220 protein-coding genes, 1 tRNA gene, 1 other RNA gene, 6 pseudogenes and 2 other annotated features (1 of these 230 running past the window's edge) are annotated in these 230686 nt (G+C 38.5%); of the genes and pseudogenes, 120 read left to right on the forward strand and 108 right to left on the reverse strand.

Features of this window, described 5'->3' with window-relative positions:
- Positions 1-383 precede the first annotated feature (383 nt).
- Positions 384-677, reverse strand: a complete 294-nt coding sequence (locus ACN19N_RS08945) for a hypothetical protein (protein ID WP_420001148.1) — start codon at positions 675-677, stop codon at positions 384-386.
- Between the two features lie 108 nt (positions 678-785).
- Here ACN19N_RS08945 and ACN19N_RS08950 point away from each other — a divergent pair, with 108 nt between their 5' ends.
- The 6 genes from ACN19N_RS08950 to ACN19N_RS08975 all read left to right on the forward strand — a co-directional run bounded on the left by ACN19N_RS08950 (position 786) and on the right by ACN19N_RS08975 (position 5335).
- Positions 786-1076: a hypothetical protein gene (locus tag ACN19N_RS08950; protein WP_269238037.1), complete on the forward strand. Its 291-nt coding sequence runs from the start codon at positions 786-788 to the stop codon at positions 1074-1076.
- A gap of 237 nt (positions 1077-1313) precedes the next feature.
- Positions 1314-2588 carry an RtcB family protein gene (locus ACN19N_RS08955; RefSeq protein WP_420001149.1) on the forward strand — a complete coding sequence of 425 codons (1275 nt, stop codon included), beginning with the start codon at positions 1314-1316 and terminating at the stop codon, positions 2586-2588.
- Positions 2589-2590: 2 nt separating this feature from the next.
- On the forward strand, positions 2591-2974 hold the full coding sequence (locus tag ACN19N_RS08960) for a DUF7684 family protein (RefSeq protein WP_420001150.1): 384 nt from the start codon (positions 2591-2593) through the stop codon (positions 2972-2974).
- A 12-nt stretch (positions 2975-2986) separates the two neighbouring features.
- The gene (locus ACN19N_RS08965; protein ID WP_420001151.1) at positions 2987-3445 is read left to right on the forward strand and encodes a DIP1984 family protein; all 459 of its coding nucleotides are present in this window, start codon (positions 2987-2989) and stop codon (positions 3443-3445) included.
- A gap of 258 nt (positions 3446-3703) precedes the next feature.
- Positions 3704-4753: an RNA 3'-terminal phosphate cyclase gene (gene rtcA, locus ACN19N_RS08970; RefSeq protein ID WP_420001152.1), complete on the forward strand. Its 1050-nt coding sequence runs from the start codon at positions 3704-3706 to the stop codon at positions 4751-4753.
- A 12-nt stretch (positions 4754-4765) separates the two neighbouring features.
- Positions 4766-5335, forward strand: coding sequence for an RNA 2'-phosphotransferase (locus ACN19N_RS08975; RefSeq protein WP_420001153.1), 570 nt, complete (start codon positions 4766-4768; stop codon positions 5333-5335).
- Between the two features lie 16 nt (positions 5336-5351).
- Here the strand turns inward: ACN19N_RS08975 and ACN19N_RS08980 are convergent, their stop codons facing one another.
- From ACN19N_RS08980 to pheA, 4 genes are all read right to left on the reverse strand, one after another.
- Positions 5352-6812: an aminoacyl-histidine dipeptidase gene (locus ACN19N_RS08980; protein ID WP_420001154.1), complete on the reverse strand. Its 1461-nt coding sequence runs from the start codon at positions 6810-6812 to the stop codon at positions 5352-5354.
- 100 nt (positions 6813-6912) lie between these two features.
- Positions 6913-7296 carry a hypothetical protein gene (locus ACN19N_RS08985; protein ID WP_005215912.1) on the reverse strand — a complete coding sequence of 128 codons (384 nt, stop codon included), beginning with the start codon at positions 7294-7296 and terminating at the stop codon, positions 6913-6915.
- A 280-nt stretch (positions 7297-7576) separates the two neighbouring features.
- A complete protein-coding gene (locus ACN19N_RS08990) occupies positions 7577-9826 on the reverse strand; it encodes a bifunctional prephenate dehydrogenase/3-phosphoshikimate 1-carboxyvinyltransferase (protein WP_420001155.1) in 2250 nt (749 codons plus the stop codon).
- A 110-nt stretch (positions 9827-9936) separates the two neighbouring features.
- Positions 9937-11046 (reverse strand): prephenate dehydratase, encoded by a 1110-nt coding sequence (pheA, locus tag ACN19N_RS08995; protein ID WP_269230244.1) that lies wholly within the window; start codon positions 11044-11046, stop codon positions 9937-9939.
- Positions 11047-11237: 191 nt separating this feature from the next.
- On the opposite strand from pheA, the gene ACN19N_RS09000 reads away from it, so the two are divergent.
- Complete coding sequence (locus ACN19N_RS09000; protein ID WP_420001156.1) at positions 11238-12182, forward strand: alpha/beta hydrolase; 945 nt, start codon at positions 11238-11240, stop codon at positions 12180-12182.
- Positions 12183-12272: 90 nt separating this feature from the next.
- Here the strand turns inward: ACN19N_RS09000 and ACN19N_RS09005 are convergent, their stop codons facing one another.
- Positions 12273-13418 carry an acyl-CoA dehydrogenase family protein gene (locus tag ACN19N_RS09005; RefSeq protein WP_269239684.1) on the reverse strand — a complete coding sequence of 382 codons (1146 nt, stop codon included), beginning with the start codon at positions 13416-13418 and terminating at the stop codon, positions 12273-12275.
- Between the two features lie 248 nt (positions 13419-13666).
- On the opposite strand from ACN19N_RS09005, the gene ACN19N_RS09010 reads away from it, so the two are divergent.
- The 6 genes and pseudogenes from ACN19N_RS09010 (at position 13667) to ACN19N_RS09035 (ending at position 17871) form a co-directional block, all read left to right on the forward strand.
- Positions 13667-14665: a glycosyl transferase family protein gene (locus ACN19N_RS09010; protein WP_420001157.1), complete on the forward strand. Its 999-nt coding sequence runs from the start codon at positions 13667-13669 to the stop codon at positions 14663-14665.
- 211 nt (positions 14666-14876) lie between these two features.
- Positions 14877-15080, forward strand: a pseudogene (locus ACN19N_RS09015) (helix-turn-helix domain-containing protein); the annotation flags it as partial.
- A gap of 39 nt (positions 15081-15119) precedes the next feature.
- Positions 15120-16279, forward strand: a protein-coding gene (locus ACN19N_RS09020) for an IS3 family transposase (protein WP_420001054.1) whose coding sequence is annotated in 2 segments (ribosomal slippage) — positions 15120-15354 and positions 15354-16279 — 1161 coding nt in all. Because the reading frame shifts where the segments join, the coding sequence is not laid out codon by codon here.
- Between the two features lie 328 nt (positions 16280-16607).
- Positions 16608-17003 (forward strand): transposase family protein, encoded by a 396-nt coding sequence (locus ACN19N_RS09025; protein WP_420001158.1) that lies wholly within the window; start codon positions 16608-16610, stop codon positions 17001-17003.
- Entirely contained in the window at positions 16951-17421 is a 471-nt protein-coding gene (locus tag ACN19N_RS09030; protein ID WP_420001159.1) for a transposase family protein, read from the forward strand. The genes ACN19N_RS09025 and ACN19N_RS09030 overlap by 53 nt, the downstream gene beginning before the upstream one ends.
- 3 nt (positions 17422-17424) lie before the next feature.
- Positions 17425-17871, forward strand: coding sequence for a hypothetical protein (locus ACN19N_RS09035; RefSeq protein WP_420001160.1), 447 nt, complete (start codon positions 17425-17427; stop codon positions 17869-17871).
- Positions 17872-17981: 110 nt separating this feature from the next.
- Here ACN19N_RS09035 and ACN19N_RS09040 read toward each other — a convergent pair whose 3' ends face one another.
- Both ACN19N_RS09040 and ACN19N_RS09045 read right to left on the reverse strand, forming a co-directional pair.
- The gene (locus tag ACN19N_RS09040; protein ID WP_420001161.1) at positions 17982-19466 is read right to left on the reverse strand and encodes a hypothetical protein; all 1485 of its coding nucleotides are present in this window, start codon (positions 19464-19466) and stop codon (positions 17982-17984) included.
- Between the two features lie 30 nt (positions 19467-19496).
- Positions 19497-22199, reverse strand: a complete 2703-nt coding sequence (locus ACN19N_RS09045; RefSeq protein ID WP_420001162.1) for a hypothetical protein — start codon at positions 22197-22199, stop codon at positions 19497-19499.
- A 308-nt stretch (positions 22200-22507) separates the two neighbouring features.
- Between ACN19N_RS09045 and ACN19N_RS09050 the strand changes: the two genes are divergently transcribed.
- Entirely contained in the window at positions 22508-23518 is a 1011-nt protein-coding gene (locus tag ACN19N_RS09050; protein WP_420001163.1) for a hypothetical protein, read from the forward strand.
- Here the strand turns inward: ACN19N_RS09050 and ACN19N_RS09055 are convergent.
- A protein-coding gene (locus ACN19N_RS09055) for an IS3 family transposase (protein WP_178318367.1) occupies positions 23515-24734 on the reverse strand; the annotation gives its coding sequence in 2 pieces (ribosomal slippage) (positions 23515-24458 and positions 24458-24734; 1221 coding nt in all). The two genes, ACN19N_RS09050 and ACN19N_RS09055, sit on opposite strands and share 4 nt — an antisense overlap.
- Positions 24343-24459: a sequence feature (AL1L pseudoknot), on the reverse strand. (Overlaps the previous gene by 117 nt.)
- A gap of 239 nt (positions 24735-24973) precedes the next feature.
- On the opposite strand from ACN19N_RS09055, the gene ACN19N_RS09060 reads away from it, so the two are divergent.
- Positions 24974-25873, forward strand: a complete 900-nt coding sequence (locus tag ACN19N_RS09060) for a helix-turn-helix transcriptional regulator (protein ID WP_269238084.1) — start codon at positions 24974-24976, stop codon at positions 25871-25873.
- Between the two features lie 400 nt (positions 25874-26273).
- On the opposite strand, the gene ACN19N_RS09065 is transcribed toward ACN19N_RS09060, so the two are convergent.
- Positions 26274-26350, reverse strand: a tRNA-Ile gene (locus ACN19N_RS09065).
- 279 nt (positions 26351-26629) lie between these two features.
- On the opposite strand from ACN19N_RS09065, the gene ACN19N_RS09070 reads away from it, so the two are divergent.
- Both ACN19N_RS09070 and ACN19N_RS09075 read left to right on the forward strand, forming a co-directional pair.
- Positions 26630-27175 (forward strand): 1-acyl-sn-glycerol-3-phosphate acyltransferase, encoded by a 546-nt coding sequence (locus ACN19N_RS09070; RefSeq protein ID WP_269230124.1) that lies wholly within the window; start codon positions 26630-26632, stop codon positions 27173-27175.
- A gap of 142 nt (positions 27176-27317) precedes the next feature.
- Positions 27318-28067 (forward strand): YebC/PmpR family DNA-binding transcriptional regulator, encoded by a 750-nt coding sequence (locus tag ACN19N_RS09075; protein WP_005054547.1) that lies wholly within the window; start codon positions 27318-27320, stop codon positions 28065-28067.
- Positions 28068-28109: 42 nt separating this feature from the next.
- Here ACN19N_RS09075 and ACN19N_RS09080 read toward each other — a convergent pair whose 3' ends face one another.
- Positions 28110-28580 (reverse strand): Lrp/AsnC family transcriptional regulator, encoded by a 471-nt coding sequence (locus ACN19N_RS09080; RefSeq protein WP_004911804.1) that lies wholly within the window; start codon positions 28578-28580, stop codon positions 28110-28112.
- A 458-nt stretch (positions 28581-29038) separates the two neighbouring features.
- Complete coding sequence (locus tag ACN19N_RS09085; protein ID WP_420001164.1) at positions 29039-29809, reverse strand: glutathione S-transferase N-terminal domain-containing protein; 771 nt, start codon at positions 29807-29809, stop codon at positions 29039-29041.
- 368 nt (positions 29810-30177) lie between these two features.
- On the opposite strand from ACN19N_RS09085, the gene ACN19N_RS09090 reads away from it, so the two are divergent.
- The 8 genes from ACN19N_RS09090 to ACN19N_RS09125 all read left to right on the forward strand — a co-directional run bounded on the left by ACN19N_RS09090 (position 30178) and on the right by ACN19N_RS09125 (position 38674).
- Complete coding sequence (locus tag ACN19N_RS09090; RefSeq protein ID WP_420001165.1) at positions 30178-31389, forward strand: SfnB family sulfur acquisition oxidoreductase; 1212 nt, start codon at positions 30178-30180, stop codon at positions 31387-31389.
- 13 nt (positions 31390-31402) lie between these two features.
- Positions 31403-32626, forward strand: a complete 1224-nt coding sequence (locus ACN19N_RS09095; protein WP_420001166.1) for an SfnB family sulfur acquisition oxidoreductase — start codon at positions 31403-31405, stop codon at positions 32624-32626.
- Positions 32626-34038: an LLM class flavin-dependent oxidoreductase gene (locus ACN19N_RS09100; protein WP_420001167.1), complete on the forward strand. Its 1413-nt coding sequence runs from the start codon at positions 32626-32628 to the stop codon at positions 34036-34038. The genes ACN19N_RS09095 and ACN19N_RS09100 overlap by 1 nt, the downstream gene beginning before the upstream one ends.
- 27 nt (positions 34039-34065) lie before the next feature.
- Entirely contained in the window at positions 34066-34896 is an 831-nt protein-coding gene (locus tag ACN19N_RS09105; RefSeq protein ID WP_420001168.1) for a MetQ/NlpA family ABC transporter substrate-binding protein, read from the forward strand.
- Between the two features lie 11 nt (positions 34897-34907).
- Positions 34908-35978 carry a methionine ABC transporter ATP-binding protein gene (locus ACN19N_RS09110; protein WP_420001169.1) on the forward strand — a complete coding sequence of 357 codons (1071 nt, stop codon included), beginning with the start codon at positions 34908-34910 and terminating at the stop codon, positions 35976-35978.
- Positions 35959-36618 carry a methionine ABC transporter permease gene (locus tag ACN19N_RS09115; protein WP_420001170.1) on the forward strand — a complete coding sequence of 220 codons (660 nt, stop codon included), beginning with the start codon at positions 35959-35961 and terminating at the stop codon, positions 36616-36618. Before ACN19N_RS09110 ends, ACN19N_RS09115 begins: the two co-directional genes overlap by 20 nt.
- A 99-nt stretch (positions 36619-36717) precedes the next feature.
- Complete coding sequence (ychF, locus tag ACN19N_RS09120; RefSeq protein WP_420001171.1) at positions 36718-37809, forward strand: redox-regulated ATPase YchF; 1092 nt, start codon at positions 36718-36720, stop codon at positions 37807-37809.
- Between the two features lie 19 nt (positions 37810-37828).
- The gene (locus ACN19N_RS09125) at positions 37829-38674 is read left to right on the forward strand and encodes a GGDEF domain-containing protein (RefSeq protein WP_420001172.1); all 846 of its coding nucleotides are present in this window, start codon (positions 37829-37831) and stop codon (positions 38672-38674) included.
- On the opposite strand, the gene ACN19N_RS09130 is transcribed toward ACN19N_RS09125, so the two are convergent.
- Both ACN19N_RS09130 and ACN19N_RS09135 read right to left on the reverse strand, forming a co-directional pair.
- Entirely contained in the window at positions 38667-38855 is a 189-nt protein-coding gene (locus ACN19N_RS09130; RefSeq protein ID WP_269230116.1) for a helix-turn-helix domain-containing protein, read from the reverse strand. The genes ACN19N_RS09125 and ACN19N_RS09130 overlap by 8 nt on opposite strands.
- Positions 38856-38867: 12 nt before the next feature.
- Positions 38868-38939 (reverse strand): annotated as a pseudogene (locus ACN19N_RS09135) (hypothetical protein); the annotation flags it as partial.
- Between ACN19N_RS09135 and ACN19N_RS09140 the strand changes: the two are divergent.
- The gene (locus tag ACN19N_RS09140) at positions 38917-39078 is read left to right on the forward strand and encodes an alpha/beta fold hydrolase (RefSeq protein ID WP_269238092.1); all 162 of its coding nucleotides are present in this window, start codon (positions 38917-38919) and stop codon (positions 39076-39078) included. The pseudogene ACN19N_RS09135 and the gene ACN19N_RS09140 sit on opposite strands and share 23 nt — an antisense overlap.
- 28 nt (positions 39079-39106) lie before the next feature.
- On the opposite strand, the gene ACN19N_RS09145 is transcribed toward ACN19N_RS09140, so the two are convergent.
- Positions 39107-39682 carry a hypothetical protein gene (locus ACN19N_RS09145; protein WP_420001173.1) on the reverse strand — a complete coding sequence of 192 codons (576 nt, stop codon included), beginning with the start codon at positions 39680-39682 and terminating at the stop codon, positions 39107-39109.
- Between the two features lie 134 nt (positions 39683-39816).
- Positions 39817-40350, reverse strand: a complete 534-nt coding sequence (locus tag ACN19N_RS09150; protein ID WP_420001174.1) for a DUF962 domain-containing protein — start codon at positions 40348-40350, stop codon at positions 39817-39819.
- Between the two features lie 106 nt (positions 40351-40456).
- Here ACN19N_RS09150 and ACN19N_RS09155 point away from each other — a divergent pair, with 106 nt between their 5' ends.
- On the forward strand, positions 40457-41161 hold the full coding sequence (locus tag ACN19N_RS09155; protein WP_420001175.1) for a Crp/Fnr family transcriptional regulator: 705 nt from the start codon (positions 40457-40459) through the stop codon (positions 41159-41161).
- A gap of 211 nt (positions 41162-41372) precedes the next feature.
- Positions 41373-41657, forward strand: coding sequence for a hypothetical protein (locus tag ACN19N_RS09160; RefSeq protein ID WP_269230111.1), 285 nt, complete (start codon positions 41373-41375; stop codon positions 41655-41657).
- Between the two features lie 55 nt (positions 41658-41712).
- Here ACN19N_RS09160 and ACN19N_RS09165 read toward each other — a convergent pair whose 3' ends face one another.
- Positions 41713-42177 (reverse strand): hypothetical protein, encoded by a 465-nt coding sequence (locus ACN19N_RS09165; protein WP_046738536.1) that lies wholly within the window; start codon positions 42175-42177, stop codon positions 41713-41715.
- 194 nt (positions 42178-42371) lie between these two features.
- On the opposite strand from ACN19N_RS09165, the gene ACN19N_RS09170 reads away from it, so the two are divergent.
- The 4 genes from ACN19N_RS09170 (at position 42372) to dapC (ending at position 48038) form a co-directional block, all read left to right on the forward strand.
- Positions 42372-42761, forward strand: coding sequence for a tautomerase family protein (locus ACN19N_RS09170; protein ID WP_269230109.1), 390 nt, complete (start codon positions 42372-42374; stop codon positions 42759-42761).
- A gap of 120 nt (positions 42762-42881) precedes the next feature.
- Positions 42882-44099: a formate-dependent phosphoribosylglycinamide formyltransferase gene (gene purT, locus ACN19N_RS09175; protein WP_420002372.1), complete on the forward strand. Its 1218-nt coding sequence runs from the start codon at positions 42882-42884 to the stop codon at positions 44097-44099.
- A 24-nt stretch (positions 44100-44123) separates the two neighbouring features.
- Positions 44124-46787: a [protein-PII] uridylyltransferase gene (glnD, locus tag ACN19N_RS09180; RefSeq protein ID WP_420001176.1), complete on the forward strand. Its 2664-nt coding sequence runs from the start codon at positions 44124-44126 to the stop codon at positions 46785-46787.
- Positions 46788-46868: 81 nt separating this feature from the next.
- The gene (dapC, locus tag ACN19N_RS09185; protein WP_269230107.1) at positions 46869-48038 is read left to right on the forward strand and encodes a succinyldiaminopimelate transaminase; all 1170 of its coding nucleotides are present in this window, start codon (positions 46869-46871) and stop codon (positions 48036-48038) included.
- A 50-nt stretch (positions 48039-48088) separates the two neighbouring features.
- On the opposite strand, the gene ACN19N_RS09190 is transcribed toward dapC, so the two are convergent.
- Positions 48089-48709, reverse strand: a complete 621-nt coding sequence (locus ACN19N_RS09190) for a LysE family translocator (protein WP_420001177.1) — start codon at positions 48707-48709, stop codon at positions 48089-48091.
- Positions 48710-48843: 134 nt separating this feature from the next.
- On the opposite strand from ACN19N_RS09190, the gene ACN19N_RS09195 reads away from it, so the two are divergent.
- From ACN19N_RS09195 to ACN19N_RS09205, 3 genes are all read left to right on the forward strand, one after another.
- Positions 48844-49296: an Lrp/AsnC family transcriptional regulator gene (locus ACN19N_RS09195; RefSeq protein WP_241283461.1), complete on the forward strand. Its 453-nt coding sequence runs from the start codon at positions 48844-48846 to the stop codon at positions 49294-49296.
- 161 nt (positions 49297-49457) lie between these two features.
- Positions 49458-50648 (forward strand): efflux RND transporter periplasmic adaptor subunit, encoded by a 1191-nt coding sequence (locus ACN19N_RS09200; RefSeq protein WP_420001178.1) that lies wholly within the window; start codon positions 49458-49460, stop codon positions 50646-50648.
- Between the two features lies 1 nt (position 50649).
- Positions 50650-53799, forward strand: a complete 3150-nt coding sequence (locus ACN19N_RS09205) for an efflux RND transporter permease subunit (RefSeq protein WP_420001179.1) — start codon at positions 50650-50652, stop codon at positions 53797-53799.
- Positions 53800-53851: 52 nt separating this feature from the next.
- Here ACN19N_RS09205 and ACN19N_RS09210 read toward each other — a convergent pair whose 3' ends face one another.
- Complete coding sequence (locus tag ACN19N_RS09210; protein WP_087536210.1) at positions 53852-54340, reverse strand: glutathione peroxidase; 489 nt, start codon at positions 54338-54340, stop codon at positions 53852-53854.
- Positions 54337-54756 carry a peptide-methionine (R)-S-oxide reductase MsrB gene (gene msrB / locus ACN19N_RS09215; RefSeq protein WP_269230103.1) on the reverse strand — a complete coding sequence of 140 codons (420 nt, stop codon included), beginning with the start codon at positions 54754-54756 and terminating at the stop codon, positions 54337-54339. Before msrB ends, ACN19N_RS09210 begins: the two co-directional genes overlap by 4 nt.
- 238 nt (positions 54757-54994) lie before the next feature.
- Between msrB and ACN19N_RS09220 the strand changes: the two genes are divergently transcribed.
- The 5 genes from ACN19N_RS09220 to ACN19N_RS09240 all read left to right on the forward strand — a co-directional run bounded on the left by ACN19N_RS09220 (position 54995) and on the right by ACN19N_RS09240 (position 59073).
- Complete coding sequence (locus ACN19N_RS09220) at positions 54995-56425, forward strand: pyridoxal phosphate-dependent aminotransferase (protein ID WP_420001180.1); 1431 nt, start codon at positions 54995-54997, stop codon at positions 56423-56425.
- A 234-nt stretch (positions 56426-56659) separates the two neighbouring features.
- On the forward strand, positions 56660-57355 hold the full coding sequence (locus tag ACN19N_RS09225; protein WP_269228301.1) for an IS1 family transposase: 696 nt from the start codon (positions 56660-56662) through the stop codon (positions 57353-57355).
- A gap of 10 nt (positions 57356-57365) precedes the next feature.
- Positions 57366-58152 (forward strand): IS5 family transposase gene (locus ACN19N_RS09230; RefSeq protein WP_420001181.1). Its coding sequence is split into 2 segments (ribosomal slippage): positions 57366-57614 and positions 57616-58152, totalling 786 coding nucleotides; the frame shifts between segments, so codons are not numbered across the junction.
- 82 nt (positions 58153-58234) lie between these two features.
- A complete protein-coding gene (locus tag ACN19N_RS09235; protein WP_420001182.1) occupies positions 58235-58540 on the forward strand; it encodes an IS630 transposase-related protein in 306 nt (101 codons plus the stop codon).
- Between the two features lie 38 nt (positions 58541-58578).
- Positions 58579-59073, forward strand: coding sequence for an IS630 family transposase (locus tag ACN19N_RS09240; protein ID WP_269239689.1), 495 nt, complete (start codon positions 58579-58581; stop codon positions 59071-59073).
- 170 nt (positions 59074-59243) lie between these two features.
- Here the strand turns inward: ACN19N_RS09240 and ACN19N_RS09245 are convergent, their stop codons facing one another.
- Entirely contained in the window at positions 59244-60014 is a 771-nt protein-coding gene (locus ACN19N_RS09245) for an SDR family NAD(P)-dependent oxidoreductase (protein WP_269238102.1), read from the reverse strand.
- Positions 60015-60157: 143 nt separating this feature from the next.
- On the opposite strand from ACN19N_RS09245, the gene ACN19N_RS09250 reads away from it, so the two are divergent.
- On the forward strand, positions 60158-61210 hold the full coding sequence (locus ACN19N_RS09250) for an AraC family transcriptional regulator (protein WP_420001183.1): 1053 nt from the start codon (positions 60158-60160) through the stop codon (positions 61208-61210).
- 251 nt (positions 61211-61461) lie between these two features.
- Here ACN19N_RS09250 and ACN19N_RS09255 read toward each other — a convergent pair whose 3' ends face one another.
- A complete protein-coding gene (locus tag ACN19N_RS09255) occupies positions 61462-61920 on the reverse strand; it encodes a hypothetical protein (protein WP_269238104.1) in 459 nt (152 codons plus the stop codon).
- Between the two features lie 160 nt (positions 61921-62080).
- Between ACN19N_RS09255 and ACN19N_RS09260 the strand changes: the two genes are divergently transcribed.
- Positions 62081-62713 carry an FMN-binding negative transcriptional regulator gene (locus ACN19N_RS09260; protein ID WP_269238105.1) on the forward strand — a complete coding sequence of 211 codons (633 nt, stop codon included), beginning with the start codon at positions 62081-62083 and terminating at the stop codon, positions 62711-62713.
- Here ACN19N_RS09260 and prmC read toward each other — a convergent pair.
- Both prmC and prfA read right to left on the reverse strand, forming a co-directional pair.
- On the reverse strand, positions 62710-63528 hold the full coding sequence (gene prmC, locus ACN19N_RS09265; protein ID WP_420001184.1) for a peptide chain release factor N(5)-glutamine methyltransferase: 819 nt from the start codon (positions 63526-63528) through the stop codon (positions 62710-62712). The genes ACN19N_RS09260 and prmC overlap by 4 nt on opposite strands.
- A complete protein-coding gene (prfA, locus tag ACN19N_RS09270) occupies positions 63528-64616 on the reverse strand; it encodes a peptide chain release factor 1 (protein WP_004662494.1) in 1089 nt (362 codons plus the stop codon). The genes prmC and prfA overlap by 1 nt, the downstream gene beginning before the upstream one ends.
- A 370-nt stretch (positions 64617-64986) precedes the next feature.
- On the opposite strand from prfA, the pseudogene ACN19N_RS09275 reads away from it, so the two are divergent.
- Positions 64987-66207 (forward strand): annotated as a pseudogene (locus ACN19N_RS09275) (IS3 family transposase).
- Positions 65262-65378: a sequence feature (AL1L pseudoknot), on the forward strand. It overlaps the preceding pseudogene by 117 nt.
- Positions 66208-66236: 29 nt before the next feature.
- A pseudogene (locus ACN19N_RS09280) lies at positions 66237-66500 on the forward strand (IS4 family transposase); the annotation flags it as partial.
- A gap of 295 nt (positions 66501-66795) precedes the next feature.
- Here the strand turns inward: ACN19N_RS09280 and ACN19N_RS09285 are convergent.
- Positions 66796-67689 carry an SEL1-like repeat protein gene (locus ACN19N_RS09285; RefSeq protein ID WP_420001185.1) on the reverse strand — a complete coding sequence of 298 codons (894 nt, stop codon included), beginning with the start codon at positions 67687-67689 and terminating at the stop codon, positions 66796-66798.
- Positions 67690-67904: 215 nt separating this feature from the next.
- Between ACN19N_RS09285 and dnaE the strand changes: the two genes are divergently transcribed.
- The 5 genes from dnaE to ACN19N_RS09310 all read left to right on the forward strand — a co-directional run bounded on the left by dnaE (position 67905) and on the right by ACN19N_RS09310 (position 76292).
- Complete coding sequence (gene dnaE, locus ACN19N_RS09290; RefSeq protein WP_420001186.1) at positions 67905-71468, forward strand: DNA polymerase III subunit alpha; 3564 nt, start codon at positions 67905-67907, stop codon at positions 71466-71468.
- A gap of 13 nt (positions 71469-71481) precedes the next feature.
- Positions 71482-72336, forward strand: coding sequence for an RNA methyltransferase (locus ACN19N_RS09295; protein ID WP_420001187.1), 855 nt, complete (start codon positions 71482-71484; stop codon positions 72334-72336).
- The gene (gene cysE / locus ACN19N_RS09300) at positions 72329-73141 is read left to right on the forward strand and encodes a serine O-acetyltransferase (RefSeq protein ID WP_005215533.1); all 813 of its coding nucleotides are present in this window, start codon (positions 72329-72331) and stop codon (positions 73139-73141) included. Before ACN19N_RS09295 ends, cysE begins: the two co-directional genes overlap by 8 nt.
- Before the next feature lie 113 nt (positions 73142-73254).
- Positions 73255-74154, forward strand: coding sequence for an ABUW_2363 family tetratricopeptide repeat lipoprotein (locus ACN19N_RS09305; RefSeq protein ID WP_420001188.1), 900 nt, complete (start codon positions 73255-73257; stop codon positions 74152-74154).
- 119 nt (positions 74155-74273) lie between these two features.
- Complete coding sequence (locus ACN19N_RS09310) at positions 74274-76292, forward strand: esterase/lipase family protein (protein ID WP_420001189.1); 2019 nt, start codon at positions 74274-74276, stop codon at positions 76290-76292.
- 48 nt (positions 76293-76340) lie between these two features.
- On the opposite strand, the gene ahpF is transcribed toward ACN19N_RS09310, so the two are convergent.
- The 13 genes from ahpF to ACN19N_RS09375 form a co-directional block, all read right to left on the reverse strand.
- On the reverse strand, positions 76341-77906 hold the full coding sequence (gene ahpF, locus ACN19N_RS09315) for an alkyl hydroperoxide reductase subunit F (RefSeq protein WP_420001190.1): 1566 nt from the start codon (positions 77904-77906) through the stop codon (positions 76341-76343).
- Between the two features lie 130 nt (positions 77907-78036).
- Positions 78037-78951: a hypothetical protein gene (locus ACN19N_RS09320; protein WP_420001191.1), complete on the reverse strand. Its 915-nt coding sequence runs from the start codon at positions 78949-78951 to the stop codon at positions 78037-78039.
- A 27-nt stretch (positions 78952-78978) separates the two neighbouring features.
- Positions 78979-80103 (reverse strand): toxic anion resistance protein, encoded by a 1125-nt coding sequence (locus tag ACN19N_RS09325; protein WP_420001192.1) that lies wholly within the window; start codon positions 80101-80103, stop codon positions 78979-78981.
- Between the two features lie 12 nt (positions 80104-80115).
- A complete protein-coding gene (locus ACN19N_RS09330; protein WP_420001193.1) occupies positions 80116-80892 on the reverse strand; it encodes a tellurium resistance protein in 777 nt (258 codons plus the stop codon).
- 126 nt (positions 80893-81018) lie between these two features.
- A complete protein-coding gene (locus ACN19N_RS09335; RefSeq protein WP_420001194.1) occupies positions 81019-81432 on the reverse strand; it encodes a PaaI family thioesterase in 414 nt (137 codons plus the stop codon).
- Positions 81433-81494: 62 nt separating this feature from the next.
- On the reverse strand, positions 81495-82478 hold the full coding sequence (locus ACN19N_RS09340) for a fatty acid desaturase family protein (RefSeq protein WP_420001195.1): 984 nt from the start codon (positions 82476-82478) through the stop codon (positions 81495-81497).
- A gap of 107 nt (positions 82479-82585) precedes the next feature.
- On the reverse strand, positions 82586-83383 hold the full coding sequence (locus tag ACN19N_RS09345) for a PaaX family transcriptional regulator C-terminal domain-containing protein (protein ID WP_269230162.1): 798 nt from the start codon (positions 83381-83383) through the stop codon (positions 82586-82588).
- A 105-nt stretch (positions 83384-83488) separates the two neighbouring features.
- A complete protein-coding gene (locus ACN19N_RS09350) occupies positions 83489-84289 on the reverse strand; it encodes an undecaprenyl-diphosphate phosphatase (RefSeq protein WP_269238114.1) in 801 nt (266 codons plus the stop codon).
- Between the two features lie 129 nt (positions 84290-84418).
- Entirely contained in the window at positions 84419-86308 is a 1890-nt protein-coding gene (locus tag ACN19N_RS09355; protein WP_420001196.1) for a peptidase M48, read from the reverse strand.
- A gap of 103 nt (positions 86309-86411) precedes the next feature.
- Positions 86412-87950 carry an amidophosphoribosyltransferase gene (gene purF / locus ACN19N_RS09360; protein WP_269230159.1) on the reverse strand — a complete coding sequence of 513 codons (1539 nt, stop codon included), beginning with the start codon at positions 87948-87950 and terminating at the stop codon, positions 86412-86414.
- Between the two features lie 40 nt (positions 87951-87990).
- Complete coding sequence (locus ACN19N_RS09365) at positions 87991-88584, reverse strand: CvpA family protein (RefSeq protein ID WP_005215519.1); 594 nt, start codon at positions 88582-88584, stop codon at positions 87991-87993.
- A 1-nt stretch (position 88585) separates the two neighbouring features.
- Entirely contained in the window at positions 88586-89593 is a 1008-nt protein-coding gene (locus tag ACN19N_RS09370; protein ID WP_420001197.1) for a quinone-dependent dihydroorotate dehydrogenase, read from the reverse strand.
- A gap of 259 nt (positions 89594-89852) precedes the next feature.
- Entirely contained in the window at positions 89853-94838 is a 4986-nt protein-coding gene (locus ACN19N_RS09375; RefSeq protein WP_420001198.1) for an ESPR-type extended signal peptide-containing protein, read from the reverse strand.
- Positions 94839-95096: 258 nt separating this feature from the next.
- Between ACN19N_RS09375 and ACN19N_RS09380 the strand changes: the two genes are divergently transcribed.
- The 5 genes from ACN19N_RS09380 to ACN19N_RS09400 all read left to right on the forward strand — a co-directional run bounded on the left by ACN19N_RS09380 (position 95097) and on the right by ACN19N_RS09400 (position 98836).
- Positions 95097-95453: a LuxR C-terminal-related transcriptional regulator gene (locus ACN19N_RS09380; protein ID WP_275904117.1), complete on the forward strand. Its 357-nt coding sequence runs from the start codon at positions 95097-95099 to the stop codon at positions 95451-95453.
- Positions 95454-95502: 49 nt separating this feature from the next.
- Positions 95503-96102, forward strand: coding sequence for a phage tail protein (locus ACN19N_RS09385; RefSeq protein WP_269230155.1), 600 nt, complete (start codon positions 95503-95505; stop codon positions 96100-96102).
- Between the two features lie 158 nt (positions 96103-96260).
- Positions 96261-96644: a hypothetical protein gene (locus tag ACN19N_RS09390; RefSeq protein WP_254730747.1), complete on the forward strand. Its 384-nt coding sequence runs from the start codon at positions 96261-96263 to the stop codon at positions 96642-96644.
- Positions 96645-96855: 211 nt separating this feature from the next.
- Positions 96856-97557: a response regulator gene (locus tag ACN19N_RS09395; protein WP_269230154.1), complete on the forward strand. Its 702-nt coding sequence runs from the start codon at positions 96856-96858 to the stop codon at positions 97555-97557.
- A gap of 682 nt (positions 97558-98239) precedes the next feature.
- Positions 98240-98836: a sensor histidine kinase gene (locus ACN19N_RS09400; protein ID WP_269230153.1), complete on the forward strand. Its 597-nt coding sequence runs from the start codon at positions 98240-98242 to the stop codon at positions 98834-98836.
- 46 nt (positions 98837-98882) lie between these two features.
- On the opposite strand, the gene gspM is transcribed toward ACN19N_RS09400, so the two are convergent.
- From gspM to ACN19N_RS09425, 5 genes are read right to left on the reverse strand one after another with little or no spacing between them, the layout of a single operon-like run.
- The gene (gene gspM / locus ACN19N_RS09405; protein ID WP_004661518.1) at positions 98883-99362 is read right to left on the reverse strand and encodes a type II secretion system protein GspM; all 480 of its coding nucleotides are present in this window, start codon (positions 99360-99362) and stop codon (positions 98883-98885) included.
- Entirely contained in the window at positions 99362-100501 is a 1140-nt protein-coding gene (gspL, locus tag ACN19N_RS09410) for a type II secretion system protein GspL (RefSeq protein WP_420001199.1), read from the reverse strand. Before gspL ends, gspM begins: the two co-directional genes overlap by 1 nt.
- Positions 100502-100539: 38 nt before the next feature.
- Positions 100540-100995, reverse strand: coding sequence for a phosphohistidine phosphatase SixA (gene sixA, locus ACN19N_RS09415; RefSeq protein ID WP_336937175.1), 456 nt, complete (start codon positions 100993-100995; stop codon positions 100540-100542).
- A gap of 57 nt (positions 100996-101052) precedes the next feature.
- Entirely contained in the window at positions 101053-102126 is a 1074-nt protein-coding gene (locus tag ACN19N_RS09420; RefSeq protein WP_004661512.1) for an NAD(P)H-dependent glycerol-3-phosphate dehydrogenase, read from the reverse strand.
- 47 nt (positions 102127-102173) lie between these two features.
- Positions 102174-102752 carry a nitroreductase family protein gene (locus ACN19N_RS09425; RefSeq protein ID WP_269238120.1) on the reverse strand — a complete coding sequence of 193 codons (579 nt, stop codon included), beginning with the start codon at positions 102750-102752 and terminating at the stop codon, positions 102174-102176.
- A 195-nt stretch (positions 102753-102947) separates the two neighbouring features.
- On the opposite strand from ACN19N_RS09425, the gene ACN19N_RS09430 reads away from it, so the two are divergent.
- A complete protein-coding gene (locus tag ACN19N_RS09430; protein WP_269230147.1) occupies positions 102948-103331 on the forward strand; it encodes a hypothetical protein in 384 nt (127 codons plus the stop codon).
- A 49-nt stretch (positions 103332-103380) separates the two neighbouring features.
- Here ACN19N_RS09430 and ACN19N_RS09435 read toward each other — a convergent pair whose 3' ends face one another.
- Positions 103381-103623 (reverse strand): hypothetical protein, encoded by a 243-nt coding sequence (locus tag ACN19N_RS09435; RefSeq protein ID WP_269238122.1) that lies wholly within the window; start codon positions 103621-103623, stop codon positions 103381-103383.
- Positions 103624-103761: 138 nt separating this feature from the next.
- A complete protein-coding gene (locus ACN19N_RS09440; protein WP_420001200.1) occupies positions 103762-104949 on the reverse strand; it encodes a phosphoglycerate kinase in 1188 nt (395 codons plus the stop codon).
- Positions 104950-105088: 139 nt separating this feature from the next.
- On the opposite strand from ACN19N_RS09440, the gene ACN19N_RS09445 reads away from it, so the two are divergent.
- The gene (locus ACN19N_RS09445; protein ID WP_004680899.1) at positions 105089-105472 is read left to right on the forward strand and encodes a DUF2237 family protein; all 384 of its coding nucleotides are present in this window, start codon (positions 105089-105091) and stop codon (positions 105470-105472) included.
- Complete coding sequence (locus tag ACN19N_RS09450) at positions 105472-106065, forward strand: Maf family protein (RefSeq protein WP_420001201.1); 594 nt, start codon at positions 105472-105474, stop codon at positions 106063-106065. The genes ACN19N_RS09445 and ACN19N_RS09450 overlap by 1 nt, the downstream gene beginning before the upstream one ends.
- 79 nt (positions 106066-106144) lie before the next feature.
- Here ACN19N_RS09450 and ACN19N_RS09455 read toward each other — a convergent pair whose 3' ends face one another.
- On the reverse strand, positions 106145-106522 hold the full coding sequence (locus ACN19N_RS09455) for a hypothetical protein (protein WP_420001202.1): 378 nt from the start codon (positions 106520-106522) through the stop codon (positions 106145-106147).
- Between the two features lie 198 nt (positions 106523-106720).
- Positions 106721-108211, reverse strand: coding sequence for an MFS transporter (locus ACN19N_RS09460; protein ID WP_420001203.1), 1491 nt, complete (start codon positions 108209-108211; stop codon positions 106721-106723).
- Between the two features lie 125 nt (positions 108212-108336).
- On the opposite strand from ACN19N_RS09460, the gene ACN19N_RS09465 reads away from it, so the two are divergent.
- Together ACN19N_RS09465 and ACN19N_RS09470 are read left to right on the forward strand one after the other, a co-directional pair.
- Entirely contained in the window at positions 108337-108927 is a 591-nt protein-coding gene (locus ACN19N_RS09465) for a TetR family transcriptional regulator (protein ID WP_420001204.1), read from the forward strand.
- Between the two features lie 109 nt (positions 108928-109036).
- Positions 109037-109546 (forward strand): GNAT family N-acetyltransferase, encoded by a 510-nt coding sequence (locus tag ACN19N_RS09470; protein WP_269238128.1) that lies wholly within the window; start codon positions 109037-109039, stop codon positions 109544-109546.
- Here the strand turns inward: ACN19N_RS09470 and ACN19N_RS09475 are convergent.
- The 4 genes from ACN19N_RS09475 to ACN19N_RS09490 form a co-directional block, all read right to left on the reverse strand.
- Positions 109519-110055, reverse strand: a complete 537-nt coding sequence (locus ACN19N_RS09475) for an SMI1/KNR4 family protein (RefSeq protein ID WP_269238129.1) — start codon at positions 110053-110055, stop codon at positions 109519-109521. The genes ACN19N_RS09470 and ACN19N_RS09475 overlap by 28 nt on opposite strands.
- A gap of 37 nt (positions 110056-110092) precedes the next feature.
- Positions 110093-111346, reverse strand: a complete 1254-nt coding sequence (locus tag ACN19N_RS09480) for a serine hydrolase domain-containing protein (protein WP_269238130.1) — start codon at positions 111344-111346, stop codon at positions 110093-110095.
- Positions 111347-111428: 82 nt separating this feature from the next.
- Complete coding sequence (locus ACN19N_RS09485; RefSeq protein ID WP_004661494.1) at positions 111429-112283, reverse strand: MaoC family dehydratase; 855 nt, start codon at positions 112281-112283, stop codon at positions 111429-111431.
- Between the two features lie 66 nt (positions 112284-112349).
- Positions 112350-113741, reverse strand: a complete 1392-nt coding sequence (locus ACN19N_RS09490) for a 3-oxoacyl-ACP reductase (protein WP_269230091.1) — start codon at positions 113739-113741, stop codon at positions 112350-112352.
- Between the two features lie 224 nt (positions 113742-113965).
- Between ACN19N_RS09490 and ACN19N_RS09495 the strand changes: the two genes are divergently transcribed.
- Complete coding sequence (locus tag ACN19N_RS09495) at positions 113966-115492, forward strand: acetyl-CoA C-acetyltransferase (protein WP_269238131.1); 1527 nt, start codon at positions 113966-113968, stop codon at positions 115490-115492.
- Positions 115493-115574: 82 nt separating this feature from the next.
- On the opposite strand, the gene ACN19N_RS09500 is transcribed toward ACN19N_RS09495, so the two are convergent.
- The 4 genes from ACN19N_RS09500 to ACN19N_RS09515 all read right to left on the reverse strand — a co-directional run bounded on the left by ACN19N_RS09500 (position 115575) and on the right by ACN19N_RS09515 (position 118038).
- Positions 115575-115928 carry a hypothetical protein gene (locus ACN19N_RS09500; protein ID WP_269230089.1) on the reverse strand — a complete coding sequence of 118 codons (354 nt, stop codon included), beginning with the start codon at positions 115926-115928 and terminating at the stop codon, positions 115575-115577.
- A 121-nt stretch (positions 115929-116049) separates the two neighbouring features.
- On the reverse strand, positions 116050-116835 hold the full coding sequence (locus tag ACN19N_RS09505; protein WP_046739193.1) for a glutathione S-transferase N-terminal domain-containing protein: 786 nt from the start codon (positions 116833-116835) through the stop codon (positions 116050-116052).
- Positions 116836-116846: 11 nt separating this feature from the next.
- Positions 116847-117359 (reverse strand): ribonuclease E activity regulator RraA, encoded by a 513-nt coding sequence (rraA, locus tag ACN19N_RS09510; RefSeq protein WP_420001205.1) that lies wholly within the window; start codon positions 117357-117359, stop codon positions 116847-116849.
- A gap of 13 nt (positions 117360-117372) precedes the next feature.
- On the reverse strand, positions 117373-118038 hold the full coding sequence (locus ACN19N_RS09515; protein ID WP_420001206.1) for an NAD(P)H-binding protein: 666 nt from the start codon (positions 118036-118038) through the stop codon (positions 117373-117375).
- Between the two features lie 212 nt (positions 118039-118250).
- Between ACN19N_RS09515 and rpsT the strand changes: the two genes are divergently transcribed.
- Positions 118251-118517 (forward strand): 30S ribosomal protein S20, encoded by a 267-nt coding sequence (rpsT, locus tag ACN19N_RS09520; RefSeq protein WP_004639414.1) that lies wholly within the window; start codon positions 118251-118253, stop codon positions 118515-118517.
- Positions 118518-118635: 118 nt separating this feature from the next.
- Here rpsT and ACN19N_RS09525 read toward each other — a convergent pair whose 3' ends face one another.
- On the reverse strand, positions 118636-119367 hold the full coding sequence (locus tag ACN19N_RS09525) for a histidine phosphatase family protein (protein WP_420002373.1): 732 nt from the start codon (positions 119365-119367) through the stop codon (positions 118636-118638).
- 51 nt (positions 119368-119418) lie between these two features.
- The gene (locus ACN19N_RS09530; RefSeq protein WP_269230085.1) at positions 119419-120276 is read right to left on the reverse strand and encodes a 3'(2'),5'-bisphosphate nucleotidase CysQ family protein; all 858 of its coding nucleotides are present in this window, start codon (positions 120274-120276) and stop codon (positions 119419-119421) included.
- An 11-nt stretch (positions 120277-120287) separates the two neighbouring features.
- Here ACN19N_RS09530 and ACN19N_RS09535 point away from each other — a divergent pair, with 11 nt between their 5' ends.
- From ACN19N_RS09535 to ACN19N_RS09550, 4 genes are all read left to right on the forward strand, one after another.
- Positions 120288-120992: an HAD-IA family hydrolase gene (locus ACN19N_RS09535; RefSeq protein ID WP_420001207.1), complete on the forward strand. Its 705-nt coding sequence runs from the start codon at positions 120288-120290 to the stop codon at positions 120990-120992.
- The gene (locus ACN19N_RS09540; protein WP_005215468.1) at positions 120976-121404 is read left to right on the forward strand and encodes an RNA-binding S4 domain-containing protein; all 429 of its coding nucleotides are present in this window, start codon (positions 120976-120978) and stop codon (positions 121402-121404) included. Before ACN19N_RS09535 ends, ACN19N_RS09540 begins: the two co-directional genes overlap by 17 nt.
- A 158-nt stretch (positions 121405-121562) precedes the next feature.
- Positions 121563-122609, forward strand: coding sequence for a recombinase RecA (gene recA, locus ACN19N_RS09545; protein ID WP_004661473.1), 1047 nt, complete (start codon positions 121563-121565; stop codon positions 122607-122609).
- Between the two features lie 46 nt (positions 122610-122655).
- Entirely contained in the window at positions 122656-123138 is a 483-nt protein-coding gene (locus ACN19N_RS09550; protein WP_420001208.1) for a regulatory protein RecX, read from the forward strand.
- Positions 123139-123148: 10 nt separating this feature from the next.
- On the opposite strand, the gene ffs is transcribed toward ACN19N_RS09550, so the two are convergent.
- Positions 123149-123245, reverse strand: an RNA gene (ffs, locus tag ACN19N_RS09555) — signal recognition particle sRNA small type.
- Between the two features lie 319 nt (positions 123246-123564).
- On the opposite strand from ffs, the gene ACN19N_RS09560 reads away from it, so the two are divergent.
- Positions 123565-124428, forward strand: a complete 864-nt coding sequence (locus ACN19N_RS09560) for a YbgF trimerization domain-containing protein (protein WP_420001209.1) — start codon at positions 123565-123567, stop codon at positions 124426-124428.
- Between the two features lie 68 nt (positions 124429-124496).
- Here ACN19N_RS09560 and ACN19N_RS09565 read toward each other — a convergent pair whose 3' ends face one another.
- The 3 genes from ACN19N_RS09565 to ACN19N_RS09575 all read right to left on the reverse strand — a co-directional run bounded on the left by ACN19N_RS09565 (position 124497) and on the right by ACN19N_RS09575 (position 127391).
- Entirely contained in the window at positions 124497-126368 is a 1872-nt protein-coding gene (locus ACN19N_RS09565; RefSeq protein WP_420001210.1) for a SurA N-terminal domain-containing protein, read from the reverse strand.
- 128 nt (positions 126369-126496) lie between these two features.
- Positions 126497-126769: an HU family DNA-binding protein gene (locus tag ACN19N_RS09570; RefSeq protein WP_004661469.1), complete on the reverse strand. Its 273-nt coding sequence runs from the start codon at positions 126767-126769 to the stop codon at positions 126497-126499.
- A gap of 166 nt (positions 126770-126935) precedes the next feature.
- Complete coding sequence (locus ACN19N_RS09575) at positions 126936-127391, reverse strand: phasin family protein (protein WP_004661467.1); 456 nt, start codon at positions 127389-127391, stop codon at positions 126936-126938.
- 210 nt (positions 127392-127601) lie between these two features.
- Between ACN19N_RS09575 and ACN19N_RS09580 the strand changes: the two genes are divergently transcribed.
- From ACN19N_RS09580 to fdx, 8 genes are all read left to right on the forward strand, one after another.
- Positions 127602-128249 (forward strand): hypothetical protein, encoded by a 648-nt coding sequence (locus ACN19N_RS09580; protein ID WP_420001211.1) that lies wholly within the window; start codon positions 127602-127604, stop codon positions 128247-128249.
- 108 nt (positions 128250-128357) lie between these two features.
- Positions 128358-128831: an Rrf2 family transcriptional regulator gene (locus tag ACN19N_RS09585; protein WP_004661463.1), complete on the forward strand. Its 474-nt coding sequence runs from the start codon at positions 128358-128360 to the stop codon at positions 128829-128831.
- Position 128832: 1 nt separating this feature from the next.
- On the forward strand, positions 128833-130050 hold the full coding sequence (locus ACN19N_RS09590) for an IscS subfamily cysteine desulfurase (RefSeq protein WP_005215456.1): 1218 nt from the start codon (positions 128833-128835) through the stop codon (positions 130048-130050).
- 91 nt (positions 130051-130141) lie between these two features.
- Positions 130142-130528 carry a Fe-S cluster assembly scaffold IscU gene (gene iscU / locus ACN19N_RS09595; RefSeq protein ID WP_004639432.1) on the forward strand — a complete coding sequence of 129 codons (387 nt, stop codon included), beginning with the start codon at positions 130142-130144 and terminating at the stop codon, positions 130526-130528.
- Between the two features lie 29 nt (positions 130529-130557).
- The gene (gene iscA, locus ACN19N_RS09600) at positions 130558-130878 is read left to right on the forward strand and encodes an iron-sulfur cluster assembly protein IscA (RefSeq protein WP_004661460.1); all 321 of its coding nucleotides are present in this window, start codon (positions 130558-130560) and stop codon (positions 130876-130878) included.
- 83 nt (positions 130879-130961) lie between these two features.
- Positions 130962-131480, forward strand: a complete 519-nt coding sequence (gene hscB, locus ACN19N_RS09605) for a Fe-S protein assembly co-chaperone HscB (RefSeq protein WP_420001212.1) — start codon at positions 130962-130964, stop codon at positions 131478-131480.
- 38 nt (positions 131481-131518) lie between these two features.
- Positions 131519-133378 (forward strand): Fe-S protein assembly chaperone HscA, encoded by a 1860-nt coding sequence (hscA, locus tag ACN19N_RS09610; protein ID WP_420001213.1) that lies wholly within the window; start codon positions 131519-131521, stop codon positions 133376-133378.
- A gap of 17 nt (positions 133379-133395) precedes the next feature.
- Positions 133396-133734 carry an ISC system 2Fe-2S type ferredoxin gene (gene fdx / locus ACN19N_RS09615; protein ID WP_004661453.1) on the forward strand — a complete coding sequence of 113 codons (339 nt, stop codon included), beginning with the start codon at positions 133396-133398 and terminating at the stop codon, positions 133732-133734.
- Between the two features lie 52 nt (positions 133735-133786).
- Here the strand turns inward: fdx and ACN19N_RS09620 are convergent, their stop codons facing one another.
- The 4 genes from ACN19N_RS09620 to mfd all read right to left on the reverse strand — a co-directional run bounded on the left by ACN19N_RS09620 (position 133787) and on the right by mfd (position 140172).
- A complete protein-coding gene (locus tag ACN19N_RS09620; RefSeq protein ID WP_420001214.1) occupies positions 133787-134557 on the reverse strand; it encodes a hypothetical protein in 771 nt (256 codons plus the stop codon).
- 34 nt (positions 134558-134591) lie between these two features.
- Entirely contained in the window at positions 134592-136028 is a 1437-nt protein-coding gene (locus tag ACN19N_RS09625) for an adenylate/guanylate cyclase domain-containing protein (RefSeq protein WP_269238144.1), read from the reverse strand.
- A gap of 51 nt (positions 136029-136079) precedes the next feature.
- Positions 136080-136514, reverse strand: a complete 435-nt coding sequence (locus ACN19N_RS09630) for an HIT domain-containing protein (RefSeq protein ID WP_018678066.1) — start codon at positions 136512-136514, stop codon at positions 136080-136082.
- 196 nt (positions 136515-136710) lie between these two features.
- The gene (gene mfd / locus ACN19N_RS09635; protein ID WP_420001215.1) at positions 136711-140172 is read right to left on the reverse strand and encodes a transcription-repair coupling factor; all 3462 of its coding nucleotides are present in this window, start codon (positions 140170-140172) and stop codon (positions 136711-136713) included.
- A gap of 241 nt (positions 140173-140413) precedes the next feature.
- Here mfd and ACN19N_RS09640 point away from each other — a divergent pair, with 241 nt between their 5' ends.
- Positions 140414-140980 (forward strand): DUF4291 domain-containing protein, encoded by a 567-nt coding sequence (locus tag ACN19N_RS09640; RefSeq protein ID WP_420001216.1) that lies wholly within the window; start codon positions 140414-140416, stop codon positions 140978-140980.
- 81 nt (positions 140981-141061) lie between these two features.
- Here the strand turns inward: ACN19N_RS09640 and aceI are convergent, their stop codons facing one another.
- The gene (aceI, locus tag ACN19N_RS09645; RefSeq protein ID WP_420001217.1) at positions 141062-141490 is read right to left on the reverse strand and encodes a chlorhexidine efflux PACE transporter AceI; all 429 of its coding nucleotides are present in this window, start codon (positions 141488-141490) and stop codon (positions 141062-141064) included.
- Positions 141491-141577: 87 nt separating this feature from the next.
- Between aceI and ACN19N_RS09650 the strand changes: the two genes are divergently transcribed.
- The 4 genes from ACN19N_RS09650 (at position 141578) to ACN19N_RS09665 (ending at position 145577) form a co-directional block, all read left to right on the forward strand.
- Positions 141578-142471, forward strand: coding sequence for a LysR family transcriptional regulator (locus ACN19N_RS09650; RefSeq protein WP_420001218.1), 894 nt, complete (start codon positions 141578-141580; stop codon positions 142469-142471).
- Between the two features lie 107 nt (positions 142472-142578).
- On the forward strand, positions 142579-143568 hold the full coding sequence (tal, locus tag ACN19N_RS09655) for a transaldolase (protein ID WP_420001219.1): 990 nt from the start codon (positions 142579-142581) through the stop codon (positions 143566-143568).
- Positions 143569-143640: 72 nt separating this feature from the next.
- The gene (gene leuE, locus ACN19N_RS09660) at positions 143641-144291 is read left to right on the forward strand and encodes a leucine efflux protein LeuE (protein ID WP_269238150.1); all 651 of its coding nucleotides are present in this window, start codon (positions 143641-143643) and stop codon (positions 144289-144291) included.
- A 107-nt stretch (positions 144292-144398) separates the two neighbouring features.
- On the forward strand, positions 144399-145577 hold the full coding sequence (locus ACN19N_RS09665; RefSeq protein ID WP_420001220.1) for a benzoate/H(+) symporter BenE family transporter: 1179 nt from the start codon (positions 144399-144401) through the stop codon (positions 145575-145577).
- A 43-nt stretch (positions 145578-145620) separates the two neighbouring features.
- On the opposite strand, the gene ACN19N_RS09670 is transcribed toward ACN19N_RS09665, so the two are convergent.
- From ACN19N_RS09670 to pepN, 6 genes and pseudogenes are all read right to left on the reverse strand, one after another.
- Positions 145621-147453 (reverse strand): monovalent cation:proton antiporter-2 (CPA2) family protein, encoded by a 1833-nt coding sequence (locus ACN19N_RS09670; RefSeq protein WP_420001221.1) that lies wholly within the window; start codon positions 147451-147453, stop codon positions 145621-145623.
- A gap of 116 nt (positions 147454-147569) precedes the next feature.
- A complete protein-coding gene (locus ACN19N_RS09675; RefSeq protein ID WP_420002374.1) occupies positions 147570-148235 on the reverse strand; it encodes an MgtC/SapB family protein in 666 nt (221 codons plus the stop codon).
- Positions 148231-148531: pseudogene (locus ACN19N_RS09680) on the reverse strand (hypothetical protein); the annotation flags it as partial. The gene ACN19N_RS09675 and the pseudogene ACN19N_RS09680, both read right to left, overlap by 5 nt.
- A 280-nt stretch (positions 148532-148811) precedes the next feature.
- Positions 148812-149228 carry an RDD family protein gene (locus tag ACN19N_RS09685; RefSeq protein ID WP_269230065.1) on the reverse strand — a complete coding sequence of 139 codons (417 nt, stop codon included), beginning with the start codon at positions 149226-149228 and terminating at the stop codon, positions 148812-148814.
- A 67-nt stretch (positions 149229-149295) separates the two neighbouring features.
- Positions 149296-149982, reverse strand: coding sequence for a dienelactone hydrolase family protein (locus tag ACN19N_RS09690; protein WP_420001222.1), 687 nt, complete (start codon positions 149980-149982; stop codon positions 149296-149298).
- Positions 149983-150093: 111 nt separating this feature from the next.
- The gene (gene pepN, locus ACN19N_RS09695) at positions 150094-152700 is read right to left on the reverse strand and encodes an aminopeptidase N (protein WP_420001223.1); all 2607 of its coding nucleotides are present in this window, start codon (positions 152698-152700) and stop codon (positions 150094-150096) included.
- A 432-nt stretch (positions 152701-153132) separates the two neighbouring features.
- On the opposite strand from pepN, the gene ACN19N_RS09700 reads away from it, so the two are divergent.
- On the forward strand, positions 153133-153390 hold the full coding sequence (locus tag ACN19N_RS09700) for a hypothetical protein (RefSeq protein ID WP_004652954.1): 258 nt from the start codon (positions 153133-153135) through the stop codon (positions 153388-153390).
- 55 nt (positions 153391-153445) lie between these two features.
- On the opposite strand, the gene ACN19N_RS09705 is transcribed toward ACN19N_RS09700, so the two are convergent.
- The 4 genes from ACN19N_RS09705 to ACN19N_RS09720 all read right to left on the reverse strand — a co-directional run bounded on the left by ACN19N_RS09705 (position 153446) and on the right by ACN19N_RS09720 (position 155899).
- On the reverse strand, positions 153446-153919 hold the full coding sequence (locus ACN19N_RS09705) for a DUF2147 domain-containing protein (RefSeq protein ID WP_269230062.1): 474 nt from the start codon (positions 153917-153919) through the stop codon (positions 153446-153448).
- Between the two features lie 208 nt (positions 153920-154127).
- Positions 154128-154565 (reverse strand): DUF2147 domain-containing protein, encoded by a 438-nt coding sequence (locus tag ACN19N_RS09710; RefSeq protein WP_269230428.1) that lies wholly within the window; start codon positions 154563-154565, stop codon positions 154128-154130.
- A gap of 240 nt (positions 154566-154805) precedes the next feature.
- On the reverse strand, positions 154806-155282 hold the full coding sequence (locus ACN19N_RS09715) for a DUF2147 domain-containing protein (RefSeq protein WP_269230061.1): 477 nt from the start codon (positions 155280-155282) through the stop codon (positions 154806-154808).
- Positions 155283-155425: 143 nt separating this feature from the next.
- On the reverse strand, positions 155426-155899 hold the full coding sequence (locus ACN19N_RS09720; RefSeq protein ID WP_269230060.1) for a DUF2147 domain-containing protein: 474 nt from the start codon (positions 155897-155899) through the stop codon (positions 155426-155428).
- A 229-nt stretch (positions 155900-156128) separates the two neighbouring features.
- Between ACN19N_RS09720 and ACN19N_RS09725 the strand changes: the two genes are divergently transcribed.
- Together ACN19N_RS09725 and thiM are read left to right on the forward strand one after the other, a co-directional pair.
- Positions 156129-157289: a hypothetical protein gene (locus tag ACN19N_RS09725; RefSeq protein ID WP_293745557.1), complete on the forward strand. Its 1161-nt coding sequence runs from the start codon at positions 156129-156131 to the stop codon at positions 157287-157289.
- 34 nt (positions 157290-157323) lie between these two features.
- Positions 157324-158139, forward strand: a complete 816-nt coding sequence (gene thiM / locus ACN19N_RS09730; protein WP_420001224.1) for a hydroxyethylthiazole kinase — start codon at positions 157324-157326, stop codon at positions 158137-158139.
- A gap of 32 nt (positions 158140-158171) precedes the next feature.
- Here the strand turns inward: thiM and ACN19N_RS09735 are convergent, their stop codons facing one another.
- The 3 genes from ACN19N_RS09735 to ACN19N_RS09745 form a co-directional block, all read right to left on the reverse strand.
- Positions 158172-159023, reverse strand: coding sequence for an AraC family transcriptional regulator (locus ACN19N_RS09735; protein ID WP_420001225.1), 852 nt, complete (start codon positions 159021-159023; stop codon positions 158172-158174).
- Between the two features lie 87 nt (positions 159024-159110).
- Positions 159111-159473 (reverse strand): 5-carboxymethyl-2-hydroxymuconate Delta-isomerase, encoded by a 363-nt coding sequence (locus tag ACN19N_RS09740; protein ID WP_420001226.1) that lies wholly within the window; start codon positions 159471-159473, stop codon positions 159111-159113.
- 10 nt (positions 159474-159483) lie between these two features.
- Complete coding sequence (locus tag ACN19N_RS09745) at positions 159484-161196, reverse strand: AAA family ATPase (RefSeq protein WP_420002375.1); 1713 nt, start codon at positions 161194-161196, stop codon at positions 159484-159486.
- A 159-nt stretch (positions 161197-161355) separates the two neighbouring features.
- Between ACN19N_RS09745 and ACN19N_RS09750 the strand changes: the two genes are divergently transcribed.
- Together ACN19N_RS09750 and ACN19N_RS09755 are read left to right on the forward strand one after the other, a co-directional pair.
- Positions 161356-162321 (forward strand): alpha/beta hydrolase, encoded by a 966-nt coding sequence (locus ACN19N_RS09750; protein ID WP_269238162.1) that lies wholly within the window; start codon positions 161356-161358, stop codon positions 162319-162321.
- A gap of 31 nt (positions 162322-162352) precedes the next feature.
- Entirely contained in the window at positions 162353-163066 is a 714-nt protein-coding gene (locus ACN19N_RS09755; protein ID WP_420001227.1) for a glutamine amidotransferase, read from the forward strand.
- A gap of 425 nt (positions 163067-163491) precedes the next feature.
- On the opposite strand, the gene ACN19N_RS09760 is transcribed toward ACN19N_RS09755, so the two are convergent.
- A complete protein-coding gene (locus ACN19N_RS09760) occupies positions 163492-165219 on the reverse strand; it encodes a glutamine--tRNA ligase/YqeY domain fusion protein (RefSeq protein ID WP_269230052.1) in 1728 nt (575 codons plus the stop codon).
- Positions 165220-165387: 168 nt separating this feature from the next.
- Here ACN19N_RS09760 and ACN19N_RS09765 point away from each other — a divergent pair, with 168 nt between their 5' ends.
- The 4 genes from ACN19N_RS09765 to nfsB all read left to right on the forward strand — a co-directional run bounded on the left by ACN19N_RS09765 (position 165388) and on the right by nfsB (position 167941).
- Entirely contained in the window at positions 165388-165897 is a 510-nt protein-coding gene (locus ACN19N_RS09765; RefSeq protein WP_087547167.1) for a peptidylprolyl isomerase, read from the forward strand.
- Positions 165898-165980: 83 nt separating this feature from the next.
- Positions 165981-166700 carry a UDP-2,3-diacylglucosamine diphosphatase gene (locus ACN19N_RS09770; RefSeq protein WP_420001228.1) on the forward strand — a complete coding sequence of 240 codons (720 nt, stop codon included), beginning with the start codon at positions 165981-165983 and terminating at the stop codon, positions 166698-166700.
- Between the two features lie 78 nt (positions 166701-166778).
- Entirely contained in the window at positions 166779-167240 is a 462-nt protein-coding gene (locus tag ACN19N_RS09775) for a super-infection exclusion protein B (RefSeq protein ID WP_420001229.1), read from the forward strand.
- 47 nt (positions 167241-167287) lie between these two features.
- A complete protein-coding gene (nfsB, locus tag ACN19N_RS09780; protein WP_420001230.1) occupies positions 167288-167941 on the forward strand; it encodes an oxygen-insensitive NAD(P)H nitroreductase in 654 nt (217 codons plus the stop codon).
- Positions 167942-167985: 44 nt separating this feature from the next.
- Here nfsB and ACN19N_RS09785 read toward each other — a convergent pair whose 3' ends face one another.
- The 5 genes from ACN19N_RS09785 to tsaE all read right to left on the reverse strand — a co-directional run bounded on the left by ACN19N_RS09785 (position 167986) and on the right by tsaE (position 172886).
- The gene (locus tag ACN19N_RS09785; protein WP_420001231.1) at positions 167986-168846 is read right to left on the reverse strand and encodes an EamA family transporter; all 861 of its coding nucleotides are present in this window, start codon (positions 168844-168846) and stop codon (positions 167986-167988) included.
- A gap of 81 nt (positions 168847-168927) precedes the next feature.
- Positions 168928-169437 carry an RNA chaperone Hfq gene (gene hfq / locus ACN19N_RS09790; protein WP_213072475.1) on the reverse strand — a complete coding sequence of 170 codons (510 nt, stop codon included), beginning with the start codon at positions 169435-169437 and terminating at the stop codon, positions 168928-168930.
- Between the two features lie 91 nt (positions 169438-169528).
- On the reverse strand, positions 169529-170473 hold the full coding sequence (miaA, locus tag ACN19N_RS09795; protein WP_420001232.1) for a tRNA (adenosine(37)-N6)-dimethylallyltransferase MiaA: 945 nt from the start codon (positions 170471-170473) through the stop codon (positions 169529-169531).
- Positions 170474-170479: 6 nt separating this feature from the next.
- Entirely contained in the window at positions 170480-172420 is a 1941-nt protein-coding gene (gene mutL, locus ACN19N_RS09800) for a DNA mismatch repair endonuclease MutL (RefSeq protein ID WP_420001233.1), read from the reverse strand.
- Complete coding sequence (tsaE, locus tag ACN19N_RS09805; protein ID WP_420001234.1) at positions 172410-172886, reverse strand: tRNA (adenosine(37)-N6)-threonylcarbamoyltransferase complex ATPase subunit type 1 TsaE; 477 nt, start codon at positions 172884-172886, stop codon at positions 172410-172412. Before tsaE ends, mutL begins: the two co-directional genes overlap by 11 nt.
- Before the next feature lie 120 nt (positions 172887-173006).
- On the opposite strand from tsaE, the gene ACN19N_RS09810 reads away from it, so the two are divergent.
- From ACN19N_RS09810 to ACN19N_RS09825, 4 genes are all read left to right on the forward strand, one after another.
- The gene (locus tag ACN19N_RS09810) at positions 173007-173297 is read left to right on the forward strand and encodes a hypothetical protein (RefSeq protein ID WP_018678103.1); all 291 of its coding nucleotides are present in this window, start codon (positions 173007-173009) and stop codon (positions 173295-173297) included.
- A 26-nt stretch (positions 173298-173323) separates the two neighbouring features.
- Positions 173324-174238 carry a pseudouridine synthase gene (locus ACN19N_RS09815; RefSeq protein ID WP_420001235.1) on the forward strand — a complete coding sequence of 305 codons (915 nt, stop codon included), beginning with the start codon at positions 173324-173326 and terminating at the stop codon, positions 174236-174238.
- Between the two features lie 109 nt (positions 174239-174347).
- Positions 174348-174659, forward strand: coding sequence for a type II toxin-antitoxin system RelB/DinJ family antitoxin (locus tag ACN19N_RS09820; RefSeq protein WP_269230044.1), 312 nt, complete (start codon positions 174348-174350; stop codon positions 174657-174659).
- Between the two features lie 98 nt (positions 174660-174757).
- On the forward strand, positions 174758-175201 hold the full coding sequence (locus ACN19N_RS09825; RefSeq protein WP_005215389.1) for a GNAT family N-acetyltransferase: 444 nt from the start codon (positions 174758-174760) through the stop codon (positions 175199-175201).
- Here the strand turns inward: ACN19N_RS09825 and ACN19N_RS09830 are convergent, their stop codons facing one another.
- A complete protein-coding gene (locus ACN19N_RS09830; RefSeq protein WP_269238177.1) occupies positions 175202-175915 on the reverse strand; it encodes a pseudouridine synthase in 714 nt (237 codons plus the stop codon).
- Positions 175916-176161: 246 nt separating this feature from the next.
- Between ACN19N_RS09830 and ACN19N_RS09835 the strand changes: the two genes are divergently transcribed.
- Positions 176162-176677: a glycine zipper domain-containing protein gene (locus ACN19N_RS09835; protein ID WP_420001236.1), complete on the forward strand. Its 516-nt coding sequence runs from the start codon at positions 176162-176164 to the stop codon at positions 176675-176677.
- 144 nt (positions 176678-176821) lie between these two features.
- Positions 176822-177823 carry an LLM class flavin-dependent oxidoreductase gene (locus ACN19N_RS09840; protein WP_420001237.1) on the forward strand — a complete coding sequence of 334 codons (1002 nt, stop codon included), beginning with the start codon at positions 176822-176824 and terminating at the stop codon, positions 177821-177823.
- A 40-nt stretch (positions 177824-177863) separates the two neighbouring features.
- Here ACN19N_RS09840 and ACN19N_RS09845 read toward each other — a convergent pair whose 3' ends face one another.
- On the reverse strand, positions 177864-178580 hold the full coding sequence (locus tag ACN19N_RS09845) for a hypothetical protein (RefSeq protein WP_420001238.1): 717 nt from the start codon (positions 178578-178580) through the stop codon (positions 177864-177866).
- 66 nt (positions 178581-178646) lie between these two features.
- Complete coding sequence (locus tag ACN19N_RS09850; RefSeq protein WP_269230039.1) at positions 178647-179483, reverse strand: pyruvate, water dikinase regulatory protein; 837 nt, start codon at positions 179481-179483, stop codon at positions 178647-178649.
- Positions 179484-179641: 158 nt separating this feature from the next.
- On the opposite strand from ACN19N_RS09850, the gene ppsA reads away from it, so the two are divergent.
- The 14 genes from ppsA to alr all read left to right on the forward strand — a co-directional run bounded on the left by ppsA (position 179642) and on the right by alr (position 194947).
- A complete protein-coding gene (ppsA, locus tag ACN19N_RS09855) occupies positions 179642-182020 on the forward strand; it encodes a phosphoenolpyruvate synthase (protein ID WP_269230038.1) in 2379 nt (792 codons plus the stop codon).
- 65 nt (positions 182021-182085) lie between these two features.
- The gene (locus tag ACN19N_RS09860; RefSeq protein WP_269238179.1) at positions 182086-182847 is read left to right on the forward strand and encodes an RDD family protein; all 762 of its coding nucleotides are present in this window, start codon (positions 182086-182088) and stop codon (positions 182845-182847) included.
- 299 nt (positions 182848-183146) lie between these two features.
- The gene (gene cyoA, locus ACN19N_RS09865; RefSeq protein WP_420001239.1) at positions 183147-184199 is read left to right on the forward strand and encodes a ubiquinol oxidase subunit II; all 1053 of its coding nucleotides are present in this window, start codon (positions 183147-183149) and stop codon (positions 184197-184199) included.
- A gap of 3 nt (positions 184200-184202) precedes the next feature.
- Positions 184203-186194, forward strand: coding sequence for a cytochrome o ubiquinol oxidase subunit I (gene cyoB, locus ACN19N_RS09870; protein ID WP_269230035.1), 1992 nt, complete (start codon positions 184203-184205; stop codon positions 186192-186194).
- A gap of 4 nt (positions 186195-186198) precedes the next feature.
- The gene (gene cyoC / locus ACN19N_RS09875; protein WP_018678116.1) at positions 186199-186819 is read left to right on the forward strand and encodes a cytochrome o ubiquinol oxidase subunit III; all 621 of its coding nucleotides are present in this window, start codon (positions 186199-186201) and stop codon (positions 186817-186819) included.
- Positions 186819-187148 carry a cytochrome o ubiquinol oxidase subunit IV gene (locus ACN19N_RS09880; protein WP_004661369.1) on the forward strand — a complete coding sequence of 110 codons (330 nt, stop codon included), beginning with the start codon at positions 186819-186821 and terminating at the stop codon, positions 187146-187148. Before cyoC ends, ACN19N_RS09880 begins: the two co-directional genes overlap by 1 nt.
- A 10-nt stretch (positions 187149-187158) precedes the next feature.
- Complete coding sequence (gene cyoE, locus ACN19N_RS09885) at positions 187159-188037, forward strand: heme o synthase (RefSeq protein ID WP_420001240.1); 879 nt, start codon at positions 187159-187161, stop codon at positions 188035-188037.
- An 87-nt stretch (positions 188038-188124) separates the two neighbouring features.
- The gene (locus tag ACN19N_RS09890; RefSeq protein WP_420001241.1) at positions 188125-190236 is read left to right on the forward strand and encodes a hypothetical protein; all 2112 of its coding nucleotides are present in this window, start codon (positions 188125-188127) and stop codon (positions 190234-190236) included.
- Between the two features lie 6 nt (positions 190237-190242).
- Positions 190243-190980 carry a DUF3142 domain-containing protein gene (locus ACN19N_RS09895; protein ID WP_420001242.1) on the forward strand — a complete coding sequence of 246 codons (738 nt, stop codon included), beginning with the start codon at positions 190243-190245 and terminating at the stop codon, positions 190978-190980.
- 128 nt (positions 190981-191108) lie between these two features.
- A complete protein-coding gene (gene rpsF / locus ACN19N_RS09900) occupies positions 191109-191492 on the forward strand; it encodes a 30S ribosomal protein S6 (RefSeq protein WP_167248327.1) in 384 nt (127 codons plus the stop codon).
- An 11-nt stretch (positions 191493-191503) separates the two neighbouring features.
- The gene (gene rpsR / locus ACN19N_RS09905) at positions 191504-191731 is read left to right on the forward strand and encodes a 30S ribosomal protein S18 (protein WP_000090661.1); all 228 of its coding nucleotides are present in this window, start codon (positions 191504-191506) and stop codon (positions 191729-191731) included.
- A gap of 12 nt (positions 191732-191743) precedes the next feature.
- Positions 191744-192190 carry a 50S ribosomal protein L9 gene (gene rplI / locus ACN19N_RS09910; RefSeq protein ID WP_004661365.1) on the forward strand — a complete coding sequence of 149 codons (447 nt, stop codon included), beginning with the start codon at positions 191744-191746 and terminating at the stop codon, positions 192188-192190.
- Between the two features lie 181 nt (positions 192191-192371).
- The gene (gene dnaB, locus ACN19N_RS09915; protein ID WP_004661364.1) at positions 192372-193817 is read left to right on the forward strand and encodes a replicative DNA helicase; all 1446 of its coding nucleotides are present in this window, start codon (positions 192372-192374) and stop codon (positions 193815-193817) included.
- 59 nt (positions 193818-193876) lie between these two features.
- Entirely contained in the window at positions 193877-194947 is a 1071-nt protein-coding gene (gene alr, locus ACN19N_RS09920) for an alanine racemase (RefSeq protein ID WP_420001243.1), read from the forward strand.
- A gap of 45 nt (positions 194948-194992) precedes the next feature.
- Here alr and ACN19N_RS09925 read toward each other — a convergent pair whose 3' ends face one another.
- From ACN19N_RS09925 to ACN19N_RS09940, 4 genes are all read right to left on the reverse strand, one after another.
- Positions 194993-195727: a proteasome-type protease gene (locus tag ACN19N_RS09925; protein WP_004661362.1), complete on the reverse strand. Its 735-nt coding sequence runs from the start codon at positions 195725-195727 to the stop codon at positions 194993-194995.
- Between the two features lie 17 nt (positions 195728-195744).
- Entirely contained in the window at positions 195745-196524 is a 780-nt protein-coding gene (locus ACN19N_RS09930; protein WP_293734885.1) for a transglutaminase family protein, read from the reverse strand.
- A complete protein-coding gene (locus tag ACN19N_RS09935; RefSeq protein WP_293734886.1) occupies positions 196521-197123 on the reverse strand; it encodes an alpha-E domain-containing protein in 603 nt (200 codons plus the stop codon). Before ACN19N_RS09935 ends, ACN19N_RS09930 begins: the two co-directional genes overlap by 4 nt.
- An 85-nt stretch (positions 197124-197208) precedes the next feature.
- Complete coding sequence (locus ACN19N_RS09940) at positions 197209-198759, reverse strand: circularly permuted type 2 ATP-grasp protein (protein ID WP_420001244.1); 1551 nt, start codon at positions 198757-198759, stop codon at positions 197209-197211.
- Between the two features lie 212 nt (positions 198760-198971).
- On the opposite strand from ACN19N_RS09940, the gene ACN19N_RS09945 reads away from it, so the two are divergent.
- A complete protein-coding gene (locus ACN19N_RS09945; RefSeq protein WP_269230027.1) occupies positions 198972-199982 on the forward strand; it encodes a helix-turn-helix transcriptional regulator in 1011 nt (336 codons plus the stop codon).
- A 372-nt stretch (positions 199983-200354) separates the two neighbouring features.
- Here the strand turns inward: ACN19N_RS09945 and ACN19N_RS09950 are convergent, their stop codons facing one another.
- The 4 genes from ACN19N_RS09950 to ACN19N_RS09965 all read right to left on the reverse strand — a co-directional run bounded on the left by ACN19N_RS09950 (position 200355) and on the right by ACN19N_RS09965 (position 204727).
- Positions 200355-201674 carry an adenylosuccinate synthase gene (locus ACN19N_RS09950; protein WP_004661353.1) on the reverse strand — a complete coding sequence of 440 codons (1320 nt, stop codon included), beginning with the start codon at positions 201672-201674 and terminating at the stop codon, positions 200355-200357.
- 58 nt (positions 201675-201732) lie between these two features.
- A complete protein-coding gene (locus ACN19N_RS09955) occupies positions 201733-202899 on the reverse strand; it encodes an ATP phosphoribosyltransferase regulatory subunit (RefSeq protein ID WP_420001245.1) in 1167 nt (388 codons plus the stop codon).
- A 442-nt stretch (positions 202900-203341) separates the two neighbouring features.
- Positions 203342-203662 carry a hypothetical protein gene (locus ACN19N_RS09960; protein WP_293734888.1) on the reverse strand — a complete coding sequence of 107 codons (321 nt, stop codon included), beginning with the start codon at positions 203660-203662 and terminating at the stop codon, positions 203342-203344.
- Positions 203663-203701: 39 nt separating this feature from the next.
- Positions 203702-204727 (reverse strand): type I glyceraldehyde-3-phosphate dehydrogenase, encoded by a 1026-nt coding sequence (locus tag ACN19N_RS09965; RefSeq protein ID WP_269230024.1) that lies wholly within the window; start codon positions 204725-204727, stop codon positions 203702-203704.
- A gap of 182 nt (positions 204728-204909) precedes the next feature.
- Here ACN19N_RS09965 and alaS point away from each other — a divergent pair, with 182 nt between their 5' ends.
- From alaS to csrA, 3 genes are all read left to right on the forward strand, one after another.
- Positions 204910-207600 (forward strand): alanine--tRNA ligase, encoded by a 2691-nt coding sequence (gene alaS / locus ACN19N_RS09970; RefSeq protein WP_420001246.1) that lies wholly within the window; start codon positions 204910-204912, stop codon positions 207598-207600.
- 66 nt (positions 207601-207666) lie between these two features.
- The gene (locus ACN19N_RS09975) at positions 207667-208947 is read left to right on the forward strand and encodes an aspartate kinase (protein ID WP_004661340.1); all 1281 of its coding nucleotides are present in this window, start codon (positions 207667-207669) and stop codon (positions 208945-208947) included.
- Between the two features lie 240 nt (positions 208948-209187).
- A complete protein-coding gene (gene csrA, locus ACN19N_RS09980; RefSeq protein WP_269238191.1) occupies positions 209188-209451 on the forward strand; it encodes a carbon storage regulator CsrA in 264 nt (87 codons plus the stop codon).
- A 78-nt stretch (positions 209452-209529) separates the two neighbouring features.
- Here the strand turns inward: csrA and rnhB are convergent, their stop codons facing one another.
- The 3 genes from rnhB to ACN19N_RS09995 all read right to left on the reverse strand — a co-directional run bounded on the left by rnhB (position 209530) and on the right by ACN19N_RS09995 (position 211051).
- On the reverse strand, positions 209530-210096 hold the full coding sequence (gene rnhB, locus ACN19N_RS09985) for a ribonuclease HII (protein ID WP_269239693.1): 567 nt from the start codon (positions 210094-210096) through the stop codon (positions 209530-209532).
- Positions 210097-210298: 202 nt separating this feature from the next.
- Complete coding sequence (locus ACN19N_RS09990) at positions 210299-210439, reverse strand: hypothetical protein (protein ID WP_420001247.1); 141 nt, start codon at positions 210437-210439, stop codon at positions 210299-210301.
- A 237-nt stretch (positions 210440-210676) separates the two neighbouring features.
- On the reverse strand, positions 210677-211051 hold the full coding sequence (locus ACN19N_RS09995; protein WP_269230020.1) for a hypothetical protein: 375 nt from the start codon (positions 211049-211051) through the stop codon (positions 210677-210679).
- A gap of 216 nt (positions 211052-211267) precedes the next feature.
- Here ACN19N_RS09995 and ACN19N_RS10000 point away from each other — a divergent pair, with 216 nt between their 5' ends.
- Complete coding sequence (locus ACN19N_RS10000) at positions 211268-211822, forward strand: cytochrome b (RefSeq protein ID WP_420001248.1); 555 nt, start codon at positions 211268-211270, stop codon at positions 211820-211822.
- Between the two features lie 43 nt (positions 211823-211865).
- Here the strand turns inward: ACN19N_RS10000 and ACN19N_RS10005 are convergent, their stop codons facing one another.
- The 4 genes from ACN19N_RS10005 to ACN19N_RS10020 all read right to left on the reverse strand — a co-directional run bounded on the left by ACN19N_RS10005 (position 211866) and on the right by ACN19N_RS10020 (position 217329).
- The gene (locus tag ACN19N_RS10005; protein WP_420001249.1) at positions 211866-212864 is read right to left on the reverse strand and encodes an adenosine deaminase; all 999 of its coding nucleotides are present in this window, start codon (positions 212862-212864) and stop codon (positions 211866-211868) included.
- Between the two features lie 81 nt (positions 212865-212945).
- Entirely contained in the window at positions 212946-214265 is a 1320-nt protein-coding gene (locus ACN19N_RS10010; RefSeq protein WP_269230017.1) for an NCS2 family permease, read from the reverse strand.
- Positions 214266-214595: 330 nt separating this feature from the next.
- The gene (locus ACN19N_RS10015; protein WP_269230016.1) at positions 214596-214793 is read right to left on the reverse strand and encodes a hypothetical protein; all 198 of its coding nucleotides are present in this window, start codon (positions 214791-214793) and stop codon (positions 214596-214598) included.
- Between the two features lie 331 nt (positions 214794-215124).
- Entirely contained in the window at positions 215125-217329 is a 2205-nt protein-coding gene (locus ACN19N_RS10020) for a TonB-dependent receptor (protein WP_420001250.1), read from the reverse strand.
- Positions 217330-217616: 287 nt separating this feature from the next.
- Between ACN19N_RS10020 and ACN19N_RS10025 the strand changes: the two genes are divergently transcribed.
- Together ACN19N_RS10025 and ACN19N_RS10030 are read left to right on the forward strand one after the other, a co-directional pair.
- Positions 217617-219680 (forward strand): TonB-dependent receptor plug domain-containing protein, encoded by a 2064-nt coding sequence (locus ACN19N_RS10025; protein ID WP_420001251.1) that lies wholly within the window; start codon positions 217617-217619, stop codon positions 219678-219680.
- 163 nt (positions 219681-219843) lie between these two features.
- Positions 219844-220065: a DUF6500 family protein gene (locus ACN19N_RS10030; RefSeq protein WP_420001252.1), complete on the forward strand. Its 222-nt coding sequence runs from the start codon at positions 219844-219846 to the stop codon at positions 220063-220065.
- Between the two features lie 9 nt (positions 220066-220074).
- Here the strand turns inward: ACN19N_RS10030 and ACN19N_RS10035 are convergent, their stop codons facing one another.
- The 3 genes from ACN19N_RS10035 to ACN19N_RS10045 are packed head-to-tail and all read right to left on the reverse strand — an operon-like array spanning position 220075 to position 223759.
- Entirely contained in the window at positions 220075-221547 is a 1473-nt protein-coding gene (locus ACN19N_RS10035) for a sulfite reductase subunit alpha (RefSeq protein WP_420001253.1), read from the reverse strand.
- Positions 221548-221556: 9 nt separating this feature from the next.
- The gene (locus tag ACN19N_RS10040; RefSeq protein WP_420001254.1) at positions 221557-222147 is read right to left on the reverse strand and encodes a PepSY-associated TM helix domain-containing protein; all 591 of its coding nucleotides are present in this window, start codon (positions 222145-222147) and stop codon (positions 221557-221559) included.
- Between the two features lie 34 nt (positions 222148-222181).
- Positions 222182-223759: a DUF2271 domain-containing protein gene (locus ACN19N_RS10045; protein WP_269230011.1), complete on the reverse strand. Its 1578-nt coding sequence runs from the start codon at positions 223757-223759 to the stop codon at positions 222182-222184.
- Positions 223760-224082: 323 nt separating this feature from the next.
- Here ACN19N_RS10045 and ACN19N_RS10050 point away from each other — a divergent pair, with 323 nt between their 5' ends.
- The 3 genes and pseudogenes from ACN19N_RS10050 (at position 224083) to ACN19N_RS10060 (ending at position 226809) form a co-directional block, all read left to right on the forward strand.
- Complete coding sequence (locus ACN19N_RS10050) at positions 224083-224973, forward strand: DUF4198 domain-containing protein (RefSeq protein ID WP_269230010.1); 891 nt, start codon at positions 224083-224085, stop codon at positions 224971-224973.
- Between the two features lie 114 nt (positions 224974-225087).
- A pseudogene (locus ACN19N_RS10055) lies at positions 225088-226091 on the forward strand (AraC family transcriptional regulator ligand-binding domain-containing protein).
- Between the two features lie 91 nt (positions 226092-226182).
- Positions 226183-226809: a sterol desaturase family protein gene (locus tag ACN19N_RS10060; protein ID WP_420001255.1), complete on the forward strand. Its 627-nt coding sequence runs from the start codon at positions 226183-226185 to the stop codon at positions 226807-226809.
- Positions 226810-226865: 56 nt separating this feature from the next.
- On the opposite strand, the gene ACN19N_RS10065 is transcribed toward ACN19N_RS10060, so the two are convergent.
- Both ACN19N_RS10065 and mnmG read right to left on the reverse strand, forming a co-directional pair.
- Complete coding sequence (locus ACN19N_RS10065) at positions 226866-227198, reverse strand: DMT family transporter (protein WP_269230008.1); 333 nt, start codon at positions 227196-227198, stop codon at positions 226866-226868.
- A 94-nt stretch (positions 227199-227292) separates the two neighbouring features.
- Positions 227293-229173 (reverse strand): tRNA uridine-5-carboxymethylaminomethyl(34) synthesis enzyme MnmG, encoded by a 1881-nt coding sequence (mnmG, locus tag ACN19N_RS10070; RefSeq protein ID WP_420001256.1) that lies wholly within the window; start codon positions 229171-229173, stop codon positions 227293-227295.
- A 251-nt stretch (positions 229174-229424) separates the two neighbouring features.
- On the opposite strand from mnmG, the gene ACN19N_RS10075 reads away from it, so the two are divergent.
- Together ACN19N_RS10075 and prmA are read left to right on the forward strand one after the other, a co-directional pair.
- On the forward strand, positions 229425-229739 hold the full coding sequence (locus ACN19N_RS10075) for a hypothetical protein (protein ID WP_269230006.1): 315 nt from the start codon (positions 229425-229427) through the stop codon (positions 229737-229739).
- A 200-nt stretch (positions 229740-229939) separates the two neighbouring features.
- Positions 229940-230686, forward strand: the 5' portion of a protein-coding gene (prmA, locus tag ACN19N_RS10080) for a 50S ribosomal protein L11 methyltransferase (RefSeq protein WP_269230005.1). 159 nt of this gene lie beyond the right edge of the window; the window shows 747 of its 906 coding nt (coding positions 1-747); the start codon lies at positions 229940-229942; the stop codon falls past the right edge of the window.

Genomic DNA, 230686 nt, shown 5'->3' on the forward strand with positions numbered 1-230686 from the left:
CTCTTTGTTGGTCTGTTTTTTGTGGTACGGCATAAAATGCATTAAGGACTACATTCCTACCATTAATGTGAGTAGCCACTCTCACCTGTATGCAAGTACAGTCGTCTAATTAAGGCAATGGTCTCAAGTCTTTAATTTTTTTGTTTATGTCGCATCATCACAAATGCCAATGGGACTACATGGTGAATGCGTAAGCACGGGGTTCAAATCCCTATTCCTTTTTAGGAAAAGTCTCATCATTTTTGTTGTGATGATTACTTTTAATCTCAATCAAATGCAATAAGCACTACATCGCAATTGGAGCGTCGCTGTATCTATTTATGGATATGGCAGTTAAGCAAAAAAGTGTTTACCCAACTTGTTGATTGAGATTAATTTATTATTTATGGAATAATATCTGGAGATGAAGAGTCGAATATTCCTCGCAATAACCGAAATGGTAAAGTAACGATCCAATAAACAACTTCAACCGTAATATCGATCACATCCACCCAGTCCCACGTATCATTTCTACGATCATGGTTTTCTCGTTTTGGTTTTACCCAATAAGCAAGCAGAAAAAAGACCAAACTTACTGCTAGAAATACAAAGTTAAAACCATCTACTAAAAAACGTATAAGGCATAACACCCCAGTAATAAATAAAAGAATCGTGAGTAAATAACGAAGAATATCCATGAGGCTTGGCAATTTATTTGTCTTTTGTTATGTTTATAACATGCCTTTATACAAAGACATATCCTTACTCTTAATAAAAGACAGGTGTCAGTCTTTAAAACGCAAAATATGTCCATTACAGTCTATCTTCAAGACGATCAAGACATTGATCAAGCCTTACACTTGCTCAATCAAAAACATTACTATCTTGAAGCCACTCGTTGGTACAAAAAACGATATGGCTATTTTGAAAAGCACTCAGTATTAAAGCGTAAGCGAAAAAAGATGAAACTCAACCTTAGTCAAAGAAACCGAGCATTGTATTATTGTTACCATGAACATCCTCAACATACTTTATGGTTAAAAATTAAAAAAAAGCAACAATTCGCTCGAACAGGTAAAAATGCGATGGGCTATTAAATATAATTTAGGATATAAAAATATATATTTTTATATCCAACCTCTTATAAAATTCCATTTCAAAAAATATTGAAATTAAATATATAAATAAATATCAATATCTTAAAATTAATTTCATCTGTTACCAACAAGTTGGCACACTCACTGCAATAGTATATATACACAACATCATTGGGATCTTGTGTATATCATCTGTCTGCAACCGCTTGGCAGGCAGGCTTTGAAAGGAAAGTGAAAATGTCAGTTATTGAAGCAGTTAAGCAACAAGCTCAAATTGAACAAGAGCAACAAAAACGTGCCTATCAAGTTCTACAGAACGAAAAAAGCATGCCTGTAAAAATGTGGACTAATGGCGTAATTGTTGATGACAACTCAAAACAACAACTATTACAAACAGCGCAAATGCCCTTTATCTATAAATGGATGGCAGTGATGCCAGACGTACACTTTGGCTTAGGTGCAACCATTGGAAGCGTGATTCCAACCAAAGGTGCGATTATTCCTGCGGCTGTGGGTGTCGATATTGGTTGTGGAATGATGGCAACCAGAACCAGTTTAACGGCTTCAGATTTACCTGATAATTTACATGGATTAAGAACCGAGCTTGAACGTTTGATTCCACATGGTATGACTAAAACACGTGGTCGCCGTGATCAAGGTTCTTGGGAAACACCACCTGAAATGGTCGATCAAGCATGGGCTGATTTAGTTGCAGATTTTGAGTTAATTTGCGCTAAGCACCCTCGCCTAAAAAATACCAACAATCGCAAGCAACTGGGAACTTTAGGAACAGGAAATCACTTTGTCGAAATCTGTTTGGATGAACATGATCACGTTTGGATTATGTTGCACTCAGGTTCACGCGGTGTTGGTAATGCCATCGGTAATCATTTTATTGAGCTGGCGCGTAAAGATATGCAAAAGCACTTTATTAATTTACCCAACAAAGATTTGGCATATTTAGTTGAAGGAACTGAACATTTTGATGATTATTGGTTTGCTGTCGGTTGGGCACAACGTTTTGCCATGAAAAACCGTGAAATCATGATGCAATCAGCAATTAAAGCTTTAGCAACCATTATTCCAAAGCCGTTTAATGCCAAATTGGAAGCGGTGAATTGCCACCATAATTACGTGGAAAAGGAAGAACATTACGGCGAAGAAGTCATGGTAACACGTAAAGGTGCTGTAAGTGCCAAACTTGGACAATATGGAATTATTCCTGGTTCAATGGGTGCTAAATCTTTCATCGTTCGCGGGCTTGGAAATCAAGAGTCGTTCTGCTCATGTTCGCATGGCGCAGGTCGTGTGATGAGCCGTGCGGAAGCAAAACGTCGCTTTACCGTAGAAGATCAAATTGCGCAGACTGAAGGTGTGGAATGCCGTAAAGATGCTGCTGTGATTGATGAAATCCCATCGGCATATAAACCGATTGAAGATGTAATGAATGCACAAAAAGATTTGGTTGAAGTGGTGTATACCTTACGACAAGTGGTTTGTGTGAAGGGATAATCATGGAAAAGAATTGTTTAGATATTGAAACCTATAAAATCAGGTTGAATGAAAGAACTGATCTAGTTCTACCTGAACAATCCTATTACATCATCTTAGTTGTGAATACTAATCCGGTTTTACCTGAATGGCGCAATCAGCTGTGTGAACAGATTGTCCATTCAAGACTATGTATTCAAGCAATGGTTACAGGACATGAATGTTCTATTTGGGACGATGTTTTAGACGAGACTTATGTGGCTTTTTATAACAATGAACCGCCAATTGATACTTGTTTTATGACCACTTGGCATGAGAATGAAAGTTTAGATGAAATTATTGAGTTTGCAAAAATCGGTATGCAATTGGAAAGTATTTCAAAGTTAGTCATTGTACAGATTGAATAAAAGGTAAAAAGAATGAAACTTGCAGAAGCACTTTTACTTCGAAGCGATCAACAAAAAAAGCTCGCTTCATTAAAACAACGGATCAATGCCAATGTATTGGTACAAGATGGTGATGAACCGAGTGAAGATCCAACTGAACTGATCAAACAAGTATTTGCTTTAACCCAAGAAAGCAATCAATTGATTTGTCGTATTCATTTGACCAATGCGCAAGCAAAGTTGGAGGATGGAAAAATTCTGCTGTCCCTATTAAGCTTGCGTGATAGTTATGCTGAACAACATAAGATTCTCGTTGATGCGATTGCCAATACCCATCGTGAGCCTGATCGTTATAGCTCACGTGAGATCAAATGGCAGAAAGTCATCCCCGTTTCTAGCTTGCAAAAACAGGCGGATGATATCAGTGCAAAATTGCGTGACTTAAATATCAAAATTCAGGCTGCCAATTGGCAGATTGATTTAGTTGAATAGACAACAGATTTTGTGGATTTATTTCACAATACCAGTTTGAACATACTGGGCGAGTACAAGATCCTGCATTACTCCGATCTGAGGGATTGAAAATAATTCAGGCGGCTATGGCAGCATGTGAGCCGTGCATCAATCTTCACTGATTAGGCTCAGCACCATGTACCTAGCAAACCTTTGCCAAAAGCAAAGTCACGCGTTACTTCGCATTACCATGTACTGACAGTATGTTCATTAAATTAGAAAATAAGGAAAATAGACGTGAATAAAGCTTTGGCAAAGCTGCCAGCAACCATCCAAATTGATGGTTCACAAGGTGAAGGTGGCGGACAGATTTTAAGAACCGCCCTTGCCCTTTCAATGATTACAGGTCAAGCGTTTGAACTAATTAATATTCGGGCTGGACGTAAAAAATCAGGTCTGATGCGTCAGCATTTGGTCTGTGTACAGGCATCTCAACAGATCAGCCAAGCTTATATTGAAGGTGCTGAACTACATAGCCAACGTTTGTACTTTGCGCCACAACATGTACAAAGTGGAAAATACCAATTTCAAATCGGTTCGGCAGGAAGCACAACTCTCGTTTTGCAAACATTACTGCCTGCTTTACTCTTACAAAATCAAGCCAGTGAACTCACCATTTCAGGCGGTACACATAACCCACTTGCGCCAACGGCGGATTTTATTGAGCATTCTTTTTTGCCTTGCCTAAAAAAGCTAGGAATTGGTGTCGATTTTAAATTAAACAAAGCAGGCTTCTTCCCGATTGGTGCTGGAGAAATACAAGTCACCATTCAACCATGGCTAGACCGTGAAAAACTAGATTTATTAGATTCTGGCTCATTACAGACCATTGAGGCTTTTGCAGCGGTGCTGAATCTTTCAGAAGAAGCGCAAATTGCACAACGGGAACTAGCGACTTTAAATAAAAGGTTAGCACTCAATTCTCAGCAGCACTTTCATTTAAAGGGAATCAGCCAAGGCAATACCGTTTATGTCAAAGTTGAACATCAGCATCACACCCAACTGTTTACAGCCTTAGGTGAAATGCGTAAAAGTGCAGAACAAATTGCGAACAATTTAGCTGAGGACGTCAAATATTATCTAAAATCAAAAGCAGCCGTTGATGAGTATTTAGCAGATCAACTCTTGTTACCTTTAGCATTAGGTCAAGGCGGTCGTTTTACTGCTCAATGCATCAGTGAACATACTCGCACCCAAGCAGCAATGATTGAAAAATTTATTGATTGTAATATTGAGTTTATCGAGTTGGATAAAACGCTATTTCAAGTCAATGTACACGTTAAATAATGAAGATTAGAAATGAAAACACATACTCAAACAAGTAAATTCTTAAGTTTAATCCTAAGACATAAACCTGAGCAAATCGGGCTTCAACTCGATCAAGAGGGTTGGGCAAAGATTGATGAACTCATTGAAGCAGCACAGCAACACAATACATTTTTGGATGATGAATTAATCCAAACAATTGTGGCGCAATGTGACAAGAAGCGCTTTCAAATTTCAGACGATGGTTTAAATATTCGTGCAGTACAAGGTCATTCAACCCTTACAGTACAAAGAGAGATGATTGCACTAAAACCACCACAATATTTATATCATGGCACAGCGAGTCGATTTATAGATTCAATTCAGACGCAAGGCCTAATTGCGGGACAGCGTCATTATGTGCATCTCAGTGAACATAAAGAAACGGCACTCAATGTCGGTCAACGTTATGGAAAGCCCATTTTATTCCTGATCGACACGGTACAAATGTATAAAGACGGCTTTACGTTTCATCAAGCAGAAAATGGTGTATGGCTCATAACACATGTACCAACTCAATATTTATCACTGATTGATCAGACCAAGACAGGATCATTGGTCTGATCTCAGGATTAATTCGTTATTTCACACTTTCCAATGCAGTCACCAGTAACTTCCAGCATTTATCTACAGTATCTACTTTCACACGCTCACCTGGTGCATGCGCCCCTTGAATATCAGGACCAAACGACACCATCTGCAAATCAGGATAATGTTCCGCAATAATGCCACACTCCAAACCTGCATGAATCACTTTCAAGTTTGGCTCAATCTTAAATGCAGATTGATAAGCCTGTTGCAAACATTTCAATGCAGCCGAATCTGGATTCGGTGTCCAACCTGATACCAACGGCGTTAATTCAGATTGAATCTCAAAACTGGCAAAGTGCTGTTGAATCTTTTGAGCAAATATTACTGCTTCTTGATTCACCATCGAACGAACCATAATTAAGGTTTTCGCTTCGTCTTTGGTCAATTTGACCACACCAATATTATTCGAGGTTTCAACTACATCAGCTAAAGCACTACTCCACTTTGCAATCCCGTATGGACAACTTGCCAATGCTTGCAACCAAACTTGCTGTTGCTGCAATGTCATAACTTCATTTATCGGGTCAGCATTTTGCTGTAAGCTGATCTGTAGATGATCATCAATGTTCTGTAACTTTTGTTGCCATTCAGTTTGTGCCACAGCAACGGCATTTTCCAACTCGGGTAATCGTTCTGCTTGAATCGCAATGGTTGCCACGGCTTCACGCGGGATGGCATTTCTAGCTGATCCACCGAAAAACTCAACCAGTCGACCATTGGGTTGTGCCAAATAATCATTCAGAAAATTAGCTAGAATGACATTGGCATTGCCACGACCTAAATGAATATCAACACCTGAATGACCACCTTTCAAGCCTGATACCTGTAAATCTACAAAGATTAAATCACTTGGTGCTATTTCATATTCAAGTGACTGTCCCACTTCTAGGTCAATACTGCCTGCACAGCCAAGATACAGCTCACCCCATTCTTCGGTATCAATATTGAAAAGCCACTGTCCAGTTAACACGCCTGACTCGAGCAAACGAGCACCACTCATTCCTGCTTCTTCATCAATGGTTAGCAGAACTTCGATCGGCCCATGCTCGATATCACTGGATTCTAATACCGCCAGTGCAAGTGCAACGCCAATCCCATTATCTGCACCCAAGGTGGTATTTTCAGCAATCAACCAGCCGTCTTTTAAGACTGGTTGAATTGGGTCTTTAAAAAAATCATGCTGGGTACCACGATTGGCTTGTGTCACCATATCCAGATGACCTTGCAAAATCACACCTGCGACTTGTTCTTTACCCTTAGTTGCCGCTTTTCGAATAATTAGGTTACCAATCTCATCGACATAGGTTTCCAAATTGCGCTGTTCTGCCCAATCTTTTAAATGCTGTCTTAACCGTTGTTCATGTTTAGATGGTCGAGGAATTGTACATAAGGTCTCAAAATGCCACCAAACTACTTGTGGAGATAATTTAGAAAAATCGACCTGTATCATGTACCAATACTCTCAAATAAGGTGTTTAAACAAATATACACCATACGCCTAAATGGCGATGCTTAAATCACTTTATTTAAGATTTATTGGCTAAATCGTCTTAGCTTTTCCATACAAATTGAGAAAAGCTATGCTCTGCTTTTAAGCTATTTTCTACGGCTTGAGCCAACTGTCGGATAATACTTTGCGTTTCTATTCGTTCAAACCAAGCTTGTTCTTGCTGTGGATTGGCAGAGATTTCACAGAGAATATGACCTTCTGTTTCTTGTTGAGAGCATAAGATTGACAGAGGTAGTTGATGATTATCGATGCGTACTTCAATTTTTTCATGCTCATGACGAATATGTTCTGCATCAAAACCATAATGTTCTAATTGTTTATAGAGTAGCGCTGCAACATATTCTTGCGTGATATAGCATTCATTTGGTGGATGATCAATTACCCCATGTTTAGGGCAATCTGCTATAAATTGCAATGTTTTCATGGTATTCCCTCTATTTTTATGTTTTTAGCTGGATCGCAGCATAAAACCGACTCGTACGGTAAGAATTATTATATATACAATTGTCTTTAATTGATTAGCCGATTGTCTTACTTATTTTACTAAATTGATAAATTTAGACCTAATTAGATATGTACATGGCCAAACTCATCATTTTCATTATTTATAAGTTTTATATTTGCACCTAACAACTTATTTTTATGTATAAACAAATAAAAAATGCAGCATTTAGCTATTCTAAATACTGCATTTTTCGATTCGTTTACTGATTTACGACTTGTAAATCTAAACCTGCTGAGTTTGCTAGCTCAGTAAAAGTTGGAAAACTAGTTGCGACAGTTTCTGTACCATGAATGGTAATTTCACCGGAAGTACGCAAACCTGCGATACTAAAACTCATGGCAATACGATGGTCATGGTGAGATTCAATTTCCCCGCCAGCAAAGATTGCCGACCAGTCACCTGACTTGCCTTTACCTTCAATAATGATTCCATCTTCAGTCGGTGTACAGTCGATACCCATAATTTTCAAACCATCTGCCATCACTTGAATACGGTCAGACTCTTTGACACGCAGCTCAGCCGCACCTGTTAATACGGTTTGACCTTCTGCACATGCAGCCGCAATAAACAATGCTGGGAATTCATCAATTGCTAAAGGTACTTGATCTTCAGGCATATGAATGCCTTTTAATGTTCTTGAACCTTTGATATGAATATCTGCAATGGGTTCACCGCCTGCAATACGCTCATTTTCAACTGTTAAATCAGCGCCCATTTGCTTGAGAATTTCGATCACGCCAGTACGGGTTGGGTTGATGCCCACTGCCTCAAGGATCACATCGGCACCTTCAGTAATGGCCGCACCCACCATAAAGAATGCAGCAGATGAAATATCCGAAGGCACTTGAATATCTGTACCAACTAATTTACCACCACCCACAAGTGAGATTTTATTTCCTTCAGTTTTCACATCATAACCGAAAGCACGCAGCATACGTTCAGTGTGATCACGGGTCGGTTCAGGTTCCGTCACTGAAGTTTCACCAGCAGCCCATAAGCCTGCCAATAAAATGCCTGATTTCACTTGAGCAGATGCCATCGGTAAATCGTATTGAATCCCTTTAAGGGCTTGACTACCCGTGATACTCACTGGTGGCGTACCTTTCTCACCTGTAGTTTGGATTTGTGCACCCATTTCACGAAGTGGCTTAGCAATACGCTCCATTGGACGTTTCGACAATGACGCATCACCCGTCATCACTGAATCAAATTTTTGTGCAGACAACATACCTGATAGCAAACGCATACTAGTACCAGAGTTACCCATATACAACGCGCTCGCTGGTGCTTTTAAGCCTTGCATACCCACGCCATGAATCGTGACTTCACCATTCTTAGGCCCTTCGATGCTCACACCCATATCACGGAAAGCCTGTAAAGTTGCGAGTGCATCTTCACCTTCCAAAAAGCCTGTCACATGGGTTGTGCCTTCTGCAATCGCACCAAACATGATTGAGCGATGTGACACAGACTTATCACCTGGTACGGTGAATTTACCTGTAAATGTTTTCTTTCCGGGCAAAATGGTAAATTGCTGTGTCACCTTGTTTTTCTCCATCAAAGGTTTTTTGGCTAACATATGATTAAAATGTTGGCGTGCGGCTTGCGCGTGTCCAAGTAGACCCATCAATGCTTGCGAGTCTTCCTGTTCAATCAATTTCTTTAAAACTGACAATTGCTGTTCAAAGCCATCAACAGCGTTCAGAATTGCAGTTTTATTGGCAAAGAAAATATCATGCCACATCTGTGGATCACTGGCTGCAATACGCGAGAAGTCACGAAAACCTCCTGCAGCATAGCGGAAAATATCTAAATTATCTTCACGATTTGCCAGTTGCTCAACTAAATTAAATGCCATCAAATGTGGTAAATGACTGGTATGGGCAAGCACTTCATCATGCTTGGTGACATCCATACAAATCACTTCTGCTTTCGCAGCTGACCAAAGCTGAATCAACTTTGCAACCGCCCAATCCGCACTACTTGGAAGTGGTGTCAAAATCACTTTATGATTGGCAAATAAATCAACTTTACCCGCATGTACACCTGTATGTTCTGCACCTGCAATCGGATGACCGGGTACAAAACCGATTGGTAAATTTTCACCAAATACGGCTTTAGCAGCTGCAACCACATTGCCTTTGGTACTGCCCACATCGGTAATAATGACATTGTCTGCAAGATAAGGCTTGATCTGTTCAAGCACTTTTTGCGTTGCACGAACAGGTAAGGCTAAAACAATTAAATCAGCATCCTGAACTGCTTCTTCTGGCGTTGCATAACCGTGTTGAATAAGACCGAGTGCCTTGGCATCTTCTAATGTTTTTTTTGAGCGTGTTGAAGCCACAATTTGAGATGCAAGTTGTTCTACCACAATCACACGGGCAAGACTCGACCCAATCAGCCCAAGCCCAATAAATGCAACTTTCTTAAATAATGGTTGAGACATAAAACATATTTGCCTATGTAAAAATCTCCCCTTACCCCTTTTTTAAAAGAGGGGAAACTCCTCCCTTTTTAAAGGGAGGCTGGGAGGGATTCAAAATACAATAAATAGACCTATAAAACAGCGATTGGATATGAGCCGAGGACACGTAACTCTTTCACCATTGGACGGATTTCTTCCAATGCCGCCGCAACATTTTCCTGACCGATATGTCCTTCTAAATCGATAAAGAACACATAAGCCCATTTTTCAGGTAAGGCTGGACGTGTTTCAATACTGGTCAAACTGATTTTATGCTTGGCAAATGGCGCAAGAATCTCCAACAAAGCACCTGCACGGTCATGGGCAGAGATCAACAGAGAGGTTTTATCATTACCACTTTGAGGAATCTTCTCACGACCAATCACAAGGAAACGAGTGGTATTTTCAGGATTATCTTCGATATTGCTGTGTAAAATCTCAAGATTGTACATGCTTGCAGCAATATCAGAGGCTATCGCAGCAGAATGCCATTCATTACGAATACGGCGCGCCGCTTCTGCATTTGAATTCAACGCGACACGCTCAACTCCTGGATAATGAGCATCTAACCATTTACGGCATTGTGCCAAGGTTTGCTGATGTGCATAAATCTGCTTAATACTGTCTTTACGTGTATTTTCAGATACAAGGAATTGATGATGAATACGCAGTTCAACTTCACCAATCACATTCACTGTCGATGATTTAAAGCAATCGAGGGTATGGTTCACAATCCCTTCTGATGAATTCTCTACGGGAACGACACCATAATGTGCGCTGCCTGCTTCAACTTCACGGAACACTTCATCAATAGTTGGCAATGGACGTACAACGGCATCTTTACCAAAATGCTTTAACACAGCTGAATGGGTATAAGTGCCTTCAGGTCCGAGGAATGCAATGCTTTGTGGTGCTTCAAGCGCCAAACATGCTGACATAATTTCACGGAATAAACGTGCCATGGTTGCATCAGACAAAGGTCCTTGATTACGTTCCATCACTTTACGTAATACTTGAGCTTCACGTTCAGGACGATAAAACAATGGATTGTCTTCAGCTGCAAACTTAGCCTTCGCTACAGCTTCAGCTAAAGAAGCTCGACGGTTTAATAATTCTTGAATTTGTTGATCAACACTATCAATATCATCGCGAATTTGTTCTAAATTAAGTGAAGTCGATGTGTTTTGTCCATCGTTTACCATTGAATGCAGCCTCAGCAAAATCATCTATAAGAATGGATTACAATTCATCTGTGAATTGATTATCCGAGCTAGTATAACAACACTTTAAGCTATTAAACACGCTGAGTTTTAACTCTTTTTATTACCAAACTTTATTGATAATGATTTTCATTATATATTGCTAATAAAATTTTAATGCTTCAGAATAAATCATGATTAAACAATTTGGTATTTTGACTTTTTCTCTGCTCATTGGCACACCATTGTCTTTTGCACAACCAACGAGTACCAGTACAAACAAGCCGCCGTTAAAAGCACAAACCAATATTCAGCAAAGCTTTGAAATAAGCTCAAAATACACCCAACATGATTATTTGATTCAGATCTCTGTTCCTGCTAGTGAAACTCCAAGTGAAGGTTTCCCAGTGCTTTATGTACTCGATGGTAATGCCACATTTGATAGCGCTGCCAATATTGCTAAGTCACTAGGTGGCGGTGCCAATCGTCTTGGCTTAAGTCCTGTCGCCATTGTGGCGATTGGATATCCAAAACAAAGTACTTTTGACGTAGAAAAGCGAGCTTTAGACTACACGCCTAAAGCATCAGCCGAATTTCAAAAACAAGCCAAGTACAGTTATGGTGGTGCAGACCAATTTATTCAATTTATAGAGAAAGAACTCAAGCCTGCCATTCAGACCAAAATTCAAATCAATACACGGCAACAAAGCTTATTTGGTCATTCTTTTGGTGGGCTATTCGTTTTGCATACCTTTATGACACATCCAGAAACTTTTCAGCGTTATATCGCCGCTAGTCCTTCACTTTGGTTTGATAATTATGCGTTGCTCAATCAGCAGGTAGATTGGTTAAATAACAAAGCCAATACAATGCAAAATACATTGCTTATGGCAACAGTTGGGACACATGAGCGACGTAAAGAAACGCAATCAAATGAAGACTCAACGCAAATGCAGTATGATTTTTATCAAAATTTTAATAAACAACGTTCAGAAAAATTTTTATTTTGGAAGTTTCAACATCCAGCAGAGCAGCATTTAACTAATCTCTATGCCAGTTTACCCAAAGCGATTATGTTGGCAGGCTGTATAGATCATAAAAGTTGTTCCGCATTATTTGATGAGCCAGTCACCCCTTGATCTTAAAAACATCACTACAAATAAAAAGACTGAATCAAATTTCTTGATTCAGTCTGAAAATCATTTGCTAAATAGAGATGTTTTTTGTGCTTAAGCTTTACCAATCAATCCACGTGCAACGATTTCTTTCATAATTTCATTCGTTCCACCATAAATACGTTGGATACGAGCATCAACAAAGAAACGTGAGATCGGATATTCAGTCATATAACCATAACCACCGAATAATTGAAGTAAATTATCCGATACTTTCATTTGCATATCGGTACTAAAGCTCTTTAATGCCGCTGCGGTTTCTACATCCAACTTACCTTCATTATACAAAGCAACGTTTTGGTTATAAAAAGCTGCTGTTGCTAATTCATCAATTTTTGCTTGAGCCAATACAAAACGTGTATTTTGAAATTGAGCAATTGCTTGACCAAATGCTTGGCGTTCTTTTACATAAGCAGTTGCTAAATCAATTGCACCACGGATTGCACCTAGAGCAGTTGAAGCAATTGCAGTACGTTCACGAGGTAATTCTTGCATTAAATAAGCAAAGCCAGAACCCGCATTCCCCAATAATTGGTCTTTAGGTACTTTGACATTATCAAAGAACAATTCAGATGTATCTTGTGAATGTAGGCCAATCTTATCGAGGTTAGTTCCCTTCTTGAAACCATCCAAATGTGTGTCAACTAACATCAAAGACACACCTTTTGCACGTGCTTGAGGATCAGTTTTAACTGCTAGAACGACAACGTCAGCATGCTGACCATTTGAAATAAAGGTTTTTGAACCGTTTAACACATAATGATCATCTTGCAAAATTGCATTAGTACGCATTGCCTGTAAATCAGAACCAGCTCCTGGCTCAGTCATACCAATCGCACCAACAACTTCGCCAGAAACCATTTTTGGCAACCAGTACTGCTTTTGTTCTTCAGTTCCGATATGTTGAATATACGGTGCCGCAATTTCAGAATGACAAGAAATCGCTGTTGATAATGCGCAATAACCAGCACGTGCAGATTCTTCAACTAACATTAATGAATAATGGGTTGGTACACCATAACCACCATATTCTTCTGGTACATCTACACAGAGAAAGCCATTTTCACCCAATGAAGACCAAACTGAACGTGGCATAATGCCTTCGCGTTCCCACTGATCATAATGAGGTGCAATTTGCTCGCTCATAAAACGTTTAAAGTTATCACGGAAGAGTTCCAAATCTGCATCGTAAGCTAACATCTTTAATTTCCTTTCGCTTTCATTGTTTTTAAAAATTCGATTTGCAGCCATGCTAATGATTTTTAGATTGGATGTCATGTTCCGTTTACATCAAATCACTAGACTGATTCGGTCAATAATTTTGTTTGCACTCGGCATATGCAAACGCTAATTGTTTATTGATTAGACAGCTCCTCATATTTTTTACGCTAAATACGTCACTTTTATGTCATATTCCTTTTATTGTTGGCGAAGATTTCCATACGATCATGAATACAAAACGAAATATTTATAAAACTGTAGAACATCCCTTTGCTCAGTATGTTCGTATCTTGGGTAAAGGGAAAACAGGTTCTCGTTCGCTCAGTTATGAAGAAGCCTATCAAGCATTTAGCATGATTTTAAAAGATGAAGTCTTGGATGTTCAGTTGGGTGCATTCTTAATGCTTTTACGTGTTAAGGAAGAATCTGTCGATGAATTGGCTGGTTTTGTTCAAGCCACACGTGATCAACTCAATTTTCAGCCACTTGATGTCGATCTTGATTGGTCATCTTATGCAGGCAAACGTAAACATTATCCTTGGTTCTTATTGGCGGCATTAACACTAGCGCATTATGGCTATAGAATTGTGATGCATGGCGCATCGGGTCATACCATTAACCGTGTTTATACTGAACAAGTTTTACAATACTTAGGCTATTCGATTTGTCAAAATCAACAGGATGTCCGTGAACAACTTGAACAGCACCATTTTGCTTATCTACCACTTGAAGCCATTTCACCAATTTTAAGTGAATTGATCTCGCTAAGAAATGTGATGGGACTACGCTCTCCAATCCATACTCTGGCACGCTTAATTAATCCATTTAATGCCAAAGCGACCTTACAAGCGATCTTCCACCCTGCTTATCGAACCTCACATCAACAAACGGCTTTTCGATTGGGCTATCAAAATAGTGCGGTAATTAAAGGTGAAGGTGGTGAGTTTGAACGAAATCCTGATGCCAAAACCTTAATTTGTGGAATTAAAAATAGTGAGCTATATGAACATGAGCTACCAAAATTAACACCTGACCGTAGCCCGATTGAAGAAGAGCTTGATCTTGCAGTATTTAAAGCAGTGTGGCTTGGTGAGCAAGCACATGAGTATGGTGAAATAGCTGTGATTGAAACAATGGGAATTGCTTTATATACGATAGGTGCTGTGAATAGTTATGATGAAGCGATGAAGAAAGCAAAAGCACTTTGGGACAATCGTTTTAAGTAGATATAGTCACTTAAATACTAAGTCTTAACTTGTTTGATGTTGCACTCTAGAAAGAGTGCAACAAGGAAATATAAAATGGTTTCTTTTACAAGTGAAGGTTCACTATTTTCAATAGAAAACAAAAAGTTTGTTTTAGAACCATATTTTAATTTTAGATAAATCAAAAGACATATCTATAGTAAATCTGTTAAAAATAACATACACTCATGGAATGAGTTATTCAGAACATTTTAGAAAGAAAGTATTAGCTAAGCTTGAAGAAGGATATTCTATTCGAGCTGTTGCTGCTCAATTTGAAATTGATAAAAATACGATTGTCCAATGGAAGAAACGTATAGAGATCAAAAGAACTCGTCCACGTAAACCTTCTAAAATCGATAATGATCCTAGCCAAAATAATGGACAGCATGTCCCTCTAAAGATAACGTAACTTCAATCTTTGGAGATCCAAGAAATGGCTAAACGTTTTAGTCCGGAATTTAAACAGCAAGCAATTGATCATGCACTTTCAAACTCCCACGAGCCTATAGCTGCAATCGCCCATAAATTAGGTGTGGGTTATTCAACCTTAGATAAATGGATTCGTGAAGCCAATCCAGTAGGTTCAAGCAAACGTCAACTTTCTCCTGAACAACAGCGGATATTGGAATTAGAAAAAGAAGTCAAACAGCTCAAGGAAGCCAATGACATCTTAAAAAAAGCGCATGTGTACTTTCTGACAGATCATGCCAAGAAAAGTACACGGTAATTCAAGATATGGATGTGAATGAAGTCACTGTGTCTTCTGTCTGTAAATGCCTAGATGTCAGCACTTCAGGCTATTATGCCTGGCGAAAACGCCAGACCAATACAGCGCAGAAATACAATGATTTAAAAGTTGTATATTGGCAGCATCATGCGCGCTTGGGTGCACCGTCATTGGTACATGACATGCGTGATTTAGGTTATCGCATGAGCGAACGTACCGTTGGAAGGATGCTAAAAAAGCTTGGTTTACGTAGTAGGATTGCACGTAAATACAAGCATACGACTGATTCAAACCATCGTTTGTCTACAGCATCAAATTTGTTGGATCGCCAATTTACAGTTACTCAGCCTAATAAAGTTTGGACAACGGATATTACCTATATCCGAACTAAAGAAGGCTGGCTGTATTTATGTGTGATGCTAGATCTATTCAGCCGTCGTATTGTGGGTTGGCAAACCAGCCATCGAATAGACCGCCAATTGGTGTGTGATGCGTTTAATTATGCAATGGCTCGTCAGGGTTATCCAACGGGTGTCATGGTGCATTCGGATCAAGGTAGTCAGTACTGTAGTCGTGATTTTAGGGCGCTATTATTGACGAATAACTGTATTCAAAGCATGTCTAGACGAGGAAACTGTTGGGACAATGCAGTGACCGAAAGCTTCTTCCATACCCTGAAGGGGCATGTAGTACATGGCAGTGTATTTTCTACGAGAAAAGAGGCAAATGCTATCTTGTTTGAGTATATTGAAGTTTACTACAATCGAATCAGAAGGCATTCTGCAAATGGCTGGTTAAGTCCAGAAGCCTTTGAACAGAAATATTTCAAGAATTTAGAGGGATCGGTTGTCCACGATACTGTCTAGGATCATATGCCACAGATAGAATAATATAATAAATTAGGCTTTAAATAATATTTCTAAGTATAGGAAGCCACATATATTCATGGATTTTCCTCTCCTAATAGATAGGTATTTTATTTATGGAGAGGATATATCTTTAAAAACTCAAAATAATGGCTATATAAATTGAAAAAATTGTTCATCATAGCATACTGAAGAATAGAAATATTTTTTTGTGCTACACGTGAATAATTTTAGTATTGATTAGATCTCTTTCATAAATCAAAAAACGACCAGATTTTTGATTAATATTTATGATCAAATTTTCTTTGTATTCGTGCATAATTTGTAGATGAAATATATCGATTCAAAGAAGCTTTCTGAAACACAGTTTAAGCGATATACAGGTATCGCATGGTCAACCTTTTATTTAATGGTTGAGCAATGGCGCAAGCAAGTTCCAGCTAAAGGCAGACCACCCAAGTTAAGTGTGGAGGATCAGGTTCTGCTCTGTCTGAGCTATTGGCGTGAATACCGAACATTGTTCCATGTCGCAACAAGTTATGGTGTGTCAGAGCCCACTGCTTCAAGAATTGTACGCCATGTAGAGGACTGCTTAATCAAGTCCAATCGATTTAATTTACCGAAGAAATTGCCTGAGGGCGAAGGCATTGACTGGAGTGTGGTGATCGTAGATGCCACAGAAGTTCCAATACAAAGGCCTAAAAAAACAGAAGAAAAGCTATAGTGGCAAGAAAAAGGCACATACTTTCAAAGTTCAGGCCATCATTCATTATAAAACTCAGAAAATTCTGAGTTTATGTACCAGTCATGGTGCTGTACATGATTTCGAACTCTTCAAACGTAACTTGAATCAGATTCCTGTAGGTGCCTTTATTCTTGCAGATAAAGGCTATCAAGGGATTTACGCAGTGTATCCGAATAGCCTATTACCACTCAAAGCAAAAAAGCGCAGTAAACTAGATCCTGAGCTGAAAATCTATAATCAGGAAATTAATAAAAGGAGAATTGGAATTGAGCATGTATTTGGCAGTTTAAAAACCTTCAAAATTCTTGCTGAGCGATATCGTAATCGAGGAAAAAGACTAGGATTAAGATTCAATCTAATTGCTGGAATCTACAATTTGGAACTAAGTAAAAAATGACTTATGAAAGATGTCTATTATATAATTAAAAACAAATACCTGCCTAACAATATAACACTACAGATGAAGTTTGAAAAAATTTTTATTAGAACACAACTTATGGAGTTAGGCTTTATAAATGAAGAAACTCCCATTATATTCACTGGCCGATATAAATATACAGACTCAAAAGATTACATAACATTAACTACTATCAGAGTTTATAAGAGAGATATGAGCAAACAAAAGACCATATGTAATCATATAAATCTAAAAAGAACTTCTATACCCCACTACATTAACTTTAATTCAAGTGTACATAATAAGAAAGTATATTTTATAGGAAAAGTTATTTTATATGAACATTATGGTTACCTTCGTGCGGGCATTCAACTAGTCGATAAGGCCGATGAAATTATTATGTGGTTTGCCGACTCTCAATTAAACTTTAATAAGTTAACATATCAATAATGTGTTAATTTTCTAAAGAATGGTAATACATTTCTGCATACCATTCAAAAATTAGCTTTATTTTCCTGAAATAACAATTTATTAAAATTTAATAGAAAGTATTTAAGGCTTCAACCTATAGTAATTTTAGATAAAATTTGATTCTGTTCTTGTAACAATGGAATCATCTGCTCCAAGTCCCTTATTGATGCACGAGTATAACCAACTTTATTCAAGACAAGAAAATCTTTCTCAATTCTTTGATATTCCTTATGGATTTCAAAAGCTTTTAGTAAGGCTGGGTTAATTTCAAAAGAAGGATAAGTAATTTCTTGCAATTGCTGTTTTTTGAGGAGTATCGTATTCTCTAAATTATCAATTATACTCATAATTCTAGTAGCTTGAATTAGATTTTTAGATTTTAAAGCTTTAGCACGCTTAGATTCATATCGCATAATCTCTTGTTGAATCTTATTAATTTCTATATTAAGTTTCTCATCTGGACGTGGTCCCTTTTTTTCTGCCTCATGAACTAATATAGGTTCTTGCACTAATCGTAATAATGGAGTCCGTTTATCTAACAGGCTTTGAACTTCAACTAACATACAAACTCTTTGCTCTTCATATTGGAGAGCGTTTCGACAAACCTGTAACATTTTTTCGAGTAATGCATTATATATTTCACATTTTTCATCTTTCATGATGAGATTTTTGAAATTAACAAATATTTCTGCTAACGACCTCAATTCAGAATTATCTTGTTTAGAAACCAAACCCTCACCTAAAATAATATCAAATTGAAGATGTATATAATCATAAAAATCTTGATAGTTCCTCTTGCTAAGTTCACCAGTATCTAAATATTGAAGTATATGGGCTTCTAATAGAGTAAGTACATCTATCAAATTGTCTTTTTTAAATTGTTCTTTTAGATCAATATTTCTCGATATTTTACTCCCCCCACTTTCCATGTTTAAAATACTACTTTCAATCAAACTGCTGATCTCATTTGGGAAAAAATGCATTTTCAAGATCAATAAATCTTGTAGGGATTCCGCTGCATCATATAAACGCTGCATAATTACGGGTAAAGCGACCCCTGTATACCCTTGGTAAACACCCAACCAGGTATCAAAATTGTTTGGTAATCGATTCTCTAGGATGAATTTTTCAATGCTTAATATACTACGGCTATCCAAAGTACATTCCTGAAAAATCTTTTGTTGCCATGTTAAATCAGAAGGTTTCTTATTAGGCAAATCATTCAAATAAACTTCTTTTAACTTTTTTTTATTTTTGTTTTTTAAATTTACCGTAAAACCATTGCTCCAAGCTGTTTCATTGGCATTTTCATAATATGCACATACTATAACTTTCTGTTGCATTTTTTCAATATCACTAATCACACGATTAGGATCAAAATATCTAAGAGCACGCTCCCCTAGCCTTTTAGGAATAAGTTTGATTTCTCGATGGTTAATTTCATAAACTAATTCACCATTAAGATTACTTATTATAAATCCCATAAATTCGAAATCATCTTCAAGATGACATAATTTTCGTTCTGATTCAGTATCAAATACTAAATTATTCAGCACTTCAAAAACATATTTCATTATTTTACACCCTAAAAGAATATAAATTTATTAAATAACTTTTAGCCATTCATCAAGGCTAATATTTAGGCGTTTTAAAACATTTCTAACATAAACCGCATTGTACTCAACCATTTTTCCATGGTGACCAAGTCGGTATACCCGACCTTCATGTGCAACTCGGCTGACATTTATTTCACTACCTTTTCCTTCGGTTATTTTTACATCAAAATACTTTTCCAGCAGTTTAAAAAAATGCGTTGATTTGATAGTCGAGTTAAAATAGGTCTTAATTTTTTTGAATGGTTGTTCCATCACCTGGGATACTGGATCATCATGTTCTAACAATTGCACATAATTGTTTTCTTTAAACTGATCTAAAGTGTGGTTCAAAACCAAAATTTCTAAATCTTGGCGATCATAATTCACTTCATCATTTGATGTATTTTCGTGTATTTCTAAACTAACCCCATGGTTTATTTCTTTTTTTAATTTTTCGGCAGTCTGAGCATATTGCTCTATAAACCGATTATGAAAAATGGAAAGTAAATATAAAGTAAAGTCATGGATATGAGAGTGAATGACTCTGTCATAATTAAAAGTATTCAACCAAGGGGTTTCTACTAAAGAAATAGAACCATCCCAATTTACTCGCAAAATTAATAAATAACTGGCGTCTATTCGGGATTTTTTTTCACTTTGTTCCACCATATCCTCATAGCCACGTCCACCGATACAGATTCGGCCTAAAGAGTCATTGATTGTTTCCCATTGCCATAATGCATAGAGATCAGTAAATTCATGCTTATCTAGGTAAAGAGTAAAATCCAAAGGAAGAATACTATCTTTTGCTTTATAGTTTTTAACCAATAAACGACACATTTCACGCATATCTTCAGCCAAAATCTGAATATGTCGTTGGTAATCATTTAAGGTGTTATAATAGCTATCTGCCAAAAAAAGTTTAGAGTGATTGATCTTATAGCTATCAAGATATTGACTATTCAATATCTCATTCACAACTTCCTTTGTTCCAAGAAAAGAATCAGTCTGATCCTTATAGTCAAATTTTTCATATGGTGCGATATTCAATAAAGCGTGTTCAGCATTAGGATAACTTAGAATTACATCTCGAACCCTTAGAAAACTTAATGAAAAATCCAGTTTATCAGGTATTAATTTGTAATTTGATTCAGCCTGGACTAAAGGTATTCCTCCTAAAATTCCAAAATTTAGCTGGTGCCATTTTATTGACTTGAAAAACAAGTTCAATATTCCAATTATTACTGAAGGTTTGTTAAATTTGCTAAATGTTTCCATAATATATGAGTCTAAGGCTTTAGTAAATTCAATATTCAAATGATTAAATGCACGCATCATATTCTCTTTGTCACGTGGCAGTTTTGGTGGCAGATATATTCCAAAAAATATATTTTTTGTAATTTTATATGCAAGCTGAAATAGGCGTGATTTCAGATTGAAAAGTGTCTCCCTTCTTGCCAGCAAACTAAGAGAAATTTTAATATTCAACCCTTCAACCGAGTTATTGAGATTAATTACATTTTTCATCAAACTTAATAGTTCAGCCTTACATTCTTCATTTAAAAATGTATAAAACTTATGTTTCTTTAGAATGTAAGATTCATCAAAATGAGATGTTTTCAATAAAAATGAAGAAAAAATATGCCGTGATATTAATGGACTCATTTCGATCTTTTTACTTTTGTAATATCGAAGTGTATTAATGCTATTAATTACAGTATTACACGCTTCATCGAAATCAAAGTCGACAATTTTCTCCCATTGCTCACATTCCCGCGCAAAATCTCTCTGAGTTATCTTTTCTAACTTTCTATATTCATTATGATCTATTAATTCTTCAGCATATATCTGCTCTAAAGTCTTTACGTAGAAATCATAAAGCTGATGATCACTTACATTATCATCGCACATCTTCGACCAATGAGTATAAGACTCCTCTGGTATTTCTGTCAGAGATATCTGTGAAGAATAACACGGCGTAAAATCAGTTCTTAACTCCGTAATACATTGCGCTTCATTCAGTAGAGCATTAAACTTTTCACAGGCAATTTGAAGATAAGTTACTTTTTGGGCCAAATCTAAATCTTCATTCTGACCAACTAAATAACCAGCTTTCAAGATTATCAATCCTGCTCTCTGCAAGTAATTATCACTATAATTATTTAGTAAGTATTCTTTTCCAGTTCGATATACGCATTCAACTTCAATAATTCCGTCAAAAATTTGTTGAGGTTCTACATCAGAATTCAGCAAATTTTTCCATTTTTCAGCACACTCTGACGCCAGTTTTAAAGATATTTTATGGATATTGTTAAAATCATTCACATCTCCATAACGTTCCACATGAGCCTTTAATTTACGTTGTTCATCTTTTTTATTGATATTCAGTTGTTCTTCCAAATATCTACTTTTCTGGATCTCCCTCAATGTATGTTCTTTTTGGCGTAAGTCATTCAACATGGCTATCGGATATTTTTTTTGAAAGCTTTCAATTTTTAATTGTATATCTGAGAGCTCCAACTTAATCTCTTGAATCTTTTTAAGGCATAGATCGTATTTACTACCTTTCAGACCCGGTAGTCTTTTTTCTGCTTTTTCTAATTCATTATTTAATTTATTTTTTTCGATGAAAATGTTTTTTTGATAATTATCAATTTGCTTAAGTTGTCCAGAAATTAACTCTAATTCTGCATCTGGGTTAGAAAAATACATTCATATATCCATTTTTAATAATTTAATTGATTTTTACTAAATTTAAGTGCTGCGTAAAGAAGAATTGGTCCTACTTAAGTCGTATCCTTTAGATTTTATTTCAACGTTTAATCCAATTGACGTATCATACATTTCAAATATACTAATTATCATAGTTTCAATGTAAAATTAAACACTTACATAATCTTATTTTTACTACAGTAAGCGAAAGAATAGCCCCTCTCTCTGCTTTTCATGCAGCATATACTTTTTATTATCCAATAAAAAGGGGGGGGGGAAATGTTTGAGTTTTTATGCACAGGATTTTAATGAGCACCGAAGTTTCAGCAGCAACATCAGGTTTAATCTGGGGAATGCCGGATGAGAAAAAAAGAGTTTTTCTAGATAAATCGTGGAAAAGGCTGGCAACAACAGCACCAAATATTTTCAAACGCTATCAGTCTTGTGACGATCCCGTCCTTGCTTTTTTACGGGATTTTTTTCCATCATCCTCGCAATCCTATACCTCTTTTTTATCAAATGTCGCACTCAAAAATTGGCGTAACAAAGCGAATATCGCCTTTCGAATTCCCAATCATCCTCTATTCAGCGCCCTACTCCCGGACAATTCCTGTATTAGCGTAACTGTACACTGCTCTACAGATAGCTACTATCCGCTAAGTTTTCCGAGCAATATTTTTCTAACTCATAATGATGCCCAAGCAACTAGCTATGAGCATAAAATTGACCTTTATTCTACTGAGTCCAGTATTGGTCAGCGTACTAAATTAAAAAATGTCATCAGTACAAGTCTGGTTGAGCAAATGCCTGCGGTTTCTCTAGAAGCCTATAACAAATTAAAATTATGGGAAAACTTTCAGGACTTTAAAGAAAATCTGATCATTGAGAAAGCAGTTGGCCTAAAATATATCGATTTAAGAATAGATTTTAAAAACTCTGTTTTAAAAGCACTAGTTGTAGCAGAAAATAAAGAACAACTAATCCGTATGCGTAAGGCACTCGCGCGAAAAACAATTTTCCTTTCTAATATCAGTCTGTCTGCAGATGCCTGGAGTTTTCGACTTGCTGAAAGTAATGGTAGCTATTTCGACAAAAAAACCCATGAAATGGTGGAATTCGGACAATTGAAAGGACGGTTAGATACCAAAGTCATTATCCCTTTGGCTGATACCGTCGGTTATGTTCGATATTTACAAGAAACACCTGAACAATGGATACAACCTGTCACAACCTGGGTTGATATTGAGCTATCAGATGAATGGATTAAGAAACTGGATGAACCGTACCGGGTTTGTCGGAGACTTTTTTATTTAAGTTAGGCCACCTGACCTAACGGGTTAATCTTATCATAGTACATTGCTTCAAACTCAAAAGGTGATACATAACCCAGTGCACTGTGTACACGCTCTTTATTGAACCAATCTACCCAGTTTAGTGTCGCAAGTTGTACATCCGCTAAACCTTGCCAATCCGCTTTTAAATATTCAATCACCTCTGTTTTGTATAAGCCATTCACCGTTTCAGCCAAAGCATTATCGTATGAATCACCAGTCGTACCGACTGATGCTCGTAAATTTGCTGCTTCTAAACGATGGGTATAACGAATGGAAAGATATTGCACACCTCTGTCGGAATGATGAATCACATTCTTTGGCATGCCTCGATCATGCAATGCTTGCTCTAATGCATCGAGCACCATATCGGTATTCATTCGTGTAGATACTTTCCAGCCAACAATTGCTCGTGAGAACACATCAATAATAAAGGCGGTATAGACCCAGCCTGAATGAGTTTGAATATACGTAAAGTCACTGACCCACAGTTGGTCAGGATGATCAGCAGTAAAATTACGTTTCACTAAATCATCTGCTCGTTTTTGGTCATCTCGGCTACGGGTGGTTTGTTTGTTCTTACCTCGCCAAACACCTTGTATACCTAGTTTTTTCATTAATCGAGCAACAGTACAGCGTGCAATAATATAGCCTTCACGTTTCAGTTTTTGCCAGACTTTACGTACACCATACCGACCTGAACTTTCCTTCCAAATTCGTTTAATCTCCTCAGCATGATGCAAGTCATGTAAATCTCGCTTTGCTCGATGTTCTGGATTTTCGCAGAGATCTAGAGTCCGGTAATAGGTTGAGGGTGCGATCGGTAAAATTCTACAAATCGCCTCGACTCCGTACAGCTCTTTATTATTATGGATAAAATCCACCATTATTTGTGTGGGCGGTCGAGCTCCGCCTGGGCGAAAAAAGCGGCTGCTTTACGTAGAATTTCATTGGCACGTTTTAATTCTTTAATTTCACGTTCCATTTGCTTCATTTTTTCTTGGTCAGATATCTGTTGTACTTTGGCAGGATTTAGTTGATCCATATGCTTTAAATACCAAACACGCAATGTTTCAGGAGTACAACCGATTTTAGGCGCAATAGCTGTGATTGCTGCCCAAGTAGAAGGATAATCTTTTTCAGATTCAATTAGTAATTGAACCGCTCTTTCTCTAATTTCGGGGGTATAGTTTGGTTTTTTCATCGGAATAGTCTCTCAGAATATTGAGTCTCCGACAAACCCGGTACGGTTCATCTTGTTACTGATATTTAAAGCTTAACAGGAGGGGTAGACAGGTGATGTCGTTGCAAATAGAACAATGGAAAAAAGAATCAAATAATAGCTTTCATTGGGATATGGCATGATTTTTATGGATAACGACATCACCTGTCTATCTATACAGATACCATAGATATAGGAAAATTTACTTTTGGAAAGAACGAATGGCAGATAACGAAAATGAACACGTCAAACTAGCACAACGGATCACCGATATGCTGTGTCAGCTTAACGAAGGCAAAGCACTCGATACCAAACAACTTGCAGAACACTATGGCGTAAGTAAACGCACCATCCAACGTGATATTAATGAGCGTTTAATGGTGGCATTGCCCATGCTTGGACTGAATGAGAAAGGACTTTATGCCCTCCCCGATAATTATTTAGGGCAGTTGAATGATGATGACATTCGTCATTTTTCCATGCTTTCAGGTGTTTCTGATTTATTCCCAAATATGGATAGACAATTCCTACGCCGTATCTTGAATGAAAATGCAAAATCTGTGTATGAAAGCAAAGGACAATTTAATGAAGATGGTACAAAGTTCAAAGCCTTGTTTGAACGGCTTGAACCTGCAATTCTAAATCGTCACAAAATCACACTGTATTATAAAGGTGGTTATCATCTACTTGAACCATACAAACTGATTAATCATCGTAGCTGTTGGTATTTGGCAGCAGTCAAAGATGAGAAGTTGAAAGCCTACCGTCTGAGCTTTGCCAAAGACGTTGTTGTTCACAGCGATCAACCCATGTTCCAACATAGCAAAGAAATATTGACTCAATTAGAAGCAGAAGAAAGTATCTGGTTTGGACAGGACAAACAGGAAGCAATTCTAACCATCAGTCCACAAGTTGCAGATCATTTTAGACAACGAAGTCTGTTACCGCTCCAACAGATTGTCAAAGAAATGGATAATGGTGCTTTGCTCATCAGTAGTCAGTATGTCAGTTCACTACAGCTTCTTTCACTAATTCGTTACTGGATGCCACATATTCATGTGGTCAGTCCTGACAGCTTGCAAAGCGAATTGATGGATGGGCTAAAGGCATATATCAACTAATACAAGACTGAATGGCAAAGCTGGCAGATATGTTCTCTACAAGCAAAACTCCCCCACGCCATTCAGCAATTTCCCCTAGAACTCCTGCCCCAAACGAGGAATCCAAGCAATCTCACAATTCCCCCATACACATCATGTTTTCCCATGCGTTTTACGATGCGATGACATCAAAAGCATGGATTCATCGACACGCCTAAATCGCATGGCAAGACAAAATGCTTGGAAAACGATCTGGGGGTAAATCATAGAATATATGTAGGCACTGTGTAGGCAATCAGACAGATAGACCATCGGATTATCGAACCGATAGACCACATTGCGGTCTATAAAAAGCAGTGAGAAACACAATCAATAGGCACTAAAAAACCTCATAACTCAAATAGTTACGAGGTTTGATATATGGTGGGCCCAGACAGACTTGAACTGTCGACCAACGGATTATGAGTCCGCTGCTCTAACCAACTGAGCTATAGGCCCTAAACTTTGATCATATACTCGATATGAAAAATGCGACTAGATCTTAGTTAAATTTAACTTAAATTACAAGCAGATGATTTTATCAAATTACTAAAATAATGTTAAAAATCATAAACTGAGCTGATTCTATATGATCTTTACGGCTTGAGTAAAGATCATATAGCACTATTTTGATCATTAATAAGACATCTAAATTTATTTTGATCTGGTATTTTCGGATATGTATTTTCCTGAAAAGTCGTATTACACTGTTGCGACTCAAAACCTACGATGATAAACATGAGAAAAATTTTAGGAAAATCTATTTTTAAAGCAACGGGTTGGGAATACAAGGTTGATCCAACCATTTTAGAAAAGAAACAAGTCATTATTGGATTTGAGCATACCTCAAACCTAGATACCATCCTTTCTCTGGCTTTATTTGAAATTTTAGAATTAAAAATACATACACTGATAAAAAAAGAACTATTCAAAGGTCCTCTCAAGCCTATTTTAGAAAAACTTGGTGGTATTCCTGTCGATCGTAAAGCAAATAAAGATATCGTGACTCAAATGGTTGATCTATTTAATCAAAATGACCATTTTAATCTGGTGATTGCACCCGAAGCCACACGCGCTAAAGATGGTGAAGCACGCAAACCAATTCGTACAGGCTTCTGGCATATAGCAAAAGCAGCCAATGTACCCATCATCTTGATGTATGCAAATGCCAGAACCAAACAAGGCGGCATTTTAGGTAAAATTTACCCTACTGATCTGCAACAGGATTTAGAAAAAATCAAAGCACTATATGCCGAATATGATATTGATGTAAAAATTAACTAAATCGTCTGAACTATATGATCATTTTTTGATGCTTAATCAAAATTTTAAATTTTGAATATGAGCTATGGCAGTTTTCAAGAAAACTATCGCTATGCTAATATTCACGCACTTTTTTGAGTTTTAATTTTTTGGAGTTACTTCCATGGCGGGTCATTCTAAATGGGCCAATATTAAGCATCGTAAAGCTAAACAAGATGCAAGTCGCGGTAAAGTTTTTACCAAATATATCCGTGAAATCGTAACCGCTTCTAGATTGGGCGGCCCAGATGCGGCGAGTAACCCTCGTTTACGTGCTGTTGTTGAAAAAGCACTTTCAGTAAATATGACACGTGACACGATTAATCGTGCAATTCAACGTGGTGCTGGCGGTGATGATAACGATGATTTAAAAGAAGTAACCTATGAAGGTTATGGTGTGGGTGGTGTTGCGGTTATCGTTGAAACCATGACAGATAACTTAAACCGTACTGTTCCAGATGTTCGCCATTGTTTTTCTAAAACCAATGGTAACTTGGGAACCAACGGTTCGGTGGCTTACCTGTTCACAAAACGTGGTGAAATTTCTTTTGAAGATGTCTCTTTAGAAGACAAAATCATGGAAGTCGCTTTAGAGGCAGGTGCTGATGACATCGAGATCGATGAAGATAGTATCTTAGTCATTACTAGCCCAGAAAGCTTTGGTGATGTTCAAGATGCACTAACCGCAGCAGGTTTAAAATCTGATAATGCTGAAGTTGTGATGAGCCCATCGACTAAAGCTGAAATCAATGATATTGATCAAGCTAAACAAATCATGAAAATGATTGATATGCTCGAAGATCTTGATGATGTTCAAAACGTTTATACAAACGTGGAGTTTACTGAAGAAGTTTTAGCTCAACTTGATGCTTAACTGATTTTGCTCAGTAAAAATGCATCTTTTTAGATGCATTTTTTATAGCTTATTTAAAAGTTTATAGCAGTTAAATACATTATATTCTTTAATCACAAAACTTGAATGTAGAGCCACCACGCTGTCAATCTTACCAATACGGCGTAGTAAGATTTCACTATAATCATCCATATTTCTCGCAACTAACTCTAAAATAAAATCGGCGCTCTGCCCTGTCACTAGAAATGCATTGGTCACCTCTGGAATATCTTCAATTTCTTCTAAAAACTTATCAAAGGTTTCACTGTCATGTTTACTCAAAGAAACCTGCAAAAGAATATGCAAACTAAAACCGAGTTTATTAAAATTAATTTCTCGTTTGAGCTGCCCCATTACTTGGGATTCAATCAGGTTTTTAATGCGGCGATGCACCGAACTCACTGAGAGATTAATACGCTCTGAAAGCTCATTTAGATTGACATCTTCATGGGTCAAAATTTCAAGAATTTGTTTATCAAAACGATCCAATTCCATTCTACAGTTCTCACTCTGAATTTATGCTTCTATCGGAACTGCTCACTCAGTAATTTTTAAGGGTCAAGGGAAAACATTCGTTTAACTTTTGACGATGCTGCACGGATAACGCAAACATGATTCCGATAAACTTTTGGTTTATCTTTGTCTCAAAGCCGAAACAAGACCTTTTGAGCAACTGTTCAACTCATCTCCCAATAGTGAACAACTTGTTTCGATCCCCATCACACCCTGAAACATAAGATAGCAAAGCCTTTTTATAATTATTTCCCTCTTTTCAGTTTTTTTAAAGTAAATTTGGCAATAATTTCTAATATTTTCTGCTTAAAACGAATTTTCTTTTAATTATTAATTTTATTCCCTAATTATTTTTTGATTTATCAACAATTTTTCAATTTTCTTTCTCATAAAAAAAGCCCCGATTTTATTCATCAGGGCTTTTCGACTCAAAATTTGATTTACAAACCGCGCCAATCAACCCTTGCATTACGTTCAGTCGCATAAATACGTTGCACATATTGTCCAATTGGCAAATCTAATAGATAGTCATGATATTCCTTCAATTCACCCGTGAATTGTTCAATATCATCATTTTCCAATTCCCACGGTGTACCTTTAATCACGAGTAAAGGCGCAAGAATTGAACAAACTGCTATATCTGCTAAACCAAGACGATCGCCAACCAAATAACGCCCTTGATTATCAATCAGGCGCTGATTGAGATCGGTAATCAACTCGGTCATTCTCAATTTAGATTTTGCGACTTTCTGAGGATTTAACTTATAGTTTGAAGAAACTAAACTCTTTAAAATTGGTTTAGAAATTTTTTCAAACTGGCGTAAATAGCCTTGCTCACCCATCATAATTTCAAGTGGATGATCCCCGACAGATAACGCTTGCGCCAATGACCAACGGCGGACATGAACCCCAAGCTCACCTGATAACTTATCAATTTCCAAAGCTTGTTCACGTAATTGCTCATCACGTCTCAACAATGCATGTTCGGGATATGTAGCATCCAGATATAAAGCGATTTGTGTTGAATCAGCAACCCATCGTTTATCATCTTTCAGCATTGGCAATAAATACTGCCCTGATTTTAAATAAGTAAACGCACGATGAAAGCCAGGAATCAAATTATGTGCAACATAGTCCAATTCCTTATGATCTAACAACCAGCGAGCTTTTTCACAATAGTGAGACAAAGGAAATTGGTATAAAACCCGCATAAATTCTCCAGTTTTATTTTTCTATTGGTTCAAACATAAGATTTTCTTACTTTAGAAGTAAAACTTAATCAATACAATGTCATTTTTTCTCTATCTTTCCATATTTGTGCAAGATGTCTTTATCTAGCTATATAAATATTCTTGGTGAGATTATTCATTTCTTTCATACCAAATTGATTCTTTATAGCACTGATCACATAATCAATATATCCAAGCTCCTGTTTTAGTTATAAATTTTATAGCTATTTTTTTGTTATTTTTCTTATAAAAAATGCTTAGTAATTATTGTGATATACAAGCCATAACTGATGGTTTAGTTGAAAAGTAAAACTTTTGTAAAGTGTCCCTTATCTATTAGAGGTGCTCACATGTCCAGTAATCAATCAGTCATCAGAATTCAGGTACAACTGATTTCAAATGATCAGCAGGCCATCAATGCTGCCTATCAAGTTGCTGACTTTGCATTAGAAGATCGAAATAATCGAGATCAAAATCGTGTTTTACCCACCGAACACATCATTCAGTTTAGCCAAAAAGGTCTCGGTGGCATCCGTGTACCGCAACAATATGGTGGTGCTTTTGTCTCCAATAAAACCTTAGCCCATGTGTTTCGTATTTTAAGTAAAGCCGATGCCAATGTTGGACAAATTCCACAAAACCAATTCGGCCTTTTAAATTTTATTAATATCACTGGTTCAGATGCACAAAAGCAGTTTATCTACACTGAAATTCTTGCAGGTAAACGCATTGCCAATGGTGGACCTGAAAAAAATTCCAAAGATACCAAAGCCATTCAAACCACTTTAAGCTTGGAAAATGGTCAATACTTTTTAAACGGAGAAAAATTTTATTCGACTGGGACTAGTTTTGCAGATTGGTTAGCGATTCGAGCCTTGCACCCAGATGGCTATACGGTATTGGCGATCGTTGATCGACATGCCGCTGGTGTTGAAGTGATTAATGACTGGAATGGCTTTGGTCAACGTACTACAGCCAGTGGAACAGTAAAACTACGCAATGTTGTCGTTGACCCTACACTATTTTTTGATGAACGCATTATTGCCGACACTCCAAATGTGCGTGGTTCGTATTCTCAACTTTTACAGGTTGCGATTGATGTTGGAATTGCCGAAGCAGCTTTTGATGACACCTTATCTAGCATTCGTAAAGCACGCCCAATTGTGGATGCTGGTGTAGAAAAAGCTAGCGAGGAGCATTACACCTTACAAGAAGTTGGCAAACTGAATATCCTGCTCGATGCTGCCATTTTATTACTGGACGATGCTGCCGAATATCTAGATGAACTGGATCAAGTCACTGAGGTTTCTGCCGAGCAAGCCGCACGCGCTTCGATTTTAGTGGCAGAAGCAAAGATCTATGCCAATGATGCTGCGCTGCATATCTCAGAAAAACTACTCGAACTTGGTGGAAGCCGTGCCAGCCTGAGCCAACATAATCTTGATCAACACTGGCGTAATGCCCGTGTACATACCTTACATGATCCTGTGCGTTGGAAATTCCATGCCATCGGTGACTATTACCTCAATGGTACACACCCTGCCCGCCATGCTTGGATTTAAGGAGCACATCATCATGACCTCATACCAAGAATTACAAGGTTTTGCCAAAACCAATTTTAAAGCAGCACATATTATTCAAAGCGACGCAGAAGCTTTAGAAATTGCAACTCAACTCAGTCAACAGTTTAAACAAGCAGCAGTTGAACGTGATGCCAATCGAAACTTGCCATTTACTGAAATCGAAAGCTATAGCCAATCAGGTTTATGGGCAATTACTGTACCTAAACAGTATGGCGGTGCAGAAGTTTCCAGCCTAACCGTAGCCAAAGTCATTGCGCTGTTTAGTGGTGCGGATGGTTCAATCGGTCAGATTCCACAAAACCATTTTTATGCATTGGAAGTATTACGCAATACTGGTACGGAAGCGCAAAAGAAACGCCTCTATCAAGAAGTGTTACAAGGTGCGCGTTTTGGTAATGCGCTGGCTGAATTTAAAACACGTACCTCTGCACATAAGCAAACCACATTGATTCCAAGCGAAAACGGTTATCAGATTCAAGGCGAAAAGTTTTATTGCACGGGCAGCTTGTTTGCACATCGTATTCCAACTTTAGTGCTTGATGAAACGGGCAATGAGTTTTTAGCCTTTGTACAAAGAGATAGCCAAGGTTTAGAGCTGATTGATGACTGGTCTGGCTTTGGGCAACGTACCACAGGCAGCGGTACAGTCAAATTTAACCAAGTCTTTGTTGCCAAAGAGGATGTGATTCCTTTTAATACAGCCTTTAAGCAACTGTCTTTGGTGGGGCCATTTGCTCAAATCATGCATGCCGCCATTGAAGTCGGGATTGCTCGTGCTGCATTTGACGAAACACTGGAGCGTGTGCGTGTTGCTCGCCCTTGGATTGATGCCAATATTGAATCGGCCACTCAAGACCCTTTAACCCTATCTGAATTAGGTCGTGTGGCAACCGATGTCAAAGCCAGCGAACTTTTACTGAAACAAGCAGCTCGATCTGTCGATGCTGCTAAACAGGATCTCAATGCTGAGAGCTTAGCCAAAGCTTCAATTGATGTGGCAAAAGTACGTGCACATAGTACGGAAACTGCATTAAAAGCCTCATCAAAATTAATTGAATTAGCTGGCAGCCGTGGCAGTCAACGTGCTGATGGGTTGGATCGTCATTGGCGTAATGCGCGTGTACATACCTTGCATGATGCTGCACGCTGGAAATATTACTTTATCGGTAATTATGTGTTGAATGGCATTCTGCCTCCACGTCGGGGGACTTTGTAATGAGTCAAACGATTGCTAAAAAAATCTTGTTAAATGCCTTTGATATGAACTGTGTCGGTCATATCAATCATGGTTTATGGACACATCCCCGTGATCAATCACATCGCTTTAATGAATTGAGCTATTGGACTGAACTGGCACAAACCTTGGAACAAGGTTTGTTTGATGGTTTATTCCTAGCCGATATTACAGGTGTCTATGATGTCTATCAAAATGGCATCGATCTCACCCTGAAAGAATCGATTCAGTTACCAAGTCATGATCCCTCTACCCTAATTTCGGCGATGGCTTTGGTCACGCAGAATTTAAGCTTTGGTGTTACCGTTAATTTGAGCTATGAACAGCCCTACCAATTTGCACGGCGTTTTGCCAGTCTGGATCATTTAACCCAAGGTCGTTTGGGCTGGAATATTGTCACAGGTTATCTGGACAGTGCCGAACGCTTAATTGGACAAAAAGGCTTAAAAGACCATGATGCCCGTTATGATCAGGCCGAAGAATTTCTACAGCTTTGCTATAAATATTGGGAAGGCTCTTGGGAAAATGATGCCTTAAAAAAAGATAAACAACAGCGCGTTTTTACTGATCCAAATAAAGTCCACTCCATCAATCATCAAGGGCAATATTACCAAAGCCAAGGTGTGTTTCAGGTTGCGCCTTCGATTCAACGTACACCAACTCTATTCCAAGCAGGTGCATCACCGAAAGGACTACAGTTTGCCACGCGTCATGCCGAATGTATTTTTATTGGTGGTGATCAGCCTGAAAAAATTCGTCAGCAAGTTAATAAGATACGACTACAAGCACAGCAACAAGGTCGAGATGAAGATGCGATTAAAATCTTTGTCGGCATTACTGTGGTTGTGGCTGAAACACATGAACTTGCCCAACAAAAACTGGCTGAATATCGTCAATATGCCAGCCCTGAAGCAGGTTTAGCACATTACGCCAGTTCAGTCGGGATTGATCTTTCTAAGTTTGCAGATGATGAAGCGATCCCTTATCAAAAGAGCAATAGCATTGCTTCCGTCAATGAGAAGTTTAAAGAACAGCGCATCAGCAAGAATGACCTGAAAGCACAGCATGTACTAGGTGGACGTTATCCGCTCATTGTTGGCAGTGGTGCTGAGGTTGCTGAATACCTGATTGAACTACTCGATCAAACTGGCATTGATGGTTTTAACCTGACTCGTACGGTTGCACCTGAATCACACCATGATTTCATTCGACTGGTGATCCCTGAGTTACAGCAACGTGGACGTTATAAAACTGAATATGCAACGGGCTCACTGCGGAACAAACTGTTTGCTCAAGGCGATCATTTAGCGAATAGCCATCCTGCAAATCAGTTCCGATGTAGACCGCATAACAACGCAGATGACCTAAAAATAATTGAAGAAATTAGTGCTTAACATTTAAGAAAAGAATTGGAGAAATATATGGCTCAAACAGCCTCTAAAAAATGGTTGGGTATTGGCCTTGTCGTCGTTGTTGCGATTATTGCCTTATTGATTTGGAATAAACAAAGACAGAACCATAGCAGTGAACTGGTGATTGGGATCAGTCCTTCTTTTGCCCATCCATTGCAAGTTGCAGCGGATGAAGCCAAACAGCAAGGTTTGAATGTCAAATTGGTCGAGTTTTCCGATTGGAATACGCCTAACATCACTTTGAATCATGGTGATATCGATGCTAACTTTTTCCAGCATCAGCCCTTTTTAGATAATGCCATTAAAGAAACTGGCTTTAAATTAAAGTCATTTGCTGCAGGTGCAGCATCGCATGTCGGACTGTATTCAAAAAAATATAAAAGCTTTGATGAACTCCCGAATGGTGCAACGGTGGGTATTCCAAATGACCCCGTTAATCAAGGGCGTGCTTTATTACTATTACAACAAGCCAAGTTGATTGAATTGAAAGACAGTAATAATCACCTTTCAGCACTGAAAGACATCACCGCAAATCCGAAAAACCTGAAATTTACTGAAGTTGAAGGCCCACAAACTGCACGTGCCATTGATGATGTTGATCTCGCTTTTGGCTATCCACATTACTTACGTTTAGCTAAGACGGCTGATCCTGAAAGTGCCTTATTGTTTGATGACAATACCAACAAGCGTTATGCGATTTTATTTGTGGTTCGTGATGATTATCAGGACAAAGACAACAAGCTACAGAAATTTGTCGAGATTTATCAAAACTCAGCAAAAGTTAAAGCAGCCTTGGATAGCGATTTCGGTCCAACGTTGTGGTTCCCAGGTTGGAAATAAGGAGAACAATCATGGTGAGTTTTGGTTCACAGGTCGATTTTTCAGTCCCGCATCTGAAAATACGCGGTTTAAATAAGTTTTATGATGTACAGGGCCAACGCTTACATGCTTTAAAAGACATTAATATTGATATTCCCAAAGCACAGATTGTTGGGATTATCGGGAAAAGTGGCGCTGGTAAATCATCCCTACTCCGTACCCTCAATGGACTGGAGTCGATTGATACAGGTAGTATTCTGATTCATCAAAAAAATATTGCAGAATTGAGCCATGGCGAGTTGATTAAAACTCGGCAGAAAATTGGCATGATTTTTCAGCATTTTAATTTGATGTCTGCCAAAACGGTGTGGGAAAACGTGGCTTTACCACTCCGTGTTGCGGGTTATAACAAGGCTGAGATTGAACAACGGGTCGGTGATGTACTGACATTGGTTGGCTTAGAAGCAAAGCGAAATGATTACCCTGCTCAACTTTCTGGTGGGCAGAAACAACGTGTTGGTATCGCACGTGCTTTGGTTTCTCAGCCCGAGATCCTACTCTGCGATGAAGCCACCTCAGCACTAGACCCTGAAAGTACCGCCAATATTCTGTCCTTATTAAAACAGATCAACCGAGACCTCGGTTTAACCATTGTCTTGATCACGCATGAGATGCAGGTCATTCAAGAGATTTGTGATCAGGTGATTGTAATTGATCAGGGTGGAATTGTTGAAGCTGGGCAAGTCTGGTCAGTATTTTCCAATCCGCAACAACAGATCACGCAGGAATTACTCAATTTTGAGCAGGTAAATTTACCCTTTAAACTGAGCCCAACTATTCTGCCTGAGAGTACGCATCAGATTTTAAAACTGAAATATGTCAGTGAATCGAAATCGGTGCCTGATTTATATGAACTATTGGATGGCTTTAATAGCCCAGTTCAGATTTATCACAGTCAAATTGATAGCATTCAGCAACGTACCATCGGCTCCTTGATCATCGGGATTCGCAATCTCGACTTTGATCTCAACCACTCACAATTTGAAAAACATCCTGCAATAACACAACTTGAGGTGATCGGTTATGTACAATCAACTCATTGATCTGCTACTGACAGGTACGACCGATACTTTAATCATGGTCGGTGTTTCTGCGATTCTCGCCTTTTTGATTGGTCTGCCGATTGCCTTGATTCTTGTCAGTACAGCAGATTTTTGGATTTATCCTTCCAAGAAAATCAATCAATCATTAGGCTGGATAATTAATATTACCCGTTCTGTACCCTTTCTGATTTTAATGGTGGCTCTGATTCCATTTACCCGATGGATCGTCGGCACCAGTTACGGCGTCTTGGCTGCGATTGTACCGTTGACAATTGCCGCTATTCCCTTCTTTGCCCGTATTGCCGAAGTCAGTCTACGGGAAGTCGATCAAGGGTTGATTGAAGCAGCACAAGCGATGGGCTGTAATCGTAAACAGATTCTTTGGCATGTATTACTTCCTGAAGCTTTGCCAGGGATAGTTGCAGGCTTTACCGTGACCATTGTCACCATGATCAGTTCCTCTGCCATTGCAGGTGCGATTGGTGCTGGTGGTTTAGGCGATATCGCCTATCGTTATGGCTATCAGCGTTTTGATATGCAAGTCATGCTGGCGGTGATTTTGGTCCTAATTGTTTTGGTCATGTTGGTACAAACGACAGGCGATAATATTGCCAAACAGCTCGATAAACGCAAAGTTTAAGCTCGAATTATTAATCCACTCTAGCCATGACCTGACTTTGTCATGGCTTTCATGTAAAATCAGCAACAATTTTTAAATAACACATTTGTGAGTGGTTTCATGGGTTTTAATTGCGGTATTGTTGGTCTGCCAAACGTAGGTAAATCTACATTATTTAATGCATTAACAAAGGCAGCGATTGCTGCTGAAAACTTTCCGTTCTGTACCATTGAACCAAACACAGGCATTGTCCCTGTTCCAGATCCACGTTTAGACAAGCTTACAGCAATTGTTAAACCGCAACGTGTTATTCCAACTACGATGGAATTTGTTGATATCGCAGGTTTGGTTGCTGGTGCATCAAAAGGTGAAGGTTTGGGTAACCAATTCCTTGCAAACATCCGTGAAACTGATGCAATCGCACACGTAGTACGTTGTTTCGAAGATGAAAACGTGATTCATGTAAATGGTAAAATTGATCCATTAGATGATATTGCAACCATCAATACTGAACTTGCACTTGCTGATCTTGATACCGTTGCAAAAGCATTATTACGCTTAACTAAAGCGGCGAAAGGTGGCGATAAAGACGCGCTTGCAACCAAGGCAGCTTTAGAAAAAATTCAACCATTATTAGATGAAGGCAAACCAGCACGTGCCGCTGACCTTTCTGATGACGAACGTAAAGCGGTACGCGGTTTCGGTTTAATGACACTTAAACCAACTATGTATATTGCTAACGTTGCAGAAGATGGTTTTGAAAATAATCCACATCTTGACGCAGTAAAAAAACTTGCTGCTGAAGAAAATGCGATTGTTGTACCACTTTGTAACCAAATCGAAGCTGAAATTTCATTATTAGAAGATGAAGACCGTGCTGAATTCTTGGAAGCAATGGGTATGGAAGAACCTGGTCTAAACGTGGTGATTCGTGCAGGTTATAGCTTACTTGGCTTACAAACTTACTTCACTGCTGGCGTACAAGAAGTTCGTGCTTGGACGGTTAAAGTCGGTGCGACTGCGCCACAAGCAGCTGGTGTGATTCATACCGACTTCGAAAAAGGCTTTATCCGTGCTGAATGTGTTGCTTATGATGACTTCATTCAATACAACGGAGAAAGCGGTGCCAAAGAAGCTGGTAAATGGCGTCTAGAAGGTAAAACTTACGTCGTTCAAGACGGTGACGTATTACACTTCCGCTTTAACGTATAATTATTCACATTAAGGCACTATGGAAAAAACCCTAGGACGATTATTTGCGCATAATCCAATGATACGGCGGTTGTTGATTCTGCTCATCACTGCTGTACTTGGTATGATTGACTTGGCGACAGGTTATGAGTATTCGTTCTCGGTGTTCTATTTACTGCCTGTTTCAATTGCAGCATGGTACGACCATGCTAAAGTTACCGTAGTTACAATTTTAATATCAGCAATTACATGGTTATTTGCTGATATTAATGCAGGTCATCTGTATTCAAACCCTATCATTCCCTTTTGGAATACAATCGTTCGTCTAGGCTTGTTCTCAATCGTTGCTTTCTTGCTCATAAATGTTAGAAGAAACTGGCAAGAAATGAAAAATTTAGCAATGAAAGATCAGCTCACCTCTCTCGATAATAGCCGTGCTCTCGATATTGAATATCGTATTTTGCGTAAATTAAATTTTCGTAAACAGTCGTTATTCGCCGTTGGAATTATTGATCTCGATGGTTTTAAAGCAGTGAATGATACTCATGGACATCATCGTGGTGACGAAGTTTTATTGCAATTTTCACAAGTTCTAAAAAAATCATGTCGTTCTTCAGACATTGTTGCCCGTTTAGGCGGTGATGAATTCGCAATTATTTTATTAGATATTGATGAAACCCAAGCATATCTTTGTGATCATCACTTACGAACATCATTTGCAGAAAGTGGCTTAAATCAAAAATATGGCGTCGATTTTAGTATGGGTTTAGCCATTTTATCTGAATTGCCAGAAAACCTAGAAGATGCAACCAAGACAGCAGATCAGCTCATGTATCAATCAAAATCTTTAGGTAAATCACAAACCACGATTCAATCATTTATTTGACCCATTGCGTCGGTGTACAAGCTGTGATCTTTTTAAATATTCGAATAAAGAAACTCACATTTTCATAGCCCACTTCATAAGCAATTTGCTGAATAGTCATATCTGTGATTAATAATAACTTCTTGGCTTTATCAACTCTCACCTGTTGCAAATATTGATTGAGAGAAATCTGCGTCGCCAATTGAAAACGCCGTTTTAAATTCCGCTCACTAAAATTAAATTGCTGGGCCAGATCGGCAATCTTGTTTTCCGCAGCACATGGCAGCTTAGCGCAACCTGAACGATTAGCCCAATATGCGGATGCAGAATTACATTTGATTGAAGCATGTGGGCATGTTCCCCATCGAGAAAAACCTCAACTGATTGTTCAAACCATCAAGGAATTTGTTGCAATCTACACATAAAATGACATTAAAAATCGGTCATCCCATCTTACTGATTTTTTAATAATTTCTGTAATTGTTTGGTCACATGCGCTCTTGCCTTCTTCTGTTTAAAAATCGTCGGGATATGCAACAAAAAGAAAGAGTGGCGATATTTTTTATGATCACGTAAATCTTCTTTTAAATAATCATAGAGATCTATCGCCGCTTCACGATGAAATGCCCATAGCGCTTGTTGTCTATACATCACCACATAATAGGCATCATTTGGCCAATTCAGTTCATGTTTTTGACGACAACCACAAGATTCACACACCACTCCGCCTTTATTCATTGCAGAGTAAGGCACAGACCATTTTTGTAGATCATAAGTCTCAGGTAAATCGCGAATCTGCTGAAGATCAACTGATAAATTAGGATAGTAAAAAGCAGCATTCCAATAACCACCACAGCTATCTTGAAAACGCTGATATTCAAAATCTGAATGTTGCTGAAAATACTCGATGTCTTTTTTGAGCTGAATCTTGGCAAATCGAGCAAATTCAAAATTCGCTTTGCGCTGACATGATGGACATTTAATGCTTAACTTGTGCGGTAATGACCAATATTCGTAAAGTCCTGTCATTTGCTTTTAAATATAAATCTTGGGTTAAAGGCCATTCAGCATAACAAGTCGATCGCACATTTTAAATGATCTATTTATTGCAATAAAAAAACCGAAATCTAAATGATCTCGGCTCTTTTAAAATCATCTAGGGCTTAAGATGCAGTTTGGACTTTCATATCCATCGCGGCACGTTTGCTTTCAGCTTCTTTCAAAATACGCTGATGTAATGGTTTACGGAAACCCAGTAAGAATACGAACTCAGCTAAAACGAACAATGGGCCAATTGCCAAACCAATCAGATCATCAACGAATGCTGGTTTTTTCTTTTCAAAATAATGTCCTACAAACTGAAAGACCCAGCCTACAACAAAAATACCAATGCTAGCACCTAACCAACTCCACATAGATAAAGCTGCAATTTTTACTGAAAAAGGATAAGCCAATACCAACAAAAGCAGCATTAAAGCGCCAAATAGCTTATCGAGTGTAAGATAATAAATACTACTTAAAACAATCAATATCATAGCTAAGGTTATAGAGAAACCAGAGATTTCAATACCTGCTCGTGCAGTTAAACATAAGATAGAGAAAACAATTAAAGGAATCCCCACAAAATGGGTCATAATATTATTTCGATCTAAATGGTAAGCAGCATACTGACTGAGTTGTCGTTCCAAATTTGTCATTGCTCATTCCTCATATATTTAGTTTATGCTGTTAATCTATAAGAAATAAGTATGTGAAATTGTCATGTAGCTGACAAATGGATTTATTTTTAACAAAGGAAATGTTGTGTTAGATGCAATTTATATTAAACATTTACATCAAAATGCTTGGTTCAGTCACCTAGATTTACCATTTCAAAACTTCATCATCAAGCATGGAAAAAAATATAACATAGAAAAAAATGCTGCCGTATTTCATGCTCAAGACCTTTTTGATGGTGTTTATGGTGTGCTTGAAGGATCGATTAGTTTGGGATACATCGATGTGAATGGGAATGAGGCGATTGCTGCAATTGCTGAACCCATCATGTGGTTTGGAGAAATTTCTCTTATTGACCAGCAACCACGCTCTCATGATGCTATTGCACTCAAGAAAAGTGTCGTTTTACAAATTCCAGCACAACCACTTAAAGCATTTCTACTGCAAAATCCCTATTACTGGTATTACTTTGCTTTGCTTACCAGTCAAAAACTCCGTTATGTCTTTTTAGAACAAATTGCAATTCAGACTCAAAGTATCAGCCAGCGTCTTGCACAACGTTTATTATTTATACTTGAAGGCTATGGCAATCGCTCTTGTATCAAAGATTTCAATATTCAAATTTCACAAGATCAACTTGCTAATATGCTAACAATCTCAAGACAAACCGTTAATCAAGAATTAAATCTATTTGAAAAACAAGGAATCATCCAACTTGGTTTTAAAAAAATTGAGGTGATTGATATTGAAAAGTTAAAGAAAGTCGCTGCTGTCGGTTATCTAAAGCAATAAAGTGTTACGGCGATAGTATGATCTTATTTAGAAAATTAGATCATCTATTATGCAATACCCGCTTAACCTTAAACATAAATTAAAAGATAAACTCTCGCTATAAAACACTACGCTTCAATTCAAATTATTCACAAAATCATTTTGCTTTATTGTTAAAAACTCGTCTAAATTAATCCTAAGCACTATCGCTTACCTGATTCAGATGACAATTATGAAAAAAGTCGCAACAATTCTAACAGCAGGATTATTCACCGTATTAAGCGCAAGTGCATTTGCCTGCCCGAAAGGAACTCAATTACAGGGTGGCACAGGACCAAATCATAAAGGTGGCAAGTGCGTAGCAGCAAATGTCGTAAAAACCCAAAAAGAAACCACGAAAGCAAAAGATACAATGAAACATGACACTATGAAAATGTCATCGGATACTAAAAAAGCAGCAACAACATCAACCACACAAATCAAGCAGGAAGCCGCAAAAACAGGAAAAACCTCATAACCCCAAACTCATGATAGCTTTAACCAGCTGAAGCGAGATTCATCATCTCGCTTTTTTATTTAGGTGAGGTATTGCCTAAAGCTGGATTATCAATTGCATCTTTACACTGTGCCTTGTCTCGTTCGTAGTCAGCTTGCTTTTGCGTTGACGAACTCACATTATCTTTAACATCTCTTGCCCAAGTATCTAGACTGGTCAATGCTTTACGGCATAGCGCATATTTTCCTTCAGTCACAGAATCCGTCATTTTGACATTAATTCGCCAATCGGTACTGAGTTGTCGTAATGGTTTTCTGACTTTATCTTCGATCTCAGCAGATTGTTTATTGTAGACAATTGGATCAATTTCATTAATCAGCTTCCAAGCAGCTTGTGCGTAACTTGTTGCATCATTATTAAGTTTGGGAGCTGCTTTAATTTCCACTTTTTTTTCTGGCTGATTGCTTGAATGATCACATGCAGTCAATAAAAGGCTGCTAAACAACATTATTGTCGCTACATGAGTTTTTGTATTAAACATATCAAATCGCCAATGGAACATCTGCGCATTATGCTAGTCAATTCAGCAACAATACACAATCGTTGTTACTTATTTATCCCATAGAACAATCTACGCTCTAAAGAATTGATTTAATGCCAATATCATTTAAAGTGGTGAAATAAAAATATCATGTGAATCAAAATTTCTAATCTTAATTTTGGAATAACTTATTTATGTCTCAAATCAAAATTTATGCACTACATCAAACGATTCAACAATTTAGAACTCAATTGTCAGATGCTATTCACCAAGCACTGGTTACAAGCCTCGATTATCCTGTAGAAAAAAAATTTCAGCGCTTTATTGCTTTAGCCCCAGAAAATTTTATATATCCAAATGATCGCAGTGAACAATATTTGATTATTGAAATTTCAATGTTTGAGGGGCGAACAACTTCGGCAAAAAAACAATTTATTCAATCAATTTTTTCTAATATTCAGCAGCAATGTGGTATTTCCCCACAAGATATTGAAATTACAATTTTTGAAACCCCAAAATCAAATTGGGGAATCCGTGGTCAAAATGCAGATGACTTACGACTTAACTATCAAGTCAATGTCTAAACAGATCAACACGATGATAAGTCATATTTTTTGTCTAACAAAACCTTGTTTTTTTGTATCAGGCAAGCTTAATTCATCAAAAAGTTCTGCTATGCTTAACCACAAATTACTCAGGATAGGATTACACGCATGAGCGTCACTCTTGGAACTCCACTTCAATCTTCTGCATTTAAGGTTTTACTGTTAGGTTCTGGGGAGCTAGGTAAAGAAGTTGTGATTTCTTTACAACGCTTAGGTGTCGAAGTTCATGCCGCAGATCGTTATGATCATGCACCAGCCATGCAAGTTGCACATTTTTCTTATACCTTGAATATGGCTGATCCAACTGAATTAAAACAACTCATTGAAAAAATTCAACCCAATTTGATTGTTCCTGAAATTGAAGCGATTGCAACTGAAGTGCTTGTAGAAATTGAACAAAGCCAAACAGCAACCGTTATTCCTTCAGCTAAAGCAGTCAATCTCACAATGAACCGCGAAGGAATTCGTCGTTTAGCTGCTGAAGAACTCGGTCTACCAACATCAGCTTATCGCTTTGCCAGTACTTTAGAAAGTTTCCGCGCGGCATGTGATGACATCGGTTATCCAAACTTTGTAAAACCTGTGATGTCATCATCGGGTAAAGGTCAGTCTCGCGTTAAAAGCTTTGATGAAGTTGATGCCGCTTGGGAATATGCGATGCAAGGCGGTCGTGTTAACCAAGGTACAGTGATTATCGAATCACAAATTGATTTTGATTTTGAAATCACCTTATTAACAGTTCGTGCAAAAAATCCTAAGACTGGCGAAATCGAAACACATTTCTGTGATCCGATTGGACACCGTCAAGATGCGGGTGACTATGTCGAAAGCTGGCAACCTCAACCAATGACTGCTGCTGCCTTACAAGAAGCTAAACGTATCGCACACAAAGCAACAACTGCATTAGGTGGCTGTGGTATCTTTGGTGTAGAACTATTTATCAAAGGCGATAAAGTTTGGTTCAGCGAAGTTTCCCCTCGCCCACATGATACAGGTCTCGTAACTTTAGCTTCTCAATTCCAAAGCGAATTTGAATTGCATGCGCGTGCTATTTTAGGTTTACCTGTTAATACAGCTCGCCATAGCACTGCTGCAAGTGCCGTGATTTATGCAGGTGTAGATGCGAATAACCTCAGCTTTGATGGCTTGAATCTTGCTTTAGCCAATCCGAATACTGACTTACGTTTATTTGGTAAACCTGAAGGTTTTAAACGTCGCCGTATGGGAGTTGCAACAGCACGTGCTGAAACAACAGACCAAGCACGTGAATTAGCGCAACAAGCTGCTGACCAAGTGAGCGTACACACAAACTGTTAACTTAAATTGAGTAGACCCATTTTCATGATCAATACATCTCCTTTGCTGAACTATGTCACCAGTCATCATGATATTAAAGCCATTAATCAATGGCGAACAGATGTAGAAAAGCAATTACAAGAGAGTTATGAAAATGGGCAAGCTATTCGTGAAGTGATTAAGGCTCGTTCCAACTCGATTGATGAGGCCTTAGTCTTTTTATGGAATCATGCTGAATTAAATAAAACTGAATTAGGTTTATTTGCGGTCGGAGGATATGGCCGTCGCGAAATGCTACCCTATTCAGATACCGACATTATGATTTTATCTGAAGATGAAATCAGCGAAGAACAAGAAAAACTGATCTCAACTTTTATTTCATCCTTATGGGATGTTGGTAATTTTAAACCTGGTATTAGCGTTCGTACGATTCAAAACTGTGTTGAACAAGCAGCGAATGATTTAACTGTTGCTTCAACTTTAATCGAGGCACGTTTAATTACAGGCAATGAACAACTGGCTAAATGGCCACGTCGTATTGTCGCCCAAACATGGACAGATAAAACGTTCTATGATGCCAAAATGGTGGAACAGAACAAGCGCTACGCTCAACACAATAATACTGAAAGCAATTTAGAACCAGATATCAAAAATGCACCTGGCGGTATTCGTGATATTAATCAAATTGGTTGGATTGCCAAACGTCACTTCCGTGTCAATCGTATTTATGATTTAGTCCACTTAGGCTTTATTACTGAATTTGAATTAGGCGTACTGGAAGAAGCTGAAAGTTTCTTATGGGAGATTAGAACCCATTTGCATCGTATCGCTAAACGAGATGAAAACCGATTATTATTTGAATATCAAAGAGATATAGCAGCAAAATTTGGTTATGTTCGCGAAGAAGGTCAACCTGTGAACTTTGCAGTTGAACAATTCATGAAACGTTATTATCGAACAGCTCAACAAGTTTCAACGCTGAATGAGATGTTACTTGCCTATTTCAATGAATCAGTCATTACTCCTCGTCTGCCTGATTATGAACGCCAAATTATCGACATTAATGACCGCTTTAAAATTGTAGACGGCAAACTCGCTGTTCAGCATCACAAAGTATTTTCTGAAGAGCCGAGTGCAATTTTAGAACTATTCTATCTGTTAGCCAATCGACCAGAAATTACAGGCATACGTGCCCGTACCTTGCGTCTTCTTGTGCTCGCAGCAAAACGAATTGATCAACGTTTCAGGGACAATCCAGAACATCAAGCATTATTCATGTCAATTATTCGCTCACCGCACTTATATGACACGATGGTGGCGATGAAACGTTATGGCGTACTAGGGAACTACATTCCTTCGTTTGGACAGATTACAGGATTAATGCAGTACGATCTGTTCCATATCTACACTGTAGATGCACACACCTTATTATTGCTCAGAAACTTAAGTCGCTTTAAAGAACCTGAATTCGCTAAAGAATTTCCTGTGGTGAGTTCAGTATTCCAACGTATTGCGCGTCACGATATTGTCTATATGGCAGCAATTTTCCATGATATTGCGAAAGGTCGTGGCGGTGATCACAGTGAATTAGGCGCACTAGATGCAATCGAATTCTGTCGCACGCATGGTTTTACTGAACGTGAATGTAAACTTGTAGCATGGTTGATTAACAATCATCTACTCATGTCCCTTACTGCACAGAAAAAAGATATTTCTGATCCAGATGAAGTCAAAGAATTTGCCGAAAAAGTCGGTGATATGGAGCATCTAGACTATCTCTACACCCTAACTGTCGCGGATATTAATGCCACCAATCCTAAACTTTGGAATACGTGGCGTGCTTCCCTTATGCGCCAGTTGTATACCTATGCGCGAGATGTCATTCGTTCAGGCTTAGGTCGTCCTGTTGACTATCAAATGTTAATTGAAGACACCAAATTTGCTGCCAGTGAATTATTGGTCAATGACTTCTCTCTCGCGGAAGTCGAAAAAGTTTGGCAAGAGCTTGGTGATGAATACTTCGTTAAAGAATCAGCCAATGAAATTGCATGGCATACTCAAGCGATTTTACAGCATGGCGATAACCCAGAGCCTTTGGTTTTATTACGCGCACATCGAAATGCTGCGGATGACGCCGTTCAAATCTTTATTTATACCCGTGATCAACCGAACTTATTTGCGACCACGGTTGCTGTCTTAGATCGCATGAATCTTGATGTTCAAGATGCAAGAATTATTACTGCAACCACCTCATTTAGTTTAGACACCTACTTAGTCCTTGATCGTTTTGGCACATTACTCACCGACCCTGATCGTGAACGTAAAGTGAAAGCTGCCCTTGTAGATGCACTGAGCCATTCAGATCAATATCCGGGTATTATGCAACGCCGCATTCCACGTCATTTACGTCATTTCGATGTACAAAATACCGTGGATATCGTACTGAATCCGACGTTACAACAACATATGGTTGAAATCTCAACACTCGATCAACCGGGTCTCTTAGCTCGGATTGGGGCATTGTTTATGCTCCAAGGTTTGGATATTCACTCAGCAAGAATTGCAACACTAGGTGAAAGAGCCGAAGATATTTTCTTTGTGACCAAGAAAAACGGTATATTACTCACCCATGAAGAGGTGAAAGCTTTTGCGGAAACGTTGAAAGCAGCTTTAGATGAAGCATCGAATCAAATTTGTAATCCATCTTAAAATCCCCTGAATCCCCCTTGGGTATGATGATCATGTCGTATCTTTGGGGACTTATAACGCTTATTTTGGGTAATTGTTTAAATGAACTCCAGCTTGTCTTTATTGCATCCCTATCCTTTTGAAAAGTTAAATCAACTTTTTAAAGATGTGCAACCTGCCAATTTACCATTGATTCCATTATCAATTGGTGAACCAAAACATCCTGCACCAGAGTTCGTTAAACAAGCAATCATTGATAATTTTGCACATTTGTCGACTTATCCTAATAGTAAAGGGCAACCTGAACTGCGCCAAAGTATTGCACAATGGCTTAGTAATCGTTTCAAACTGAATCATATTAGTGCAGAAGAACATATTTTGCCTGTTTCTGGTACACGTGAAGGTATCTTTTCTTTTGTGCAAGCCTTAATTAAACGCGAAGATGCACCGTACATCGTGATGCCAAATCCGTTCTATCAAATTTATGAAGGTGCTGCATTATTGGCAGGTGCAAAGCCTTACTTTATCAACTGCACCGAGGAAAATGGTTATTTAGGCGACTTTGATGCCGTTCCTGCAGAAGTATGGGAAAATACAGCATTATTATTCGTCTGCACACCGGGTAATCCAACAGGTACTGTACTTTCAAAAGAGCAATTCAAAAAGTTGATTGCACTTTCTGATCAATATGGTTTTGTGATTGCTTCTGATGAATGTTATTCAGAGTTATGGTTTGATGAAGCACCGATTGGACTTTTAGAAGTTTGTGCTGAAATAGGACGTGATGATTATAAAAATTGTATCGTATTCCATTCCCTTTCTAAACGTTCAAACCTCCCGGGTATGCGTTCTGGTTTCGTTGCAGGTGATGCGGCACTCTTAAAACCTTATTTGCAATATCGTACCTATCACGGCGCTGCGATGCCTGTTCAACATCAATTGGCTTCGATTGCGGCATGGAATGATGAGGCACATGTAGAAGAAAATCGTCAACAATACCGTGCTAAATTTGATTTATTCCAAACAGAGTTAGGACATTTACTACCTTTACAAAAACCTGATGCAGGTTTTTATTATTGGTTAAAAGTTGATAATGATGAAACTTTTGCGAAAATGTTGATGGAAAAAGCCCATATTAAGGTGTTACCTGGTCGCTATTTATCTCGTGATACCGAACAAGGTAATCCGGGCGAAGGACACGTTCGGATGGCATTAGTCGCAGATTTAGCACAGTGTGAAGAAGTGGTAAAACGACTAAAAGCGATTCTTTAATCAATAAAATATCTGAAGAATCTATGTCAAAGTATAGATTCTTCAGTAGCTCATGAAAGCTGTCCAATCATCAATATGGTGGCAATCAAAATCATTAAGCTCCCCGAAATACGACTGACTATTTTTACAGCTTGAGGTCGTGTACTTAATAATTTCTTCGCTGCGATTCCAACCAAAATATAAACTACAGCACAACTTAGCAAATGAATCATTCCTAACACAATAATTTGTGCTGTTGGGGAAAGTGCGACTTTGGGATGGATAAATGGAGGTAATAAAGCGAAGAATAACAACAGCACTTTAGGGTTTAATCCACTAATCCCCACTCCCTTAATTAGCCATGATTGAGCAGATTCAAGTGACTGATTTTGTTTAGTCTCATTTGAAATCACCACGGGGCGAATCAATAGACTTATACCCATCCAAAATAAGTAACAAGCACCTGCAATCGTCATGGTACTTAAAAGAATAGGATAATGGTTAAGCAAAGTGCCAACACCAGCTGCAACACATAAAATAGCGATTAAGTGACCCAACACCAAGCCCATCACCGCTGTCATAACAAACTGCCCCTTTATGCCAGCTAGAATCGCATAAGCCCAATCTGCACCCGGTGTTAAAACAAATAAAATTGAAACACACCAAAAAGCAAAAATTACACTTAGATCCATATCAGACACCTACTCGTCATCATTATTATTTTTCACCATTTGGTGAAAATAGATTTGAGAGAATAGGCTTTAATGCTTAAAATGTTATTCCAAATGTTTGCTTGTTTTTAAACCCAAAAGGTAGATTATTCCAAATGGATCGTATTGATAAGAAAATTATTGCTGAACTACAAGTAAATGGACGATTATCTATCACCGAATTAGCTGAAAGAATAGGCTTAAGTCTATCCCCTTGCCATCGCCGAGTGAAAGCTTTAGAAGAATCTGGGGTCATTAAGGGCTATCATGCCGACCTTGAAGCGTCTCAAATTGGCTTTAATTTTGCGGCAATTATTTTTGTGACTTTAAAAGATGGTGATAAGCGGGCTTTGTCTAGCTTTGAAGAAAAGGTCAGTGAAATTGCAAATGTGATTCAAGCACAGCGACTGTTTGGCAATCCTGATTATTTGTTGCATGTGGTGACCAAAGATCTGGCAAGTTTTCAAAAACTTTATGACGACAGTCTATCTGCTTTACCGAATGTACAGCGCCTTACCTCCACGATTGTAATGAAAAGCGTGGTGACTAATCGCTTACTTCCTTTATAGCAATCTGAAATTATAGCGAGTGATTACTTTATAAGCCGTATCCTATTATATTGTGTTGAAACTCGCCCTTTATTAATTTTTTCATCTATCAGTTTACTATTGACCATCTGTTGAAATCTTCGTCTATACTTAGGCCATCAATATTTGGCGATTATGGAAAGATGGCTTCTCAAACTCCCCAGAAAACTAAGAAAAAAATTTGGTTTATTTTAGCGATCATTGTTGTTTTTCTAATAATCGCAATCATGTTTTGGCAAACAAATAAAGCCAAAAACTCAGCAAATATGGAAAAGCGCAAAGGGGCAAATTCAGCAGAACAAAAAGCAGCTCTGACGGTAACGGTAGTTCAACCTGAACAGCAAAATTGGAAACAAAGCTTTACTGCAAATGGAAACATTGCAGCATGGCAAGAAGTTGTCATTGGGAGCGAGCTATCAGGTCAACGGCTTACTCGTGTCAATGTGAATGTTGGTGATGAGGTGAAACGCGGTCAAGTTTTAGCTGAAATCAACAGTGAAACAATACGTGCTGACCTCGCAGCAGCTCAGGCAAGTTATGCTGAAGCACAAGCTGTTTTAGCTGATGCGATTACCAATAACAAACGTATTCAACAGCTTAAAAATACGGGTGCAATTTCTGCTCAAGAATCCACGCAATATCAAACCTCACAAGCGACTGCACAAGCTCGTCTTGATGCAGCTAAAGCTCAAATTGAAAGTCATCAATTACGCTTAGCTCAAACTCAAGTGGTTTCACCTGATAATGGTGTTATTTCAGCACGAACTGCCACGGTTGGATCTCTAGCACAAACAGGGCAAGAATTATTCCGTTTGATTCGTGACCATCGACTCGAATGGCGTGCCGAAGTCACTTCTTCTGATTTATATAAACTTAAACAAGGGATGACTGCACGAATCATTTCTCCTGATCCTGCCCAAGCGACGGTTACAGGCAAGGTTCGAATGATAGCACCTGTGATTGACCCACAAACTCGTTACGGTTTGGTTTATGTCGATATTCCAACAACTCAAGCAGTTCGTATGGGTATGTTTGTGAAAGGTGAATTTGATCTCGGTGAAAAATCTGCTCTCACTATTCCGCAAACGGGGTTATTACTACGAGATGGTTTTTCTTATGTGTTTATTGTTGATCACAATAATCGTGTAACACAGCAAAAAGTCACTGTAGGTCGCCGCTTGGGTGATCGCGTTGAGATTATGGATTTACCTACTCATGTAAAATTGGTTTCTTCAGGAACTGGTTTCTTAACGGATGGGGATTTGGTCACTGTTGCTAAAGATATTCCTGACACACCTCTCAGCAAACAGCTTGTGACCACACAGGAGAAATAAGATGAATTTCTCTGCTTGGTCAATCCGCAATCCAATTCCGGGCATTTTATTGTTTATCATGCTTGGTTTGGCAGGATTGTTATGTTTTCACTGGATGAAAATACAACAATTCCCAGATATTGAACTTCCGATGGTCACCGTAAGCGCAGCGCTACCGGGTGCTGCCCCACCACAACTTGAAACAGAAGTTGCACGTAAAATTGAAAACTCGATTGCCTCTTTGCAAGGTTTGAGAAATCAATACACCAATATTCAAGATGGTGTTGTTACGGTTACAGCAGAATTTCAACTCGAAAAACCACTCCAAGAAGCGGTTGATGATGTTCGCAATGCAGTGTCTCAAGTTCGTTCTGATTTACCTGCCGATTTACGCGATCCGATTGTCAGTAAAATCAATTTGTCAGGCTCGCCAATTCTTACCTACACCATTCAATCACCGAAAATGGATGAAGAAGCACTGTCATGGTTCGTTGACTATGATATTGCCCGTGCCATGTTACAAGTGAAAGGTGTCGGTGCGGTTGCCCGTGTAGGTGGTGTGACTCGTCAAGTTGAAGTTGAACTCGACCCTGAAAAATTACTGGCATTAAATGCAACTGCTACAGATATTACCCGTCAATTACGCTTGATTCAGCAAGACGCCTCAGGCGGTCAAACCAAAATTGGGGGCAGCGAACAGTCAATTCGTACTATTGCAACCGTCAAAACGGCTGCAGAGATTGGTGCAATGGATCTTGCGCTCAGTGATGGTCGCCATATTCGCCTTGATCAAGTTGCATCTATTCGTGATGGAATTGCAGAACGACGCTCTGCTGCGCTATTGAATGGTAAACCTGTGATTGGTTTTGAAATTACTCGCAGCAAAGGTGCCAGTGAAGTCGATGTTGAAAAAGGTGTAGCTCAAGCATTAGAGAAACTAAAAGCCTCACATCCTGATATTAAAATTACAGAAGCTTTTAACTTTGTTAAACCAGTTGCAGATAACTACAAAGGTTCGATGTCGCTTCTTTATGAAGGGGCAATTTTAGCAATCTTGGTGGTTTGGCTATTTTTACGGGACTGGCGTGCAACCATCATTGCTGCAACTGCCCTGCCACTGTCTATTTTACCTGCCTTGATTGGGATGTATTACTTCGGATTTACCCTAAATACCGTGACCTTACTCGCCATGTCATTGGTTGTAGGTATCTTAGTCGATGATGCAATTGTTGAAATTGAAAATATTATTCGGCATCTGCGAATGGGAAAAACACCTTATGAAGCCGCTATGGAAGCTGCCGATGAAATTGGTCTAGCGGTCATTGCAACCACCTTCACCTTAATTGCAGTATTTTTACCAACAGCGTTTATGAGTGGAATTGCAGGTAAGTTCTTTGTTCAATTCGGCTGGACGGCTGCATTGGCAATTTTTGCTTCTTTATTAGTTGCACGTCTGCTTACACCAATGATGTCGGCTTACATTTTAAAACCGTGGATTGGTCAAATTGACAAGCAAGATGAAACTGTAGACAACCAAGCAAAATTAGATCATGGCACAACAAAATTAGCTAAAGATCGCGCCAACGATGGACGTGTCATGCGTGGCTATATGCATTTAGTCACATGGTGTTTAAATCACCGTTGGGTCACTTTATTTGGAGCGATTGCTTTTTTTGTTGGCTCAGTGATGCTGATTCCTCTACTACCTACTGGTTTCGTTCCACCACCAGATACAGGGCAAACCCAAGTTCGTCTAGAACTCGCACCCGGTTCACAATTTGTTGATACCTTAAAAACAGCAGAATATGCACGCAATCTGATTAAAGATCATCCTGAAATCAAGAGTATTTATACAACCATTGGTGGTGGTGCAGCAGGAACAGATCCTTTTTCAGGGGGAGCTTCGAGCGAACCAAGAAAAGCTACATTAACCATTCAAATTACTGAGCGCTCTGATCGAAGTGCTAGCTTGCAAGAGATTGAGAATCAGATTCGTCAACGTTTAGCGCCATTGCCGGGTGCACGTATTCAAGTCGGTTTAGCAGGAAATAACACCCAGTATCAACTTGCACTTTCAGGCGATGATCCAGAAGCTTTGATGTCGACTGCACGCCAACTTGAACGTGAATTACGAACGATTCCAAATATCGGAGGTATTACCTCAAGTGCAGCATTGATTCGTCCTGAACTGGTGATTCGCCCTGATTTTGCCAAAGCCGCAGATTTAGGTGTGACCACCTATGATATTGCTGAAACTTTGCGTATCGCCACCGCAGGTGATTTTGATCAGAATCTAGCAAAATTAAACTTATCTCAACGTCAAGTTCCCGTTGTCATTAAACTTCCTTTGGCTGCTCGCCAAGATCAGGAGTTAATGAAACGCTTGATGATCAAAGGCAGCCACGGCCCTGTGATGTTAGGTACGATTGCAGATGTGAATATTGAAAGTGGACCATCGCAAATTGATCGCTTCAATCGTTTGCGTAATATCAATTTTAATATCGAGCTGAATAATCAACCGTTGGGTGATATTGCTGCTAAAGTCGATCAACTTCCAACCATGAAAAATCTACCGCCAACAGTTAAACGTACCAATATTGGTGATGCTGAAGTCATGCAAGAGTTATTCTCAAGCTTTGGTTTAGCAATGTTGACAGGTGTATTGTGTATCTACGTTGTTCTTGTTCTTTTATTCAAAGACTTCCTACAACCGATCACAATTCTGGTCGCTTTACCTTTATCTCTTGGCGGTGCATTCGTATTATTGCTTTTAGCAAAAAGTAGCTTTTCGATGCCAAGTCTCATTGGTTTGATTATGTTGATGGGGATTGCCAGTAAGAACTCGATTCTACTGGTTGATTACGCCATTATCGCAAGAAAGGAAAAAGATTATTCTCGATTGAATGCGTTGTTGGATGCCTGCCATAAGCGAGCACGCCCAATTATCATGACAACTCTAGCAATGGGTGCAGGTATGTTACCGATTGCGTTGGGTATTGGAACAGATCCGAGTTTCCGTGCACCAATGGCAATTTCTGTTATTGGTGGGTTGATTACCAGTACCTTCTTATCGTTATTGGTTATTCCTGTAGTCTATACCTTCATTGATGATATCAACCGTAAATTACACAGCTTTAAAAAAACAAAGCCCACATCAATTGAACAGTCTTAAGCAATATTCAACAAAAAAGACGGTCAAATGACCGTCTTTTTGTTGCTCAATATTATTTTTTTGCTAATGCATTTTCAATATCTGCTTCTAAGGCATCTGGTTTAGTCGTTGGAGCATAACGCCCTAAAACTTCGCCATTACGCCCAACAAGAAACTTGGTGAAGTTCCATTTGATATTGCGACTACCTAAAATGCCTTTCGCTTCACGCGTTAGAAATCGAAAAATAACATGTGCTTCAGGACCTTTTACATCGACCTTTGCAAACATTGGAAAACTTACACCATAATTTCTTTGACAGAATGCGCCAATTTCTTTATTCGTGCCGGGATCCTGACCACCAAATTGGTTACAAGGGAACCCTAAAACTTCTAAGCCTTGAGCTTTATATTTTTCATGCAACTTTTCAAGTCCTGCAAATTGTGGCGTAAAACCACACTTACTTGCAGTATTTACAATTAGCATGACCTTGCCTTTATAATCAGCGAGCGCTTTTGTTTCTCCCTCTAACAATTCAGCTTCAAACTGATAAATGTTACTCATGGATAGGTTTCCTCATCATTCTTTTCTTCTGTTTTAAGTTGTAATGATGCCGAATTCACGCAATAACGCAGTCCTGTCGGCTGTGGGCCATCCTCAAACACATGACCCAAATGTGCATCGCAATCATGGCAGACAATTTCCGTTCTGACCATACCATGCGATAAATCTTCATGTTCTTCTATCGCCACACTATCAATTGCTCTATAAAAGCTCGGCCACCCACAACCGCTATCGTATTTCGTTTCAGATGAAAATAGTTCTGCACCACAACATCGGCAGACATAAATACCATGCTGTTTGTTATTCCAATATTGTCCTGTAAATGCTGGTTCTGTACCTTTCTGACGAGTAATGCGATATTCTTCTGATGATAGTTCTCTTTGCCATTCCCGGTCTGTTTTATTGACTTTTCCCATAACCTACACCTTTTATTCTGATGTTAAAAATATATCGATGATCAGGTTTTATATTTACGCCATTCATAACAAAAACTCTAGTCTCATAACGTACAATTTAGTGAAATTTAAGCATTAATTTTCAATAGCAAAAAGAAAGCAATTCAAAATTAAGAGGTAAGCAAATTTTAACAAAACCATCTTTCTTGTAAGCAAAGATAGTGTTATTCTTGTTGGGCACGGTTGTATAGGACAAAAAATGTCTCAGAAAAAAAGTGTGGTTTTTCAAAAACTCTTACCAACAATTAAACAATATCAACAATCAGGTTTTACCTATGAAAAAATTGTTGAATTACTTAGAGATCAACATGATCTTGATTTGGTAAGTGTCGAAACCTTTAAAAGTTATTTATACCGATATGCAAAAGTGAATCCGGCTATGTCTAAAAATACTGTTACATCCCACTCCGCTCAATCAAGTCGTGAAATCAAGAAATCATCGAAACTTGAGCATGTTTGCTATGACATTCGTGGACCAGTATTACGCGCCGCCAATGAAATGGAGGAGCAAGGACACAAGATCATCAAGCTCAATATCGGCAACCCTGCACCGTTTGGTTTTGAAGCTCCACAAGAAATTATCAATGATGTTGCATTAAACCTACCGAATGCGGTTGGTTACACAGACTCAAAAGGGATCTTCCCTGCGCGTAAAGCCATTTGCCAGTATTATCAGCAAAAAGGCGTTTTTGATATGCACGTTAATGATGTGTATGTCGGAAATGGTGTGTCTGAACTGATTGTGATGGCGATGCAAGGCTTACTGAACGATGGCGATGAAATGCTCGTTCCTATGCCTGACTATCCATTATGGACAGCAGCAGTCAATCTGTCTGGCGGTAAAGCTATTCATTATAAATGTGATGAAGAAAACTATTGGTATCCTGATCTTGCGGATATGGAAAGCAAAATCACAGCAAATACACGTGGTATTGTTATCATCAATCCAAATAACCCAACAGGTTCAGTTTATCCACGTCATGTATTAGAGCAAATTGTTGCTTTAGCAAAAAAACATGATTTGATTTTATTTGCTGATGAAATCTACGACAAAATCATTTATGACGGCATTGAGCATGTTGCAGTTGCAGCTTTAGCTGGCAATCAACTTTGCATTTCATTTAATGGTTTATCAAAAGCCTATCGTATTGCTGGTTATCGTGCAGGTTGGATGGCGATCACAGGTGATAAATCACGTGCAGCAGACTATATTGAAGGTTTAGACATGCTTGCTTCAATGCGTTTGTGTGCAAATCATCAAGCACAATATGCAATTCAAACTGCACTCGGTGGTTATCAGTCTATTAATGATTTAATTCGTCCAGGCGGTCGTCTGTATGAACAGCGTAATATTGCATGGGAAATGTTAAATGAGATTCCTGGTGTAAGTTGTGTTAAGCCTGACGGAGCAATGTACTGTTTCCCAAAACTTGATCCTGAGATTTATCCAGTTGAAGATGATGAAAAACTGATGTTAGATCTATTAAAAGCTGAAAAAGTTTTATTGGTTCAAGGCACAGGTTTTAATTGGCCAACACCAGATCATTTCCGTGTAGTGTTCTTACCTGCTGAAAATGAGCTACGTGAAGCAATTAATCGTTTAAGCCGTTTCTTGGCGAAAATACGTTAAGCAAAATTGGCAATAAAAAAGGAAGCAAATCGCTTCCTTTTTTAAGAACCTATCCAATATTAATTTCATTCTTTTTTGGCAATTGGAAAAATAATTTGTTAAATTCTCCCCCATGAGAAAACCATATCCCAGCGACATTAGTCGAGAAGCCTTTAAAGAAATTGGGTGGTGTTCTAAAAAGTATGCTCATAAGAAAAGGAGGCAAGGAGGAACAATTCAGCTATATTTAAATGTGTGAAAATCGAAATAGAACTTCATTGTCCTCGATGCCAGAGTACAAGTATAAAGAAGAATGGCATTAAATACGATGGTAAGCAAAACTATCGTTGTAAAGAATGTAATAGGCAGTTTGTGGGTGACCATAATTTGACGTATTTAGGCTGTCATTCAAAAGCGGTCAAATTGATTTTGCTTATGCTTGTGCGATGTTGTGGCATTCGGGATATTGCAAAGATTACGAGGTTTAGTATTGGCAAGATACTTAAAACGCTTACACAATCAAATCATGAAATAATTCCTCAAAGAACTCATTATAAATGCTTGGAAGTTGATGAATTTTGGACATTTGTAGGCAACAAGAAAGATAAGCATTGGCTACAGTACGTCTATGATAGAAGTAGCGGAGAAATAGTGGCTTTTGTATGGGGAGGAAGAGATGCTCATACAGCACAAAGGCTAAAAAACCGTTTAGAAGAACTGGGCATTACTTATGATTGTATATCGAGTGATCATTGGGAAAGTTTCATCAAAATTTTTAAGCCGGACCAAGAAGGGAAATATTATACAGTCGGGATAGAAGGAAACAACTGCCGATTAAGACACCGCATAAGGCGAGCAGTAAGAAGAACATGCTGTTTTTCGAAGAAGGTATTGAATCATGTAAAAGCTTTTAATCTTGGATTCTTTTACATTAACCACAGTTTTGTATAGTGATGTTAAAATGATCAGCATACATTTTGAAACACCACCAGAAATTGAACCGTTACTATTGAGCGGAAGAAAACAAACACGTCCAAGAGTCGTTGATGTCTATGAAGTGTTTTGCGCCTTGCTCTATATTCTAAAAAGTGGATGTCAATGGAGTATGCTTCCTCGAGACTTTCCACCTAAAAGCACTGTGCATTATTACTTCTCAATTTGGAATAGAAAACCATCAGAAACTGAACCTAGCATACTTGAGCAGGCTTTAAAAAAATGTGGTTGGCGAGGCCGGTATCAACAATGGACGGAAAGAACAAACGAGCTTTATCATCATTGATTCACAAAGTGTAAAAAACACAGATACCGCACGTAATAAAGGCTATGACGCTGGTAAAAGAGTTTCAGGGATTAAAAGACATATCATTGTTGATACTCAAGGTCTGCCTCATGGAATATTTATTACGACAGCAGATAAAACAGATCGTCAAGGTGCATTAGATGCCATAACTTTACATAGAGACACCTTACAAAATGTAGAGGTTGTACTTGTTGATGGTGGTTATACAGGCGAACCCTTTTCTTTGGCTGTTAATGATTTAATCAGAGCGCGAGTTGAAGTTGCTAAACGAAGTGAATTACATAAATTTGCAGTCATACCACAACGCTGGGTTGTGGAAAGATCATTTGCTTGGTTAGAAAAATGTAGAAGGCTTTGGAAAAACTGTGAAAAGCACCTAAATACGAGCCTTCAGTTCATTAATTTAGCCTTTTTAAGGCTACTTTTGCATAGAAAATATTCTGGATAGGTTCTAAGATGAATACTAAAAACCCCACAAAACCAATTCATACTCTATAGTAAATCTGTTAAAAATAGCATACACTCATGGAATGAGTTATTCAGAACATTTTAGAAAGAAAGTATTAGCTAAGCTTGAAGAAGGATATTCTATTCGAGCTGTTGCTGCTCAATTTGAAATTGATAAAAATACGATTGTCCAATGGAAGAAACGTATAGAGATCAAAAGAACTCATCCACGTAAACCTTCTAAAATCGATAATGATGCTTTACGTGCTGATGTTGAAAAATATCTTGATGACTATCAATATGAACGGGCTGCACGTTTTGGATGTGGAGCTTCATCTATTGGTGATGCTTTAAAACGCCTAGGTATTACAATAAAAAAAAGACGCTAAGTCACCCAAAAGCTAACTCAGAACTTAGAGAAAGATTTATTGAACAAATAGAGTTATTAGAAAAAATTCATCCTATTGTCTACCTTGATGAAAGTGGCTTCAAGTCACATGATCATAGACCTAATGGTTATTCGCAAAGAGGAAAACCATGCTTTGGACAATATAATTGGCAGTTAAAAAATCAGACCAATGCAATTGGAGCAATTCATCAACAGAAATTGTTTGCAGTAGGATTATTTGATTGCAAAATCAATGCTGATGTTTTTCATTTTTGGGTTGAGCGATTACTGATCCCTGAATTACCGAAGAATAGTAGTGTGGTTATGGATAATGCAACATTTCATAAAAGAGCGGATACTCAGGCGTTATTGGAACAACAAGGGCATCAGATACTTTGGCTTCCTGCATACAGTCCTGATTTAAATCCTATAGAAAAGATGTGGGCATGGGTTAAACGCAAGCGTAAAGAGTGGTTGGTTGATTCAATTGATCAATTATTTCGGTTGTTTTTCAATAAATGTATGAATAATTAAACGGTTTTACTATATTGAGTGAATGAATGATTTGCAAAATTGCACAGAAACCAGCAGCAATGACTAAAACTCAAACTTAGTTTATGAATAAACCATATAAAAACAAAAACAGTTGTAAATTCTCATTCACAACTGTTTTATAAATTAATCTATAAATGATTTAAATAAATTTATTTCGCAGCCATACGAATACCGCCATCTAAGCGGATCACTTCACCATTTAAATATGAATTTTCAGCAATATGCGCAACCAAACGACCAAATTCTTCAGGACGTCCCAAACGTGATGGATAAGGCACCATTTGCCCTAAGGCATCTTGTACATTTTGAGGTAAGCCTTTCAGCATTGGAGTTTCCATAATCCCTGGTGCAATGGTTAAAACACGAATTTGATGACGTGCTAACTCTCGCGCAATTGGAAGCGTCATCGCAACTACAGCACCTTTTGATGCCGAATAAGCCGCTTGTCCAATTTGCCCATCAAAAGCAGCAACAGAAGCCGTATTTACAATCACCCCACGATCTTCATCACCTTCAGCAACAATATTTTTACTCATTGCATCTGCTGCGAAACGCAACATGTTAAATGTACCCGTCACGTTGATATGTAAGGTTTTTGAGAACATAGCTAAATCATGTACAGATTCTTTGCCCACAACTTTTGCTGAGGGTCCAATCCCTGCACAGTTGATTAGCCCATATACCGCACCATGTTTTGCAACAACATCTTTAAAGAATTGCTCTGCAGCTTGCTCATCAGTTACATCTAATTTTACAAATTCAGCCTGCGCACCTAATACCTGTACCTGCTGTTCACCCGCTTCAGTGTTCATATCGACTAAGGTAACTGTCGCACCTCGTTTTATTAGAACTTCTGCTGTTGCAGCCCCTAAACCAGAGCCACCACCAGTAATAACAAAATGTTTTCCTTGAATTTTCATGTCCATTTCCTCGTAAATTAAAGATATAAATTTTTACAAGCGAGAGTAAAGCCAAGTTTTTTCCGATACAATTCCTAAAAGTAGCAAAAATGATGCGACTTTTGAGCATTCAACCTATTTACTCTCCTATATTTCATTCCTGTATGAGCAAAAGCACCGATCTCGATCTTAATTCCGCTAAGGATACAATTTCAATTGCTTTGATTCGTGAAGCATTCAGTGTTGCTGCAAGTCGAGGTTTAGATATTGTCAATATTGCCAATCAAGCGGGCATTTCAGTCGAACTTCTCAGCTCAACTAAAGCCCGTGTTCCAGTGACGCAATGTGCGCAATTGTGGATTGAACTGGCTGAACAAATGAATGATGAGTTTTTGGGGATGGATCGCCACCCAATGCGTCGAGGGAGCTATAGCCTATTAGCAAAATTAGCATTCAGTGCCGAAACCTTAGAACAAGCTATTCAAGAAATCTTAAAGTTTCTGAGTTTAGTGTTAGATGACATTCAAGGTGAATTGATTCAACAAGGTGCAAAAGCATACTTAATTCTGCATGATCGTGAACATCCTAAACGAATGTTTACCTATTCGACCTATTTGATGTTAGTCCATAGTTTAATGTGTTGGCTGAGTGACCAGCACATCTCTTTTCAGAAAATGACCTTTAAATGTCATCAACCTGTCGAAATACAGGATTATCGTGTTCGTTTTTGCGAAGATATTCAATTTAATGCTGATCAAAATCTCATTGAGTTTGATGCAAATTACCTCAAACACAAAATCAAAAAAGATAAACAAGCTTTAAATGACTTTCTCAGACAAACGCCTTATAACCTAATTGTTCGCTTTAAAAATGAAAATTCTTTAAGCTTGCAAATACGTCGTCAACTGCTTTTACAGCCACCTTCAGAGTGGGATGAACTCAAAGAAGTTGCCCAACAACTGAATATGTCAACGGCAACGATTCAACGCCGCCTCAAACAAGAAGGCGTCAGTTATCAGCAACTTAAAAATGATATTCGCTGTGATATTGCAATTGAACGGCTCAGTAAAAGCAATGATTCAATTCAGAACATCAGTGATGATTTGCATTTCCATGATCCGAGTGCATTTCATCGTGCTTTTAAAAAATGGACAGGCGTCAGTCCAGGTGCTTACCGCGCAAATACACTAAAACACACGCCCAATACTTCTTTATAAAATCAAACTACTGCTAGATTTTATCAATTCGGAAGGATTCTAACCAAAAGCATCTCTAAACCTAAATTGAAAATTTCATCATAATGTTCAGTTGTCCAATATGGTAAAGTTTGTGCTAACTACCCGCATAACGCGCAAGTACCCACAACAAAATCTAAAACTGAGATTACCTCAGAACCATAAAAAATTACACAATAATCGGCTGGGTACTTGTCGCAGTTGATGCGAAAGTTAGGCAGTCACAGCAAGTCCTACTCATCATCACAACTTAGCCACATACCAACTTTATTATTATCAATTACACATAGAAAGCTATCACGACTATGACCTGTGACGGGTTGCCATCCATTTTCAGTAAAATTACTAAAATACTTAGGGCTTGAAAACTCGTCTATAAAGGCATCATGAATATTCATCAACTCAATATCATCTAGTCTGTTCCCTGAACCATATCTGATAGCATCTTTCGCCATCCTCATAAAGCAAGCAGAAAACTCATTACGATTAATCTCATTAAGACCATTTTGAGGTAAGGTTATAGCATTAGTTTCGCTGAGCCAAGGGTAAAACTCATATTCATTATTTTTTGCAATTACAAGCTCAATACCCTGATAGTCAACAGTATTAGATATATTGGGGGTATAAACATATCCAAAATAGCAATCTTGCCATAATTCCATATGTTGATTGAATATATGTTTAATATCCATTTTACATGCCTAACAAGGGTTATTGATCATCTAGTACTTTAATATCTAAGACAGAATGTCCCTATCACAGTATGATGACTTCTGCTTCCATAATTAAGGTGTATTGCCAACATTGTGAAATTGAGGCAGCGTTCTATTTACTTCTCAAAGGTTCGTATAAATGTATTTACCTGAAATTTTTGAAGAAAAAAATCTTAAAAAATTATACCAACTGATCCAAGACTACCCTTTTGCGACATTAATTAGTCGTAATGCAGAAGGTTTGGAAGCCAATCATTTACCCTTTCATTTATTATTTGATGAAAACAATCAAACCGCAACTTTAGTTGCCCATATTGCGAAGAATAATCCTCTGCATACTCAAATTGAAGACGGTGCAGAAGTTTTAATTATCTTTCAAAGTGAGCAAGGCTATATTTCACCAAACTGGTATCCAAGTAAACAGCAGCACCATCAACATGTACCAACTTGGAACTATCAAGTGGTTCACGTTAAAGGAACGATAACCTTCTTAACAGATGAAAAAGTATTACGTGGTATTTTGGCTAAACTCACCCGCACCCATGAAGCTAAACAAGAAACACCATGGAAAATGTCGGATGCACCAAGTGAATACATTGCTCAAGAGCTAAAAAACATCGTCGGGATTGAAATTCAGATTTCACACATTACAGGCAAATTTAAACTGAGCCAAAATCGAGAAAAAATAGATGCTTTAGGTGTTATCGACGGACTGCAAAAACAAGGTAATCACCATTTAGCAAATGCCGTAGAACAATATATTGAGGATTAAGCCTGCTTTTGCCCTAGACTGACACGATCATTGCCACCATAATCTTTGATGGTTTGAACCCGTTCAAAACCTAACTGCTCAAAGATTTCACGTACCAATTGCCCCTGATCATAACCATGCTCAAGCACAATCCAGCCATTCGGTTTGAGCCAGTCTTTCCCTTGAGTAATAATGGTTTCAATATCAGCCATCCCCTGCTTATCTGCAATCAATGCTCGCTCAGGTTCAGACTTGAGCTTTTGCATATGTACATCTTCAGGGTCAATATACGGCGGATTGGATACAATCAGATCAAATTGTTGTTGCTCTAAAGCTTCAAACCAAGCCCCACAAGCGAACTTCACTTGCATCAGCCCGTGTCGAACTGCATTGTCCTGCGCCACGTCTAAAGTTGGTGCGTATATATCAGTTGCAGTGACTTGCCATTGCGGACGCTCACTTGCGAGCGCCAAAGCAATTGCGCCTGTTCCTGTGCCTAAATCCACAATATTCGCGTGTTGATCGAGCGGCAGTTTGAGCACCATTTCTACCAAAATTTCGGTATCTGGACGTGGCACTAAAGTGTCATGTGTCACTTTTAAATCGAGCGTCCAAAACGGTTGTGAACCAGTGACATAAGCCAATGGTTCGCCCTGTTCAATACGCGCAAGCCCTTCTAAAAAAGCCTGTTCCTGTATTTCAGTCAACTCTTGCTTAAGTCTTAATTTGAGTTCTAAAGCATTGATACCTAGAAGGTGTTCAAGTAGCCATACCGCTTCTTGACGTTCATAGCTATCAATTTCACCTTTGATTTCTAAGGCTTGAGCAATATTCATTAGCCGCCATTTTCCTGCGCAAGCATTGCCAACTGATCCGCTTGATATTCACGATGTAAGCTATCTAGCAATTCAGTTAAATCACCTTCCATAATCGCATCCAACTTATATAAAGTCAGGTTGATACGGTGATCCGTCATACGACCTTGCGGATAATTATAGGTACGAATACGTTCAGAACGATCACCTGAACCGACTAAATCACGGCGCATTTCTGAAGTTGCTGCATCAGCCGCAGCACGTTTCGCATTTTCTAAACGTGACACTAACAAAGCCATCGCTTTGGCTTTGTTTTTATGCTGTGAACGCTCTTCTTGACATTCCACCACCACACCCGATGGAATATGAGTAATACGTACCGCAGAATCGGTTTTGTTAATGTGCTGACCACCCGCACCTGACGCACGATAGGTATCAATGCGCAGATCGGCGGGATTAATTTCGACTGTAGTATCTACATCCACTTCTGGCAGAATCGCAACGGTACACGCTGAGGTGTGTACACGACCTTGAGATTCAGTCGCAGGTACACGTTGAACACGGTGTGCACCACTCTCAAATTTCAAACGGCCATAGACGCCTTCACCATCAATACGGCAAATGATTTCTTTATAACCACCATGCTCGCCTTCATTTTCAGAAAGCACTTCAATACGCCAACTTTGTGTTTCAGCATATTTGCTATACATACGGAATAAATCACCCGAAAAGATCGCTGCTTCATCACCACCTGTTCCAGCACGAATTTCAAGGTAGGCTGCATTGGCATCATTTGGATCTTTCGGAATCATTAGAACATTTAATTGTTCTTCGAGATCAACTAGAAGCGCTTTATTTTCTTTAATTTCTTCTTCAGCCATATCTTTGAAATCGGGATCTGATTTCATTGTTTCAGCCGTTTCAATATCTTCTTCCGCTTGACGATATTTGCTCCAAACCTCAGTGATTTCTGTTAAATCATTATGTTCACGAGACAATTTACGAAAACGTTTATTGTCCGAAATTACTTCTACATCAGCGAGCAATGCAGTCAGCTCTTCGTGACGATCACAAAGTTGATCCAGTCTTAAACGGAGTGATGCTTTCATGGGCGGAATATCTCAAAACTAAAGACTCAGTGCCAATCAAAATAATGAAGCACGAGCAAAATCAAAAAATTGCGCATAGTTTACAGATTCTAGGGCTTAAAAGACATAGAGAAACTAGGTAACTTACCAATCCCCTATTATTTCATGACAATTTCATCGTTTTTTAGTATGTATAGGTTATTCTATTACCTGAGCTTCGATATAAATAATCAAAGATAAATTAGAATGATAAAACAATAGGATAAACCATGAATAATTTAATAAACCGCCCAACACTCGCATTCACAGCCGCAAGCTAGTTTGCTGTCTTTATTGGTGTTTGAACCGTATCGAGATTGTCGGAGACAACTTTTCTTGAGAAGATATTCCGATGACAAATTTGAAATATACACCTGAAATCAAAGAACGAGCAGTACGCTTACTCCTCGAATCTGAAAAAGACTATCCCTCGACTTGGGCAGCAATCACAGCAATTGCACCTAAAATTGGTTGTACTCCTGAAACACTTCGTAGTTGGCATAAGAAGTTTCTTGACCTTCAAAATCCTGTTCAAGTTCAACTCCTATCAGATCAGCAACGAATCAAACAACTTGAACGCGAAAATAAAGAACTCCAACGGGCGAATGAAATACTTCGTAAAGCTGCTGCTTTTTTCGCCCAGGCGGAACTCGACCGCCCACACAAGTAATGGTTGATTTTATTCGTAAACATCAAATTCACTATGGTGTTGAAGTGATGTGCAGCATATTGCCAATCGCATCATCTAGGTACTATCGCCAACTTAACCTTGCTGAAAACCCTGAAAAACGTTCAAAGCGAGATTTACATGACCAACACTATGCAGAGCAAATCAAACGAATTTGGCAGGAAAGTTCAGGTCGTTATGGTGTACGCAAAGTGTGGAAACAGTTGAAACAACAAGGTTATTCTGTGGCACGCTGTACAGTTAATCGGTTAATGAAGCAGCTTGATATACAAGGTGTTTGGCGTGGTAAGAATAAACGTACGACACGACATCATGAAGATCAAAAGTGAGCTGATGATTTGGTAAAGCGTAACTTTAATGCAAAGCATCCGAATCATCTTTGGGTCGCTGACTTCACCTATATTCAAACTGTATCAGGTTGGGTATATACCGCTTTTATTATTGATGTATTTTCAAGGGCGATTGTGGGTTGGAAGGTATCGACAAGAATGAATACTGACATGGTGCTCGATGCTCTGGAGCAAGCACTACATGATCGAGGTATGCCTGAAGATGTCATTCACCATAGTGATCGAGGCGCACAATATCTTTCAATTCGGTATACAAATCGCTTGGCAACTGCAAATTTAAGAGCATCCGTTGGTACAACTGGAGACTCATATGATAATGCGTTGGCTGAGACAGTGAATGGTTTATATAAAACAGAGGTGATTGAATATTTAAAATCAGGTTGGTCGGGCTTGGCTGATGTTGAATTGGCAACATTGGATTGGGTTGATTGGTTCAACAAAAAAACGACTACACAGCGCAATTGGCTATGTTTCACCTTTTCAGTTTGAAGCAATGTACTCTGATAGGATGAATGTGTTAGGTTTCGTGACCTAACATAAATAAACTCTCTCCGATATAGTCGGTACGATTCAATCAAGCAAAACCTAAAATTGAAATCGTTTCTAGGCCGTAGCCGCAATGCGATACAAACACAAATATGGATTGCACTAATCGCGTATTTACTGGTAAGTTTTGCGAAAAATATGGCACAAGAAGGATGGAGTGTTCAAAGATTATTAAGAATTATTCAGGTGAACTTATTTGAAAGGAAACCATTGAAGGCTCTGTTTTTACCTGACAAAAAGTGGAATAAACAAGAAGAACCTCAACTGAGGTTCTTCTTGTGATATTTGTGGGACAGCAGTGAGTCACCATACTTTTTAATATGCTTAACTTCCTAAGCCCCAACGTAAATTATGAAAATACTGTTGCTTTAGCTTGCATATACACTTGGTTGCCATTATAAAATGTCAACAGACCCTACTTAAAACCAACCGAATTATCATAGAAAAGTCTGTCTATAACAATGTCTTGATAGGTGAAATAAATTGTCAATTATTCCATAATTTCACAAATAAAAAGCAAATTTCATCACTCTTTTCTTTTTATACCACCTTCCAAGATTAAAATTCGAGATGAAATTTATTCAGTTTTTTGCAGCCCATCCCACTGCGCTTCATACTCTTTCGACTTCTTTAAATTCTTAGCTAAGCCAAAACCGCCATTTTCATATAAACGCGCCAAATCCAACAATGCTTCATTTTCACCCTGCTCTACCGCGAGTGAATAATATTCGGCTGCTTTTTTATAATTTTTTTCAACGCCCTTACCTTCTTCATAAACATAAGCAATATTAGACGAACCTAAGCCATTTTCAGCTTTAGAGGCTAACGTAAACAGACGTAAAGCTTCTTTATAATCTTGCTTTAAACCTGCTTTGCCTTCCAAATAGAAAATACCAAGATTGTTAATTGCTGAAGATTCATCTTGCTTTACAGCTAACTGATAGTAATGTAATGCTTTTTTAAGGTCCTGAGCGACTTCATCATTCCCATCACTATACAAATGACCTAATTCAGCTTGTGCAAGATCCAATCCCGCATCAGCAGATTTGGTCATCCATTCCAAGCCTTTTTTAGTATTAATACTAACGCCGTCATCGCCATAGAGGTATAAAAAACCTAAATAATACTGAGCGTATAATTGCCCTTTTTGTGCCGCCTGTGTATACCACTTTAACGCTGTGGGATTATCTTCTTCAGCCCCTTCGCCATAATCATACATATACCCTACGGAAAAAAGTGCATCAGCATTTCCCTTTGCAGCCGCCTTTTTGAACCATTCTAATGCTTTACCAAAATCTTGATCGACATCATTTCCATAATAATAAGCATCTCCAAGATTATTTTGGGCAATCGCATCACCGCTTTTTGCTTGTTGAACGAGCTCTTGAGTAAAAGATACATCCTCAGCTTGAGCTAAAGAAATTGCGCCCACACTTAATAATATTGAAAATACGATATTCTTTAATTTCATTATTGAACCTACTTTGGTACATTTTTATGCAGATACATTCTAGCGGCTAAACAACTTAAGTAAATGTATATTTATATTTCCATATAAATCAAAAGTTAATTTTTATTAATTTATAAAAAGCACAGAACAAATAGACAGTTTGCCAAAATATTAAGCATGCCATTTTCGGTTTGCATGCTAAACTATGCATTGCTTTGAAAAAGGATAGTCCTTCTATGCGGTTTGTTCATCTCGGTATCCATACAGAATTTTCGATTACGGAATCGATTGTTCGCATACCTGATTTGGTCAAAGCTGCCGTTAAAGATGACATGCCTGCGCTTGCATTAACAGACTTATCCAACTTGCACGCTGCGGTGAAATTTTATGAAGCTTGTTTAAAAAAAGGCATTAAACCTGTTTTAGGCAGTGTCATTCGACTGAATGACGCAGAGCATCGCGCAACCTTATTAGCTATGAGCAGTAAAGGGTGGCGAAATCTAACCGAAATCGTATCTCGGGGCTTTATTGAAGGACAACAACTTAGTATCCCATGCGTACAAAAAGAATGGATACTTGAACAATCAGAAGATTTAATTGTATTGCTTGGACAGCATAGTGATGTCGGCAAAATGCTTTGTTCATCCAATCCACAAAAAGCAGAACCTTTATTAGAAGCATGGATTGAAAAGTTTGGTAATCGTGTTTATTTAGCATTAACACGTACTGAACGTGTTGGTGAAGAAGATTTTATTCAACAAGCCGTTAAACTCGCTGCTAAATATCAAATTGGTGTCGTTGCACATAATGATGTTCACTTTGTTGAACAAGATGATTTTGAAGCACATGAAGCACGTGTGTGTATTGCTGATGGTTATGTACTTGGTGACGATAAACGTCCTAAGAATTATAGCTCTGAACAGTATTTTAAAACTGGTGAGCAAATGTCTGAACTATTTTCAGACATCCCAAGTGCAATTGAAAATACTTACCAGATCGCAAAACGTTGTAATGTTGCCTTACAACTCGGGACTTATTTCTTACCTGATTTCCCGATCCCAGATGGTTATACCATCGACACCTATTTCGAACATTTATCTCGTACAGGTTTAGAGGAACGCTTAAATCACCTTTATCCTATTGCTGAACGTGATGAAGATTGGGCTGAGATTCGTCAGCCCTATGATGATCGTATTAAGTACGAAGTCGATATTATTTTAAAAATGGGCTTTCCAGGTTACTTCCTGATTGTCATGGACTTTATTCAATGGGCAAAAAATAATGGCGTACCTGTAGGGCCAGGACGTGGTTCGGGTGCTGGTTCATTAGTTGCCTACAGTTTAAAAATTACTGATCTTGATCCATTACGTTATGACCTACTTTTCGAACGTTTCTTAAACCCTGAACGTGTCTCAATGCCCGATTTTGACGTCGATTTCTGTATTGCAGGTCGAGACCGAGTGATCGAATATGTTGCACAAAACTATGGTCGTGAAGCCGTTTCACAGATTGCAACCTTTGGTACGATGGCTGCAAAAGGTGCCATCCGAGACGTTGCACGAGTTCTAGGCAAATCTTACGGTTTGGCTGACCGCATTTCTAAAATGATTCCAACTAAGCCACTGGGTGTTGATTTAGCAACTGCGATTGACATGGAACCACAGCTCAAAGACATTGTGACCAACCCATCAAATCCAGATAATGATGATGCTGCTGAAATTTGGGAAATGGCACTTAAGCTCGAAGGCATTACACGAAACACAGGGAAACATGCAGGTGGTGTGGTCATTGCACCCGGCAAAATTACCGATTATTCAGCGGTACTTTGTGAAGCAGATGGAACAAGCCGTGTTGCCCAATACGATAAAGATGATGTCGAAGCCGCAGGTCTGGTCAAATTTGACTTCTTGGGGTTACGTAACCTAACGGTGATTGAAGATGCCGTTCAAAATATTAATAAAAGAATTAAATCTGAGATTCCACTCGAAATTGCCAATGTTCCGTTGGATGACAAAGATGCCTATTTAGTCTTTGCGGATGCGAATACAACTGCGGTATTCCAGTTTGAATCCGTCGGCATGAAAAAAATGCTTAAGGAAGCACGACCAAGTAAATTCGAAGAAATTATTGCTTTCGTTTCTTTATACCGCCCCGGTCCAATGGATCTAATTCCAGACTTTATCCATCGTATGCATGGTGGTGAGTTCGAATATCTACATCCATTGCTAGAAGGCGTATTGGAACCTACCTATGGGATTATGGTTTACCAAGAACAGGTGATGCAAGCAGCACAGTTCTGCGCAGGCTATACGCTTGGTGGTGCAGATTTACTGCGCCGCGCCATGGGTAAAAAGAAACCTGAAGAAATGGTTAAACAGCGCCAAATCTTTATTGAAGGTGCTGCAAAAAAAGAGATTGATGAAGCAACAGCAAACCATATCTTCGACTATATGGAAAAGTTCGCAGGTTATGGATTTAACAAATCACATGCCGCAGCCTATGCCCTTGTTGCCTATCACACTGCATGGCTAAAAGCACATTATCCATCAGAATTTATGGCAGCCGTTTTATCATCAGAAATGCAGAATACGGACAGTATCGTATTCTTAATTGATGACTGCCGTAATAATAAATTAGAAGTGCTACCGCCTTCCGTAAATATGTCTTTGTATCATTTCCACGCCAGTGATGAGAAAACCATTGTTTATGGTCTCGGTGCAATTAAAGGTGTCGGCGAACAAGCGATGCAGTCGGTCATCGACTCACGCATCAATGAAGGTCCATACAAAGATTTATTCGATTTCTGTCATCGAATCGACCTGAAAAAGATCAATAAACGTACCTTAGAAGCCTTAATTCGTGCGGGTGCGTTGGATTGTTTAGGCATTGAACGTTCAAGCTTAATGGCTCAATTGCCTGAAGCTGTTCAAGCAGCCGACCAAGCACGAACTAACCGTGAAACGGGTATCATGGATTTATTTGGTGAAGTTGAAGAAGTTCAACGCAAACCTGCTAAACCTGTGAAACCGTGGTCAGACGAAGTTCGCCTTAAAGGTGAAAAAGATACGCTTGGATTGTATCTCACTGGTCATCCGATTGATGTCTATCGCCCAGAATTAAAGTCATTTATTCCAGCGAAATTAAATGAACTCACCCCGACACGTCGTGGTGTCACGACCGTCTTTGCTGGTTTAGTCGTTGATATTGCCAACTTCCCGAACCGTATCATGATTACAGTAGATGATGGCACTGCTCGTGTTGAAATCAGCTGTAATCATGAACGTTTTCAACGTTATAAAGAAATCGTTCGTCTAGAACAAGTAATTGTTATCGAAGGCGAAATTTATGAGCGTGAGGGTTTTGATCGCCCGATGGCTCGTTTGAGTAAAGCTTTTAGCCTCAATGAAATCCGCCAAAAACGTGCCCAAAGTATTCAAATTCGTCTCCCTCAAGATTTAATGACCAAATCTTTAGCCAAAGATTTACAGGCAATTTTATTACCTTATTGCAATGTCGATATGTGTCAGCATATTGCTTTACAAATCCAACTTGAACAAAGCTTTGCGACAGCAGAATTGCATCTAGGCCCGCAATGGAAAGTCGCACCTTTAGATGAATTGCTAGGCAAGCTACGTGATTATTTTGGTAAGGACGCGATTTTTATTGAATATCAAGTGAAGTCAAAAGCTGCAAAAGTAGCAGAAGCGCCTAAAGTAACGACAGTTGCACCACCACCTGAAAACATGTCTATGGATGAAGCGCTTGATCTATATCAAGCTGAAATCTCTCAATACTCTTAATTTTGGATGATATATGAACCTGTTTGACTCAAACCCTGTTACCCAAAACAAGGTGTCCAAACACTTGGATCATGTGCGTATTGTTATGGTCAATACCACCCTACCAGCCAATATTGGTAGTGCCTTACGCGCAATGAAAACGATGGGTTTATCTCAACTCGTTTTAGTTGCTCCTAAAACCTATCCACACCCAGATATTGATGCTTTAGCAGCGGGTGCACAGGATTTAATTGAAAAAATTGAGATCGTTGATACTTTAGAGCAAGCTATTCAAGACTGTCATCTCGTGTTTGGAACCAGCGCACGTAGCCGTACCATTCCATGGCCGTTACTGGACGTACGTCCTGCTGCAAAGGAAGCTTTACAAGGCGCGAGCCAACAGCAAAATATCGCGATTGTTTTTGGTCGTGAAGACCGTGGTCTCACCAATGAAGAACTTGCTTTAGCCAATTATCACTTAACCATCCCAGTTAATCCTGAGTATGGTGTTTTAAATGTCGCACAAGCGATTCAAGTGGTTTGTTACGAGTTGAGAATGGCAGCACTTGAACAAAATTCACAAGTGACAGCAACACCAGATGATCAAATGCAACTGAAACAACAGCAAAGCATGGAATGGGATGAGCCATTAGTAACACAAAAACAAATGGAAGAATTCTATCCTCATCTTGAAAAAATGCTCACTGAAATCGAATTTTTAGATCCAAATAATCCTCGTTTACTTCCATTACGCTTGCGTCGCCTGTTCGGAAGGATACAATTAGATCGTATGGAATATCATTTATTGCGCGGAATTTTCAGCCGTGTACAGGCTTTAGCCAAAGGCTCATGGAAACAAACCAATTCGGAGGATCATACCAATGATTAAACAGCTTAAAGAAGATATCGAGGCTGTATTTGCACGTGATCCTGCTGCCCGAAATACACTCGAAGTTCTGACGACCTATCCAGGTATTCATGCTTTGATCATGCATCGTATGGCACATGAGCTTTGGAAAAAAGAATACAAAGGTACAGCACGTTTACTCTCGTCATTTAGCCGCTTTGCAACAGGAATTGAAATTCATCCTGGCGCAAAAATTGGTAAACGCTTTTTTATCGATCATGGCATGGGTGTTGTCATTGGTGAAACAGCTGAAATTGGTGATGATGTCACGCTTTATCATGGTGTGACCCTAGGTGGCACAACATGGAATAAAGGAAAACGTCACCCCACGCTTGAAGACGGTGTGGTCGTAGGTGCAGGCGCCAAAATTCTTGGACCATTTACCGTACATAAAGGTGCTAAAGTTGGCTCAAATGCAGTCATCACCAAAGAGGTTCCTGAGGGTGTAACGGCTGTTGGCAACCCTGCACGCTATATATTTAAAGACAAGAATCAGATTGAACCAGATGAAGTAAGTCGTCGTGATTATGCTGAAAGTATTGGTTTCCAACCCTATGCAACCACGCAAGACCAATCTGATCCAATCTTAGAAGGAATTCGAGTTTTATTGGATCGTATGCAAAAAAATGAAAAGCGTATGAATATCTTATGTCAGCGACTTTCAGAATTAGATCCGACTTTTAAACCACAAACTTCAAAAAATCAGCCATTAAGTAAAGAAGAACTTAAAATTATTGAAGAAGTTAGACGTGAGTGTGAAGCTCAGAACAAAACTTCTTCGATCTAATCCAATTTATAAAAAATGTAACAAGCTTCTCATTGCAAGTTGGTTTTGCTTTTCCTAGACTGGTAAAACCAACGATCTACTTCTCATTTAACTAGAATTAATGGATGTAAAGCATGAATTTTAAGCCTTTGGCACTTCTTGTACTTTCAACTTCTTTTTTAACGGCCTGCGGTGTTGCACCTGTAAAAAAAGAAAAAGCTGCTGAACCTTTTGTGTTCAAAGAACCTGATCCAACTCCCCCATTTTATGCTTTAAATCCAGTTAAATATGATGCTCCTCCAAGCTTTGAAGTTGCAATTAAAGATGCATCGGCTCAACCTGTAACAAAAATGGTTGTTTCACTTCAAGGTGACCCATCAAAATCAACCACCCTTGAGGTGAATAAATTAATCGTCCCTACGACTGATCAAAAGCAACGTAATATGAAATATGCGGTGCTTGCTGGTGATAATGAAGTAGATGTCACTGAAATTGATGATTTTCTTCAATTGGTTGAAGGTAAAGCACGTCACTACCCACCACGTTTTACGGAACGCCAAGAACGCAAAGGTTATGAGGCAAAACTTCGTGAAATTACGCAGAAACTCGATGCTTTAGCAGAAAAACCAAATGCTTCTCTGGATGTACTTACTCGTGCATTTAAAGCAAGCGTTATGGCACGTAATATGGACTTAGGTACAGCCTATACAACCAAATCACTCAACTACGCACAGCGTATTCTTGCGATTAGCCCAAATGACCCTGAAACTAATTTCTGGTTTGGTTTTGGTCTATCTGAAGGTGGCGGTCAACGTGAAGCGATTCCATATCTAGATAAAGCGATTAAAGGCGGTGTACAAGAAGCTTATCTTTCTGCTGCAAATAACTATCTATGGTTAGAGCAAAAGAAAAATGCGATTCAAACACTCAAAAATTATAAAATTAATTATCCTGATGAAGCCGAAGTTGCAGATCAACTTATCAAAGAAGTTGAATCTGGAAAACGTTGGAATGTTTGGCAAGTACTCAATTAAAGATTTGTGATTTTGTAAAAATAGACTGTTCAGAACAGTCTATTTTTTTAAGTTGATTGAAAAAACATCTTTTTTTCGTATTATAGCTAGAATCTTCCAGCTAAATTTGCTCCTTGATAATGCAAGCATCTAATTCAAACAAATATCTATTTGCCTTTACGCTGTTATCAACTATTGCTTTAAATGGCTGTCAAGTTGTTAGCCTCAAGCAACAAGCGGTTGATGTCACCATAGCCAATGAACGTAATAGCATACTAACTCAGAAAAAGTTAAGTGAAGCGAGCCTGAACGTCTTATCGATGTCAGGTAAAGAAGCAAAAATTTGTATGCAATCCCCGAATGAATGCATTGCAGATCTACATAAAATTCCTCAGATTCAAGACGAACAATTATTGTCGACAGCCAGTGAACTATATCTTGCTAAAGCCATGTCACTGTCGGACTCCTCAGAATGTAAAATCAGTAAATTGCCTAAACACAAACCCGCTGATGAACAAAAGCTCATTCAGCAAAATTATGAAAGTTGTTTAGATCAGAAGCTTGAAGCTTTGGATAAAAGTATTCGTTATAGTTATGCGTATTTATTCAAAACATCACGTCAGCCACAAGAACGACTTTTTGATAACCGCCAAGTACAAATTCGAGATTTCTACAATCAGGCACTTACTCAATTGGTGAATGGTCATAGTTTAAGGAATCCATCGACCAATCTTACCCCAACGATTAAAATTGGAAAAAGTACTTATACAATTGATATTCAAGCATATCAACGCCTACAAAATATGAAACTGGAAAAATTTATTTCCAGTTACAACATGAATTTTTCTGGATTAAGAGCGATTAACCGCCGTGATGGTTTCGGTTCTGATTTTGTCGCAGTCTTTCCATCGACCGACTCATCATCACAAGAAAATAAATATATTCTTAATCCTTTAACTCATGATTATCCTAAAGGGATAAATCCGAATATCCATAAAGCACGCTATTTAGCAGCCACAATTATTGCTCAACCTAAAAAATCGAATGCAACGATAGAAGATGTTTTAACAAACCCGAATTTTGAAATTAAGGTTTATGATCCTTATAGCGTTGAGAAAGTAGAGATTGCAGGTAAACCATATTCATTAGCAGCAAATTTTTCTGCACCCTATGGTTTATGGCTAGCAGAAAATAATTTAGGTGCGGCTGCGTATTTGACCTTAATTGACCGCGATCAGCATTTGGCAATGCCGCATCTCTATATGTTGGAACCCTATAACCCGAATAAAAAAATCATTGTATTAGTACATGGTCTAGCAAGTAGCCCTGAAGCATGGATTGCGGTAACTAATGACATTATGGGTGATGCAATATTAAGAGAACATTATCAAGTTTGGCAAATTTTTTACTCTACCAATATGCCAATTTTAGAAAGCCGTTTTCAAATTTATGCGTTATTAAAACAAGCATTTGGTTCACTTAATCCCAAAGATGCGGCGGCTCAAGATGCAGTTTTAATTGGGCATAGTATGGGTGGAATTATTAGTCGGCTTTTAGTAAGTGATACAGATATTTCTAAACAAGCTTTAGAATTGATGAATAATCGCCAACAAACACGTCTAAGAAAACACCCTGTCATTGGTGAAAGACTCAAAATGAAACCAATTGAAAATTTTGATCGAGCTATTTTTCTCGCAGCACCACACCGAGGGACAGACTACGCAGACCGTTGGTTTACTCTAGCAGCAAGAAAAATTATTAAACTTCCTGCAACTTTCTTAACGACCCTTGCAGATACGCTGACCAGTGATGATGTTGATTTAAAAGATTTTGTCAAAACACTGACTAATGATGTCATTCAAAATGGACCAAGTGATCTAAGTAAAAAATCTAAATTTATGGAACTGACAGCGAGTATCCCACCCGAAAAAGGCTTGGTTTTCCATTCTATTATGGGCAATATTACTAAAAGTGATGATCCGAATGTGATTACAGATGGCATCGTTCCATATAAGAGTGCACATTTAGATGGAGCAGTTTCTGAGAAAATTTTTACGGGTGGTCACTCTATTCAAGAAACGCCCGAAGCTGTGTTAGAACTTCGTCGCATCTTACGCCAACATTTAGTTGATCATGGTTTATATAAACCGAAGAATTAAGCACAATAAAAAAGCCCCAAACAATTGGGGCTTTTTTAATCAAATCATTTAAACATCAGAGCGAATCATATAATCAAAAGCTGCTAGAGAAGCTTTGGCACCTTCACCTGTCGCAATAATGATTTGCTTGTACGGCACGGTGGTACAGTCACCCGCAGCAAATACACCTTTGACATTGGTTTCATTTCGATCATTGATTACAATCTCACCACGATTGCTGAGTTCAACCTCACTGTTCTTCAAGAAATCCGTGTTTGGTAATAAACCAATCTGCACAAAGATTCCTGCAAGTTCAACTGTATGTTCAACATCAGTCGCACGATCTTTGTATTTCAATGCCGTGACTTGTGAGCCATCTCCCACAACTTCAGTACTGAGTGCATTTAAGATTACAGTTGTATTTGGCAAGCTGTTTAACTTGTCTTGCAACACTTGATCTGCACGAAGCTTGGTATCAAACTCCACCAAAGTCACATGCTCAACAATCCCTGCAAGGTCAATTGCTGCTTCTACACCAGAGTTACCACCACCAATCACCGCAACACGTTTGCCTTTGAATAATGGGCCATCACAGTGCGGGCAGTACGCCACACCACGAGTACGGTATTCTGCTTCACCCGGTACATTCATTTCTCTCCAACGTGCGCCTGTTGAAAGAATAATGGTTTTAGATTCAAGCTTAGCCCCATTTTCTAATTCAACTTCAACCAGACCATTGGCTGTCTGATCTGGACCTGTGATCTTGCTGACACGTTGCAAATTCATGATGTCCACACCGTACTCACGTACGTGTGCTTCCATATCTTGAGCAAACTTTGGACCTACGGTTTTTTGAATCGTGGTGAAGTTTTCAATGTCCATGGTATCCATGACCTGACCACCAAAACGTTCAGCGACGATACCTGTTTTAATACCTTTACGCGCTGCGTAGATCGCTGCTGTACCACCCGCAGGACCACCTCCAATCACCAATACATCAAAAGCATCTTTGGCATTAAGTGCTGCGGCATCTTTCTCAGCAGAGTTCGTGTCTAGCTTCGCCACGATTTCTTCCAAAGTCATACGACCTTGTCCAATATGTTCATTGTCTTGAAACACCATTGGTACGGCTAAAATTTTGCGTTCTTCAACTTCTTCTTGGAAGAAACCACCATCAATCATGGTCGCAGTTGCATTCGGGTTATAGATTGCAATCAAGTTGAGTGCTTGAACCACATCTGGACAGTTATGGCAGCTCAATGAAACAAACACATCAAAGTTTGCTTTTAAGTTTAAGCCTTTGATCTGGTTCAAGACTTCATCAGATACTTTAGGCGCATAACCTGATACTTGTAATAATGCCAAGATCAAAGAAGTAAACTCATGTCCCATCGGTAAACCAGCAAAGAACACACGTGGTTGTTCACCTGCTTTAGCCACACCGAAACTCGGACGGCGAGCGTTTGAACCGTCAAAACGTGCCGTGACTTGATCAGAAAGTTCTGCAATTTCAGTCACAAGTTCTTTGATTTTTGCGGCTTTGTCTGATTCATCTAAAGCAGCAACCAACTCGATTGGACTTTCTAAACGTTCTAAGTAAGCTTTTAATTGCGTTTTAATATTTTGATCTAACATGTATTTCTCCAAATTCTAAGCAGTTCAAATCAGCTAAATTCATTCAATGAAGCTATAGTACGCAAAATATATAAATAGGTAAAACAGTATGTTTTTATAAATTCAATCGGACAAACCGAACGTGAATTTATCAAGCATCCAATTTTTGGATAATTCGAACACGACGATTTTTAAAGTTTTTGGCAAGCACATATAAAACCGTACTTAAAGCGACAGCCAATACAATCAATCCCCATAAAATTAGCTTCACAATCTGAGAAATACGCTCAGCTTGTTGCGCACGGATATCTAAAGGTTGTGTAATTGAGGTGATACTTTTACCGTAGAGCTGTTGCTGCATGACCCATAACTGTTCAGACTTAAAATCATATTGTTTAAACTGAATCGGGTTATTCTTCTCAGCGACAATCAATTGATTCACATAGACATTGGCAGTTTTACGATCGACAGGTTGATGCAATAAAGCCACTTGTGCCAACACATAGGCTTTTTCAGTCGATGAAATGTTGGACTGCTGTAAATCTTGAGCAATTTGACTTTCAACAATATTATTTTGATAGCTCATCCATTGTTGATACGCCTGCTTGGTTTCATCTTTCCAATCATATTGAATGTAGCTCAGACCAGACCAAAGCAAAATAAAGGCAATAATCCAAGCCAAAACTCGTTGTGTCCATGCTTGGAAACGTTGCTGAAAAAACTTAAATTTCTTCATCCAACTCAGCAGTAAAAATGCCCCAATAAACGAAACCAAAATTTTTAGAAACAACCAACCAAACCATGATAATAAATTAAAAAAATAATCGACTGGTTGTTTAAATGGCACCAATTCTTGAACATGATAAGGCAAATCTAATGCCTGAACATGCGTGGAAAGATCAAAGAACCGATAGATAAATTCTTTTTGCAAAAATAACGATGCAACTGTAATAACGACCAATGTACAGGCTAAAATAAACCAGATCATTAAGTGACGTTGACGTTTTTTTAATGCATCTAAACGTTGGTCAATCGGTTGTACACTAAAATCGTTTATGGGTGACAATGATCTTTCCTTCAAAAATTAACAATATCAAGATTTTGGTGGCTGGCTATGCTCAAGCACTAAATGATTTAAATTCTCTTGCAAAGCACGTAAACGTGTTGTTGCTTCCGCACGCTTTTGCATCCCTTCTTTCTGGATCTGAATCACATCATTTACAGTTTTAATGAGGGTGTTTTGTACATGTTCAAGTGTTTCCACATCAATCACTGAACGTTGATTCGCTTTCGCAGTATCGACTGAATTTTGATGTAATAATTCAGCATTGCGACGTAATAATTCATTCGTTGTGTCATCAATAGCCTTGGCAAGCTGGACACTATTCTTTTGCTCTTGTAATGAGATCGCCAAACTAATCTGATTTTTCCATGCTGGTAAGGTAATGTTCTTAATGGCATAGAACTTATCTACCAACATTAAATTATTCGATTGGATGATCCGAATCATTGGCAAAGTCTGCATTGCAGACTGTTGTAAAACCTGCAAATCACTGACTCTTTTCTCAAGATTATTCGCCAAATGATTAAGATCATAAATCTGTTGCGTCGTTTGTTGATCCTGCTCTTGTGATGTGAGCATTGAGATCTGTTGCTGAATATCCTGCTGTTTTAATTGCCCTGCAGCAATATAAATACCAAGCTGTTTATACTCATCCTGTACCGCATCAAACATTTTATCTAAGGTTCCAACCCGAGCTTTCAACCCTGACTGTGAGCTTTCAATCTCTTTAACCAATACATCAATCTGCTCTTTAGTGGTATTAAAATGCTGATCAAAATTTTGTTTAGCACTTTTAAATTTACTCAGTAAACCGCCAAAAAACCCAGAGCTTTTTGATTTATTCAAAATACTTGAAGTATTCAATTGCTGTGCGACTTGCACTACCTCATTTAATTTTTGTCCTGTCGTATCCAAATCTTTATTCTGAACAAGATTTAACAGCTCATCGGTATAAGTTGAAGTTTTACTGGCAATATTTTTGCCATATTCAGCCACCACTGTGGTGCTGATATCTGCCAGTTCTTTATGTGCATCCATTACTTCTGCAAGATCATGTGGTTGCAATCCTAAATCTTTTAAATTCAACTGTTCAAAACGTTGCTCAGGCTTCACTTCAAGCTCATGAGATAATTTGCTAATTTCTGAATCTGACATCTTTTTTCCCTCTTATTTCTGTAATGATTTTTTCAAATTTTTAATTAAATCTTCTCGACTTTTATCAAGCTGATCAAGTGTATTTGTTGAAGTCGATGCTGTACTTTGTTTAACGTGATATTGCCATGCAGGAATCAAAACCTGTTGTGCTTCTTTAAATCGATCTAGCAAGCCAAAAGATAACTCTTGTGATAACTGCATTTGTTTCATCGCAATATCATTACTCGTTTGTAAGGTTTGTAAGGTATTTATTTTTTTCGAGAGCCGTTCAACAAAATGGTCAAGCATTTGCTGTTGCGTAAACTGAGGATATTCTATTAAAAACTCATCAGCGGCGCGGATATAAGTGGCCATCTGTTCTCTTAAACCTAAAGCTTGCTGTAATCGTGATTGCGATTTTTGGATTTCGATCTGTAATCGCTGGCTTAAATGATTTGCTTCATTGATTAAACGCTCAAGATCTTTGACAAACTTTACTTGACCAGCATCGTATTCAACATCTATACCTAACCATTTTTGCAACGCGTTAAAACGACGGCCACCTAAATGTTTTTTGGAAATTGAAAGTTGCTGAATAATCTGGGTAATCACTTCACTCAATTGCTGATTCAATCTAGGGTCAACACCATTCAGCAATACACTTTGAGCTTGAACTAAATAATCTGCATAATGATTCAAACGATGTGGATCATTGAGTAGAGGAAGTAAATCATTACGTTTAATCGCTAAAATATGTTCTTGATTTGATTCAATTTGCGATAAGGGTATGAAGTCGAACGATTGCGTCATATTAGCCGAGTATAGTAAGAACAAATAAATTTGAACATAATTAGTTTTAGCATGTTCTTACTCTTTCGCATACTTAAATGTTGTTATGATTTTTAAGTGTTTTTCTCAATAAATTTTCAAAACTTATCACTTTTGTGGTAATGCATAAGTCCCAATCACATGAGCAACTGGTTCTTCATCATCCAAAGAATATAACCACACTTCACCTGTCACCAATGTTTTACCAACTTTGATTAATTTACACTCAGCTTTAATATCTTGATTTCCATTCGGTTTACGGAAAAAGTTAATCGTCATATTGGTGGTCACAGCCATAGCAATTAGACCTAAATGTCCCATAATCGCAACATATAACGCGAAATCAGCCACCAACATCAAGGTTGGACCTGATACGGTTTGACCTGGGCGTAAATCGTTCTGATCGATTTTATAAAGTAACTGTGCACCTTTAGGACTAATCTCTTCGATAGTTGTTTTTTCGAGTGCTTGAGGAAATTCCTGTGCCAAAAAATGAGTAATTTCATGCTTACTAAGCGCCATAACAATACATCCCAAATGAATTAGATTATTTTTAAATTATGCCTAAAACTATAAACAAACATTTAATCAGCTTGATCTGAAAGTTCATTTAAGACTTGCCAATAACTAGGAGGCTCAGGCACATGCCCACGCTCTAATAACATCTGGTGCATTCTAGGTAACTTAAAATATGGAACTGTTGCCATCAAATGATGCTCTTTATGGTAATTGACATGGATAGGCGCAACTAAAGCACGGGCAAGATAACCAGCCTTTGTGGTACGTGTATTGGTTAAAGCACTATGACTAGTTGGCATACCCGCATGTTCAGCCATAGAACGAATACGTAATAACAATGGAAAAGGCGTTAAATATGCCAATACCCAAAGTGCATACAGTTTAGGATGACCCGCTGCCCACAATACTGAAAATAAAGCAGCATTCGTTGCAATCGCACCACCACTATTTTTTAAGAATGTTTTGGGATAATCTGTCCAATGACGCCCCTCTTGAGAAATCCAACGACGGTCATTTGACACCGTCCATTCCATTTTCTCAACATCCATTAGCACACGTCCAAGTGCAAATTTTAAGCCTGTTACCCCTGAAACATCACGAAAAAACTTACGCTTTAACGATTTCTTCGAAGTTGGGAAACCCTCTACCAAAGACAGATCAGGATCCTCTACGGTAGAAGTTTTACTGTGATGGCGTAAATGATGAGCACGATATTTCTTTAAATCATTCCAGATTGGGCGAGCACAAAGCCAATCAGTGGCAATATCATTCAGCCATTTGGTTTTAAATAAGCTTTGGTGTGAAGCGTCATGCATAATAATTGCAAGCGCAAGTTGACGACCCGCTAATATTACCAATGCAGCTATACACATCAGTAATTTGCCCCAGACAGGTAAATACTCCCATGTACTGGTAAGCGCAGCGAAGGTTCCACCAATGACTGCCCAAGTTGATAAAACAGCCCAACTACCGTGTAAATCTGACTTTGTTGTCAATTCTGTGATTTCTTCTCGTGTGAACAAATCACTTATTGATGTACGTGTATTCATATCCCTACCCTACAATTTTTCTATTTCTATAGATACGTAAATATGATTTTTATTTTAAATTAAGTAATATTTCTGTCAATATATTAAAATTAATTATTTAGTAATATTTATACTAAACTGATTTCATAGAATCGTTGCCACAATTCCAGTCCAGTCTGATCCAATTGCTGAACACTTAATGCAAATTGATCACGTAAATGAACATCAACAAAATCCTCAGGTAATAATGGATCATTCATCAGCAAAGAAATGGTCTGCCGACCAAGCAATAGCGATTCTTTAGCAGCAATATCTAAGCTTAATTGCTCAACTGTCTCCAACCACTTTTGAATCATTTGACTATATTTTTTATAGTTTTGGTTAAGCGTTTGAGTGGGCCAAAGCTTCGGAATTTTATTTAATGTTGTGGTGTCGAAATGATTGATTTGGCAAATTTTGGCGCTTTTTTCTAAGCCAGAAGCTTGTAATCCACCAAATACCTCTTTAAAAGAAATGGCTAAATTATCAGGGCGAATATAAATACCTTGTTCTAACTCTTTAAAACCGAAGTGCTTTAATGCGCGTTCTCGGCGGTTTAAAGCTGTACGATCAACCCGCCCTAATTCACCCGTAAAGACAGCTAAGTATTGATGATCCCATTGTTTTGTTTGCTTAATTCCGTTTTTACGGTTCAACATCACATCGGCCCATTCGTGTGATTTAGCCGTAAATTGATATATACCGCGCTCAATCGCCTCAATCACCCCATCACTAGATAATCGGGTTACTGCGACACGAATACTATTTTCGCTAATCTCAAAAAGCTTCGCTGCGATAATAATTTGTTTAATCGAGATCTCACGACCTTGTAGCCCTAAAAGTAAATCAATGATTAAATCTCGGGCATTCATTTTAGCTATTGTCATCTTACAATCGAACCAGTTCTAAACATGAAAAAAGAAATAAAGAATAAGAATTTTAACTTAGAATCCTTCCCTTTTAGTAATTTTTCTAAAAGGGAGATTTTATTTTTATAGAAAAACAAATAATAAAATTATACCCAGTACAATCCGATACCAAGCAAATACGCGTAAAGTGTGACGTTCAACAAATTTAACTAAGGCGCTCACCACCAATAATGCCGAAATAAAAGCAGCAACAAAACCGACCCCAATATTCAACATATTATCTTGTGTCAATACATCCGCATTACGAATAAGATCAAAAGTTGCAGCCCCCAACATCGTTGGCATTGCGAGAAAGAAAGAAAATTCTGTTGCCGCTTTACGAGACAAACCTGAGAACATTCCTCCCACAATGGTAGCACCAGAACGAGAAGTCCCTGGAATCATCGCAACGCATTGTGCACAACCGACTAAAAAAGCTTGCTTGTAAGTAATTTTTGTCGCTTCAGTTGTTTTATGATCAAAATTCTTGGATTCAACCCAGAAAATAATCAGACCACCAACAATCAGTGCAATTGCGACCACAAGTGGACTAAATAAGACACTTTTAATAAAATCGACTGCAAAAATACCAATCACGACAGCAGGAAAAAAAGCAATTAAAACGCTAAAAGCAAAATGACGCGCTTCTGAATCGCCACTAAAAAAACCTTTAATCAAATCAAAAATCTTTTGTCGGTATAACCAACAGACAGCTAAAATTGCACCAAGCTGAATGACAACTTCAAATACACGCCCATCGTCAGAATGGAAGTCGATCATGTGACCAAATAAAATTAAATGACCTGTACTTGAAATCGGTAAAAATTCGGTCAAACCCTCAATAAACCCTAAAAATAAAGCCTTTAAAATTTCAATATGTTGCATAACTTACTCAAAAAATGCGTAATTCAAGATTAAAATAAAGGGCAAGCTTACCTTGAAATTAAATCATTTTATGTGATTGTCACGTAATGTTTTAAGCTTAATCTTTCTCGCTCTAATACGGATTTTCTATTAAATAATCATCAAACTATTTTTCTTTTGCATTTGTTCAACAATTTCATGTGTATCGAATCCTAAACGCCAATAAAGCAATTCTAAAACATCTAATTCATCCTGCGTGATGATACGATCGCTCCATAAACATCGCTCTGCAATCGCTAAAATATTGAGACGATCACGTAATAACAAGCCTGAAACATCATTTAAAATTTCTGCTAAATCAAGTGGTTCATCAGAAATATCTGCGTAAATCTGCATTTCTTCGGGTGCTAAAATCTGTTGAAGAATTCGCTCACGCACCTCAAGCTGATTTGGACTATTAATTTGCTGTACATGTAATAAAGCATCAATTAAATGCACAATTTGTGCTTTCACATCTTCAAATGACGTTGGTAAATGTGCAGGCATAAGATTGAGTTCACGCTTTACTCGCTCCAATAATAAAGCATCAAGCAAACCCACCTCACCATCTTCTTGAATAATACAAGCCAATTTAGTCAAAAATTGACGAGCAATACTTGTCGGCATATGCCCAATATTCTTACAGGCATCATGGAAGATTTGAACATGAATACGACCATCTAAATTCAATAAAGAATCTACGATTGCATGACTTACAGCGGCTTCTTGAGGAATGAATTCACGATATTGACGAATCATCAAAATCGCAACCATCACTTCCCTTGAACCTGTCGCCGTTTGCATCGCTCTTTGTATCAATTCTGGGCGCTTTTTATTCTTCCGCATTTCAGAATTTAAAGGCTTAATTGCATCATTCAAAGCGAAACTGATCGGCGATAAACGCAATAAAGGTAAAGGCTGTGGAGAACTCCAAGGTAAGGTCATATCTGCCATTTCTTCTTCCAAAGAACGAAACAGACTAAATAAAGGACGATTGCGTAGCTTTTTTAAATTTTCTAATTGCAAATCCTGTAACAAAGTAGGATTTAGTTCATAAATTCGATCTTTGATACTTGGATGAATATTCATCCAGCTTTGTGGGCTAAGTGAATTTGCGAAACACATATGTGAAATCGATTCTGAATACGCACTATGAATTTGCGAACCTGAATGGTGCACATAGATACGTAACAAGGTTTGAATATTGGCATTATTATTCATCAAACGCATAGTTTTCAGGTCATTACGAAAGGTTCGACCACTCAAAGTTAAATATTTAATCAACCGTGTAATCAAAATACCTAAGCTACCTGCCAACCAAATAACACCACCAATCGCAACAAAAATAGTTTCGAATTTGTTTCGATAAGACGTTGCATAAGGATTGTATCCAGCTTGTGCTAATTTACTCCCCCATTGGCTAAAAGTGGTTAAACCACTGTACAAGATTTTTAATTTGGTGTTTTCTACAGCCTCACCCGATAAAATTTGATTAAATTCATAGCTCAATAAACCATAAAGCTCTAATTCATCCAAATTTTGTAAAGCACCCCACGTTAAAATAATTACGATGTCTTGAGATCTGAAGCCTGCTGTTAAAGCATTGACGCCCACTTCATTTGGAAGTACATAAACAGCAGGTGTATCTATCATAAAACTTTGAGCAACTTGCTCTACGACTTTTAATGCTGTGCTTTCTTCGGGCGTACTCTCATCAAAAACAAGGCGTCTTGCTTTAAGTTGTTTTGCGAGTGAATGACCACCTTCACGTAAGACATACAGTTCAGCACCAACCGACCAAACCATAACGAAGAATAAAAGAAAGATGAAATATGGACTAAGAACATGCCACCAAATGGCTTGAGTGTAGTCAAAGAAATGAACGACTAAACCCAAAATCAAATTGAGAATAAAAACTGTCGACAACATAGCGAGCAAGCAAAAACTTACCGACCATGCAATATTTTTATTTTCAATTAAATAATGGCTCATTTCTTTCAATGTAAATTTTCCTGATTACATTGTTGATCTTAGAGGCTTCGAAACCTTAAGTATCATAAAATAAAAAAGCGGGAATTTCCCGCTTTTCTATAGATTTAAATGATTACTCTTCTTTAATACCTGTTAAATCAACAGAAGAAGCATCGATATTTACATCAATATAACCATCTGCTTTCTTTTTTGCTGAATCATTACGTTTCTGCTCAAGATTTATCAGATAGTCATTATCAATCCCACCAGCCACATAGATCCCGTCAAATACTGAACAATCAAATTCTCTTAAATCAGGTACTTTGCTGGTACGAACTGCGTTCTTTAAATCTTCCAAATCTTGGAAAACTAAACGATCTGCACCAATAATCTCACGAATTTCTTCAACTGTACGATCTGAAGCAATTAATTCAGATTTTGCTGGCATATCGATACCATACACGTTTGGATATTTCACCATAGGTGCAGCCGAAGCAAAGAATACTTTCTTCGCGCCAGAATCACGTGCCATTTGAATAATTTCATTACAGGTTGTACCACGTACAATCGAGTCATCCACTAACAGTACATTTTTATCTTTAAATTCAAGCTCAACTGGGTTTAGCTTTTGACGAACTGATTTTTTGCGCTGCTGTTGACCTGGCATAATGAAGGTACGTCCGATGTAACGGTTTTTCATAAAACCTTCACGGAATTTCACACCTAAAATATTAGCCAATTCTAATGCTGAAGTACGGCTAGTATCTGGAATTGGAATGACCACATCAATATCGTGCTCCTCACCCCATTCCTTCAAAATTTTATACGCCAGTTTTTCACCCATTTTTAAACGAGCTTTGTAAACTGAGATACCATCAATTGTTGCATCTGGACGAGCAAAGTACACATATTCAAAAATACATGGACGATATTCTGGATTTACTGCACATTGTTTGGTAAATAATTCGCCATTTGAATTAATGAAAATTGCCTCACCTGGTGCAATATCACGCTCAACTTTAAAACCTAGCGCTGTAATCGCAACGGATTCAGAGGCAATGATATATTCAGTGCCTTGCTCAGTTTCACGAGAGCCATAAACTAAAGGACGAATTCCGTTTGGATCGCGAAAACCAACAAGCCCATGACCTGTGATCATCGCAACAACCCCGTAAGCACCTTTACAACGCTCATGAACACGAGATACGGTGTGGAAGATATCTTCTGGCGTTGGGTTGAGTGTACCGATCTTCTGTAACTCATGTGCAAACACGTTGAGTAAAACTTCAGAATCAGAATCAGTATTCATGTGACGTAAATCTGTTTTAAACAGATCATCATGAATTTCTGCGGCGTTGGTCAAGTTACCATTGTGTGCAAGGGTAATACCATATGGAGAGTTTACATAAAACGGCTGTGCTTCAGCACTACTTGATGAACCTGCTGTTGGATAACGAACATGTCCTATCCCATAGTTACCAAGCAAAGCACGCATGTGACGGGTATGGAATACATCACGCACCATACCGTTATCTTTGCGGAGGAATAAACGCCCTTGATGGCAAGTTACAATCCCTGCTGCATCTTGTCCTCGATGTTGTAACATCGTCAAGGCATCAAATAACATTTGGTTTACTGGCGATTTACCGGCAATCCCAACAACTCCACACATAGCAACCTCGCGACAAGCTAGGAACGGGGTTTAACCCCAATTAATAAAAAGGATTTTTCGTGGAATGATCAGAACGTTGATCTACTGAAGCGCGTTCTGACTCCTCCATTTCAGTCGAAGGGCGATGTAATAACGCACCTTCAGATGTCATTTGATGTATCGCTTCATTTGCAGCATCTTTTGATATTTCGGTCGCTAATGGCGCGTATGGCAATAAAATCTGTACAAATTTTGATTGCTTCCAATGCGGTGAACTATTCACCCAAGGACCGACACCCTGCATCGCAATCAAGACAATCAATAAACCTTTTAGTGAACCAAATGCACCGCCTGCTAGACGATTTAATGGGCCCAATTTTAAACTTTTCAAGAGCCCATTCAGGAATGCGGTAATAACCCACGTGCAAATCACGATGGCTAATACAATAAAAGCAAAAGCAGCAATTTTTTGTACAACTGGGTCTTGGCTTAGACTGCTCATCGCAGGTGCCCAAATGACCGCGTATTTAGCCCCAATGACCAATGCGAATATCCACCCGATCAAGTTCGCAAAGGCTTTAATAAATCCTTGACGCAAACCGTTTAGCCCTCCAATGAGCAAGATGATCAGGATGATGATATCAAGTGTGTTCATGTCACACAGTCATCGCGTTAACACAATCTTTTACTAGTGTTGGGCCTGTATAAATAAGGCCACTGTATAATTGAACGAGACTCGCGCCCGCCTCTTGTTTTGCTACGGCCTGCTCACCTGAAACAATTCCCCCGACACCAATTAAAGGAATTTTTCCATCTAAAACATCGGCGAACTGACGTAAACATTCGGTGCTTTTTTCAAAAACGGGTGTGCCCGATAAACCACCAGCTTCATTACCATTTGGCAGATTTTCAACACCGTCTCGCCCTAATGTTGTATTGGTAACAATCAAACCATCAATCTTAAATTTCAATAATTGTTTTGCGATAAATGTAATATCTTCAGACGTTAAATCTGGCGCTACTTTGAGTACTAAAGGAACATAATGATTATTTTCTTTAGCAAGTTCTAGTTGACGTTGTTTCAAAGTTTGTAATAGCTCTGTAAGTGCATCGCCACTTTGTAAACTACGTAAATTCTTTGTATTCGGTGAGGAAATATTAACTGTAATATATGATGCGTAATTATAAACTTTTTCTAAACAAATCAAATAATCAGAAACCGCATCTTCAACGGCAGTATCTGCATTTTTACCAATATTAATTCCTAAAACGCCTTTAAACTTAGCAGCTTTAACATTTTCAATCAGTTGATCAACACCGTCATTATTGAATCCCATGCGATTGATGATTGCTTTCGCTTCTGGAATACGGAATAAACGTGGTTGAGGATTACCCGCTTGTGGACGTGGTGTAATGGTACCAATTTCAATAAAACCGAAACCTAAAGCAGCTAGAGCATCAATGTGCGCACCATTTTTATCTAAACCAGCAGCAAGACCAACAGGGTTTGGAAACTCGATACCCATACAGCTCACTGGTTTATGTGCAGTTTTCTGATGCATCAATCCAAATTTATGCGCTGTATCGAGCATAGAAAGTGTGAGTTCATGTGCACGCTCTGGTGCCAAAGTAAACAACAAAGGGCGAGCCAATGAATATAACATACCAATCACAGTCTACTGATTTTTCAAGTAGCCGTATTATAGGCATAGGCTCAACAAAACACCATGCTTGACATATGCTTATTTTGTAGAGTCTTTGCTTTAGTGCTTCTTGATTAAACAATTTTCTGGTTTTATTCAGATTTTTAATCTTAGTCAGTTCATTTGCAATTGATTCAAATTAACATTTCGCAGTTCAATAAAAAAAGGAACTAAGCTCATTTAAAGCTCAGTCCCTTTCACTAAATTGTAGAAATGTTACTTATTTCCAAGAATAAGACACACCAGCACCTACAGCAGTTGTATTGCCATTATTAAAGCCTGTTGAGAATGCCCCCTTGATTGCAACACCATTATCGAAGTAATGACTTGCTCCCACAGCGATAGCAGACTGACTGTCATAATACCCCATACCCATACCGACAGTAGAAGCCCCTTGTTCAGCTGGCATTGGAATATTTGTCATCGCAGTAATACCAGCAATACCTTGCGCGGCAATTTCTCGGTTTTTACGAACATCTTGATTGGTTTGATCCACACGGCTAGATACATCTCTAAAGTTATTTTCTAGATCCATAACTTTGGTATCAGTATAAGCTTTCGAATCAGAAAGCACTTTTGCATCAGCAGTTTTATATTCTTGACGCATTACCACTTCACGACTATCTGTATATCCTTTTGCACTTGTTAATGTTGCCTGATCACCTGCATCTGCATAAGTTTTAGCATCAGTTAAAGTTTTGGTATTCGCATCTTTCATCTGCTTAACATTTACAGCATCAGTATCTTGTACACCAGCTGCAACATGAATAATCTGACGTTCCTTACCAGCAGCACCAACTGAAACAGTATTATCTCTGTCTGAAGCTGAATCATTACCCAAAACAACAGCATTTTTGGCAGCAGTATTTACGTTATTGCCAACAACAAAACTGTTCTCACCAGTGACCGTATTATCATTACCAACAGCATAACTTCCATTTGCTTGAATGACATTTGGATCACCAAAGGCACCTGAACGCTCACCTTCAACTTTATTGCCTTTACCGACTACAGTATTTGATTTTCCTTTTGCTGAAGCTCCAGAACCCACCACCGTATTATTTTCACCATCGGCAACAGCACCATCTCCAAGAGCAGTAGCTCCAGAGCCTGTAGCTTTAGCTCCAGAGCTCGTTACATTTGGATTCGCATCAAAGTAAGGATTGTTACCACCACCTTGAGATGCAAGCCACTCTTGTTCTGTACCTGAATAACCATTGTCAACAGCTATTTCAAATGCACTTTTACCATTTGCTCCCGTATCTCCTTTCGGTCCTTTAGCTCCAGTCGCGCCCGTAGCACCTACATCACCTTTATCGCCCTTGTCACCTTGAGCTCCTGTAGCTCCAGTTGCGCCGATATCACCTTTGTCGCCCTTGTCACCTTGAGCTCCTGTTGCACCTACGTCACCTTGAGCACCTGTGGCTCCAGTCGCGCCCGTAGCACCGACATCACCTTTATCGCCCTTGTCACCCTGAGCACCTGTAGCTCCAGTTGCGCCCGTAGCACCTACGTCACCTTTATCGCCTTTGTCACCTTGAGCACCTGTGGCTCCAGTCGCGCCCGTAGCACCTACATCACCTTTATCGCCCTTGTCACCCTTAGCACCTGTAGCTCCAGTCGCGCCCGTAGCACCGACATCACCTTTATCGCCCTTGTCACCTTGAGCTCCTGTAGCTCCAGTTGCGCCGATATCACCTTTGTCGCCCTTGTCACCTTGAGCACCTGTAGCTCCAGTTGCGCCAGTCGCGCCGATATCACCTTTGTCGCCTTTAGCTCCAGTTGCACCCGTAGCACCGACATCACCTTTATCGCCCTTGTCACCTTGAGCACCTGTAGCTCCAGTTGCACCCGTAGCGCCTACGTCACCTTTATCGCCCTTGTCACCTTGAGCGCCTGTAGCTCCAGTTGCGCCGACGTCACCTTTATCGCCCTTGTCACCTTGAGCGCCTGTTGCGCCCGTAGCACCTACGTCACCTTTATCGCCTTTGTCACCTTGAGCACCTGTGGCTCCAGTCGCGCCCGTAGCACCGACATCACCTTTATCGCCTTTAGCTCCAGTTGCGCCCGTAGCACCTACATCACCTTTATCGCCCTTGTCACCCTTAGCACCTGTAGCTCCAGTCGCGCCCGTAGCGCCGATATCACCTTTGTCGCCCTTGTCACCTTGAGCACCTGTAGCTCCAGTTGCACCCGTAGCACCGACATCGCCTTTATCGCCCTTGTCGCCTTTAGCTCCAGTCGCGCCTGTAGCACCTACATCACCTTTATCGCCTTTAGCTCCAGTTGCGCCCGTAGCACCGACATCACCTTTATCGCCTTTAGCTCCAGTTGCGCCCGTAGCACCGACATCACCTTTATCGCCCTTGTCACCTTGAGCTCCTGTTGCACCTACGTCACCTTGAGCACCTGTGGCTCCAGTCGCGCCCGTAGCACCGACATCACCTTTATCGCCCTTGTCACCCTGAGCACCTGTAGCTCCAGTTGCGCCCGTAGCACCTACGTCACCTTTATCGCCTTTGTCACCTTGAGCACCTGTGGCTCCAGTCGCGCCCGTAGCACCTACATCACCTTTATCGCCCTTGTCACCCTTAGCACCTGTAGCTCCAGTCGCGCCCGTAGCACCGACATCACCTTTATCGCCCTTGTCACCTTGAGCTCCTGTAGCTCCAGTTGCGCCGATATCACCTTTGTCGCCCTTGTCACCTTGAGCACCTGTAGCTCCAGTTGCGCCAGTCGCGCCGATATCACCTTTGTCGCCTTTAGCTCCAGTTGCACCCGTAGCACCGACATCACCTTTATCGCCCTTGTCACCTTGAGCACCTGTAGCTCCAGTTGCACCCGTAGCGCCTACGTCACCTTTATCGCCCTTGTCACCTTGAGCTCCTGTTGCTCCTGTTGCGCCCGTAGCACCGACATCACCTTTATCGCCTTTAGCTCCAGTTGCACCGACATCACCTTTATCGCCCTTGTCACCCTGAGCTCCTGTAGCTCCTATTGCACCAGTTGCGCCGACATCACCTTTATCACCTTTATCGCCTTTAGCTCCTGTTGCACCCGTAGCACCGACATCACCTTTATCGCCTTTAGCTCCAGTTGCGCCCGTAGCACCTACGTCACCTTTATCGCCCTTGTCACCTTGAGCTCCTGTAGCTCCAGTTGCGCCGATATCACCTTTGTCGCCCTTGTCACCTTGAGCACCTGTAGCTCCAGTTGCGCCCGTAGCACCTACGTCACCTTTATCGCCCTTGTCACCTTGAGCTCCTGTTGCGCCCGTAGCACCTACGTCACCTTTATCACCTTTATCGCCCTTGTCACCCTGAGCTCCTGTAGCTCCTATTGCACCAGTTGCGCCGACATCACCTTTATCACCTTTATCGCCTTTAGCTCCTGTTGCACCCGTAGCACCGACATCACCTTTATCGCCTTTAGCTCCAGTTGCGCCAGTCGCGCCGATATCACCTTTGTCGCCTTTAGCTCCAGTTGCGCCAGTCGCGCCGATATCACCTTTGTCGCCCTTGTCACCTTGAGCACCTGTAGCTCCAGTTGCACCGACATCACCTTTATCGCCCTTGTCACCCTGAGCTCCTGTAGCTCCTATTGCACCAGTTGCGCCGACATCACCTTTATCACCTTTATCGCCTTTAGCTCCTGTTGCACCCGTAGCACCTACGTCACCTTTATCGCCCTTGTCACCTTGAGCTCCTGTGGCACCAGTCGCACCCGTAGCACCGACATCACCTTTATCGCCTTTAGCTCCAGTTGCGCCCGTAGCACCTACGTCACCTTGAGCTCCTGTAGCTCCAGTTGCGCCGATATCACCTTTGTCGCCCTTGTCACCTTGAGCACCTGTAGCTCCAGTTGCGCCCGTAGCACCTACGTCACCTTTATCGCCTTTATCGCCCTTGTCACCTTGAGCTCCTGTTGCGCCCGTAGCACCTACGTCACCTTTATCACCTTTATCGCCCTTGTCACCTTGAGCACCAGTGGCTCCAGTTGCACCCGTAGCACCGACATCACCTTTGTCGCCCTTGTCACCTTGAGCTCCTGTGGCTCCAGTTGCGCCGATATCACCTTTGTCGCCCTTGTCACCTTGAGCTCCTGTGGCTCCAGTTGCACCCGTAGCACCTACATCACCTTTATCGCCTTTGTCACCTTGAGCTCCTGTGGCTCCAGTCGCACCCGTAGCACCTACATCACCTTTATCGCCCTTGTCACCCTGAGCTCCAGTTGCGCCCGTAGCACCTACGTCACCTTTATCGCCCTTGTCACCTTGAGCGCCTGTAGCTCCAGTTACACCAGTTGCGCCGATATCACCTTTGTCGCCCTTAGCTCCAGTCGCGCCTGTAGCACCTACATCACCTTTATCGCCCTTGTCGCCTTTGTCACCTTTTAAAGAGGCTAGCCACTGCGTTTGTGTACCAACATATCCACCTACAACTGCAAGTTCATAAGCACTTTTACCGTCAGCTCCACCGCCTGTTGGTAAACCATCAATTTGGCTTTGTAAACTCGTTAATTTAGTATTTACAGCAGTAAAAGCACTTCCTATATTTGTATAATTTGACCCTTGTATGACATAAGTTGGGCCAGTAAATACGCCTCCGCTAAAACCAGCGCCACCGCCAAAAACGTTGGCTAATGAATTTAATTGTCCAAAATTAACTGCGTCATTTGTAGATGTACCATTAGCAAGGTTGGTGATTTTATTATTATTAAAAGAAATTGTTCCGTTACCAGCTGAACCACTTAATGAACCTTTAGAGGTAATTCCTCCTGCACCCACTTTTAAAGTGTCTGCATTAATAGTGACATCGAAATCATCATTTGCGATTTTGCTATCTGAAATTGGTGCATTGTTATAACAATTGATCGCTCCCCAATATTGTTGGCTCACAATCGTATTGCCATGAGTTGTGGCTGCAATACCTGGATTTGTATTTGAATCTTTTGCGCCACAGGTTATCACTTGCTCGGCAAAAACTTGTTGAGTCGCTAAAGTAACGGTTGATAATCCTAAAGCGATAACGAGCGGTTTTAACCGTAATTTATTTTGAGTACTGAAAGACCCAAATTCATTAAAAAAAGTATTCGTCTCAACAATACCACCTGTCTTATTCGTCTTCACTTCGCTTTTAGCATTCTCGGATACAACAACTACACGCCCTATAGATCTACTCCAAATTTTTTTAAAGATACGATTCATGTTATTCCCTTCTTTTTGTGAATATAAACACATAAATTAGAGAGTATTTTTAGTAATAAAGAATCATTGAAATTTGGTAGAAAAATAAAAAAAATATCGATAAAAAAACTGTTTGGAATAACAAATTTCAATGATGCACACGCTAAGTAATTTATCTCTAATAAATCCACATAAAAATTTTAATTTTTAATTCAATACAAAGGATAAAAATGGATACTTTAAAAGTGCTAAGTAAACGTGAGCATCAAATTTTTTTAAATGTTAGTACATGGTTATCGAGTTAAAGAGATCTCCTTAAAACTTCATATTAGTGAAAGAACTGTTACTACCCACCAAGAAAACATTTATCAAAAACTCGACATTCATCACAGATCTTTCCTGCTGCAATTTTCATCATATTATTCTGAATTTTTAAACCTACTCACACCTCGAGAATTAATGATCGTCGAGCTTTTATCTAAAGACTTGAGTAGCTCCAACATATCTATCCAATTAAATCTCAGCATTGAAACTGTCTATAGTTATCGGAAATCAATTAATCGAAAACTCAAAACCATTCAATCAAAATACGATGTTTTGGGGATATTGGCTCATGAAGAAATTTCAGTAAATTAACAAACACAAAAACATCAACAATATTACTGAAAATTAAAAGGTAAAAATTATGAGCGCAGATCCATACCTAGGTGAAATCATGCTAATTCCATACAACTTCGTTCCAAAAGGTTGGGCGGCATGCAATGGACAATTATTATCAATCGCACAAAACCAAGCACTTTTCAGCTTACTTGGTACCATTTATGGTGGTGATGGGAAAACTACTTTCGCACTACCAAATTTAGGTGGACGCTTCGCACTAGGAGTAAACAATAATTTTCCAATTGGACAAGCCGCAGGAAGTCAAAGTACGACTCTCACAATCAATAACTTACCAGCACATACACATGTCGTTGCTAGTCAAACCATCAATGCTTCAGTTTCATTAACACCACAAGCAAGCTCAGCCGGTGGTAATACAAGTAGCCCTGCTAATGCAGCATGGGCAAATGCAAATGATCCTAACACAGGCAGTGTATATGACGTGTTTACTCAAGATACAAGTCAATTAGTCAATATGAAACAGTTAAATGCCACCACGCAAGTCGTTGTTCCTGTGCAAAACACAGGAATATCTGGAGGCAGCCAGCCCGTCAATATCACAAACCCGTATTTAGCTCTTTACTATGTGATCAGCTTAGAAGGTATATACCCTTCACGCTCATAAGAATTCAAATCAATAGAATTAAGTCTTAAAACGATCTTCATCGCTTGTCTTAAGACTTATTGTGGATGCCAGAAACCACTACAAAAAATGGGGCGATATTCGGAAAAGCCATAAGAGTACGAACTATAACTTTTATAAATATTAAAGGAAGTAAAATAATGAGCGGATGTCAATGTGATCCACAAGTCGTTCCAGACTACACAAAAGTAGGTTTTAATGGTGAAAATAGTAATGCTTTACAATCTAGTGTAAAAACAACAAATACAATTGAATCTGTACAAAATCAGTTGAGTAGTACCAATGTACAAGCTTTAAGTCTAAGTGCTTGTGTAGGTGCTTCTTATCGAAACGGCGATGTTTGTTTTGACTTCCCTGTTTTCGGAAATGTTTGTGTAAATGTTCCAATCGGCATCCCTGCAAACGCAAATTTACGCGTATGTGGTGATGTTTGCACAACTTGGGGAATTCCAACAGGGCTTAAAATCACGTTGTATGTCAATGATCAAGCACTTTGGAGTGGTACAGTGGTTGGTAGTTGCTAATTAACTATGGTCATTTTTTGCTTACAGCAAGCTTAGTAATTTCTAAGCTTGTTGATATTAACCAAACATATAAAGATTTATTCAAACAACTATTAATTATATTATAAAAATTAATTTAAATTTTATAAACAATTTAAATTAATTTAAAAAAATATAGCAAATACAGAACCGATGATTATAATAAAAAATATACGTATATTTGATAATCATCATGATAGAACAAATAAAAGATAGATTAAGTTTTTTTGATCAAAATTTACTTAGCTCTGCTTTACCAAAACCAGTTCTGGTTGTTGATGACGACTATATAATTCAAAATAGATTAAAAAAAATTTTAATCGACCTTAACTATAGCAATAACGATTTAATATTTTCTGAAAACTTATCTCAATCTATGCTTGAGGTAAAACAACATAATATTGCATTTGCCTTAGTCGATTTAGGCTTGCCTGATGGCAATGGTACAAAATTAATTCGTAGTTTGAGACAAAAAAATTCTACCATTCCAATTCTTGTTATTTCAGCTTGGAGTACCAGAGATGCAATTTTTAAAGCAATACAAGCTGGTGCAACTGGTTATCTATTGAAAGAACGTGATGATTATGAAGTCACTATTTCAATTAAACAAATATTACAAGGTGGTATTCCAATCGACCCTTTTCTTGCTCAGATTATTTTAACAAATATGGTCAAAAAGCCACAAAAGATTAAAAATTCACCAGAAAATTTATCTGCAAGAGAATTAGAAATTCTAGATTACGTTACTCAGGGATTTAACAATCAAGATATCGCAAATGAATTAGGATTATCGCGTTATACCGTAGAAGCTCATTTACGCAATATATATAGTAAGCTTGCGGTAGATAGTCGTTCTAAAGCAATAAAAATTGCATATTCATTGGGTTTATTCTGAAAATTGGGAAAGAAATTATAAATAAATGTCGATTATTCAAAATTCATTTAACCTATTAATTTCTATTTTCATCATGGCATTTGGTGCTATTTTACTAACCACAACTTTAAAAAAATATTTACCTCCTTCTATTTCTTGGTTATCAATTTTTCTAATGATGACAGGATCTAGTTTATTAATTCTGCATTTAGTTCCTGTTCAAAAAACACCTCATTGGTATTTCTTTTTCAGCTTAATTTATTTAGGTGTTTTTTTCTCATTTGCTCAAGCAGTTTTATATAAATTCAATCAATCTTTTTCTTTCAAACTGATTTTTATTCTGGTTAGTATTTTTATTCCTATATTATTTTATTTCGCTTATCTAAATTCAAAATTAGAACTTACTTTACTTATTTCTTTCCTTTTTTCGGCGTGTATTGTTGGATTAAAATTTCCAAAAATCTTCGCTGTAAATAGCTATAGTATGATAGACAAAATGATCAAAATTATTTTTCTATCATCAGGTTTAATTTTTATAGCCCCTCTCATCGATCAGAAAATTATTTTTCAAACAGTGCACACAGATCATGATTGGTTTCAAATACAATTGTGCTTTTTATTTGGGCTGCTGATTTTTTCAACATTATTAATTATCAGTAATATCAAAGATATTTTAAATATTCATCAAACAGAATTAGAGAGAATGAGACGTCAGGAGCGACTACAATTTTCTCATGATTTACATGATATTTTAGGCAGCTCTTTAGTTCGTTCTATTGGTGTGATTAGCCAAAGCAAAGAAAATTTTGATAACCAACAGTTTTTATCTATTCTGAAACTGCTACGTGATGATCTCAGAGAAGTCATCGATAGTGGATCAAGTATCTCAGGTGAAGTTCCGAAAACACCTATTTTATGGGGAGCACCTGTTAGACATCGATTTAGTCAAATTTTCAATGAGTTAAGTATTCAATCTGTTTGGGATTTTGCAGAAGTTTGGCATTCACAACCTAGTGCATTGGAATGTTTAACATTATTGCGGATTACAGAAGAAGCACTTACCAACGTCATCAAACATAGTTACGCCCAAAAAGTGATTGTTCGTTTGTATTTTTCTGACCTTAAACAAATTATTTTAGAGATTGAAGATGATGGTATCGGCTTTAATGTCGATGAAGTGAATAGTGCAAATGTCAATATTGGTTTACGTAGCATGAAAATTCGTCTTGAGAAAATTCACTCTGTCATGGATGTTCAGTCCAAACGTGGTCAGACCATCATTCGAGTCATTCAGAGTTAATTATGATGAATTGATAAATATAAAGGAGCTACAAGCTCCTTTATATTTATTGCACGGTTGCAGTTAACTTAATTTGGTTGTTATTTGAAACCATATCCATTTTTTGGATGCTTAACCCCATTTGAGAGAGTTGCATTAAGAAGTTTGCAAGAACAGCATAATTTTGATGTTCAGCGACAATTTGAATTTGCTCACCATTCTGCTGTGAAGAAACTGATAAGCCTTGTTGTTGTGCCGTACGTTGAATTTTATCTGCCGCTGATAGCTCCAGATCATTTGCAGGTTTCATTGTTGCTGCATTACTTTGCATCCAAACCGTTAAATCTTTTAATTCATTTAAACGTTTTTGCTGTTGCTCGGCCAATGCATGCATTTTCCATAATGCAAAACCAATAATCACAACAACTAAAAAAACTGTTGTGAAAATTACCATCACGCGTTCACGTACAGATAAGCTCTGTAAATATTGATTTAAGGTTTCAATTTTTTGATCGAAACTATTTTGTAGACCTGTTAATGCTTTCATTATTTTACTTTTACCACCCCAATCGCACCAATCGAATCTGCTTGAACGTTACCCAATTCAGCTTGGAAACCTTGTTGGTTTAATTGTTGAGTTAATCCTTGTAAGTCATCTGCGGATTTAGCTTTTAATGACATTGCTAAAGTCGAAGCATCATAATTGACTTGCTGAGCAATGATCTGTTTCTGCATTAAAATCGGTCCTACTCTACTCAACAACGAAAGTGCTTGTGTATCACCCAGCTGACTCATACGTAATTGACTTTCAAACTGACTTTTAATGTTCTGCTCAGTAACGCGACTATTTTCACCAAACCAGAATTTATATTGATCTATTGCCTGAGCCGATGTCTGATCAGCCACTTTTTTTAGTTTAGACCAACGCAAAGCATCATAACCCAATTGAACAAAAATGACGGCAACCAAAACCAATGCTGAAGCTTTCCAATAACCTGACCACTGAACTTCTGCATTCTTGGATTTTGGCAAAACATTAAATGGATGCTGTTTTGCTTTTGCCAAGGGCTGACATTGGTAACTAAATTCAGTGTATTGATCATGGCTTAAAGCAGCCATAACAGTTGCTAATTCAGTTGAATTAAGATTTGCCAGCTTATAGTTCGTTTCAGGTGTTTGAAACTCAAGGAATAATCCCAAGTCATCCACTGAATTACCAGACCATTCCGATTCTCTTACCAATAAGTGATCATACAGGTTTGCAATCACCACTTGGTTTTCTTCTGGTGTTGGTAAGATTAAAAAATCAGGTAGGAACGCTGCAATTTGAATTGGCAAAAGACTAAGTGCGTGTTGCCATGTCTCAACTGTGGAATGAGCCACACCCATCACATTAAGCTGATCATTTTGAAAATGATGAACCACCTTCATTTGATCAATTGGCAAAGTCACATATTCTTCTAATAAGTATTTAAGCCCTTCTTGCCCTAACTGCTTGTAGTGCATTTTTGTCATAGGTTGTTGCAAGATTTGTGCATTACGGCTTGGAAAATAGACCACTGCCTCTTTTCCATTATGCACTTGTAAGTCCTGAATCAACTGCTCAAGACTATTTGCCTGTAACCAATTTTCCCCTGCCGACCAATACCATGTTCCATTGGTTTCGGGCATCCATAAATACAGCATCGGTGTTCAGTACCCTTATCCTATCGCGGATATATAAATTATAGTGTTGGTATAAAACGATTCTTTTGTGTTGATAAACCATTGGCAATCACAGCTTGATCATAAATACGTGCTTCTGCTAATGCAAACGGATTAAAATTCTCGTGGGTCAATTGCTCTGCGATATGTGCAACTACATTCATATGACAGACCACAGCAATAGATTCATAGGGTAATTTAGATAACCATTCAATTGCATCTTTAGCATCATCATCAGGTTTAATTTTATCGCAAATTAAAACAGGAATACCGTGAAAATGAGCTTTGATGTGTGCCAAAGTTTCTTGGGCACGTAATAGCGGACTAACAATAAAAATTTCAGGCTGAATGACATCTTTTAAAAAATGTCCTGTTTGCTCTGCTTGCTGATGTCCACGCACTGTTAATGGGCGTTGCATATCATTACCGTTAATTGCTGGAGATGCTTCACCGTGACGTACTAAAGTTAACTGCATAAAACGACCTTATTATTTATACCTATATATTAACAATGATTGATGACAGTTTTCTGATTAAACTTCATGATGTGGTAAAACAAATTCTACATCACTACGATGACCATTTTTCATTAATGATAAAGCGATCGTCATTGGTGGCGCGTTTTCAAAGATAACTTCATATAAAGCATTGGTAATCGGCATGTAAACATCCAGTTCTTGTGCTTTAGCACGTACTTGGACAATGGTATTAATCCCTTCGGCTGTTTGACCTAATTCTTTGGTTGCTTGATCAAGTGTTTTACCCGAACCGAGCGCAAAACCAATTTGATAGTTACGACTTAATGGACTATTACAAGTTGCAAATAAATCACCTACACCAGAAAGCCCTAAAAAAGTTAAAGGATTTGCACCCTGCTTGACTGCAAAACGACTCATTTCCGCCAAAGCACGGGTTAAAATCATACTTTTGGTATTTTCACCGATGTTATAAGCAGCACCCATCCCCATAGCAACTGCATAAATATTTTTTAATGCTCCACCCAGTTCTACACCGTGTACGTCATCGCTACCAAACACACGGAATAACGCACTATGCAAAGCATGTTGTACCGCATAACGTACCAATTCCGATTCACTTGCAATCACTGTTCCTGATGGCATACCTGCCATAATTTCTTTGGCTAAATTAGGCCCTGATAAAACGCCGTAAGGAACTTCTGGTAATTCTGCGCGAATAATCTCACTCATGAAACTAAAGGTTTTTGCTTCAATACCTTTGGTTAATGAAACTACTGCTTGGGCTGTAATAAACGGCGCAATTTGTTTTAAAACATCACGAAATGAGTGACTAGGAATTGCGACTAAAATAATATCTCGATCTCTTACTGCTAATTCTAAATCAGCAACAGCGCGCAAAGCTGGCTCTAATGGATAATCAGGTAAATAACGTTTATTAATATGTGTTTGATTAATTTCTTCTGCTACAGCCGCATCACGAATCCAAATCATGGTATCGCAACCATTGCGTACAGCTAAATTTGCCATTGCTGTACCAAAACTTCCACCACCTAATACAGTAATTCTTAATGCTGTTTTTTGATCTACTGCTACAGGCTCAACTAAATCACTAAATTTTAACTCTGTCATTTTTTTTCCTGAAACCAATTTCTTTCTTTAATCATTCATCAATAAGATTAAACTTGTTGCCATACTTTTAAAAAATCTTGACTCTCTATTTCTGCACGAGGTGCAATCGTTTTAGCGGCTGTTCCAATATAAATAATACCAGAAATCAAATCTTGCTCTTTTAAGCCAAATTGTTGCTTAAGCCAATTGGATTCTACAACTGCACCAGAACGCCACATACTCGCAAAACCTTGTGCTTGTAATGAGAGTAAGAAGTTTTGAACAGCAGCACCCGTACTTAAAATTTGTTCGAAGTGCGGAACCTTTGGGTGATCTTGGATCGTGGTTAAGGCTAAAACAAGTAAAGGCGCGCGAAATGGATGGTGCTTCACTCTTTCTAATTGTGCAGGATCATTTTCGCCCATATCAGCTAAAGCATTTGCTAAAAACTCACCAAAAGCCGCTCGTTGCTCAGGTGTTACAACCACAAAACGTGTTGGTTTTAAACGATGATGATCAGGTGCAGTCAACGCAGCTTGTACTGCTTTTTCGAGTTGTTGTAAATTTGGCGCTGGTTCAACAAGCTGACCAACAGATTGACGTTGATGAATATTTTGATGAATTGTCTCTATATTTGAGTCCGTCATTGACATGAATCTAACTAACACAAGGATTTGTTTAGATTAGCATAATCTAGCCAATTTCCACCACGTTTAATCCTTGCTTAATCATCAATTTGAGAAATTTAACAGAGCGCTACTACAAACTGTACATAACCTGCAAAAGCAATTTAAAATAATATGTTCAAATAATCCAATTAGATAACTACTTGAGAACAAGCAATGAAAAAAACGTTAATCATGAGTTTATTAGGCGGATTGGTACTTGGGCTCACCGCATGTGCATCAACTCCAACCAACACCTTAGCGATCCAAAAAGAAAATAATCAATATGAAGTGACGGGAATTGGTAAAACCAATTTGATCGCTAAGAATAATGCCATTAGTGCCGCTCAAAAAACTTGTACCCGAAATACATCACCAGTCGTGGTTGATGAGAAAACTGCATATCAAGGCGTTTTAAAAGGTGTAGTCGATGAACAAACAGGCAAATTGGTTGAAGCTGCTGCGGGTGTAATCGGCACACTTACTGGGAAAAATGCTTCTCTAGCCAAAGATGATGATTACCAAACGACATTGACCTTCTACTGCAAACCTAATGCTTAAATAAAAAAAGCCGATGTGATCACATCGGCTTTTCTCATTGTGGAGGAGCTTACTGAGCTTCGCTCGCCGCCTCTTCCGAAGCTGAGTTTACTGCTTCAGCATTTTTCTTATCTTGTAATTCTGGCTTATCAATGGCATCAATGGCAGCTTGTTGCTCTGGAGTAGTCGGTGCTGATACTTCTGAAGCTACTTGTTCTTGCTGTTCAACATTTTTTGCTTCTTCTTTCTTTCCACATGCAGTTAACATGATTGGAGCAATAATTAAAGCGGCAAGGGTTAATTTCATTTTCATCACGGCTTTCCACAGTTACTTGGTTAAGTTGATGACAATCATATTGCAAATATATGACAATTTGATGACAAAATAAAAGAGCCGATTTGCATCGACTCCTTTTTTATCTTTCGTTATATATCAAAGGGTAAATCTTTATTAAGCACGCTCAAGCAGTACAGCGACCGCAGGTAATGTTTTGCCTTCTACAAATTCTAAGAATGCACCACCACCCGTTGAAATATAACCGATTTGATCTGCAACTTCATATTTATCAATTGCTGCGAGAGTATCACCACCTCCTGCAATTGAGAAACCAGCTGACTCAGCAATTGCCAATGAAAGTGCTTTCGTCCCTTCACCAAATTGATCAACTTCAAATACGCCTACTGGACCATTCCAAAGAATCGTTTTTGATGTTTTTAAGATTTCTGCAAAAGCTTGTGCCGTTTCAGGACCAACATCTAAAATCATGTCAGTATCTGCAACATCTTCTACTTTCTTAACAACTGCCTGAGCATTTGCTAAAGAACCCAAGAAGTCACTGAAGTCGATTTGAGTTGCATCAGCAACAACGACATCAGTTGGTAATGGAACACTTACTTTTGCAGCAATTTGTTTTGCAGTGTCAATTAAATCAGCTTCGTAGAGAGATTTACCAACATTGAAACCAGCAGCGGCAAGGAATGTATTAGCAATACCACCACCCACAATCAATTGATCACAAATGCTAGAAAGTGAATTTAATACATCGAGTTTTGTTGATACTTTAGAACCTGCAACAATTGCTACCATTGGTTTTTCAGGTGTTTGCATTGCTCGACCTAGCGCATCTAATTCAGCGGCTAATAACGGACCAGCAGCAGCAACTTTTGCAAAACGTGCTACGCCTTCTGTTGACGCTTCTGCACGATGAGCAGTACCAAATGCATCCATAACAAATACATCACAAAGTGCTGCATATTTTTGCGCAAGCTCTTCTTTGTTTTTCTTTTCACCATGATTGAAACGTACATTTTCAAGTAATACCACTTGACCCGCTTCAACCTCAACACCATCTAAATAATCAGTAAATAATTTAACATCCTGACCCAAAGCAGTGCTTAAATAAGCTGCAACTGGTGCAAGTGATTGCTCTGGCTTTGGCTCACCCTCTACAGGACGACCAAGATGAGAAAATACCATTACCGCAGCGCCTTTATCTAACGCAGCTTTGATTGTTGGTAATGCAGCACGTAAACGTGCATCGCTGGTAATTTTCCCATTTTTTACAGGAACGTTTAAGTCTTCACGAATAAGAACACGTTTACCTGCTAAATCAAGGTCAGTCATGCGCTGAAAATTCATGGATGGCTCTCTAGTTGATTTTAAAAACGGCACAATTTTAAATGATTCTCTGAAATAAAGGTGAGTTTTTTTGCAGAAAAGCTGTCTAAAATTTCACTTTTGATTATCATAATCATCGTCATTAAATCTTTGTATTCTTATGTCTATTCATCCTGATCCAAAAATTAATCGTTTAAATGTTCTTGGCGAACCTTTATCTAGTTGTTGCTTTGACCCGATCACGGGCTATTTTCGTAATGGTTTTTGCCATACGGCGGTCACGGACTTAGGTCAGCACACCATGTGCGCGCAAATGACTTCAGATTTCTTAAATTTCTCACAAAAAGTTGGGAATGATTTAATTACGCCTTTACCAGAAGTGGGTTTCCCAGGATTAAAACCAGGTGATTTTTGGTGTATTTGCGTTACACGTTGGGTTGAAGCATACGAAGCAGGTCATGCCCCACCAATTAAATTGAATGCTTGTCATAATGCTGTTTTACATTATGTACCACTGAATATTCTCGTGGAATATGCGGTCTAATGAATCAGTTTGAATTGATTTTGGCATCGAGCAGCCAAACCCGTAAAGACTTGATGGATCGTTTAAGGCTCGATTATCATTGCATTTCACCCGATATTGATGAATCTGCAATGGGTGAATTGCATGCCGATGATTTAGCTAAACGTCTCGCTTTTCAGAAAGCGCAAGTTATTGCACAACAACATCCAAATGCGATTGTGATTGGTTCTGATCAAGTCGCTTGGCGTGAACACGCACCATATGATTTTATTGGTAAGCCTTTAAGTGTTGAAAATGCCATTCAACAATTACAAGAAAACTCAGGGAAAATCGTATTTTTTAGCACCGCTCTCAGTGTTCAGCACTTGCAATCAGGGTTTGAAATAACACTGGTTGAGCATTACCAAGTGAAATTTCGTCAACTGACGCTGGCTGAAATTGAGCGTTATATTGAAATAGATCAGCCCTTGCATTGTGCGGGTAGTTTTAAATGTGAAAGCTTAGGGATTAGCTTATTTGAGAAAATGGTTGGTGACGATCAAACTACGTTGATGGGTCTACCCATGATTCAGTTATGCAAGATCTTACGTGCTTTCGAGCTTAAGGTTCCTTAGAAAACCTTATCTAAGCTTATTGAGACAAGGTGTTTTTTCAGATCAATTAAGTTAGATACAGCTCTGATCCCTTTTTTCACTATAAACACGTATAGCCACTATCCTGAAGGCCTTGTTTAATAACCTTTGCATTCTCTTCAGGCATTGTTTCTTTTAATTGTTCGATTGATTTCTGAAAATATGGATGAACTTTAGATTGATTAGCTATATAAGTAATCCTTTCCGCTGCCTGTACCGCATCACAAACAGTTTTTTTATCTTTTATTTTATTCAAATCAAAATCATTATCTATTAAAACTTCAAATCCATTCATTAATGCAGGCATATCGCTATAAATAATTTTTAATAAAGCATAAAATTCCTTCATATCTTTTTTTGTTGGCTCTGCTTCATAAGCCTGTGTTGAGGTTGATCCCATCAAAGCGATTAATGCAAGAAATAGCGAAATCTTTTTCATTTTATAAGTTATTGCAAAATATATGAAAAATTAGTATAGCATTTCATTATTAGCACTGAAAACTACATTTATGAACCTTTATTACAGCATAACAAATTATTAATATGCGATTTTGCTTTAACGCTATCAAATTTTAATACTAACCGCTTATTTTAGCCACACCCTTACCCAAACCCAATTTGGATAAGGGTAAACCAACTATTCTTCAACTGAAGAAACTCTTTTCGACAATGCAAACCAAATAAAAATCGACAAGATCAAGAACAAGAGCGCAGCCACGTTCAGCACTGAACGATGCGATTGGCTAAAAGCCTGTTTTGCAGCTTCAATCACATGCTCAGCAATCACTGGCTGTAATTGCTTGGCAGCTTGAACCGCCTCACCAATCGAACTGCTTACCTGTTCAATGATGTTATGTGGCACATCGGTTGGCACCACAATCGAGTTTGCATAAAACCATGACAACATCAAACCGAAAAAGGCAATTCCCAGACCCGCCCCCAGTTCATAAGCCATCCCTTCAATTGCCCCTGCTGCTGTGGCTTTACTTGGTGGAACTGAGGACATAATTGCAGAAGTTGAAGCCAATAATGCAATTTCAACATTCAGACCCAATACCACCATCCAACTCCAGACCTGTATCTTCGCCTGTATAAAGTCGGTATTTGCCAAGCCCCATAAACTTAAAGCACTCATCAACATACCAAGCGATGCAACTGAGCGCAGACCGAAACGGTTGACCAACATACTAGCGACTGGGCCTCCTAAACTGATCGCAATCATAAAGGGTAGAATAAATGCCCCTGCTGCCAACGGTGAAAGCTGATAAACGAATTGCAGTTCCTGAGAAATCAGCAATTCAAAGCCAACCAAAGCCATCATTGATACAATCGCCATCACTACACCTGTCGCAATCACGGGATGTTTGAATAATTGAATATCAATCATTGGAGAGGTTGATATGAGCTGTGTACGAATAAAGCCAATTAATAAACTAAAACCCACTGCAAAGATCAAAACTGACCAGATGCTAAAGCCGTGCATCACAGTCTTGATCGCATAGATCATACTTAGGATGGCAACCACCAATACAATAGCTTGTAACAAGTTAAGATTCTGCTTCGGTTGCCCTGCCTGTTTCGGAATGACAAATATAGTAAAAATAATGACAGCAAGCATAATCGGAACATTAATCAAGAAGACTGAACCCCAATGAAAATGCTCCAATAGAAAACCACCCAATAATGGACCAAATGCAGCACCACCGCCGCCAACTGTAGCCCAAATGCCTAGAGCAAAATTACGTTGTTTTTCATCAAGAAAAGTATTACGAACCGCAGATAAAGTGGCAGGCAAAATCATGGCTGCACCAACAGCCAATAAAGCACGAGAACCAATCAGTGCATATGCGGTAAAAGAAAAGGCAGCGGCCAATGATGCTAGACCAAATAAAATCCCACCAATCACCATGAGCTTTTTAAAGCCAATACGATCTCCCAATGCCCCCATCGGCAAAATAAGACCTGCCATGACCAAAGAATAAATATCAATAATCCACAGCAACTCATTTGCCGATAATGAAAGTGACTCACTCAACGTCGGTGTTGCGACATGGAGGACAGTTGCATCAATTGATACAGGGAGGTAGATCAATACAACGATTGCAAGAATTAACCACTTGCTAGACATAAATTTCTCTAAATTGGACACGCGTTCAAATTAGCATTATTATAGCCAAAATTGGACACTTGTCCAATTTCAAAATATACGTTATTTTGTTCGTGTTTGTGACTATCGCCTAAGGCGCTGAAAGTATGGCTTATTTAAATAAAGAACAACGTCGTGAAATGATTCTACAAGCAGCCATGCAGGTTGCCTTGAACGAAGGTTTCTCTGCAATGACCGTTCGCCGTATTGCAACTGAAGCTCAAACCTCCACAGGACAAGTCCATCATCATTTTGCTTCTAACTCGCATTTAAAAGCAGAAGCATTTATTAAGCTTATGCAGCAACTTGATGAGATTGAAAGCCAAGTGAATACAACAAATTATTTACAACGTCTTTCACTTCTACTTGGATGTGAAAATATTGAACAAATTCAACCCTACTTACGACTGTGGAATGAAGCTGAAGTTTTAATTGATCAGGATCAAGAAATTAAATTTGCCTATAATATTGCAATGCAAGATTGGCATCTTTCGATTGTACGCATGATTGATGAAGGTCAAGCTCAAGGGGAATTTCAATTTGACACGAATAGTCATGATATTGCTTGGCGATTGATTGCTTTTGTCTGTGGTCTAGAGGGTATTTATAAGTTAGGTTTGACGGGTTTAAATGAGGTAGATTTTAAAAGACATACTGACGCGATTATTCAAGCAGAACTATTCGAAAACAAAACCTAAATAAGTGAAATAAAAATGAAAGTATAGTCAAACCACTTTATTATCCATACATGATTCGAAAAAAACTCGAAATAACTCATCGACTGAGTTGTATTAGTTTTATAATGATTTGACTATACCATTTTTACAAAGTCCAAGACTCGATTTGTTTCTATTTCAAATGGATGATCTTGCCGACATCTATCCTTACGTAACAACAACTTTAACCCGTTATATGATTTGGGAACCTGCACAAAGCTTTAAAGAGTTGGAGCAAATCGGTCAAAAATGGCTCATTGCTGAAACAAAGTATACCGACCGTCATTTTGTTTTACGTGATAAAGAAACCCATCTTTTTATGGGCTTGATTGGTGTTCATCATTTACACACTTCGACACCAGAATTTGGCTTATGGATTCGTGAAGATTGCCACAATCAAGGTTTTGCCAAAGAAGCAATTTATGAAGTATTTCGTTGGGCTTCTAGCCATCCAGTTCAATATTTTTTATATCCAGTTGCAGTCGAAAATCAACCTAGTCGAAAACTAGCAGAGTTTTTAGGTGGAACTATTGCTGGATACAAGACGGAAAGAAAATATGAGTCGGTGATTTATCATATTCCACCGTTTGATATAGGGTAAATTAAGTCAATCTCAGCTTCAGAAGATACTAGCTGAATTAGCCAATTTTCAAAAGTAGACCAATGTTCTGTATCATCCAACCAAGTTTCAGGATCATCTTCATGGGAAAATATAGACATTTTATCCGATATTGCTTCTCTTAAATCAAAACCTATAACATCCCCTCTACCAGTATTTGAAGCGAACAAAAATAATTGAGGAAATGGATTTTCCATCTCTAAAAAAACGTCAGAGGAAAAATTATATATTTCATCCAAAGGTATAAAATCAAAACCCAAACCAAAATTATCAACATAAAGCTGAGAAGCCCCAACCTCTGATAAAAAATACTTAAAACTATCAGGAAGTATGAGATTAAATTTTAATTCAAAAGAGGTGATTTCTTGAAGAGTATATAATTTGATTAGATGAAACTCATAAACTACTCCTGATGGAAATTCTATGGGTTTGCCCTGACTAGCATTCAATAACACTTTTAACTGAATGCAAGCATCAACAAATTTACTCATCTAAGTACCTAATTATATTTCACTGATTTATCTTAAATTAAAACCACCCTTTCTTTCCATTTAAAATAGCATCTGCACAACGCAAGGTCTCTTGGCTTAAACCCCACAAACGATAATCACCCGTTGCAGAGGTAATATTAAAATTATGCGTATAAGCAAAACTCAGTTCACGATCTGGATCACACCATGCCCCTGAGCCATTAAAACCAACATGTCCAAAACCATGTGGCGCACGTTTGCCCATCGTCAAAATACGGTGATAACCCAAACGCCAATGCATTGGAATTGGCATCACTCGATCACGTGCTTTAGATTGTACGGTGCTTAACTGCTTAAACACTTCAGGACGAATCAATTGTTGACCATTCCACTGCCCTTGATTTGCAAGCATCGCATAGACTTTTGCCAAACTATCTGCGGTAAAGACTCCATTTGCCGCTGGAATAACAGCTTGTAAACCAGCATCACTATAGAAGCTAAAATTACGCATGCCTTTTGGAATCATGGCATCTTGGAAATCTTGAGGGCTTTGTCCTGAAAGTTCTAAGAATTTTTCTGACAATGAGGCTGCACGTGGTTGATCTGTTTTTTTAACTTGTGGCTTAGGTGTAGATGGCTTTTTAGGTTTTTCAAGTAACCGTGCTACTCGCTGCAATTCAGAAGTTGGTGTCCCAAAATATGCACCATCCAATTCAAGTGGTTGCACCAGATAACGCTGCATTAACCAACTTAAAGGCTGTTTTGCTGCTTTTTCAATAAGCCCACCCACGAGCCAACCATAAGTCAACGGTTGATAAGCAAAGCTTTGTCCTGCTGCAAAACGTGGTGTAGCAGCCGCCATTACTTCTAACATATGCGACCAATCCAACATTTCTGTTGCTGTCTCAATCGTATTGCGGATATCGAATAAACCACTTTGATGCGATAAAACATGACGCAATGTCATATTGGCTTTACCATTTTGGGCAAACTCAGGCCAATAATGTGCAATAGGCTGATCATAATCCAGTAAGCCTTCGCTCACTAAAATATGTGCAAGCGTTGCTAAAATTCCTTTGCCTGTGGAATAGCACATTGCCAAAGTATCAGATTGCCAATCTTGTTCTTGAGATTTTTTACCTGTAAAAATATCGACAACTTTCTGACCTTTGAAATAAACCACCAACGCAGCACCACCCTGATGGCTTCGTGCATCTTGCAAACGGCTGAATTGGGTTGCTAAGTCAATAAAACGCTCATCAACCTTGCCATGATAATTATGCGTATCGGCAAATAAAATCTCTTTAATCAATGCACACATCCTTATGATATTTATATTTTTTAGAATAACCCTCTTGCGAACAAAAGGGCTGACTCAATAATACTATTCAGTATTAAAGTGCTTTTACTGTTCCCGCAACATGCGGCTTTTTAGATTTAACGTTACGAATCAAGAAATCAGTTTGTTTTGATTCAGCAGCTGTTAAAAACTCAACAGTTGATGGTAAATACATTGGCAATTTAAACCAAACATCTGCTTCATAAGCCGCAGGTAACTCAATGCTTGCTAACGCTTTCGCCTTACTCCACATGCCATGTGCAATCGCTTGTTTAAAACCAAAGGCTTTAGCTGTGACAGCATGAATATGAATCAAGTTAAAATCACCTGAAATCAAGGCGTAACGGCGACCAGTATTCTCAGAAATATTCCATTCTGCTTTTGGCTGATATGCAGGCTCTTTAGATTCTTTCGATTTTTCAGAAGCTTTTTTCTCAGTTTTTTGACGTGATAAATAAGTCGTTAAACTTTCCATCACCACTTCACCGCCCACTTTGGCAGTTGTAATGAAATCGAATTGTAAGCCTTTATCATGTGGCTGAAGTTCGCCAAATTTACATGACAAGGTAATTTGCTCATTTACAGCGATTTTACGTGTTTGTTTGATTTGGTTACGAATATGTACCAAACCTAAAATTGCGAATGGAAATGCTTCGCTGGTCATCATGTGCATTTGCAAGCTTTGAGACAACACAGCTAGATAAATTGCAGGAACAAAACCATCATTTTTAAAACCACAAATTTCGTTATAGCTTTCTAAATGTTTTGCATCAATGTTAAGTGTATCTACCACATATTCAACTTGTGGTAATACTTTTTCGCCTTTTGGCTTTTTAAAAATTAAACCTTGAATAACTTTCGGATAAGCTAAGTAAGGCTTTGGTAATTGACTAAAATGGCGTGTATTCATAATGAACCTTTCTATATTTTTATAAAAAAGGGATGCACAAGCACCCCTCTTCAAAACTTTTAACGCTTAAGCGCCCAACAAGCTTTGACCGCATACGCGAACAACGTTGCCTGTCACACCTGTTGAACCAGTAGAAGCATACCAAGCAATTGCTTCAGCAACATCTACAGGTAAACCACCTTGGTTCATTGAGTTCATACGGCGACCTGCTTCACGAATCGCAAATGGAATCGCGGCAGTCATTTGAGTTTCAATGAAGCCTGGTGCAACCGCGTTGATCGTAATACCATTCTTCAATGTTGGTGCAGTAAATTTAACCAAACCAATTACGCCTGCTTTAGACACTGCATAGTTGGTTTGACCCAAGTTACCCGCAATACCACTGATTGATGATACACAAACGATACGACCATTTGCATTTAAACCATCATTAGAAAGTAAGTAATCGTTAACACGTTCAATTGCAGACAAGTTAATGTTGATGACTAGATCCCAAAGCTCTGGCTTCATGTTTGCCAAAGTTTTGTCACGAGTAATACCAGCATTGTGTACGATGACATCCAAACCGCCTTGTTTAGCAGCAGCAGTTTTGATTTTCTCGCCAGCGTCAGCAGCAGTAATATCGATTGCCAATACTGAACCACCAATTGAACCCGCAACACGCTCAAGATCAGCTTGTTGTTGAGGAACATCTAAGCAAATCACATGTGCGCCGTCACGTGCCAATACTTGTGCAATTGCTTCACCGATACCACGGCTTGCACCTGTTACGAGTGCAGTTTTACCCGCAAGTGGCTTAGCCCAATCTAATTTCACTGTTTCTGCTTTAGAAATACGGATCACTTGACCAGAAACATAAGCTGAACGTGGTGAAATTAAGAAACGTAGCGTTGATTCCAAGTTTGCTTCTGCACCTTGGTCTACATAAACCACTTGAGCAGTAATACCTTTTTTGAATTCTTTACCAGCAGACTTCACAAAACCTTCAAGCGCACGTTGTGCAATTGCTTGTTTTACAGTCTTTGCTGTTTCAGGTGTTGTACCAATGACAATCACACGACCTGAACTTGAAATTTGGCGAGCGATTGGATTAAAAAAGTTATACAACGCTTTTAATTGTTCTGAATCTTGGATACCAGATGCATCAAACACCACTGCTTTAAATTTAGACTCTTTATCATCCGCATTTAAAGGACGAAGATTTAAACCTACTTTTGCAGCCGTTTGTTGTAATTCAACATTATTGCCGACATAACTATCTGCATGGATATTGCTAAGAACTTGTGCAATAGAAGCAGAAATAGTGCTTGAAGGTGCTGCGCCAAGCAATACGGCACCATTTACAACAGGTTGGGCACTTTCAAAACGATCTAAGCTAACTGGCGATGGTAAACCTAAATTTTTTACAACAAATTTACCCAAAGGTGATTGTGTAAATGCTTGGTATTGATCGGTCATGATTATTATCTCTCATACAAATGAATTTTTTACAAACATCTAAACCATGTCAGCAAAATAACATGAAACCAATGTTTGATTGACTCACAATAAATCATACTTGACTTCATGTCTGGATGTCTTGACCTGAATGTGGTCTAAAGCGTCATTCTAGTCAATACAGCAGTATTGGAAATATGCTATGGTTATAGCAAGAATATCGCAATTATGCTTGGAAAAGCCTTATGAGCAAAACAACTCAAGAAAATCCAGCAGTCGAGAATTCTGCTCAAGAGACTGTGTCAAATACATCAAAAGCAACTTCTACTCCAAGTAAAAGTTCTGACGCAACTCCTAAAGCAGCAAGTACGACAACTAAAACGACTCGTCCTCGTTCTAACAGTCGTAGTACAAAAAGCACTGCTTCTTCTACATCTACAAAAGTAGCACCAGCTAAAACAACCAAACCTTCTGTTCAACAGGATAAAATCATGAGCCAAAACACTGTTCGCCGTGTTGCCATTATTGGCGGTAACCGTATTCCTTTCGCACGTTCTAACGGCGCTTATTTTACAGCTTCTAACATCGACATGTTTACAGCTGCATTAAACGGTTTGGTTGAGCGTTTCAACCTACAAGGTCAACGTTTAGGTGAAGTGGTTGCTGGTGCAGTATTAAAACACAGCCGTGACTTTAACATGACACGTGAGTGTGTGTTAAATACTCAACTTGCTCCTGAAACTCCAGCTTGCGATCTTCAACAAGCTTGTGGTACTGGTTTACAAGCTGCATTCCAAGTTGCAAACAAAATTGCTTTAGGCCAAATCGAAGTAGGTATCGCTGGTGGTGTTGATACTACATCTGACGCTCCAATCGCTTTCGGTGATGGTTTACGCAAAGCATTGCTTGAACTTAACATTGCTAAAACTGGTAAAGATCGTTTAAAAGCTTTATCTAAAATCAACGTTAAAGATCTTATGGATGCGCCTAAAAATGGTGAACCACGTACTGGTTTATCTATGGGTGATCACCAAGCAATTACTGCTCTTGAGTGGGGTATTGCTCGTGAAGATCAAGACGCTTTAGCTGCTTCTTCTCACCAAAAAATGGCGAAAGCATACGAAGAAGGTTTCTTCGATGACTTAATCACGCCGTTCTTAGGTTTAAGCCGTGACAACAACTTACGTGCTGACTCTACTGCTGAGAAATTAGCAAAATTAAAACCAGTATTTGGTAAAGGCGAAGCTGCAACAATGACAGCGGGTAACTCTACTCCACTTACTGATGGTGCTTCATGTGTACTTTTAGCTTCTGAAGAATGGGCTAAAGCAAATGGTCACGAAGTTCTAGCTTACTTAACTTTCTCTGAAACAGCTGCAGTTGATTTCGTTGGTAAAAAAGAAGGCTTATTGATGGCGCCTGCTTATGCAGTTCCACGTATGCTTGAGCGTGCTGGCCTTAAACTTCAAGATTTCGACTACTACGAAATCCACGAAGCGTTTGCATCACAAGTTCTTTCTACGTTGAAAGCTTGGGAAGATGAGAAATTCTGTAAAGAGCGTTTAGGCTTAGATGCACCTTTAGGTTCTATTGATCGTAGCAAATTAAACGTTAAAGGTTCTTCTTTAGCTGCGGGTCACCCATTCGCTGCAACTGGTGGTCGCATCATCGCGACTGCTGCGAAAATCTTAAACCAAAAAGGTTCAGGTCGTATCTTAGTTTCGATCTGTGCTGCTGGCGGTCAAGGTGTAACAGCAATTATTGAAAAATAATCGTTAGCTTGCATACTAAAAAGCTGAATCAAATGATTCAGCTTTTTTATTTAGATATTAAAACTCATAAAAATATTTATACTTATCTTGGTCTTTGAAACTTCACATAATAATCATTTAAAACTTTAATCGCTTGTTTGAGTTCTTTAAGATTTTCTTCAGTGTTGCCCAACCGCTCAACAAAACGTTGTGAATGCAATTCCAAATCAATCTTTTCATTAATTTGTGGTGCAATCCTAAACAGCTTCTCTAGATCATCAAATCGATCTAATTTTCGGTTTGAGAAATATTCCAAACGAAAGCCCAACTCATTCAGCACCACACCATGCAGAATCGCACCTTTCTCTACATCAAATGATAAAGCATGTTCTTTTAAAAATAACTGCTCAGGTGTCTCTTTGGTGCTTTTGAATAGATTGGTCAGTTGGCTTAACATTTATAAATCACATCACTATATTTCGATTGTATTAAACAGCTAAATACATCAGAGAAGCAACAAGCTACGGCGCTGATAAAAAAAGCATCTTCTAAAAGATGCTTTTTTACAATTTATTCTATTATCCGTACTGCTTCTTGAGGTACTCAACAATTTTAGCTGACTCAAACATTTTCACACCTGTGTTCGGATCAACCAAATACGGAACTTGAATATCTCGTCCCATCACTTCAACAACCTTTTCACGCTTCCCATTCGGTAATGGAATATATTGACCAGGTTTTAAACGCAAAATTGCTGGTCCAATATCTTGCCAACGTTCTTTCGCAACATTATGCAAAATATAGGGAATTTCCAACTCAGTCAGAACTTCACGAACCAATCGTGTATAGGGACTTCCTTCAAAACTCCACAACTCAAGTAATTGCTCTGGTGCTGCTCGATTAACAATTTTCTTGTTAATCCATACACCACGTGCTGCATTTGCAAGTGAAGCTAAAGCAGAAACATAAGGAAGCTTTGGATAGTGGCTGAATTTTTTCGGCGTTTGCCCTGTTTTACCGTAGTGCTTGAATAGATGGTGGATAATCTGTTGTGACTCGTATAACTGATCACCCGTGTTTTCATCAATCAAAAAAGGAAACTGTTTCTTACCACCTTTTTCCTTGACGATTTGGCGATATTTTTGACCACCTTTAGGACATGGATAAATTTCCACATCTAGGTTCAGCATGGTAATCACTTCACGGACACGGCGACAAAAGGGTGAACCTTCAAACTCATAAAGTTTTAACGGTTTCGAAGGCTGATTCGGTTGTGGTGTTCCCATCACACCTCTTCCGCCTTCAATTAAAGTTGCAACAACAGATTGTAAAACCTTAAATTGATGATTCGCCATTTTGAGCATATTGCTATCCTTTAGCAGTCAACTAGTTTTTCTTTCGCGATTACGATGCCATTATTATCGGCATAGATATAATCGCCAGAATTGATCGTCACACCACCAAAATACAATGTAATATCAACTTCACCTATGCCCTTACGATTACTTTTTTGTGGAATTGCAGCCAATGCATGCACACCTAAATCAAGTTCGGCAATTGCATCAACATCACGCACACAACCGTAAATCACAACACCATTCCAATGATTCTTCACAGCTGATTCAGCAATCAAATCGCCCATCAAAGCACAGCGCATCGAAGCACCACCATCAACAACCAAGACTTTTCCTGCACCATCTATTGCTAAAAGCTCTTTTACGCGTGAGTTATCTTCAAAACACTTAACTGTTACAACCTGCCCACCAAAGCTCTTGCGTGCACCATAACTCTTAAAAAACTTACCGTCTAAAGATGGTGTTACGACCTGTAAATCTTTCTCAGGATTATCATCTAACAAGTCGCAAGTTACAAAAGGAATCGTAGTCACTGAAAAATCTCCATTATTGGGTTTGTTGTATCATCAAATTATCGTACAGCTTAAATGCTGCTGTCTGAGTTTGAGCTGCATTTAGCATAGTATGCGCCAATTGTTCTGCGGTTACAGGCTTATATTTAAACGGCTTGGTCCAAGTTTTTTCGACCAATTTAAATAGCGTTTGTGCCACATCTTCTAAAACTCGTACTTCACTACGCTTACCAATTAAGAGTGACGGTTGAAAAATTGAGAGCTTATACATCGACAAGCTTTTTAAGTAGTTTTCTAACTCGCCTTTAACTTTATTATAGAAAACTGGTGAATTAGCATTCGCTCCTAAAGCACTGACCACTAATAAATGAATATTTTTATCTTGGATTAAATCAGCAAAATGAGCGTTAATTTCATAGTCAATTGCGTAAAATGCTTGTTTCGATCCAGCTTGTTTAATCGTGCTACCTAAGCAACTAAATGCATAAGTATAAGTACTTACATCTTCATCATTCAAAAGCAAAAAATCTTCTAGAATAAGCTGGCTTACTTTGCTATAAGATTTTAATTTATCTGAATTTTTCCTTACTACAACAGTTACAGAACTAAAATCATTTGACTGTTCTAATTCAGCCACTAGCGCTTCACCCACTAGCCCGGTAGCACCAATAACAATTGCCTTTTTGTCACCTATTCTCATTTTTATTTATTCCGACTCATAACTAAGCCTAATGTAACGTTTTCTTGCAAGATTATCACCTGTTAAATGTACTTAAAAGTATCACAAGGCTTGACTTCGGGGCTTAGTTTCCTCAAAATATGGCACTTGTTTACGGGCTGGTGAATGTTGCCAAGATTTTTTGGTTTTAACTTCAGCCCGCCCAGACCAACTTATTTTCAAGGAGTGCACGAGTGGCAAACTCTGCTCAAGCTAAAAAACGTGCTCGTCAAAACGTTAAAGCACGTAAACACAACGCAAGCTTGCGTTCTATGGTTCGTACTTACATCAAACGTACTGTAAATGCGATCGCTGCTGGTGACTATGCTGTTGCTTCAGAAGCTTATAAAACAGCTGTACCTGTAATCGACCGTATGGCTGATAAGGGCATCATCCACAAAAATAAAGCTGCTCGTCACAAGAGCCGCTTAAACGCTCAAATTAAAGCTTTAGCTAACTAATTTGATGCATGTAAAAAAGCCCGATTTTCGGGCTTTTTTATTGTCTTCAACTTAGTAATGCAACGTTAGTAGTTTCTTAATTTTAAATTGCACAATTAAATCATACTTTTCCAAAATCTTATTTATTCTGAAAATCCTTAATGACCAGTTCATGCTTTTGACCACGCCAAATCCATTTTAGCTTACTATTGCTAAAATCCTCACCTTCAAACCACACAAATAAGCCCTCCATCATCTCAGGCCAATCCGACTTATCAATTTGTGTTTGACCTGAAATCACTGCAACGATCGCAGCAATAATGGTGTCGTGACTAACAGCCAAGCTTAAACCTTGATGTTGCGTCGGATGGGTGTGATATAACAGCTCCAAAACATCAAAAACGCCTGTTATAGGATGTTTCATACCAGGCAAAGCATTGTTCACAAAACTATTAATAAACCCTAATGCACCTTGTTTACGAAAGTAAGGGGCTGCTTGCTGAATATCCAGCACAAAGCTTCCGGGTTCTACCAACAATCGCTGCTCAACAATTTCAATTGTATGCGTATTTATTGCCTCATGAATCCCATCTGCACCTTGAATCATTAATGCAGCCGTATCAACACAACGCTGAATTGGACTAGAGATACAATGCTGAATTGCTCGATCCGTATTTTTAATAAGATATTGACCCCATGCATAAGCCAAATCTCGACCTTGCTCCGTTAATTGCAAGTCATAGCCAGCAAAACCCTGCCCATTCACCAACTCACGTAAAGAGTGACGAGTAAACAAAGTGACAGGTGTTGAAGCATCTGGCAGTAAATCAATTGCTTCAAACATGCTTTTGGGCAATAAATGCAGGGCCATATTCACATACAAGCTTAAATTTAGCTCACTATACCACGCACGCTAGAAGACTCAATCTAAAATGCCCGAATGCGCCAACGCCTCGTAAGCAATTTTTTTGCAATATTGATCTCTAAATGCGATAAAACCACCATTCAAAACAGTCTCACGCTGATTATATTGAAATGGTTTTCCATCCAGAGTCATCAATCCACCACCAATACTTTCAAGTAAAGCTTGTCCTGAACTCGTATCCCACTCTGAAGTTGGATGAAATCTTGGGTAAATATCAATTTCACCCTCTAACATCATGCAGAACTTATAGGCACTCCCTGCCTCACGTCTTTCTACAGCACGATCTCGCAAAATTGGTTCGATAAAGTTTTTATATTTGGGGTTTTTACTGCTATGGCTTAAACCAATTTGAAGTGGTGCTGCCAAATCATGTTCTTCGATCTTGTATTGAAACCATTCTTGACGGCTAAAACTATACTTATAAGGTAACTGTGACTGATAACCAATATACATGACCTGTTCACAGGGTACGGCAATAATTGCAAAAGTCGTTTCATTACCCTCGATCAAGCTTAAATTAATCGTAAATTCATCACGCTCATGAATAAACTCTTTCGTACCATCCAAAGGATCGAGCATCCAGCAACGTGACCAAGCAGATCGAGCAGAATAATCACTCTCCTCTGACAACACTGGTAACTCTGGCGTAATTTCCGCTAACTGCTTTAATAAAAAACGATTTACTTTCAAATCTGCCTGAGTCACAGGCGAATCATCACTTTTTTCCTGAATATTAAACTCACCACCCGCACAATAATTTTGATATTCTTCCAATAATATTTGACTTGCCTGCGCCATGATTGGCACAAGTTTCAGAATAAATTGATCTTGTGGGGCAAGCGTTTTAATAAACATAGATCAGCCTTATGTCATATTTAGATTTACAGCAGCAGCCTATCGCCATGTTCGACATGGATGGCACATTACTCGATTTAGCCTTCGATGATTTCATTTGGAACCATTGTTTACCTGAACGTCATGCCCAAACACATCAATGCAGTTTAGAGCAAAGTAAACAAACACTATTCCAATTTTACCAACAACATAAGCATACACTATCTTGGTATTCTTCGGCGTATTGGACTGCTAAAGTTGGCGTAGATGTTTTACAACTACAATATGAACACCGTGAAAAAATTCGCGCACGTAAAGGTTGTCATGAATTATTAGAACAACTCAAAGCTCAAGGCTATCGCTGTTGGTTACTGACCAATGCCGATCGAGCAGGCTTAAAACTGAAGCTTGAAAATGTCGAACTTAGCCCTTATTTTGAAGTCATGATCAGTAGCGAAGAGCTTGGGCATGCCAAAGAAGAAGTCGCTTTTTGGCAAAAGTTACAACAAATACATCCATTTGATCCAGCTCAAGCAATATTTATTGATGATACGGTTGCGGTACTCCAAGGCGCTGAGCGTTTTGGTATTACTCAACTGTTTAGCATTTTACAACCATCTAGTGCTAAACCCGCTCGACTCGCCACGGAAATAGCGTACCCATCACTCGATCATTTAACCAATCTCTTTGATTATCTTGACACCAACTTACAGGTAACAGATGCCAAAACAGCATGAATCAGACAGCATGGATGCCATGCGCATTGATAAATGGCTTTGGGCTGCGCGTTTTTTTAAAACACGCTCTATTGCCAAAGCCGCAATTGAAGGTGGTAAAGTCCATCACAACAATGACCGCGTTAAAGTTTCTAGAGACGTCCGTATTGGAATGGAACTCACCATCCAGCAAGGTTTTGAGAAAAAGACCGTTGTTGTGAAAGCGCTATCGGCTGTTCGAGGTGGTGCCCCCATGGCTCAACTTCTTTATGAAGAAACGCCTGAAAGTATTGAACGCAGAGAGTTGCATGCATCACAGCGAAAATTGCATAATCTAGCCCGACCTGATCACCGACCAAGTAAAAAAGATCGTCGTGATATCAATCGTTTTAAACAAGAAAATGTACAATCATGGTCATATCATGATGAATAAAATTTTCTAATTTGGATGCGTCATCTTGTGTCGTACTGACACAGATCAGATGTGGAATATACAACTAGAATCTGCCACTATACTCAAGTCCCAACAAGTTGAGATTCAGTACATCCACTTGGGTTAGTCGTTAAGAAATAAAGTTTTGAGGTTTTGAGATGGATGATAATAAAAGCAAGGCGTTACAAGCAGCCTTAAGCCAAATTGAAAAGCAGTTTGGTAAAAATACCGTGATGCGCTTAGGTGATAATACTGTACAAGCTGTTGAAGCGGTTTCTACAGGTTCTTTAACTCTCGATATCGCATTAGGGATTGGCGGATTACCTAAAGGTCGTATTATCGAAATTTACGGTCCTGAATCTTCAGGTAAAACTACCATGACATTACAAGCGATTGCTCAATGTCAAAAAAATGGCGGTACCTGTGCCTTTATCGATGCAGAACATGCATTAGATCCAGAATATGCACGTAAGCTTGGCGTAGATATTGATAATCTATTGGTTTCACAACCTGACCACGGTGAGCAAGCGCTCGAAATCGCCGATATGTTGGTGCGTTCTGGTGCAATCGATTTAATCGTTGTCGACTCTGTAGCAGCATTAACCCCTAAAGCCGAAATTGAAGGCGAAATGGGTGACTCACACATGGGCTTACAAGCACGCTTAATGAGTCAAGCTCTGCGTAAAATTACAGGTAATGCGAAACGCTCTAACTGTATGGTGATCTTCATTAACCAAATCCGTATGAAGATTGGTGTGATGTTTGGTAGCCCAGAAACCACTACAGGTGGTAATGCACTTAAATTCTACGCTTCTGTACGCTTAGACATCCGTCGTATTGGTCAAGTGAAAGAAGGTGACGAGATCACAGGTAACGAAACGCGTGTTAAAGTTGTGAAAAACAAAATGGCGCCTCCGTTCAAAGAAGCTGTGTTCCAAATCATGTATGGCAAAGGCACTAATCAGTTAGGCGAATTGGTTGATCTTGCTGTTCAACAAGACATCGTACAAAAAGCGGGTGCTTGGTATTCTTATCAAGGCAATAAAATTGGCCAAGGTAAAAATAACGTGATTCGACATTTTGAGGAAAATCCAGCAATGGCTCAAGAAATCGAAAAGGTCATTCGTGAACAACTTCTTACTAAAAACAACAAAGAAGCAGCTCAAACTGAAGATGAAGAAGAACCAGATTTTTTAGAAAGCTAAGCTGAAACGCCCTTCGGGGCGTTTTTCTTTCAAGAGGATATAAAACTTGTTTAATTCTGAAAAAATAGAAAAGCCTAAAACACTGACAGGTGCAAGATTACGCTCTTATGCATTCGCCCTTCTTACACGTCGGGATTATTCCAAAGCAGATCTCAAAGCAAAATTAAATCAATATGCGATCAATCCAGAAGAAGTCGCAAATCTAGTTGATGAGTTAGCACAACAAAATTACCAAAGCGACCAACGTGTTGCAGAACTTACATTGGCCAGTCAACTTAGAAAAGGTAAAGGATTACAAAGAATTAAACAGGCTTTAAAAGCAAAACAACTCGATACAGAACTTATTACAGAAGAACTTTCAGAGGTTGATTGGCTAGATCAAGCTTATCAACTCAAAATAAAGAAATTTGGGATAGATGTAGAGACAGATCCAAAACTAAAAGCAAGACAAATTAGATTCTTACAATACCGAGGATTTGATATGGGAATAATTATGAAAGCAATTGCTCGAACGAGCGATGAAGAATAAATGGTGGCAGCCCTACTAGCATTACTTCGGCACATCATAGATCTATTACCGTTGCTACCTTCCGGTCCTGGCGGGGTTCATAGAGTACAATTGCGAAGCTACCAGCAGGGCTACCATTGCCTGACAAAGTATAGAGATTTTTGCCTGAGTTGCAAGACTTGTATCTGTTTTTAAGTGACTTTTTGATTCAATTGCTTATTTCATCAGCAGAATCCATCTCTATATTATCTATTTAATTTAAAAGTGTATAAACATTAAACAATAGATAATTTCTTTATTCGAAAAATGCTTGAAGATTGTAAATGCTTATTGCATTTAAATGAGTTGCTGCTTTAATGACTAAATCAAAAACATAGATCTAGTGTGCTACAAGTAAACATGAGGACTTGTTCGCTCACGGCTTTTTAACTTTATGGATGAATTTTTATGCTAAAAAAGTATTCCGTACTTTTTACTGCCTTACTCGCTAGCGCACATTTATATGCAAATGTTCCCATTGAATCTCGTGCACTCAGCCAGACGATTGCAGATAATACAAATATGTCTAATACTGGCTCAAACCTAAATTGGGATCTCATTCAAAAGAACCAAAAACTAGAAGAAGAAGTACGCAAATTACGTGGTCAATTAGAAGAGCATGACAATTCAATTGAGCAACTGAAAAAAGAACTAGCAAATCGCTATACAGATTTAGATCAACGTTTAGAATTACTCTCTCAAAAAATTGATCCACCAGAAGAAAATACAGAACCAGAAAATAGTACGACAACTGATACAGTAAAAACAGAAACAAACTCAGCTCCAACATCTGCACCCACATCAACAGCTCCTAGTTCTGTAAAACAGGACTCAGTGCCTCAGACACCTGTCGTACAACCGAAGTTAAATACTGCTACCACGAGCAATACCAACAACCAAATTGAGCTAGAAAAAGCAGCATATACGGTTGCACTAGATGCCTACAAACAAGGTGGGGCAAAAAAAGCCATTCAACCAATGCAAAATTTCATTAAGAACCACCCAAATGGAATTTATGTTGGAAATGCTTACTTTTGGCTGGCTGAGTTTTATTTAGCGGTTGAACCTGTTGACTATAAAGCAGCCAAACAAAACTATAATATCGTAGTAACACGCTATCCTAATTCAGCAAAAGCTTCTCGAGCGGTTTATCAACTTTATAGCATTGCAAAAGAAGTCGATAAAAACACTGCTCTTGCCAACCAGTATAGAACGAAGTTGCTTAACCAATATCCACAATCCGAAGAAGCTAAATTTATTCAGAAAAAATAATGCTTATAATGCACAAAAAAGCCAGTTCATAAGAACTGGCTTTTTAAATTTTAAAGCTTAGACCAAACTTATTTGATCTTCGCCTTTGATTTTAAATAATCAGTATAGTCTTCTAGTAGCTGCTGTCCACGGAACTGCTGATACAACTTAGTTAACTCAGTAATTTGCTCTGGCGGTAACTCATTTGCAGCATTAGTATTCACGTTTGAAACTGCAACGATAACCAACTCATTAGGTAATTTTGCTGTCGTAGCAGACCACATACCTTCTTTAGTTGGCGCTGGAATACTGAAAGCAGCACGCTCAATTGCACGCTTTAAACCTTGAGAACGTGTAAATGTGCCTGCATCTTCAAAAATGACTTGTGATTCTGCAACAACTTGTGCAGCAGGTAACGCTTTAAAATCAGCTAAAATCTTTGCAATTTTTGCTTGAGCAGCTTTATACGCCTTTGCTTCAATGACTTTTGCTTTTACTTCAGCAGTCGCTTGATCTAATGGTTTAACGCCCGCTGCATGGTAATTACGAACTTTAATCCAAATCGTATCACCATTCGCTAACTGAATATTAGAAGATGCATTACGATCACCGTTTTTCACATCATCATTAAACAGTTTTGCTTTAACATTTAAATCGCTCAAATAAGGGTTTTGAGTGGTTAAAGTCACCCCATTTAAAGATTCAACACGAGCACCCTTCACTTCTTGAGCAACTGCTTCTAAAGAGTCATTGCCCACAACCATTTCATTTAAGCTATTTACAGTATCGCTAAATAAATTTGCAGTTTTTGCCTTCTGTACTTCAGCTGTTAAGCGAGCTTTCTCAGTCTCAAAAGAAGGAATATTTGCAACTGGTGCATTTGCTTCAATGATATGGTAGCCATATTGTGTTTTAACAGGCTTAGAAACTTCACCATTCTTTAAGGCATTAACAGCATTATCAAAGTCAGCTGAGAAAATACCTGGTACATAAGCATCAACTAAACCACCCTGCGCTTTTGAAGTTGGATCTTCAGAGAATTGTGCAGCCGCTTGAGCAAATGACATTCCACCCTGAATCTTGGCATAAACATCATTCGCAATTTTTTGAGCTGCTGCCGCATCACGTGCATCAGTTGTAATTAAAATATGTTTAACTTCACGTTTCGCATCTTTCTGCTGCTTTTCAACAAAAGCCTTATAAGCCTGTTGTAAATCAGCCTCCGTAATATTTAAATTAGTTTGAGGCAATAACGCTGGGCTTAAAACCACATAATCAACATCAACACTCGCAACTTGCTTAAATTCATTTTTATGCTTGTTGTAGTAATCTGTTATTTCTTGAGTTGACGCAGTCAAACCTTTTTTATAATCGTCCAACTTAATACTTGCTAAATGCAAGGTACGCTGTTCTGTTTGCAAACTCGCAAGCTGATGTAAATCAGATTTACTCACCAATGCATAATCTAACAAAGTCGATGAAATCATTTTTAGTGCATGATCTTGACGCAAGCTAGCAATTAGAGCTTGGTTAGTCATTCCGACTGAACGTAAATAGTTTTCATACAACTTTTGAGAAAACTGTCCATTCTCTTGGAAACTTGGTTGTTGTGCCAACATTTGCTCTAGCTGAGTATCGCTCAAAGAAATACCTAACTTTTCAGCCTGTTGTTGCAATAAAGAGCGTGCAATCAGAGCATCTAAAGCTTTTTGCTGAATAACTGGCTGATTTAAAAGAGACTCGTCACCCTTTACCATTGATAAATATTGATCTTTATAATTTTTAGTCGCACTTTCCAAGTCTTTATTAGAAATATCTTGTCCGTTAACAGATTTCGCAACGTCTGCTTTATTACTGCCGCTAAAATATCCTTCAATACCTACAAGCGCTAAAGGGGTCAAAAACAAAACTAATAGGACTTTGCCAAGCCAACCCTTAATGACTGTACGAAATGATTCCATAAGTATTCCAATATTTTATTTCGGGGCAATTTTAACTGAAAAACCAAAGCGAATGAATGCTGAATAAAGTATTTCATTCAATAAATAAAAAACGCACCCAAAATGGTGCGTTTTCTGATTTAAAAAGATTACGCAACTGAATCTTTTAAACCCTTACCTGGTTTAAAACTAGGTACTTTGCTTGCCTTAATTTGAAGCTCTTCACCTGTTTTAGGATTACGACCAGTACGTGCAGCACGTTCTTTAACGCTAAATGTACCAAAACCAACTAAAGTAACCGTATCACCGCTTTTAAGTGCTTCAGTGATTGACGCAATCGTTGCATCGAGTGCCTTACCAGCATCCGATTTAGATACTCCCCCTTTTTCAGCAATCGCATCAATTAATTCTGATTTATTCATGATAAAAAATATCCTCTTAATATCGTTTGTTAAGATCCAAGGCTATAGTTTAAAAGGCCATGCCGCCTTTATAGCAATGCTTTAGGGGAGAACGCAATACTAGAAAGGCTTTTTAGCAAAAATAAATACTCAAAAACCACATAAACAGACGAGTGCCTATATTTTTTTACTTTTTATTCAATTTACTCTTTAATTGATTATTTTCTTCAATCAATGCATCTACTTTAATATGTAGCTGAACTAAAAGTTGCTCGATATGCTGGAGATCTTTTGGAGTGACTAGACCAATACGATTCAACGAATGATTCACGCCTGTGTCTAAAATTTTTTCAACTTTATCTTTAGTATCCGTCACTGATTCTTTGGCTTTTTCAGTCACTTTTCCAACAGTGTTATCAGCAAAATCTACGGTCTTGGATTCTAGCTCTTCACCCACCTTGACTAAAGAGTCAAATAATTTATTTCCCTCTTCTTCGGCGCGTGAAAAAGCACCTAATCCAGCCAGCCAAATCTGTTGCGTATACTTTTTGAAATCAAGGGCAGATTTTTTAGAACTCTTTGATTTTAGCTTAGTTTTTACCTCTGCCTCATCAGTTGGGTGTTCTACATTTGAGTTGTCCATTAACCATTACTCCCAAGCACTTTACAAACAGTATGTCGTATTTAACCATAAAAATGTTTTTATAATATCAAAGTTAAGACTTGATCGTTTTAAAAAACTGTTCTACAAAGCAATAAAGTCATGTAAATTATTTTTAACAATTGAGTATGGATACTCAGATTTACGTGCTTTATGAAATTTATAGTGTGATTGGCAAGGATAAAGAGACCTATGAGTGATACGCAACAAAGACATAAACACCCCCATTTGTTGCTAAACATTGTCATCATTGTTTTAGAAACTTTTTTTTCATTCATTCTCACGCATGATGCAACTTTACGCTTGCAAGCGAAAAAGCTTATCGATGAAAAAGTTACCATTCGAATCAACAGCTATATTCCTTTTTTTGACTTTTATATCCAATTTACCGAAAAAGGAATTTTGTTTGACATGAAAGCACTAGATCGAAAAGTTGATCTAGAAATAAATAGCACACTCATCGATTTGATTAAAATTTTCGTATTTAATAATCAGCGCAGTATTTACAATATGCGTATTTTAGGTGATGCAAGACTTCAAGAAGATGTGATGGATTTAATCCCTCACCTCACACTCACGAGTATATTCGCAAATTGGAAACAATGGTTCAATGCATTTGATAGTGATGCAGAAGCTATTGCGTCTCAGCAACGAATTGCGCCATTGCTTGATAAAATCGATCAGCAACGCTCTGAGATCAACTCATTATTGGTTGAAGTTAAACAATATCAAAACCGCATTCATCGACTGCAAAAACGCCAACGTTGGATTAATATTTCATTCGCTGTATTCAGCTTTATTTTAATAGGCTTTTTCGTTTATAATATGTGGATACAATAATTCCAACATATTTCACTTTTCACACGCATTTTGGCAATTAAAAAACTTGACTATTTTAGTCGGAATTCATAAAATTTAGACATCTAGTCTAACCATGTGTACCGAATCATGCGTCTTACAACTCGCGGTCGTTACGCAGTGACTGCTCTACTTGATTTAGCTTTGCAGCCAACTGAACAAACGATCACGCTTGCCGAAATAGCAGCACGTCAATCCATATCAGTCGCCTATTTAGAACAGTTATTCGCAAAACTTAAACGACATGGGTTAGTTTCGAGTGTTCGTGGTGCTAATGGTGGATATCATCTTGCACGAAATGCAACTGAAATTACCGTGCTAGAAATCATCGAAGCTGTAAATGAAACCGTCGATGCAACACGTTGTGACCATAAAGGCAATTGTCAAAATGGTGCAATGTGCTTAACGCATGACTTATGGCAAGAACTCTCCCACCATATTGCCGATTATCTTGCAAAAATCTCTCTTGCAGACCTGATCGCACGCGACAATGTTCAAACTGTTGCACTTCGCCAAAACTCAGCAAGTTTAGATTCAGCCCTCCTATCGGTTACAGGTATTTGACATGAAACGTCCAATTTATCTTGATTATGCAGCAACAACACCAGTACTTCCTGAAGTTGCAGAACGTATGATGGAATGTTTAACCTTTGAAGGGACTTTTGGTAATCCTGCATCACGCTCGCATGCCTATGGTTGGCAAGCTGAAGAAAAAGCTGAATATGCACGTGAACAAGTTGCAAACCTAGTTAAAGCAGATCCACGTGAGATCGTTTGGACTTCTGGTGCAACTGAATCTGACAATTTAGCACTAAAAGGTATTGCTCAGTTTTACGGTTCAAAAGGCAAGCACATCATTACTAGTAAAATCGAACACAAAGCTGTGTTAGATACTTGCCGTGAGCTAGAAGAACAAGGTTTTGAAATTACTTATTTAGAACCTGAACCACGCACAGGTTTAATTACGCCTGAAATGGTGAAAGCAGCTTTACGTCCAGATACCATTCTTGTTTCACTGATGATGGTGAATAATGAAATCGGTACGATTACTGACGTAGCAGCTATTGGCGAGTTAACTCGTGCGAATAAAACATTCTTACACGTTGATGCTGCACAAGCCGCTGGTAAAGTTGAAATCGATCTTTCAACTATGAAAATTGATTTAATGAGCTTCTCTGGTCATAAAATTTATGGCCCTAAAGGAATTGGTGCCCTATTTGTCCGCCGTAGCCCACGTGTTCGCTTAAAAGCACAAATGCATGGTGGTGGTCATGAGCGTGGTATGCGTTCTGGTACTTTAGCAACTCATCAAATTGTAGGTATGGGTGAAGCCTTTGAAATTGCTGGTAAAACCATGCAAGCAGAACAAGAGCGCCTTCGCCACCTACGTGACAAACTTTGGAATGGCTTCCAAGACCTTGAGCAAGTGTTCTTGAATGGTCATCCGACTGAGAACGTTGCAAACTATCTTAATGTCAGCTTTAACTTCGTTGAAGGTGAATCATTGATGATGGCGTTAAAAGATCTTGCAGTATCAAGTGGTTCAGCATGTACATCTGCAACATTAGAGCCTTCATATGTATTACGTGCTTTAGGTTTATCTGATGAATTAGCACATAGTTCAATTCGTTTCAGTTTTGGTAAATATACAACTGAAGCTGATATTGATCATGTGTTAACAATTACCAAAGCTGCTGTTGAGAAATTACGTGAACTTTCTCCGCTTTGGGATATGTATAAAGAAGGTATCGACCTTTCAACAGTTGAATGGGCTGAACACTAATTCATTGTAGTTTGAATTGAACTCTTCATTGAAAACAGTGTTTTAACCCTCATATTAATATTAGGCTGACCCCGAGGTTTGGAGAAGCGACATGGCTTATAGCGAAAAGGTAATTGATCATTACGAAAACCCTCGTAATGTTGGTGTATTAGACAAAAATGCAGAAAACGTAGGTACAGGTATGGTCGGCGCACCTGCATGTGGCGACGTGATGCGTTTACAAATTCAAGTCGATGACAATGGCGTAATTGAAGAAGCTCGCTTCAAAACTTACGGCTGTGGTTCTGCAATCGCATCAAGCTCTCTTGTAACTGAATGGCTAAAAGGTAAAACACTTGATGAAGCTCAAGCAATCAAAAACATTGATATTGCGACCGAGCTTGCGCTTCCACCAGTAAAAGTACACTGCTCTGTATTGGCTGAAGATGCAATCAAAGCTGCGATTGAAGACTATCGTGGTAAGAAAGCGAAAGCTTAATTGATGACCGAAATAATATTGGAGTTTTCATGATCCATTTAACTGAAAATGCTGCGACTCACATCAGCAATTACCTGCAAAACCGCGGTAAGGGTGAAGGCATTCGTATTGGTGTGAAAACTTCGGGTTGTTCTGGGTTGGCTTATGTACTTGAGTTTGTCGATGATATCGATACACATGATCAAGTGTTTGAACAACTCGGTGTTAAAGTTTTTGTTGACCCTAAAAGCCTCGTTTATCTCAATGGTTTAGAGATGGATTATGTGAAAAATGGTTTGAATGAAGGCTTTGAATTTAACAACCCTAACCAAAAAGGTGAATGTGGTTGCGGTGAATCATTTACCGTCTAACTAGCAACACCCTCTTTCTTTTCGTCAAAACAGTGTGTTCCGCACTGTTTTAACGTATTTATTAATAGCGGAATTCATCTCCCATGAATCATTTTGAGTTGTTCCAATTACCAGAAGCACTCGATATAGATTTAGCAGCTTTAAAGAAACAATTTTTAAGTTTGCAACAGCAATATCATCCCGATAAAGCCACTGACAAAGATCAAGCATTGATCAAGTCGAGTGAAATCAATCAAGCGTATAAAGTGCTCTCACAAGTTGATAGTCGTGCGGCGTATTTACTTGGCTTAAAAAAACAAGATCATCACTTGGATCAGTCCATTAGCGATTTTGAATTTTTACAATCTGCACTCGAAATGCGTGAACAGCTTGATGAGGCCACCTCTACCGAGCAACTTAGCAACTTAAAAGTTGAAGTTCAGCAATGGATTGACGGTTTAGTTCGTGAATTTAAAATCGATTTTGCTGAAGAGGACTGGGCTGAGGCTCGTGATACCGTTCGTAAACTACGTTTTTTTCAACGTGTAATGAATGATATTGATAAAGCTGAAGATCGTATGTTGGACGAAGAAGATAGCTTCGATCTCGATGATGATTTTTAATCCGCTGTTACCAAATATTTTCAAGGGATACCTCACGCATGGCACTTTTGCAAATTGCTGAACCAGGTCAATCTACTGCTCCGCATCAACATCGTATTGCGATCGGCATTGACTTAGGGACAACCCACTCTTTAGTGGCGACAGTGCTATCGGGAAAACCGAAAGTTCTGCAAGATGACAAAGATCGTGTATTACTGCCGTCGATTGTTCATTACGCAAAAGATTCAACAACGTTTGGTTATGAAGCCAAGCCATTTATGATGACTGACCCCAAAAATACTGTTGTTTCAGTAAAACGTTTTATGGGTCGCTCACAAGCAGATATCAAATTCCAGCATCCGTATACACTTGTTGGTGCAGAAAATGAGATGCCAGCATTTGAAACTGCTGCTGGTCGCAAAACGCCTGTCGAAATTTCTGCTGACATTTTAAAACAGTTAAAAGATCGTGCCGAAGCAAGCCTCAACAACCCCATCAATGGCGCAGTGATCACTGTTCCGGCATATTTTGATGAAGCACAACGCCAAGCGACACGTGATGCTGCTCAACTTGCAGGTTTAAATGTTTTACGTTTGTTGAATGAACCTACTGCGGCAGCTGTTGCCTATGGATTAGACCAAGATACCAACTTGAGCACCGATCGTAACTACGTGATTTACGACCTTGGTGGTGGTACATTTGACGTTTCTATTTTACGTTTCTCACAAGGTGTTTTTGAAGTTCTTGCGACTGGTGGACATACCGCGCTTGGTGGTGATGACCTTGACCGCTTAATCGTAAAATGGGCAAAAAAACAGCTTAATATCGAAACTTTAAGCGATGAAGAATATGCTGTTTTTGTAGTTGCAGCACGTCAAGCCAAAGAATACTTAACAGATCATGAATCTGCTGAATTAAAATTACTGGATGATCGCCTCACTTTAGATCGCTCAACTTTTGAATCGATTATTCAAGTTGCACTCGATAAAACCATGAGTGTATGTAAACGTGTACTGCGTGATGCTAAACTTGAACTCGATGAAATCGAACATGTGGTTTTAGTAGGTGGTTCAACACGTTCATATGCCGTACAAAAAGCTGTACGCGAATTATTTGAACGTGAGCCACTCTGTACGATCAATCCTGATGAAGTCGTTGCAATTGGCGCATCTATTACCGCCAACCAGCTCATTGGCAACAGTCAAGATGGTTCATTATTACTTGATGTCACGCCACTTTCTCTTGGTCTAGAAACCATGGGTGGATTGGTTGAACGTTTGATTTCACGAAACACCGCAATTCCTGTAGCACGCCGTCAAGAATTCACCACTTATCAAGACGGCCAAACAGCGATGTTGATTCATGTGGTACAAGGTGAACGTGATTTAGTCGAGCATTGTCGCTCATTGGGTCGTTTTGTATTACATGGCATCCCACCAATGACTGCGGGTCAAGCACGTATTGAAGTAACCTTCCAAGTTGATGCGGATGGCTTACTGACAGTATCTGCGAAAGAAACCATTTCTGGTGTTCAAGCGCAAATTGATATCAAACCATCTTATGGTCTATCTGCAGCGGATACTGAACGCCTCTTGGTTGAAGGTTTCCAACATGCGGAAGAAGACAAACAATTGCGCCATCTGCAGGAAACAAAAGTGGAAGCACAACGTGAGTTGGAAGCTTTAGAACAAGCGTTAAAAGCAGATACCGATTTACTCTCTCAGCAACAAGCACGAGATCTAATTCTTGCTGCTGAAGCGTTAAAAGCTCGCCTTAAAACCGATGAGCTTGCAGCGATTGAACATGCTGTTCAACAACTTAAAATTCACAGCGATGCCTTTGCGGCACTTCGTATGAATCGACATATTGACCATGCCTTAAAAGGTACAAAACTTGAAGATTGGTCAAACTCAAACTAAAGGTATAGGTGATCAATATGCCACGTATTAAAGTTCTTCCTCATGCACTCATTTGCCCTGAAGGTGCAGAATTTGAAGTCGAACAAAACGCCAATTTATGCCAAAGCTTATTGAAACAAGGCATTAAAATTGAACATGCTTGCGACATGTCTGCGGCATGTACGACTTGCCACGTGATTGTTCGTAAAGGATTCGATAGCCTTGAAGAAATGAACGATGTTGAAGCAGATCTACTTGATCGTGCATGGGGTTTAGAGCCTGACTCTCGCCTGTCATGTCAGGTAGAGATTGTTGATGAAGATTTAGAAATTGAAATTCCGAAATACACAATTAATCATGCTTCGGAAAATCACTAAGCTTTATTCATAAAAAACTCCTCTTTATTAGAGGAGTTTTTTTAATTTAAATTTATTGATCAACATCATAATCATCAAAATATTGCCAAATAGACTCTACATGATCTCTATAAGCACCTTTATCTATAGGTAGATCATATAATATTTGCAAATCTGGATTATATTTGAGTAATTGTGCCATATTGGTCAATTGAATATTTTGCTCAAAATCCAAACTATTTTCAGAAAAATCATGTGCATCCACATGACAATACATTTGCCAATCTCCGCCTGCATGAGATACCCAACGTATTGGCAATTTTCCATCAATGACACAAGAACACGCAATAACCCCTAAATATTGTGGGAATGCTTTGTATGCTTGCGGATTAAAATCTCTGGTGAAAGGCGTCGCATCCATCACTTCCTGATAGCCTGTAAATGCAATTCCACGTTTTGCAAAGAAATTTTCAATATCACCATCTTGACGTTTTGCATTATTCAACCAAATCACTTGCCACTCAGTTAAACGTTCTCCACGATCAGCAGTAAATACGCCTGTTTGAGGTTCGTTAATCCAACAGCTTTGACGTATCAAAACCAAAGGATGTTCCGCTCCAGCTGTTTTTTCGGAATACTGTTGGGCATCTTCATAACTGGAAAATGCACAATAATAATCTTGCCCCTCATATTCATCTAGCGCACCACGTTCTGGATGACACCAAACTCGATATTCAAGAACATCATCATAAAAATAACCTGCACCTGACTTTACCAAAGCAGGATACTCACCCACCATGCTCTCATCAATAGCCAATGGATACTGTGAAACGAATGCAGACATTATTTTCAACTCTATAAATAATTATTGAATATTTTTATCTTACTTCATCATCCAAAGTCAGTTTTGGAATACCCTGAGCATTGGTAATTTTTTGTTGTGTTTTGATACGCTGAACCATATTCTCCAAAATTTCAACCAATTCTGGATATTCATAATTCTGCACTTCCTCTAAGTTCAAAACTAGATGGAAGCCTTTATAATCAAAATCAAACCATTTTTGTGTATCGGATTTCTTACCTGTGAATTTTTCCATTACCTGCCAAGTTTTAACAGGTCCTTGAATCCCTTTTAAATAAATTGGCACTTTCGGTACGCACAAAAACTCACCTTTGATCAGTTGGTGAGTGTCATCAGCAATTAAGATTTCATCAACTTCAGCAGCAGACTGCAAACGTGCTGCTAAATTTACATCACGACCAACAATCGTATAAGCCATACGATGTGAAGCCCCGTAGTTGCCTACGTGACAATAACCCGTACTAATACCCATTCGAATGTGCAACGCTGGATAGCCCATTTTCTTCCAACGCTCACGTAACAATTTCATTTGCTGACGCATTGCGATCGCCATTTCTACACAAGACTTCGCATCTTGTTCAACACCCTGAGAATTTGGATCACCGAAGAAGATGAGAATCGCATCGCCCATAAACTTATCAACGGTTGCTTCATACTGTTTTGCTATTTCAGTCATATGACTTAAATAATCATTAAGTAAAAAAGCTAAATCATCAGGAATAAGACTTTCTGAAAGCTCAGTAAACCCTTGAATATCAGAGAAGAAAATAGTTAATTTTTTACGTTTATATTCAATTTTAGCTTCAGCTTCCCCACGCATGATCGACTGCCATAACTGTAATGGTGCATAACGACTGAGCTGATTTGCAAAGGCAATATAACGTGTCATTTGGTTATGATAGTGCTGACGTTGTTGTCCTAAAATATTGATTCTTCTATGTTGATAATAGTTACCAATCACAATAAACATCATTAAACCAAATAGGCTAACAACTGTTAGTTCTGGATTGGTCGGTTCAAAATATTCCTCTGCACCAAAGATAAAAAAAGTACAGAAGTAAAAAGAAAGAATACCTATTAACCCAATTAAACATGATGCAGGTAAAGTAATTTTATTATTTAAACCGACATACAGCAAAGCAAATAAAATGGTAAATGTAGGAACTAAACTTAAATGTAAACCCGCCAAAACAATCGCAACAATAATGGATTCACATCCAAAAAGTACATTTTTTTCAGTATTCTTATCAAATTTGTACTGCAGCGATTTTTCTAATTTGGGGCAAATAAGAAAATGGATCAATAAAAAAGGAAGGATATAAAGCTGATAGTTAGCACTGGGAGAGGTAAACGTATAAATTACCAGAATAAGCGACAATATCGAATATCCCATCAAACGATGAAAATAAGCGAACTGTCTAGGTTCTTTATCTATTAACCTGTCTAGTGACACCCTACCCTCCTTCCTTGTTATAGAAGACTGTTTTTTATTCTATTTTCTAAATCAGTCCATACGCCAGTCAAAAGGCATATCGCCTTGACCACGTAATGCAAGCATTAATGTCTGACGCATATGTGCAAGTACATCATTGCTATAAGGTACGGCTGGCGTTCCCCAAACTGGTTTAGGCCATGCAACATCATTTTGATAACGAACAACATGATGGAAATGCAGTTGTGGCACAACGTTACCGAGTGCTGCAACATTCATTTTGTCTGCACGGAATACGCGTGCCAATTGGCTAGATAACCAGCTTGATTCACGTAAGAACTGTTCCTGATCAGCTTGGCTAAGCTCATATAACTCGGTGATTCCTGGTACACGTGGTATAAGAATCAACCATGGAAATTGCATATCATTCATTAAACGACATGTTGAAAGCGGAAAGTCGCCTACAAAAAATGTATCTTGAGCAAGTTGTGGATGCAAACTAAACATATCTTTATAAATGATGCATAATAATGATGATCAATACTATCACATCAGTTTTGATGTGAATATTATTAGTCGCCTGTTTGATTACAAATAACAATGATTTTCCTTATTTATTACATCGACATCCGACAAAAAGCAAATTCTTTGCTTAAAGGGAATCCAAGCTGTTCAATTCGTCAGCAAAAAATATACTTTTCAACTAACTATGCAGCTCATTTAGCAATTTATTTAACAAATCAACAATAAACTGAATCCGCTTATCATACTCAGCCAATTGCACTGTGACCTTCAAACGCTGTCCTCCTTCCATACGATAATAGGTTGGATTTTTTTGCATTAACTGAATAATGCTGATTGCCTGCACAGGTGTGTCCGGCGAAAATTCAATGTATCCACCGTTATTATTGACATCAATCTTAGTAATCCCTAACTGCTCTGCCTTCAAACGCAATTGATGCACACTAAACAATTGTTTGACTGACTGTGGTGGAATGCCAAAGCGATCAATGAGTTCCATCCGAATATTATCAAGCTTCTCTTGTGTATCCGTATTACTTATGCGCTTATAGAACAACAAACGCTGATGCACATCACCCAAATAATCATCTGGAATCAATGCTGGCATATGTAGGTTAATTTCAGCAGTTAATGACAAAGGTGCATCAAAGTTTGGTGTTTTGCCTTTTTGGATGGCTTTGGTCGCTTTCTCTAACATTTCCATATACAAGCTATAACCAATTGCTTGCATCGAACCACTTTGCTGCTCACCAAGTAATTCACCCGCACCCCGAATCTCCAAGTCTTCAGTTGCAAGCATGAATCCTGCGCCCAGTGTTGAAGCACGTTGAATAGCATCAAGACGCTTTTCTGCATCGCCTTTGAGATGTTTTAGCGATGGAACGAGTAAATAAGCATACGCTTGGTGATGTGAACGACCGACTCGACCACGTAATTGATGTAGTTGTGCTAAGCCTAACTTGTCGGCTCTTTCAATGATAATCGTATTGGCATTCGGTACATCAATACCCGTTTCGATAATGGTTGAACATACAAGAACATTATATTCTTTGTGATAGAACTGCTGCATGACCTGCTCAAGTTCACGTTCGCGCATTTGTCCATGTGCAACTGCAACACGTGCCTCTGGGACTAAATTACGAATCGTTTCTGCTGCTCTTTCAATGGTTTCAACTTCATTATGTAATAAATAAACCTGACCACCACGTAACAACTCACGCAAAATCGCTTCTTTAATTGAGTCATCCGTATGTTCTTGAACAAAAGTTTTGACTGCTAAACGGCGGGCAGGCGGCGTTGCAATAATCGAAAGATCTCGCATCCCAGAGAATGCCATATTCAGAGTTCGTGGAATCGGTGTCGCTGTGAGTGTCAGCATATCCACATCGGCACGTAAAGCTTTAATCCGTTCTTTATCACGAACACCAAAACGATGTTCCTCATCAACAATCATTAATCCAAGATTCTTGAATTGAATGTTTTCTTGCAGGATTTTATGTGTTCCCACCACAATATCAACTTTGCCTTCAGCTAAGTCTTCAATCGTTTTCAGATGCGTTTTATTACTACCAAAACGAGACAGCACCTCAATACGCACCGCTGTATCAGCAAAACGATCTTTAAAGGACTCATAATGCTGCTGTGCCAATAGCGTAGTAGGAACTAATACCGCAACTTGCTTGTTGTTTTGTACTGCAACAAAAGCTGCTCGCATCGCCACTTCGGTTTTACCAAAACCAACATCACCACAGACCAAACGATCCATTGGTTTGGCAAGCTGCATATCATGGAGGGTTGCTTCAATCGCATTGGCTTGGTCTAAAGTCTCTTCATAGGCAAAGCCACTAGAGAATTGCATATATCCCGTATGGTCCAATTCAAAGGCAAAACCCGGTTTCGATTGACGGCGTGCCTGAATATGTAACAACTCAGCCGCAACATCATGGATTTGCTCTAAAGCTTTCCGCTTGGCTTTACTCCATGTATCTGTACCTAATTTATGTAAAGGTGCTAAGTCAGGATCGCCACCACTATAACGACTGATCAGATGTAAATTAGTGACAGGCACATAGACTTTCGCACCATCTGCATAATCGAGCTGTAAAAACTCATGATCCTGTTGATCAATTTCTAAGGTAATTAAGCCTGCATAACGCCCAACACCATGATCGATATGTACTACAGGCGCACCAATACTGAGTTCAGTTAAACTCCGAACAAGAAATTCTTCAGAAACTTCTTGCTGACGCTTACGACGTCGTTGCACTACCCGATGTTCATAGAGTTGATTTTCAGAAATGACTGAGAGTTGATTGCTTAGCACGAGTCCGCGATCTAATGGCGCGCTTGTGATTGCAACTTGTAGCTTGTCTTTCTGAAATTGAACAAAACTCTCTACATTTTGGATGTCGCCTAGAACCGAACGTAATGCATCTTTTAAGGTTTCACGCCGACCTGCACTTTCTGCTACCAATAAAACAGGATGTTTAACTTGGTCAATATAATGTTTAACTGCTTCAAAGGGCTGTTCTTTTTTAGGATCAACTGCAAGCTTTGGTGGTTGTTCTGCTGCAAGATTTAAAACACCTACTTTTTCGTCAAATGCTTCTGCTGAAGCTAAAATCCTTGGAAATTGGTTTAATGCCTGTAACACATGATTTGGCATTAAAAAAAGCTCTTCAGGTGGAAGAATTGGTTGGTCGATGTTATGACGGCGATCTTCATAACGACGAACCACTTCTTTCCAAAAATTGATTAATTCATCTTCAACTTCGTTATTTGTAATGACAACGCAATTCTTTGGTAAGTATGTCATAAGCATACTTTGCGCTTCCATCACCTTTTTCTCAAAGAATAAAGGTAAATAGAACTCTAATCCCGGTGTTGCAATTCCTTCAAGTACATCTTGATAAATTGGGTTTTTCTTAGGATTCGCAGTTGGAAAACTTTCTGCGTAACGATCTCTAAAGGTAGAACGTCCCTCTTTTAAAGGAAATTCTTTTGCAGGTAAAACGGTGAAGTTTTTTAAAGATTCAGTGGTTCTTTGCGTTTCTGGATCAAAAAATTTTAAGCTTTCAATTTCATCATCAAATAAATCAATTCGAATCGGTTGATCTTGTCCAGATGCATAAATGTCCATGATACTACCACGAACAGCAAACTCCCCATGATCATAAACAGTATCGACCAAACGATAACCTGCCTGCACCAGTTGCTTTTTCTGTACTTCCAAATTAAGTCGTTGTCCAACTTTAATATCAAAGTGTTCACCCACCACCCATGAATATGGTGCAACACGTTGAGCCAAAGTACTTGCAGAAACCAGCAGAATACCCTTTTGTGGCATATTCGATAAAATCGCCAAACGTTCAGACACAATATCTTGATGCGGAGATAAACGATCGTAAGGCAAGATTTCCCAATCAGGAAAAATCGTTGGTTTTATCCCGTAAAATTCGAGTTCACTTTCGAGCTGAGCAAGATGCTGATTATTTCTTGCCACAATCACGTACAAATTAGAGCTTTGGGTTGCAATTTCTTTGAATAATAATGCTGCTGACGATCCAAGTAAGGAACCAATCCAGCGTTTTTCGCCTGCTTTGAATTGTTTTAAGTTTAATTGAGAAATTTCTTGTTGAAACATAGAGAAAATCATGTAATCGAAAAGACAATGCGCTTAGTTTAGCATGGAGTTTTTTACTTGAAGAATAAATTCGACTGATCACCCAAACGATTTAAGTTTACTTAGGCTATTTTATTCCCTATCCTATCAACATCATTTAACGTGAATAAACCAATTGGTTACTCAATAAGATTTGACTTATAAACCATATATTTAAAATTATTTTTTCAATAAAACTAAGAGAGAAATTTAATCCACACCCATGATAACCAATATTCCCACCCAGCAAATCCGAGCTGTTTATAACGATCAGACGATTCGTGTTTATCAAGCTTATTCTGATGCTATTGCAAATGCCGCCCTTCTTAATCAAACGTTTGTTTCACCACCATTTAAAATGGAAAGAATGACATGGATCAAACCCTCATTCCTTTGGATGATGTATCGTGCTGGCTGGGGATTTAAAGATGATGGGCAAAATCGCATTTTAGCTATAGACATCACCCTTGAAGGTTTTGAATGGGCATTGGCACATAGCTGCCTCAGTCATCGTGATCCGTCATTAAGCGAAGAAGAATGGCAACAACGCAAAGATCATTCACCTGTACGAATTCAATGGGATCCTGAACGTGATTTATTATTACAACCACTTGAGCATAGAGCGATACAAATCGGACTGAGTAAAGAAGCTGTTCAACGCTATGTCAATCAATGGATTGTTTCGATTACAGACATTACACCACTTGCACATCAGATTCATGGATTAATCCAACAAAATAAAATGCAAGCAGCAAGTCTGCTACTGCCAAAAGAAACGGTTTATATTTGATAAAATAAGCTACGGAATAATCTTCAACAGCCCCTATTCCGTAGCTTAAATTTTCTTGAGATTTATAAATCTCACTCTTGTTTAAGATGCAAATTTTACATTCGGGAAAAACCGCTCTTCGATCAAGTCATAACACCATTGGAAGATAAAGGTATATACCAAAATACACATCGTTAAACCAAAATCTAAAATTAATGCATCAATAAAACTCATCTTCATCATATAGGCAATAATTGGAATGGTCACAAGCATCAAACCACCCTCAAAGCCAACCGCATGTAAAATACGCACAGGAATCGTTCGTTTCCATTGATGTTTATGTTCAATTTTTTCAAAATAATGGTTAAAAATCATGTTCCAAATCACCGAAATGACAGCCATGATTACACCTAAAACACCTGTTACTTCGAGTGGCATACTAAAAATAAAACTTAACGCAATTGCGATGATGACCAATAAGATCACTTCATAGCTAATTGCATGAATGAGTCTTCTTCTGGAAATCAACATTTTATAACACTCTTTTGTTTGGATATGCACCATTTTATTTTTATAATTTTGATTAATCCAATTAGGTTCTTTCAGTTTTTTTGACAGATGAATATTAATCAAGAACAACTTCTGATGTTTCAAACTGTCATTGAGACAGGCTCATTTTCGGCGGCCGCGCGGAAACTCGGCAAAGTCCCTTCGGCAGTGAGCATGTCAATTGCCAACTTAGAAATTGATCTCAATCTCAATTTATTTGAGCGACTTGGACGTGAGCCGAAACCAACTTCTGCGGCAATGGTTTTATATGAGAAAACCCAACAGCTTTTGATTGAAATCAATCAATGGAAACAGCACGCTCATGCGCTCAGCACTGGGCTAGAGTCAACCTTAAACATTGTCGTGGTCTCTGAATTACTGCATACCAATTGGACAGATTACATTACGTTGCTTGAACAACATTTTCCGAATCTGACGATTAATATTTTTTCTGCTCCTCAAGAAGATGCTTTACAGATGTTGCTCGATCAATCTGCACAACTTGCACTCATGTTTGAACGAGAACAATTAGATAGTCGTGAACAATTTGTTGAATTAAAACGAGAAGCTCTTGTTCCAGTGATTGCTCAAGGTCATGCTTTAGCTCAATTTGAGCAAATTTCCTTTGAGCAAATGGTGCAGACGCGCCAAATCGTGGTGGCTAGCCGTAACCATAGCATCAAGCCAGAACTACTATTTTCTAAAGATTATTGGCGCACAGATAATCATCATTCTGCGTGTATGATGATTATTCGGAATTTAGGTTGGGGAGTTTTACCCTTAGAAATGTTTAATGAGAATCCTGAACTAAAGAAAAAATTAAAAGTTTTGGAACTTTATGATTTCACCCCAAAGTTTGAATACTACGTCGATTTAGTCTGGAGTCGGGAAAGCGAGTTAGGTGTTGCCGCTAGATTTTTGATTGAACACATTCGACAACTACGTCAGCAACCTAGAAAATAGAGTAAATCACTCAGGTTTAAATGTATTCAAAGCGATGCTTTGCTTTCCTGTAGATTGTGCTATAAAGAAGTTATCCATAATTTTGTTTAAGTAAGAACGCTATATCAATGACTCAGACCGCATTACACCAATTAAAAAATTTAACAACCGTTGTTGCCGATAGTAGTGATCTAGAAGCGATTGAAAAATTTCGTCCCTTAGATGCAACAACCAATCCATCACTTATTACAGCAGCGGCTGAACAACCTGAAAGTAAGCAACTGATTGAAGATGCTTATACACAAGCAAAACAAGAAGGCTATCAAAGTGATGAACTGATTGAACGCAGCATTGATATTTTGACGGTGAAGTTTGGCGTTGAAATTTTAAAATTGATCGATGGACGTGTTTCAACTGAAGTCGATGCTTCTCTTTCTTATGATACTGATGCGACGATTGCCAAAGCGCGTGAACTTTCTAAACTTTACCAAGACTATGGTATTGAGCAATCTCGTGTCTTGATCAAGATCGCGTCAACGTGGGAAGGCATTCAAGCAGCCAAAGTTTTAGAGGCTGAAGGGATTCCATGTAACTTAACATTATTGTTTGGTTTGCATCAGGCCCAAGCTTGCGCAGATGCAAAAGTAACCCTAATTTCTCCTTTTGTCGGTCGTATTTTAGACTGGTATAAAAAAGCGGAAGGCATCGAGCAATATCCAATCGAAAACGATCCAGGTGTTCTTTCAGTCAAGAAAATTTATAACTATTACAAACAACACGGCATTGCGACACAGGTCATGGGGGCAAGTTTCCGTAGCACAGCACAAGTCCTTGGTTTAGCAGGTTGTGACTTACTCACCATTGCACCAAATTTATTGGCTCAACTTGAACAAGATCAACAAGTTGTTGAAGCTCAACTCAGCTCAACTTCGGCGCATCAGGCTGAGAAAATTGAACGTACAACTCAAACCAAAGAGAGTTTTAAAGCTGAACTTGAGCAAGATTTAATGGCTTTCCAATTACTACAAGGTGGTATTGATGGCTTTATCAAAGCACGAAATCAACTCAGTACATTGCTGCGTCAGTCTTTTGGTATTGATGCCGAGATCCAAGCATAATTAGTTTATTTTTCACCTATAAAAACCGATTTTTGTTATATTAATGAAAATCGGTTTTTTAATGAGTAGGTTGTGTTCGGCGTAACAGATTTAACTACATTTATTATTGGTACAATCTTAATTGTGTTATTGCCTGGCCCAAACTCTTTATATGTGATGTCGGTCGCTTCACGCTATGGTATTCGTACAGGTTATGCTGCGGCATGTGGTGTATTTACAGGTGATTCTATTTTAATCCTGTGTACGGTTCTAGGTGCGGCATCATTATTAAAAGCCTTTCCGATTTTATTTATCGTTCTCAAGTTAACAGGTGCTTGTTATCTCGCCTATCTAGGCTTCAAACTATTACAAAGTGCCTATCAGACATGGAATAAGCCTCCACACCCTACAGAAATGGCTAATTTACCTCGTTTAGATCAAATTCATCCCTATCGTACCGCACTCAGTATCAGTTTACTCAATCCTAAAGCGATTCTGTTTTTCCTGTCTTTTTTCGTGCAATTTGTACAACCCAATTATGCTTATCCAGCACTCAGCTTTCTAACCTTAGCCATCATTGTGCAACTGGTCAGTTTTACCTATCTGACTGCTTTGATTTTTTCAGGTGTTAAATTAGCAGACTTTTTCAAACATAATTACAAACTTGCCGCAGGAGGTGTTTGTAGCGTAGGCATTTTATTCTTTATATTTGGATTACGACTAGCAACCTCTACCCTTGCATAACTCTGTTTTGATCATATGGTCAACTCATTCAATCATTTTAAAACTACGATTTTCGCCGAATTAACGATATACTTTTCAACAAATTTCAATCAAGTATAGATGCATTGATGCAACGTCTAATTCAAGATTTTTCGATTCCTGCCATTTTTGCTGGCTTTATTACCTTCCTGATTGGAATAAGTGTTTCTGCGGTACTGGTCATTCAAGGGGCGCAATCTCTCGGTGCAAATACAGCGCAAATCAGCTCTTGGTTTTGGGCATTAGGTTTAGCGATTGGATTATCAGGACTCATCTTATCTTGGAAATATAAATATCCAGTTGCTACTGCATGGTCGACGCCTGGAATTGCTTTAATCATTGCATCCTCAGGGCATTATGACCTTTACGAAGCGATTGGTGCTTTCTTAGTTTGTGGCGTCGCGATCGCAATCGTTGGATTTTCAGGCATTTTTCAAAAGCTGTTGGCGCATATTCCTCAAAGCCTCACATGTGCCATGCTTGCAGGAATTTTATTAAAATTTGGGATTCAAATCTTTAGCAGCTTAGAAAGTCAGCTCGGTTTTATCTTGAGCATGTTGGCAATTTATCTTGTTTCAAAACGCTTATTACCTCGTTATAGCATTGTGCTGACAGTGATTTTAGGTGCAATGATTTGCCCTCTATTTATTGATTTCAAATTGCATTCAATTACTTGGTCTTTCACCCAACCTGTATGGATGCAACCTTCATTCTCATGGTCTGCATTACTGGGTCTAGCCTTACCCTTGTTTGTCATCAATATGACTTCTCAAAATTTGCCCGGTATCGCCATGATCAAAAGTTATGGTTATCACCCTCACGTCAATCAATTAGTAGGTTGGACAGGTATTGCACATACGATTTTCGCCCCTTTTGGTTGTTTCTCGATAAATTTAGCCGCGATTAGTGCAGCGGTCAGCTTAGATGATCAAGTACATCCTGATCCAAGCAAACGCTATATTGCAGGTATAAGCTGTGGTTTGTTTTATATTTTAATGGGGCTTTTCGCTGCAACCTTAGTCAGCTTACTCATGTCATTTCCGCCTATTTTTATTGTTGCACTTGCAGGTATTGCCCTATTTGCCACGATTAGCCATAACATTGCAGTGGCTTTTGCAAACGTAGAAGAACGAGAAGCAGCATTACTCACCTTTTTATGTAGTGCATCAGGAGTTCAATTTTGGGGAATTGGTTCTGCATTTTGGGGACTTCTATTGGGCATTTTTGTTTTAGTTTTATTCAAATTTAAATTAAAAAATAAGTCTTAGTCTAGCTAAGACTTATTTAAATCCATTTTATTTCAAAGTCGATTTACCTATCTTTTACATCCTTTTCAGTTTCTTCACCATTTAAAATTCGTCCTGCTTGTTTAGGTCGAATCAATGGTGCTGTAGGTCGAGGATGGGAATGTGAGTATTGTAAACCCACCCCTGCATAGACATCATCCGCAGCAATTTCTGTTTCAAAACGCTCATTATCACGTTCTCGAATTTCATTTGAGATCATGCGAACCTCATCTTCATCGACACCTAATTGCTCTAAAATGACTTCACCGAATTTAATCGCAGATTCAAAGGTTTCACGAATCATATAATCGACTTTTTGTTTAACCAAATGTAGTGAATGCTCCCGATCATACGAACGAACCAAGACTTTGGCTAATGGAAATTCATGTGTCACCAATTCCACAATTCGATTGGTTGTTTGTTTACTGTCGACACAAATCACGATTGCTTCTGCCGTCGAAGCCCCTGAAGCATGCAAAATATCGAGACGACAGCCATCGCCGTAGTAGATTTTAAAACCAAATTTTTCTGCGTTTTGAATCATGTCGATGTCATTATCAATAATCGTCACATCAACCCCTCTTGCCAAGAGTAATTGACTGGTTACCTGACCAAAACGACCAAAACCAATCATTAGAATACTGCCGCTTAGACCTTCAGCAATATCGACATTATCAAGAGAAACTGAATCTTTGGTTTCGGTAAATCGTTTAAAAAGAATGCCTAAGATTGGGGTCAGTACCATAGACAGTACAATAATTGCCGTTAGATTCGACTTAACTGTATTATCAATGACTTGGGCAGTGACCGCCGCAGAAAATAGAACAAAGGCAAACTCACCACCTTGAGCCATCAATAAAGCACGATCCAAAGCTTCGGTATGCCGACTTTTGGTCAGACGAGCAACAATATAAATCATGAGTGATTTAGCAAACATCATTGCAATAACGCCACTCACAATCAGTTGCCAATTTTGCTTCACGACCGATAAATCTAGCGACATTCCAACACCAAGGAAAAATAGCCCCAATAAAATCCCTCGAAATGGCTCAATATCGGCTTCAATTTGGTGTCTAAAAGTTGATTCTGATAGCAACACGCCTGCAAGAAATGCCCCCATTGCCATAGATAAGCCACTGACTTGCATCAATAAAGCAGCACCCAACACCACTAAAAGCGCAGCAGCCGTCATCACTTCTCGTGCTTTTGCCGCAGCGAGTAATCTAAATAAAGGATTGAGTAACCAATAACCTGCGGCGATTAAACCTGCAATTGCAATTAAACCAATACCTATATTTTCCAAACGTGCTGAGGTACTTTCCACTACATGATTCGGTGCCATAAAAGCAACAATTGCCAGTAATGGGACAATTAATAAGTCTTCAAATAATAAAATCGCGACAATCTTTTGACCTTGTGGCTGTGCAATATCACCACGATCACCCAAGAGTTGCATCACAATTGCGGTAGACGTCAATACAAAACCTGCTGCACCAATAAATGCAACTTGCCATTTAAATCCAAATAAAAGCCCAACACCTGTTAATGCCAAAGCACAAGCAATAATTTGCAAAGTTCCTAAGCCAAAAATCTCACGCCTTAGACTCCATAAATGTGAGGGCTGCATTTCCAGCCCAATCACAAATAAGTACATGACAATACCAAGCTCTGCAATATGTAGAATCGAAGCAGAATCATGAAAAAATGCGAATCCAAATGGGCCAATAACTAAGCCAGCAATTAAATAACCAAGAACTGAGCCTAAGCCAATTCGTTTAAAAATAGGAACGGCTATTACAGCCGCAGCCAATAAAACGACAGGCGCGATTAAACTGATTGAGTGTACTTCTGAACTCATACTGTTCTCATTTTTATTTATCTGATTTTATTGTATGTGAAACAATAAAAGACTTATATATCAATTACGAGATAGTCATTCTCAATAGAACTATTTAAAATATTGATATACATAACTTAGTTAATTGCATTTTTATCCCAGAAAGCTTGACGAATTTGTGGCATCGCGTTCAGATGATTAATAATATGCAGCGCATCTTCAGCCTCAATTGAACTCGCAATCAGTGTCGCTTCGATCTCAACCTCTTTTTCACCAAACGGCGTTACATCAATATCTTTGGCAGGATAGTTATGATGTTTCAAAGTTAGATTCAGCTCGTCCATGACTACCTTACTCTGAGTACGATCACAAATAATATAGATGACATGTAAGACTTCTGCCTCATCATCTAATGGGCGGCGATCTATGGCATGAACAATAGGTCTTAACAACGTATTTGCAGCTAAGATAAAACCTGTTGCCAAAACTGCTTCAACAATCAAATCAGCGCCTACCGAAGCACCGATAGCAGCAGAACACCATAATGTCGCAGCCGTATTTAAACCATGAATGTTGCCTTCTTGGCGCATAATCACACCTGCACCTAAGAAACCAATTCCTGAAACAACATAAGCAATCACCCGAACTGCTCCATCGGCTTCAGTCAAATTAATTGCAATATCTACAAAAATCGCCGCTCCCACAGCAACTAAAACATTTGTTCTAAGTCCTGCTGTACGTTGTCGATATTGACGTTCAAATCCAATCAATGCACCGAGAATAAAAGCAACGGACAGGCTGATAACCTAGATTGGTATCCAATGCTAAACGTTGATCTAAGAGTTGAAAACTGACAGGAACATTCAAAAACCAGTTTAAATCCCCATGATGAGCAACATCATCACGGGATAGCTGTAAAGGCAACACCCCAATCATTCTCCATTGGCCTTAAAATGCTTTTTGCTTGAACTGAAAAGCCATGAATCTGATCTTGATCCTTACTTGAGTGATAGCCCAAAGATACTTCTAAATTTTGATTGAGATTACAGGCAGGTACGACTTGATAAGACCAAGTGCCGTCTTTTTTAGGTGAGAAACTAAACAGGATGCAGTCAATACAATAAATTTTGCGGATACAGCAAAATTTTATAGGAGGGTTTAGAATATTTTAACAAAGCTATCTCATTGCAAGATAGCCGACCTAAATAGCTCACTTGCTCAGTATTCGCTTTGGCTTAATCCTTTATTAAACCCAAACGTCGAACAACTTCCCATTTAGGATCTCCGTGAATAAACTCAATGGCATTGTAGGACATGCGAATTGATCCACAAGCCCTATCGTATGAATTTTTCATTACATGAGAGAATTTCACTCTAAATTAAAGTTCTCTAACGACTACTGTTTTTGCCATTTTGTCGTGCCAGCCTTGCTTCTTAGAATCAAAAGCCACCCAAATCAAACCAATAAATAGAACTAATATTGCTGGAAAATAACCGATATAACGAATAATCCCTTGACCAACTGTGACATTTTCTCCAGTCCTTTCATCTAAGACTTTCAAACGCAACAAACGTTTACCTGGAGTTCCAGCAAATTTAACCCAACAGAATACACAGAAAGCGGCCATTAAAATTTGCCAAAGCAAATCTGCGGTTGATGTCATCTCAGATGAATACATAGAGTTCCAACCCATCAACATTCCAATCGGCACTAATGCAACCATAATAATAATATTATCAATAATAGATGCACCTAAACGTATCCAAAAACCTGCATATTCATATTTATGTGACATTTTCCCCTCACTTTTCTATTTCTATAGACATAAATGCTTATAAATAATCGCTTTATTAGCATAGCATTTATACAATATTTTGTTTTAACTCGCGCTCAAAAAAATCAATGGTACGTTGCCAAACCATTTTCGCCTCAGGCAGTCCTCGACTGACACTACGAAAACCATGCGGCATATTATAAATATAAGCTTCAACCCGATCACCCAATTGCTGGATCAGTTTATTGCGTTTGGTCGCTGGGCAAAATGGATCAACCGTAGACCAATGTCCCTGTAGAATGCGAACTTCATCCAGAGACTCGTTGTTTGGAACACCAGCACCTTGAATCCCCAGAGAATGATGATAAACCACAGGTGCTAACATATCTTCGCGCTTTGCCATTTGAATGACGTAACCACCTGTTAAACATTGACCTAACATACCCAAGCGACCATTAGATCTTGGGTCTGCCTTTAATGCATCGAGTAATACATGAATTTCTTGATTAACTTCACTGTCCGCTGAATTGATACGTCCTGCCTTACTCACCATAGCACGAATACAATATTTGACTGCACCACCACTAAATAAATTAGGCACGTAAACCAAATAACCTCGATCAGCCAAGTCTTGTGCATCTTCTCTATAAACATCGAGGATACCAAATAACTCGTGTAGCAATAAAATCGCAGGCGTTTTTTCAGAGCTTTGTGCAGGTACATACACTTCAACTTCGATTTGACGTGTCGGTAATGTGATTGTTTTTATTTCCATTGCAGTCATCCGTTACATTCGAATGATTTCCATACTATTTCTGACAATATTAATTGTCAAATAAAAAAGGATGTCTGACGACATCCTTTTCCTATTCATTCAATCAGTAAATTAAATACTGAGTAAACTGTTCAATGTTTCTGCTACATTTTTCGATTTTACTTTAGGCTGCAATGCTTTAAGTGCTTGTTGCACCTGACTACGTTGCGGTTCAGCCAAGGTGTACCAACGTGACAGCACTTGTAATAAACGCGAACCTAAAATTGGGTTTTTCTCATCCAAATAAGCGGCAAGCTCAATGAAATGATCGACACCAAAGCTCCACGTATTCACTGGATTCGCAGCAAGTCCACCACTCACTGCACGGATACGGTTCGGTGTTCCCAAATCATAATCGGCGTGCTTAGTCAGATACTCAATCGTTTCCGCTGTCGCACATGGATTCGATGCTTGGATGCTAAACCATTGATCTAAAGACAAGGCTTCATCTTTAAAACGGTTATAGAAATCTGCAAGTGCAGCCTGCGCTTGTGGCGCATCATTCCAGACTAAAACACGCAATGCGCCTAAACGTTCGGACATATTGCCTGTTTGTTGATATTGCGCATAAGCCAAATCAAATACAGACTCATCGCCTTGACGCGCCAACATATTCAGAGTGATATTCTTTAATGAACGCACGCCCATTGCTAAAGAAAACTCTTTTTGCTGGTCTGGATCTAAGGCCAAATAAGTCTCTTTCCAGAATGAACCTAAATCACGTGCTAAACGGTCTAGCACAGCTTCACGCTTCTCACGAATCAATTCAGGCTCATAGTCTTGATCAATACGACTGCCTAAATAGTTTTCACTTGGTACATCAAATAAACGCGATGCCAATAACGGATCTTTATTCACTAGGTCTGGCAAGGTATTTTTAATTGCCTGAATATAGGTATCCACCTTATGGTCTTCTAAAAGAATACGTTCCAATAAAGTTTGTGTCGCTTGCCATTGATTAAAGCCATTGGTTTCGTGCTGAATCAAGAAGGCAAGATCATCATTGGAATAATCAAAGACTAAATTCACAGGGGCAGAGAAATTACGTAATAACGAAGCCACAGGTTGCTCCGTCACATCTGTAAATTCAATTGTTGCCTCATCTTGATCAAATAAATACACGCCATCTTTGACCTCATTCACAAACAGATCAGTGCTGTGCAAGGTATATTGTTCACCTGTATTGGCATTAAATAATGCCAGAGCCACAGGAATTGGCACTGCCTTGAGATTTGGATATTTTGGATGTGCTTTCAAGCTCTGTTTGAAGCTTAAACGATAAGTCTGTGCAGCAGCATCATATTCACCTTTCGCTTCTAACTTTGGTGTACCAGGTTGGTTATACCAAGTGAGGAAGTTAGATAGATCAACACCTGAACCTGCGCTCAATGCAGCAACCCAGTCCTCAACTGTGACTGCTTGCCCATCATGACGCAGGAAATATTCATCAGTCCCTTGACGATATTTTTCTTTACCCAATAACGTTGCCATCATACGGTTGATTTCAGCACCCTTCTCATACACTGTCGCAGTATAGAAGTTATTGATTTCAACAAAATGATCTGGACGTGGCGGATGCGATAATGGGCCAGCATCTTCTGGGAATTGATGTGATTTCAATACCGCTACATCATCAATTCGTTGTACGGCCGCTGATTGTAAATCCTCAGAGAAAGACTGATCACGGAAAACCGTTAAGCCCTCTTTTAAACACAATTGGAACCAGTCACGACAGGTGATTCGGTTGCCTGTCCAGTTATGGAAATATTCATGTGCAATGACGGACTGAACTCGCATAATCGCAGCATCAGTGGTGTATTCTTCATCGGCAAGTACACATGAGGTATTAAAGATATTCAAACCTTTATTTTCCATTGCACCCATGTTGAACTGACTGACGGCGACAATCATATAATTGTCGAGATCATAAGGACGACCATAGTGCTCTTCATCCCAACGCATAGAGTGCTTTAACGCTTCCATTGCAATGTGACATTTTGGAATATCTTTCTCGATTGCATAAATTTCAAGATCAACATCACGACCTTCTGACGTGGTGTAACGATCTCTCAGTACCGCCAAATCACCAATCACACAGGCAAATAAATAGCTTGGTTTCTTGGTTGGATCTTGCCAAATTGCAAAATGACGACCTTCCCCAGCCTCACCTGTTTCCAATAAGTTACCATTGGCAAGTAAAACTGGATATTTCTTATCGGCTTCGACACGGGTAGTAAATTCAGCCAATACATCAGGACGGTCAGGATAGAAGGTGATTTTACGGAAACCTTCAGGTTCATTTTGGGTAACGAATAAATCACCCGCCTTGTATAAACCTTCAAGTTGCGTATTTGACTCAGGATGAATAATGACTTGGATTTTTAAAATGACCTCATCTGGTGCATCTGTGATCAACAATTGCTCATCGTCTAAATCATATTGCGCTGCACTCAGGATTTGCCCATTCAATTGAATCGACTTTAATTCAAGATCACGCCCCAAAAGCACCAAAGCACCAGTCTTTTGACGTTTCATCACTAAGGCTGAGTCAACAATCGTATGATCATCATAGACTTGAATATCTAAGTTAATTGATTCAACCAAGAAAGATGGTTTTTGATAATCTTTGAGGTAAATGGTTTGATCTGCTTGTACGGGAGGTTGTGCCGCAATATTCATCAGTATTCCTTATCTTTCATCATGTCGTTTAGATGGTCTTGTTAGCAAGACTTCTTGATTAAAGTCATTCGGTTGCACAAATCATGCCTTATTTCACCTAAATTTTTGTGACAAATCACTTTTGTCAGAAGTATCGGTGAAACTCTATCAGATCATACGCCAACTTATAAAACCTGTCTTTACGGCTCGGTATCAGTTTTAATAATTTTATTGGGTTTACTATTCAGGTTTTCAAATTTGATCTGCAAATTGCCCGATCATTTAGACAAAATTACAACATCGTTTTCCAATCTTAAATAAAAAATACAGAACCAATTGCGTTCTATCGCGCAACTTACATTTTTTTCCTGAGTTTTACATTTTGTGCACGGTTATTGCTTAAGTTTATATGCCAATGTAGGTAATACAATAAATCAAGCGAGGGTTAAGACGATGGAATTAAAAGCACACTTATATCGTTTAGAAAATATTAAAGCGATCCATGATCTTGCAAAAGCTGGCGTCGATCATCATGTAATTTCCGTTTTTTTAACAGCAGAAGGAATTGAACTGACAACCTTAGAAGTGACCAACATTGTGAACACTTATGATGCACTTGGCAAAGAAAAATTGCCGAGTAAAAAAGTACAAGCACTTATTGCAGCCAAAAAAATCGGTCAGGAGGACGAAAACTTACCATGCCCTGTTTAACTTTTACATTTAATAAAAAACCTCGAAATATTTTCGAGGTTTTTTATTACACTAATTAAGGATTTGCACTATCTGTTCGTAACCAGACGACTGTACGACCTAAGGCAGAAACGCCCATATAACCGCGCATACGTAAACGTTTACCTTCACCCGTTACGACCGCTTTACCTTTATAAACTTTACCACTTGTTGCTTCTAATACTCGACCATCAATATATGAATCTGGCTTATCTGGATCTTCTCTAAAACCTGATAAAATTTCTAAGCCAAGAATTGGCTTATTGGTATTTGGAGCTGCGCACTTGGTACAGTTCGCAAGGGAAAAACCACGAGCATTAGGATAACGATAAACAATTTTCCCATGAAAGCGACCATCTGATCCTTTACGGATTTCAACAATCGAAAGTTGCTCACCTGTACGTTCTTCAATACTTTTCCAATAACCTTCAATCGAAGCTGAAAAAGCAGTCATGCTTAAAAAAGCAATAGAAACTCCCATGATTCCTTTCAGAAACATTTGATTTAGCATACTAACCCCGTCTTTTTAAAAGCCAACCCATTAATATTTATAGGTTTAATTATTGAAACTTACCATATTTTCAGATAAGTTTCACGCTACCAATTAGTCCTTTTGCTTAAAAAACAACTGATCCAACTGGTAAAATTCATGTAATGAATAACATTATTTTAAAATAAATAAAAACAAATTCTTTGACCTGATATATCACAGTTTTATTTTAAGGGCTTGCACGATCTGTTCTCAACCAGACCACTGTTCGACCTAATGCTGAAATTCCCATATAACCACGCATACGTAAACGTTTTCCATCACTCGTTACAAGTGCCTTACCCTTGTAGATCCGGCCACTGGTTGGTTCCATTATTCTACCATCAATATACGCATCTGGATTATCAGGGTTATCTTTAAGCTTTGATAAGATTTCTAAGCCAAGGATTGGATGATTAGTATATGGCTCAGGGCATTTAACACAATTGGCTAACTTAATACCGTGTGCATTAGGGTAACGATAGACAATCTTGCCATGATAATAACCGTCAGTGCCTTTTCTAATTTCGACAATTGAAAGCTGCTCCCCCGTACGATCATCTATACTTTTCCAGTAACCCTCGATTGAACTTGCATAACTACCAACACTTGTAATAACCAATGCCATTCCGATTAGGCATTTCTTTAATGAATTTTTATACATACAAGCCTCAACATTTTGAATACGGAAAATGTTTTTTATGCTCGATCTCTTAGGATAGAGCATAAAAAAACCTCTTTGATTCAATATCAAAGCATTGAAACTGATCTAAATAGATGAATTCATAAAATGGCTAAAATATAATTAGACATAAATTCATTAAGACATAAACCCTGATATTGAACCAAATTTATTTGTTCAACAGGGTTAAGGATTGGCACTGTCAGTCCTAATCCAAACTTGGGTACGACCTAAAGCAGAAATCCCCATATATCCACGCATACGTAAACGTTTACCATCAGCACTTAACTGAGCTTTGCCTTTATAAAGATTGCCCGTTTTAGGTTCGAGTATTTTTCCGTCAATAAAATGGTTTGGATTTTTAGGATCTTCTCGCAAACCTGATGCGATCTGAAGTCCTAAAATAGGTTTGTTTTTGAAAGGCTCAGGGCATTTCACACAATTGGTTAATACCGTTCCACCACCCGGTACTGGGTAACGATATACGATTGTGCCAGTATAAGTATTATCAGGTTTCTTTTTAATTTCTACGATTGAAAGCTGTTCACCCGTACGGTCATCAATACTTTTCCAAAAGCCTTCAGGTGTCATCGCGAAATTAGCAGTTGCGAATAGGGCAAATGAAATTCCCACGATTCCTTTCATGAGTGAATGTTTTTGCATAATATGCTCTCCCTAAGTGCAAAGTAGATCCATCTAATATATTTTTATTCCAATGTTCTTAGACAGTCAACAAGACGAGTGGATATTTAATTGCTTAAAATCACAATGAATTTTAAGCAACTCACACAATAAGAAAGAAATGATTACGGGTTCGCACTAACTGTGCGTATCCAAACCGTATTTCTACCCAAAGCCGAAATTCCAACATAACCGCGCATATTTAAATGCTTACCATCTGCATTTAATCGAGCTTTACCTTTGTACACTTTTCCAGTTTTGCTCTCTAAGATGCGCCCATTAATAAAACTATTTGCTTTATTGGGGTCTTCAACCAAACCAGTTAAAACTTCTAAACCTAAACGTGGCTTTCCTGTATATGGCGGTGGACAGTTAACACAATGTGTTACGATCGCCCCTTGCGCATTCGGATAGATATAAACGATTTTTCCGCGATAGGTATTATCTGGTGCTTTCCTGATTTCAATGATGGTCAACTGCTCACCCGTTCGATCATCAATACTGCGCCAATAGCCTTCAATTGAACTTGCATATGAGAGAATACTTGTAAAACAAGCAATTAATGCAATAGAGCATTTCAACAATATTTGATTATTCATCCTTATCTCTTTCTACTTCTATAAACAAACTTAATAACATCTTTTAATATGGGGCAAAAATTTACCATACTTTAAAAAATAGATCAGCCACCTGCTTAGCTTTTATATAAAATTCAGTGGATTAAATCTCAATACAAAACTACTTTTTCAGTGCAAATAATCTTTTTCTCACTCCGAGCACGAGCAATGTATAATCCTTTCATTTCGTGGTTATATAGGTTTATTGTCAATGGATTTACAGATTCTGCAAAAGCAGTTAGATGAAAGTAGCCATTGTCCATTGTGCCAAGCATCCATGTTCTGGATTGAAGCTGAGCAATACTCACAAGAATTCCAATTTCATGAATGTAGTCATTGCCAACATCGTGTATTTAAAAGTGACAGCAGACTGAATTGCCATTGTGCTCAATGCACCGCTCAGCGCAAAAAACAAACTCAACAAACCATTTTACAAGAACAACGTAAATACAAAGTCAAAGATGAAGTGATTTATAGCCTGAATCAACTCAGCTTTATGCATAAATTATTTTTACTAAGTTTGTTGGACAGTTATGCTCGTGAAGATGTACAGCATGATGAATTCATCCACTGGAAGAACATTAAATATCATGATTTCACCCCCAATTATTTATTTCAAAATCAACTCGTTCAAGAGTTACTCAAATTAGGCATATTTAAATCACAAGATTCGAGCCTAGAAACAGAACATTTTTATCTTAATCTTCGGCTTGATGGTTATTCTGATCCGAGTTTATTTAGTGTAACCCAACAATTGCGCCATTGGTTTTATGAGAATCTAAGTTTAGGTATTCCCTTCAAAACGACAGATGAAGTTAAAGATGCTTTGTATTTGATTCTTTATCAAGAAATCGTCCAGTTCATGCAATTTTATTGTAGAACTTGGGGCATTCAAATCGCTGGCAATCGCTCATTTCAAGCCTTTTGCTATCGTCTGATGGAAGGGCTCGCAGTGGGTCAAATTTTTTACTTAATTCAAACTGCGTTAGAGTACCTCTATAAGCAAAAAGCATTGCAGGCAAGAAACGATAAATTTATTAATACCAACTTACTCAAAAAGACATTAGAACAATATCGTGAACGCGCTTTGGCTGAACGTTGGGAAACCACGACATTACCTCGCCCATACACCATTCCATTTAGTAAAATGAGCGAAGTATTATTATTTAAATTTTTGGGTTATGACGAGAGTGTTTTTATTCAGCCTGTCTGGAAATCTTGGCGCAAGATCGAACCTCGTTTAAATTTTTATGCAGTAAAGCGTTGCATGTATTGCGGTTCAAATGATCTTGTAGTCGATTATGATGCTACAGACTATGTATCATTGATTTGTCGTCGATGTAAGCATCAAGACCACTACTTTACGCGTTAAACTATTATTTTTTAAAATTTTTAAGGGGTGATGAATGTCACAAAAACAACAACTCATTGAGCAAGTGATTGAAGCTTGGCAAGCTCTTCAGCAACAAGCCCCATTGGTACAATGTATTACCAATAGTGTCGCCAATAATTACGTCGCAAATATCTTACTTGCAGCTGGTGCATCGCCCGCAATGATCGATAATCCATTTGAAGCAGCAGATTTTACAAACATTTGTGCAGCTTTAAGCATCAACATTGGTACACCGACGACTGAACAAACTCAAGCGATGCTCATTTCTGCTGAAACAGCACAACAGCAACAAAGACCATGGGTACTCGATCCTGTTGGCTATGGATCAATCCTGAAATGGCGTAGTGAAACTGTTGATCAATTACTTAAGTTTCAACCTACCATTATCCGCGGCAATGCCTCTGAAATTAGTACTTTAGCGGGCAGTCAAGTTCAATCTAAAGGTGTTGATAGCACATTAAACAGCCATGATGTTTATGCTCAAGCAAAAAGCTTGTTACAGCATACTGAGTGTGTTGCGATTTCTGGTGAATCTGACTATATCATTTCCAAACAATTCGATATGGTAATCAAAGTAAATGGTGGTTGCCATTTACAGCCTAAAATTACTGCAACAGGATGCGCTCTAGGTGCATTAACCGCTGCTTATCATGCAGTAACGAATTCAACCATTGCAGCGCTTGCTGCACATATTCATTTTGCGATTGCAGGCAAACTGGCTTATGAACATGCACAAACAGTTGGAAGCTTTAATGTCGCTTTTTTAGATTACATACACATGCTCGATGACAATTTAATTCAGCAATATGTAGATATTGAAATTTTATAATTCAGCTCTGCTTAATTAGCAGAGCTTGAGAGCTATTTCAGTAATAAATAAATGTCTGTGATCAAATCACATTCATCTACATCATGAACAAAGTTGTGGTAGTGAAAAAAGACGGGAAAATCCCCTACTTCACGTGCTGATTGTGGCAACCAGTCCCGATATAGATAGTAAACACTGTCTTTAATATGATCGTGACTGCCCAAATGCCGAATAACGGCATAGCTGCCTTTGGGAAGAGTACCTGTGCTTACACCGTATGTATTTTCAGGTATATCCGCCGTGATTGTTCCAGCAATATCAAAACGGAATTCATCACTTAAAGTCTGTTCAGGGTCAGAAAATGGAATACCGTAGGTGCGGCTTTTTGCTATAGGAGATAATCCCGTTTCTTTGCGCCACTGAATAAATTGTGCTGCCGTTTCAAATACACGTTTTGGTGCACCGTGATGAGAAATAAATGCGATTTTCTCTTCTGCTCTTTCTACAATATTAACGTTCATCATGATTTCTCTCGGAGGTAAATAAAAAATAAACCTTTCATGCCAAGATAGCCAATGGGGCTGTTCTCTAAAAGCACTTGGGGTTTGATCAAATGAACGTTTAAAAGCGCGGCTAAATGCTTCAGGGCTATCAAAACCAGACTGTAAAGCAATATCAATAATTTTGGTGTCTGTACAAAATGCAAGTTGAAATGAGGCTCGTTTTAAACGACACAACTGAATAAACTTCATCAGATTCACACCTGTATTCGCTACAAAAATGCGATGAAAATGAAATTTAGATAGTGATGCAACTTGACTCAACGTATTCAGATCTAGCTCATCATCTAGATGTTGCTGGATGTACTCACATACACGTTGCAACTTCTGATCATATAGCGACATACATTTAACTCAATTCATTTGATGAAAGCTAATTTGCAAGATTCATATCCTGTAAACTTGATCAGAATTGCGGATTTTCAAATCAAATTAAATCGTCGCCTTAAAATAATTCTCTTTTGGCATATCAATCACTTCAACACATAATTGAATTGAATATTCAGCCTCATTTTTTAGATAATCTTTTTGTTCTAACAATCGGAGTAATGCCTCACCTGCTGCTTGCTTCTGAACTTGGGTTCGTCCACTCAAAATATAAAGTTTTAGATGAACATAAGCTTCTTGATGATCCTCCAACCCAATTAAAAATACCTCATCTTTAAAAACACGAGACTTAATATCATTTACGCTAAACAGCTCAGTTTTAAGCAACACTGTATTTAGGTCTTTGAGCAATTCTAGCGGATCTAACGCTGTTAAATTTGCTGAATAGTGAACAATCATATGAGGCATTTGATTCGCCCTATTCAACAAACAATAAAGCTAAACGGACTTGATCATAAGCCATACGTGGACTTGTAGCTTCCACAATTGGACGTAACTTAATTGAACCATCATCGGTAAAATGTTCTGGATTTTTACGTTTATGCAAACGTTTATAAATTTTGCGGACTTCTTCAACCACGTCATCACCAGGATTGGCAATGGAAATATCTAATCCTTGCTCTTTATGCAATCGCGCGAGATGGTTAATAATCGTTGCAGGCGTTAGCCCTCGCTCATGCGCGATATCTTCAATTTCATATCCATCTTCAAATAAAGCACGCGTTTCCTCTAAAGTCGCTGCTGCATAATTCTGTTTTTCGCCTTTCGAAAGTTTTTTCTCGTTGCGTGCAATTTCAGTTGCATTCAGCGTGCCGCCACAATGACGAATAAAGGCATTATGCTGTGGGGTTAGATCAATATTTTCAAAATTCACTTCTGCTTCGGTTGATAATTCCTGAAAACGGCGGTCTGCTTTAATTGCTAAACTATCCAACTCAAGTGCTTGTTCATTAAACCCAAGCAATTTCAGTCCAGTCAGTGACTTTAATCGAGACAAAGCCACATAACCCTGACCTTTTTCAAAAGTATGCGTTAAATTAATTTCTGCTGCTTCTAAAGTCATACCCTGACTTTTATGAATGGTAATCGCCCACGCCAAACGTAAAGGAATTTGCTGATAACTTGCAATCACCTTGCCTGCTTCATTTTCAATTGACCATGTTTCTGGCTCAACAAGTAATGTCGTTCCATCTGTCAATTTGACCTTTGGTAAAATCCCTTGTTTATCATCTTCCTCAAAACCAATGACCTCACCTAAGCTGCCATTGATATAACCCATATCGAAGTTATTTTTGACAAACATTACTTTGGCATGCTTTTTAAGGGTCAATTCTTCAGGTGCGCGTACTGAAGATTTTAAGGTTTCGATTAATTTGTCGTTGCCATCGACAACCGCATTGAATTGGTGGCTTTCATTCTCAATTTCGTTGAGATGCTGATAATTGATGTTATCCACATCCATATTATGTGTGTATAAACGGGTAAAGGTTTCACCAATATCGTGCTGACGAGATTGCTGTAATGCGAAAATATGATTCTGCTGAATGCTCTGTGCTCGAATCGCATTTAATATCTGATTTAAAATTTCATCATCCTGACGATGCTGTTCCGTTAAATAGCAAACACGGAATTTTGCTTCAACCCATGCCTCAGACATAAAGCAAAATTTATCCCGATTGCTTTCATCTTTTCTACCCACAGGTGGTAACTGGAAAAAATCACCCGCAACAATGACTTGAATCCCACCAAAAGCCTCATCACTTTCTTTAAAGTATTTAAGCACCTGATTAACCAAATTGAGTTGTTTGGCATGCAACATTGAAATTTCATCAATAATTAAGACTTGGGCATTTTCTAAATGCTCTTTTAAATATTTACGCTCTTTCATTCGTTTGAGGTCATCATCACTCAAACGATCTTTAATCCCAATCCCTGCCCATGTATGAATGGTCATTCCATTCATATGCGTAGCCGCGATCCCTGTAGAAGCCGTAATCGCAACGGGGACTTTTCGCGCTTTAAGATAGTGAATATATTGATTAAGCGTATAGGTTTTTCCTGCACCCGCGGAACCTGTTAAAAAAACATTTTCCCCAGCTTTAAGTAACTTCAGTGCAGTCTCTTGTTTCATAATTTCGTCAGTCAAAAACAACAGCACATAGCTTAACGATTTTTTTGTAAAAGTAAAAACTCAAACTGATTTTGAGAACTGTTTGTATCTCACTTTTACATTGACATCCAAACATTTTCATTTAATGTGTTTCTTAATTAATTCAGATTAGATATAAAAATGAACAGTTTAAATTCATATAAATATCAAAAAGATATATTAGGAGAAGATTATCAGCAACTCACTTTAAATTTTGCTGATGATTATGATGGGAAAGTCGTTGCAACATTAGTTCGCAAGAAAGCAGTTCAAGCCACCAAGAAAGCAGTTCTATATATTCATGGTTTTTCTGACTACTTTTTCCAAACAGAAATGGCAGAACAATTTAACCAGCATGGTTATGATTTTTATGCACTTGACCTCAGAAAATACGGACGCTCAAAATTACCGCATCAGAAGTTTTATTATATTCTAGACCTTCGTGAATATGATGCTGAGATCAGTAAAGCACTCGAAATTATTGGTCAAGAAAATCACAATCAAGTTTTACTTGCTGGGCACTCAACGGGCGGCTTAATTACAACGCTCTACGCCGCACATTACCCAGATCATCGCCTGATTAAAGCACTATGGACCAATAGTCCTTTTTATGATTTTTATAAAAGTGTCGTCGAAAAAAAAATGGGAATCCCTTTACTCGGTAGGGTTGGCAAACGTTTACCAAATGCAAAATTCCCAAGTGGCTTAAATCAATGGTATACACCAAGCCTACATAAAGATTTCTATGGTGAATGGGATTTCAACTTAAATTGGAAACCCAAATCACTCCCTTTTGTTCATTTATGTTTTGTACGTGCGATCCACAAAGCACAAAAAGAAATCCATCGCGGTATTAGTTTAAATATTCCAACCTTGATTATGCATTCACACCAATCCAAATATCCAAAAAAATGGGGTGTTGATGCACAGCAAAGTGATGTGATTTTAGATGTCAAAGATATGACACACAATGCAAAGAAAATGAAAGGTGATGTACAAACCTTAGCAATCAAAAATGGCTTACATGATTTGGTCTTGTCTGCACCGCCTGTGCGAGAGAAAGTCTATCAAGATTTATTTTCTTGGCTCGAACAAAAAATGCCTTAATTAAGCTCTATTTATAGTGATTACTCAGATTATGGATACTTCAATTTCTTTACCTAAAACAGTTTATGCAATTCAGCATCTTGCCTTTGAAGATTTAGGTTCATTAGAAGATATTTTTTATCAACTCGGTTTTCGTGTTCGTTATTTCGAAGCAGGTGTAGATGATCTTAAACCCGCTTTAAATTATGAAGGTCTTACCATTATTCTTGGTGGACCAATTGGTGTTTATGAAACTGAAGACTACCCTTTTCTTATAGAAGAGATTGAAGGCCTCAAGCAACGCTTGAATGCGAATAAACCAACTATTGGTATTTGTTTAGGTGCACAATTAATCGCACACGCATTAGGTGCAAAAGTTTACGCAGGTCATCAAAAAGAAATTGGTTGGAGTCAGTTGGAAATCAAAGCCGTTGAGCATAATCCCTTATCTGCACTTGAAAACACTGAAGTTCTGCATTGGCACGGCGATACATTTGATTTACCACCTCATGCGACATTACTTGCAAGCTCGGCAATTTATCCCAATCAGGCATTTTCTATCGGGAATAACATCTTAGCTTTACAATTTCATCTTGAGATAAACCAACACAGTTTTGAGAAATGGCTCATTGGGCATACGTGTGAAATACGGCATGCAGGCTTATCAATTCCTCAGTTACGACAAGATAATTTAAATTATGCAGCGCAATTGGAAAGGCAATGCCGAACAATTGTCCAAACATTTTTAGATAAAATAAATAATTAAATCCATATAACCACTCAAATTGCATATGCTTGTCACAGCCGATAATTATATCAATTGAGTGGTTTTAAGCAAAAAATACACTGAAAATATTACACTTTTCAAACTTTCCTTACATAATCACACATTAAGACCAATAACAGACGACATTACAATCAAGCTATTTTTGGATAAGACAATAGAATATGAGCATTCATCTTATTTTAGCTGGACTATAGAATATGCTTAAGCTGATAAAGAGTTTTCACTCTATCAATACCTATTTATTCATATCTGTTCTTCTACTTATTTCAATGGTAATTTATTTTTATCACATCAATCCATAAATGATTCATCTAAAAAACCCAACTTCTAAAGCTGGGTTTTTAGATGAATACTATTATAAAATTTATAAATATTAAGAACGAATATAAATCCCTGATTGAAACTTACTTCTTCTCAGCCTTAAAACTATCTTTAAGATCAAGAATACGGTTAAACACAGGTTTTTCAACTTGATGATCATGTTGATCTGCAACAAAATAACCTTCACGCTCAAACTGGAAACGATCTTCTGGCTTCGCTTGTGCTAATGCAGGTTCAATCACAGCCTGTACCACGTTCAATGATTCAGGATTTAGATTTGCCAAGAAATCATCCGTCGCATCTGGTGCTGCTTCAGTAAATAAACGATCGTAAATACGAATTTCAGCAGGTATACCTTTCGTTGCAGAGACCCAATGAATGACCCCTTTGACTTTACGACCTTCAGGGTTTTTGCCTAACGTTTCAGGATCAATTGAACATTTAAGCTCAATTACTTCACCATTGGCATCTTTGATTACTTCATCACACTTGATCACATAAGCATGGCGTAAACGCACTTCGCCTTCTGGAATCAAACGTTTAAAGCCTTTTGGTGCAACCTCTTCAAAGTCTTTACGATCAATATAGATTTCACGTGTTAACGGAATAACGCGTTCACCCATATCAACATTTGGATGACGTGAATGAGTTAAATCTAATTCTTCAGGTAAATTGGTCAAGGTTACTTTTAATGGATTCAGTACAGCCATGCCACGTGCTGCTGCATTTTCCAAAGACTGACGAATACAGAACTCAAGCATTGCAACATCCACAATACCATCTGTTTTCGATACACCCACACGCTTACAGAAATCTCGTAAACCTTCTGGGGTAAAACCACGGCGACGCATCCCCACTACGGTTGGCATACGCGGATCATCCCAACCTTGTACATGGTTACCCTCAACCAATTTACGCAATTTACGTTTAGAAGTAATGGTGTAATCGATATTTAAACGTGATGACTCATATTGACGCGGTACAGCAGGAGAATGAACTTTCTCCACAACCCAATCATAGAATGGACGGTGATCTTGGAACTCTAAAGTACAGAGTGAATGGGTAATCCCTTCAATTGCATCTGACAATGGATGAGCATAGTCATACATTGGATACATTTTCCACTTATCACCTGTTTGATGATGCTCTGAATGCAATACGCGGTAAAGAATCGGGTCACGCATATGTACATTCGGGCTTGCCATATCAATTTTGGCACGTAAAACAGCACCACCTTCTTGGATTTCACCATTACGCATTTGTTCGAAACGCGCTAAGTTTTCCTCAACTGTAGCATCACGATATGGCGAGTTTTTACCTAACTCAATGAAACTACCACGATTCAACTTAATTTCTTCAGGTGTTTGCAAGTCCACATAGGCATCCCCCTGTTCAATTAATTGAACAGCCCACGTGTAAAGTTGATCGAAATAACTTGATGCATAGCGAGGCTCACCATTCCAGTTAAAACCTAACCACTTCACATCATTGGCAATACCATCAACATATTCTTGTTCTTCGGCATCTGGGTTTGTATCATCAAAACGTAAATTACATAAACCGTCGAATTCTTCAGCAATACCAAAGTTGAGACAAATCGCTTTGACATGACCAATATGTAGATAACCATTTGGCTCAGGTGGAAAACGAGTCACAACTTTTTGAGTACGACCTTGATTTAAGTCATCTGTAATCACTTGACGTACAAAATCCAAGCCTGCCTGTTGTTCTTGCTGCGCGGCGTCGACAGTGGTTTGAGTATTCGGTGTCGGGGTCTTTGGCAGTTCTGAAACAACATCATTTGGCTTCATAGGGTGTAAATCACTTCTTACAGTTAAAAAAAATAGGAAATAAAACGCAATCTTTGCTTTTTCTGAAAGATTTTAACGTTTTTTACTTGCCTTGTAGTTTACAGTTTGCTTATGCTTCTCTCAACCAAAAACCCATGGTCACAAGCCCATGTTTAGGAGATTAATGTAATGAGTTTTCCTCAAGTCGAATTAAATACCAACAAAGGTCGTATTGTTCTTGAGCTTAACGCTGAAAAAGCACCAAAAACGGTTGCAAATTTCTTAGAATATGTACGCGACGGTTTCTATGACGGCGTAATTTTCCACCGTGTGATTGATGGTTTTATGATCCAAGGTGGTGGCATGGACGAAAACTTCAAAGAAAAAGCAACACGTGACTCAATCGAAAATGAAGCTGACAACGGCTTAAGCAACGATGAAGGCACAATTGCTATGGCACGTACGCAAGCTCCTCATTCTGCATCAGCTCAATTTTTTATCAACGTAAAAAATAACTCTTTCTTAAACCACACAGCGCCAACTGCACAAGGCTGGGGTTATGCGGTATTTGGTAAAGTTGTAGAAGGTATGGATGTTGTAGCTGCAATTAAAGGTGTGCGTACTGGTAACCGTGGTTACCATGCAGATGTTCCTTTAGAGAACGTTGTGATTGAATCAGCTAAAATTATTGCTGAGTAATAATCCCTCCTAACCTCCTTTTATAAAGGGAGGAAAGTCCCTCTTTTTAAAGAGGGATTTAGGGAGATTAAAAGGAAAAAAGTGTGACCTACCTGTTTATTTCAGATCTACACTTGTCACCTGATCACCCTCGACTCGTTCGAGGGTTTTTGGCTTTATTGAAAGAGTATCAAAATAAAAATACCCAACTTTATATTCTAGGTGATTGGTTTAATGCTTGGATTGGTGATGATTACACTGCGCCATGGTTAGATGAAATTGTCAGCGCTTTACAAGTATTCGCTGAAGCAGGCAATCAAGTGTATTTCCAAGTGGGTAATCGAGATTTTGCCTTAGGTCAAAAATTCTTAAAGCAATTTAACGGTATTCTATTACCTGATGTTTATATACTCGAAATTGATCACAAAAAATTTCGACTCGAACACGGTGATGCCTTATGCACAGACGATATTGCCTATCAACGTTTTCGCAAAGTAATTCGCAACCCCATTTTACTCGGTTTCTTAAAACGTACTCCTTTGAGTTTTAGACAAAAACTTGCTAATGGTTTCCGTAAGAAAAGTAGTGAAACTAAGCAAATGAAAAGCTATGATATTATGGATGTGAATACACAAGCAGTAGAATCAGTCATCACACCTGTCGATTATTTAATTCATGGACATACTCATCGTCCAGACATTCACCATGTACTCAACAAACAACGTATTGTTTTAGGTGATTGGCGAGAAAGAACAAATGAAGCCGTAATTTTAGAGATTGCTTTTCATAGAAAACCGAAAATTATTCATTGGAATATACCTTAAGCAGTATTAATTTCAACTTGTACGAATATTGCATTATCATTTACTATATTCAAACGATATTATGATGATTCCTAAAATATGAGTCTAAATCTCAAAAAATATAATGTTATTTTTTTCATTTTTTTGTGCTTACTTTTCACGAGTAGTTTTCTCGAACTAGATGATGATTTAGCCCACATAACACAGCAATATTCCACATTACTTGTGTTAGTTGGCCTGATCAGCTTCTCATGTATGGTTTATGATATTTTATACTTAATTTACAACCACCATACTAAAAAATTTATTTTCTCCAAAGAAAACAAAGCATTGGCTCACAAAATAAAATCATTGAATTACGAAGAAAAAAACATTTTATCTATATACATTAATAATAAAATCCAAGAGAAAGCATTAAATCCAAATGATAGTGCTGTTGGATGGTTAGAGTCTGTCAAATTTATTATTTATACAGGAAAAATAGAAGGTCATAAAAAAATCTTTCGAATTGATCCGACACTCGCAAAATATTTGCAACTAAATCCAAATATACTCTATTAGTTATGACTCTGTTATTATAATTTGTATAATTTTTTGGTTTATTCTCAATGGATACTTTAGCTACAGCAAAAACACGTTACGCCACAAAAGCTTATGATGCAGAGAAAAAAATTCCTCATACACAATTTGAAAAACTTTTAGAAGTATTACGTCTCAGCCCTTCTTCCGTAAATATTCAACCTTGGCATTTTTTAATTGCTGAAACAGATGAAGCTAAACAACGTATTGCATCAGCTTTAACAGGCAATTACATCTATAACGCGGCTAAAGTTCTAAACTCTTCCCACACCTTAGTATTTTGCACGCGTACTGATATTTCTGCTGAATACTTAGAACAATTATTACAGCAAGATGAGTTAAGTGGTCGTTTTAAAGATGAAACTGCCAAACAAGGTCAACGTGACACACGCCAAGGCTATGTTGAATTTTATCGTAATGAATTGAAAAATCTTCCTGCATGGATGGAAAATCAAACCTATCTAGCACTTGGGCAACTGCTTTTTGCTGCAGGACTAGAAGGAATCGACGCAACACCAATGGAAGGATTTGATAGAGACCTTATTAATCAAGAATTTGATTTAGCTGAAAAAGGCTTAAAAGCATCTGTAATTGTATCGCTTGGTTATCGCAGTGAAACGGACTTTAATGCAAAATTACCTAAATCACGACTATCTGATGAGGTTGTTTTTACACGTTTGTAATAATCATTCACCCAATGGGAGTGACTCAATTTACTCCCATTGTTTTAATTCATCATTGCTTTAGCCAATAACATGACTGCAACAATACCACTGATTAATCCAATCCAGGTATAAGCTTTTAAACGTTCTTTAAATAATACTACGCCACTAAGCACGCCAAGTAACACGACAAGAATATTCATACCAGCAAAGACAATGGCTGGGGTTTCTTTGAAAATCATATGTGCTTTAACATACAAAGCAATATTTGCAAAATTCAGTACACCCAAACATAATCCCATAAAAATGTTTTTAGGTTGCCAATTCGGTTGAGTGATGGCGATATAAATGATAGATAAAATAAAGGCTGTAATAAAAGTTAAATTTAGCGTGACCGCAAACTGTAAACCTAAACTACTGCTATATTTTAGTAATACATCAATAGCTGCATAACCCGCCCAAACACTAAACAAAAATAAGGCTGATTTTAAGCTCATGCCTTTACTTGCCTGCTCGGTGGCCTGTCCGATAATGATCGCTAAAATTGCAATAATTCCAAAAACGACCCCAATTAATTTTAATTGGCTAAATTGCTCACCAAAAACAAAATAAGCTGCTAATAACGACAATATCACCGCTAAACGTTGGGCAATTTCAGTTTTTAAGATACCAGCAAATTGTAGGGACTTGGCTAAGCATAAAAATATACTTGGTAATAATAGACCTAAAACAAGAATTAACCACCAAGGCGTATTATTGAGAGAAATATGAGTAATATCGGTTTTAAACCAATAAAAGCATAAAAGACTGGCGCTCAAATAATTCCATGCAATGATTTGAAAAACATCAAAACCTTTTGCTTTTAGATATTTCAAAAGAATCGAGACCAATACACTACAACATGCAGCTGCAACAATCATTTCCATAGTTTTTTCTAGCTATCTAAAAACACACAAAAAAAAGCCAGTCTATTATTAGACTGGCTTTTTTAAAAGATCATAGATCAATTAACGATTATTTTCGTCTTCTTGACCATCTTCAAATTTAGTTTCGCTATCGAAGCCACCTTGATGACCAAAGCCACCTTGACCGCCAAAGCCACCTTGACCACCGAAGCCACCTTGACCACCGAAGCCGCCTTGACCACCGAAGCCACCTTGACCACCGAAGCCACCTTGACCGCCGAAGCCACCACCTTGACCGCCAAATCCACCTTGACCGCCAAATCCGCCAGTAGAACCTTGACCACCGAAGCCACCAGTAGCACCTTGAGCTGGGAAGCCACCAGTAGCACCTTGAGCACCAGCTGGACGTGGATTACGTGCAGGAACAACTGTAGAAATCGCGTGTTTATAAACCATTTGGCTTACAGTGTTTTTTAATAAAACTACATATTGGTCAAACGACTCGATATGCCCCTGTAATTTAATACCGTTCACGAGGAAAATAGAAACTGGAATACGTTCTTTACGGAGAGAATTTAAGAACGGATCTTGTAAAGTTTGACCTTTAGACATTTTTAACTCCAAAAAAATTTTAAATCAGCGCAAAAAAACTATCTTTATTTTTCAGCTAAAAATTATAAAAAGACAGCCTGCGAATTTTGCTTTATCCAAAGAAGTTTCGCAAGTCTTCTTTCGCCTGCTTTATCGTGATGTAAGTTTTAAAATCGTGTATTTCTTGCAAAGAACGTAACCAAGTGTATTGACGTTTGGCAAGTTGCCGTGTCGCAAATAATGCTTTGTTCTCCATTTCTACTTTATTTTTGAGACTTAGGTCACTTTTTAATAAAAAATCTAAAGCTTGACGATAACCCACAGACCGCATGGATGGTAAATTATCATTTAAATCGTATTTTTTAATTAATTCCTCTACTTCATTTAAAAATCCAATACTCCACATTTTGCTTAAACGTTGCTCAATGCGTAGATGTAATTCTACCCGATCTGGCATCAATGCGTAATTATGAAATTTGTAACGATATGGTTGATTTTTAGGCTGCTCTGCCTGTAGTTTTGTTATTGGTTCACCTGTAATTCGGTAAACTTCTAATGCCCTAATAATTCTTTGTTTATCTGAAACTTTGAACTTTTGTCCAGCAATTGGATCAACAGAAGCCAATTCATCATAAACAGACTGCCAGCCTTCAAGATCAGCTTTAGTAAGAATCGCATCACGAATACTTTGATCCGCATTTGGCAGATTATCAGCTAATCCTTCAAGTAGCGATTTAAAATATAGCATTGTGCCGCCCACTAAAATTGGTGTTTTGCCACGCGAATGCATGTCATCAATTAATGGGCAAACATCTTCAACAAATTGTGCTGCTGAGTATACGTCCAATGGAGTAATAATATCGATTAAGTGATGCGGATATTGTTGTTGCTCTTCTTTTGTGGGTTTAGCAGTCCCAATATCCATATCTTTATAAACTAAAGCTGAATCCACAGAAATCAATTCGAAATTACCGCGTTCATAGAGTTCGCATGCCAATGCTGTTTTACCACTTGCGGTAGGCCCCATTAGATTGATGACGGGCAATTGATTTGACATGTAAAACTACTCTCCTCGAGCAAATAATTTATCTAGTTGATTTAATGGAAAAGCACGCCAAGTCGGACGGCCATGGTTACATTGACTCGCAAATTCGGTTTGTTCCATTTGGCGTAATAAGGCATTCATTTCTGAAAGGCTAAGTTGACGATGAGCACGTACTGCACCATGACATGCCATACCTGCTAACAATTCATCACGTTTTTGCAGTAAGCCTCTCGCCTCATCATTTGGATCAAGATCATTTAATAGTTCAGGAATTAAATTACCAAAATCTGCTTTATGCAAAATGGCAGGCACACCACGCACAATCACCTGATCATCGCCGTATTGATCAATTTCCAAACCCAAACGTTCTAATTGTGGTTGTAAATCTTCAACACGTGTGGCTTGCATACGAGTAATGGAAACAACTTTAGGAATCAGCAGTTGTTGCGAAGTCCAAAACTCAGGTTTATCCCATGCCGACTTCATCTGCTGCAACAAGATACGTTCATGTGCCGCATGCATATCCACAATGATCAGGCCTTCAGTATTTTGCGCCAAAATATAGATGCCATGCAGTTGTGCGATTGCAATTCCCAAAGGAAACTCATCTACACGTGATGGGCCTTGATTATTTCCATCTTCTGTTTCTTCACGTAAAGGCGCTAAATAGCTTTTGAGTGCATTATTTAACTGTGCAGAGCCATTATAACGTGGTTCTTGAGGTGTAGAATTGTACTGTACTGCCTGTGGACGGCTTTGATTAAACTCAGTGAGTAAATCTGTCGAAACAACAACCTGCTGATTGGCTTGTCGTTCAGGCTCAGCTACTGCTCGATGTAAATTGAATTGTTCTTGATATTTTGGCTGAGGCTGATAATTAAAATTTTCTGCATCAGCTTCATCTTTCTTCATCGCTTCTGCTAAATCAGCAGTTGCGGTTTGAAATTGAGACAAGGTTGCTTTGGCATAATGCCGTACAAACTCATGTACTTCACGCTGGTTCAGAAAACGAATTTCATGCTTTGTTGGATGCACATTCACATCAATATTTTCAGGGTCAACTTCTAAAAACAATAAATAAGATGAATGTTGATGACCATGTAATATTCCCTCATAAGCCATACGCAATGCATGTGAAATGGTTTTATCTTTGACAATACGACCATTTACATAGACATATTGCATATCAGCCTGTGCTCTTGCGTCGGAAGGATGCCCCAACCAACCAGACAAACGCATATTAATACTTTCAGCATCAATCCAATATGCATTTTGAATAAACTGTTGACCTAACAACTGCTGGACACGCTGATAACGTAATTCACCACTATCAGCAATCGGCAAATTTAAACGAATATTATCGTTATGTTCGAGTACAAAACGAATTTCAAAATGAGTCAAAGCCAAACGGCGGACTATTTCTTCGATATGACCAAATTCTGTACTTGGTTTTTTTAAAAACTTTCGGCGCGCAGGCACATTGAAAAATAAATCTTGTACACGAATATGTGTACCTTTTTGTGCTGCGACAGCCTGTATTTGTTGATGATCAAATGCTGTTCCATTCACTTCAACCTGATAACCCACACCTTGTTCATCTTGGCTACTGGTCAAAGTCAAACGTGATACCGCAGCAATAGAAGCTAATGCCTCTCCACGAAAGCCTAAACTAACAATTGCATGCAAGTCTTCCGATGTTTTAATTTTACTTGTCGCATGCCGCATCACCGCTAATGGTAAATCTTCAGGATGAATTCCATGACCATTATCAATGATTTCAATCAAAGTCGAACCACCTTGCGCCACCCGAATAATAAGTTCGGTTGCGCCAGCATCGATTGCATTTTCTAATAATTCTTTAACAACTGATGATGGACGTTCAATCACCTCACCCGCAGCAATCTGGTTGGCTAAGGCAGCATCAAGGGTATGAATACGACGAGTTGAATCATGCGCCATTCAATTGTTCCTGCAAAGTTTGAGATAAAGATTCGGATTCAGTGGTTAGCGTGACAAACCGAGTCAATTCATCATCCGATTTTTGAATATCAATCACTACATCAGCTTTTGGAATTTCATCTCCACCTTTTGAAGGCCATTCAAATAAGAATAAAGCATCTGGTGTTTCTAAATAATCACGAATTCCCATCAGTTCTAATTCATAGGGATCATCTAAACGATATAAGTCGAAATGGAAAATTTCTTTGCCTTGAATGGTATAGGGTTCAACCAAGGTATAAGTTGGACTTTTTACTGAACCTTGATGTCCAAGATTCTGGATAAAATAACGCGTAAATGTCGTTTTCCCAGCGCCTAAATCACCAATCAAATATATAACGCCTGAATGCAATTGTTGTGAGAGCACTTGCGCAAATTTTTGAGTGTCTTGTTCATGATTTAAAGTAAATTTCACTGAATATGACATGGCAAATAGAATAAAATTGGGATAGCAGCTATGATAACATTGCCCTGAGGTAAAGCCTAATCTATGGAAAGAAGTTGATTCTTTTTAATGCAATCATGAGCTAAATATTAAAGGATAGAAATGTCTTCTGAATCTTTATTTATACATTGCGAATGTCATGGTCAAAATTATGCTGCTGTCGTATGCGGACATTTGATTCAAAATAACAATAATTATCCTTTGGGTTTTATTGAAAATGTTTCTACCCCAACGAATCCACAAGGCTGGTGTTTGGCATGTGAATATGTTTTTACTCAGGAGAATGGTATGACAGATTCATTCCATAACTTTAATAATATGGCTGTTGTCTGTACTCAATGCTATCAGGAGATAAAAACTAAACATGATATCTATAAAAATCAGCAATCTTAATAAACTTGATCACTTACTAACTAAATATGATTGATTCTACTGCATCTATCTTTTCTCCCCCCTTAATCAACGGGGTCAGTGCCAGTAAAGTCTTTTTACCCCATGACATTTCTGCACCTACCATTTTTGCTTATCTTTGCCAACACTTTCCACATATTCAATCAAGCGAATGGCAACAACGTTTTAGCGATGAATTAATCTATGCTGCGAATGGTGAAAAATTAAAAATAGACAGTATCTATACGCCCAATAGCCATATTTTTTATTATCGTTTTCTTGCTCATGAAGTCTCTGTTCCATTTCAGCATGAGATTTTATTTGAAAATGAAAATTTACTCGTTGTTGATAAACCCCACTTTCTAACAATGACACCGACAGGACAATACGTTCAAGAAACATTACTCGTCCGCTTAAAGAAACAAACAGGCTATGAAGCACTGACGCCAATCCACAGATTAGATCGAGAAACAGCAGGTGTCGTTTTATTCTGCAAAAAGCCAGAGCAAAGAGGAATATACCAACAGCTTTTTGCAGATCGAAAAGTACAAAAAATCTATCATGCGATTGCAGCTTATCGAGCTGAATTACATTTCCCGCAAATATTACAGCTCCATTTAGAAAAAGGTCAGCCGTTTTACACGATGCAAATTAATTCTGAAAAACCTCATAATTCTGAAACTTTGATAGAGCTTCTGGAACACAATCAACATTACGCAAAATATCAGCTTAAACCTAAGACAGGTAAGCAACATCAATTGCGTGTGCATCTCAATTACTTAGGCATTCCAATTTTAAATGATCCTTTTTATCCAGTTGTCGCACATAAAGCTGATGATGACTTTGAACAACCACTCCAGTTATTGGCAAAACAGATTTATTTTATAGATCCTGTTTTAAATCAAGAAATGCATTTTAATTCTAAATTTGAATTGACATTGTAAATACAATGTAATGACAAAATTTCTATTTTTTCACTTCAAAAATATTGAAATTACATTGCAATGGTTTAGAATACATGACGATAATTAAAAATATTTGGTCGTATTCTGTATGCGAAAAACAGAAGTTTATCAAGTTCGCCTTGATTCACAGGAAAAGAAACAAGCTTTTGCTGTTTTTAAGCAGCTCGGTATATCCCCTGCTCAAGCTGTTCGTCTTTTCTTTAAGCAAGTCGTTCTGACGAAGTCGATCCCGTTTGCAATTGAAAACCAAAACATCAATATGGAGCAGTTACTTAAGCTTCGTAAATCTAAAAATGCAGCAATAAATGATCCTGCTGCTGTAGACTTGGATGTTGAAGACGATCATGAAGACCTATTTGAAGAATTGAATGCACTGTTAGGCGAAAGTGACAAAACTTAACAATGTTGCATTTATAAACAAGTTTTTATTTTTTAAGCTTAAATTTTTTCGTTATTCTGACAGTCCAAATAAAATTATAAGTGCAAGGATGGACAGGAATGATTGTTAAACGAGCAACAAAAGAAGATCTTCACCAACTTGCTGTCTTGTTTGATGAATACCGTCAATTCTATGGTACATCATCCAATGTTGAACAATCCTATCAATTTCTAAAACATCGTTTCGAAAATAAAGATAGTGTCATTTTCATTCACGTTAAAGATGATGTCCTCACAGGCTTTGTTTTACTGTACCTTGCTTTTTCATCTGTTTCTTGCGAAACCTATTATATTTTAGATGATGTTTATGTAACCCCATCTTATCGAAAACAAGGATCGGCTAAGCAATTAATTGACACCGCAATCCTTTTTGCTCGCCATGAAAATGCACAAAGAATTAGTCTTGAAACACAGAAGAATAATTATGAGTCTCGCCGTCTTTATGAACAAATGGGATTTATTCAAGATGATGAATTCAAGACCTTTCATTGCTTTTTAAAGTAATCATTCATCCAAAGCAATATTTTGACTCAGCTGTTTTTGTGAAGGTGTTAAATAGATCCACTCACCTTCTTTTAATTCAGGAAGTTCTAGTAAACCGATTTGATGTCGATGCAAAACTTCAACCTTATTACCGACCGCAGCCAACATACGTTTGACTTGATGATAAACGCCTTGATGAATCGTCATCGCCAATTGATGTGTTGAAAATAGTTGAACATTGGTGGCAGCATAGATACCTTTTTCATTACGTAATTCAACCCCTTGTTCTAAAGCCATTAATTGCTCAGCTGAAATCGGATCGGCAGTCGTTACATGATAAACTTTTGGCACATGCTTACGCGGATTGGTTAAGGCTTGTAAATATTGACCATCATCAGTCAATAACAATAATCCTGTGGTATCTTGATCTAGCCTTCCCACGCATTGAATACCCCGATGGATCAAAATTTCAGGTAGTAAGCTAAATACACTTTTGTGGTGCGTTGCCTGATGTGAACATTCATAACCCTTCGGTTTATTTAAAACAATGTAGAGATGTTCTCGATATTGGTATTCTTCTCCAAATACTTGAAAGCAAAGCTGATCCGTATTTATATTCTGTTTAGGGTTTTCACAAACTTGTCCTTCAATCTGCACAGAACCATTTTTAATTAACTGTTGGCAATACTTTCTTGAACCAAAGCCTTGCGATTGCAAAATTTTTTCCAACAGCATAAATACATCCTCATCTCAAACTGAGTCTATTGTACTCGATTCAGGTAGGCATCGTTGCTTACAGCATACTCATTCTTATTTTTTATAATTTATTCACAATCTGTTCATTTGTAATAGAACATATACAAAACTCTCGCCAAACTCTCTCAATCATCCTATTGCGCTCCATATTTTCACTTAAAAGTCTTGTTACATTTGTCTCAAGCAAAAGAATACTGTCCAAAAGAATGGATAAGGAGTTTCACCATGAAATCGAATATGTGGTTATGTAGCGTCATCTTGGCAACCTCTTCAATGATGACCGTTGCACATGCAGATAATACAGCACGTGTTGCAGCAACTTCAGCACTCGGTAGTATTGTTGGTACAGCAGTTGGTAAACAACTTGGCGGTAATACGGGTGCCATGATTGGTTCCGCAATTGGTGGTGCTGGTGGTGCTGCAGCATCAAGCAATAAACGTGATCGCACTGAAGCCGCGATTGGTGGTGGACTAGGTGGTGTTGGTGGTTACACCGTTGGACGTAATGTCGGTGGAACGAATGGAGGCTATATTGGCGCTGGTTTGGGTGCAGCAGGTGGTGCGGCTTTAGGTCAAAAAGTTGGTCAAGATCGTGCAGAAGACCGTCGCTACGAAAATCGTCGTTCTTACGATGAGCGCCGTTATGACAGCCGTCGTTCTTATGATGATCGTAGATACTATAAATCTCGTCATCATTACCGTCATGATAATGGCTATCACCGTGGTTGGTATAAAGATTAATCATCAAATCCTAACACTTTCTCTATTGGCGCCTTCGGGCGCTTTTTTTATTTTATCCAATTTGCAACAAATATCGACAATATTCGATATACAAAAACAATCTAATATCGTATTATTTCGATATATGATTTTGAGAGTCAAAAAATGACGTCACTACAAGAGATTAAATTTTCAATTTTGGAGTTAGCTCCTGTCAGAGACGATAAAAGTATTGAATTTTCACTTCGTCATGCACTAGAACTTGCTCAACATGCTGAAAAGCTTGGTTATGAACGTTTCTGGTTAGCTGAACATCACAATATGGATGGAATTGCGAGTTCCGCAACGGCAGTTTTACTAGGATTCATCGCAGCAAATACACACAAAATTCGCTTAGGTTCTGGTGGCATCATGTTACCTAATCACGCACCATTAGTTGTTGCAGAACAATTCGGGACTTTAGCAACACTTTATCCAAATCGTTTTGAACTTGGTTTGGGGCGTGCTCCAGGAACTGATCAAATGACGATGCGTGCATTACGACGCGGGCGTCAAGAAACTGAAGATCAATTTCCTCAAGATGTAATGGAAATTTTGCAATATTTCAAAGTACCACAACCAAATCAAAAAATAATTGCAACGCCAGGTCAAAATACCCATGTCCCTGTTTGGTTACTTGGCTCAAGTTTATTTAGTGCACAATTGGCCGCAAAGCTCGGACTTCCCTATTCTTTTGCATCACATTTTGCCCCACGTATGTTAGGTCAAGCAATCGAAATTTACCGTGAGAATTTTCAAGCATCTGAATATCTTGATAAACCTTATGTTTCAATGGGCGTACCAACAGTCGTTTCGGCAACTGATGAAGAAGCACAATATTTAGCAACTAGTTCTTATCAAAGAATTCTAAATTTGATTCGTGGCAATAGCCTAAAGTTGAGACCACCAATTGATTCAATTGAAGGATTGGCTTCAGTTTCAGAACAGATGGCGATTCAAAATTTTTATGCGATGGCACAAATTGGTTCAAAAGAAACTGTGAAAGCTGGATTAAATAAGATTGCTAGTCAATACGATGTTGATGAATTCATTTTTACATGTGATATTTATGATACTGAAAAACGACTAGAAAATTTTAGTTTGTTGATGGATGTTAAAAATAAATAATTTCTCATTTTCAAGTAAGCATTATTCATAACAATAATGCTTACTCCACCACACCGACGTATTGATAAGTAGTATTGTTTTTACTGTAACGTAAATATTTTCCTTGTGGTTTATAATTTTTATCTAACAACATAATATCAATATTATTCAAATTCTTATCCATTCGAATATAATCAGGTATATCACTCGACCCTTCATGATTTTTACAGTCAAAATCAACTTTGATCTGATCAAATTTTGCTGTTTTGGTCTGAAAAATTTTTATCGGCTGAATTCTCCCTGTCTTAATAGGTTGAAACGCATGAATTGCATAAGCTCCGATACAACTGCTCCCTTTATAATAGTTTTCAACCAAATAAATAGGTTGTTTAACGAAATCAGATTGTTTTACATCTAAGATAAAGCCCGTATCGATAGGCATTAAAGTAAATTTCCGTTCATTTTGAGTTTGCACATAAGAAGAATATTCCCCCATAGTACCTCCACTTCCCACATCGAAGGTATAAAACTTTAAACGTTTATCAGGTGAATAATCAATACGTAGATTATATTGGTCTTGAAATATAGGAAAAGTATAATTAAAACTTCTAGAATCACTTTCTATTTTTGCGACTACTTCTGACTCAATCGTTTGATTCACTTCGTAGAAGTCTTTTTGTGTATAGTGTTGAATTAATTTTTCCTCAAATTCAGCTAACGTTTCCGCGTGTGTTTCTGAAATTAAAATTAGCGATAATAAAAAGACAATTTTTTTCATTATTATTTCCTGTGGATTGGATTCTTCAAAAAGCGTAGACAATTCTACGCTTTTTGAATGGCACAATTATCCAATACGACGCTTTAAACCAGTCAACTGTAAAATACGCGTTGAAATTTCTTCAATCGACATTTCAGTGACGTTCAAATACTTAATACCTTCAGAAATATAAATACCCTCTATGGCACGTAATTCCATTTGGCATTGACTGAAACTTGCATAACGACTATTGGCTTTTCTTTCGCTACGAATAGCGACCAACCGCTCAGCATCAATCATTAAACCAAAGAGCTTATTTTTGTGTGCTCGTAGCACAGCAGGTAGGCGATTATCGTCTAAATCTTCTTCAGTTAAAGGATAGTTCGCAACACGAATTCCAAACTGTAATGATAAATAAATCGAGGTTGGTGTTTTCCCAGATCGAGAAACGCCAACTAAAATCAAGTCAGCTTTATCATAATGACGAGTTCGAGCACCATCATCATTGTCTAATGCAAAATGTACTGCATCAATACGAGCCTTATAAGATTCAGAATCTGTTACAGCATGGGTCTGTCCAACTAAAGTTGTCGGTGGTGTCCCCAACTCTTGCTCAAGTTTACTAATCAATCCCTCGAAAACATCCAAATTTACGGCTTTAGCTGTATTAATAATTTCACGGACATTTGGGTCTACCAATGTGTCAAAAACAAGTGGTAAACATCCATCTCTTGATTGGCATCCATTGATGTCAACAACGACATTCATTGCAGCTTCTTCAGTGGTAATATAAGGCATAATATGAATATCAAAATCGACATTCGGAAATTGCGCAAGTAGTGAATGTCCAAGGGTTTCTGCGGTAATTGCAGTACCATCCGAAATAAAAAATACACTCCGTTTAATTTGTTTACTTTCAGGCATCAAAATTCTCCTTAAACATTTGTCTTAGTGCTCTATAATCTTTATAGTAAACTCATCTAACATGACTGTCGCTTAGTAAAATACTAAATCTAAGCACATTCGTATAATTTCATACCAATGATGGTCATTCATACTGCAAAAAAAGTGGAGTAAATACTTTGGAAGCGCGCGTAATCGGTCTGGAAAAATTAGGGAAACACGATGTCGAACTCGTAGGTGGGAAAAACTCATCTTTGGGTGAAATGATCAGCCATTTATCCAATGCTGGTGTATCGGTACCTGGTGGTTTTGCAACAACTGCAGCTGCCTATCGTGAGTTCTTGGATCAAAGCGGCTTAAATGCTCGAATTCAGGCTGAACTTGAGCAGCTAAATGTTGATGATGTAAGCGCACTTATAGAGACAGGTGCTAAAATCCGTAAATGGATCGTTGATACCCCACTTACTGCTAATTTAGAACAAGAAATTCGTGACGCGTTTACAGCACTTTCAAACGGTAATCCAGACATCGCTGTTGCTGTACGTTCTTCTGCGACTGCAGAAGATTTACCTGATGCTTCTTTTGCAGGACAACAAGAAACTTTTTTAAATATTCGCGGAATTGATAACGTTCTTATCGCAATTAAAGAAGTTTTTGCTTCGCTTTATAATGACCGTGCCATCGCTTACCGTGTACATCAAGGTTTTGAACACAGTGTTGTTGCCCTATCTGCGGGTGTACAACGTATGGTTCGTTCAGAGACTGGTGCTGCAGGTGTAATGTTTACGCTAGACACAGAATCAGGTTTCCGTGATGTGGTATTTATTACTGCATCATACGGTTTGGGTGAAATGGTTGTTCAGGGAGCTGTTAACCCTGACGAATTCTATCTATCTAAACCACTTTTAAATGCAGGTAAACATTCAGTTTTACGCCGCAACCTCGGTTCTAAACACCAAAAAATGATTTATGGTGAAGAAGGCGCAGCAGGTAAATCCGTTGTTGTCGTTGATGTTGAAAAACCAGAACGTCAACAGTTTGCATTAAATGATCACGAATTGCATGAACTTGCTAAACAAGCATTGATTATTGAACAACATTACGGTTCGCCAATGGACATCGAATGGGCGAAAGATGGCGATGATGGTCAAATCTACATCGTTCAAGCACGTCCTGAAACTGTTAAAAGCCGTCAAAATGTCGGCACAATGGAACGTTACCTATTAAAACAACGTGGCACTGTCATTTGTGAAGGTCGTTCAATTGGTCAACGTATCGGTTCGGGCAAAGTTCGTGTTGTCACTTCGATTAAAGAAATGGATAAAGTACAAGACGGTGATGTTCTTGTATCTGACATGACTGACCCTGATTGGGAGCCAGTAATGAAACGTGCTGCAGCGATTGTAACCAATCGTGGTGGTCGTACTTGTCACGCTGCAATCATTGCACGTGAGTTAGGTGTACCAGCAATCGTGGGTTGTGGTAATGCAACAGAAGTATTAACCGATGGTCAAGAAGTCACTGTTTCTTGTGCTGAAGGTGATACAGGCTTTATCTATGAAGGTGCATTAGATTTTGAAGTGCAACGTAACTCAATTCATTCTATGCCAAAACTTCCATTTAAGATCATGATGAATGTTGGTAATCCAGACCGCGCATTCGATTTTGCTCAAATTCCAAATGAAGGAATTGGTCTTGCACGTCTTGAATTCATCATCAACCGTATGATTGGTGTACATCCTAAAGCGCTTCTCAATATTGACAGCCTACCACGTGAAACGCGTGCTGCTGTAATGACACGTACATCAGGTTATTCTTCGCCAATCGAATTCTATGTAGAAAAATTAGTTGAAGGTATTTCAACACTTGCAGCTGCATTTGCTGAAAAACCAGTCATCGTTCGTATGTCTGACTTTAAGTCAAATGAATATGCAAACTTAATCGGCGGTAAATTATACGAGCCAGAAGAAGAAAACCCGATGTTGGGTTTCCGAGGTGCGAGTCGTTACGTATCTGACAACTTCCGTGACTGTTTTGAACTTGAGTGCCGTGCTTTGAAAAAAGCTCGTGATGAAATGGGTTTAACCAATATTCAAATCATGATCCCATTCGTGCGTACAGTGTCTGAAGCAAAACGTGTGATTGAGTTGCTTGCTCAAAATGGTTTAAAACGTGGTGAAAATGGTCTAAAAATCATCATGATGTGTGAACTTCCAACCAATGCTTTATTGGCTGAACAGTTCCTTGAACATTTTGATGGTTTCTCGATTGGTTCAAATGACTTAACACAATTAACACTTGGTCTTGACCGTGATTCTGGTATCGTATCTCACTTATTTGATGAGCGTGATCCAGCGGTTAAAGCCCTTCTTTCTATGGCAATTCATGCATGCCGTAAAGCAGGGAAATATGTTGGTATTTGTGGTCAAGGCCCTTCAGACCACCCTGACCTTGCTAAATGGCTCATGGAACAAGGTATTGAATCTGTGTCACTTAACCCTGACTCAGTGCTTGATACTTGGTTCTTCCTTGCTGAAGAACAAATCAAGAAAGCTTAGTCTTTTTTAAAAAAGACCCTTTCGTAGGGTCTTTTTTCATCTTTAGTCATTGAGAATTTTTAATTATGCAAATTTACTTGGCTCGTAATAACCAACAAGCTGGGCCTTATAGTTTAGACCAACTGAACCAAATGCTTTCTAGCCAACAAGTATTACTTACAGACTTGGTTTGGCACGAAGGTATGAGTGAATGGAAAACTCTTGGCGAACTCACTCAAGGAAAACTTGTCTACGAACCTGTAGGTTATTCATCATTCAATCATCAAATTAACAATAAAACTGAGCAGTCAGCTTTTAAAATCAAAGTTGAACAAAAACCGACTGAACTTGCTTCTTTTCACTCACGTTTACTTGCCAAAGTAATTGATTTAACACTTTGGTTGCCCATGGCAGCGATCCCATCTTTCTTCTTCAATGAAAGTCAATATGCTGAACTATTCGAGATTCAGAAACAATTACAAGCTGCTCAAGTCGCATCAAGCAAAGCTGTTGAATTACAACAGCAACTTATGCAGCTTATTCCAAATGAAGCATGGATGAGTATTTTTGTTTATTTGATCCTTATGCTGATGCTACAAGCTTTTTTAATTGCAAAATCAGGACAAAGCATTGGTAAAAAAATAACCAAAATTAAAATCGTAGATGCTGAAACACATGCGTCAGTCAATACGATTAGAGCTTTTTGGTTGAGAAGTGCTTTATTTATCATTCTGAATTTATTGTTTATGCCATTTATTACCATTATCGACTATGCTTTCTTTGCATTTAATAAAAATCGTCAAACTTTGCATGATAAATTGGCAAAAACTAAGGTCGTAAAGCAATAATTTTTAATTAACTAAGCAAAAGAGGATTTATTCCTCTTTTCTTACATAGAAAATTGATATTTATAGAAAAGATATACAATTAAATAACAATTCCTACAAAATAAATCGGGTTTTAAAACAAGTATTTCTGACCGTGTTAGATATAGCTTAGTTTTTCAATATGAGGCATAATGCCCAACAACGTAGCGGTGTCGCATGATTGCTAAGCATTTCACAAAAAATTCTTATCAATCATGCGACACTTTAATCGCTATCCCATAATTTAATTAGGGAATGGGACTCTTCACCGAGGTTGTAAAATGAGACAAACGATTTTAGCTGTATTGTCTTTATCAACGATGGCTGCACTCTTAACTGGGTGTGGTGGTGATATGGTACTTCTAAACAATAAAGGTCCAGTTGGTCAAGGTCAAAGTAGCCTGATGATGACTGCGATCTATCTAATGCTATTGGTGGTAATTCCATCAATCGTAATGGCATTATGGTTTGGTTGGCAATATCGCGCATCGAATAAAGATGCAGACTATAAACCTACTTGGGCACACTCTACGACAATTGAGATCGTTGTTTGGGGTGTTCCTGTCATTATTATTGGTATTTTAGCTTGGTTAACTTGGTGGGGTTCCCACAAGTACGACCCTTACCGTCCGTTAGAATCAGATAAAGCACCATTAACTATTCAAGCTGTCGCTGAACAGTTTAAATGGATTTTTATCTATCCTGAGCAAAATATTGCAACGGTAAACGAAGTACGCTTCCCAGAAAAAACGCCTGTAAGCTTTAAGATTACGTCTAACTTTACGATGAACTCGTTCTTCATCCCACAGTTAGGTGGTCAGATCTATGCAATGGCGGGTATGCAAACTCACCTTCACTTGTTAGCAGATGAACCAGGCGTTTTCCGTGGTTTCTCAGCAAACTATTCAGGTTACGGTTTCTCTCAAATGCGCTTTAAAGCACACAGCGTAACTGAAGCTGAATTTGCAAAATGGGTAGAAGCTATTAAAGCTGGTAATGGTACAAGTATCAATGCTGAAGCAATTCAAAAAGGTACACTTGACCAAGCTGAGTTAGCAACGCTTAAAGATGGTGATCGTTCTAAGCATCAGATCGAGCATTTAGTGAATCGTGCTAAAGCTGCTGGTGATGAAGAAGCAGTTGCTAAAGCTGAAGCAATGAAACCGTTCCCGACTAAGCCACACCCTGTGACTTATTACTCTTCTGTTGAGCCTAAGTTGTTTGAAACAATCATCAACCGCTATATGAGTAACTATCACGGTGCTGACCACTCTGCTGGACATGCAACAGCAGAAACTCATGCTGCAGCTGAACACGCTGCTCAAGGGGAATAAGACATGGATATGATTTTTGGTAAACTGGGTTGGGACTCTATCCCAACAGAGCCAATTGTACTTGTCACCATGGTCCTTATGGCACTTGGTGGAATTGCAGTTCTTGGCGGTATTACCTATTTCAAAAAATGGGGATACTTATGGAATGAATGGTTTACATCAGTAGACCATAAGAAAATCGGTATCATGTATATCATCGTATCTGTGGTCATGCTTTTGCGTGGTTTCGCCGATGCGATCATGATGCGTTTACAACTTTTCCTCGCGAAAGGCGGCGGTGAAGGTTACCTACATCCTGACCATTACGATCAGATCTTTACGGCACACGGCGTAATCATGATCTTCTTCGTAGCAATGGGTCTTGTTGTTGGTATGATGAACATCTCTGTACCTTTACAGATTGGTGCACGTGACGTTGCTTTCCCATTATTAAACTCTTTAAGCTTCTGGTTATTCGCTGGTGCTGCTGGTTTGATGATGGTTTCATTAGTATTGGGTGAATTTGCTGCGACTGGTTGGATGGCTTACCCTCCTCTATCTGGCATTCAATATTCTCCTGGTGTTGGTGTTGACTACTACATCTGGGCTCTTCAGGTTTCTGGTCTTGGTACACTTTTATCTGGTGTTAACTTCTTTGTTACCATCATTAAAATGCGTGCGCCTGGCATGAAATTGATGGATATGCCAATCTTTACGTGGACTTCACTTTGTACGGCTGTATTAATCATTGCATCATTCCCTGTATTAACAGGTACGCTTGCAATGTTGACGCTAGACCGTTACTTCGGCTTCCACTTCTTCACCAATGAGCTTGGCGGTAGTCCAATGCTTTATGTGAACTTGATTTGGACATGGGGTCACCCTGAAGTATATATCTTAGTATTACCAGCATTTGGTCTATACTCAGAAATCGTTGCAACCTTCTCTCGTAAAGCGTTGTTCGGTTACAAGTCTATGGTGTATGCAACGATTGCGATTACTGTACTTGCGTTCGTTGTATGGCTTCACCACTTCTTCACCATGGGTGCTGGTGCGAACGTTAACGCGTTCTTCGGTATCATGACCATGGTTATTGCGATTCCTACAGGTGTGAAAATCTTCTCTTGGTTATTCACAATGTATAAAGGTCGCATCACCTTTACTACTCCAATGTTATGGACGCTTGGCTTCCTAATCACATTTGGTATCGGTGGTTTAACTGGTGTATTAATGGCGGTTCCACCTGCGGACTTCCTCGTACACAACTCACTCTTCTTGATCGCTCACTTCCATAACGTAATTATCGGTGGTGTGGTGTTTGGTATGTTTGCCGGCATCATCTTCTATTGGCCGAAAATGTTTGGTTGGAAGCTCAACGAAGCATGGGGTAAAGCTGCGTTCTGGTTCTGGTTCTTCGGTTTCTATTTTGCATTCATGCCGCTTTATATCCTTGGTTTCATGGGTATGACTCGTCGTTTGAATACATATGACAACCCAGAATGGGACCCATACTTAGCAATCGCATTGTTTGGTGCTGTTCTTGTTGCAATCGGTATTGCATGTTTCTTAATGCAAATCATCGTTGGTTTCTTACAACGTAAAGACAACATGGATTACACAGGTGATCCATGGGATAGCCGTACCATTGAATGGGCAACGTCATCTCCTGCTCCATTCTATAACTTTGCACATGTACCAGATGCTAGCGGTATTGACCGTTTCTGGACTGACAAAGAAAATGGTGTAGCATACGCACGTGATACTAAATATGAAGACATCCACATGCCGACTGATCGTGCTGCTGGTTTTGTCATTGCAATGTTCATTACTGTATTGGGCTTTGCACTCATTTGGCATATTTGGTGGCTAGTCGTTGTTTCATTCGTTGCTGCAGTTGTTAGCTTGATCGTAAGCTCATTCACGAAGAATGTTGATTATTATGTTCCTGCTGCTGAAGTTGAGCGTATTGAAAACGAACGCTATGCTTTACTTGAAAAACACTTGAAGAAGGACTAAGGAAATGGCTGAAGTACTTCATCACGACAACCATGGTCATGACGGTCATCACGAACATGATGATACAGACTTAACGGTCTTTGGTTTCTGGACTTATTTGATGAGTGACTTGATTCTTTTCGGATCACTCTTCATTGCGTTCGCTGTATTAAGCAGTCATATTCCACCAGGTACTCCAAGTGCAAAAGACTTATTCAGTGAATCATTGGGTTATGTATTAGGTGAAACCTTTGCCCTTTTGATCTCTTCTGTAACGTTTGGCTTTGCAGTGCTTGCATCTTATAAAAAGAATGTGAATCAAGTGATTACTTGGTTATTTATCACATTCCTTTTCGGTGCAACCTTCATCGGTATGGAAATCAATGAGTTCCATCACCTTGTACATGAAGGTCATGGTCCAACGCATAGTGCATTCTTATCATCATTCTTTACTTTGGTTGGTACACACGGTATTCACGTAACCTCTGGTTTAGTGTGGATGTTGGTATTGATGTATCAAATCAAAAAGAATGGTTTGACATTAGCGAATACACGTCGTCTTGCTTGCTTAAGCTTGTTCTGGCACTTCCTTGACATCGTTTGGATCTGTGTATTCAGCGTCGTTTACTTACTGGGAGTTCTCTAATGAGTGGTCATGACCATAATGCTGCAGGTGCGTCGCACGGTAACTTTAAGCAATACACTGTTGGGTTTATCCTATCTGTTATCCTCACCATCATCCCATTCGGGATGGTGATGGCGGGCGGATTTAGCCGTGGCATCTTAGTTACTGTTATTGCAATCGCTGCTGTTGCTCAGGTAATTGTACAACTTGTGTATTTCTTACACATGAATACATCATCTGAACAACGTTGGAACCTTATTGCATTTATCTACACAATTTTATGTATCGCTGTACTTCTAGTCGGCTCTGTGTGGATTATGAATTACCTACACTACAACATGATGATCTAAACTGATTGTTATGTGGAAAAAGTACTTATTCCTGACTAAACCAGGAATTCTCTTCGGTAATTTTATTACCACCTTGGGCGGCTTCTTTTTAGCCGCTCAAGGCTCTATAGACATCCTCTTATTACTACTTACATTAATTGGAACAACTTTTGTTGTTGCTTCTGGTTGTGTAGTGAATAATGTAATTGATCAAGACATCGATCAAAAAATGCAACGCACCATGAACCGTGCTCTTGTTAAGAAAACGATCTCCCCTACGATTGCGATGTGCTATGCATTTGTATTAGGTGCGATTGGTTTTAGTATGCTTTGGTTCTATGTGAATGCCTATGCATTTTTATTCGCAGTCATTGGTTTTGTTGTCTATGTCGGTTTTTATAGTTTGTGGACGAAACGTACCACGATCCATCAAACCGTGATTGGTAGTATTTCTGGAGCGAGTCCACCTGTTATTGGTTATACGGCTGTAAGTCATCATTTCGATATGGCTGCTCTTCTCATTTTTATTGCATATGCCTTATGGCAAATGCCGCATTCATGGGCAATTGCGATTTATCGTTTTGAAGATTACAAAAACGCAGGTGTGCCTATTTTACCTGTTGCACGTTCTATTTATAGAACTAAAATCGAATCGCTGATCTATGTGGTTTTATTTACCGTTGCGATGAATGCTTTATATGTATATGGATACACCAATCTTATTTTCTTGGTCATCTGTAATGCACTTTGTATTTACTGGTTTTACATTGGTATTTTAGGATTTAAAGCTGAAGATGATCAGCTTTGGGCAAAACGCTTTTTCCTTTTTTCAGTAATCTTAATTACTGTGATTAGTTTGAGCTTTAGCTTTACATTTAAAAGCCCTGCACCCTTCCTCCCTATTTTTTAAAAAGATAGAGACATCTCTGTCTTTTTATTCCCCGCTTCACTTGTTATCATTTCGTGCAATAAAAACATTTCACCCTTTATTGCCTAAATGAAACTACAAAACAAATTTATATTCAAATCAATTGTCTATTCTTCGCTTTCACTGGCAATTTACTATAGCCCAATCACCTATGCTGGTGTAGAGCAATTTTGCGAGCCAAACCTTGCCATAAATGACAAAAATTTAAATGGTTGCAGCAATCTTCCTGTGTTATATCCAGCAAATGATAGTCAAACAAATATGACGTTACTACTCAGCGACTTAGGGCTTGCAACAATTAAGCCAATGACAGCTGATGCCAATTTATGGGATGCGGTATATGGAACGGTACCTTTTGATGCAGCGAATCTGTCATCTCTGACTCAGAATAAAATGCCAAATCAAAGAAAACTATTAGAAAGAAATGACACCGTTTTTGACGAACGTTGCACGAGCTTTGATTCAGGTAATCAAGCTTTTAATACACAAGTGCAAAATAATAAAGTAATTCCAAATCTAGAAAAGCAAATTTTGATTTCTGAACGCAAGAAAATGAATCAGTGTGGTGACAAAATTGAATTGATTGCGATTAATCCCAATTGGTCAATCACAACACGTCAATATGCTTCTTATTTAAATGCGAGTATTCTGTTTTATAATAGCAATTATTCAGCAGCGACTAAAATTTATACCGTCTTAACCACCATTGAAGATACGTGGTTAAAAGAAACATCACAATATATGTTAATTCGGACATCACTCAATTCAGCCTATGCAACTGGTGTAGACAAATATGGTGATGTTTATTTAGACAATATTAACCAAAATTTACTCAAACAATTTTTGGATAATATCACCACTTACCTCAAAACCTATCCAAATGGACAATATATCGCGAGTGCGCGTGGTTTTATGCGTCGTGGTTTTTGGCTTTCAAAACGCCAAGATTTATTGGTTAATGAAATTGTCTGGCAACTCAAAAACCCAACATCAAAATTTTATAATTTGGAAATGAGTGAACTTCCCGCCGAAATTGATCGCCGAGTGTTCGATAGCTCAGCTTTTAATGTTAACAATCTAAAAGACCCTTTCTTTTTGGCAGTATATGATTTGATGCATATGCGTGAATCGAGTTCAGAGAATTATCGTCCGATTTCTTGGGCACAACTGAATGCACAAAAAGATTTTTTCAAAACCCAACCTGAACTATTTCAATATTTACAAGCTGTTCACTTATTTTTTGTTCAAAATAAAGCTCAAGAAGCTCAAAATTACTTAGCTAAAGCAAATGCTAAAAATAGTAGTTATTTGCAGTTAAGCCAAACTTTTTTGAGAGGACAAATTTTAGAAAAAATTGGACAACCTCAAAATGCTGAAGAATATTGGCGTCAGCAACTTGCACAGGCCAAAGACAGCTATCAACGTGGTTTATTTGAAACAGCATTATCCAATCATTTGGCAATAAAACAGGACTATTCAGCATTTATAGGAAAAAAAGCTCAAATTACTCAGCCGAACCTACAGAGAAATTTTATTACCCAAATCGCAGATACAAACAGTTTGCAAAAATTAATTCAATCTGATCAAAGTAACATAGATCAAAAACAAGCTGCGATCTACACCCTTCTGAGTAAAAGCTTAGTACACCAACAATTCGAATTGTTTAAACAAAGCTATGCTTTTATGCCCAAAAATTCCATGCAATACAAAGGTTATAACAGTGATAATGAACAATTAAAAAACAAACCAGATTTTTCTAATTTCATTTGGAATGGAGCGAATATTACACCGCAACTAAAATGCTCAAATTTAGAGACTTTAGTTAATCAATTGGCTCAAACACCTAAAGATCAATTATTAAATGTTTGCTTAGGAGAATATTTCCGTAGTGAACAAGGATATTCGTTGCAGCAACTTTCTTATAATGAAAAACAAACATCAAATTTTTCAGGCAAAATTTTTGCTCGTGGTCAGATTTATCAAGATCTCATCAAATCATCAAGCAAAAGTGATTTACAAGCTTACGCCCTTTATCGCGCAATACAATGTTATGCGCCAAGTGGTATTAATGATTGTGGTGGTAATGAAGTAAACAAATCTGTCCGCAAACAATGGTTTGATCAAATCAAAACAGATTATCCAAATACCAATTGGGCAAAATCACTGAAATATTATTGGTAATTGACGATGTTGAAGTGGCTGAAAGTAATCATTTTCACTTTTTTTATTTTTAACTTATTTGCTTGCCAACCTGCACAATCCGCAACCTCAACAATTGATGCCAATCATTTCGATTCATTTTGGATTTGGGGAAACATTCAATCTGCGCCTTACTTAAGTAAGGCAAAAGAACTGTATATTTTGCAAGGAGAAATTCGATATTCAAAACAAAAGCATAGTTCTATATTGATCCCACAAGGTGTTTCTATCCTCAAATTACCACGTCAGAAAATTTGGTTAGTTTTTCGAACACATCATCTGGTTTGGAACGAACAAAACTATCAAACTGTTTTCAAACGTTTAGAACATTGGAGAAATCAAGGGAATCAAGTTCAGGGAATTCAAATTGATTTCGACAGTCAAACCCATGATTTAAAAGAATATGCCCTTTTTCTAGAAAGTTTCAGAAAAAGACTCCCTCCCTCCTATCAACTTAGCATTACAGGATTACTTGACTGGACAAATTTTAAGGATCAGAAAACTTTAACTATTTTGAAAAATAATATCAGTGAACTGGTGATCCAAACCTATCAAGGTACAACCACCATTCCCAATTACCCACAATATTTAAAACGTATCTCTGCAATGCAACTGCCTTACAAAATCGGTTTTGTACAAAATGGGTTACGTCAAAATAACTCAAACAATCTTAATGACCCTCATTTTAAAGGCTATGTCATCTTTTTACTTCGATCTAAAACATGAATTTACTTGCGATTTAAATGAAATGTGTCTAAAATCCCAGCTTCGCAATTTGCGACATAACTTTTTAGTTATGACTCCTTGCTTCTAACTTTTTAGTTAGGGGCTGCTTAAACCGTAAGGAGCTGACAATGCGTCACTACGAAATCGTACTACTGGTACACCCAGACCAAAGCGATCAAGTTGTAGGTATGGTTGAACGCTATATCTCTCAGATCAAAGAAGCTGAAGGTCAAATTCACCGTTTAGAAGATTGGGGCCGTCGCCAATTGGCTTACCCAATCAACAAGATTCACAAAGCACACTACATTCTTATGAATGTTGAATGTGGTCAAACGACTCTTGATGAATTAGAAGAATTGTTCCGTTATAACGATGCAATCATTCGTAACATCATTATCCGTCGTGAAAACGCAATTACTGAAGAATCTTTACTTGCTAAGAGTGCTGAAGAAAAACGTGCGCGTAAAGCTCAACGTGAAGAAGCACAACAAGCAATTCAAGAAGCTGAATAAGGAGAACCTCAATGGCACGTTTTTACCGTCGTCGCAAGTTCTGCCGCTTTACAGCTGAGAATGTTGCGTACATCGACTACAAAGATATCGACACTTTAAAACAGTACATCACTGAAAACGGCAAGATTGTTCCTAGCCGTATTACAGGTACTAAAGCTCGTTATCAACGTCAATTAGCGTTAGCTATTAAACAAGCTCGCTATTTGTCTTTGATTCCGTACACTGACAACCATAAGTAAGTGAGGTGAGCTGTGGACGTTATCTTATTACAACGCATTAAGAATCTTGGTAAATTAGGCGACAAAGTATCAGTTAAAGCTGGTTACGGTCGTAACTTCTTGATTCCTCAAGGTAAAGCAGTTGCTGCTACTGAAGCAAATACTTCTGCTTTTGAAGCACGTCGTGCTGAACTTGAAAGACAAGAAGCCGAAGTATTAGCTGCTGCGAATGCACGTGCTGAACAATTGAACGAAGTTAACATTGTAATCACTGCGAAAGCTGGTGACGAAGGTAAACTTTTCGGTTCTATCGGTACTCGTGACATCGCTGATGCTTTAACTAATGCTGGTCTTGTTGTTGACCGTGCAGAAGTTCGTTTACCAAACGGTGCGCTTCGTCACACTGGTGAATTCAACATCGCAATCCAATTGCATCATGATGTTGTTGCTGAAGTTCTCGTTACTATCGTATCTGAGTAATTTCTGCAAAGAAAAGAGCATGTTTTTACATGCTCTTTTTTTATGTCTAAAATTTTATATTTTAGTACACTCTACTTTTCCACCAATTAAACAATTTTCTTCCAATTAAATTCTCCTGTCTGCATCCATTTGGATTAAGATAGTCAGTCGTTACAGTTTCATCTTTTTATTAGGTCTTGTTATGTCACAGGCGAATGCCAATTTTACGAAAAATTCTCCAAACACAGAGAGTAAAGTGAGTGACTCAGGTCAATTAAAAGAATTTCGTACACCACCGCACAATCTCGCAATTGAACAAGCTGTGCTCGCGGCATTAATGACAGTTGCCGAATCATTTGAACAAGTCAGCGATTTGCTTAAAGAAAATGATTTTTATGCGACACGTCATAAATATATTTATCGTGCCATCGAAAAACTAGCACAAGAAAACTCGCCTTATGATGCTGTATTGGTCAATGATTGGTTACTCAAACAAAACCTGCTTGATGCAATTGGTGGTGAAGAATATTTAATGCAATTGATGGCTGATTCACCTTCAAGCTTTTACAATCTTGAAATCTACGCCAATAAAATTAAAGAATTTTCAACACTACGCGCAATGATTAAAGTCAGTAGTGATATTTTGCAAAATGCTTATGACACCAAAGGTCGCCCTGTCAGTGAAATCCTAGATTTAGCGGAAACCAGTATTTTTTCTTTGGCCGAACAGCATAACAACAACAAGAAAGATTCAGGGCCAAAATCGATTAGCTCTGTCACTGCTGATGTGATTTCTAAACTCGATGAACTTTCCAAATTAGATGGCAATATTACAGGTTTAACCACAGGTTTCTTAGAGTTAGATAATAAAACCTCAGGTATGCAAGCTGGGGATTTGATTATTGTTGCAGCCCGTCCTTCGATGGGTAAAACTACCTTTGCCATGAACTTAGTTGAAAGTGTACTGCAATACAACCGCTTACCTGCTCTCGTATTCTCAATGGAGATGCCAGCAGATTCGATTGCTATGCGTTTGATCTCAGCAATGGGTAAAGTCCATCAGGGGCATCTACGTTCAGGTAATCTTGATGCAGACGAATGGACCAAAGTCACAGGAACTATTCTTCAATTACAAGAAATGCACCTCTATATCGATGATTCCTCTGCTCTGCCGCCAACCGAACTTCGTGCGCGTGCGCGACGTATTGCCAAAATGCATGATGGAAAAATCGGCTGTATCATGGTCGACTACTTACAGTTGATGAAAGTGCCGGGCATGGGCGATAACCGTGTGGGTGAGATTTCCGAAATTTCTCGAAGCTTAAAAGCATTGGCCAAAGAAATGCAATGCCCTGTCATTGCACTGTCTCAGTTGAACCGTAGTTTGGAGAACAGACCAAATAAACGGCCTGTAATGTCAGATTTACGTGAATCAGGCGCAATCGAGCAAGATGCCGACTTGATCATGTTTATCTATCGTGATGAAGTCTATAACAAAGAGTCTAAAGAAGCTGGTACAGCCGAAATTATTATCGGTAAACAACGTAATGGTCCAATTGGTTCAGTGCGTCTTGCCTTTGAAGGTCAATACACTCGCTTTAGTAACCTTTCACCTGAGTTCTATGCTCAATACGATGACGAGGAATAGTCCCTCAGTTATTGATCTGCCTTAAATACTTTCCATGTCGACCCAAAGGAGAAATCAGGGTGCGCCAAGCAACAGTTTATATTGATAGTGATGCACTACAATATAATTTAAATCGTGTTAAACAACTTGCTCCACATTCAAAAATTGTCAGCATGGTCAAAGCCAATGCCTATGGACATGGAGTTAAAGACTGTTTAGCCGCCTTGGATGCAACAGATGCCTTTGGTGTTGCCTGTTTAGAAGAAGCTTTAGAGATCAGGCAACTCGGATATACTCAGCCAATCACCTTGATTGAGGGTGTATTTTCAGAAGATGAAATGCAACAAGTAATTGAGCACAAACTCGAATGCCTGATTCATAAAAGTCAGCAAGTTGAATGGTTGATTCAGCATAAGCAAGCTTATAATGCTTTGGGCTTAAAAGTTTGGGTCAAGCTAAATAGCGGAATGAACCGTTTAGGCTTTAAAGTGACTGAAATTATCGATGTCATCCAACGTTTAAAATCGGAAGGCTTTAGCTGTGTCCTCACCATGCATTTTGCCAATGCAGATGCAGATCACCCTTTAAATGAACAACAAAAGCAGCAATTTCTCCATGTCAAAGAAGCATGTGTCCCTATCTTAGCATCGTGTTGTAACTCTGCTGCGATCTATAAATATCCTGAATTGCATTTCGATTTCGTTCGCCCAGGTATCATGCTTTATGGCGCAAGTCCATTTGCTGACAAAAATATATATGAACTTGATTTAAAGCCTGTAATGACCTTTAGTGCAGAAATCATTGCGCTCAATCAAATTCAACAAGGTGAATTTGTAGGATATGGTTCTAGCTTTACGGCTTCATGCCCATCAAATATTGCCATTGTTTCCATTGGATATGGTGATGGTTACCCACGTGCTTATTTAAAACCAAATTTCGTTGCGATTGATCAACAACTTGTTCCTGTTATTGGTCGTGTCAGCATGGACATGATTGCGATTGACGTTACTCAGGTTAAAGCTGAATTAGGTACTACAGTAGAACTATGGGGCAAACATCGACTCGTCGATGATGTCGCTGCGGCAAACGGCACCATTGGTTACGAATTATTATGTCGGTTAAGTAATAGACCCATTCGAAAAGTGATTTAAAACAGATAAAAAATCCAAGCCTTTGCTTGGATTTTTCTTAGATGATTACAAACCATAATCAGTCGTAGGTTTTGGCAACTCTTGAAGTCCACGGCGTAAGGTTTCAGACCATTGCTTACTAATTTGAGTAAAATAAGGATCATCTTCTCGGATGCGTTTTCCTTCAGGGATTTTAAAACTATCTTTATGATAAACCAACGCGTCTAAAGGTAATCCAACAGAAACATTAGACCTTAATGTTGAGTCAAAAGAGATCAAACTGCAACGTAACGCATCATCCAATGGCATCGTATAGTGCAGTGCACGATCTAAAATTGGCTTTCCATATTTACTTTCACCAATCTGAAAATATGGTGTATCAGTAGTGGCACAAATAAAATTGCCTTGAGGATAGACATTATAAAGTTGCATCTCCTCACCTTGTATCTGTCCACCGACCAAAATACTACAGGAATAATTCATCTGTTCCTGAGTATCAGTCGTAACATCCTCCAGCACCTTACGCAAAGTCTTTCCAATTAATTCAGCAACTTCAAACATGGTATTTGCGCTATATAAATTTGGCTCTTGATGCAATGCTAAAGCATTTTGTAAATGACCAATGACAGCTTGAGTTGTTGCTAAATTACCTGCTGTTTGCAATGCAATAAAACGCTCACCTTCAACACCAAAAGTATGTAATTTACGAAATACAGAAATATGATCGACCCCTGCATTAGTTCGAGTATCACTAATCAATACCAAACCTTGCTCTAATCTTAATGCACAACAATAGGTCATCTCTTCTTCTCTTACCTTCAACAAGCCAAAACTTGAACCGTAGATATCATACTTTCCACCCCACCTTGCTCACGGATACCTCGAATTGGTGCAACATCTAGATAATCACGACCAACTGCGACATAAATATGATTTTGGGGGGTAAATATCTGGTTACTTACATCGAAACAATACCACTCATTTTCTACAAAAACCTCAGCCCATGCATGACTGGCTAGGTGCGGTTGATTTTCATCATAGATATAGCCAGATACATAACGAGCTGGTAAATGTAATCCACGACACATCGCAATTAAAATATGTGCATGATCTTGACATACACCCTGTCTTGCATGAAATGCATCAATTGCAGAAGTCGTCACTGAGGTGGTCTCAGGCTGGTACTGAACTTGTTGTAAAATTTTCTCAGATAAAAGTATTAAATGCTTACGATCTTTTACTTTGACCACTGCCTGAGCAAAATCAAGCATACTTAGATCGCAACACGTCATCATGGTACGCTGCAAAAAAAGCATTGGAGAAACATCCGTTTCTACATAGCCGAGTTCTGTTGCATATAAATCAACGACACCTTGCGCCATAATGGTCAAATAACGATATTCATGTCGCTGAGTTGCAGTAATCCATAAATTATTAAATGCGTCTCTTTGACATGAATATTGTCCAGGCACACTAATATGCCAGTTTTCTATGCTTTGGTGCATAGAACTCTGCGGCATCATTTTAATCGATTGCACACTATTTCGAGCAACTTGCGTATAACGATAGTGCGTTTGATGATTCACCATGAGTTTCATGAGAATGCCTCAAATTGACTTTCTAGCTTATAGGTGAAAGCATAAAACTGATTTAAATAAGGTTGCTCTTTTAGAATCTGCCAATTTGGCTGCAAGTCATCCCAACCTAGTTCAAATAACTGTTCAATAATCGGATCAATCGAAGCTATAACATCTTGAATATTATGTTGAAAACGGAAATGCGTATCAATTTTTTCAATACATTGTCCAACATGAAAGAATAAGAAAACATCGTTTTGTTCTGTTTTTAAGAGAGCACAACACTTCCCTACGACGGCTTGAATCTCCTCACCATCAGACACTGCATTTTTAATTATATGATTCAGCTCAGCATAAGTATGAGCTGTCAGTAAACCACGTAATTCTTGAATATTATCTCGAGCAATCTCAAGCTGGCTCAATAAAGAATAGGGTTGTTGATGATCTAGCATAAAATTATTCAGATTATCCGCATCATCAATATGTAAACAAAGCGCTTGAGCAAAATCTGCTGCTTGTTCGTCATCACAAAATGGCAAATGGCTAGCAACATGACCAATTCTAAATAAATAACGACCTAACCAATAAATATGATGAGCGCTTGAATTAAGTAAAACCATAAATGTCCTCCCTTATATATGATCAAATTTCCCAAAGTACGGCATTAGGCCAGATACTTTGGACTAAAACTCTTAAGGAAAACGTTCAAGAATGTAATGTTTCTACAACCCATGTATCTTTGATACCACCGCCTTGAGAAGAATTAACCACTAAAGAACCCGCTTGCATCGCCACACGAGTCAGACCACCCGGCACAATCTCAGTACGGTAAGGAGAACTCAAAACGAATGGACGTAAATCAATATGTCGCTCAGCAACCCCTTCAGACGTTAATGTTGGTGCAACCGAAAGCGCTAAAGTGGGTTGCGCAATATATAAGTGTGGTGTTTCAATAATTTTTTGTCTAAATAGTTCAATTTGTTGCTGATCTGCTTGCGGCCCAATCAACATGCCATAACCACCCGAACCTTGAGCCTCTTTCACGACCAATTTTTCTAAATTATGAAGGACATAATCCAATTGTTCTTGGTCACGACATTGATATGTCGGAACATTATTTAAAATTGCTGTTTCACCCAAATAAAACTTAATCATTTTATCAACATAAGGATAAATTGATTTATCGTCAGCAACACCTGTACCCGGTGCATTTGCAATCACAACATTTTTTTGCAAATAAGCCGACATCAAGCCTGCGACGCCTAATGTACTATCAGGTCTAAAAGTTAACGGATCAAGAAAGTCATCATCGACACGGCGATAGATCACATCAACTTGCTGACGACCACGAATTGTTTTAACAAACACTCGATCATTTTCAACAAATAAATCTCGACTTGTGACTAATGGCACATCCATTTCTCGTGCTAAAAATGAATGCTCATAATAAGCACTGTTAAAACGACCCGGTGTTAATACCACAATAAGTGGATTATCCACATAAGCGTTCTCTTCTAAAATTGCTCTTAATAAAGTTGGATATTGTTCTATACCTTGCAAATTGTTACTGATACATAAGTCAGGCATTAGTTTTTGACTAATCTTACGACTCTCAATCATATAAGATACGCCAGACGGTGTTCTTAAGTTATCTTCAAGTACGAAGAAATCACCCTGACCATCACGAATAATATCAATACCGCTAATTTGTGAATAAACCTTCCCTTTAAGATGATGATTTAACATATGTGGCTGAAATGCTTCATGCGCAATCACTTGATCAGCAGGAATAAGCCCCTCTTTTAAAATATGTTGTCCATGATAAATATCATCTAAAAATGAATTGAGTGCTTTCACACGTTGTGCGCAACCTGATGAAATTTTTTCCCATTGTTTCTTTTCAATCACTCTTGGAATCAAATCATAAGGAATGGTTCGCTCAGCACCCTCTTGATCGCCGTAAACATTGAATGTGATTCCCTGATAAAGGAAATGTTGCTTCGCTTGACTACCAAGTGTTCGTAACTCATCGAGACTACGAATACTCAACCATTGTTCAATTTTTTTCGAAGCTTCCGCATTAAAACTTTTGTCATCAAGCATCTCATTAAAAAACTCAGATTTAAGCTGCTCAAACAAGTTTGTACTGACACTAAGTTGTGGGATAAATGTAGACGAATGGACTGATACCGCTGCCGTTTGCTCTTGAGTATAATAATCCGCACTGACATGTAGGCTGTGTTCTTGTTCTGACATAGAAACCTCGTCTCATCATTTATTTATATCTTAAATAAGCAATTTCAATGCCATTTAAATAAAGCGATTATTTTTTCATCAGACCTAAGATCATTCAATAAATCGACAGTTGTTTCAGTCGTAAATACGTAATCTCAAGATCATGGGCTTGCTAAATAGTGCTAGTTTTTTTATTGTGTCTGCTTTAGACCATTAAATTACGTATTACGCTTATGTCATCCGTACAAGAAAAAGAAACTTCCAATAGCCTTTATCGCCAATGGCAGATATTGTCTCGTCTTTCTACAGGGAAATGGATGGGGACACGTGAATTACAAGAAACATTACAACGTGAAGGAATCGAAATTAGTCTGCGAACCATTCAGCGGGATTTAAATCAGATTGCTCAACGCTTTCCCATTGAAAGCAATAAGACTGTACCGCAAGGTTGGCGTTGGCGTTCAGATGCACCAATCCAAAGCTTGCCACATATGACCAGCTCTCAAGCTGTAACTTTTATGATGGTAGAAGAGCATTTAAGACACTTACTTCCGCCAAGTTTACTTGAGGAAATGACACCTTGGTTTGATCTGGCAAAACGTAGTTTGTCTACACAAAACAATGTCAGACAATGGATCAATCGCGTTCGTATTGTTCCTGCTTCGCAACCATTAATCCCTCCGATGGTTGATAAACAAGCTCAACAAGCAATTTATGAAGGCTTGCTACAAGATAAACAAATTGAATGTGTATATAAAGCACGAACCAATTCAGGCGAAGATAAGTCCTATATTTTAAATCCTTTAGCTTTGGTTCAAAAAGGTGCAGTAATTTATTTAATCTGTACCAGAAATGATAAAACTGAAGTACAAACTTTTGCCTTGCACCGCTTTAAAGCAGCAACTGTACTTGATAGCCGTGCTTTACATCCCGTAAATTTTGATATTGATAACTATATTGAATCTGGTGCGCTTGGTTTCCGTGTAGATTACAACAAACCAACTGAACAGATTCAACTCAAATTGACGATGACAGAAAATACAGCAAAAAGTTTTTATGAAAGTCAGTTAAGTAAAGACCAAAAGATTACGCCGTTAGAAGAAAATATTGTTGAGGTTAGTGCAACAGTTCCTTTTACTTCTCAACTGGTTTGGTGGCTCAGAAGCTTTGGCAAAAAACTACTAAATATTGAACCTACTGCTGCTTATAATGCAGTGAAAGAGGTTGAGGAAAATACTGAATAAAAAAGAGAACCTTTCAGTTCTCTTAAATCTTTTATCAGTCTTATGTTTAAGCTTAAGGTTTGTTCTTATTATATTAAACATGTTCAAACCAATTTCGCTCCCCGCCCGATCAAAATTGGTTTGTACCTCATTCATCACCTTGGATTGAATTAACATTGGCATGCTAATTCATATCCATTGTAACGGATTCTCTTTTTCGTCATCATTAAAGCCCTCTTTGTTTGAATGTATCGTTAATATAACGAGGATTTTTTAAGCTGTGAAATAATAAAGATTGAAATCAAAAGCTGATTTTTTGCTAGGCCGTTTGAATAACTAAATCTATAAAATAAAAAAGCTCCCATACGGGAGCTTTTCAATCCTCACATCAGCTTATGCTGAAAATGGATGACGTAACACGATTGTTTCTGCACGGTCTGGACCTGTTGAAACGATGTCAATTGGGCATTCAATTAACTGCTCAAGACGTTTCACATAAGCCAATGCATTTGCAGGAAGTTGATCAATTTGAGTCAAACCAACAGTTGATTCACTCCAACCTGGCATTGTTTCATAGATTGGTTTTAAGCTTTCAAATGAAATTGCATCAGAAGAACCTGCACAGCCTGAATCAACATCTTCATAACCTACACAGATTTTGATTTCTTCTAAACCATCTAATACATCAAGCTTAGTCAAGCAAATGCCAGATAATGAGTTTACTTCAACTGAACGACGTAGGATTTCAGCATCGAACCAGCCACAACGACGTTGACGACCAGTAGATGCACCAAATTCGTGACCCACAGTACCTAAATGACGACCAATCGCATCACCCGTATCTGTAGCAGCATCGTAGTGCAACTCAGTTGGGAATGGACCAGCACCAACACGTGTTGTATATGCTTTAGTAATACCTAATACATAATCTAAATGTAATGGGCCCATACCAGAACCAGAACTTACGCCACCAGCGGTTGTATTAGAACTTGTTACAAACGGATAAGTACCATGATCGATGTCAAGTAACGAACCTTGAGCACCTTCAAACATAATTGACTTACCTTCTTTACGGTAATCATGTAACACTTTGGTCACGTCAATCACTAATGGTGCAAGCACTTCACGCCATTGATTACAAAGCTCAAGTACATCTTCAAACTTCACTTCATCAACACCGTAGAATTGAGAAAGTTGGAAGTTATGCAGCTCTAGCATTTCCTTAAGTTTTTCTTCAAGTAATGCGCCACCACGAATTAAATCAGCTACACGTACAGCACGACGTGCAACTTTATCTTCATAAGCTGGACCAATGCCACGACCTGTTGTACCAATTTTGGCATTACCACGTTTTTTCTCACGTGCTTGGTCTAGTGCAATATGGTTTGGCAAAATTAAAGGACAGTTTGGTGAAATACGTAAACGCTCTTTAACAGGTACGCCTTCCGCTTCCAGAATTGCCATTTCTTTGATTAATGCTTCAGGAGAAAGAACAACACCATTCCCGATTAAGCACAATACGTTTTCACGTAAAATACCTGATGGAATGAGGTGTAATACAGTCTTCTTACCACCGACGACAAGTGTGTGACCTGCATTGTGTCCACCTTGATAGCGTACGACCGCAGCCGCCTGATCTGTGAGCAGGTCGACGATCTTACCTTTACCCTCGTCGCCCCATTGGGTACCCAGTACCACAACATTTTTGCCCATAATAGCCTCATTACATCATGCTGTTAAAATTGGAAGCTAAGCTTTTTAAACTTAGCAATTAAATTTTTTCAATTACCCATTGCCCATTTTGCAACACCATTTGATGCGTCGCATAAGGTACAGAGCTTAAATCATCATTACCTAACAATTGCACTACACTTAAACCTTGAGTACGTGCATCAGCAATTGCATTCAATAGATCTTGTTGATTGCCTTTAGGAGCGACAACTGTTTCAATTTCAGCAAATTGTGTAGCGCCTAAAGCATATAAATCACAACTAAAACCTGTTGCTGGACGAGCACGACCAAAGTGCTCACCAATACCATCATAACGCCCACCCTGAGCAAGTGGCGCAGCGCGATTAGGCGCATAAATGGCATACATCAAACCCGTATGATAGTGGTAACTACGCAGTTCAATGACATCTATACCAATATCAAGACTAGACCAGCGAGATCTTATTTCTGCAAAAGTTGTTCTCAATGCATCAAACGCATTTTTAAAATCAACATCATTTAAAACATCTGGACTTAAATGTGCTTGCAAAGCTTCTAGATCGCTCGCATAACGACCTAGAGCATAAAAATCAGTACCCATTGGCAAGTCTTGAGTAAATTCTTCTAATTCTGGTAAAGCCTTACGCTGATATAAATCAGACAGCTGATTTTCAGTATTTTTATTTAAACCAGCGCGCTTAACCAGACTACGGAATAAACCAACATGACCTAAGTCTAGGTGAACACCTTGTAAACTATCTGTTTTTTCCAACAAACCAAGCATAACATCAATCATTTCGACATCAGCTTCGATGCTGTCATGACCATATAGCTCCGCACCCAACTGGAGTGGAGCGCGTGTTGCATTAAAGTTTTGCGGTTTTGTATGAAGGACTGTACCTGCATAGCAATAACGAGCTACACCTTCAATTGGTCGAACATGCGCATCAATACGTGCAACTTGCGGTGTCATATCCGCTCGGACACCAAGCAAACGACCTGAAAGTTGATCAATAACTTTAAATGTAACCAAATCTAAGTCTTGATTTGATTCTGAAAGTGAAGATAACGATTCGATGTATTCAATAAATGGTGTATATACCAATTGATAACCGCGAACTGCAAGAAAATCTAATGCTTGTCTACGCAAAGCTTCAACAACTTGCGCTTGTTCGGGCAATACATCTGCTACCCCATCAGGGAGCAACCATGTCTCTGAAATGGTCATGTTCAAACCTAAAATCTGTTCAATGTGGAGGCATCCACACAAAAAGCAACCACATAAAAAAATCGGGTGAATGCCCGATTCAGCGTAGTGTAGCACGAAGATTTATATGATGCACCTGAGAATTTGAAGAAATGTGATTGATTCAATTCTCTTTATCTTGAATCTTTAAACTACAATTAACGAGTTAATTCAATAGATTGAAATTAGTCAATCAATATATCAAACCTAAGGTTTTTATATAAGATTCGGCCAATATTTGAACGACCAATTCCAATATACCTCAGTATAAATAAAGCAAAGAAGAACACTTGCTCATAAATCTGAACATAATTTTTTGGAAAAATCACATATTGTCTATAGAATGACAATCAATTGTTTTAGTCCACTAAATCTTTTGTATTTTGGTTTTTTATACTCAAAATTTCATAAGAGTATTGCTAAATTAGAGACCTTTATTATTACCGCCCTTCACCACGATTTCCAACACATTCACTAACTCAGCATTTTGTTTCTCCAATGCTGCGATATTTGCCACAGTTCTATCTAAAACTTCTTGTTGTACATGCATCTTCTTTGCTAAATCTTGCATAATTTCCAAACTCTTTTTTAGATGCAACTCTAGATGTACAACTTTTCCCTCAAGTTGTAAAACGTGTGTATCTTGGTTTGGTACTACTGTTGACGTCTTAAACTGAAACCAGAATAAAAAAACAACAGCCACCAATAAAACAATCAGGAAGCCCCAAATCAACATCAATGTCATAATTTTATCCTCAAATTTTATTTCTAATATATGATCTATTTAACGACAAAAAGATTCACACAAATCAAGTAAACGATTCGCATATCCCCATTCATTATCATACCACGCAAACACTTTGGCTTGATGACCCACCACCATGGTTTGAGTTAAATCGACGATTAAAGAATAGGGCGAATGATTAAAATCACTTGAAACCAAATCTTCATCTGTCACTTGCATAATCTGCGCATAATCAAGTTGTGCCGCTTTACTCAATACTTGATTAATTTTATGCACCGTAATGGCTGAATGCGAGACAAAACTTAAATCAATTGCTGCAACATTAATGGTTGGAACACGAATCGAATAACCATCAATTCGGCCTTCCATTTTTGGCATCACTTGTTTTAATGCCCCTAATGCGCTCGAAGTTGTTGGAATAATATTTTGTCCTGAAGCGCGCGCACGACGTAAATCTCGGTGTGCGTGATCTAATACCGATTGATCTGCTGTAACCGCATGGATTTCTGTCATTAATGCCGTATCAATACCAAAAGCATCATCAATAATTTTAACTAATGGTACTAATGCCTGTGTGGTACATGAAACACTGGAAATAATTTGATCAGTTGCTTTCACATCATTGTGATTGACACCATAGACAATTGCAGCATCGACCGAATCAAAAGGCGCAGCCCCAATAATGACCCGCTTTGCCCCTGCTTCGACATGGCGAGTTGCATCAGCACGTGAACGGAATAGACCTGTACATTCCAATACCACATCTATTTTTAAATCTGCCCAAGAGAGCAATTCAGGTTGTGCTTGCTTAAAGACTTGTAATTTTAACTGTCGTTGATTGGACTGAATATTTAAAAATATCTGCTCATTTTCAATCTGAATTTCAACTTGACCTGCAAAACGTCCATGGGTGGTATCGTATTTAAACAAATGTACCAAAGTTTGTACGTCTGCAATGTCGTTGATTGCGACGATATCAAACTGAAATTGCTTTGGACTCTCAAACCACGCACGTAATACATTTCGACCAATTCGACCAAATCCATTAATAGCGATACGTTGCATGCAGAGCCCTTATTCATCAAAACATCATCTTTTCTATGCTATATGGTAAAACATGAACAGCGCTATTGAATATAGATTTTTAGCTTAAACACAGTTTTATATGATATTGCTTGTAAAATCGTTGGTTGGACTGGTATTTTCCGTTATAATTTAGCACTTTTTAAAATTATGGACGCTTGGTTGTGAGTACTCGTTTTATGACATCCGCTGAAATCCGTGAAGCATTTTTGCGTTACTTCGAATCGCAAGGGCATACACGTGTTGCTTCGAGTTCTCTCGTTCCTGCCAACGACCCAACTTTGCTATTTACCAATGCTGGTATGAACCAGTTTAAAGACTGTTTCTTAGGTTTAGAAAAGCGCGATTATGTACGTGCTGTTTCATCACAAAAATGTGTGCGTGCAGGCGGTAAACACAATGACCTCGACAACGTAGGTTATACCGCACGTCACCATACTTTCTTTGAAATGTTAGGTAACTTCTCTTTCGGTGATTATTTCAAACAAAATGCACTGAAATTTGCTTGGGAATTTTTGACCAGCGAACAATGGTTAGGTTTACCGAAAGATCGTTTATATGTCACGGTTTATCACACTGATGATGAAGCATTTGATATTTGGAACAAAGAAATCGGTATTGATGCTGAGCGTATTATCCGTATTGGTGACAATAAAGGCGGTTTATACGCTTCTGATAACTTCTGGGCAATGGGTGATACAGGTCCATGTGGTCCATGTTCAGAAATCTTCTATGATCATGGCGATCATATCTGGGGTGGCTTACCTGGCTCACCTGAGGAAGATGGTGACCGTTTCATCGAAATTTGGAACAATGTATTCATGCAGTTCAACCGTACTGCGGATGGTATCATGCACCCTCTTCCAGCACCTTCTGTAGATACAGGTATGGGCTTGGAGCGTATTTCTGCGGTTCTGCAACATGTCAATTCAAACTACGAAATTGACCTGTTCCAGCACTTATTAAAAGCAGCAGCTGAAATCATTGGTTTAGATACCACTGCAATTGAAGCTGAAGCGAAAGCTCAAAATAAACCAGTTGAATATCCAGCATCATTGAAAGTCATTGCAGATCATGCACGTTCATGCTCATTCTTGATTGCTGACGGTGTTAATCCTTCAAATGAAGGTCGTGGTTATGTGTTGCGTCGTATCATTCGCCGTGCAGTGCGTCATGGTAATAAGTTAGGTGCAACAGGTTCTTTCTTCTACAAGATGTTGCAACCTTTAATTGAAGTGATGGGTGAAGCTTACCCTGAGCTTGCTGCACAACAAGCACGCATCGAAGCACAATTGCTTAAAGAAGAAGAGCAATTTGCTAAAACACTTGAGCAAGGCTTGAAGTTGTTAGAAGGTGAATTGGCTCAACTGAAAGGCAATGTGATTGCAGGCGAAACTGTATTCAAACTTTATGATACTTACGGTTTCCCGACTGACTTAACTGCCGATATCGCACGTGAGCGTGATCTGACAATTGATGAAGCTGGTTTTGAAGTTGAAATGGCTGCACAACGCCAACGTGCGCGTGATGCAGGTAAATTCGCAGTTGACTATAACAGCATTGTTAAAGTTGAAGGCGAAACTCAATTTGATGGTTATGATGCAACTCAAGGTCAAGGTCAAATTGTTGCGATCTATAAAGATGGGGTTCAAGTTGATGAGATCAATGAAGGTGATGAAGCCCTTATCGTTTTGAACCAAACTCCTTTCTATGCTGAAAGCGGTGGTCAAATTGGTGACACAGGTATCTTCAAAAATGATACAGGTATTTTCGAAGTTCAAGATACCAAAAAATCTGGTGGTGCTTTTGTACACCAAGGTCTCGTGACCATGGGTAGCCTCAAAGCAACTCAAAACGTTGAAGCAACCGTTAAAGCGGATATTCGTGCTGCAACAGCGCGCAATCACTCTGCGACTCACCTTCTACATGCTGCGTTACGTCAAATTCTTGGTGAGCATGTACAACAAAAAGGTTCTTTGGTTGCAAGCGATATTTTACGTTTTGACTTTGCCAATGACCAACCTGTTTCATTTGAACAATTGCAACAGATTGAACGTTTAGTCAATGCCGAAGTGATTGCCAACACTCCTGTAACAACTGAACTGCTCGATATTGAATCAGCTAAAACGAAAGGCGCGATGATGCTGTTCGGTGAAAAGTATGGCGAAGAAGTTCGCGTACTGTCTATGGGTTCAGTGATTGAAGACAAAAACTTCTCGATCGAACTGTGTGGCGGTATTCACGTTAAGCGCACAGGTGATATTGGCCTGTTCAAAATCACTTCTGAAGGTGGTGTCGCTGCGGGCGTTCGCCGTATTGAAGCCGTGACGGGTACGAAAGCACTTGAAACAGTTCAAAAAGCAGAAACAGATATCCAAATCATTAACAGTTTATTGAAAGCGCAAAAAGACCAAACTGTAGAAAAAGTTGAAGCGATTGTTGAAACAGCATCAAGTCTACAAAAGCAAATTGAACAATTAAATCAAAAATTAGCCAGCTTCCAAGCAGCTGATTTATTAGATCAAGTGAAAGAAATTGCGGGTCGTCAAACGCTTATCACATCAGTAAAAGGTTTAGATGCCAAATCATTACGCAATCTACATGACAGCGTAAAATCAAAATTGGAAGATGCAGTCATTATTTTAGCTGGTGTTGAAGGTGATAAAGTGAGTTTAATCGCATCCGTCGCTAAACAATACGCTGCAACTCTAAAAGCAGGTGACATCATCAAACATTTAGCTCAAGAGCTTGGTGGCAAAGGTGGTGGTAAACCTGACTTAGCACAAGGTGGCGCGCCACTTAACGAGAAGTTTGATCAAGTGATTGCAGCATTGCCTGCTTGGCTTGAGCAATAATAACAACTTCACTTTTGTGTAACTGACCCTGATGCCTCTCAGGGTCATGGCTTATATGGAACAACTATGGCATTAATCGTTCAAAAATATGGCGGTACCTCTATGGGTACTCCTGAGCGCATTTTAAATGTTGCTCATCGTGTCAAGCGTTGGCATGATCATGGTCACAAAGTGGTCGTGGTTGTATCGGCAATGAGTGGTGAAACCAACCGCTTACTTGCGCTTGCTAAAGCCATTACTAGCACCCCTAACCCACGTGAACTTGATCAAATGGTGTCTACGGGTGAACAAGTAACGATTTCCATGTTAGCTATGGCACTGAATTCAATTGGTGTAGAAGCTAAATCATACACTGGACGTCAAGTTGGTATTAAAACTGACAGCGCGTTTACCAAAGCGCGTATCGAATCTATTGATACCGATGTCATGACAGCTGATTTAGACGCTGGTCGTGTGATTGTTGTCGCTGGTTTCCAAGGCTTTGATGCTGAAGGAAATATTACAACATTAGGTCGTGGCGGTTCAGATACCTCTGGTGTAGCACTTGCAGCCGCTTTAAAAGCAGATGAATGCCAAATTTATACAGATGTGGATGGTGTTTATACCACTGATCCTCGTGTAGCACCTAAAGCGAAAAAAGTTGACCGTATCTCTTTTGAAGAAATGCTTGAAATGGCATCTTTAGGTTCAAAAGTTTTACAAATTCGTTCGGTTGAATTCGCAGGCAAATATCAGGTTCCATTACGTGTATTATCAAGCTTTGATAATGACAATGACGGCGCATTTGATGAAGATTTCAAACAAAACGTAGGCACACTAATCACGACTGAGGCAGAAGACGACATGGAACAACCAATTATTGCAGGCATTGCATTTAACCGTGACGAAGCAAAATTAACGATTTTGGGTGTTCCAGATGAACCGGGTATTGCCTCTAAAATCTTATCACCGATTAGTGATGCTAACATTGAAGTGGATATGATTATCCAAAATGTTGAAGAAGATGGTACTACTGATTTTACCTTTACTGTAAATCGCAATGATCTTGCTAAAGCTAAAGCAATCTTGGATCAAACAGCAAGCAGCATAGAAGGCTGTGAAGTTGTCACTCGCGATGACATCGTAAAAGTGTCTATTGTTGGTGTAGGTATGCGCTCACATGCTGGTGTAGCAAGCAAAATGTTTACAGCTCTTGCAGATGAAAGCATTAATATCCTCATGATTTCTACTTCAGAAATTAAGATTTCTGTCATCATTGAAGAAAACTACCTAGAGCTTGCTGTACGTTGCCTACATACCGCTTTTGGTTTAGACCGTGAACATGGCGAAAGCAGCGCACGTGCTTAATTCATAGCACAATAAGCATATTTACTTTCAAGTAAATAGTAAAAAATACAGAGCCACTATAGTTTTTATTACAGTGGCTCTGTTATATTAAGTTGTGAGGTTTTTCAGAAGAACTTGGCAGAACTTACGAAAAAAAGCTGTTTTTTACATATTTCTGTTAGAATTTTCTGTATATTAAGGCTGTGCTTTCAAACAATGAATTCCCTGTCGCAAGTTTAAGCGTTTAGCAAGGAGATAAACATGCTGATTCTGACCCGTCGTGTCGGAGAAACATTAATGATTGGGGATCAAGTCAGTGTTACTGTGCTTGGCGTAAAAGGTAATCAGGTGCGTATTGGTGTAAATGCTCCAAAAGAAGTTTCCGTGCATCGTGAGGAAATTTACCAACGTATCCAACATGAACGTGCTATGCATGAGCATTTACAACATCTTGATCAAGATTATCAACTTTCTTTTGAAGAAGATAATAACGATTTCACTCGAAATAATAACTTCAATCGTTAATGTACAGAATTCTTCTCTAACAATTAAAGCGACTAATCTTTAGTCGCTTTAATTGTTTATGGAGACTCAATTATATATTTATAAACCCAGCGCTTTTTTTACTGGCGCATAACTACGACGATGTTGATCAATCACGCCATACGCTGCAATTGCTTCAAAATGTGCTTTAGTTGGATAGCCTTTATGTTTTGCAAAACCATAATTAGGGTATTGCTGATCTAGTTCATGCATTTGACGGTCACGTGTTACTTTAGCCAAGATACTTGCTGCACTAATCTCAGCATGGCTTGCATCCCCACCAACAATCGCTTCACACGATATTTCAATTCCTTTCGGAATTTGGTTGCCATCAACAATCACTTTTTCAGGCTGAATGTTTAAAGCATCTACAGCACGACGCATGGCTAAAAAAGTTGCCTGTAAAATATTAATTTCGTCAATTTCTGCGTGAGAAGCTTCTGCAATTGACCAAGCTAAGGCTTTCTCTTGAATTTCTAAGAAAAGTTTTTCACGTTTCTTTTCAGTTAATTTTTTAGAATCATTTAAACCCTCAATCGGATTATTGGGATCTAAAATTACCGCAGCAGCAACAACTGAACCTACCAAAGGCCCACGCCCTGCTTCATCTACACCAGCAACAAACATGATATTACTCACAAAGATCAGCTGCTTCAGAGCAACTAATTACAACTTATTTAAACTGTTCTATTTTATCACTTCTGATACACAAGCGTTCATCGTTTTTGCGACAGCAACGCCTGTTAATGCTGTTCTAGCTTTTGAATCCACTGCCGCTAAAGCAAGCTCTGATGGAGATAATACAGTAGGTGCATTTTTACCAACTCATTTACAAATTTGCTTTTTCTTCTGTTGTTTTTGGTTCTTGGTTCTTGGTCATTAATTTACTCGCAACTTTCCAAGCCGCGAAATTATCAAGATCATGTTTACATTTTGTTTGGGCAGCAACTTGAATGGCTGAATTTACCATGTGGGAACTATGTTGCTCGGCATTTTGCGCTACACATAATGATGAGATAAAAGTCAAAACTAAAGCAAAAAAAATTTATGGTTATACATGCACTCACCTTATTGTATTATTTATAATGAGTTTTAAATCTTATTCTACATTTCAGATAACATAATTAAAGTTTACAAAATAAACATAACCTTATTGCGATCAATTGAAATAAGACCAATGTAATCACCAGTCTTATCTCTAAACTCATTATTTTCTCAACACCTCTGCGACACAGGCATTTACTGTTTTAGAAACAACTTGATTCACAATCGTTGCACGTGCCGTAGGATCAATCGCAGCTGTTGCCAATTCAATCGTCGTTACACTATTTGGCGCTTTTTCACTAACACAGCCACATACATTCGTCTGAATGTTTTCACGTTGCTCAGATGTCATTAAACGAGTTGCTGTTTTCCATGCGGGTAATGTATGTATTTCATTAATACATTTCGCATTCACTGCAATTTTTAATGCCGTCACACCCAACTGCTGAGATGTTGTTGCAGTGGAATTATTAGTATTTGGCGCAACACAACCATTTAAAGCAAATAACATAGGCACAATAAAAAATAATTTTTTCACGAACTCAAACCTGTATCCAAAATTTTAGCACGCGTATTGTGCCTAAAGGATCACTTGAAAGAAATGACTGTGTAGATTCTTTACATAATATAACAATGACGTTGCATTCCACTTACTGTTCCAAGCATAAAACGCTCTGTTACATATACGCTGTATATGAAGAAAAATGAGCTATTTAAAATTGTAAAACTCATATCTCACCGCTAGGATGTTGCGATGTCAACCTCAGCACAATATTACACACGCACAGCGCAAATTTTACACTGGCTGATGGCGGTTATTTTTATCACTGCTTGGCTGATCGGCTTTTATAGTGGCAATTTTCTCAGCTATGACGTTGATGGAAGCTTTAAAGGTAATGTTATTACACTACATAAAAATATAGCGACCACCATTATCTTTCTGATTGTGATTCGAATTTTTTGGCGTTACACCCACCCAGTCCCTAAACTACCAAACACCATGTCACCTATGATGAAGACTTTGGCTCATATCGGCCATTTCTTACTGTATCTCATGCTACTTGCACTACCCATTACAGGCTGTTTATTTAGTTGGAGTGCTGGACATCCAGCTCCTGTTTTATATTTATTTGAAATTCCTCGCTTAGTTCAAGACAATCCTGACCTGCTTGAAATCGTGAAACCATTACACATTTATCTTTCTTGGTTTGCAGGTTTACTTATTGTTGGTCATGCTTTAGCAGCAATAAAACATCACATCATTGATAAAGATAATGTCTTGTTGAGTATGTTGCGCCAACCTAAATAAATCCTGACACATAAAAAAACCGCTTAACGCGGTTTTTTTACATTTAAATCTTTTTCACTTCCGCAATCCATTTCTGTTTCTCGTCATCAGAAATAAAGGATGCCTCAAAAGAGTTAATTGCAAGTTGCTTAAGCTCATCATTCGATAAATCTAAAGCCTGCTGAATTGCTACAAAGTTATCATTCATATAACCACCGAAATATGAAGGATCATCCGAGTTTACAGTAACATGCACACCCTTTTGTAATAAACGGCGAATGTTGTGCTCACCCATGTCTTTTACAACACAAAGCATTAAGTTACTTAAAGGACAAACTGTTAAAGGCATTTTCTCAGCGATTAAACGCGCCATTAAGCGCTCATCTTCTTCAGAACGCACACCATGATCAATACGGTTTACTTTTAACAAGTCTAAAGCTTCCCAGATATATTCTGGTGGGCCTTCTTCACCCGCATGTGCCACGATCAAGAAACCAGCTTCACGGGCTTTAGCAAATACACGCTCAAATTTTGCCGGAGGATGTCCAACTTCACTCGAATCTAAACCAATTGCAATAATGTCATCTTTAAATGGCAAGGCTTGCTCAAGTGTTTCAAATGCTTTTTCTTCACTTAAATGACGCAAGAAGCACATGATCAATTGAGAACTAATCCCTAATTTTTCCTGAGCATCTTTACAAGCACGCTTTAAACCTGCAAGCACTGTTGCAAATTCAACCCCACGCTCAGTATGTGTTTGTGGATCGAAGAACATCTCTGTATGCACGACACGATCTTCAGCACATTTCTCAAAATATGCCCAAGCCAGATCATAAAAATCTTGTTCATACACCAGCACGTTCGCACCAGCATAATAAATATCTAAAAAAGATTGAAGATTATGAAAGTTATACGCTTGCTTTACTTCTTCAACCGATTGATAAGGAATCTGAATCTGATTACGCTGTGCAATTGCAAACATCAGTTCTGGTTCAAAAGTCCCTTCAATATGCACATGCAATTCGGCTTTGGGTAAAGCACGAATCAGCTCGACTTGATTCATATTAACTCCACGTCTAAATAAAAAAGGGTGTTGCCTGTTCGGTACACCCTCTAAAGGTTTTATCAATAACTTTTAAATGGCTTAGCCGCCAAATGCAATAAATTTAAATACCCACAGTGCAGCAATAATCCAAACCATGTAAGGAACGGTCTTTGCCTTGCCCGTAAATAACTTAACCAATGCATAACTGATAAAGCCCATTGCAATACCATCCGCAATTGAATACGTAAATGGCATAAATACAATCGTTAAAAATGCAGGCACTGCTTCTGTAATATCATCCCAATCAATATGTGTGATTCCTTGAATCATCAACACACCGATAAATAATAATGCAGGAGCTGTTGCAAAACTTGGAACAGATTGAGCTAACGGTGCCAAGAATAAGCAGCCAATAAATAAGAATGCAACGACAACAGCAGTCAAACCCGTACGACCACCCGCAGCAACACCCGATGCAGATTCAATATAAGGCGTGGTTGAAGATGTACCTAATGCTGCGCCTGCAACAATTGCTGTTGAATCAGCGAACAACGCTTTCTTCAAACGAGGTAACTTACCATCTTGTAGTAAACCTGCACGGTGCGATACACCAACTAAAGTCCCTGTACTATCAAATAAATCGACAATAAAGAAGACAAAAATCACCCCAACCATACTTGCAGTAAATAGACCTTCAAAATCCATTTGCATAAAGGTGGGTGCAATCGATGGAATCTGTCCAACCACACCTTTAAATTCATTTAAGCCTAAAGCTGTCGCTATTCCAGTCACAGCAAGAATACTAATGATGATCGCACCACGAACTTTTAACTGGTGTAAAACCACAATCATTAAAAAGCCAAATAAAGCCAGTAAAACCGTAGGTTGCTTGATATTTCCCAGACCAACTAAAGTCGCTGGATTGTCTACAATGATGCCTGCATTTTTAAGCGCAATGAGGGCAAGGAATAAACCAATACCGCCACCAATCGCAAATTTAAGCGACATAGGAATGGCATTGACAATTGCTTCACGAATTTTAAAAAAGCTGATTGCCAAAAAGACTAAACCTGAAACAAAAACAGCCGCAAGCGCCGTCTGCCAAGGTACACCCATGCCTAAACAGACCGAATAGGTAAAATACGCATTTAGGCCCATCCCCGGTGCAAGTGCGATTGGATAATTGGCAACAATCCCCATTACCAAGCAACCAATAGCAGCAGCTAAACAGGTTGCAACAAACACAGCACCATGATCCATTCCAGTTTCGGAAAGAATAAGTGGGTTTACAATAATGATGTAACACATCGTCAAAAATGTAGTTACACCCGCTAGAACTTCTGTTCTGAAGTTGGTTTTGTTCTCACTTAATTTAAATAAGCGTTCTAAAACACCAACCGAAGCATTAGGCGTTGTCATAACATAGCACCTGTTAAAATCTGAGATCTTAGGAATTGAAATCTATACACTTGCATTTCAATCTTTTTTGAATTTGCGAAATGGCATACACAACGATAAAGCAATCTCTATGCCAGCCGAATGCTTGTGACACCGACAAGATGTATAAATCTGACCCGCTATCAAAATGTAAAAAGCTGCATAACGAGATGCAGCTTTTTATTCAATGGTAAATATTTTAACAGATTCTAAGCAAAACTTGATGGCTTCAAATCAAAAAAAGCCTAGTTATCATACATCCTAGAAAGACACATACACTGAATTGCAATAATTATTGATCAATATCAATGACTATTGATTGTTCTTATACGATGACAAATGTGTATGCTTGGTATAATTAGGATTATTCTGGATCATATGCAAACTGTGTTCCGCATCATTTACAATTTTCGTAAGCTCTTGGCGTCTTTTATCTTGGGCATCTACATATGCAGCATAACCCAAAACAACAATCGAACAAACAACAAGCAATGGAAGGAATATCTTCATTATTATTATCTCTATTGTATGCTTTTCTTGAATATTAACAATAATAAACAAAAATGAGAATTAATTAACATTAAATAATCACAAATTAGAAATAATTCACAATTATATGATTGTTTATAAATTGATTTTGTACATTTTTCACCCAAATAGATCTTAAATTATTTATATTCTTAAAGCAATTCCATTTTATATAATTCAATAAGATAGATCGAAATTTAAGTATTTTTATAACATTTGTTAAAATTAAAGATGGATTATTATCAAAAATCAAATAAAAAAGCATCTTTAGTTTAACTAAAGATGCTTTTACTCATAAGTGATCTAAACAAGTTTAAAACTGATAATTCAATCGAACTAGAACATTACGTGGTGTTCCAGGCATTGACTCTGAGCGCCAATAGTCTTTATTGGTTAGGTTATTTACAGCAATAGTCACATTCCATGGATCAGCACTATAGCCAATTGCAGCATCTAAACGCGTGAATCCTTGAAAATCGATAGGCTTATTATCTAAACTGCCATTTGAATATATCTTCGCATCACCGACATAAGTTGCTCCGATTTCACCATAGATTTTATCTGTAGGTAAATAACGCACGAATACGTTGCCTGTATGACGTGGTGTATTGTTCAACACCTTACCAATATTTGCGGTCTTATTGTCTTTTGTCACCTCAGTGTCCATATAGCTATAGCCTCCCCGTACAAACAAGTTATCTAAAGCACGTCCAATAAAGCTAAACTCTATCCCTTTAGACTGATGCTGTCCCCCAACAACCCATTCTTCTGGTTTGTTTACTGGATCAGGCTGGTAACGAATATTATTTTTACGGATATCATAAATAGAAAGCTGAGTATTCAATCGTTCATTAAGCCAATCACTTTTTACCCCAATTTCATATTGTTCGTTATATTGTGGTTTGGCATCAAAAGCATTTAACTTGCTATCTCCAGAGACCACATTAACACTGACACGCCCACCAAAAGGTGCGAAGCTTTTGCTATAGGAAGCATAAAAACTTTGGCTCTCTATCGGTTGCCAAATAAAACCAACATTCGGACTAAAGCTTTCGCCATCGATACTACGATGATAATCCAAAGCATCACTAGTCTTCAGACGATTGGTTGTTTCGGATTGAAAATAGTCATAACGACCACCCAACATGATTTTAAAATAATCATTGAAACTTATTAAGTCCTGAACAAATAGACCATAAGCTTCATTCTGATAGTAATTATGGGTTCTAATATTTAAATCACCTGTCCCTCTAGAACTGGTTCGATCTCCTGTTAACGGGTTTACATAGCCGTATATGGCAGAACCATTTTTATTTTGGTTTGCTAAAAGTGGTTCTCGTTGCTCGTATGTCCAGTCAGCACCAACCAATACGTTGTGTTTGAGAGCACCTGTATCAAACTCTCCACGTATATCAAAAGTGTTACTGGTGGTTTTGTTATTGGTTTGCTGCCAATAATAAATCTGCGAAATTTCACCAACATGCCCCTTACACGAACCCGCATTTGCAATCACGGTATTTTCAGTAGTGCAAAGTCCTCCCAAGTAGAAATGATCAAAGTTTTGTTGAGCCTCTCGGTAGCTCACAGCCCAGTGAAAATTCCATTTTGGCGCAAATTCATAATTCAAATCAGAACGAGCAACCTGTAAAACATCATTTACATAATCGCCCTCTTGTGCGAAACCTGTTTTGATGGAAGTGCCTTGAGGAAGGGCAGAAAATGATGGACCACGATCAGGCACTCGATGTAACTTATCGTAGGTATATTGCATTGTCCAAGTGAGACCTTCATCATTTTTATAGGTAAAGCTTGGTGACAACATTTCAATTTTATTTTCAATTCCTGAACGAAAACTATCTGATTCGCCATACTCTCCTGTCAAACGTAATGCGAGGTTATCCGTTACAACTTGATTCAAATCAACAGTCGTACCATAGTTATCGTACGAACCCGTATAAATACCAACTGAGCTTTTAGAGTCAAAGTTGGCAAATTTACTGACCATATTGATCACCCCACCGCCTGAACTACGTCCATAAAGCACAGAAGATGGTCCCTTCAATATTTCAATACGCTCAATATTTGCAGTACTACGGCGAACTTGACCACTTTCACGAATACCATCACGATAGATATCGCCAGTATCTGCATTAAATCCCCGAAGATTAATACCATCTCCACGCATGTCATAACTTGTTGATACACCAGGTGTTCCCTGCAACATGACACTTAAATCATTTGCACCATAGATTTTATATTTCTGAACATCAATGGTATCAATCGTTTGAGGAATATCTTTTTTCTTTAGTCCATTTCGAGTCACACTGGCTTGATCATAATCAATGTAACTTTTGATTGGATCAAGCTCACTCATTGCTTCAATTTTAATGGTTGGCATAACCGCAGCCTGAGTATTGTTCTCGTTGGCAAATAAGTACTGCGCTTGTAAGAGCATTAAGCTTAATGCACTAAATCTAAAAATAGGCTTGTGAGAGAGCGTAACATATCGAGATGTCATAAGAATTCCAAACAAAAAATCAGACAAATATTAAGAAAAAATTAAAATATAAAAAAACAATACAATATTAATGAAAATAATTCTTATTTTCATCACATTTTACATAAATTCTTTTCCTCAGCTTATTTAGCATTCAATTTTTATGAAATCATGCTCTTTAATAGCGCATAACTGATTAAAAAATATTTTTTAAATCTGAGGCTTATTTAAGCTAAATTCCATTTTTCTACACAATTTTACATTAGGCTACATGCAAAATAATTTGATTCTTTTTTGGGGCATTTAAAATGAAACATCCTCTCTACTATGGAAAATTAAGCGCACTCAGTTCGGCATTACTCAGTATAAGTTCTTCAATTTTTGCTGCCGATACCAACACAACGCCTCCATCTGCCGAACCAGTAGTTCAAACTTTACCTACTCTTTCTTTTAAAGCGTCTGCAGAGCCACAAAAACAAAAAGATGATGACATCAGTGCAGTTCCAAAGACAGTGATTACCCGAGATGAAATGCTGCAATATGGCGATCAATCCGTCATGGATGCTTTACGCCGTGCGGCAGGTTTTCAACTTCCAACGCCTGGACAAGGTCCTCGTGGTGGTAGCGGTGCTTCTGGAATGCGTTTTCGTGGTGGTGCTGGCCCGACATTCTTAATCAATGGTGAACCAGTGCAAGGTGGCCCTCGTGGTGGAATGTCTATTATTGACACCATTACCCCTGAAATGATTGAACGTATTGAGATTGTTAAACAACCAAGTGTTGCTCAAGCTTCAGTTGCATCATCGGCAGTGATCAATATTATTTTAAAAGAACCACTGGATAATCGTATAAGTGGTTCAGTAAAAGTAGGTTATGGTCTACGCAATAGTAATCAGCAAGAATCTGAAAATAAACAAATTAATATTCAAGCTGATGGTCGTGACAATGCATGGTCATATAGTGTATCTGCAAATCAAATGTGGATTGATAATACGTCACTCACTAAAACTGAGACGGCAACTGGAATACGTGAACAAGCACGTACTGTCAATCGCACCATGCAAATGTTTGCCCCTCGCTTGCAATATGATCTTGATGATCAACAAAAGTTAAGCGCTGAATTATTCTATCGCAATATTAAAATGGATGGGTACTCAGCAAATCAAACTCAAGATGATAAAAATGATAGCATCCGTTTAAATATACGCTATGAACGCAAAGACAAAGATCTCAGCGATAAAATCAAATTATCTGTTGAACGCCAAACAGAAACTCAACTGACACATTCACCTCAAAATACCATTTACACGGATGAAACCATTAATGAATATGGTTTAGCTTATGATGGTATGCGTAAATTAGACCCAGATCGTCAAATTAAATTTGGGGCTGATCTACGTAGTAATAATCTAGATAGTAATGTAAGCGAAAGTTTAGACGAACAACGCTATGCCCTATATGCTGAGGGAAGCTGGCGTTTCACTGATCGACAAACCATTACCTTAGGTGCGCGCCAAGAATGGTTAAATCGCTCAGGTCTAGTCGATTATCAAGATCAGCATTTGAGTCCAGTACTGGCTTATCGTTTTGATCTGACCGAACAATGGTCAATTCAAACAAATCTCAGCCAAGCATTTAACACACCAAAAACCGAACGTCTCATTTCTAATGTGACTGTTTCTACAGATAGTGATGCTGGTTCATTAAACAATCCAGATCGTGGTGGAAATCCAAACTTAAAACCAGAAAAAACCCGTGCTGCTGAATCAACACTGGCATATGACTCAGCGAATGGTGGTATGAGTTTAACTGCATATCATCGCGAAATTAAAGATTACATCGAAAAGGTGATTGCCCTTGAAGGCTCTCGCTATGTTGAACGCCCACAAAACCAAAATGAAGCAACAACTTACGGCGTTGATCTTTCTGGGCGTTATGCGTTAAAACAAACAGATGCGGGTCATTCATTTATGCTGAATGGGCAAGTATCAACCATCCGTGCCAAAGTTGAAGATGAACAACACAATCAACGTTTAGTGAGTGATGTTGCACCCTATAATGCAAGCGCAGGTTTATCTTATAACTTTAAGCCTTGGCAACTTTCTACCAGTATCAATGTGAGCTATACCCCTGAATTCACTCGCGGCTTAGATAATCAACCTTATGATCGAACCACCAATGAACGATTTGGTGTAGATCTAAGTGCAACTAAACGCTTTACTCATGGTTGGGCAGCAAGTTTGAATCTGAACAATGTATTAAGCACAGATTATAAAGAACGATTGATCAACCAATCTGATGGTAGTTTATATCAAGCAAGAACAAACCAAGGCATGCCTAGTTTCCAATTCTCTATTGAGAAAAAGTTCTAACTTTCCCACCAAGACTGCATTGATTCTTGATCAACAAAAGCCAGTTATAAAAATAGCTGGCTTTTTAGATTTCAAGATAGAATTAAAAATCGAATTATGAAAACTCCCAATATTGGGAATGCTATGATCTGTATTCTACTTTTATCAGCGCTTAGAGGATAATATGAGAGCTGAACTCAAAGCCAAAATCGTGCAGGTTTGCGATGAAAAAATTGCAAAAAAAGGCAGTAACGTCGGACTTTCTTTTTATGCTTTCTTTGCGAATAAAAATGATGATCCTGAACGCTTAATGGAAGCTGCCCATTGGTGGATCATAGAGCATCGGCTTGATCATTTTGAAAAAGCTGACAAGATTAAAGCACTGGTCTTAGCCCAATCTGATTAATCCAAAGATTTAATACACATCACGTTGATAACGCTGTTGCTGCTTAAGCAGTTCTACCTGTTCATGCCCTAGAATCTCTTTTAGTGCTTGATCAACACCGCTCGCCATGCCTTGTAAACTACCACAGACATATATCGCTGCGCCTTGTGCAATCCATGTTTGTAATTGAACCGATTGTGTTCTTAGACAATCTTGCACATAGACTTTTTCAGCCTGATCACGTGAAAAAGCATAATCCACCTGATCCAGGAAACCATGCTGCTGCCAATACCGAATCTCTGTTTGATATAAATGATCAAACTGCTGCTGTCTTTCACCAAAAATCAGCCAATTGTTTTTATATCCCCAATGCTCACGTTGACGTAAATGTGCAACTAGACCTGCGATTCCCGTACCATTACCGATTAAAATCAGTGGTCGCTCATCATGAGCTAAATGGAAACTTGGATTATGGCGTATATTGGCTTGCAGCAATTGGTCTTGCTCTAACCCCACCGTCAACCAACCTGAACCTAGTCCTAAACCTGATTCAGTCTGTTGCTGCCTCACCACCAATTCGATTAAACCATTTTCAGGTAAGCTCGCAATCGAATACTCACGCTGGGCTAATGATTCAAACTGTGCAATCCATTCTGCGAATGAAAGCGAAGCTCTAGGCGGTAACTTTCTTAAATTTAAGCGGCGTAGTTGAGGGATAAAATCCACAGCATCTTTTTGCTGTTGAGATGCCAAGAACTCATGAATATCGGTGATCTGATTTTCACATTGAATTTCTAAAATATCACCTGATGACCAAACCAAATCTTGTTCAGGAATCAATTGGATTTTATAAATTGCTTCTCCAATACTGCCTCTATTCAGGCATTGGCGATGAGCAAATCTTAATTCCACGTGCTCTTTTTCAATAGATAGCGCTGAAAATTGAGTGGTGGTTAACTGCTCCAAGCCAAGCAACCATTGTTCTAAATCACGACTATTAAGCTGATCCACACAAACAGTCTGAAATAGAGCCTGAGCTTGCTGCTTCAATAACCATTGTTCCAGTGTTTTTCCAAACTGACAAAAATTCGCATAGCGCTGATCACCCAATGCAAGCACTGCAAATGATAAGTGCGATAAATCTATGGATTGGGACAGAATTTTATGGACAAATGACTGGGCAGCATCAGGTGCATCCCCTTCTCCATAGGTACTCACCACCCATAAAATACGTTGATGTTGGGTTAAATCAGTAATACTCAGTTCTTGAATATTTCGAATTGCAGTGTGATGATCAATTAAGCATAATTGTTCAGCCGTATGCTTTGCCCAAGATTCAGCATGACCTGATTGACTGGCATACACCACTAAATAAGCAGGATGATCTTGATTGGCTTTTTGCTTCGCATGACGTTGTTGCCATAATAACCAAACAATTATAAAAAGATGTAGACTCAATAATATTGCCAATATCACAATAATCGTCAGTACAGCTTGAGTCATCCTTTCACCTTAAATAGCAGACCAAATGAGCAGAATAATTGCCGATAAACTACATGCTGTTAAAAGCAGATGTGTCACTAAACGGGTTTTAATGGTCAGGAACAGAATATAACCAGCCAACGATAATAAAATAATGATGATTGCACTGATATCAATTAACCAATGCCAAGCTGTTCCAACGTTTTTCCCTCGATGTAAATCATTCAATAGTGAAACGGTGGTGGCTGGTTTTTGTGTAATTTCAACATCACCATTATCGAGTAACACCCACAAGTCGGTTGAACCTGCGGGGCTTTCAAGACGAATCATCACCTCACCATCTAGCACTTCACTACTTTTATAACGACCAATCAAAGGTTGTTTCGCACGAACATATTCCACAATACTTTGGCTTGGATTCTCTTGTTTTTGCAGAGATGCAACTAATGTTGGCGGTAAAGTGAATGTAGTTGTTTGCTCTGCATTTTTTGATTTAAACCAATCAGGGTTATTAAGGAATAAACCTGTAGCAGCAAAGAAGATCAAAACGATAAAGGCAAAGGCAGAAAGCCAACCATGCACATAACGTGCATGGCGGTAAAAATCACGGCGCTGATACAAGGGACTAGCCTCATAGATGGAGTGATGCTAAAGCTTAAGCACCACGTTGGAAATTCAATTTAACTGTACCAATTTCTGCTTGAGCAGGCAGCGTTTGTGTTGCAGCTTTTGGTGTGACATTCAACTCAATGGTTTGATAAGAATGATCACCATGCTCACGCGAAGTTTCAATATGGATAATATATTTACCTGCATTCACTATTTTACCCGCTTCATCTTTACCATCCCAAGCCAACTTATACTGTCCTGGTTGACGTGAAGGTTTTGCAACAGCATCTAAGTTTGGCATTTGACGACCATATCGACGCCACCAAACATAGTTAGAGTTAATCCACTTCTCATCTTTACCCCAGACAGCCAGTGTACGCACAATCTTTTTATCACTATCTGTTACCCAAACCGAGACATAAGGCGCACGGTAGTTGTCTACTGCGATCTTTGGAATATTCACTTCTAACTGAGCTTGATAGCCTTTTGGCCAAGCTGTTGCTGCACCATTCGCTGCAACATGACGCATCATTCCAGGTTGATTGGCATCCATTAAAGATGACCATCCTGAACTTTGATAACGTGTGCCATCAGTTGCAACAAGTTGAGCCTCATAACCGACGAGTTGTTCAATCAGTTGCATCCCCTCATGTGCAGGCATTGCAGTTAATGCGGTTGCTAATGCATCTGAATCAGCAGCACACTGTCCAACCACAACACATTGTTCAACGTTTTGAATCGGTTGTCCTGTATGTGGATTTAACAAATGCGATTGATTTGCGAGTCCACGATAGCCTTGACCACTAAAAGCCACAGCTTGATCTTTAAGGTTGAGTACTTGAGTTGGTGCAACATTATCAAAACGTTCATTCGGGTCTTGTACACCAACTTTCCAACCCGCTTGTTGAGGTGATTGCCCCCAAACACGCATATCACCGCCAATATCAATCAGAATCCCTTGTAAATGTGGTACAGCTTGTTTTGCTGCCAACAAAGCACGGTCAATCACATAACCTTTGGCATAAGCATCAGGTGCAATTTTAACTGCTGAAGGTGTTTTAATTTGTTTCGTTTCAGGATTCAGTTCAATACTTTGCGTTTGTAACTGACGCAGTAATGATTCTTGAGTATTGTCATCCAAGCGTTGGACTTGATTGCTTTGTTCCCACAACTGAATCAACTGCCCTAAACGCGCATCAAAACCACCACATGTTGCACTGCGCCATTGCTCACAAGCCGCAACAACCTCATAAAGTTCAGATGAAGCAGAAATTTGGTGTTCACGATTTAATTGGCTAATTTCACTATCAGCACGCCAAACTGAAAGAATTTGATCAAGTCGAGCAATTTCTGTCTGAATCGCTTGTAATGCCTTTTCTGCATCTTGTTGCTGAGATGTAGTGACCACAACATCTAAAGATGTACCTAGCACATGATCTTGATGAAAACGATAACTTGGTGCTTGAGCTGACTCAGATAACTGTTGTATTGCATTTTCACTGAGACTCGGCTCATTTGCTTGAGTCGCCGTGATTGGTGACATGAATACAGCCAACGCTGCCATCAACGGTGATAAACGAAAGAGTATCTGTACTGGACGAGAAAGTTGTTGAGTTGATGACATACTAGGGTTCCATTCTCCAAGATTTACCTAAAATCTATTGATCAATAGATTCAAAATAATGCTCTTAACTTTATCTTAATGCTCATCTTGTTTTCAGCAAAATTTTGGCAGAATGAATGACTATATTATTAAATAAAATCAATGACATTAATCAAAATTAGGCTTCACATAAGCGAGGGAAATATTTTTTTAATTGCCAATCCAAGTGTTTCAGCTTGACGATTAAAAATTTATCGAAATAATATTGCAATTGATACTCGTTATCAAGTAGATTGTCACAAATCTTGTGCGTTTTTGCTTATTTATCTTTTAAGGAATTCTTCATGCGTCATTTGGTTACGATTGCATTACTTTCTGCCTTACCAACATTAAGTTTTGCCCATACTGCTAGCCCTTTTTTATTGCCAGAAGTATTTGATAGTAAGTCAGACAATGTTAGTTTCCAAAGTAGTATCACTGTAGAAAAATTCTTTGTTCCAAGCAGAAACTTTAAAACGAGTTACCAAGTTACAAGCCCTGATGGAAAGACGACATCACTTAATGCAGCAGCAGAACTGAAAAAGTTTAATATTGCTGAATTCACTTTAGCCAATGAAGGAACCTACCGTATCCGAACCAAAGATGCTGTAGGTAATCCAACCAAATATGCTTTAGTGGATGGTCATTGGTTACGTGTACGCGCACCACGCCCTGCAAATGCATCACCAATGCAACAACCCCAAGCAAATGCTGAACAAAAAGCACCTCAACAAGCACCTGCGAATCAACCACCTCGTTTTGTTGCTGAAGACCAAGTTCCAGCCAATGCAAAAACAATACAAACCACCAATTATTATATTGCCGAAAGTTTTGTAACGAAAGGCAAACCAAGCCAAACTCCACAAGTTGAAAATAAAGGTTTTGAGTTTAAATTTTTAACACATCCAAATGAATTATATGTTGGTGAATCACTTAAAGCACAAGTTTTAATGGATGGCAAAGCTGTTCCTAACTTAGAAGTTGATGTCTTTAAAGGTGCAAGTAGCTATCAACCAAATGCAAAACGTGAACAACCCCATGTGAAAACCAATGCAAAAGGTGAAGTTGAAGTTAAATTTAATGAAGCTGGTATTTATTTAATTACAGCCGCTTATCCTGAAGCAAACCCTGATAATACCAAACAACCTGTGACTCAAACCTATACTTATAGTGTTACTGTAGAAGTGACTGAATAAGTCGATTAGGCACTTACTTGCTGTAAGTGCCTTTCTTTCACCTTGTTATAAAATACAATTCATTTTGATCATAAAAATAGTATATTGTTTTAAAACGAATACTTACCCTGTTTTATGACTTCAAAAAAAACCAGTGATGCAGGCATCTTTTTATGGATGGTTTATCAAACCATGTAAAAGATGAATCTAGACGCAGCAGCCATTTTTGCCAGTGTACATTTACCCGATCAAGCTCCTGATAAATTTGTCCGCCGTGATAATTCAACTCAATCACGTTTTTGGCATGCAGCAGCAGAAATCAGTCGAGATCAAAATGTTGGTTTGCATATTGCATCAATGTTCCCGCCTTTCGTGGGCAAGTAATTGAATATCTTTTTCTCAGTAGCCCAACCTTTGGCGAAGGTCTAAAAAGAACGATTCGCTATCAAGCATTATTGACAGACGCAATGTCATTTAAGCTTTTATTCAAAAATGAAACGACTACAATTATTTCTGGTCTTAATCATCCAATTCGACATTATTTAGAATGTGAGATTGGAATTTTACTCAATTTTTTAAAATATATGAGTGAAAATACTTTTGTACCGATTGAAATTGGTTTGCCTTATCAAGAAGGTGCAACACAAGAAGAATATTTTAAAGTATGGGGCTGTCCTGTCAAACTCGGACAAACAGATGGTTATATTTGCTTTGATCAACAACTATTAAATATTCCCTCACCTGCATATGAACCTGAATTATTAAAAATCCACGAGCATCATGCAGAATCTCAACTTGAACGCCTTAACAAACATCAACTCATCCAGCAGATAGAAAGAATTCTAGCCAACGGTTTACTAGAATCAGGCGAATTTGACCAAAACATAGTCGCATAACATTTAAATCGTAGCGCTCGCAGCTTAAGGGCTGATTTACATTTACTTAATACTAGCTACGAAAAAGTGATTGCGGGTTATCTTGAACGTTTAGCTAGACGCTTGTTATCTCAGACACAAGAGAATATTGATCAAATCGTTTACTTAACAGGATTTTCTGAACCATCTGCATTTTCTAGAGCATTTAAACGTTGGACTGGAGAAACACCGACTGCTTATCGACAAAGAAAAAAAATAATTTGATTTGATAGGCAGATTAAAACTGTCAGCTCGGTCAAAACTTTTGATCGTGATTTTCTTAAAATCTGAAGCATGTTTTACGAGGTCATCTCACATGATTGGTTTTCTAGTAGGTATCTTTGTTGCAAATGGTATGGAATGGTATTTTCATAAAGTCTGGTTGCATGAATTTCCAAGCAAAAATAGAAACAGTCCATTTTTCACGCATATTGCTCACCACAAACGCGCACGCCTAAATAGCTTTCATGATGAAGGTTATGCAGAATCAATGTTTAAAAATTCTGAAATATATAATGAAAAATCAGCACTTATCGGTCTAGCAGCAGCATCAACAATTTTCCTGCCCGTTGCGCCTTTTTTTACTGCTGGTTTGTATTATGGTATTTGGAATTACTGGAAAGTTCATGCCAAATCACACTTAGACCCTGAATACGCCAAGCAACGAATTCCGTGGCATTATGACCACCACATGACCAGTAACCAAAATGCCAACTGGTGTATAACCAAGCCTTGGTTTGACTATATTATGGGAACACGTGTTTTAACTGATGTATCGCATACGGAAACAAACCCTCTAGCCATCAAAATGCCATTATGGTTAGAAAAAAAAGTGAATCGTGTTGCTCGCCGTGTATTACCTAAAGCCTATGCAAAAATTGATGCGAATACTCAACTAGATCAGCACAATTTGCATAAAGGGGTTGAAATCGCTTTGAAATGATAAAGTGAACATGATTTTAATCTGCCGAGCAAATATCAGCTCGGTTTTTTATTTGATTAATGAGAACTCGTTTTCGACAATAAGTTTAAGATCAGTACACCACTCATAATCAGTACAATCCCAATAATTCCCCAAACATCTAACTTCTGATCAAATACAAACCATGCCACGGTGGTAATCAAAACAATTCCAACACCCGACCATACCGCATAAGCAATACCAACGGGAATTGTTTTCAATGTGAGAGATAAACAATAAAATGCAATCATATAACCGAGTACAACAACAATAGATGCAATCGGCTTAGTAAACCCTTCACTACTTTTTAAAGCAGAAGTAGCAATCACTTCAGCAACAATTGCGATAAATAAAATGAGCCAATTCTTCATTCAATTTCCCATAGATAAATGGTTAAGAACAAAATTAAAAAAAATACCCTCTTATAAAAAGAGGGTATTTTTAACACGTAACTTTATACAAGAATTATGCTGATTTCTTCGCCATATTGTTTTTGCGAATGGTGATCATCAATAATTGTACTGCTGCGGGAGTCACACCTGGGATACGACTAGCTTGTGCCAAAGTTTCTGGACGAACTGTTTTTAACTTCAAGGTGATTTCACGTGACAAACCAGAGATACCATCATATTCAAAATCAGATGGAATTCTGGTTTCTTCAAGACGCTTTAACTGTGCAACATCTTCATGCTGACGATGAATATAGCCTTCGTATTTCACCGCAATTTCGATTTGCTCACCCACTTGCTCTGAAACCTCAGAACCCGTTAATTCTGCAATTTGACTAAAATTGATATTTGGGCGTTTTAATAAATCAATCGCACTACATTCTTTACTAAGATCAGCACCCGTCATTTCAACGAATTTTTTACCCATTGGATTGTTTGGCGCAGCCCACAAATGTTGTAAACGAGAAGTTTCGCGCTCAACCGCTTCCATTTTTTCGCTATATGCAGCCCAACGCTCATCATCCACTAAGCCAAGCTCACGACCAATAGACGTTAAACGTTGATCAGCATTATCTTCACGCAACATCAAACGATATTCTGCACGCGAGGTAAACATACGGTACGGCTCTTTGGTGCCAAGTGTAATCAAATCGTCAACCAATACGCCCATGTAAGCTTGATCACGTTTTGGTGTCCACTCTTCTTGCTCCCACGCACGGCGTGCAGCATTCAAACCAGCAAGCAAGCCCTGTGCACCCGCTTCTTCATAACCTGTGGTACCGTTGATTTGACCAGCAAAGTACAGATTTTGAATCGCTTTGGTTTCAAGTGTAAATTTCAATGCTTGTGGATTGAAATAGTCATACTCAATCGCATAACCAGGACGCAAAATATGTGCATTTTCCATGCCACGAATCGAGCGAACCAAATTGAACTGTACGTCAAATGGTAATGATGTTGAAATCCCGTTTGGATAAAGTTCATGTGTATCCAAGCCTTCAGGCTCTAAGAAAACCTGATGTGAATCTTTATCGGCAAAACGGTGAATCTTATCTTCAATTGATGGGCAATAGCGCGGCCCCACACCTTCAATTACACCCGTATACATTGGTGAACGATCTAAACCACCACGAATAATCTCGTGAGTTTTTTCACTCGTATGTGTGATATAGCAATTCACCTGTTCAGGATGCATGGATGCATTACCCATAAATGACATTACAGGCGATGGGAAATCACCTGGCTGTGGCGTCATCACAGAGAAATCAACTGTACGCGCATCAATACGCGGTGGTGTACCTGTTTTTAAACGACCTACTGGCAATTTAAGTTCACGCAAACGATGAGCTAATGCGATTGACGGGGGATCGCCCGCACGACCACCACTTGAGTTTTGTAGACCAACGTGGATCACTCCACCCAAGAATGTACCTGTTGTAAGCACCACAGTTTTAGCATCAAAACGGATGCCCATTTGAGTCACAACACCCTTAACGGTATCGCCTTCAACAATCAAATCATCCGCAGCTTGTTGAAAAATATCCAGATTCGCTTGATTTTCTAAAGTATCACGAATTGCAGCTTTATAACGAACACGGTCAGCCTGTGCACGTGTTGCACGTACAGCCGCACCTTTACGAGAATTTAGAATACGGAACTGAATACCACCTTTATCCGCAGCAAGTGCCATTGCACCACCTAGTGCATCGATCTCGCGGACAAGGTGTGATTTACCAATACCACCAATTGCAGGGTTACAGCTCATCTGCCCCAAAGTTTCAATATTATGCGTCAACAATAATGTTTGTCTTCCCATACGAGCAGCAGCAAGTGCCGCTTCCGTACCAGCGTGACCGCCACCAATTACGATAACGTCGTAAACTTTAGGATAGTGCATAGTGGTAAATGTGTATTCAAAAAATGACAGAGTATTATACAGGATTTTTCATATTAAGTTGACAAAAACCGTCAATATTCTTATTCACTAGAAATCAATGGTCTGTATACAAAACACACAAAAAGAAACCTTCTGTTGCATTTTTCTCCAATCGTTAACAAAGCGCCACACAATCATTAACCTGATCGCCACTGTTTTACTGAATGAATTTCTTATTCTAATTAATGCATAAAATACTTTAGGAAAATGATATGAACAAAAAGTTTTTAATTTCATCGTTTCTTTGTAGCCTATGTTTAGCTCTAACTGCACAAGTAAATGCTAAATCGACTGTTGATGCTCAAGCTCAAAAGTATCAACAAGTTTGTAAAAGCAAAAAACAAGGTGATATAGTTTCTTTTGCTTATAAAGGTGTTGTTTATAATGGCACATGTGAACCGAATGAAGCTGGAAAACTAGCATTACTGCCACCGATGCCTGCTAACAACGCGACACCTGAAACTCAAAGCAAAATTTCAGAAACTCAGTCCGCACCTCGTCCAGTAAGTTCAGTACAAACACCATAGATTTGTGCAAATAGGAAAGTTATAAATATTTAAAATGATAAAAGAATGTGACCTAAGCGCATTCTTTTATCATATTTGATGTGATCAACACACTAAATTCAAAAAAAAGATCTTAAAATTGTAATCTGCCTATTTTATAATCCCTTTAGGCAAGCTGAATCTATTACAATACCCCCAAATACATTTACTTAGGTTTTCCTGTGAACTGGCTACAAATTCATATTACCGTTGATCAAGATCAAGTTGAGCTTACTGAAACACTGCTTCTCTCTCTAGGTGCTGTGAGTGTGACTTTGGATGATGCTGAAGATCAGGCACTTCTTGAACCATTACCGGGTGAAACGCCACTATGGAATAAAGTTATTGTTACTGGAATTTATCAACAAGAAGAAGATGATCCTATTGATGTTGATACCTTAGAGGCTTTCCTCAAAGTGCAACTCCCTAACGTTCCGATGCGTCATGAATATTTAGAAAATCAAGTATGGGAACGCGCATGGATGGACTATTACGAGCCAATCCAAATTGGCGAGAAATACTGGATCGTACCAGAGTGGTTAGAGCCACCTGAAGCTGATGCAACAAATATTAAACTTGATCCAGGTCTTGCTTTTGGTACGGGAAATCACGCAAGTACGTTCCTATGCTTACAATGGTTAGGCAAAACCGATGTAAAAGATAAAATCGTCATTGACTACGGCTGTGGTTCAGGCATTTTAGGCGTTGCAGCTTTATTGCTTGGTGCTCAAAAAGTTTATGCCACTGATATCGATCCTCAAGCAGTATTAGCTACAAAACAAAATGCAGAATTAAATGGTGTACTTGAGCGTCTTTATGTAGGATTACCTGAAGAGTTTGAGCAAGAATTCAAACAACAACAAGCGGACATACTTGTCGCGAATATTTTAGCGGCACCGCTAATGGCACTTGCGCCTGAATTCTCAACT

Origin of the sequence: Acinetobacter sp. LF10, assembly GCF_048585715.1 — a bacterium.
Taxonomy (GTDB): domain Bacteria; phylum Pseudomonadota; class Gammaproteobacteria; order Pseudomonadales; family Moraxellaceae; genus Acinetobacter.

What these genes read in the sequence shown, in the direction of transcription:
- ACN19N_RS09080 (WP_004911804.1), bottom strand. Translation starts at nt 28,580, where the DNA reads ATGGAATTGGATCGTTTTGATAAACAAATTCTTGAAATTTTGACCCAT.
- prmC (WP_420001184.1), bottom strand. Translation starts at nt 63,528, where the DNA reads ATGAATATTGCTCAAGCCTTAGAAATCAAAGGTGAAATTGATAGCTAT.
- ACN19N_RS09245 (WP_269238102.1), bottom strand. Translation starts at nt 60,014, where the DNA reads ATGAAAATTCAAGGAAAACATTTTGTTATTACTGGTGGTGGCTCTGGT.
- ACN19N_RS09435 (WP_269238122.1), bottom strand. Translation starts at nt 103,623, where the DNA reads ATGAAAATGAAATTAACCCTTGCCGCTTTAATTATTGCTCCAATCATG.
- ACN19N_RS09170 (WP_269230109.1), top strand. Translation starts at nt 42,372, where the DNA reads ATGTCTCAAATCAAAATTTATGCACTACATCAAACGATTCAACAATTT.
- ACN19N_RS09380 (WP_275904117.1), top strand. Translation starts at nt 95,097, where the DNA reads ATGTTAGTACATGGTTATCGAGTTAAAGAGATCTCCTTAAAACTTCAT.
- ACN19N_RS09255 (WP_269238104.1), bottom strand. Translation starts at nt 61,920, where the DNA reads ATGGATATTAAACATATATTCAATCAACATATGGAATTATGGCAAGAT.
- ACN19N_RS09630 (WP_018678066.1), bottom strand. Translation starts at nt 136,514, where the DNA reads ATGTTTAGTTTGCATCCACAACTTGCTCAAGATACATTTTTTGTAGGC.
- ACN19N_RS09440 (WP_420001200.1), bottom strand. Translation starts at nt 104,949, where the DNA reads ATGAATTTTCAGCGCATGACTGACCTTGATTTAGCAGGTAAACGTGTT.
- ACN19N_RS09285 (WP_420001185.1), bottom strand. Translation starts at nt 67,689, where the DNA reads ATGAAATTAAAGAATATCGTATTTTCAATATTATTAAGTGTGGGCGCA.
- gspM (WP_004661518.1), bottom strand. Translation starts at nt 99,362, where the DNA reads ATGAAAGCATTAACAGGTCTACAAAATAGTTTCGATCAAAAAATTGAA.
- ACN19N_RS10065 (WP_269230008.1), bottom strand. Translation starts at nt 227,198, where the DNA reads ATGAAGAATTGGCTCATTTTATTTATCGCAATTGTTGCTGAAGTGATT.
- ACN19N_RS09765 (WP_087547167.1), top strand. Translation starts at nt 165,388, where the DNA reads ATGAGTTTTCCTCAAGTCGAATTAAATACCAACAAAGGTCGTATTGTT.
- ACN19N_RS09825 (WP_005215389.1), top strand. Translation starts at nt 174,758, where the DNA reads ATGATTGTTAAACGAGCAACAAAAGAAGATCTTCACCAACTTGCTGTC.
- ACN19N_RS08990 (WP_420001155.1), bottom strand. Translation starts at nt 9,826, where the DNA reads ATGTCTCAACCATTATTTAAGAAAGTTGCATTTATTGGGCTTGGGCTG.
- cyoB (WP_269230035.1), top strand. Translation starts at nt 184,203, where the DNA reads ATGGATATGATTTTTGGTAAACTGGGTTGGGACTCTATCCCAACAGAG.
- ACN19N_RS09940 (WP_420001244.1), bottom strand. Translation starts at nt 198,759, where the DNA reads ATGTCAGAACAAGAACACAGCCTACATGTCAGTGCGGATTATTATACT.
- hscA (WP_420001213.1), top strand. Translation starts at nt 131,519, where the DNA reads ATGGCACTTTTGCAAATTGCTGAACCAGGTCAATCTACTGCTCCGCAT.
- ACN19N_RS09975 (WP_004661340.1), top strand. Translation starts at nt 207,667, where the DNA reads ATGGCATTAATCGTTCAAAAATATGGCGGTACCTCTATGGGTACTCCT.
- ACN19N_RS09720 (WP_269230060.1), bottom strand. Translation starts at nt 155,899, where the DNA reads ATGAATAATCAAATATTGTTGAAATGCTCTATTGCATTAATTGCTTGT.
- ACN19N_RS09465 (WP_420001204.1), top strand. Translation starts at nt 108,337, where the DNA reads ATGGCTTATTTAAATAAAGAACAACGTCGTGAAATGATTCTACAAGCA.
- ACN19N_RS09125 (WP_420001172.1), top strand. Translation starts at nt 37,829, where the DNA reads ATGGAAAAAACCCTAGGACGATTATTTGCGCATAATCCAATGATACGG.
- ACN19N_RS09565 (WP_420001210.1), bottom strand. Translation starts at nt 126,368, where the DNA reads ATGGAATCATTTCGTACAGTCATTAAGGGTTGGCTTGGCAAAGTCCTA.
- ACN19N_RS09495 (WP_269238131.1), top strand. Translation starts at nt 113,966, where the DNA reads ATGAGCAAAACAACTCAAGAAAATCCAGCAGTCGAGAATTCTGCTCAA.
- fdx (WP_004661453.1), top strand. Translation starts at nt 133,396, where the DNA reads ATGCCACGTATTAAAGTTCTTCCTCATGCACTCATTTGCCCTGAAGGT.
- ACN19N_RS10075 (WP_269230006.1), top strand. Translation starts at nt 229,425, where the DNA reads ATGAACAAAAAGTTTTTAATTTCATCGTTTCTTTGTAGCCTATGTTTA.
- ACN19N_RS09990 (WP_420001247.1), bottom strand. Translation starts at nt 210,439, where the DNA reads ATGGTAAATTCAGCCATTCAAGTTGCTGCCCAAACAAAATGTAAACAT.
- ACN19N_RS09530 (WP_269230085.1), bottom strand. Translation starts at nt 120,276, where the DNA reads ATGTTTATTAAAACGCTTGCCCCACAAGATCAATTTATTCTGAAACTT.
- ACN19N_RS09750 (WP_269238162.1), top strand. Translation starts at nt 161,356, where the DNA reads ATGAACAGTTTAAATTCATATAAATATCAAAAAGATATATTAGGAGAA.
- ACN19N_RS08985 (WP_005215912.1), bottom strand. Translation starts at nt 7,296, where the DNA reads ATGAAAACATTGCAATTTATAGCAGATTGCCCTAAACATGGGGTAATT.
- ACN19N_RS09195 (WP_241283461.1), top strand. Translation starts at nt 48,844, where the DNA reads ATGGATCGTATTGATAAGAAAATTATTGCTGAACTACAAGTAAATGGA.
- ACN19N_RS09590 (WP_005215456.1), top strand. Translation starts at nt 128,833, where the DNA reads ATGAAACGTCCAATTTATCTTGATTATGCAGCAACAACACCAGTACTT.
- ACN19N_RS09390 (WP_254730747.1), top strand. Translation starts at nt 96,261, where the DNA reads ATGAGCGGATGTCAATGTGATCCACAAGTCGTTCCAGACTACACAAAA.
- cyoE (WP_420001240.1), top strand. Translation starts at nt 187,159, where the DNA reads ATGTGGAAAAAGTACTTATTCCTGACTAAACCAGGAATTCTCTTCGGT.
- ACN19N_RS09560 (WP_420001209.1), top strand. Translation starts at nt 123,565, where the DNA reads ATGCTAAAAAAGTATTCCGTACTTTTTACTGCCTTACTCGCTAGCGCA.
- recA (WP_004661473.1), top strand. Translation starts at nt 121,563, where the DNA reads ATGGATGATAATAAAAGCAAGGCGTTACAAGCAGCCTTAAGCCAAATT.
- ACN19N_RS09310 (WP_420001189.1), top strand. Translation starts at nt 74,274, where the DNA reads ATGCAAGCATCTAATTCAAACAAATATCTATTTGCCTTTACGCTGTTA.
- hfq (WP_213072475.1), bottom strand. Translation starts at nt 169,437, where the DNA reads ATGTCTAAAGGTCAAACTTTACAAGATCCGTTCTTAAATTCTCTCCGT.
- ACN19N_RS09485 (WP_004661494.1), bottom strand. Translation starts at nt 112,283, where the DNA reads ATGAATACACGCCATTTTAGTCAATTACCAAAGCCTTACTTAGCTTAT.
- ACN19N_RS09075 (WP_005054547.1), top strand. Translation starts at nt 27,318, where the DNA reads ATGGCGGGTCATTCTAAATGGGCCAATATTAAGCATCGTAAAGCTAAA.
- hscB (WP_420001212.1), top strand. Translation starts at nt 130,962, where the DNA reads ATGAATCATTTTGAGTTGTTCCAATTACCAGAAGCACTCGATATAGAT.
- ACN19N_RS09420 (WP_004661512.1), bottom strand. Translation starts at nt 102,126, where the DNA reads ATGACAGAGTTAAAATTTAGTGATTTAGTTGAGCCTGTAGCAGTAGAT.
- ACN19N_RS09650 (WP_420001218.1), top strand. Translation starts at nt 141,578, where the DNA reads ATGAATATTAATCAAGAACAACTTCTGATGTTTCAAACTGTCATTGAG.
- ACN19N_RS09830 (WP_269238177.1), bottom strand. Translation starts at nt 175,915, where the DNA reads ATGCTGTTGGAAAAAATTTTGCAATCGCAAGGCTTTGGTTCAAGAAAG.
- ACN19N_RS09210 (WP_087536210.1), bottom strand. Translation starts at nt 54,340, where the DNA reads ATGAGTAACATTTATCAGTTTGAAGCTGAATTGTTAGAGGGAGAAACA.
- cyoC (WP_018678116.1), top strand. Translation starts at nt 186,199, where the DNA reads ATGGCTGAAGTACTTCATCACGACAACCATGGTCATGACGGTCATCAC.
- ACN19N_RS09450 (WP_420001201.1), top strand. Translation starts at nt 105,472, where the DNA reads ATGAATCAGTTTGAATTGATTTTGGCATCGAGCAGCCAAACCCGTAAA.
- ACN19N_RS09025 (WP_420001158.1), top strand. Translation starts at nt 16,608, where the DNA reads ATGAAATATATCGATTCAAAGAAGCTTTCTGAAACACAGTTTAAGCGA.
- ACN19N_RS09815 (WP_420001235.1), top strand. Translation starts at nt 173,324, where the DNA reads ATGATTGATTCTACTGCATCTATCTTTTCTCCCCCCTTAATCAACGGG.
- ACN19N_RS09585 (WP_004661463.1), top strand. Translation starts at nt 128,358, where the DNA reads ATGCGTCTTACAACTCGCGGTCGTTACGCAGTGACTGCTCTACTTGAT.
- ACN19N_RS09335 (WP_420001194.1), bottom strand. Translation starts at nt 81,432, where the DNA reads ATGGCGCTTAGTAAGCATGAAATTACTCATTTTTTGGCACAGGAATTT.
- ACN19N_RS09930 (WP_293734885.1), bottom strand. Translation starts at nt 196,524, where the DNA reads ATGAAACTCATGGTGAATCATCAAACGCACTATCGTTATACGCAAGTT.
- ACN19N_RS09250 (WP_420001183.1), top strand. Translation starts at nt 60,158, where the DNA reads ATGAGCAAAAGCACCGATCTCGATCTTAATTCCGCTAAGGATACAATT.
- ACN19N_RS09620 (WP_420001214.1), bottom strand. Translation starts at nt 134,557, where the DNA reads ATGTCTGCATTCGTTTCACAGTATCCATTGGCTATTGATGAGAGCATG.
- ACN19N_RS09775 (WP_420001229.1), top strand. Translation starts at nt 166,779, where the DNA reads ATGAGTCTAAATCTCAAAAAATATAATGTTATTTTTTTCATTTTTTTG.
- iscA (WP_004661460.1), top strand. Translation starts at nt 130,558, where the DNA reads ATGATCCATTTAACTGAAAATGCTGCGACTCACATCAGCAATTACCTG.
- ACN19N_RS09840 (WP_420001237.1), top strand. Translation starts at nt 176,822, where the DNA reads ATGACGTCACTACAAGAGATTAAATTTTCAATTTTGGAGTTAGCTCCT.
- mfd (WP_420001215.1), bottom strand. Translation starts at nt 140,172, where the DNA reads ATGTTTCAACAAGAAATTTCTCAATTAAACTTAAAACAATTCAAAGCA.
- ACN19N_RS09050 (WP_420001163.1), top strand. Translation starts at nt 22,508, where the DNA reads ATGAGCACCGAAGTTTCAGCAGCAACATCAGGTTTAATCTGGGGAATG.
- ACN19N_RS09445 (WP_004680899.1), top strand. Translation starts at nt 105,089, where the DNA reads ATGTCTATTCATCCTGATCCAAAAATTAATCGTTTAAATGTTCTTGGC.
- ACN19N_RS09090 (WP_420001165.1), top strand. Translation starts at nt 30,178, where the DNA reads ATGTCCAGTAATCAATCAGTCATCAGAATTCAGGTACAACTGATTTCA.
- ACN19N_RS09535 (WP_420001207.1), top strand. Translation starts at nt 120,288, where the DNA reads ATGTCATATTTAGATTTACAGCAGCAGCCTATCGCCATGTTCGACATG.
- dnaE (WP_420001186.1), top strand. Translation starts at nt 67,905, where the DNA reads ATGCGGTTTGTTCATCTCGGTATCCATACAGAATTTTCGATTACGGAA.
- ACN19N_RS09955 (WP_420001245.1), bottom strand. Translation starts at nt 202,899, where the DNA reads ATGACCATTTCAGAGACATGGTTGCTCCCTGATGGGGTAGCAGATGTA.
- ACN19N_RS09305 (WP_420001188.1), top strand. Translation starts at nt 73,255, where the DNA reads ATGAATTTTAAGCCTTTGGCACTTCTTGTACTTTCAACTTCTTTTTTA.
- cysE (WP_005215533.1), top strand. Translation starts at nt 72,329, where the DNA reads ATGATTAAACAGCTTAAAGAAGATATCGAGGCTGTATTTGCACGTGAT.
- ACN19N_RS09220 (WP_420001180.1), top strand. Translation starts at nt 54,995, where the DNA reads ATGTCTCAGAAAAAAAGTGTGGTTTTTCAAAAACTCTTACCAACAATT.
- ACN19N_RS09810 (WP_018678103.1), top strand. Translation starts at nt 173,007, where the DNA reads ATGTCTTCTGAATCTTTATTTATACATTGCGAATGTCATGGTCAAAAT.
- miaA (WP_420001232.1), bottom strand. Translation starts at nt 170,473, where the DNA reads ATGTCAAATCAATTGCCCGTCATCAATCTAATGGGGCCTACCGCAAGT.
- ACN19N_RS09580 (WP_420001211.1), top strand. Translation starts at nt 127,602, where the DNA reads ATGAGTGATACGCAACAAAGACATAAACACCCCCATTTGTTGCTAAAC.
- ACN19N_RS09950 (WP_004661353.1), bottom strand. Translation starts at nt 201,674, where the DNA reads ATGGGCAAAAATGTTGTGGTACTGGGTACCCAATGGGGCGACGAGGGT.
- ACN19N_RS09070 (WP_269230124.1), top strand. Translation starts at nt 26,630, where the DNA reads ATGAGAAAAATTTTAGGAAAATCTATTTTTAAAGCAACGGGTTGGGAA.
- ACN19N_RS10005 (WP_420001249.1), bottom strand. Translation starts at nt 212,864, where the DNA reads ATGAATCAAGTCGAGCTGATTCGTGCTTTACCCAAAGCCGAATTGCAT.
- ACN19N_RS09850 (WP_269230039.1), bottom strand. Translation starts at nt 179,483, where the DNA reads ATGCCTGAAAGTAAACAAATTAAACGGAGTGTATTTTTTATTTCGGAT.
- ACN19N_RS09640 (WP_420001216.1), top strand. Translation starts at nt 140,414, where the DNA reads ATGATAACCAATATTCCCACCCAGCAAATCCGAGCTGTTTATAACGAT.
- ACN19N_RS09365 (WP_005215519.1), bottom strand. Translation starts at nt 88,584, where the DNA reads ATGAACACACTTGATATCATCATCCTGATCATCTTGCTCATTGGAGGG.
- nfsB (WP_420001230.1), top strand. Translation starts at nt 167,288, where the DNA reads ATGGATACTTTAGCTACAGCAAAAACACGTTACGCCACAAAAGCTTAT.
- ACN19N_RS09700 (WP_004652954.1), top strand. Translation starts at nt 153,133, where the DNA reads ATGGAATTAAAAGCACACTTATATCGTTTAGAAAATATTAAAGCGATC.
- ACN19N_RS08960 (WP_420001150.1), top strand. Translation starts at nt 2,591, where the DNA reads ATGGAAAAGAATTGTTTAGATATTGAAACCTATAAAATCAGGTTGAAT.
- ACN19N_RS09880 (WP_004661369.1), top strand. Translation starts at nt 186,819, where the DNA reads ATGAGTGGTCATGACCATAATGCTGCAGGTGCGTCGCACGGTAACTTT.
- ACN19N_RS09340 (WP_420001195.1), bottom strand. Translation starts at nt 82,478, where the DNA reads ATGAATACACGTACATCAATAAGTGATTTGTTCACACGAGAAGAAATC.
- ACN19N_RS09835 (WP_420001236.1), top strand. Translation starts at nt 176,162, where the DNA reads ATGAAATCGAATATGTGGTTATGTAGCGTCATCTTGGCAACCTCTTCA.
- ACN19N_RS10025 (WP_420001251.1), top strand. Translation starts at nt 217,617, where the DNA reads ATGAAACATCCTCTCTACTATGGAAAATTAAGCGCACTCAGTTCGGCA.
- ACN19N_RS09330 (WP_420001193.1), bottom strand. Translation starts at nt 80,892, where the DNA reads ATGACGCAATCGTTCGACTTCATACCCTTATCGCAAATTGAATCAAAT.
- ACN19N_RS09295 (WP_420001187.1), top strand. Translation starts at nt 71,482, where the DNA reads ATGAACCTGTTTGACTCAAACCCTGTTACCCAAAACAAGGTGTCCAAA.
- ACN19N_RS09145 (WP_420001173.1), bottom strand. Translation starts at nt 39,682, where the DNA reads ATGACAGGACTTTACGAATATTGGTCATTACCGCACAAGTTAAGCATT.
- ACN19N_RS09105 (WP_420001168.1), top strand. Translation starts at nt 34,066, where the DNA reads ATGGCTCAAACAGCCTCTAAAAAATGGTTGGGTATTGGCCTTGTCGTC.
- ahpF (WP_420001190.1), bottom strand. Translation starts at nt 77,906, where the DNA reads ATGTTAGATCAAAATATTAAAACGCAATTAAAAGCTTACTTAGAACGT.
- ACN19N_RS09325 (WP_420001192.1), bottom strand. Translation starts at nt 80,103, where the DNA reads ATGTCAGATTCAGAAATTAGCAAATTATCTCATGAGCTTGAAGTGAAG.
- ACN19N_RS10000 (WP_420001248.1), top strand. Translation starts at nt 211,268, where the DNA reads ATGTCAACCTCAGCACAATATTACACACGCACAGCGCAAATTTTACAC.
- ACN19N_RS09460 (WP_420001203.1), bottom strand. Translation starts at nt 108,211, where the DNA reads ATGTCTAGCAAGTGGTTAATTCTTGCAATCGTTGTATTGATCTACCTC.
- mnmG (WP_420001256.1), bottom strand. Translation starts at nt 229,173, where the DNA reads ATGCACTATCCTAAAGTTTACGACGTTATCGTAATTGGTGGCGGTCAC.
- ACN19N_RS09895 (WP_420001242.1), top strand. Translation starts at nt 190,243, where the DNA reads ATGTTGAAGTGGCTGAAAGTAATCATTTTCACTTTTTTTATTTTTAAC.
- ychF (WP_420001171.1), top strand. Translation starts at nt 36,718, where the DNA reads ATGGGTTTTAATTGCGGTATTGTTGGTCTGCCAAACGTAGGTAAATCT.
- ACN19N_RS09575 (WP_004661467.1), bottom strand. Translation starts at nt 127,391, where the DNA reads ATGGACAACTCAAATGTAGAACACCCAACTGATGAGGCAGAGGTAAAA.
- pheA (WP_269230244.1), bottom strand. Translation starts at nt 11,046, where the DNA reads ATGGTAAACGATGGACAAAACACATCGACTTCACTTAATTTAGAACAA.
- ACN19N_RS09235 (WP_420001182.1), top strand. Translation starts at nt 58,235, where the DNA reads ATGAGTTATTCAGAACATTTTAGAAAGAAAGTATTAGCTAAGCTTGAA.
- rpsF (WP_167248327.1), top strand. Translation starts at nt 191,109, where the DNA reads ATGCGTCACTACGAAATCGTACTACTGGTACACCCAGACCAAAGCGAT.
- aceI (WP_420001217.1), bottom strand. Translation starts at nt 141,490, where the DNA reads ATGTTGATTTCCAGAAGAAGACTCATTCATGCAATTAGCTATGAAGTG.
- ACN19N_RS09505 (WP_046739193.1), bottom strand. Translation starts at nt 116,835, where the DNA reads ATGCTCAAAATGGCGAATCATCAATTTAAGGTTTTACAATCTGTTGTT.
- ACN19N_RS09030 (WP_420001159.1), top strand. Translation starts at nt 16,951, where the DNA reads ATGCCACAGAAGTTCCAATACAAAGGCCTAAAAAAACAGAAGAAAAGC.
- dapC (WP_269230107.1), top strand. Translation starts at nt 46,869, where the DNA reads ATGAACTCCAGCTTGTCTTTATTGCATCCCTATCCTTTTGAAAAGTTA.
- dnaB (WP_004661364.1), top strand. Translation starts at nt 192,372, where the DNA reads ATGTCACAGGCGAATGCCAATTTTACGAAAAATTCTCCAAACACAGAG.
- ACN19N_RS09820 (WP_269230044.1), top strand. Translation starts at nt 174,348, where the DNA reads ATGCGAAAAACAGAAGTTTATCAAGTTCGCCTTGATTCACAGGAAAAG.
- ACN19N_RS09515 (WP_420001206.1), bottom strand. Translation starts at nt 118,038, where the DNA reads ATGAGAATAGGTGACAAAAAGGCAATTGTTATTGGTGCTACCGGGCTA.
- ACN19N_RS10020 (WP_420001250.1), bottom strand. Translation starts at nt 217,329, where the DNA reads ATGACATCTCGATATGTTACGCTCTCTCACAAGCCTATTTTTAGATTT.
- ACN19N_RS09925 (WP_004661362.1), bottom strand. Translation starts at nt 195,727, where the DNA reads ATGACCTATTGTTGTGCATTAAGATTAGAGCAAGGTTTGGTATTGATT.
- ACN19N_RS09945 (WP_269230027.1), top strand. Translation starts at nt 198,972, where the DNA reads ATGTCATCCGTACAAGAAAAAGAAACTTCCAATAGCCTTTATCGCCAA.
- ACN19N_RS09040 (WP_420001161.1), bottom strand. Translation starts at nt 19,466, where the DNA reads ATGAAATATGTTTTTGAAGTGCTGAATAATTTAGTATTTGATACTGAA.
- ACN19N_RS09710 (WP_269230428.1), bottom strand. Translation starts at nt 154,565, where the DNA reads ATGGCATTGGTTATTACAAGTGTTGGTAGTTATGCAAGTTCAATCGAG.
- ACN19N_RS09670 (WP_420001221.1), bottom strand. Translation starts at nt 147,453, where the DNA reads ATGAGTTCAGAAGTACACTCAATCAGTTTAATCGCGCCTGTCGTTTTA.
- ACN19N_RS10030 (WP_420001252.1), top strand. Translation starts at nt 219,844, where the DNA reads ATGAGAGCTGAACTCAAAGCCAAAATCGTGCAGGTTTGCGATGAAAAA.
- ACN19N_RS09035 (WP_420001160.1), top strand. Translation starts at nt 17,425, where the DNA reads ATGAAAGATGTCTATTATATAATTAAAAACAAATACCTGCCTAACAAT.
- ACN19N_RS09430 (WP_269230147.1), top strand. Translation starts at nt 102,948, where the DNA reads ATGAAAAAAACGTTAATCATGAGTTTATTAGGCGGATTGGTACTTGGG.
- ACN19N_RS09370 (WP_420001197.1), bottom strand. Translation starts at nt 89,593, where the DNA reads ATGTTATATTCATTGGCTCGCCCTTTGTTGTTTACTTTGGCACCAGAG.
- ACN19N_RS09100 (WP_420001167.1), top strand. Translation starts at nt 32,626, where the DNA reads ATGAGTCAAACGATTGCTAAAAAAATCTTGTTAAATGCCTTTGATATG.
- ACN19N_RS10045 (WP_269230011.1), bottom strand. Translation starts at nt 223,759, where the DNA reads ATGTCATCAACTCAACAACTTTCTCGTCCAGTACAGATACTCTTTCGT.
- ACN19N_RS09400 (WP_269230153.1), top strand. Translation starts at nt 98,240, where the DNA reads ATGAGACGTCAGGAGCGACTACAATTTTCTCATGATTTACATGATATT.
- glnD (WP_420001176.1), top strand. Translation starts at nt 44,124, where the DNA reads ATGATCAATACATCTCCTTTGCTGAACTATGTCACCAGTCATCATGAT.
- ACN19N_RS09715 (WP_269230061.1), bottom strand. Translation starts at nt 155,282, where the DNA reads ATGCAAAAACATTCACTCATGAAAGGAATCGTGGGAATTTCATTTGCC.
- csrA (WP_269238191.1), top strand. Translation starts at nt 209,188, where the DNA reads ATGCTGATTCTGACCCGTCGTGTCGGAGAAACATTAATGATTGGGGAT.
- ACN19N_RS09540 (WP_005215468.1), top strand. Translation starts at nt 120,976, where the DNA reads ATGCCAAAACAGCATGAATCAGACAGCATGGATGCCATGCGCATTGAT.
- sixA (WP_336937175.1), bottom strand. Translation starts at nt 100,995, where the DNA reads ATGCAGTTAACTTTAGTACGTCACGGTGAAGCATCTCCAGCAATTAAC.
- ACN19N_RS09785 (WP_420001231.1), bottom strand. Translation starts at nt 168,846, where the DNA reads ATGGAAATGATTGTTGCAGCTGCATGTTGTAGTGTATTGGTCTCGATT.
- ACN19N_RS09690 (WP_420001222.1), bottom strand. Translation starts at nt 149,982, where the DNA reads ATGGAAATAAAAACAATCACATTACCGACACGTCAAATCGAAGTTGAA.
- tsaE (WP_420001234.1), bottom strand. Translation starts at nt 172,886, where the DNA reads ATGTCATATTCAGTGAAATTTACTTTAAATCATGAACAAGACACTCAA.
- purF (WP_269230159.1), bottom strand. Translation starts at nt 87,950, where the DNA reads ATGTGTGGAGTTGTTGGGATTGCCGGTAAATCGCCAGTAAACCAAATG.
- ACN19N_RS09425 (WP_269238120.1), bottom strand. Translation starts at nt 102,752, where the DNA reads ATGACGGACTCAAATATAGAGACAATTCATCAAAATATTCATCAACGT.
- ACN19N_RS09455 (WP_420001202.1), bottom strand. Translation starts at nt 106,522, where the DNA reads ATGAAAAAGATTTCGCTATTTCTTGCATTAATCGCTTTGATGGGATCA.
- ACN19N_RS09150 (WP_420001174.1), bottom strand. Translation starts at nt 40,350, where the DNA reads ATGACAAATTTGGAACGACAACTCAGTCAGTATGCTGCTTACCATTTA.
- ACN19N_RS09740 (WP_420001226.1), bottom strand. Translation starts at nt 159,473, where the DNA reads ATGCCTCATATGATTGTTCACTATTCAGCAAATTTAACAGCGTTAGAT.
- ACN19N_RS09685 (WP_269230065.1), bottom strand. Translation starts at nt 149,228, where the DNA reads ATGTCACATAAATATGAATATGCAGGTTTTTGGATACGTTTAGGTGCA.
- ACN19N_RS09205 (WP_420001179.1), top strand. Translation starts at nt 50,650, where the DNA reads ATGAATTTCTCTGCTTGGTCAATCCGCAATCCAATTCCGGGCATTTTA.
- ACN19N_RS09890 (WP_420001241.1), top strand. Translation starts at nt 188,125, where the DNA reads ATGAAACTACAAAACAAATTTATATTCAAATCAATTGTCTATTCTTCG.
- ACN19N_RS10035 (WP_420001253.1), bottom strand. Translation starts at nt 221,547, where the DNA reads ATGACTCAAGCTGTACTGACGATTATTGTGATATTGGCAATATTATTG.
- ACN19N_RS09350 (WP_269238114.1), bottom strand. Translation starts at nt 84,289, where the DNA reads ATGCAACATATTGAAATTTTAAAGGCTTTATTTTTAGGGTTTATTGAG.
- ACN19N_RS09060 (WP_269238084.1), top strand. Translation starts at nt 24,974, where the DNA reads ATGGCAGATAACGAAAATGAACACGTCAAACTAGCACAACGGATCACC.
- ACN19N_RS09395 (WP_269230154.1), top strand. Translation starts at nt 96,856, where the DNA reads ATGATAGAACAAATAAAAGATAGATTAAGTTTTTTTGATCAAAATTTA.
- thiM (WP_420001224.1), top strand. Translation starts at nt 157,324, where the DNA reads ATGTCACAAAAACAACAACTCATTGAGCAAGTGATTGAAGCTTGGCAA.
- ACN19N_RS08975 (WP_420001153.1), top strand. Translation starts at nt 4,766, where the DNA reads ATGAAAACACATACTCAAACAAGTAAATTCTTAAGTTTAATCCTAAGA.
- ACN19N_RS09760 (WP_269230052.1), bottom strand. Translation starts at nt 165,219, where the DNA reads ATGAAGCCAAATGATGTTGTTTCAGAACTGCCAAAGACCCCGACACCG.
- ACN19N_RS09005 (WP_269239684.1), bottom strand. Translation starts at nt 13,418, where the DNA reads ATGTTAGCTTACGATGCAGATTTGGAACTCTTCCGTGATAACTTTAAA.
- ACN19N_RS09260 (WP_269238105.1), top strand. Translation starts at nt 62,081, where the DNA reads ATGTATTTACCTGAAATTTTTGAAGAAAAAAATCTTAAAAAATTATAC.
- ACN19N_RS09375 (WP_420001198.1), bottom strand. Translation starts at nt 94,838, where the DNA reads ATGAATCGTATCTTTAAAAAAATTTGGAGTAGATCTATAGGGCGTGTA.
- ACN19N_RS08980 (WP_420001154.1), bottom strand. Translation starts at nt 6,812, where the DNA reads ATGATACAGGTCGATTTTTCTAAATTATCTCCACAAGTAGTTTGGTGG.
- ACN19N_RS09165 (WP_046738536.1), bottom strand. Translation starts at nt 42,177, where the DNA reads ATGTTTAATACAAAAACTCATGTAGCGACAATAATGTTGTTTAGCAGC.
- ACN19N_RS10050 (WP_269230010.1), top strand. Translation starts at nt 224,083, where the DNA reads ATGCGTCATTTGGTTACGATTGCATTACTTTCTGCCTTACCAACATTA.
- ACN19N_RS09160 (WP_269230111.1), top strand. Translation starts at nt 41,373, where the DNA reads ATGAAAAAAGTCGCAACAATTCTAACAGCAGGATTATTCACCGTATTA.
- ACN19N_RS10060 (WP_420001255.1), top strand. Translation starts at nt 226,183, where the DNA reads ATGATTGGTTTTCTAGTAGGTATCTTTGTTGCAAATGGTATGGAATGG.
- ACN19N_RS09345 (WP_269230162.1), bottom strand. Translation starts at nt 83,383, where the DNA reads ATGACAATAGCTAAAATGAATGCCCGAGATTTAATCATTGATTTACTT.
- pepN (WP_420001223.1), bottom strand. Translation starts at nt 152,700, where the DNA reads ATGAATATTGCGGCACAACCTCCCGTACAAGCAGATCAAACCATTTAC.
- ACN19N_RS09190 (WP_420001177.1), bottom strand. Translation starts at nt 48,709, where the DNA reads ATGGATCTAAGTGTAATTTTTGCTTTTTGGTGTGTTTCAATTTTATTT.
- ACN19N_RS09200 (WP_420001178.1), top strand. Translation starts at nt 49,458, where the DNA reads ATGGCTTCTCAAACTCCCCAGAAAACTAAGAAAAAAATTTGGTTTATT.
- ACN19N_RS09085 (WP_420001164.1), bottom strand. Translation starts at nt 29,809, where the DNA reads ATGCGGGTTTTATACCAATTTCCTTTGTCTCACTATTGTGAAAAAGCT.
- ACN19N_RS09845 (WP_420001238.1), bottom strand. Translation starts at nt 178,580, where the DNA reads ATGAAAAAAATTGTCTTTTTATTATCGCTAATTTTAATTTCAGAAACA.
- ACN19N_RS08965 (WP_420001151.1), top strand. Translation starts at nt 2,987, where the DNA reads ATGAAACTTGCAGAAGCACTTTTACTTCGAAGCGATCAACAAAAAAAG.
- ACN19N_RS09500 (WP_269230089.1), bottom strand. Translation starts at nt 115,928, where the DNA reads ATGTTAAGCCAACTGACCAATCTATTCAAAAGCACCAAAGAGACACCT.
- ACN19N_RS09475 (WP_269238129.1), bottom strand. Translation starts at nt 110,055, where the DNA reads ATGAGTAAATTTGTTGATGCTTGCATTCAGTTAAAAGTGTTATTGAAT.
- ACN19N_RS09385 (WP_269230155.1), top strand. Translation starts at nt 95,503, where the DNA reads ATGAGCGCAGATCCATACCTAGGTGAAATCATGCTAATTCCATACAAC.
- ACN19N_RS09665 (WP_420001220.1), top strand. Translation starts at nt 144,399, where the DNA reads ATGCAACGTCTAATTCAAGATTTTTCGATTCCTGCCATTTTTGCTGGC.
- prfA (WP_004662494.1), bottom strand. Translation starts at nt 64,616, where the DNA reads ATGAAAGCATCACTCCGTTTAAGACTGGATCAACTTTGTGATCGTCAC.
- ACN19N_RS09000 (WP_420001156.1), top strand. Translation starts at nt 11,238, where the DNA reads ATGATTAAACAATTTGGTATTTTGACTTTTTCTCTGCTCATTGGCACA.
- ACN19N_RS09705 (WP_269230062.1), bottom strand. Translation starts at nt 153,919, where the DNA reads ATGCTAAATCAAATGTTTCTGAAAGGAATCATGGGAGTTTCTATTGCT.
- ACN19N_RS09745 (WP_420002375.1), bottom strand. Translation starts at nt 161,196, where the DNA reads ATGAAACAAGAGACTGCACTGAAGTTACTTAAAGCTGGGGAAAATGTT.
- ACN19N_RS09115 (WP_420001170.1), top strand. Translation starts at nt 35,959, where the DNA reads ATGTACAATCAACTCATTGATCTGCTACTGACAGGTACGACCGATACT.
- ACN19N_RS09725 (WP_293745557.1), top strand. Translation starts at nt 156,129, where the DNA reads ATGGATTTACAGATTCTGCAAAAGCAGTTAGATGAAAGTAGCCATTGT.
- ACN19N_RS09935 (WP_293734886.1), bottom strand. Translation starts at nt 197,123, where the DNA reads ATGGTTTTACTTAATTCAAGCGCTCATCATATTTATTGGTTAGGTCGT.
- ACN19N_RS09960 (WP_293734888.1), bottom strand. Translation starts at nt 203,662, where the DNA reads ATGACATTGATGTTGATTTGGGGCTTCCTGATTGTTTTATTGGTGGCT.
- ACN19N_RS09525 (WP_420002373.1), bottom strand. Translation starts at nt 119,367, where the DNA reads ATGGCCCTGCATTTATTGCCCAAAAGCATGTTTGAAGCAATTGATTTA.
- ACN19N_RS09965 (WP_269230024.1), bottom strand. Translation starts at nt 204,727, where the DNA reads ATGCAACGTATCGCTATTAATGGATTTGGTCGAATTGGTCGAAATGTA.
- tal (WP_420001219.1), top strand. Translation starts at nt 142,579, where the DNA reads ATGACTCAGACCGCATTACACCAATTAAAAAATTTAACAACCGTTGTT.
- ACN19N_RS10010 (WP_269230017.1), bottom strand. Translation starts at nt 214,265, where the DNA reads ATGACAACGCCTAATGCTTCGGTTGGTGTTTTAGAACGCTTATTTAAA.
- iscU (WP_004639432.1), top strand. Translation starts at nt 130,142, where the DNA reads ATGGCTTATAGCGAAAAGGTAATTGATCATTACGAAAACCCTCGTAAT.
- ACN19N_RS08955 (WP_420001149.1), top strand. Translation starts at nt 1,314, where the DNA reads ATGTCAGTTATTGAAGCAGTTAAGCAACAAGCTCAAATTGAACAAGAG.
- gspL (WP_420001199.1), bottom strand. Translation starts at nt 100,501, where the DNA reads ATGCTGTATTTATGGATGCCCGAAACCAATGGAACATGGTATTGGTCG.
- ACN19N_RS09045 (WP_420001162.1), bottom strand. Translation starts at nt 22,199, where the DNA reads ATGTATTTTTCTAACCCAGATGCAGAATTAGAGTTAATTTCTGGACAA.
- ACN19N_RS09110 (WP_420001169.1), top strand. Translation starts at nt 34,908, where the DNA reads ATGGTGAGTTTTGGTTCACAGGTCGATTTTTCAGTCCCGCATCTGAAA.
- ACN19N_RS10015 (WP_269230016.1), bottom strand. Translation starts at nt 214,793, where the DNA reads ATGAAGATATTCCTTCCATTGCTTGTTGTTTGTTCGATTGTTGTTTTG.
- cyoA (WP_420001239.1), top strand. Translation starts at nt 183,147, where the DNA reads ATGAGACAAACGATTTTAGCTGTATTGTCTTTATCAACGATGGCTGCA.
- ACN19N_RS09570 (WP_004661469.1), bottom strand. Translation starts at nt 126,769, where the DNA reads ATGAATAAATCAGAATTAATTGATGCGATTGCTGAAAAAGGGGGAGTA.
- rnhB (WP_269239693.1), bottom strand. Translation starts at nt 210,096, where the DNA reads ATGTTTGTTGCTGGTGTAGATGAAGCAGGGCGTGGGCCTTTGGTAGGT.
- rpsR (WP_000090661.1), top strand. Translation starts at nt 191,504, where the DNA reads ATGGCACGTTTTTACCGTCGTCGCAAGTTCTGCCGCTTTACAGCTGAG.
- mutL (WP_420001233.1), bottom strand. Translation starts at nt 172,420, where the DNA reads ATGGCGCATGATTCAACTCGTCGTATTCATACCCTTGATGCTGCCTTA.
- ACN19N_RS09490 (WP_269230091.1), bottom strand. Translation starts at nt 113,741, where the DNA reads ATGACCGATCAATACCAAGCATTTACACAATCACCTTTGGGTAAATTT.
- ACN19N_RS09860 (WP_269238179.1), top strand. Translation starts at nt 182,086, where the DNA reads ATGCAAATTTACTTGGCTCGTAATAACCAACAAGCTGGGCCTTATAGT.
- ACN19N_RS09010 (WP_420001157.1), top strand. Translation starts at nt 13,667, where the DNA reads ATGAATACAAAACGAAATATTTATAAAACTGTAGAACATCCCTTTGCT.
- ACN19N_RS08950 (WP_269238037.1), top strand. Translation starts at nt 786, where the DNA reads ATGTCCATTACAGTCTATCTTCAAGACGATCAAGACATTGATCAAGCC.
- ACN19N_RS09755 (WP_420001227.1), top strand. Translation starts at nt 162,353, where the DNA reads ATGGATACTTCAATTTCTTTACCTAAAACAGTTTATGCAATTCAGCAT.
- msrB (WP_269230103.1), bottom strand. Translation starts at nt 54,756, where the DNA reads ATGGGAAAAGTCAATAAAACAGACCGGGAATGGCAAAGAGAACTATCA.
- ACN19N_RS09095 (WP_420001166.1), top strand. Translation starts at nt 31,403, where the DNA reads ATGACCTCATACCAAGAATTACAAGGTTTTGCCAAAACCAATTTTAAA.
- ACN19N_RS09735 (WP_420001225.1), bottom strand. Translation starts at nt 159,023, where the DNA reads ATGTCGCTATATGATCAGAAGTTGCAACGTGTATGTGAGTACATCCAG.
- ACN19N_RS08945 (WP_420001148.1), bottom strand. Translation starts at nt 677, where the DNA reads ATGGATATTCTTCGTTATTTACTCACGATTCTTTTATTTATTACTGGG.